Source organism: Butyrivibrio sp. XB500-5 (assembly GCF_003625505.1).
Taxonomy (GTDB): Bacteria; Bacillota; Clostridia; order Lachnospirales; family Lachnospiraceae; genus Butyrivibrio.
The window spans coordinates 634387-865072 of sequence record NZ_RAIS01000001.1 but is presented as its reverse complement, the minus strand read 5'-3'; the positions used below and the strand labels follow the sequence as shown (position 1 = coordinate 865072).

The window sequence follows — 230686 nt, the reverse complement described above, 5'->3', positions numbered from 1 at the left end:
CGCTTTGCACAGCCGATGAGCTTGGAATGAGAGATCATCCCACACTCAAAGGCCATATTAAAGCAGCAAAGGCTCTTTCAACAGAGCTAAAAAGACTGATCTAAGTAATCACATGAAATCTATCTTCATCCAAATACCGCAAATGACTGAGGAGCAATGGTAAGCTTGCCGCTATCGCAGCTTGCCGTTCCTATCGTATAGACAGGATTGCCCGCTACATTTGCTTTTGCGGATATATTAGCGCTGCATTCCTTGCCTGAAGGATTGATAGCAATTACAAGATTTCCCCTTCTGTAGACGAAGGGGAATTTTTCTTTTTCTGCATAGATGACTTCAAAAGAAGCATCTGCCTGCAGGTCTTTTTGCTCATGCTTAAGAGCGGTAAGTCTTCTCACTTCGTTTAGTAATGAAGAAGGATCTTTTTCCTGAGCTTCTACTGTGGGCGCGTCGGACGAGCTGTCAACGGGGAGATAGAACTTGTCCTTGGAAGCGGAAGAGAAGCCGCGGCTTTCGGAGTTATCCCACTGCATGGGAGTTCTTGAGCCTGTTCTGTGATAGCCGCCTTCCTTAGTTCTGACGTCAAGATAACGCATTCCGATCTCGTCGCCGTAGTAGATAAAAGGCACTCCGGGGAGTGTAAGGATCATTGCATATGCAAGCTTAAGCTCTTCATTTGAAAGAGTTCTTGCAGGACGGGGAGTGTCGTGATTGCAGGTGATAAAGCTTATGAAGCCCTTATCTTTTGTCCTTTCATATCTTGGAAGATAGTCATTTAAAAAGCGCATTATATCGCCGCCACTGTCCTTTTTGATAAAGCTGTGGTCACCGCCCTCTGTCTCGTAATCGCGGATAAGGGTGTTGTAGCCGTTGCCCCAGTGATCAAGATAAAAGTCTGCGTGGAAGCCGTGCAAAAGAGCCTGTCCGGGATCGCACCACTCGGCTACGATAGCAGCTTCGGGATAGTCCTTATCAAGCATTTCCCTAACGTTCTTCCAGATCTTTCCCGTTGCGGATTTATTTTCATCATCCTCTTTTACAAGCGAATCTGCCATGTCGACTCTGAAGCCGTCGCATCCTTTATCAAGCCAAAAGCGCATGATGTCCTTCATTGCTTCTCTTGTCTCGATACAAGCGGGATCGTCGGGGGCCTTCTGCCAGTCCTCCGTGCGGTTTAAGAAGCCGTAGTTAAGCGCGGGCTGTGACTTGAAGAAGTTTAGCATGTAGCAGCCGTCTCTGTCGGCTTCACCGCCGATATAAGGGTGTCCGCCGATACCGCAGAAAGCGCCGTTAGTCCAAACATATCTGTCTGAGTATTCGTTTCTTTCGATCTCACAGCTCTTTTTGAACCATTCATGCTCCTCTGAGGTGTGACCGGGAATGAGGTCCAAAAGGATCTTCATACCGCGCTTGTGTGCCTCGTCAAAGAGCTTTACAAGATCATCGTTCGTTCCGTATCTGGGAGCGACCTTTTTGTAATCTCTGACGTCGTAGCCTGCGTCCTTGAAAGGAGAATCAAAGCAGGGATTGAGCCAGATTGCGTTGCATCCGAGGCTCTTTACATAATCGAGCTTATCGATGATACCCTGAAGATCTCCGATACCATCTGAGTTTGTGTCATTAAAGGATTGTGGATATATTTCGTAAAAAACAGCGTCTTTTAACCAGTTTGGCATTGTAACCTCCTAAGATGAAAACCGGCCCTTTGAAAAAAGAGCCGGAATATCATTACATTATTTTGGTTATTTCTCCGATAACGCCCTTCATGCGCTCGTCGGAAAGACCGAAGTCCATTTCCTTGTAGCTCCATGCTGCTCGGCCGATACCGTACTTATCGAATGTCTTGCAGATGACTTTGTACCACTTGAGAGCATCTTCGGGAGTCGCTCTGTCGATAACTCCGTACTCGCCGCAGTAGAGCATTACATTTCGCTCTTCGGCAACCTTAACCGCTTCTGCGAGATATCTGTCAAAGAACTCCGGACCGAACATCGCATCTCTGTCAAAGGCTGACATATCGCCGGTTATATGGTCGAGATGCTTGTTGTTAAATTCGATGTACTGACCGTAGGTTGAGTCAAAAGGCATTCTGAACTCGGTGTCCATCTCCTTTATCCACGGCGCTCCCTGATGCGTAAAGATGAGGGGCTCATAGCAGTGGAAGTTATATACGATGTTATCATCGTAAGGCTCTGCAAGGTCCTTAAGCGCCTCGATACTGTTGTTGTAGTAACCGCCAACGAGGATCTTGATATTAGGAGAGATCTTTCTGATCCTTGTGATGCATTCTCTCGAAACATCGTTCCAGATCTCACAATATTCTTTTTTGGTAACTTCGTTGAGAAGCTCGAATGCGAGCATGTTATCGTTCTTTCCGAATCTTATCGCAAACTGCTCCCACAATTTATAAAAGCGATCCTGATACTCTTTTTTCTCAAAGAATCCGAGCTCGCCTTCGCCGCTGTCAAAGCTGTAACCGAAGGTCTTATGGAGATCGAGTACCATATTGAGCTTATTCTTTTTACACCACTCGATCGCTTTCTGAATATATGCAAAACCGTCCTCTTTGTAGTTGCCCTGAGCATCTTCAACAAGGTCGTAGTCAACGGGAACTCTGATGTGATCCATTCCCCAGCTCTTTATAACTTCTATATCGCTTTCTGTGATAAAGAAGTCATACCTTTCCTTGGTGTGGTCGCACTGTGAAAGCCATCCGCCAAGGTTAACTCCGTGCATATACCCCTTTAGTTTTTTCATATTTGCTCCGTTCCGCCGCAGGATAAAAATGCGGCAAAATGATTATTCTTTTTTCCCCACAAATAAGTTTAAAACATTTCATAGGTCGACTTCAAGTGGAACATCAACATTGAAGAAATGCGCTAAACACGGTATATTTGTTTAGGAGCATTAGAATATTTACATTATAAAAGGAGTAAAATTATGAAAAAGAAAATATTGGCTGTTGTTATGACTGCAGCTATGGCTATGTCTGTGCTTACAGGTTGTGCGAGCAAATATACGATCGCACCTAAGCAGCCTGAGCCAGAGCGTCAAGTCATTGAGGTTGAACCCGGAAGCGGCGAGAGTGCAGATGAAGCGAATGCTTCAGGAAAGCCTGCTACCGACAGAAGCGGCAATGAGGTTTCTATCCCGGATGAGATCGACGCTATAGTTTCAATGGCGCCGTCAACAACACAGATCCTTATAGATCTCGGACTTGCAGATAAGATAATCGCTTGCGATACATATTCCGCAGCAAGCTACGGCGATGTTCTTGCAAAAGATATCCCCCAGTTTGATATGATGACACCCGACCAGGAGCAGATAATCGCGCTCGGAGCTGACGTTGTTTTCACAACAGGCATGAGTGCAAGCCACGGCGAGGATGTTTTTGCTTCGGTAAAAGAAGCCGGTGTCTGCGTGTGCGATACTCCAAGCAGCGCAAGCCTTGAGGATATCCAAAAGGACATCGAGTTCTTCGGCGCAGCTGTCGGAAAGAGCGATGAGGCAGCTAAGATCAACAAGGAAATGAGTGATTCTATCGAAGAGATAAAAGAGATCGCTTCCAAGATCCCCGAAGAAGAGAAAAAGACAGTTCTTTTCGAGCTCTTCACTCCTTCAGGTGACACACCTACTATCTACACAGCAGGTTCAAATACTTATATCAATGAGATGATCGATATCGTAGGCGCTGAAAATGTTGCCGGAAAGGAAGCAGAGCAGTGGCCCGCACTTACTGAGGAAGCTGCAGTCGGAATGGACCCTCAGGTCATCCTCACAGCGGACATGTACACAGATGATGTCATCAATGTCCTTCTTTCAATGAAGGGCTGGGAAAACGTAACAGCTATCAAGGACAAGGCTGTTTATCAGATCGACAATGATACTGTTAACCGTCCCAATCAGCATGTTATAAGCGCTATGATCGAGATGGGAAAAGATATTTATCCCGATTACTATAAAGATGTTGTAGATCCTTTTGCAGATGAAGAAGCTGAGGAAAAAGCTGCGGCATAAGGTGGTTTTATGAGAAAAAAGATCACTGCGGTAGTCCTTCTTTCGATATTGATACTCTTTCTTTGCATAGGCATAGGAAGTGTGTTTGTATCTCCGTTGGAAGGACTGCAGATAATACTGAACAAAATATTTTCCGCTGCGCTTCCCGATAGTGTAACGCCGACAAATATCTCTATTTTCTGGGATATCCGTATGCCCAGAGTACTTACGGCATTTCTTGTCGGTGCGGCTCTTTCAGTGAGCGGAGCGATCATGCAGGCTCTTTTGCAGAACCCTTTAGCATCTTCTTATACGATGGGTGTTTCTGCCGGAGCCTCGCTTGGCGCGGCTTTTGTTATCATAACGGGAATAACGGGGACGATATTCGGAATGTTCCTGCTTCCCGTGTGCGGCTTTGCGTCAGGTCTTTTGACTGTTCTTCTTGTGCTTGCTTTCTCGCTAAAGATAGACAAGAACATGCACAATCATACGATAATCTTGTTCGGTATGGTCTTTTCACTTTTTGTAAATGCGATCCTTACGCTTGTGAGTACGCTTAACGGCGAGCATATGCAGAGACTTGTCCTGTGGCAGCTCGGAACCTTCTCGGGAAGAAGGTGGATCCATGTGCTGATCCTGTTTATCTGCCTTATGCTTGGAACGATCGGTACGATCTTGTATCACAGAGAGCTGGACATCATGAGCTTTGGACAGGAACAGGCGATGAGTATGGGCGTTGATGTCGGAAAGTCCAAGATCGCGCTGCTTTTATTGTCATCGTTTTTGACGGGCGCGGCTGTGTGCTTTTCGGGTATCATCGGCTTTGTTGACCTCACGGTACCGCACATCGCAAGAAGGATATTCGGAGCTAAGCACTCACTGGTGATCCCGATGTCGTTGTTTATGGGCGGCGCATTTATGGCGCTTTCCGATATGGTCTCGAGAACTCTTTTGGCACCCAGGGAAATCCCTGTAGGCGCGGTGACAGCACTTGTCGGAGCACCTTTCTTTGTTTGGGTTTATTTTCACGATAGGAAGCAGTAATTTATGGAGCAGAAGCTACTTAAGTGCAGGGACCTTGTCTGCGGCTACGGCAGGAGGCCCTCGGACAATTCCATAATCAAAAAGATCGGTTTTGATATAGGCGAGGGCGAGAGCATTGCGATCCTCGGTCCCAACGGATGCGGCAAGACCACGCTCCTTAGAGCGCTCGGCGGTATCATTCCTTACGACGGAAGTGTGTGCGTAGACGGGCGTGAGATCCGGGATATGAAGAGAAAAGAGCTGGCTTCTTACGTTTCATCGATGACGCAGCTTTCGGGCGTGTATTTTTCTTATACCGTAAAAGAGACTGTTATGCAGGGCAGGTACCTGTATTGCAAGAATCTTTTCGGGACTTATGACAAAAGAGATATCGAGGTCGTCGATGAATGTATCAGAAATACGGGGCTTGAGAAGATCAAGGATAAGCAGATAGGTCAGCTTTCGGGAGGTCAGCTTCAGAGAGTTTTCCTTGCAAGAACACTTGCGCAGGAAACGCCGATACTTCTTCTCGATGAGCCCACCAATCACCTTGATCTTAAATATCAGGCGGAGCTACTCGATTTTCTAAACGTTTGGAAAGAAAAAGAGACCATGATGTCTGACGGAAGACGCGTTCGCAACACCTTGATCGGTGTCTATCATGATATCAATATGGCACTTATGGTTGCGGAGAAATTTCTTTTGATCAAAGACGGGGAAATACTGTGCTTTGGAAACAAAGAAGAAGCAGTTACAGGGGAAAACCTAAAGGCTCTGTACGAAATTGATGTTGAAGCTTATATGAGTGAAAGAGCAAAACTATGGAGGAAAGAGGAATAGAATATGAAAAAACGAAATATTTTTGGCCTTTTATTTGGGCTTATATTTATGCTTACGGCGTGTAACGAAGCCACTGAGATAAACAATACTGCTGCGGGTGACAATTCTGTAGCAGAGACGGAAGAATTGACGGAAGGTACCGACGAAGATGTAGAAGAGGGTACTGAAAATGATGCATCCGGCGCAGCAAGTAGTGTTTATGTTGAAGACAGTGCTTCCAATGCGTCGACTGAAGAAAAAGCGGAAGCTAAAGATATTCAATACGATCGTACATATCTGGAAAACGTGGACGGAGAATATGTTTATAGGCTTACGGATAAGAGCATTATTGAAAAGTATGATGAACTTTACGCGGATGCTTTTGCGGATGTTGTAAAAACTCAAGAGGAAGAAGCTGCTTGGCTTGATCAGAGTGTTTATTCGGATCAAACTGTGGTTACAAGCAATCTTTTATATCAGGATACTAATGAGAGTCGGATGATAGAAACCGGATCAACCTTTGAAATGGACTATGGTTTTGATCTTCTAAACGTGGGATATACATATGTGGACCTGAACAGTGACGGTGATTATGAGCTGATATTCGGTGTGCTTCATGATAAATATCAGGATAATGAACCGCAGCTAGTCTTTGAACGTGCCTACGCTTTGGTAGACGGTAAGCCGAAAAATATCTGTGAGGGCGGAAGCAGGAGTAATTACTGGCTTGGAAATGATGGATACATTTATCATTATGGTAGCAGCGGAGCTGCCTTTAGCGGAGTTTGGAGAATACATATAGATAATGTTTCTGCACCGAGCACATATGATGGTGAGTTGGGAGCTGATCAAAGCATATTTGTAGAAGATGAGTTTTTGGGTTGCTGGGGTAATGTGGTACATATAACCGAACCAATCACAGATATAGGTGAATTGGCTTATTTACCTGAATATCAGATATCCGAAGATGAGTTCAATGCATTATCTCAAGAATGGGAAAGCAGACAAGTTAAGATAGAATGGCTTCCTTTTGGTGAATATCTAAAAAAGCAATAATTTAGCGTAAAAGCCCGAGCACTTTTTATAAGTGCCCGGGCTTTTATTGTGATTATGGTAGTTTAAATAGTCTTTATAAACTGTGAGATAAAGTACAGTGCAGCGCCTGCTGCGATGTTCTCGCGTTTGTAGGAACAGAGCTTTATGAAATCCGCATTTGTGTCAAAGGTGCTGATCTTGAGAGCTCTTTTCTTTATCTCGTCTAAATAAGGTTCCAGATATGCTCCGACGTATCCTCCAAGGATGATATCACAGTCGAGGATAGCACGGACGTTGACAACGGTCTGTGCGGTATAATCCAGGTATTGCTGCCATTCATCCAATATCTTCTCATCCTTGGTAGTCTCAAGCTCTTTGAAGTATCCTTCAAGATCGTCCTGAGAAAGATTGGTTGCCGCAAGATAGGGATCTACACATCCGTACTGTCCGCAGTAACACTTTCTTCCGTGCGGTACGAGAGTGATGTGTCCGACCTCTGCGGATCTGAAGTTATCTCCGGAATAGACCTGACCGTTTATCATCATGGCACCGCCGACGTTGTTACTGAGCATTATGTAAAAGGCGTTCACCAGATCTTTGTTGATCCATTTCTCCGCAAAGCAAGAAGCTTTTGCATCGTTAAACATAACGATGTCCATGTCTATATACTTGCGGAACATGTCATAGGTGTCTTCCCTGATGTCCATGATACCGCTGTAGAACACGGTCTTGTTATCGGATTGAACAAGAGCGGGGATACCGATACCGACTCCCAGGATCTTCTTATCGTCGATATTACTTTCCTTGATGAATTTCTTGAGCAGATTTGCTACTTCTTTGAAGTAGGAATCCTTAAATTCAAATATAAGATAGTTACGGCTAAAAGAGATGATATTGCCGTTAAGATCGACTACAACGCATGAGACGTGATGCTTGGTTATATCAAGTCCAAGTGACACTTTAGCGTCTGCACAAAGTGAGTAAGTTGTGGCTCTTCGGCCACCGGTCTGCCCTCTTGAACCGCTTACGGCGATCAGCCCAAGCTCCGACAGATAATCAATGTTCTTGTTTACTGTGGGAAGTGTGAGGTTAAGCGCCGAAGCAAGATCCTGCTTGGTTGCGTCCGGGTGCTCCAAAAAATAGGAGTAGATGTTAGATGTGTTAAATTTTCTTAAGTTGAAATCAAAACTTTCCATTTTTCGCGTCATCCATTCTGGTTGCATGTGAAGCCCTCTCCGAGCATTACATTTATATGATACCTTATTTATTTACTTTTTGCATCTTGTTTTATAAAGTGGTTTGCATAAAATAAAACGTTATCCCCCGATTATCTCCTGCATGTCGCTCCAGGTGCTGTCCAGGGCTTCAATGACTTTTTTGTAGAGGAGATATTTCTTTTCATAATCATCATGTGCCCAAGCTCTCGGAAGGACTGCCTTGTTCATACGGCACATATGATCAGCCGCATCGGTTACATCCTTGTAGTCGCCGACTGCTGTTGCTACGGCGATAGCGCATCCAAGAGCGCCTGTCTCATCAACATCGACTGTCTCTACGGGAAGATTCATTACGTCTGCAAACATCTGTGTCCAAGCCTCAGACTTGGCAACGCCGCCTGCGAGACGGATAACAGCTTCCTTGGAATCTCTTGTGTTCATGAGTCTGTCGAGGTGCCATCTATGAGAGTAAACAATGCCTTCATAAACGGCGCGCAGCATGTGATGTCTTGTGTGAGATGCGTCGAGTCCGACAAATGCCGCGCGCGCAAGAGGGTTAACATTGCTTGCGGTAAGGAAGGGAAGGAACACGGGAACAAAGTCCTTTGGCTCGAATTCTTCGCACCATTCATTCATGATGTCATAGATGCTTCCGCCGTTTTTCTTGGCTTCTTCTTTTAACTCGGGAAGAAGCTGACGGATGAACCACTCGTTGTTTCCTGCGGAAGTGGGGCTTGATTCCTCGATAAGATAATATCCGGGAAGACAGAAGATTGAATTCATCTGTACGCTTCCGTCGAGAACCGCTGTTTTGCGAGGATATTCATTTATGCTCCATGTGCCTGCGATCATGCAGATGTTCTTGTCATCTGTTACGTTGACTGCGAGTGCACAGGCGTTAATATCGAACATTCCTCCGATGACGGGTGTGTCTTCTTTTAATCCTGTCGCTTCAGCGGCTTCTTTGGTGATGTGTCCCGCGATATCTGTTGAGAGGCAGATGGGAGGAAGTGCGTCCCAGAGCTTTTCTATGCCGAATAATTTCAATAACTCCTTGTCAAAAGAAGCGGTGTGAAGATTCATAAGTCCTGTGCCTGAGTAATCCGTGATCTCGGCTCTTGCTTCACCTGTTAATCTGAAACGAACGTAGTCCTTACATTCAAATATCCACTCGATGTTATCCATGTTTTCAGGCTCGTTGTCGCGGATCCATGCAAGAAGACATACCGGCTGACATGCCATTATGTGCTGGCAGGAGAGCTCAAAAGCTTTTTCTTCCGTTCCGTCTTTTTTCCAATCGGAATAGTATTTCCATGCGCGGTTATCGGATGAGATGATGCCTCTTCTTACGGGATGTCCGTCTTTTCCCCAGAGATAAAGACCTTTTCCGTGACCGCAAAGTCCGATTCCTGCAATGTCTGCGGGATCTATATTGTTCTTTTTTATAAGCTCGCGGATAACGGTACAGTTATCGTCCCACATCTGATCCATGTCGCGCTCTACAAAATCGGGAGCGGGCGTTATTGCTGCGGTTGCGATTGATTCTACCGCAACCTGTTTTCCCTCTTTTGTAAAAAGAGCTGCCTTTGTATTTGTTCCTCCGTTATCTAACCCCAGATAATATCTCATTGTTTTCGGTTACTCCTTTCCGGTATTGTTCTTCTATATATTTCTTGGCGTTTGTGATGTATTCTTTATAATCCATGCCTTCCCGGTACCACATTTCCATCATGTACGGTCCGGAATAGCCCAAGTTTTCCAAGATATTAAGTTCTTTTGCAAAATCAACGCAGCCTTCTCCGAAGGTCACGCACTTAAACTTTCCTTCAAAGGTCGGAGTCACCGCCAAAGTATCTTTTAAATGAACTCCGACTATTTCATGGATTCCGAGCTCAAGTTCATGCTTTACATCGTTTCCCCAAGCTGTGAGATTTCCAAGGTCCGGATATACCGTGAACCAGGGGGATGGGATCTCATCTTTATATCTTTTGTAACGTGTGATGCTGCTCATAAGCTCCGTGTCCATGATCTCCATCGCAAGCATTACCTGATATTTCTCAGCAGTCCTTGCTGCGGATTGCAAGCCTTCCAAAAAGAGCTGTAAGCTTTCGGGAGTCGATTGTTCATAGTAAACATCGTAGCCCGCTAGCTGGATCACACGGATTCCGAATTCTCTGCAAAAGAGAATTGCTTTATCCATAAGTTCATGTGCTTTTTCTCTTATAATGGGATCGGCGCTTCCGTACGGGAAACGGCGATGACAGCTAAGACACATGGAAGGTATGGGAACGCCGGTCTTTTGGATCGCGGCGTGAAGCTTTTCTTTTTCTTTTTCGGTCCAATCCAGTCTGTTTATTCTTTCATCTTTTTCGTCAATGGATATTTCAACATAGTCATATCCGAGGTCCTTTGCGGTCTGCAGGCGCTCTTCCCAATCCATTTCGGGCGGGAGAGCCTTTTCATACAAACCGAGTAAGTGATTGCCCAACATGGTAGTTTTCCTCCTTACCTGATTAGCATAAATATGTTGATATTTAATTCGTTATATAAAACGCATTTATATAACGACTTTAATTTAACATAAGTTTATTTCAAAATGCAATCCCGGATCAAAGGCAAATGATATGAAAAGAAATCTCGAAAATTGTGTATTTTTGACAAAAACACAAAATACAAAAACTTTTTTGATGTTAGAAGTTGACAAACGAAAAACCGAGTTGTATATTCGGTTTAGAAATTCGTTATAGAAAACGGTTTTACAAAACTGGAAAATGTGCACACGTTCCATAACTGCGATTTCTACATAAGACAACAGAATAGGAGGAATTTTTAAAATGGCAGTTAGAGGAAGTATTCCAAAGACTATGAAAGCTTTGGTTGCTTACAGCAAGGATGATTACAGATTAGAGCTTGCCTATCCTACTCCTGAATGCGGACCCGACGATATAATTATTAAAACTGAGGCGTGCGGTATCTGCGCAGGTGATTTAAAATGTAAGCATGGGGCAGCGATGTTCTGGGGAGATGATATTCAACCTTCATGGGTTAAGCCCCCTTTCATTCCCGGACACGAATTCTACGGAACCATTGTTCAGATGGGTGAGAATGTTGAAGGATATGAACTTGGTGAAAAGATCACAGCGGATCAGATCGTTCCTTGCGGAAAATGTAAGTTCTGCAAAGACGGACATTATTGGATGTGTCAGCCACATGACATGTACGGTTTCATGTCATATACCAACGGCGGTATGGCAGAGTATGTAAGATATGGAAAGACATCTGTTATTTCCAAGCTTCCAAAGGATATGCCTTTGGAGCAGGCAGCACTTGTTGAACCTTATGGTTGCTCCAAGCATGCGGTAGACAGAGCAGAGATTACCAATGAAGACGTTGTTGTTATTTCAGGCGCAGGTACACTCGGACTTGGAATGATCACATACGCAAGAATGAAGAATCCCAAGAAGCTTATCGTTCTCGACATGCAGGAGAACCGCTTGGAGATGGCAAAGAAATTCGGCGCTGACCTGGTATTCAATCCCGGTAAGTGTGATATAGATAAAGAGATCAAGGCTATTACAGACGGCTACGGATGTGACATCTATATAGAGGCAACAGGAAATCCGGCCAGCGTAATCCAGGGTCTTACTATAATAAGAAAACTCGGAACATTTGTTGAGTTCTCCGTATTTGGCAAAGAGACCACAGTTGACTGGTCTATCATCGGAGACAGAAAAGAGCTTGATATCAGAGGAGCACACCTTAGCCCTTACGCATATCCTTTTGTAATTGAAAACATGATGAACGGCAACTTAAAGACAGAAGGAGTAATCACGACAATCCTTCCCATTGACGAATGGGAGAAGGGATTCGATCTTGCTTCGGGACGCGAAGGGGATCTCAAGGTTGTACTTACCTTTGATTAAAATAAGCATGCGACAATGAAATAAAGAACAAACGACAAAATGCTAAAAGAAAAAAGATAAGGAGAGACAGTATGAGAAAGTTAATGTCACTTGTATTGGCAGCTACTATGGTAGCAGCAACGCTCACTGGCTGTGGGGTAGACTCACCTCAGACAGCTCCAACACCCGAATCTGACGGACAGCAAGCGGCACCTGCAACGGATTCCGCTACCCCCGAAGCAGCAGCGGAAGAGTTCGACTGGAAGAAGTTTGACGGAGAAGAGATCACCGTTCTTTTCAGTGAACATACTTATGCAGATGCTGTTGAAGAAAAACTGGATGAGTTTACAGAGAAAACAGGTATCAAGGTTAATTATTCTTCAATGCCCGAAGGAAACTACTTTGAGAAACTTAATGTTGAACTTAGCAGCCATTCAGGATCTATCGACGTTTTCATGACAGGTGCTTACCAGTCATGGGAATATGCTACAGCCGGAAATCTTGAACCTCTTGAGAAATACATTGGCACTACACTTACCAGCCCTGACTGGGATTACGATGATTTCATTCCTGCGGTTATCGATGCTCTTAAGTGGGATCTCGTTCCCGGACATGCTGTAGGCTCCGGCTTCCAGTGGGCTCTTCCTATGGGATGGGAAGTAAATATCCTTACATATAATAAGAGAATTCTTAATGAGAAGGGTATTGAGCCTCCCAAGACAGCCGAGCAGCTTCTTGATGCCGCTAAGGCTCTTAAAGAGTTCGACGGCAGCGGTTCTTACGGACTTGCAGTTCGTGGTCTTCCCGACTGGGGAACAATCCATCCCGCATACATGTCAATGTATTCAACATGGGGTGCTAAGGACTTTGAAATTGAGAACGGCAAGCTTGTAAGTAAAGTAAATTCTCCTGAAGCAGTTGCAATGACTGAGTACTGGGTTGACCTTGTAAAGAACGGTAGTGCACCTCAGTGGGCAACATACGGATGGGAAATGTGCGGAGCTGACCTTGGAGCAGGAAAAGCTGCTATGATGTGGGATGCAGACAGAGGTGGTTACACTCAGAATACACCCGGATCATCTAACGAGGCCGGAAACATGGCATTTGGTATGGTTCCTTATCCCGAATCTGCAGGCAAGACAGAGGCAGATATGAAGTCTAACCTTTGGGTATGGTCAATGGCTATGAACGCTGATTCAACCAAGAAGGAAGCTGCATGGTACTTCATGCAGTACTTCACAAGTCCTGAGTTTATGCTTTGGTCAGGCGTTGAGAAGGCTTGCACAGATACCCCTCGTACTTCTGTACTTAACAGCGATGCTTACAAGCAGTCTGTTGCAGGTGCTGAAGGATACTACGAGGCCTTCTCCACAATATCTAAGAATGCAAGTATCTTCTTCACAGCTCAGCCATACTTCACAGAGACAACAACTGAGTGGGCTAAGACCCTCCAGGATCTTGTAACGACAGATAAGTATTCTTCCGTTCAGGAAGCTATGGATCAGCTAAAGGTTACGATGGATGAACTTGTTTCCGATCTTGAAGTAGAGTAATCTAAAAAAGAAGTAAAAAACTAACACAAAACGCACGGGGGAGGCAATTTTCCCCCGTGATGTTTTGAATAATGTATGAGGTGTAGACATGACCGCAAAGAACAAGAGCAACGGTAAATCCGAACTGAACAAAGTGCCGTTTTCGACACGTGTCAGACCCTATTTGATCGTTGCACCTTCACTCATCATTACAATCGGAATCATGGTTCCCTTTGCAATGGCAATTTGGTATTCACTTACTAATTATTCTTTTAAACTTCCCAATCACAAATTCATAGGTATAAGCAACTGGGTAAGCATGTTGGGAGACCCTGCGTTCTGGGGAGCAGTAAAAATTTCATTAATGTACGGTGTCATTTCCACGGTATTGGAAATGCTTATAGGTCTTGGAGTCGCTATTTTACTTAATAATTTGAATAATGGGCTTTCAAAAGTACTTCGAGTTCTGCTTGTTTTTCCGCTTATGATCGCACCCGTTACGGCGACGATCGTATGGCAGCTTATGCTGAACAGTTCGGTAGGTATTGTTGAAAAGCTTTTGAATATATTCGGCGTATACAACTTCCCTTGGGCTGCAGCACCGGGAACGGCTATGCTGACGGTAATTATTATAGACGTATGGATCAATACCGCATTTATTATCTTGCTGGTTCTGGCAGGACTTCAGTCACTTCCGAAGTCACCTTTCGAATCGGCGCTTATAGACGGAGGAAGCGCATGGTTTAACTTTACAAACCTCACACTTCCGATGCTTAAGCCAAGTCTTTACATTGCACTTTTGTTCCGCTTCATGGCGGCACTTCAGGAATATGCGATAATCTTTGCACTTACAAAGGGAGGCCCGGGAAATGCGCTGATGTCTCTTTCGCTTACCGCATATCAGAAAGGCTTCAAATTCCAGAAGTTTGGTGCGGCAATACCGTTTATTCTGGTTCTTTGGCTTATTATCAACATTGCCGCAAAACGTATCGTAAACTTACAGCGTACTGCACAGAAGCAGGCCGCAGGTCTGGAAGAGTAAAGGAGGAGCAAGATGAAGACAGGAAAACAGAGAGCACTATATGTGCTTCAAAACTTCTTACTTATCGTATATGCGATATTTGCGCTCTTCCCTCTTATTTGGATGGTGCTTATAACTTTTAAGTCAGATACGGAAGTATTTACAACAACATTTTTGTTTCACCCCACACTTGCAAACTATCAGGAAGTACTTCTTCGTTCCAACTACGCAAGATACATCCTTGACAGCGTTATAGTATCGGGCGGTGCGGTTTTGGTATCGGTGCTCGTAGGTGTCCCTGCGGCATATGCGCTTGCAAGATACAATTTCCCGAGAAAAGAAGAATTGGCATTCCAGATTCTTTCTTATAAATTTGCACCCGAAATATTGGTTGTTCTGCCACTTTTCATGATCTACCAAAAAATCGGTCTTTATGACAGCTATGTGGGCCTTATATGGGTTTACCAGCTAATATCACTTCCTCTTTTGATATGGGTTGTCCGCGGATATTTCGAGGACATCTCGGTAGAGATTGAATATGCGGCTCAGGTCGACGGTTACAGCTGGTATCAGATCTTTTTCAAGATGCTGGTTCCTCTGATCAAGCCCGGTTTGGTTTCGTCAGCGCTCCTCGCCTTTATATTTGCTTGGAATTCCTTCACTTTCCCGCTCATTCTTTCAAGCAACAAGGTGTACCCTGTAACCGTTGCGATCATGAAATACTTAGGTACCGACAGTGCTCACTATGGACAGCTTGCGGTTGCTTCAACAGTATCGGCTCTGCCTGCTGTGATCTTTGCACTTTGCATTCAGAAGCATCTCGTTCGTGGACTCAGCTTTGGTGCCGTTAAAGGTTAAGGAGGACTTATGGCAAGAATACAACTTGAGAATGTCAAGAAGGCCTTCGGCAAAGTTCAGGCACTTGATGGAATCACAATTGACGTTAAAGATAAAGAGTTTTTTGTATTGTTCGGACCTGCCGGCGCAGGAAAGACTACTATATTAAATTGTATCGCAGGAATAGCGATGCCCGAAGAAGGCGTTGTAAAATTCGGCGATGAAGTAATGAACCTTACAGATCCCGCACACCGCAACGTTGCGATGGTTTTCGAAAACTATGCTCTGTATCCTCAGATGACTGTTTACGACAACATGGCATCAGCCCTTAGAAGTAAGCTTTACAAGGCTAGCGAGGAAGAGATCGCTGAGAGGATCCAGTGGGCAGCTAAGACAATGAAGATGGAAAATCTTCTTGAGAGACTTCCCAGCCAGCTTTCAAACGGACAGAAGCAGAGAGTTGCGATGGGACGAGCACTGGTTCGTACTCCCAACGTATTCCTTATGGATGAGCCTTTGGCACATCTTGATGCGAAGCTTCGTAACTCGATGCGTACAGAGCTCAAAGAAATGCAGGCCAATCTCGGATCTACTTGTATCTATGTAACACATGACTTTATGGAAGCAATGGCGCTTGGCGACCGTATCGCCATTATCAATAAAGGTAAGATCGTGCAGATAGGTACAGGCGACGAGATATACTATATGCCTTGCAATGAGTTTACGGCTCAGCTTATGGGTGAACCTCAGATCAATATTTTTGAGGCAACAGTAGCAGCTACAAATGACGGATTTGATGCAAAGATCAATGTATGCGGAGAAGAGATCACTCTCGCTCTTCCTAAGGATGACAATGTTTATTCCAAGATCAAGGAGCAGGGAATGGTACGCTGCGACATCGGTATCCGTCCTCAGAATGTTAAGTACTCTTTTGAACCCAAGGAAGGTTATTTCAAGAGCACGGTCTACAGCTATGAGAGTATCGGAAATAAATCTGTTATCGTTGCAGAGTGCGGAGATTATCAGCTTCGTATGATCGCCCCCAACGGTCTGAATGTTGAGATCGACAGCGATGTTTACATTAAGCTCGAAATGGATCATATAATCCTCTTTGACTTTGAGAGCAAAGAATATATAGTTCGTTACGATGAGGCAAGCTTTATTGCACTCGCTGCATCAAAGGAGGAAGAATAATGGCCGGATTGACACTTAATCATCTTTATAAAAGATATGATAATTCAGGTAAAAAGAAAAAGATCAAGAATGATTTTGCTGTAAAGGATCTTAACCTTGTCTGTGAGCAGGGAGAATTCGTCGCATTACTTGGTCCTTCCGGATGCGGAAAAACAACTACACTGCGTATGATCGCAGGACTTGAGGAGATAACTGACGGAGAGATCTTTATCGGAGACAGACTTGTAAACAAGCTTCATCCCAAGGACAGAAATATCGGACTTGCATTCGAAGATTACGCGATGTATCCGCCTTTAAACGTATACGGAAACGTTGCGTTCAACATGAGAGCAAAGGGCGTGCCCAAGGAAGAGATCGACAGGAAAGTTCGCGAGATCGCTCCTCTCATGCAGATAGACGACCTTCTTGATAAGATGCCCGTTAAGCTTTCGGGCGGACAGAAGCAGCGTGTTAATATTGCAAGAGCTATCATAAGAGAGCCCGAGCTCCTTCTTATGGACGAGCCTTTGTCACACCTTGACGGTAAGGCACGTCAGGCAATGCGTACCGAGATCAAACGTCTTATCAATAAGATCAAATGTACAACGGTTTACGTTACACACGATCAGCTCGAGGCTATGTCACTTGCTGATAAGATCGCTATCATCAACTTCGGTGTACTTCAGCAGTTCGGAACACCTACGGAAGTTTACGACGATCCCGCCAATGAGTTCGTTGCATCATTTATCGGTGAGCCTCCTATGAACATTTTGGAGACTACCATTATAAATAAGGACGGAACCTTCTTCTTTACCTTTAAGGATTCCAATCTTCAGATCGCGGTTCCCGAGAGATACTACAGTGTAGTAAGTGACGGATTCCGCTGCAAGATGGGCGTTCGTCCCATGGACGTGCTTGTCGGAGGAGAGGATTCCCAGGGTACTTCCGAAGAGATCGCAACATTCGAGAATCTCGGCGACGAGAGAAGGATCGGTATCCGCGTAGGTGACGTTCTCATGATGCTCATCACCGAGGATGAGAAGCGCTATAAGAGAGGCGATGTCATCAAGCTCGAAGTTCGCGGAGAAAAGACGCATCTTTTCGATATTGAGACCGGCGACCGTATTAGAGAGAAGAACTGATAAGGAGAAAATGTGATGAATATAATCTTAAGCGTAGCTTCTATAGTATTACTTTTGCTCCTTGCATGGCAGATATGGGGCTCTGTATGGAATATCATCGCCATCGTCCTCAGCTTGTTCAAAGACTGATCAAGGAGTAGTTATGTTAGAAGAATTAAAAGAGAAGGTGTATGAGGCAAACATGCTTTTGCCGAAATACGGTCTTATAACTTTTACGTGGGGAAACGCCAGTGAGATCGACAGAGAGAAAGGTCTTTTTGTCATCAAGCCAAGTGGCGTTGAATACGATAAATTAAGTCCCGATGATATGGTTGTGGTCGACCTTGATGGAAACAAGGTTGAAGGTCGCTACAATCCGTCATCAGACACAGCAACGCATGCAGTGCTTTACAATGCGTTCGAGAAGGTAAACGGTATAGTTCATACTCATTCGACATGGGCGACAAGCTGGGCACAGGCAGGAAGGGGTATTCCCTGCTACGGCACCACACATGCGGATTATCTCTACGGAGAAGTACCGTGCGTAAGAAATCTCAGCAAAGAAGAGATCGATGAAGGCTACGAGCATAACACCGGAGTCCTTATCGCGGACTACTTCAAGGAGAACAATATAGATTCCGTTGCCATGCCCGCTGTCCTTTGCAAGAACCATGGACCTTTTACATGGGGAAAAGATGCTTTGGATGCTGTTCACAATGCAGTGGTACTTGACGAATGTGCCAAGATGGCTGCATTATGTGAGATGATAAATCCAAATGTTATGCCGGCTCCCAAGGAGCTTCAGGATAAGCATTATCTTAGAAAGCACGGTCCCGGCGCATATTACGGACAAGCGGAGAAATAAGATGTTGATTGAGAATATAATTGAAGCTGCAAAAGATGCGGGAGAGATAATGGTAAACGCCAAGCGTCCCAAGATCATGGAAAAGGAAGGGCACGCAAACTTCTGCACCGAAACCGACGAAAAGATACAGGCTTTTTTGATCGAAAGACTTGAGAAGATCCTTCCCGAGGCGTCATTCCTCGGCGAAGAGGACGGGCAGGATGTCTTTTCGGAAAAGATGAGCAGTGGATATTGTTTTGTTCTTGACCCGATAGACGGGACGAGTAATTTTATTTTTGAGTACAGACCATCAGTGGTTTCGATAGCTCTTTTGAAGGACGGAAAACCATATATGGCTGTAATCTATAACCCTTATGATGAGATGCTTTTTTCCTCTGTTATAGGGCAGGGGGCTTACATGAATGGTGAAAAGATCATGTCCTCCAATAGTCCCCTGTCCGACTCCCTTGCAGTGTTCGGAACCGCTCCGTACTACACCGAGCTTAGGGACAAGACATTTGAGATGGTAAAAGAGCTTATGCCTAAATGCGTAGATATCAGAAGATCCGGTACGGCTGCATGGGATATGTGCTGTACGGCGCTCGGAAGGACAAGTCTTTATTTTGAGCTTAAGATCCAGCTCTGGGACTACGCCGCAGCTGCGCTGATCGCATCGGAGGCGGGCTGCAAGGTTACGGATGTTGACGGTAATCCTTTATCATATACAGGACCGACATCGTGCCTTTGTTTGGCAAGAGGAGTCACTGAAAATCCGTTTAAGTGATATGAAAAAATCTTTGGTTATTTTTTACCTTGATTTTTTTTAAGCAAAAGTGTATGTTATATGTGTCCATACAACTGGCGGATAAGTGGGTAACCACGAGGGAGTATGGAGAATAATAATGTATGTCGACCGCCTGGGCAACCGCTTTTAGCAGTGGTTACTCAGGCGGTTTTTTTGTGCAGAGCACTTAGCGTGGTATTGTCGAGCTTAGTGCGAGCCACACATGTTCACTTAACAAGGTTTTTTCGAGTTTAGTGAAGCATGTGATTCATTTAAATGGAGGACAGATATGGTTAATTTACAGGAAGAAATCTCACGCACCACTTACCCCGGAAGAGGCATCGTTATCGGTCTTACCAAAGACGGTAAGAAGGCAGCTTGTGCTTACTTCATCATGGGAAGAAGTGAAAACTCAAGAAACAGAGTATTTGTAGAGGACGGCGAGGGCATCCGCACTCAGGCTTTCGATCCTTCCAAGATGGAAGATCCCAGCCTTATCATCTACGCTCCCGTAAGAGTTTTGGGAAACTCAACTATCGTTACAAACGGTGACCAGACAGATACTGTTTACGATCTTATGAAAGAGGGCAAGACATTTGAGCAGGCTCTTCGCACAAGAGAGTTCGAGCCCGACGCTCCCAACTACACACCTCGTATTTCAGGTATCATGAACGTTGAGAACGGCAAGTACGATTTTGCAATGTCAATCCTTAAGAGCAACAACGGAGATCCTTCTTCTTGTCATAGATTTACATTTGCTTACGAAAATCCCAAGGCAGGTGAAGGCTATTTTATCCATACATATATGAAGGACGGCAACCCGCTTCCCAGCTATGAGGGTGAGCCTACACTCGTTGATATCGACGGAGACATCGATACATTCACAAACAATGTTTGGAATGCACTCAATGAGGACAACAAGGTTTCATTGTTCACAAGATTCATTGACATCGAGACAGGTAAGTACGAGTCAAGGATCATCAACAAGAATAAGTAATATCAAGTAGGATAATAGGAGAAAACGGTATGAACGAAATAGAACTTAAATACGGCTGTAACCCCAACCAGAAGCCTTCCAGAGTATACATGGAGGACGGAAGCGATCTTCCCATCAAGGTACTTAACGGAAGACCCGGATACATCAACCTTCTCGATGCCCTCAACGGATGGCAGCTTGTTTCAGAGCTTAAGAAAGCTACAGGACTTCCCGCAGCTACATCTTTCAAGCACGTATCACCTGCAGGTGCTGCTGTAGGAACACCTCTTTCCGATATTGAGAAAAAGATCTATTGGGTAGAGGATCTCGGAGAGCTCTCACCTCTTGCCAATGCTTACGCAAGAGCGCGTGGTGCTGACAGAATGTCTTCATTCGGAGATTTCATTTCTCTTTCTGATGTCTGCGACCTTGATACAGCTAACCTTGTAAAGAGAGAGGTTTCAGACGGAATCATCGCTCCCGGCTACACAGATGAGGCCCTTGCTGTTCTTAAGGCTAAGAAGGGCGGTAACTACGCTGTTATCGAGATCGATGAGAACTACGTTCCCGCTGCTATCGAGAAGAAGCAGGTATTTGGCGTAACTTTCGAGCAGGGACACAACTTCATCGAGATCGGTGAGGACATGCTCACAAACATCGTTACAGACAACAAGGAACTTCCTGAGTCAGCTAAGATCGACCTTATCATTGCACTTATCACACTTAAATATACACAGTCCAATTCTGTTTGCTACGTTAAGGGCGGACAGGCTATCGGTATCGGAGCAGGACAGCAGTCAAGAATCCACTGCACAAGACTTGCTGGTTCTAAGGCTGATAACTGGTTCCTTCGTCAGGCACCTCAGGTTCTCAACCTTCCTTTCCTTGATACCATCAAGAGACCCGACAGAGACAATGCTATCGATCTCTACATCGGCGCTGATTACATGGATGTTCTTGCTGACGGCAAGTGGCAGAATATCTTCAAGGAGAAGCCCGAAGTATTTACAGAAGAGGAAAAGAGAGCTTGGCTTGATAAGAACACTGATGTTGCTCTTGGTTCAGACGCATTCTTCCCCTTCGGAGACAATGTTGAGAGAGCATTTAAGAGCGGCGTAAAGTACATCGCTCAGCCCGGCGGATCTGTTCGTGATGACAACGTTATCGAGGCAGCAAACAGCCACGATATGGTAATGGCATTCACAGGACTTCGTTTGTTCCATCATTAATTCAAAAACCCTGAAATGCTTTCTTTCGCATTTCAGGGTTTTCTTTTGTTTACATGAGCTTTTCGTCGTAGATTGCCCTCTGTCCGCCGACGTATTTCGGGCGGTGGCGTGCACATATTATTGGAGCGGCTCCGATCTTACGAAGGGAGATACGCATGGGAACCACAACGTGGTGCATGTGCATTCCTATCATCGTTCCGCCGATATCTATTCCGGCATCGGCTTTTTGATTTATTGATTCTACAAGTACGGGATCTTCAAATCTCTGATAGCATACGGTTGCAAAGGCTCCGCCTGCGTGATTGGGCTGAGGGATTGCATTGACCTGCTCAAATCCGAACTTTTCCATAACTTCTCTCTCTACAACAAGAGCTCTGTTAAGGTGTTCGCAGCACTGAGCTGCCATATATATGCCGTTTTCTTTAAGGACAGGCACGATTCCGTCAAATACGGCATTGGCACTGTCGAGGTTTGTTGCCGTGCCTATCTGGTCGCCAAGGATCTCACTTGATGAGCAGCCTACAACAAAGAGGCTTCCTTTGATAAGTCTTGCTCCTTCCAGAATTTCACATACAGCTTGTCTGCTTTGTGATGTTATTTCCTTAAAATCCATTTCTTAATCCTCTCATTGTATCTTTTCAAGTGAAGCCTGCTGCGTGCGCGCCGGTGCTTCACTTATCGCTGAAATCAAATCTTTTAAATATCTTTAATAGTCCCGCCTTATAGCAAAGAAGGAGAGAACCGATTACTCCGAGGAGTGCCTGTGCGATCTCATAAGGAAGCTTAATCATTGCATATTCAAAAGTGCTGTACACATAGGTTTTTCCGAGTGTATAACCAACTACCATTATAACCGCGCCGATGAGAGTTGCAACTACGGATGCCGCAAAATGCTCTTTTTCCCCCTTAATAATCTTGTTGTGAACGATAAGAGAGATCACGAGTGCCTGAAGACCGTGTGTTACTAGCGATACAAACATGGGAGCCGGATAAAAGAGAAGGTCTCCTAGGAAAGATCCGACGCCGCCAACAATAAATGCTGCGAGAGGATCGAGTAGTATCGCCGCCGTGCATATGATAAGGTCGCAGAGGTAAAGGTGTCCTCCGGGAACCGGTATTCCAAAGCTGGACATAATGATGTTGAGCGCCATAAAAAGGGCTGTTATGCAGATCCACTTTACGTGGTCCGAAGTTTTTTTGTTATTTTCCGAAGCTGAATTCTGTGTCATCGGTATTCTCCCAAATGTTGATATTGTGTAGGGTGTTGCCGTTTGATGAAATATGCATTCTTCCCACACTTCATAGAATATACTACATAGCTGGTATCAATATAATACCCAATTTTGATTATTTTTTTAATACCAGATAACACGAGCAGGCAGCACATTCTTTTTTGTTTACTATTTGATAAATACGATTGCAAGATATGAGAAGTGAAAGGAAGTTGATGATATTAAAATAATAAAAGTGCGATTGCACAAATGCTATACATCCCGAAGAAAGGAACATCTTATGAAAAACTGTAAAGTCGGAATTTTGGGAACAGGTGTTATCAGCAGAACTTATGCAGGCGATATCAAGCAGTTCTATAAGAAACTCGAAATTGATGCGTGCGCGGACATAAATAAGGATGCTGCCAGTAAACTCTCCTCCGAGTATGGTATCCCACGCGTACTTAGTGTCGATGAAATACTTAATGACCCGTCTATCGACATAATAATCAACCTCACCCCTCCTCAATTTCATGTAGAGCTGTCCAAGAAGATATTAAATGCGGGCAAACATCTTTTTTCCGAAAAACCCTTTGCGGCGAATCTTGAAGATGCAAGGAGCATCCTCGAGCTGGCAAAAGAGAAAAATCTCTTTGTCGGATGTGCTCCCGATACCTTTCTTTCCTCGGGACTGCAGAGCGTAAGGCATTATCTTGATGACAATCTTATAGGTAAGCCCTTTTTTGTCACAGCCAATATGACTACTTTCGGCGTTGAGACATGGCACCGCAATCCGAGAGCTTTTTATATGAAGACCGCAGGCCCTATCTACGATATGGCGCCGTACTACATTTCGGCGATCGTTTCGCTGCTTGGACCGATCGACAGCATAACGGCACTTAGCTGCAAGGGGCAGGAAGTTCGCCACATTTATGTTGGTCCCGATGAGGGAAAAGAGCTGGTGCCAGAGACCGATACGCATTATTCGGCGGTCATGAGACTTAAGAGCGGAGCGGTAGTAAATCTTAACGTAAGTTTTGATATATACAGATCGAACCTCCCGATGTTTGAGATATACGGAAGCGACGGCACTTTGACTTATCCCGATCCGAACTTCGGCGGTGGAAGTCCCAAAATATACAGAAAAGAGCAGTTCACCGATACCGTTTATAATAAGAGCGAGGACGCCGTTAAAAGAAGTGAAAGCTTTGTGACACTTCCCGAGCTCTTCCCCAGGGTAAAAGATTATTCGAGAGGCATAGGTGTTTTGGATCTCGCCGATGCCATAGAAAAGGGAAGAACACCAAGAACAAGCGGAGACTTTATTTTGCATGTGACCGAAGCGCTTGAAGGCATAATAAAGTCGGCAGATAACAATGAAACCTACAAAATGACTACTACATGCGAAAGACCCGAGCCGATAAAGCCCGGAACAGACTTAGGAGAGATATAGATCAAGCCAAAAAGGAGAAAAGTATGAAACTTGGAACGTCATCACCTCTTAAACATGACAGCCCCGCACAGTGGGCAAAAAGACACAGAGAACTCGGACTTGAAGCCATCAATTTTTCGCCTACATGCAAGGATGACGAGCAGCTTGTCGACGAATATGTAAAAGAAGCTGCCGCGAACGGCCTAACGATCGCAGAAGTCGGAATCTGGCGAAACACACTGGATCTTGATGAAGATAAAAGAAAAGAAGCAATTAAGTACAGTATCGGTCAGCTCGAGCTTGCTGACAGGATAGGTGCGCGCTGCTGCGTAAATATCCTGGGTTCCAGAGGTGAGCGCTGGGACGGAGCATACAAGGACAATTTTTCCAAAGAGACTTGGGAGCTTGGAGTAAAGACAATAAGAGAGATAATAGACGCCGTTAATCCCAAGAATACATATTTTACGATAGAGCCCATGCCTTGGATGGTTCCGACGGGCCCGGATGAGTATTTGCAACTTATGGAAGATGTAGACAGGGACAGATTCGCGGTACATCTTGATCTTTTTAACTGGATGACAACTCCTAAGAGATATTTTTTCAACGAAGAATTCATAGATGAATGCTTTGAAAAGCTCGGTAAATATATAAGGAGCTGCCATATCAAGGACGTTAAGATGCAGGATGATTACACGATCTTTTTCAAAGAGACCTATCCCGGAAACGGAGAGATCAATATAAAGCACGTCATAGAAAAAGGCCTTGAATACGATAAGGACATGACCTATATCATTGAACACCTGGTCACCGATGAAGAATATCTAAGAAGTGTTGAATATGTAAAAGGATTTTTTTACGAAAACTTTTCGTAAAGTATGATATAATATTCATGCATGCACGTTATTTTGTTTCCAAATAACTAATGTTACGGGGGATTTTATTTCATTGGTTATGGAGGCAGGGATTATGAGGAAAAAACGTGATTCATTGATGGCTGAAGAAAGATATCATATCGATGAACTTACGGGGCTGCACAGTCTGACCGGTATCCTTGAGCATCTTCAGGGACACGGGGAGTTTGCGGCTTGTCTTAATACGGTCATAATCTATATTAACGTCATGAATTTCAAGTCTTTTAACCAAAGATATGGTTTCTCCGGAGGCAATGACTTCATAAAAGGCATTGCTATGGAGATTCTTGGAGTTTTTCCAAATGAGCTGGTTGCAAGGGCAAGCGGCGATCATTTTATAATTCTTTCCAATTCACTTATGCAAAATGAAATATCCGAAAGACTGGATAAGCTGCGTGAGATCGCTCACAAGTATGAGAAAGGCCTTGTTATGCGTATTAAGGCCGGAGTCTACCTTGCAAGAGGCGATGAGGAAGATCCTGTTGTCATGATAGACAGGGCGAAGGCGGCCTGTGACGACATTATCAGAGTTTATGACCGCGATACCAATTTTTATTCGGATGAGCTTGAAAACAGAAACAGGCTTAGACAATATGTACTTGATAACTTCGAGACTGCTTTTAACAACAGATATTTCAAGGTTTATTATCAGAAGGAAGTTAGGACGCTGACCCGCAATGTGTGCGGCTATGAGGCGCTTGCCAGGTGGATGGATCCGGAATTTGGGATTATCTCGCCGGGTCTTTTTATCGAGGTTTTGGAGGATGTAAGGCTTGTTCATAAGCTGGATACCTATATTATTGAGCAGGTATGCGCGGATCTTCGAAAAGATATCGAGCTCGGACATAATGTGGAACCTGTGTCCGTTAACCTTTCAAGGCTTGATTTTGAACTTTGCGATATTCTCGGAGAAGTTGATAAGTGCAGGGAAAAGTATGACATTCCAAAATATCTTTTGAATATAGAGATAACGGAGAGTGCGGTCGCATCCGGCGCGGACTTTCTGGGTGATCAGATAAAAAGCTTCAGAAATGCGGGATATGAAGTTTGGATGGACGACTTCGGCGCAGGCTATAGCTCTTTTAATAACCTTAAATCCTATGATTTTGATGTCGTAAAGATCGATATGAACTTCCTTAGGGAGTTTCAGACCAACAAGAAATCAAGGGTAATCCTTGCAAATATCGTGGATATGGCAAAAGAGCTCGGGATCCATACGATCGCAGAGGGTGTGGAGACTGAGGAGCAGTACGAGTTTCTTAAAAGAATCGGCTGTGAGAAGCTGCAGGGCTTCTTGTTCGGAAAGCCGGAGCCTCTTAACGACAGCGGTGAAAAGGCTACAAATGTAGGCGAACACTGTGAATCTATGGAGATAAGGAACTACTACGACAAGATCGGAGAGATCAATCTTCTTGGAAATACACCGTTACGACCCAAGACCATGGAGGTTTTCAACAACCTTCCGATAGCGATACTTGAGGTCGATGAGAATGAAATGAACATGCTCTACATGAATAATGCCTATGTTACCTTCCTTAATACGATTGGAATCGCGAACATGGAAGAAGTAAACAAGAGGCTTAAGAATGTTGAGCTTCCCGATGTTAAGGGGTTAAAAGAGATAACACAGAAGGCGGAGAGCTCTCTCACAAGTAGGGCGGAAGCCGATTATATAGCAGGCGGAAGCGTCGTCAATTCCAAGGTGCGTTTCATATCGAGGCAGGGAAACAAAGCGTCTTTTGCCCTTGTATCAAGGAATGTGACGCTGTATAGTGACGGCCATCTTGCCGACAGCGTTCAGGCTGCGATGGCGCATATTTTTAATCAGTATTTCAGGGTGGATATTTTTGACGATGAGGGAACCGTGGAAAATATCTTCCTTAAGGGCGAGCAGATAGCAATCTCCGATCGTGTTAAGAGCGCAGATAAGGCGGTAAAAACTTACGCGGAGCTATATATCAAAAAGTCGGAGATCGAGCGGTTTATAAGCTTTTATGATATGTCGACCGTTAGGGACAGGATAAAAAAGGCCGGAACGGATTATCTTGTGGATCATTTCCATTCATCGTCGCTTGAAAATGCAGGCAGAATGCAGATGTACATGATTATGCCTTTCTATTATAATAATAAATGGAAGTATATCTCATGTAGCAGATATGCCGACGAGATGGTGGGAACCAATTAGGATCCCGCGTAAGGATGGCTTTTTTAGATGCTTAGGTTTTGTTTTGGAGCTTCGGGATCCGGCAAGAGTACCGGACTTATAAAAGAGATCATAGACAAAAGTTTGACTGATGTCGGGACTGATTTTTTGCTCATAGTTCCCGATCAGTTTACGATGCAAACTCAGAAGGATGTTGTTAGAATGCATCCTTCACATGCGATAATGAACATTGATGTATTGAGCTTTGGGCGCCTTTCACACAGAGTGTTTGAAGAGACGTCAAAAAGCTCTTTTTCTGTGCTCGACGATGTCGGAAAGAGCCTTGTTCTTAGGCGTGTTGCGGATATTCTCGGCGACAGACTGAAAGTTATAGGTAAAAACATGCATAAACCGGGCTATATCGATGAGGTTAAGTCAACAATCTCTGAGTTTATGCAGTACGGAATAAGTGATGATGCGCTTGCGACTCTGGAAAACGAGAGTGGCAAGAAGGCTGCGCTCAATTCAAAGATCAAAGATCTCAGACTTCTTTACAGCGAATTTCTACGCTACATCCAAGGAAAATTCATAACTACAGAAGAAACACTTGATATTTTATGTAAGGCAATACCAAATTCATCCTTGCTAAAAGATTCGGTGATAGTATTCGACGGCTTTACAGGCTTTACGCCCATTCAGTACAGGGTAATAAAAGAGCTTATGAGAGTATCTAAGGAAGTCTGTGTTTCTCTGACAATAGGGCCCGAAGAAGATCCGTATGCCCCTTCTTTTGAGGAGCAGGAGCTCTTTATGCTGACCAAGAAGACGGTACTTGACCTTGAAAAAGCCGAGTATTTGCTTTTAAAAGAGACTTCCGTGATAGCTGCCGGGGGACCTGATTTCGAGGCGTGGAGAAATATAAGAAACGCCGAGATGAGCGGCAAGGCAGGCGGAGACATATTTATAAAAGACAAAGAAGTAAAAAGACTTGAGGGTAATCCGCCGCTTGCATTTCTTGAGCAGAATTTATTTAGATTCAACTCGAGAAAATATACGGACAAACAGGATTCCATACAACTTTTCGAGGCGCAGACGCTCGAAGAGGAAGTTCGCCAGACTATGATCAAGATACGCTCTCTTGTGACAGGCAAGGGCTATGCGTACAGGGATATAGCTGTGGTATGCGGTAATCTCGGAAGCTATGCAAATCTTATAAAAAGAGCTGCGGCCAAATTTGATATTCCGGTTTATATTGACCAGAATACGGGGCTTATGCTTAATCCCTTTATAGAATACATAACGAGTGCTATCAATATAGTTATTTCAGGATACAGATATGAAGACGTATTTCACTATATGCGAAGCGGCATGACGGATTTCTCCAAAGAGGATACGGATCTTTTGGAGAATTATGTTAGAGCGCTCGGAATCAAGGGTAGGAGTGCATGGGAAGACAGATTCATGCGCAGAATGCCTGCGAGATTCAGTCAAAGAAGCCAAAGTGAAGATACCGAGACTAAGGAACTTGAGCTTGTGGAAAAGCTTGAAGGTATGAGAGCTTCAATAAGTGCTCAGTTAAAGCCTTTGTTTGATGCCAAAGAAGGAACGGCTGTAGAAATAACAGACGCTCTTTTAAAAATGATAGAAGAAAACGCCTGCAGCGAGAAGCTTCTTCGATATAAAGAGAAATTTGAAAAGCTCGGAGATATCGCCAAGGCAAAAGAATACGATCAGGTTTACGGGAAGGTTATCGATATACTGATGCAGATTTCCGCGCTGATAGGCGAAGATAAGCTTGATATTAAGGAATACAAAGATATTCTGAGTGTCGGCTTCGGGGATATAGAAGTCGGAACCATTCCTCAGGATGTGGACAGAGTAATAGTCGGAGATATCGAAAGAACAAGACTTAGAGAGATCAAAGCGCTGCTTTTTATGGGAGTTAATGACGGCTCAATTCCATCAAGTACAGGTGGCGGCGGTATTCTCTCTGATATGGATAGGCAATTCCTTCTTGAGCTTGATACGGGCGTTGAACTTGCGCCTACGCCCAGACAGCAGATGTATATCCAGAGATTATACCTTTACATGAATCTCACCAAACCGACAGACAAGCTATATCTGTCTTTTTCGGAGCTTGATAATGATGGAAAGAGCGTGAGACCGGCATATCTTATTTCAAAGATCATGTCTCTATACGAAGGAATGGAAATAGACAGGCCCGAGGATGCACCTTTTGAGGAACAGACATCCTGTATAGGTGACAGTTTGGGGAATCTTGCCGAGCTTATGAGAGAGTTTTCACTCGGTATTCTTGACGATAGGAAAAAGACAGAGCTTTCTACGTTATATGAAGTCGTGAAGAACAAAAATGTCGAGAGTGAAAGCAATAAAGATTCCGGTATGGAGAAGATGAGCGGAGGCTTTGTTCAAAAGCTTACGGAAGCGGCCTTCAAACATTACGAGGACAGACCTCTTGCCAAGAATATCGCACTTGCTTTGTACGGGGCAAATCTTGAGAACAGCGTAAGCCGTCTTGAGAAATTTGCTTCCTGTTGCTATGCACATTTTCTTCGATATGGTCTCGGGCTTTCGGAGAGAGAAGAATTTGATTTTGATTCATCGGATCTAGGTAAAGTATTCCATGAAGTTCTTGAGAAGTATACAGGCGAGATAATAAGGCAGAATATATCATGGAAAGACCTTTCCAAAGAGGAATCAGACAAGATATTAAATCAAGCTTTAACAGAATGCATAGATGCATACGGAGAAACGATCCTTTTAAGTAACGCCCGTAATGAATATATGGCGGAACGTATAAAAAGGATACTCACAAGAACCGTAGATACCCTCAAATACCAGATTTCAAAAGGAAATTTTGAACCCGCACATGTTGAAATGGATTTTAGGGAAGCGGGTAAGATCGAAGAGATAAATATTGCACTCACCGAAGATGAGAAACATAACATAATAGAGAGCATGAATCTTCACGGAAGGATTGACCGAATTGATCTATGCGAAGATTCGGATCATGTTTATGTAAAGGTCATTGATTTTAAATCCGGTGGAAAGAAACTGAGCCTAGCCTCGTTATATTACGGTCTTCAGCTTCAGCTTGTTTTGTATATGAATGTTGCCAAGGCTGTAGCCTCGAAAAAAAGCGGAGGAAAGGAAGTTGTTCCTGCGGCAATATTGTATTACCACGTGGAAGATCCCATGGTTAAGGGCTCCGCTGATTTGCAACCTGATGTTATCAATCAAGAGATAATAAAAGAGCTCAAGACGACCGGCCTGGTCAACGAAAACAGGGAAATTATAAACATGCTCGATAGCAGCATAAACGGGGCATCTGACGTTATCCCGGTCGGATTTACCAAGAGCGGAGATATAACTGCGGCTTCGAGCACCGTTACAAACGAGGATTATTCAGCTATTTCAGGATTTGTGGATAAGAAAATACGCGAGTTTGGCAAGAATATCTTAAACGGAGATATCAAGGTCAATCCGTATGAGATGAATAACCGCGATGCTTGTAAGTATTGCAGCTATAAGGGAATATGCGGTTTTGATGACAAGATACCCGGATATTCCAAGAGAGAGCTTGATCTTGACGATAAAGACGCAATGGAGCGTATCAGAAATGAAAGTTGAGTTTACCAAAGAACAGCAGGCGGTAATAGACGCCAGAAAATGTAATGTTCTCGTATCGGCAGCCGCCGGATCAGGGAAGACGGCTGTTCTTGTCGAGCGCATTATTCAAATGATAAACGAAGGCGTTGATATAGATCATCTTCTCGTTGTTACCTTTACAAAGGCCGCAGCATCACAGATGAAGGAGAAGATCACGCTTGCGATTCAGGAAAAGCTGGTATCGGAACCTGACAATAAGCATCTTCAGAAACAGGAGACGCTTATTCATAATGCGCAGATAACTACCATAGATTCTTTTTGCCAATATGTAATTAAGAATAACTTTAACTTCATAGGCCTTGACCCGTCATTTCGCGTAGGCGACGAAGGAGAGTTCAAGCTTTTAAGAGATGACGTGATGTCAGCAATGCTTGAAAATGAATATGTCAAAGCAAAGGAAGGAGGTAACGATGATTTCCTTTTTTGCATGGACTATTTCGGTACCGGAAGCGATGACAAGAACGTTGAGGAGTATATAGAAAAGCTATATCGCTTTTCCATGAGTATGCCCTGGCCTGAGGATTATCTGAATGAAAGGGCGCACGACTATGATATCGAGGGCATGGATTTCGAAGAGATTCCCTGGGTAAAAGAATGTGTTGCAATAGTTAAGAGAATGATTGCCGAAGCAGCAGATAAGCTTGGTACGGCGCATGATCTTACTTTGCTGCCGGACGGTCCCTATATGTACGGAGAACTCCTTGAAAAAGAGGCGGAAGCGGTATCCAAGCTGACTTCATGTGATTCTTATGATGGTCTGTTTGACGCTGTAAGAGGAATATCTTTTGACAGGCTTCCTTCCAAGAAGGACGACAGCGTATCTACGGATAAGAGAGAGGCAGCTAAGGAGCTTAGAGACAGCGCCAAGAAGGATATCAAGAAGATAGCTGAAGAATACTTGATGCTTCCTTCGGATATGGTCTGCGAGCAGATGAAGCTGTGTGACAGAGCGGTTAAAGAGCTCTGCAGATTGACGCTTTTGTATAAGCAGATGTTTGATGAGAGGAAAAGAGATGAGCTTTTGATAGACTTTTCCGATATGGAACACTTTGCGCTTAATATACTTGTCGATCATGAAACGGGGGATCCGACTCCTGTAGCTCTTGAATACAGGGATTTCTTTAAAGAAGTTTTAATTGATGAGTATCAGGACAGTAATAACGTACAGGAGCTTATTCTTAAGGCGATTTCCGGTGAAGAGGCGGGCGTTTCCGAGAGGTTCATGGTAGGTGACGTCAAGCAGAGTATTTATAAGTTCAGACTTGCACGGCCCGAGATCTTTATGGACAAACTTGCCACTTACAGTAAAGATGAGTCTGCGAGCGACAGAAGGATAGACCTTCACAAGAACTTCAGAAGCAGAAAGGAAGTTCTTGAAGGTACTAATTATATCTTCAGAAAGATCATGGGAAGTGACCTTGGAAGTGTAGAGTACGACAAGGATGCGGAGCTTGTCACGGGAGCGGATTACCCCGATCCCTCTTTTGACATGACCCCTGAGCTTATATTGATAGACGATCCGAGCGGGGAAAAAGAAAATGAGGCTTATGCGATAGGAAACAGGATCCATGAGCTTATGCGCGAAGATAAGACGCTTTGTTTTAAAGATATTGTTATTCTTTTAAGGTCTCCGTCGGGATGGGATGATGTGTTTAAAAAAGCTCTTGAAGAGCAGGGAATCCCGTCGTATATAGAGTCAAAGAGCGGATACTTTGATGCGTGGGAAGTGTCGGTACTTCTGGATATCCTTTCCGTGATCGACAACCCGACATTGGATATTCCGCTTGTTTCCGTGATGCATTCGCCAATCGGAGATTTTTCCGATGAAGAGCTTGCGCTTATTAAGATTGCAATAAATGACGTTGTCGAGGACTCTTTTGACGAGCCTTTATATATTGGAATCAGGAAACTTATTGATAATAGTAAGCGGCTTGAAGAAGGTCTGGAAAGTAAGTTATCGGCGTTTGTTGACTTTATCGAAAAGCTTAGAGACATGTCCGCATATACACCCGTACATGAGCTTTTACAGTACATCATAGATGTGACGGGCTTTGAGCTGACGGTCAGTGCCATGCCTGCGGGTAATCAGCGAAGGGCAAATATTGAGCAGCTTCTTTCGCGCGCCGAGAACTTTGAAAAGACGAGCTTTAAAGGACTTTTTCATTTTGTCAGATATATTGAGCATATCAAGGTCGTACAGGTTGATTACGGCGAAGCCGGAATAATAGATGAAAACGCTGACGTTGTGCGTATTATGAGTATTCATAAGAGTAAGGGTCTGGAGTTCCCTGTTGTGTTCGTTTCGGGGCTTTCCAAGCAGTTTAACAGAATGGATACAAGAGGAGACCTTATTGCGGATATGGACCTCGGAATCGGCGTAAAATGCATCGATTCCAAGCTGCGCGTCAAGTCAGAGACTCTTAAGAGAATGATAGTTGCGGATAAGATGAACACGGACAGCCTGGGAGAAGAGCTGCGTGTTCTCTATGTTGCGCTTACAAGAGCCAAGGAAAAGCTTATAATGACGGCTTCAATGAAGAAGCTCTCCGATACTTTGTCAAAAGAGATTAAGAAGCAGGCAGAGCTTTCGCACGGAGCATCAAACGGCATAGAGCTTATACCTTATTCCATGAGACTTGGAGCTTCCGGATATATCGATCTTATCTTGCCTTCGCTTATAAGACATCCCGCGATAAAAGATATTGCGGAGAAATATGGGCTTTCCGAGCTTATCTCAGACAGATACATGGACAATAATCCTGATATTCCTGAGTTTAGCATAAATTCCGTAACTGTGGACGAGATTCTGGCCAAGATGGAGGCTGAGAGCATAAAGGCACTGATTCGCCGCGATGATATTTCGGCTTATTACGATAAAGACCTTGCGAGCAGGCTTGAAGCTAAATTAATTGCCAAATACGGGCATGAATACCTGAAAGGGCTATTTACCAAGACTACCGTTACCGAGCTTAAAAAGCATATCCTTGAGGAGATGGGCGAGCATTTCACCAAGGAAGAGGAATATGGTGCGGACTACGAGGCACAGGATGACTTAATTGCGACAGCTGCGGGAGCATCGAAGGATACCGGTGAAGCTGCAAAGCGAGAGGGCTTGATCGGCCTTACAGGCGCAGAGCGCGGAACGGCGTACCATAGAATAATGGAGCTTCTGGATTACAATGTTGAAAATGACGAGAAAGCCTTGAATATCTGGCTTGAAGACCTTTTGACCAAAGATAGGATAACAAGAAGCTATATCGATAGCCTTGAAATAAAGGATATTCTCACATTCCGCAGCACCGACCTCGGAAAGAGGATGGGAGAGGCATTTAAAGCAGGTAAGCTGATGCGTGAGAAGCCGTTTATGATGGGAGTTCCCGCAAACGAGCTTGATAATAAATTCCCGGATGACGAGATGGTGCTTATTCAGGGAATTATCGACGCCTGGTTCTTTGAAGGCGATGACATAGTTCTTATGGATTATAAGACGGACCACGTGCGCGATGGGCAGGAGCTCATAAAGCGCTACAAGATACAGCTTGACCTGTATAAAAGAGCGTTGGAAGCCTCAACCGGTAAGAGTGTGAAAGAAATATATATCTATTCGTTTGCTCTGGGAAAAGAAATTAAATTATAAAACCAAGCAGGCAGCTGCTGTTTCGGCTGCCTGCTTTAGTTTTATATTCAAATCATTATTTCCATTTGCTTATATCTTTTTTATCGATTATTACCATGAGAAGGTTCTTTTCCGTAAGCTTTTTGGTAGGACTTACATAGCCCCAGTTTTCGCCCTTTTCTTTAATTGCGGCAACGTTCATGTTGTATTTTTGTCTGACGTTAAGCTCCATAAGACTCTTGCCGATCCATGATGGCCTGGGCTGTAATTCAACCATACAGAGATCCTCGTCAAGCTCATAGTAATCGTGTATTGATTGTGAAGCAAGAATTCTTGCGGATCGAATACCGCCTTCTTGCTCGGGATTGATAATCTTATCGGCGCCTACTCTTTCAAGAATCTTGGCCATACGCGGCGAAGAGGCTTTGGCGATAACGGTGCGGACGCCTTTCTCTTTGGAGATTGACACAACCATTATGCTTGCCGCAATGTTTCCACCCATTCCGGTAATTACTATATCCATGTTCTGAAGACCGAGCGACATAACCTCGTCTTCGTTCTCTAGATTACAGCATATCGCGGAGGTGACTTTTGAGGACATGTCTCTTATAATCTGCTCGTTTTTATCGGCGACAAGAACATCCTCACCTATGTTATACAGACTTTCCGCGACGCTGCATCCGTATTTTCCAAGCCCTAAAACAGCTATTGATTTCTTCATTTAGTCATTTCTCCTTCTCTTTTATCCTACGTAAAATACGCCATCAGAGTATTTGATATTGTTCTTGCTTGATCCTGCTCTTGAGAAAAAAGCAACCATTGATATTGGTCCGGTTCTTCCAAGGAACATAGCGATAATGATTATTATGCGTCCGGCGACGTTAAGCGAGGATGTGAGTCCTCTTGATAGTCCGACCGTTCCGCATGCACTTACAACTTCGAAGAGCGCGTCCTCCATAGGTACCGGATTGACCATGGAAAGGAGGATGGTAAGAAACAGCGTGGCAAAAAGGCTCACGAATACAACCGCAGCCGCTTTTCTCATTGAATCGACGGATACGCGGCGATTGAATATCACGTTCTCATTTTCTTTCCTTACGTATGATCTGACATTCATAAAGAGAAGAAATACTGTGACAGTCTTTACACCGCCTGCTGTTCCGACGGGTGAGCCGCCGATGAACATAAAGATATAAGAGACAAGACAGGAGGCTACAGAGAGACCTTCCTGCGGAACTGTGGTAAATCCGGCTGTTCTTAACGTTATCGATTCAAAGAGGCTGTTAACGAGCTTTCCTCCAAGGCTTAAACTTCCAATGGTTTCACTGTTGTTCCATTCAGTTAAAAGAAATATGATCATGCCTCCGAAGATGAGAGTAAGCGTAAAGCAAAGAACGAGCTTACTGTGTTCGGAGAGTCTTTTTATTGCGGTTATAGGTGAAAAACGCTTAAGAAAAGCTTCTTTTATCACGTGCAGGATATCAAACCATACGACGAAACCAAGACCTCCCAGAACAATGAGAAGCATGGTCACAATCATTACGGTCGGATTGCTTCGATAGTTCATAAGGCTGTTGGGACCGATGACATCCATACCTGCGTTGCAGAAGGCGGATACGGCGTTAAATATTGATATCCATAGGCCTTTAAGGAAGCCAAATTGCGGGATGAATACGGTCGAATATAGGACTGCGCCGATTCCTTCCGTGATGAAAGTTCCTTTTATGACTCTTGTCAGGAACTTAAGAAGCTTGGTTCCCGAGCTTAGGTTAAAAGAGTCTTGAAGGAGAAGCCTGTCTCCCAGAGAAAACTTTTTGTGAGTTATGAGCATCAGCATCGAAGCCATTGCTATCATTCCCAGACCGCCCATCTGTACTAAGATAAGGATAATAAGCTGACCGAAAAAACTCCAATGCGCAAATGTATCCACAACTACGAGTCCCGTAACACATACGGAGGTTGTTGCGGTAAAGAGCGCTGTCAGAAAATCCGTAAACGTTCCGTCGGCGGAAGAAAAGGGGAGAGTCAAAAGAACTGCTCCTATAATTATTGTTAGTAAGAAGCTGGCCGGTATTATGTGCGTCGGCGACAGCTTTTTTGATGTTAATGATGAAAAATCTATCATGTGAATCCCCAAGATAATATATTATCACGACGTTTGAATAGATAAGCGTCATGATAAAGGTAAGACTTTTTTTGGTAAATGTCAATAAATATGCCAGTTTTGAGCGTTGGTTGTTATTTTTTGTTGAAGATACTATAATAAATCTGGTTATATAAAAAATGAAAGTGTGGCAAAATTCCGTATTACCAGTTTTGGAGAGTAAATATGATAACTTACAATTTTGATAACGTAAAAGGCCCGTTATATCTGTATGTTTATAAGAGTATAAAAAACGAAATCGTGTCGGGTAAATTAAAACCAATGGAGAAGCTTCCTTCCAAGCGCTCTTTTGCCCAGAATAACGGGATCAGCATTATTACCATACAGAATGCGTATGATCAGCTTATCAGCGAAGGATATGTTTATACGCAGCCCAAGAAAGGCTATTATGTTGCAAACCTTGAGAAGATGCCGAATGTAGCGACGGATTCTAAAGTAAATTACGATATCAAGGTTCCTTCAAAGGATGCATATGAGTGTGACCTTTCAAGCAACAGGGTCAATCCGGATAATTTCCCTTTTTCCATATGGACGAGGATTTCAAGAGATGTCATGTCCAACATGAAAGAGGAACTGATGCAGATCTCACCCACTGCAGGAGTTATGGAACTGAGGGAGGCAATTGCAGAGCATCTTAAATCTTTCCGCGGTATGCTGGTGGATCCCAATCAGATAATCGTAGGTTCCGGAACGGAGTATCTTTACGGCCTTATCATGCAGCTTCTTGGCAGGGACAAGAAATATGTGATCGAGAATCCGGGATATAAGAAGCTTGCGGATATCTACAAGCAGAATAAAATAGACTTTTCTTATGCGTCACTTGATGACAACGGTATTACCGTAAAAGAGCTTGAAAAGAGCAAAGCGGAGATTGCCCATATCTGTCCCAATCACCATTTTCCGACAGGTATAACGATGCCTGCAAGTAGGCGCTATGAGATTCTTGCCTGGGCAAATGGTGGGGACGGAAGATATATCATTGAGGATGATTACGACAGTGAATTCAGAGTGACGGGAAAGCCGATTCCGCCGATGTTTTCGATAGATGCAAATGAGAAGGTTATTTACATGAATACCTTTTCAAAGTCTTTGTCACCTACTATTCGTATCAGCTACATGATCCTTCCGGTGCACCTTGCCAACAGATTTTATGAGACCATGTCTTTTTATTCATGTACGGTATCAAACTTCGAGCAGTACACCCTGGCAAAGTTCATTTCCCAAGGCTATCTTGAAAAGCACATAAACCGCATGAGGCTATATTATACTAAGCAGAGAAGAAGACTAATGGAGATTATTGAAAGAAGTGCATTAAGAGATAGGTGCCGCATTCTTGAGAATGATTCAGGACTTCATTTCCTGATCATGTTGGATACCGACAAGGAAGATGCTGAGATAGAAAATAGTCTTAAGAATAAGGGAATCAAGATAAAAGCTCTTTCGGATTATTATTTTGTAGATGCTGCAAAGAACCAACACTGCTTTATCATCAATTACTCGAATCAGGATGTCGGTAGTATCAGGGATACACTTAAAGAGATAGCAAAAGAGCTTTGAGTTCATGCCGAAGGAGCAGTTTGATTTAAAGAATATAAAAAGGTTGCGATGTTTATTCGCAACCTTTTGTTGTATCGTATTGAAAAATAAATTACAGAAGCTGAATTCCGTTCTTCTTAGCTTCTTCAGCCATCTCATCGGGCCAGATAGAGCACTGAACCTCACCGATGTGAGCTTTTCTGAGGAAGAACATGCAGATTCTTGACTGACCGATTCCTCCGCCGATCGTGTAAGGAAGCTCCTTGTTAAGGATTGCCTTCTGGAAAGGAAGCTCGGCTCTCTCTGTGCAGCCTGCCTTTTCAAGCTGGCTCTTGAGTGATTCCTCATCAACACGGATACCCATGCTGGAAAGCTCAAGTGCGATGTCAAGAACAGGGAAGTATACGATGATGTCGGCGTTGAGCGCCCAATCGTCGTAGTCGGGAGCACGTCCGTCGTGCTTCTCGCCTGATGCAAGGAGGTCACCGATCTGCATGATGCAAACAGCGCCCTTAGCCTTGGCAATGTAGTACTCACGCTCCTTGGGAGAGTACTCGGGGAACATGTCCTCAAGCTCCTGAGTTGTTATAAAGAAAATATCCTCGGGAAGGATCTCCTCTATGTAATCGTACTGGATAGACATGAATTTCTCAGTCTTTCTGAGTACCTTGTATACGTCCTTTACCGTCTCCTTAAGGAAATCGATATTGCGGTCTTCTTTATTTATAACCTTTTCCCAGTCCCACTGGTCTACGAAGATTGAGTGAATATTGTCAGTAACTTCGTCGCGTCTTACGGCGTTCATATCTGTATAAAGACCTTCACCTACGTTGAAGCCGTACTTCTTGAGTGCGTATCTCTTCCACTTTGCAAGAGAATGCACGATCTCAGCGGGACGTCCGTTGTCATTGAGAATATCAAATGAAACGGGCCTCTCTACACCGTTCAAGTTATCGTTAAGTCCCGATTCGGGTGTTACAAACAGGGGTGCTGTTACTCTCTGAAGGTTGAGCTTGTTGGAGAGCATGCCCTGAAAGAAATCTTTGACAGTCTTGATGCCCACCTGTGTGTCGTGAAGATCAAGAGCCGATTTGTAGTTCTTGGGAATTTTAAGGTTTTCCATAATCTCTTTTGCCACTTTCTTATATAGTTTCCTTACCATAAGAATATATATATCCTATGATAAATGTTCCACAGTTTATTAAATCGCTTTTTCCTTCATATTGCAAGAAAAAAATTGAGATTTACAACTCATGGTTGACAGACTTGGGACTTAGTGATAATACTATTATCGATAATTGAATTATCAGTGATAAAAAGAGGGGAAAATATGTCAGTCAGAGATACCAGTATAGATCCGAGGCTCATTGACAGTGCCCGCAAGGAATTCATGGAAAGAGGATTTCTTAAGGCTGAGCTAAAGAGAATATGCGACAACGCCGGAGTTACAACCGGTGCAGTCTACAAAAGATATAAGGGCAAGGAAGAGCTCTTTTGCGCGGTGGTACAAGACGCGGTTGATGTTATAGAAGAGCATATCTTTACACGTATGGATCTTGATCTTGCACCGCTATCAGATGATGAGATGCATGATATGTGGGATATGACGCCGAAGAAGACCATGGAGATGTTTGATATTCTCTGGGATGTCAGGGAGGATCTGATCCTTCTTCTTGATAAGGCATCGGGAACTGTCTATGAGAATTATATAAATGAATTTTCAAGACGTATGACCGATTCCTATTACAGATATTATGAGGAGACCAAAAAGAGAGGGCGTGCAACGGCCAAGATAACTAAGCCTGAGATGCACGTTCTGTGTACGGCATTTTGGAATGCCATATATGAGCCCTTTGTTCACGGTATGTCCCGTAAGGAGATAGAAGAGCATTGCAAGATCATGTGCACTTTCTTTGACTGGCCGGGAGTTGTAGGTCTTAAGTGATTTCTTTTGTATAAATATAATGTTGATTTTGAGCCGTCTTAAATGGCGGCTTAAAAATAGATCAAGAGTTAGCAAATGCTAACCAAGGAGGAGGCTAAGATGTTTAAAAAGGTGGCTCCGTACATCGGAGAGTACAAGAAGTACACGGTTTGGGCCGCTATTATGATGACTTTTGGAATTTTGGCAAATGTTGTGCCTTATTTTTTCCTGTATCAGATAATAGCGCCGCTTACAAGAGGAGAGAGTGTAAGCTTATCATTTGTGATGATGAGAGTTTTGGGTGTTCTTATCTGCGAGATACTATATTCTTACAGTTATGTTCAGGGACTTGAGTTTTCTCATATGAGTGCCTACAACACTCTCAAGAATATCCGAATTTCTTTGCAGGGTAAGCTTGAGAAGCAGTCTCTTGGAAATATTGCGGATCTCGGAACCGGTCGTATCAAGAAGATTTTTACCGATGATATCGATCAGATCGAGCTTCTTTTGGCGCATGCTGTTCCTGAGGGAATAGCCAATATCGTCATTCCGGTTCTGATCCTTGTAATTATGTTTGTTCTGGATTTCAGGCTCGGACTTCTTTCACTTGTTCCGCTTATTGTGGGAGCAATTGCCATGTGCATTATGATGAAGGCCGGATTTACCATGATGAATGACTATTATGAATCCGCTGCCCACATGAACAATACCATCGTTGAATATGTCAACGGTATGGAGGTTGTTAAGGTATTTAATAAGGACGGCGATTCATACAAGAAGTTCGGTGATGTTGTAAGAAACTATCGCGATTTTACCATCAAGTGGTACAAGGTATGCTGGCCCTGGATGGCTACATATTCAAGTGTAATGCCTTGTGTTGTTTTGCTCATGCTTCCTGTGGGTTCTCTTTGGATCCTTTCCGGAGCACTTACTCTTGATAAGCTTGTGCTTGTTATGTGCATGTCTTTCTCAGTAGGACCTTCTTTCTTAAAGGCTCTTAACTTTGCGGGTAAGTTCCCCCAGCTTGAGTACAAGATTGATGAGCTTGAAAAACTCATGGATCGTCCGCCTCTCAAGGAAGGCAAGAACGGCTTTGCGGGAACAAATATGGATATCTCTTTTGAAAATGTAAGATTTGCATATGAGAATGATGAGGTTCTCCATGGCGTAAACCTTGAACTTAAGCAGGGAACAACTACGGCTCTTGTAGGTGAGTCGGGAAGCGGTAAGTCTACGCTTGCAAAGCTTCTTGTTCACTATTACGATCTTGACGGCGGTTCAATCAAGATCGGTGGTCAGGATATCACAGATATGACCATTGAAGCCCTGAATGATCAGGTGTCATACGTTTCGCAGGAGCAATTTCTTTTTAATACATCTCTTTATGAGAACATTCTTATCGGAAATCCCAAGGCTACAAAAGAGCAGGTGCTTGAAGCGGCAAGCAGAGCGCAGTGCGATGAGTTCCTTGAAAGGCTTCCCGATGGAATCAATACTATGGCCGGTGACGGTGGTAAGCAGCTTTCCGGTGGTGAAAGACAGAGAATCTCTCTTGCAAGAGCAATTCTTAAGGATGCGCCCATCATCGTTCTTGACGAAGCAACTGCTTTTATGGATCCCGAGAACGAGGACAAGCTTAACGCAGCCATAGACGAGATAGTTAAGGACAAGACAGTTCTTGTAATAGCTCACAGATTGTCCACAGTAAAGAATGCGGACAAGATCTGTGTTATGAAGGAGGGAGAGTGCATCGCGGCGGATACCCACGACAATCTCCTTACAACCTGTCCCGAGTACAAGAAGTTCTGGGATGCGTCTGTCAGCGCCAGCTTATGGAAGATAAAGGAGGCATGATCTCATGTTTAAGATACTTCAAAGGATTATAGGTATTACCGGTAGATTTAAAGCAAGAATTCGAGCTTCATATATAACATCCTTTTTTAAGGGAGTTATGATGAAAGCTCCTTTGGTACTTTGTTTTATGGCCATAAGTTCTTTTATGCAAAATACAATGACCAAAGAAAAGTGCCTGTACTACGGCCTTGCTCTTGTGGTGTGCGTGGCGCTTCAGGCAGTGTTTGAGCACATTACCAATGTGCTGATGTCCGCAGCGGGATACATGGTTTTCGCGGATATGCGTTTGAATTTGGGAGATCATCTTCGTAAGCTCCCTATGGGTTATTTTACTGAGGGTAACATCGGAAAGATCAGCTCTGTTCTCTCAACGGATATGGTCTTTATCGAGGAAAACTGTATGGGTGTTCTTTCCGAGCTTGTGGCATTCATGATCTCTCAGGGACTTATGGTGGTCATGATGTTTGTCATGGATTATCGCATGGGACTCATGTCACTTGCTATCGTGGGCGCTTTTCTTATTGTTGGTAACTATATGCTCAGAACCTCAATGAAGCACTCCGTTGTCAAGCAGGAGGTCGCTGAGGATCTTACAAATGAAGTTATTGATTTTGCTGAGGGAATGGGAATTATCAAGACATACAACTTGCTTGGCGAGAAGTCAAAAAAACTTACGGAAGAATTCAAAACAAGCTGCGACAAGGCTATCGGCTTTGAGAAGGCCTACAGCCCTTGTGCGAGAACTCTTTACCTTACTTTTGGAATCGGAAGTTCAATAATGCTTGCTCTTTCTGGATATCTGTACAGCAAGGGAATCTTTACACCTGAATATATGGTTGGAATGGCATTTTTCCTCTTTGATCTCTTTGCTGCCATCAAGGCTTACTACGGTCACATGCCAAGACTCACTGTTACAGCTGCCAGCCTTGACAGGATCGATGAGGTGTTTGCTGCCGAGGAACTTAAGGATCTTGGGAAAAAAGAGCTTCCGGCAACCGGAGATGTTGAGATTGAGTATGATAATGTAAGCTTTGGCTATACACAAAAAGATGTCCTTAAGGATGTTTCCTTCAAGATAAAGGCGGGCGAAATGACTGCGCTTGTAGGTCCTTCCGGTGGCGGTAAGTCAACGATAGCATCCCTTCTTGCTAGATTTTGGGACATCAAAGACGGCCATATTCGCGTTAGGGGAGAGGATATAAGAGATGTATCTCTCGGAAGCCTTATGGACAGCATCAGTATGGTATTCCAGAGAGTGTATCTGTTCCAGGATACCGTTTACAACAATATTGCCATTGCAAGACCCGACGCTACCAGAGAGGAAGTTGAGGAAGCAGCCAAGAAAGCAAGATGTTATGACTTTATAATGCAGCTTCCCGAAGGCTTTGACACTGTGATCGGTGAGGGCGGAGCTTCCCTTTCAGGCGGTGAGAAGCAGAGAATATCAATTGCGAGATGTATCCTTAAGGATACGCCTATCGTAATCCTTGACGAGGCTACAGCCAGTGTAGACGCGGACAACGAGCGTGCCATCCAGGAGGCAATCTCCGAGCTGTGCAAGAACAAGACTCTTCTTGTAATTGCTCACAGACTCAAGACTATCGCCGACGCGGACCAGATCCTTGTTGTTTCCGACGGTAAGATCGTAGAGCGCGGCACTCACGCCGAACTCATGGATAAGAATGGCACCTATGCCCACATGGTTTCACTGCAGGCTTCTTGATATTTATATGAATTAGCTTTAAGAGCATCGAAAACGGGATATTTTCCCGCTTCCGGTGCTTTTTTACTTGTATGCGCAGGCTTCGGTGCTTATAATGTTAAATTACAACAATAGTCCGCGAGAAAGAGGATAACTATGGAAATAAGATACTGCGAAGAGAAACCTGATCTGGAAACATATTACGATCTCAGAGCTTCTGTGGATTTTAAAAACTTCTGTCCCGAGCAGTCTCAGAAAGCTTTGGATAAAAGAGATTACTTTATAATAGCAAAAGACGGCGAAAAGGCCGTAGGCATGGGAAGCGTTGTCGGAGACGGCATGTACTGCACGATTGTTGATGTCACGGTTAGGCCCGAATATCAGGGAAATCACATAGGCGCAAGCATAGTTAATAAGCTTGTTGAGCTGATACAGAACAATGCTCCTGAGGGCGCGAGACTCAGCATTCAGCTCATCGCTGCAAAGGGAAAAGACGGCTTTTATAAAAAGCTTGGTTTTGAAGCGCTTCCCGATGAAAATGCGGGCCCGGCGCTTAGGAAGTTGATCTATACATAATAATCAATTAGGACAGCTATGAAGGAGAGAGAAAATGAAGGTTGTAATTATCAGACACGGAGTGGTTGATTATAAAATGAACCTGCGGTGCAACTCCGAGGAATTTGATCAAGATGTAAAAAAGTATGATGAAGCGCCGATTTTGACGATGGAATATAATGTTCCCGCCGGAGATTATAAGTCTTATTATGTAAGCTCTTTATCCAGAACTCTTGCAACTGCCAGGGATATTTTCGGAGATAAAGAATACATTTCAACTGAGCTCCTTGATGAAGTTCCGCTATCTTCAAGTATAAAAACAAACAAGAGACTGCCTTTGGCATTTTGGAAAATTTCATCCAGACTTCAATGGCTTTTTAACAGCAAAAGGCCGAAAGAAGGCAAGAAAGATACTGTAATAAGAGCAAACAAGTTTATAGATGATATCATTGTGAAAAACGAAGACTGCGCAGTAGTTTCTCATGGTTTTTTTATGATCACTCTTTTTTCTGAAATGAAAAAGAGAGGCTTCATGATCCAAGGAAAGGCGGCAGGCTATGAAAACGGTGAATATGTTATATGTGAAAAGTAAAAGAGATTCATATTGATTAATCTGTGATCGTAATATTACTATAACCTAAGAAAATATATGAAAAACGAACTATACGAAAACATACAAAAAATTGATACGGTAAGAGCCATTCTCGTCGGCCTTAATACAGACAAGAGCGATGACGAGTTTGAGCGCTCGATGGATGAGTTAAAAGAGCTGACTAAGGCGATAGATATCGAGGTTGCGTCAGTTGTGACACAGTCCCTGAATTCGCCCGACAACAGCACGTACATCGGAAGCGGAAAGGTGCAGGAGATAGCGGCCGCGCTGGACATACTTGATGTAAGCATCATCATCTTCAACGATTCACTCTCGCCCATGCAGGTGAGAAACTTAGAGAAGATACTGGACACCGAGGTTATAGACAGAACGGGCCTTATCTTGCAGATTTTTGCCAAAAGAGCAAAAACAAGAGAGGCAAGGCTTCAGGTTGAATCCGCTCAGCTTCAGTATATGCTGCCGAGACTTATCGGAATGGGCAAGACTCTTTCAAGACAGGGCGGCGGAAGCGGAAGACTTTCCAACAAGGGTTCCGGTGAGAAGCAGCTTGAGCTCGACAGAAGACGCATCGAGCATAGAATGAGCGAGCTTAGAAGAGAGCTTGAGAATGTCGAAAGAGAGCGCAATACGCAGAGAAACAGAAGGCTTAATTCTCCTATAGGAAGAGTTTCGCTTGTAGGATATACCAACGCGGGCAAATCTACGATCATGAACAATCTCTTAAGGCTCTACGGAGGCGAAAGCGATACCGACAAAACTGTGCTTGAGAAAGATATGCTCTTTGCGACCCTCGATACTTCTGTAAGAAAGATAGAAGCTCCCGGGCACAGACCTTTTCTTTTGACCGATACCGTAGGATTTATAAGCGAGCTTCCTCATGCGCTCGTAAAAGCCTTTAAATCAACACTTGAAGAGGCTAAATACGCAGATATACTGTTGCAGGTCATCGACTTTTCGGATCCCGAGTACAGATACCATATGGAGATAACAGGTAAAACTCTCTCCGAGATAGGCGCAGGCGACATTCCGGTTATATATGTGTTTAATAAGTCGGATATCGTAAGGCAGCAGCAAGAGGAAGAGAACATGCTCGTTATGGATATTCCAAGAGCGAAGGATGACAGAATATACATCTGTGCCAAGGACGATGACAGCCTTGAAGAGCTTGTCAGCCTTATAGAAAAGAAGCTTGGGGAAAAAGAGACTGAGTGTGAGCTTCTTTTTCCTTATTCAGAAGGCGGAACGATCAGTATGCTCACCGAAAGAGGAGTTGTAAAAAGCACGGAGTACCTTCCGGAGGGAATCAAAGTTGTTGCAACTCTTTCACAGGGAGATATGAGCAAATATGGTGAATATTTGGCATAATGATGATAAATGTGTGCAATTCCGCCATGCAAGCGGCCCCGGATGGCTCAACGGTACGGATTAACGATATTGAACACATAATTTTCACAATTTTTTCAATATATAGTCACTTTTTTCCATTTACAAATCGGCTGCCACAAGGTATAGTCTTATAAGTTTTATATGTAGTTTTTCTTTTGCAAATAAGAAAGGAAGTGACGATTGTGTTGAAACAGCTGATAAAGAAGAATATCATGCTAAGACCCGGTCAGGTCAAGGAATTTGTCAACGCAGCAACAAAATGTGACTTCGACGTAGATATATACTATAACAGATATGTTGTTGATGCTAAATCGATCCTTGGTGTTTTCGGATTGGATCTTACAAAGACTTTAACTGTTGAATACAGCGGCTATGATCAGGAGTTTGAGAACTATCTTAATACTCTTTCAATTGCCAGCTGATTCATATAAGCAGTACAAAGGTAACCGTTCGCGTGCCGGACAGTACCAAGAAGTAAAGAAATAATTGTTCATTGTGGTAGAAAAGCTCTCCATGGTATAAAATATGCCATGGAGAGCTTTTCGTTTATGGTGATACAGATTTCGGTCCGCAGACTTGTGGAATTTATCTTAAGAAGCGGAAATATAGACAATAGAATACATCAGGTCTCCGCAGATGCTATGCAGGAGGGCGGAAGGATCCACCGCATGATCCAAAAGAGCATGGGCGCGGATTATCACGCCGAGGTTCCTCTCAAATATACCCACAATACAGGCAGATACGAGCTTGTTATCGAGGGAAGAGCGGACGGCATACTGGATAAATATTTTGATGATGAGAATGCTTTTGATCCCCAGCAGTCCATGTTTGAGGGGAAAAAGAAGCAGATGCCCCTTATCGACGAGATAAAGGGTACATACAGAGACCTGGCTAAAATGAAAGAGCCTGTGCCGGTACATCTGTCACAGGCTAAATGTTATGCCGCGATATATCTCATTCAAAGGGGCTGCCCGTCCATAGATGTCAGAATGACTTATTGCAATATGGACACCGAAGAGATCAAGTATTTTGATCAGACATATACGGCGGATGAGATCATAAAGTGGTTCAACGAGCTTATAGAGAAGTACCTTAAGTGGTCTGATTTTGAATATGAATGGGAGCTTACAAGAACAGCCTCCATCAAGGAAGTACAATTTCCTTTCCCTTACAGGGATGGGCAAAAAGAGCTTGCTGCGGGCGTTTACAGAACGATCGTGCATGGCAAAAAGCTATTTTTGGAAGCGCCGACAGGCACAGGAAAGACGATAACGACGGTATTTCCCAGCGTAAAAGCGATGGGTGAGCAGAAGGTAAGCAAGATCTTTTACCTGACGGCAAAGACGATAACAAGGACAGTGGCGGAAGATGCTTTCAATACGCTAAGAGACCTTCAGAAGCTTAAGTTTAAGACGGTCACGATAACGGCAAGGGATAAGATATGCTTCCTTGATGAGGGAGAGAGAAACTGTAATCCCGAGGCTTGTCCGTATGCAAACGGCCACTACGACAGGATAAATGACGCGATATATGACCTTCTTACCAATGAAGACAGCTTTGACAGGGAGAAGATAGTAGAGTACGCGTACAAGCATGAAGTATGTCCATTTGAGATGTCGCTCGATATGAGCCTTTGGGCAGACGGAGTCATATGTGATTACAACTATGTATTTGACCCGTTTGTGTACCTTAGGAGATTCTTTGCTGACGGACTTAAATCAGATTATGTATTCCTTGTCGATGAGACTCATAACCTGCTAGACAGAGGAAGGGAGATGTACAGTGCTGCCCTTAGAAAAGAGAGCTTCTTGGAGCTTTCCCGCACCATAAAAGAGTTTCATCCTAGGATAGCGGGACATCTCGATAAGTGCAACAAGGCTCTTTTGGAGCTGAAAAGAGAATGTGACGGCTGCAAGGTCCTAACCGGGATTGACGGCTTTATAAACCCTTTAAACAGGCTTTCCGGCATCATGTCGGAATATCTTGAGGATCATGCGGAAGGCCCCTGCAGAGAGGACATTCTGCTGTTTTATTTTGATATATCAAGATTTCTTACCATATATGACAAAGTGGATGAGAACTACGTTATCTACAGTGAGTTTAACGAAATGGGAGACTTTATCGTGCGTCTTTCGTGTATAGATCCTTCCACAAACCTTTCGGAGTGCATGGCAAGAGGTCGCTCATCGATCCTCTTTTCCGCAACACTTCTTCCGATACGCTATTACAAAAAGCTACTCGGAGGAACGGATGAAGACTTTGAGATGTACGCTAAGTCTGTGTTTGATCCGGGACGGCTGGGACTATTTATCGGAAAAGACGTAACGAGCAGATATTCCATGAGAAGCTACGAACAATATCGCAGGATAGCATCGTACATAGACAATATAGTCAGCGCAAGGGGCGGTAATTATCTCATTTTCTTCCCCTCACATCAGTTCCTAGATGAGGTCCTCGATATTTATGAGAGCGAATACTATAACCCGGATAATTCCGAACTTGTAGTGCAAAAGAGCTATATGAGCGAGGATGCACGTGAGTCATTCCTTGACAGGTTCTCCGAGGGTAACAACCTTGATCTGACAAAAGTGATAAATATGGACATAGAGGTTGAAGAAGATAAGAATATACTCGGCTTTTGCGTCATGGGTGGAATATTCAGCGAAGGAATAGATCTTAAGTACGACAGCCTTATCGGAGTTATTGTTGTCGGAACCGGAATACCTCTTGTATGTAATGAGCGAGAGATAATAAGGGAATTCTTTGAACAAAGAGGCGTAGACGGATTTGACTATGCCTACAGATTCCCCGGAATGAACAAGGTACTTCAGGCAGCGGGAAGAGTTATCAGAACGGAAGAGGACAAGGGAATAGTTGCTCTTCTTGATGACAGATTCATGCAAGGCAGTTACAGAGCTCTTTTCCCCAGAGAATGGTACGGATGCAAACCGGTTTCGACCGATGAAGTCAAAAACGCTGTATCCCACTTCTGGAGCAGCTTTCCGGAATAAAAACATATCAAAAAACTGCTCTGATGCGAAAAAATACAGATAAAAGTTTACATAAATCAGATTTTTGATAAATTATGTAAACCGAACAGTAGTTCAAATTGTATGATAATAGACAACAATTATATAAAATGTCAGATAAATGATAAAAAAGTCTTAATTAAACGACAGCGATGTCATGTGGATAACTCTGTGGAAATTGGGGATTAGTTGAAAAATATACTTCATAACACCCCATGAATTGGGCGTTTAAAAACCATGACGAAATTAAACGATAACCGGTAAAAAAATAATCATCTGACCAATAAGGTCAATAAAAATATGTAAACCTAAAATATGACCGTCACGCGTGTCAGTTAACGCTTTTGCGCTTGCGGTTGGGATAAGTATTGCGGTATCATTTTAAGTATCACTTAGTTGGTGTTTTCAAGCCAGGGAAAGTTGGAGTTGGGGTATGAACATACTGGATTACGACTTGGAAGTTCAGGCACTGAACAGAGAACTTTTAACTGCCAGGGCCAATATGTCCGGCAGCTACATAGCCATATGCAACAGACTTATCAGGAAAGCTAAAGAGGTTGATGACATTCCTCTTTTAGGTTATTCCTATTATTTTCTTGCAGATGCGTACTATATGGTCAGCACAGAATACCGCAAATTCAATTCCAGTCTTCTCAAGGCGATGGAGTATCTTCAGACATGTGGGGAGAACATGTATCTTGCAAGATGCTACAATCTTCTGGGCATTGATGCCTTAAGTCACGGTAATTTCGAATTATCTCTTGATTTCTTTATGAGTGGGATCAAACTCTGTAATGATGAAGAGGATGAGCTCAGTGCCGTTTACGGACTCCTTGAGTACAATATCGGTCAGATATACTACGAGATAGGAGATTTCAAGAAGGCACTTCCTTATATCCGATCCGCATACAAACATATAAGACGTGATAAGAAGGACAGTCTCTATTACAGAAACCTTCTTTTCTGCTATTGTTTCCAGGCTGACTGCTACATGCAGCTAAATAAGCCTACATCCGTTAAGAACTGTCTTTTGGGCCTTAAGAGACTTGAGGACGATCCCAAGGTAAACAGAGAGTATTTTCAAGATATTCCCGTTCTTGACATCAGGATGAGAGGAAATTATCTTCTTGGTAATACGGAAGAGTTTGAGAAGTATTCCGATATTTTATCCAGACTTATACAGACCAACAAGTTTCCGCTTGATTGTGTAGAGGATATTTTCGGAATATGTCGATTCTTTATGAGGATCGGAAGAGTTGATGAGGTGGTTTATATTGTCAAAAATATAGAGAGATCCATCAACGATATGAATATTTCATATCTGAAGAAAAAGCATGCCAGACTAAAGTGCGAGCTGTACAGCCTTATCAAGGATGAGAAGAACAAGGTCAAAGCACTTGAAGAGTATTATCTTTATTCGGTTGCTCAGGAAAAAGACAGCCTGGTAAATTATAAGTTCTTTACCGACATCAGGACCAAGCTCTCGGCAATCGAGCAGGAGAACTACAGGCTGCTTAAAAGAGCTGAGACGGATTCACTCACCGGACTCGGCAACAGATACGGACTTAACAAGTATGCGGATGAAGCATTTGAGAAAGCGTATTGCGAGCAGAAATCTCTCGCGGTTGAGATCCTTGATGTTGACAATTTCAAGAAATACAATGATACATACGGACATCAGGCAGGTGACGTATGTCTTAAGAGGATTGCTGAGGCAATCGCACATAAATGTGCATCAAATAAAAACATTCATGCGTTCAGGTACGGCGGGGATGAATTTGTTCTCATATATGAGAACATGACGGATGAAGAGGTTATGAGTCATGCCATGGAGCTTAGGGACGACGTTCATGACATGAAGATAGAGAGTAAGGCACAGAAAGAGGGAAATATAGTGACTATATCTCAGGGAATACGCAATTCTGTTCCGAGAGAGTCTACTAAATTATGGGATTACATGTATGCGGCGGACAATGCTCTTTATGAGGTAAAAGAGCATAAGAAGGGCGAGATCGTTATGCTTCACAAGGCGGTCATCTCTCAGGAGTCGCTTGAAGAAGCCCAGTACAGCTGATCGCTGACTGTGAATCTATATAAGTATTAGGTTTTGAAGGGATTTCTTTGTAAGTAAAAGGGTTATGAAAAATATCAAGTGGACAATGCGTCAGGCTATTCTGAGTCTGGTCATCGGCTGCACTTTATTTGCGATCGTTGCACAAACGGTTGCTTTTGAGGTTACATCAAGGCAGCAGATAAGAAGAGAAAGTCTTCTTAACAACGACGAGACTCTTCAAAGAATAGAATCTGAGCTTAATTCTTATATTCACGGACTCATCGTCAAGATGCAGACCATCTATACCGAAACGGAAATGATATACGACATGAGGAGATATCATGCCGGTCGAAACAATCTTCTGAACTATTACTGGGAAGCTTGGCATTTTGCGGAAAAGAAATTTGATTCTTCCGATCAGCTGCTTGCCCTGTATATCTATGGCAATGAAGATAATCTGATCAGTTCCTGGAGAAAACAGCCAAACAAGTATCCGCATGATCTTTACGGTAAGGATATGTATGTTAATGTTGCTCATTTAAAGAGTTATCTCAATTCCGATGACTATGCGGTTATGCTTTCGGGTTATCACAATGATGAAGCAAATCAGGATGTTCTTAGATTTTGTTTAAAACTCCACACTTATGACGACAAAAGATCTCAGTACGGATATCTTATCTGTGATTTCAATGCCCAGAATTTTGCGGATATCATGAGTAAATATATTTCATCAAGGGATGTTTATGTATGGCTGCAGCCTAAAGGTGATGCGCCTATCGCGCAGGTTGGAAATACGACTAAAGAAGAGAGCAAGATCTTTTCCGAGCTTACCAAGGTTATTGCGACAGCTTCGGATGAATTCCCTGAGTTTGAAGATGAATACGGCTCTTTTTACCTTAACAGCAGGGCTTCCGAAAAATATAATCTGCATATCGTGATGCTGACGCCGCAGTCGCTTATGCTTCGGACACAGAGCGCCCTTGCGCGTATGCTCATTATTATTGCTTTGTTTATTCTTTTGGTAACGATACTGTTCGGAACCAAAATCTCGGGATATATATATAAACCGGTAGAGGAACTCAGTAACACCATTATCCAGATCAAGGAAGGCGATACCGACCTAAGAGTCGGAAGGACGACCGGATGGAGTGAAGAGCTTAAGGTAATGGGCGAAGAGTTCAACGAGATGCTTGATCGGATACAGAAGATGGTAGAGGAAGAGTACGAGGCCAAGGTACTGATGGAACGAACTCAGTACAAGGTTTTGCAGGCTCAGATTAATCCGCATTTCCTCTATAATACGCTTGATACAATGAGTGGCATTGCGGCTTCTCAGGACTGCACGCTGGTAAGCGGACTTTGCCAGTCGCTTTCCGCTATTTTCAGATACAGCCTTGATATTTCAGATACGCAGTCGACGCTTCAGCAGGAAATGGCACATGTTCGTAACTATCTGTATGTTATGGACGTACGAAACGGAAGCAGCGTGAAGTATACATATCATATCGACTCTGATACACTAAGAGACAATATTCCCAGGATCACGCTTCAGCCGATCGTTGAGAATGCGCTTCAGCACGGCCTTAGAAAGACCAGGAGAAAAGACAAGGAGCTTATCATTTCAGCTAAGCATAAAGACGGAAGGCTCATTATCACGATAGAAGACAACGGCGCGGGAATGGATGCCGATGCTATGAACAAACAGCTTGAAGAAGCCAATATCGGAAGAATTGAGATGGGAAAATCCATCGGTATCATGAATGTAAACGCCAGAGTTAAGAGCGTGTACGGAAGAAATTACGGAATCCGCTATGAAAGTGATTCCGAGACGGGAACCAAGGCGGTTATTTCGCTGCCTATAGTAAAAGCTATCGAGGATCCCGAAGAGAATGAAGGTATAATCCAATAAAAGGAGTAGCAACATGGGGTTAAAGTACAGAGTACTTGCGGCGGACGATGAACTTTGGAGCCGTGAAAATATAAAGAGAATGCTGCCTTGGGAAGATTATTCCATAGAATTTCTTGAACCTGCCTGCGACGGGGAGGAAGTTCTTGAAAGGATTCCCAAAGAAAAGCCCGACATAGTGATAACAGACATTAATATGCCGTTTCTTAGCGGGCTTGAACTATTGAATCAGATCAGCAGTAAGTATCCCGATATCATAACACTTGCAGTAAGTGGCTATGATGATTTTAAAAAAGTAAAAGGAGTTTTCATGTCGGGGGGCATCGACTATCTCCTTAAGCCCGTAAGTAGGGAACAGCTCGTTGATTCACTTAGTAAAGCACTCAAGACTTTGGAGGAGAGGGAAAAAGAAAAGGCGGACAAAGAGGACAGCATTTTAAGAGAAAACTATGTTTCGTCTTTCCTTGAAGATGATGAGTTCTCATCTCTTTTGAACGGAAAATTATTCAGACCGGGGAATGAATTTCATGTTCCCAGCACCAAGGTCTTTTCGGAAATATCTACAATACTTGTTAAGTTCCATAATGTTGAGATCCTTAAGCAGAGCTATGATAAGGATGTTCTTAGGATGTCCTACGCTCTAAAGGAAAAACTCCGAGAGATCATAGACAACGAAAGGACGATTATCTTTAACTACACCGACAAGGTTAACGAATTCATTATTGAGCTCAACGCAACACCGGCGAGACTTCACTTTATCGCAGACCGCATTCTTGAGGCGTTCCCTATTGAGAAACAGGGACCTATAACCGTGGTTATCCATGATAAGGCAACCTCACTCGATGATATTGCCGCTGTTTATCGCGAAATGATCGCTGATCTTGTGACCAGACCCTTCGGTAACAAGCACAGCATAGTCGTTTGCAAGGGCTCCAAAAAGATCTCGGATTTCCAGGACAGATACAACAGCCGCGTGGAATCGATCGTTTCGGATTGTCTAAGTAAAAAAGATATTGCTCAGGCCAAGACTGTTTTGATGGAAACGGCCGGGCTTAATAAGTGTGACAGCCAGAAGTGGACTCTTTTTGAGGTGACGCAGTTTACGACCAGAGTGCTCAATACGATTGCAGATTCTGCCCACGGCGAAGATTCAAGACTTTATGAAGAGGTTCAGGATGCGATAAACTACGGCCTTAGATCACTCAATAAAAATATAATCACAGAAAACATAGAACTTGCGCTTCAGATCGTATCAGGCTCCGAGGGTAACGAGAGCAGCTCGATCAGTGAACAGGTCGAAAGTATTCACGATTACATAGAAAAGCATTATATGGAGCGCATTTCACTGGCAGATCTTGCGGAACAGTTCTTCGTCGAACCGAGCTATCTTTCGCGTAAGTTCTCTCAGAAATACAACGAGACCATCACCGCATTTATCACAGGATGTCGTATGGATAGGGCAAAAGAGCTGATGAAGGATGATAACAATAAGCTTGAAGCCATATCTTTTGAAGTCGGATATGATGACTATAATTATTTCAGCAGAGTGTTCAGAAGATCGGAAGGCGTAAGCCCCAGTGAATATAGGAAAAATCTGAGCAAGTGAAGAAATTTATAAATTAAAAATAAAGCCGCTTTATCGATATTTCATAATTGAAGCTAACACAATTTGCTATAATTTTATTTGAATCGTCGTACATATTATGGCAGATATGTGGAGGTTTTCTTATGGCAAATTCTTATGATTCTCTTGTGTTCACAAACGATAATTGTATTGGATGTAATAAGTGCATTCACGAATGCAGCTGCATGGGAGCATGTGTTTCTTCGGACCCTGACGAATACGGGAATTCCAGAATTGAAGTAGACGGTACCAAGTGTGTGGCGTGCGGAGCTTGTTTTGACGCATGCGAACACGGCGCCAGAGAATATCATGACGATACGGAGCAGTTCTTTGAAGACCTTAAAAAGGGTGAGAAGATATCTCTTTTGCTTGCACCTGCCTTTATGGCGGATTACTATGACGAATACGAGAAGGTCCTTGGCGGCCTTAAAGCCCTCGGTGTTAACAGGATCATCAGCGTATCCTTCGGAGCCGACATAACAACCTGGGGGTATATTAAATACATTCAGGAACACAATTATCTTGGAGGCATTTCACAGCCTTGTCCCGCGGTGGTTGGGTATATCGAGCGCTATCTTCCCGAGCTCCTTCCCAAGCTGTTCCCCGTGCAAAGCCCTATGATGTGTGCTGCGATCTATTGCAGAAAAGAAATGGGTATTACCGATAAGCTGGCGTTTATCAGCCCTTGTATAGCCAAAAAGAATGAGATAGACGATCCCAATAACCACGGATACGTCAATTATAACGTTACTTTCGAGCACCTTATGAAATATGTGAGAGAGAACAATGTATACGGAACGCCCATAAAAGATGAGATCGAGTATGGACTCGGATCGATATATCCTATGCCGGGCGGACTTAAGGAAAACGTATATTGGCTTCTTGGCGAGAATGTTTTCATAAGACAGATGGAAGGCGAAAAGCGCATGTATCATTTCCTCCACAAAAATGAGGATGTGATAAAGAACGGCAAGACACCTTTCCTGTTCATTGACGCGCTTAACTGCGAGAACGGCTGTATATGCGGAACGGGAACCGATTCGGAGCTTACGGACGGCGACGGACCTCTTTATAATATTTACAAGATCAGAGAGGGCGTCAAAAACTTTGAAAAGAAGAACGCTTGGTCTAAGAAGATATCGCCCGAAAAGCGTATGGCTGCATTAAACAAGCAGTTTGAAAAGCTTAATCTGAATGACTATCTAAGGAAATATACCGACAGATCGGCAAGCTGCAAGCATAAGATCCCGACCGAGTCGGAGCTTAACGCCGTATTTAACGATATGAACAAGAAAGATGAAAAGGCAAGAAGCATCAACTGCTCGTGCTGTGGTTATGATACCTGTAAGGATATGGCGACGGCCATCTTTAACGGTTTCAACCATAAGGAAAACTGCGTTCATTATTTGAAAGACCTTGTTGAGTATGAGAAGATAGAAGCTCAGGATATGGTTAATCAGGAAAAAGAGATATTGGGAAAGCAAAAGGACGATATCTTATCTACTGTTAATACCATTAATAGGAGATTTAATGACCTCAACGATTATATAGGAGACATGGTCAAGGGCAATGACAACAACGCAAAAGAGAGCTCGGCTATCTCTTCGGATATCGGAAGAGTATCGGATTTCTGCAATACTCTTAATGATTCCATCAAGCGTATTGTTGAGCACTTGGAAGAGCTTGTTCAGAATAACGACAAGGTTGTTGATATTGCAAACCAGACCAATCTTCTTGCTCTTAATGCAAGTATTGAGGCTGCAAGAGCGGGAGATGCCGGCAAGGGCTTTGCCGTAGTTGCAAGCTCCATAACCAACCTTGCGGCTGACAGTAAAGGAACCGCAGAGGGAAGTAGCGAAGCCAACAACAATATCAGAGAAGCGGTTGACGTGATCGCAAACGAAACAACCCAGCTTCTTGAGATTGTTGAAAAGGTAACGTCAAGAGCACAGAATCTTGCCGATTCAACAGGCGAGATTTCCAGGTCTACAGAGAATGTCTCAAGTGTAATGGAAGAGGTAAAAGAACAGCTTGGCGCCTTGGCGCATAATAATGAATAAAGAGGAGCAAAAAAATGGAGAATGAAAGAAAGTTTGGAACCGGGCAGATCGCTATAACGGCAGTTCTTTTGGCAATCTGTATCATAAGTCAGGTATTCAAGAACTTAAGCGTATTCATTACGGGACCCATAATCAATGCCTGCATTGCACTTGCGGTGCTGATGGTCAATCTCCCGTGCGGGATCGTGCTAAGCATCATAACACCTATAACTGCGTACTTTATCGCGGCGAGCCCTGTCATGGCAGCGGTTCCCGCCATGATAGTTTTCATCATGCTTGGAAATATCGTGCTGGCTGTGCTTACGGAAGTTTTGCTCAAAAAGCCTTTTAAACACGGGGGTAATGTTTTTAAGATTCCCAACATGGTAAAAGCTGTGCTAATTTCTTTTGCAAAGGGAGTATTCATGGGACTTACAATTTCGCTGTGGCTTCTTCCGACGTTTATTCCCGCCGACAGCCCGATGCGCGGAAAGCTTCCGGTATTCCAGAGAACTTTCTCACTCTACCAGTTCCTTACCGCATGTATCGGATTTGTTTATGTATTCATTATTTATACCGCTTTGAGAAAGTCGGAAACAAATTTTCAAAAAAGTGATAGTTAGTTTTTCTAAATTGTGCTAATTGAAAAAAATCTCAGTTGATACAATGGCTTCGTAAACAGGAATAAAATTTCACTCCTGCTTACGAAGCTTATTTTATTTATCGGAGGGGATATAAGTGTTAAAGAGAAAGAGAACTGCAGCTTTTATCGCAGCGGCGATGATGGGATTTTTAATAGTATTGTCGGGCTGCGGAGCTGATAAAAAAGCGCAGATAGACACAACTGACGGGGTTACAAACATACTTGATTATGTGACTGTAGAATTCAGCGGAAAGAACGGTGAGGGAACCGCTTTTGTAAAGGTTGATTATGACGGTATCGAGACCGAGATGGTCGGAGGCGAAGAGAAGATCAAGGAATTTGAAGATGTGGGAGATCTTGCCGAGCTTACCAAATACATCAACGCGGTATCTTCAATCTCACTTAACATCGATAAGAACACCGGACTTTCAAACGGGGATCAAGTAGTTGTATCGGTTTCATACGACGAAACGGCGGCAACATCAGCCGGGGTTACATTCGGAGAAGAGACCAGCAGAGCTTATGAGGTTAAGGGATTAAAAAAATAATATAGAAATAGCATTGGTTCCAAATCAGGTTCGCGGATGGCACGAACCGATTTATATATTCATTTTTCTAATTTCCAAAGGAGGGTTATAGATCTATGAAAAAGAAATTCAAAAAGTTGGGAGCACTGCTCTTGGCAGGAACAATGGCTGCATCATTGATGGTAGGTTGCGGACCCGCAGCCGGCGGAGCAGCACCTACAACATCTGATGGCGCTGCATCAGGCGACGCAGCACCCGCAGCTTCAGGCGACAACATCACGATCGGTGTATCAATCTGGAGTTCAACCGACGTTCTCGGAAGCCAGTGTAAAAAGATCGTTGATAAGGCAGCCAAGGCAAACGGAGTTGAGGTTCAGTATGTTGACCAGGGACACGTTTCAGAGCAGGTTACAGCATCTGTTGAGCAGCTTTGCGCAGCAGGATGTAAGGGAATTATCATTTGTAACTCAGCTGATTCAGAGATGACATCCGCTATCAATACATGTACAGAGAACGGCGTATATATCGCACAGTTCTTCCGTATCATTTCAGAGGAAAACAGCCCTGAAGTATATAAGACAGCTTGCAACTCAAAGTATTATGTTGGTGCTGTTCATGAGGATGAGGTAACAAACGGATATACACTTGTAAATCTCCTTCTTGAGAACGGCGACAGAACAATCGGACTTGAGGCTTGGACAGTTGGTGATGCTACATTCCAGCTTAGATGGAAGGGCTATCAGCAGGCTATCGATGAGTGGAACAAGGCTCATCCCGATGATCAGGCTACAATGACTGAGCCTGTATATGCTAACACATCTTCAGAAGAAGGTGCTGCAGCAGCTATGTCACTTTACAACTCAAATCCCGGTATGGACGCTCTTATCGTAGCCGGCGGCGGTGGAGATCCTCTTGTAGGTTCTATCGGTGCATTCGCTAACGAAGGTCTCACAGGTAAGATCGACGTTGTATCAACTGACTTCCTTGATGATCTTGCAGATCAGCTTAAGTCAGGCGGCATGTTCGCAGAGTCAGGCGGACACTTCTGCGATCCTCTGTTCGCATTCTTCCTTGTTCTTAACGCAGTTAAGGGCAATTACGTAAAGGAAGAGGGAACATTCGGTTACGAGATTCTCTTCCCTTACCTCTATGTATCATCACCTGATGATTATGCAAACTATGAGAAGTATTTCGTAAATGACGATCCTTACACAGATGAGGAGTTGGCAGAGATGTCAAGCTACAGCTTTGATGACCTCAGCAAGGCAGCTTCAAGCCTTTCAATCGACGACGTTATTTCTCGTCACAGCAACTAAGAAGCTTATACATTTTTAGAGAAGGGTATACAGCTTAAAGCAAAAAACTAAAAAATGCCGTATTTTCCGCCATCCGGGGAATACGGCATATATTTAAAGAAACAGCAGTAACAAACCAAAGTACTACCAAACAACACATCTATAATCTATAACAAAACTCTTGCGGGAGGATTTTATGAGTAAGTTTCAAAAATTCAAACAGAGCCAAATCTTCGGGCTTCTGCTTTTGATCTTGATCGCTTTTGTCTTTTGGGCAATATTCAAGACACTTGCACCACAGACATTCGGTGATTTTAACAGATTAAAAACCTATTTAAAAACAGCACTGATCTATGCGGTCGGAGGCTGTGGTCTCTATTTTATATGCGTAATGGGACCTTTTGATATGAGTGTGGGCGCAAACATCGTGCTTTCATCGGTGCTTGCGGTAAATATGAGTAATCGTTTCGGTTATGCGGGACTTCTTATTGCTCCTATGATAAGCGGAGTGCTTGTAGGTCTCCTCAACGGACTTGTATATATTAAGCTTAGAATTTCATCACTTATCGTAACAGCGGGATTGTCTCTTGTATATGAGGCGCTTTCCATTTATGCGACCAATGAGAAAAACGTCATACTGGGATCTGCTTACAGAGCCTTTGGTGATTATCCATGGAATCTTATATTGGCGCTCTTCGCATTTTTCCTTTGCGGATTTATTCTTAAGTACACCAAGATTGGAACTTACACCTATGCCATCGGCTCAAACGAAGTCGTTGCCAAGAACATGGGTGTTAATGTTGATAAATACAAGGTTGTTGCATTTGTACTCTGCGGACTTTTCGTTGGTATCGAATCAATCCTTACAATTTCATACGGAACTTCAATGACAAGTGAATCCAACCTTGCATCTATGGCACGTAACTTCCCGCCTCTTATGGGAACGTTCTTCGGACTCGCATTTAAGAAGTACGGACATCCGGTAGTTGCTATCGTGATCGGTGAGTTTATCATCCAGCTCCTTTTCCAGGGCTTCGTTGCTCTCGGAGCTCCTACGACAGTTCAGAACATCGTAACCGGTGTGGTTCTTCTTGCAATCGTAACTATGACCATCAAGCCTATCAAGGGTGAAGTTGTTAAATAAGGAGGAGAGACATGAGCGAAGTATTACTTCATGCCGAAAAAATCGATAAGAATTTTGGCGTAACGCATGCCATTGATCATGTCACTCTCGACTTTTACAAGGGAGAGATCCATGCACTGATCGGCGAGAATGGCTCCGGTAAATCCACATTTACTTCCTGCCTTACGGGAATATATCACAAGGATACCGGTACATTTACACTAAACGGAAGAGAAGTTAACGCAAAGAATCAGGTAGACGGAAATTACCAGGGCGTTGCGATCATCGTTCAGGAGATCGGAACACTTTCAGGACTTTCCGTAGCCGAGAATATCTTCTTGGGAAAAGAAGATGAGTTTACCAAGTGCGGCGTTAAGAACACCAACGCAATGAACAAAAAAGCACAGGAGCTTCTTGATTCCTACGGTTTTGGCTATATCAAAGCGGCTAATCTTATAGATAAGTACAATTTTGAGGACAGAAAACTTATTGAGATCGTAAAGGCGACTCACTTTAAACCCCAGATCCTTGTTGTCGATGAGACCACAACGGCTCTTGGAGAAAAAGGAAGAAAAGAACTTTTCAAGGTTATGAAGGATACCAAGGATGACGGAAGATGCGTTATCTTTATCTCGCACGACCTTGATGAAGTAATAGAGCAGTCCGATAGCATCAGCGTTCTCAGAGACGGTGTTTATATCGATACCGTAAAGAGCAGCGATGTTACTACGGATGATCTAAAAAAACTCATGGTAGGACGTGAGATGAGTAATAACTACTATCGTACGGACTACGGTGAGAAGGTATCGGATGAAGTGGTCTTAAAGGGTGAGCACCTTACGGTACCGGGAGAAATCGAGGATTTCAATATAGAACTTCATAAGGGAGAGATCATTGGTATAGGTGGTCTTTCCGAGTGTGGTATGCATGAAGTGGGGAAAGCTCTTTTCGGAGCATCTTATTACAGAGAGGGAAGTGTTACCCTTTCGGATGGAACCAAGATCAATGACATCAAGACTGCGATCGACCACAGTATAGCATATGCATCAAAGGACAGAGACAACGAGTCGCTCGTAATAAATGACACGATCCAGGATAACATCTGCCTTCCTTCTATTGAAGATCTTAAGAGAAATCATATTCTTTTTGGAAAAGATCAGAAGGCTTTTGCCGAGAAGTTTGCTAAGCAGATGAGTACCAAGATGGAGGGAGTACACCAGTTTATGTCAGCTCTTTCCGGCGGTAACAAACAGAAAGTCGTGCTTGCAAGATGGATCGGAAAAGATTCCGATATCGTCATTCTGGATTCACCTACAAGAGGTATCGACGTCAAGGTTAAGGCCGATATCTACCAGATGATGGATACAATGAGAAAGAACGGTAAGTCAATAATCATGATCTCAGAGGAAATCTCAGAGCTTCTTGGTATGGCAGATCGAATAATAATAATGAAGAACGGCCGTCAAAGCGGCGAATTCAAACGTTCGGAAGATCTGAAAGATACAGATCTTATCGCGAACATGGTATAAGGGAGGCCGATTATGGAAAATGAGAAAAAAATAAGTGTTCCTTTCATGGAGCGGCCGATCGTCAGGAATGTAATGCCTTTTGCCGGTTTTATATTTATCGTCGTTCTATTTGCAATACTGACAGGAGGACGGCTTTATACAGTAGGAAATCTTAAACTTTTACTGTCGCAGTCCTATGTACTTCTTATAGCGTGTGTGGGCGTATTTATGGTTATGACCATGGGTGGCCTTGACTTCTCCCAAGGTTCCATGCTTGGTGTATGTTCCGTAGTGGTATGCTTTTTATCTAATTACAACATAATACTTGCCATCATATGTGGTGTTATCACAGGTGGCATGATCGGACTGATCAATGGATTCTTTAATGTAAAGAGGAAGATTACATCCTTCATTGTTACAATATGCAACATGTACCTCTTCCGTGGTGTTGTAGCCTACGCCACGACAAAGACTCCCGTATACGGAGTTTCCAATATCACCTCATATAATACACTTGGATTTAATCTGACCTTTACAATCCTGATCTTGATCGCGGCATTTTTCGCATTCCAATACACAGGACTCGGAAACAGACTCAAGGCGATCGGTGCCGGCGAGACGGCTGCAAGATTTGCAGGCGTAAGAGTTGAGAGAACCAAGATTCTCGTATACATGGCAGCCGGAATGATCACAGGCCTTGCGGCATTTATCAACAGTATCAAAGTTGGTTCCGTAACCTCCACCGCAGGAAACCAGCTTGAGACTCAGATAATGATAGCTCTGGTTCTGGGCGGAATGCCCGTTAACGGTGGTGCTAAGGTTAAGTTCTATAACATTATCCTCGGCGCCCTCACATACAAGATCCTTACCGCAGGACTTGTAATGATGAAGATTGAGCCTAAGACTCAACAGCTTATAATGGGTATCGTATTCCTTGTAATGGTTGCTGTATTCGCAGACAGAAAGACAGGAATGATAGTTAAGTAACTGATATAACCAACCAATTAACCAAAAATATTAATAACCATAGCCTATACAATATAGTTTCATATTAACTACGAACATCACACGACGGTCGGGACCTTCATAGGGTTCCGGCCGTTTTTAAGTAATCACCGGGCTCGGTTTTTTCGAGTCGTGGTGTACTACTTAGTTCTGGCGAGCGAATGCGAGAGCAGAACTTCTTTTCAAAAAGTTTTGAAAATTTTGTTAAAAGCGTTGCAATAATTCAAGACTTGGTATAAAATACAATTATTAAGAAAGGCTTCACAAAGGAGAGAGTATCTTTATAGGCGAATAGATGGGGATAAATTATGATATGGCTCAGATTCTTTGGTAAAAGGACCTGAGCCATATCATACGAATGGTAACATTAGTCAGGGGAATTGTGAAGAGCAACTAGTGTTACACATCAAAAACGCTTATAACAGGATTTTTTATTGCATTATAAAAGGAAACTATAAAAGGAAAGAGAAGGGGAAGTCATGAATAACAAAGAGATATTAAGGAAGAAAATGGACCGATTGGTTGCCGAAGTAGGCGCTGCCAAGGGGCTCGTTGATACGGCCGAAGCCGATTACCTTGAGAAGTACAAAAACGGTATGGAGACGGTAATCAGACTTATTGACAGCGATTCGATACCTGCCTCTGAAGGAGGAGTTATCGGAGCTACAAGCGGATTGTCAGAAAGTAGTAAATTGGCATCACTTATAAACCTATATGATGCAGCTGCCGACGTGGATCTATACTACAGTCAGAACTGCAAGACATGGGCAGTATAACATCCGGGGAAAACTACTTACCAAATCTGTAGGGCGACACTTAATATCCTTAACATCATGTGAGGAGAGAGGTAAGATAAATGAAATGTAAGTATTTCGCTATGATCACGGGGATGGTGGTCCTGTGCGGAGTTTTTGCAACAGGCTGCGGTGACAGGAAAGAACCGGACATCACCCAAGAAAATGAAGAAGTATATATTGTAAGTGAAGAGGACAAGATAGCGGAAACTGATGAAATTGACACATACGATGAAAGTGACACTACAGATTCATCAGACGTTAAGGTAGGAAGCGGCGAAGAAACCACAGGAATCTTTGCCAAGGCTTTTGAGACGGGCGAAGTTGAGAACAACGGAAGCTTTTTTGTAAGGATCGGAGATAAAGTTTATTACCGTGTATTTAATGAAGCCGGTATAGAAAGCCCTACTCTTGGCGGCAATATAAACGAGAAAACAGAGGCTGTTCAGGCCAAGATCATGAGCTATAACCTTAAGACCGGCGAGAGCGAATGCGTGGGAACAACATACGGAAACGGAAAGATGTATGCTGTGACGGACGGATTCGTGTTTGCTGAGCCCGGTAAATCAGAATCGGTACTCTGTACTATCGGAGGCCCCGATAAAAGGCCTTATCTCGTAGGTTCTCCCGAGGCGGTTTCGGAGGACGGACGAGGCCTTGTCACAAGAGAGTATGTTGAAGAAGACGACGGATATCAATCAAGCATCATTCATATATATTATGATGATGAAGAGATTGCGACTATAGAAGACGGAGAAGGATACTTTACAACCGTTTTCGGATACGCCGGAAACAATCTTTTTGTTATGAAGAGCGGATACGAAGACAAGAAGTATTATGTATCTTCTTATGATGAAACGGGAAGCTGTACGGATTACGGCAAGCTTCAGATAGCTGCAAGCGACTTTTTGTATGAGCCCGTTCCCGAATTTGAGCATCTTATCTACAGTAATGACGAAGCGTATTTCCTTCTTGCTTACTATGAAGGAAGCGGACATTACTACGCAGGCTATGAGATTTATAAGGTAAACATGAAAGAAAAGGACAGTGTTTCTTTTGTTAAGACCGGAAGATCGACTGAGTCCGCAAGCTATGATGCTCCCAAGATTTATTTTGACGGAAAAGACAGACTGGCTATGGCCAATCATCTTAGCGGAGAGATCTCATTATCCGACAACGATAACGGCGATCTTGTGTATTACACCAAACCCGATCATCCAAGCGTACTCATGAAATCATTTGCTTCGGAGTCTGCGCAGAGCGCACAGGCGCATTTCCTTGATGAGGCGGTAGCTTTTGGCGATGACGCATTTTTGATCACGAATCAGATAGAAAGAAATTCGGAAGGCGATATCGGTTGGCGCGAGGCATACGATATCACTGAGATAGATTATCTTCACATTCCTTTTGAACAGAATAATAAGGAAGGAAAAGAGCTTGCTACCGATAAAGACAAATTGGAGACACTTGATTTTGAAAAATAAGCGTCAAATTTGACAACCTCACACATGATTTGATAAGCTATGTAAGATTATAGTTATAAAGGTTGTGAGAAAGAGGAGTACATATTTTTCACGGTCTAAAGAGAATGCATCTGCGGCTTGCCGCGCTGAGAGGATGCAGGCCTGTGAGGTATGGAAGGTAGCTTTTGAACCGGACACCCAGAAAGGAATGAGATAGATTCCATTAAGTGTCCCCGCGTTGTCTGCGTTATCGGACCGGGCATTGAATGATGCTTATTGAGGCAGAGCTTATGCTCTGTGAATTAAGGTGGTACCACGTTATTAACGTCCTTAACAGCCGATATGGTTGCTAAGGGCGTTTATTATTGTATAAGGAGAACATTATGAAGAAAGAACTCGCCAAGACCTATGATCCCAAGGGCATCGAGGGTCGTCTTTATTCCAAGTGGGAGGAAAAGAAATATTTCCATGCTGAGGTGGATAAGAGCAAAACACCTTTTACTATTGTGATCCCGCCCCCGAACATCACAGGTAAGCTCCACATGGGACATGCTCTTGATAACACAATGCAGGATATCCTCATTCGTTACAAGAGAATGCAGGGCTACAATGCGCTTTGGCAGCCGGGAACAGACCATGCCAGCATTGCTACCGAGGTTAAGATCATTGACACTCTCAAGGCTGAGGGAATCGACAAAAGAGATCTTGGCAGAGAGAAGTTCCTTGAGAGAGCATGGCAGTGGAAAAAAGAATACGGCGGAACCATCATTTCCCAGCTCAAGAAGCTCGGTTCTTCATGTGACTGGGACAGAGAGCGTTTCACAATGGATGAAGGCTGTAATGAGGCCGTTACAGACGTTTTCGTTAAGATGTACGAGAAAGGCTACATATATAAAGGAAGCCGTATCGTAAACTGGTGTCCTATCTGTAAGACTTCCATCTCCGACGCTGAGGTTGAGTACGAGGAGCAGGCAGGTCATCTTTGGCATATCAAATATCCCGTTATCGACGTAGACGGAACAGTTTCAAAGACTGAGTTCATCGAGTTTGCTACAACACGTCCCGAGACTATGCTCGGTGATACAGCTGTTGCCGTTAACCCCGATGATGACAGATATAAGAGCTTCAAGGGCAAGAAGGTACTTCTTCCTATAGTAAACAGAGAGCTTCCTATCGTAGAAGACTCTTATGTTGATATGGAATTCGGTACCGGTGTAGTTAAGATCACACCTGCTCATGACCCTAACGACTTTGAGGTAGGAAGACGTCACAATCTTGAGATCATCAATATCTTAAACGACGATGCTACCATCAACGCCAACGGCGGTAAGTTCGAGGGCATGGACAGATATGCCGCAAGAGAAGCTATTGTAAAAGAGCTCGATGAGATGGGACTTCTTGTAAAGATAGAAGACTACTCACACAACGTAGGAACACACGATCGTTGCCACACAACCGTAGAGCCTATGGTTAAGGCGCAGTGGTTCGTTAAGATGGACGAGCTCATCAAGCCTGCTGTTAAGGCAGTAAAAGAGGGCGAGATCAAGCTTATCCCTCCGAGAATGGAGAAGACATATTTCAACTGGACAGACAATATCCGCGACTGGTGTATTTCAAGACAGCTCTGGTGGGGCCACAGAATCCCCGCTTACTACTGTGACGACTGCGGAGAAGTTGTTGTATCAAAAGAGGCTCCTACTGTTTGTCCTAAGTGCGGTAAAAACCACTTTACACAGGATCCCGACACACTTGATACATGGTTCTCATCAGCTCTTTGGCCTTTTGAGACTCTCGGATGGCCCAAACAGACTGAGGATCTTAAGTACTTCTTCCCTACAGACGTGCTTGTAACCGGTTATGACATTATCTTTTTCTGGGTTATCAGAATGATATTCTCAAGCTACGAGCAGATGGGTACTTACCCCTTCAAGACAGTTCTTTTCCACGGTCTTGTAAGAGACTCTCAAGGTAGAAAGATGAGTAAGTCTCTGGGTAACGGTATCGATCCTCTCGATATCATTGAGAACTACGGAGCTGATGCTCTGAGACTTACACTTATTACAGGTAACGCACCCGGTAACGACATGCGTTTCTATAATGAAAGAGTTGAGAACAGCCGTAACTTTGCAAACAAGGTATGGAACGCTTCAAGATTCATTATGATGAACATGGAGGATGGCGAGAAGAGCGCTATTCACCAGCCTGCTCCCGCAGGTCTTGAGCCTGTTGATAAATGGATCCTTTCCAAACTCAACAATACCATCAAAGAGGTTACAGACAATATGGACCACTTTGAGCTTGGTATCGCTGTTCAGAAGGTTTACGATTTCATCTGGGATGAGTTCTGCGACTGGTACATTGAGATGGTTAAGCCTCGTCTCTACAATTCAGATGACGCTGAGTCACACAAGGCAGCACTCTGGACACTCCAGACAGTACTTATCAACGCACTTAAGCTCCTTCACCCTTACATGCCTTTCATCACTGAGGAGATCTTCTGCACACTTCAGGATGAAGAGGATTCCATCATGGTTTCCGATTGGCCTGTTTACAAGGATGAGTGGAATTTTGCAGCCGATGAGAAGGCTATAGAGACTATCAAGGAGGCCGTAAGAGGAATCCGTAACGTTCGTACACAGATGAACGTTGCTCCTTCAAGAAAGGCCAAAGTATTTGTTGTAAGCGACAACGACGAAGTACTTGATATCTTCTCAACAGGTAAGCTGTTCTTCGAGTCACTTGCTTATGCATCAGAGTCCGTTTGTCAGAAGAACAAGGACGGCATCGCAGACGACGCTGTTTCCGTAGTTCTTGCAGAGGCAACCGTTTACATTCCTTTCTCTGATCTTGTTGATATCTCTGCGGAGATTGAAAGACTTACCAAGGAGCAGAAGAAGCTTGAGGGTGAGCTTAAGAGATCGCAGAACATGCTCAGCAACGAGAAATTCCTTTCCAAGGCTCCCGCTGAGAAGATCGCTGAGGAAAAAGAGAAGCAGCAGAAATACCAGCAGACTTACGACCAGATAACAGAGAGACTTAAACAGCTTCAGAAGTAAAGATTTAGAATTAATAATTATGAACAAAGAACTAATGAAAGGAGCGGCAAGCTTTATCAGCCGCTCCGATAAAGGTGAAAAGATTTCCGTGGCCGAGTGCGAGACATATCTTAACTCGATACCTAGCTTTACGGATAAACATACAATGAAGGATACTGTTGATTTCCTTGAATTTCTGGGAAATCCCGATCAAAACATGAAGATAATTCATGTTGCGGGAACCAACGGCAAGGGCTCGGTCTGCAGCTATCTTTCGTCTATACTTATGAAGGCCGGATATTCTGTCGGCATGTTTACATCGCCGCACCTTGTAAAGGTCAACGAGAGATTTTGCATTGACGGCAAGATGATATCCGACGGAGTGTTTACCGAGGTTTTTGTCGAGACCTTGAAGCGCGTGGTTGAGTATGATCATAAGGATTACTTTCCCACATATTTTGAATTCTTATTCTTTGTATCGATGATACTTTACGATGTGTATCCGGTTGATTACCTTATTCTTGAGACGGGACTCGGAGGAAGGCTCGATGCGACCAATTCGGTGTCGAACCCTCTTTTGACCGTGATAACTGAGATCGGATACGATCACATGCAGTATCTCGGAGAATCGATCGCGGAAATTGCAGGAGAAAAGGCAGGTATAATAAAGCCTTGGGTTCCCGTAGTATTTTTTGACAAGCAAAAAGAGAGTACCGAAGTTATTAAACAAAAGGCTTTGGAACTTGATTCGAGAGCTATCGTCGTTGAAAGAAAAAATATTCAGAATGTATCCACTGTTCAAGAGGATGAAGGGAACAAATACATTGCTTTTTCGTATATTTCCTTATATGATAAATATGTTGATTTAAAGCTTAACACCGAAGCGAGATATCAAGCCGAGAACGCAGCTCTTGCTGTTACTGCCGCAGAGATCCTTAAAAACGAAGGAGCGGATATTTCTGAACTTGATATCAGAGAGGGACTTATCAGTGCCAAGTGGGAAGCCCGCATGGAGGAAATTCGTCCCGGAATATATGTCGACGGTGCCCACAATGTGGACGGAATAGAAGCTTTTATCGACAGCGCTGCGAATATTCCTTCGTCTGGGCGCAAACTCCTTATGTTCGGCATAGTCGGAGATAAGCAGTATAAGGAAATCATAGACAAACTGCTTGTATGCGGTGAATTTGATTCGATCTTTGTAGCTGTTCTTGAGACGAACAGGTCGGTATCCGTATCGGACCTTAAGAGCGCTTTTGAGGAATGTAAGGAAGAACACGGAATAATAGGTCTTCCCATAAAGTATTACAGCAATGTCAGGGACGCGATCACGGACATCATCACGGTAAGAAAGTCCGGAGACACTGTATTTGCTGCGGGATCGCTTTATCTTGCGGGACAGATCAAATCAATGTTGTAACTTTAGTTTTCTACAAGGGGATGTTAGAATGCTTAATTTTGAAGAGGAACTTAAAAAGTTTAAACCAAGTCTCGAGATTGAAGATGCGGAAGATATCATCTACAACAGAGACCTTGATGATATGTCGGATGTTATTGTAGGGCTTCTTAAGGATGCTAAATCTGAAGCAGACAACAGTAAGAGGAGCAGATAATGGCTACCAGCATATATAAGAAGCTTGTAAGCTTATCCAATGTCTTTTATAATGAGGGACTCGAAAAGGCCACAGTCAGAGATCTGACGGGAGCTATGGAGTCACTTCATCAGAGCCTTAAGCTTGATAAAAACAATATAAACGCACGTAATCTTTTGGGACTCATTTACTATGAGACCGGAGAGGTTGTTGCGGCACTCTCGGAATGGGTTATCAGTAAGAACCTTAAGCCTGATGACAACATCGCCGATGAGTACATGGACATGGTCAGAAACAGTCCGTCCAAGCTTGAGGATATTAATCAGACGATCAAGAAATTTAATATAGCACTTAACTACTGCCATCAGGATAGTCTTGATTTGGCCGTTATTCAGCTTAAGAAGGTTCTTTCGCTTAATTCCGGCTTTATTAAGGCACATCTTCTTTTGGCGCTTTTGTATTTACAGGCCGGAAACTGGGACAGAGCCAAGGTTGAGGCCAAGAAGGTCCTTAAGCTTGATACCGGCAATACTCTTGCAAGACGTTATCTCAAGGAAGCGGACAGCATGCTTCTTCCCGGAGAGAGCGGCAAGCTTGTTTCGGATATCGCGGCAACGGGAAATGACGATATTATCAGATATAACAGCGGAAATGAGATGATCATTCAGCCGCTTAAGAAGTCTGCTCTCACAAGAACAGGTTCCATCTGGGGAATAGTACTTGGAATAGTACTTGGAATCGCGGCATCATGCTTCCTTATCCTGCCTCAGAGAATAGAGAGCATTACTGCAGGTAACAAGGAGAAAATCGCGAAGATCAGCGAGGAATCGGATTCCAAATCAGCTCGTATAGTTGAGCTTGAGCAGAAGATAGCTTCCATGGACAAGAAGATGAATGAGCTCCAGAGCCAGGTAGACAGCTATGAAGGTGTTGATTCAACTTCAGCTTCCATGAATTCACTTATGAAGGCTGTCGATTGCTATGAAAAGGATTCATCTGATATTGAAGGTATAGCGGAAGCGCTCGGGAACGTTGACCTTGAAGTTATCGGGGACAGCACTTCTCCTGAGTTTATGGCGCTTTACGATACACTTATGTCAAAGGTTGGACCACAGCTTGCGACATCTTATTACAACACAGGATATGACGCTTATAAAGCAAAAAAATATGATGAGGCCATTGCCAATCTTTCCAAGGCATATCAGTATGACAATACCAATGTCAATACGCTTTATTATCTGGCCAATTCGTACTACGAAAACAAGGAATATGATAAAGCTAAGGAGAAATACGACGCAGTTATAACGGAGTTTCCTAACACAAAGACTGCATCTGCGGCTGAGACGAAATTGGCTGAGATCAATAATTCCGGCAACTAATAATAGGAAAAAATGGGGAAATGATAAACTTTTCGGATTTAACTTTTATTTTCAGGTTTTTACCTGTATTTGTTATTGCATATTATCTTACTCCCATTACATACAGAACATGGACATTGCTCTTGGGCAGTTTGGTTTTTTATGGAGTGGGAGACATAAGGATGCTTCCGGTGCTTCTGGGAGCTGTTGTTGTCAACTATCTCTTTTCACGTGCTATACGCGGAGGAAATAAAAAGAAGCTTCTTCTTGTATTTATAGTGTGCATCGATGCACTTATGCTCGTGGAATTCAAGATACTCGGACAGGTAATTGACAACAGTCTGATGCCGCTCGGAGTCAGCTTTTTTGTATTCAAGATGATCTCCTTCCAGGCAGATACCTATATGGACAAGATAACAGAAGAGCCGCCGTTTGCGGACGTTGCAGCGTATTTTTGCATGTTCCCGCAGATTGTTTCCGGCCCCATAATGCGCTTTTCCGATTATGTCGAAAACGATCACATCGGTAAAGATGCGTACAAGGCAGAACTTAAGACGATCCTTGGTAATATAGAGGACGGTCTTAGGTTTTTTGTGCTTGGTCTTTTTATGAAGGTTATGATCGCGGATCACCTTTCAATGCTCTGGAACGATATCGGAACGATCGGATATGAGAGTTTATCAACTCCTTTGGCATGGATCGGCGCCGCAACTTATTCGATGCAGCTCTACTATGATTTCTGGGGATATTCCCTTATGGCTGCAGGTGTAGGCGTGATGCTGGGATTTCCGTTTGTTGTTAACTTCGATCAGCCATACAGCGCTAAGGGCGTGTCGGATTTTTACAGAAGATGGCATGCGACTTTGGGTTCTTGGTTTAGAGATTATATCTATATTCCGCTCGGAGGCAGCAGGGTTAAGGCTCCGAGGATCATATTAAATCTTTTGATCGTTTGGCTTATCACAGGATTCTGGCATGGAATAACTTTAAATTATATTCTCTGGGGACTCATTCTTTTTGTTATTATAGTAAGTGAGAGATTTATTGTGTTTAAGCTTTTACCCAAATGGCTTGGAGTAATTGTCGGAAGACTTCACGTGTTCGTGCTTATTCCGCTCACCTGGGTGGTGTTTGCAATTCCCGGCTTGAACATGCTCAGAGAGTATTTTTGCAGATTGTTCCCGTTCTTCGGAGAGGGAATTGCCGTCAACGCCGGCGATTATATCAAAAAACTCGGAACGTACGGAGTATTCCTTGGTCTTGGACTTATTCTTTTGATTCCGGGTATTTACGGATTGTTTGAGAAATATAGGAAAAAACCTGTGATCATGGCTATATTGTTCGTGATCTTCTGGATATGCGTATTCAGCTTGTCCAATTCGGCAGGTAATCCTTTTATGTATTTTAAGTTTTGAGGAAAGAGTAAAAAATGAAACTGCTTAAGAATTGCCCGCTGCTCTTTGCAACAGCGGTGGTTTCAGTAATTTTATCGTGTTTGACGTTCGCTCTAAAGGACGAACTGTACGGGGATTACGCGGAAGGCTATGATTCCGCGAAGATGCCTCTTTTTTCCGTTATGATGAAAGGCATGGCGGACGGAGTGTTTCCGTGGGACGGTATTGCCGATATAAGGGCAATCGATGAGAAGTTCCTTGCGGGAAGACAGACGGCGGATGGCACAGAGAAGCCTGTTGATGAGACAATAACCGCCAAAGAACAAGAAACTGAGATAAAACCTGAACCTGAAGTTACAAAAGAACCTGAAAATACGGATGTGTCCGGAAATGATGTCTCGGATAATTCCGATATTTCAGGTAATGATATATCGGGAAATTCGGAAGAAGAAACCTACGAATTTTGTGAGGTCACGGACGATTACTTTGATGATGCGCTTTTTATCGGAGATTCCAGGACAGTCGGTCTTTCCGAGTATGTAGATGCTCTTGATACCAGAGCCACATTTTATTCCAAGGTATCGCTGACTATCTATACCGTGCTTGAAAAGCCTTTCTTAAAGATGGAAGGAAGAAAGGGTAAGCTTACCGTTGATGAAGCGCTCTCCGAAAATCAATTCGGAAAGATTTATATTATGCTCGGACTTAATGAGATGGGCACGGGTGACCTTGAGAGATTTGTAAATAAATACGCCGAAGTTATCGCCAGGATAAGAGAGCTTCAGCCCGATGCCATCATATACATCCAGGGAATCATGCATGTTACGGGCGACAAGAGTGATAATGATAAGATATTCAACAACCCCAACATCAACGCGAGAAACGAAGCGCTTTCTCAGCTTGCGAACAACCAAGATATCTTTTACATTGATATGAACGAGTCGGTTGATGACGAGGACGGAAATCTTATAAAAGAACTTTCTTTTGACGATGTGCATCTTAAGGCTTCGGCATATGAGAGATGGCATCAATATCTTTTGCAACATGCGATTGTAAAAGACTGAGCGGGAGTGATAAAATGGCTAGAGAGATGAGTTTTAAGATGGAGCGCCCGGGACTGCTTAAAGAGGGCGATCATGTAACGGTTACGGAGGGTGTGCTTCCAAGTAACTATTACTATACGATAGATCCGTCACTTGCAATGTCCGGTAATTTCCCTTTTCGTGAGCGTATGCTTGAGAGGGAGGGCGTTGTGACCAAGGTCGAAGAGAATGCCAGAGGCTTCTATGTGACTGCGGTTTTCGGTCAGGATAATTAAAGGCTACCCGGCGGGAGCTTTCCCGTATCCATAGGGAGTCGTTTTAAGGAGGATATATATTATGCAGTACGTAAGTACAGACAAGGCACCGGCAGCGATCGGACCTTATTCACAGGCTATCAAGGCGGGAGATTTTCTATATGCTTCGGGACAGATTCCGATCAATCCCGCTACAGGAGAGATAGATACAACAACGATCGAGGATCAGACAAACAGAGTATGCCAAAATATCGGTGAGATATTAAAGGCTGCGGGAACAGACTTTGAGCATGTTGTAAAGACTACATGTTTCCTTGCCGAGATGGGCGATTTTGCTGCTTTCAACGGCGTTTATGAGAAGTATTTCACAAGTAAGCCCGCAAGAAGCTGCGTAGCTGTTAAGAAGCTTCCCAAGGACGTTCTTTGTGAAGTTGAGATCATTGCATATCTTGGTAATTAAGTAGAGGCTTAGATGAAGTATAGATTTGTTGCGGGAGCTTTGGCTCTTTCCGTCTTGTTCACAGGCTGCGGCTCTATCACGAACGGACGCAACGTAAACTCAGGTTTTACTCATATCGAGAACTGTGAGTATGCGGATGCGATCGAGAGCTTTCAGGCTGCACTTGAGGGCGGAGAAGACGAATGCCTGGCGAGAAGAGGCCTGGGCATAGCTTATCTTCATAGTTATGAATACGAGCAGGCGGCTGAACAGCTGCTTGCTTCTCTTGCTGCGGATGAAGGAATAGTTGATGACATGGATTTTGACACCAACTATTACCTTGCGGAAGCATATATGAAGCTTGGTGAGTACAACAAATCCAAGGAAATCTATGATGCCATTTTGGCTCTGCGTGAAAAAGATAAAGATGCCCATTTCTTAAGGGGCGTTTGTGAACTTGCTGCCGGCGATCATGACAGCGCATCCGTTGATTTTACAAAAGCTATCAAAATAGACCCCAAGGATTATTCCCTGACAATAAGGATATATAAAGCTCTCGCCGAGTACGGCTATGAGGACGAGGGTAAGTCTATTTTGCAGAAGGCATTTGATGGCGGAAGCAATTACATGAGTAACTACGAGAAGGGACAGGTGTCCTTTTATCTCGGCAACAATGCGGAAGCACAGAGCTTTTTGGAAGCGGCAAGAAGTGAGAGGGATCAGGAAAAAGAGCCTGTGGTACTCCTTCTTGGTGCAACAGGGGAAAAACAGGGTGATTACAATTACGCCGTGAGCGTATATAAGACATATCTGAGCGAGAATCCGTCCAGTGCCAAAGTTTATAATCAGCTTGGTATGTGTCAGATAAGACAGGGTGATTACGAAGGTGCGATCTCATCTTTCAAAGAAGGTCTTGATATAGGTGATAAGCCTATGAATCAGGCGCTTATGCTTAATGAGATCACAGCCTATGAGTATATGGGTGAATTTCAGGTTGCGTCGTCGATGATGGCCGAGTATCTCAAGACTTATCCCGAGGACAGCGACGCGGTCAGAGAGAATGTCTTTCTTTCTACGAGGTAAAAAAGAATATGAAGGTATCTGTTTATAATGATTGGGATCATGTTCCAAAAGCAGAGGCAGAAGGGGAAAAAGCTGTCGTTCTTGCTTGGGACGGGGAGTACAGAAAGGGCGATATTATTGAATTTTCAGGTATCGAGCCCGGTAGTTTTTATGTTGTTAAAGTAGATGCCGCAGTCGATGAGGCATTTTGTTTGATTGAGCAGGACACAGTTTTGTTTCCTGTTCCTTTTTATGAGAAAAAAACCAGCTATAATCCGCTTGCTTTTTGCGGTAACAGACATATTGTGACCATCAGAAAAGCAAGGGACTATGAGATCGCAAGCTATAAAAATCTTGCACTTAATCCGTTTGATCAGCATGAATTTGCAGGTGTATATCCGCACGCAAGTGCCAATGTCGAGACAAGAGGAGAGGCTGTTTTCGCGGCAAGAAATGCGATAGACGGTTGTATCGCAACTCTTTCACACGGCGAGTGGCCTTATGAATCCTGGGGTATCAACAGACAGGACGATGCGGAATTTAAGTTGGATTTCGGAAGAGAAGTTTCTTTTGACAAGATAGTTCTTTACACAAGAGCCGATTTCCCGCATGACAACTGGTGGACCAAGGCGACCTTTGAATTTTCGGACGGAAGCAGTGAGACGGTCACGATGGGAAAGAAGGTTCAAGAGCCGCACGAATTTGATATAGCTAGGAAGAATATCAGATGGATAAAGCTTGGAAAACTTGTTAAAGCGGACGATCCGAGTCCTTTTCCCGCACTTGTTCAGATAGAGGTGTACGGAAACGAAGCTTGAGGTGTGTTATGGCTAGGAGTATAGTCAGAGATTATTTGTCTAAAACATCCGGCTGTAAGGTGTTTGCCGGATATCCCGATATTTCTAAGAGAGATGAGTGGAATGCTCTTCCGCTTGAACTGAAAAGAGAGATCGTAAGAAGAGGCGAAGAGGCTCTTTTAGAGCCTTGGAGCGAACTTTTGGTATCTGATTTTTCGGAGTTTTCAAGATCAGGCAATCGCGTGAGATTTGAAGACAAGTATTTCCCCAGAAGAAGAAAACTAAATAGCCTTGTTATGGCGGAGTGCGTAGAGAATGAAGGACGTTTTGTAGGAGCTGTCCTTGACGGATTGTATCTTATTCTTGAAGAAAGTTCATGGTGTCTTCCTCCGCACAACAGTCATGTCAGAGACGGGCGTAATGACGTTATGCCGAATGTGGCCAGACCCGTTATTGATCTGTTTGACGCTGAGTCGGGGGCAGAGGTTGCATTTTGCGAATATCTTCTCAGACCTGTTTTCGAAAAGATAAGTCCGAATATATCCGAATACGTTAATTACAGGCTTGAAGAGAGGATATTTAAGCCTTATCTTAATGAGCATTTCTGGTGGATGGGAAACGGAAAAGAGCCTATGTGTAACTGGACACCGTGGTGTACCCAGAATGTTCTTATCTGCGCTCTTACAAGAGATGCCGGATATTTTGATGAGGATACGAAAAGAGAATTTATAGAAAAAGCAGCCGCCTCATGCGATTATTTCCTTGATGAATACGGAGATGACGGATGCTGCAGTGAGGGCGCTCAGTATTATTCACATGCTGCGCTTACTCTTTTTGGTTGTCTTGAACTTATCTTGGGTGCTACGGATGAGTCTTTTTCGGAAGTTTATAAAGAAAAACTTATAAAAAACATGGCAAACTATATCATGAAGATGCATGTTGCCGGGGATACTTACATTAACTTTGCCGATTGCAGCGCCCATCCGGGAAGGCGGGGAGCTAGAGAATTCCTTTTTGGTAAAAGAGTTTTCGATGAGGCGATGACAAGTTTTGCGGCGGAGGATTTTAAAGCTGAGAGCATGTATGCGAGGATGATCCCGGATGAGATAAATCTCTTTTATCATGTTATGCAGGCTTTTGCTTATAAAGAAATGATGGATTATCCGAGTATTGATGTGCGCTGCGAGGATTCTTGGTTTGAGAGTACGGGTCTGATAGTCACAAGAGACGATGTATATACGCTTGCCGCCAAAGCGGGAAACAACGCAGATAGCCACAATCACAACGATGTCGGATCGTTTACGATATACAAAAACGGAAAGCCTTTTGTAATTGATCTCGGAGTCGGAACTTATACAGAGAAGACTTTTTCTGACAGGCGCTATGAGATATGGACAATGCAGTCCGCGTATCACAATCTTCCTACATTTATTGAAGACGGCGGCGCCGAGATATCGAAAAATGTTGAAGCGGGAATAATGCAAAAGCCGGGAGCTGAATTCGCAGCGAGTGATGTAGTGTGCAACCTAGGCGGGGGCGAGAGCTCTTCCGTGGATATTGCAGGTGCAAGCAATGAGACATGCAGCCTTTCCATGGATATCGCAGGAGCATATGGGGATGAGAGGATAAGAAGATATCACAGGACTGTGACGCTTAATAAGGGTGAAGGTATCACTGTTACCGACAAGTACGACGGGGACTGCAAGGCGGTGATAGGCATAATGACTTATGAGATGCCTGTTTCGCATGACGGAGACAAGATCTCGGTGGGCGATGGCTTGGGAGTTATAGAGATCACAGGCGGCAAAGTTAAAACAATAGAGGAATGTCCTATTGACGATGAGCGCCTTTCAATCTCATGGAAGCACAGCGTATACAGGATTTTGATAGAGATGGACGATGCGCATGAGCTGAGTCTTTTATTCAAATAAAGAGAAGGGAATGGCATGAGAAAACTTACAGAAAACGAGAAAAAGTGGATAGATACTACGCTTAAAAAAATATCAGGCAAGATGGAAGAAGTCACCAAAAGAAATCTTGATAAGATCCCGTATACAACAGATAAATACGGGCGATTTGACGACAAATCGGGTAAGGACATATGCTGGTGGACCAACGGTTTCTGGGGCGGAGAGATGTGGCAGCTTTATAAGCTCACAGGAAATGAGATGTACAAGAAAGAGGCAATAAAAGTCGAGGATAAGCTTGATGAGAATCTCATGAATATTGATGGGCTCGATCATGACAACGGTTTTAAGTGGCTTCCTACGTCCGTTTGCAGATATAAGCTTTTTAACAACAAGGAATCCTACAACAGAGCAATGCTTGCCGCTACCAACATGGCGGGAAGATTTAATATTGTCGGCAGATTTATCAGGGCGTGGAATAACTGGGACGATGTTGACAGGAGAGGCTTTGCGATAATCGACTGTATGATGAATCTGCCTCTTTTGTACTGGGCGAGCGAAGAGACGACCGATCCCAGATTTGAAATGATCGCAAGAGCGCACGCAGACACTGCAATGAAAGCGTTTGTAAGAGAAGACGGCTCGGTAAATCATATAATCATATTTGATCCGGAAACGGGTGAGATCGTCGGAAAGCCGGGCGGACAGGGATACGGCGAAGGTTCTTCATGGACAAGAGGTCAGAGCTGGGGAATCTACGGCTTTACCTTGAGCTTTAAATATACCGGAGATCAGAAATACCTTGATACGGCAAAAGAGATCGCGGATTACGTTATCTCAGAGATACCGGATTCACATCTTATCCCTATAGATTACAGACAGCCAAAGGATGTGGAGCTTGAGGACTCAACGGCAGCAGCTATAACTGCTTCAGGCCTTATCGAGCTCTCTATGGCGATCGGGGACGAGGCTCTTTCAGATAAGTATCTGGATACTGCGATAAGCCTCCTTAAGACTCTTGATGAAAAGAGGATAAGCTGGGGCGATGATGCCGATAACCTTTTAAATAACTGCGCAGTCGACTACCACGGTGACGGACATAATATGTCTATCATATACGGCGATTATTATTTCATTGAGGCAATGATGAAGCTTGCCGGGATCGCGCTTGAGATCTTTTGACCCGGAAAAGACATTGCTATATAAGCTTAAAATAGGCGGAGGTTATTTATGGTATTTGAACCTAAATATACGGACTATGAGCTGAGCCCCTACACGGGACTTACGAGAAAGAGCTGGATAGAGGCTGCGAAATATCTCCTCGGAGGGATATTTGATAATATAGCGAGCGCGGATAAACCTGTAGTGATGCCGCGCTATGAGACAAAAGTAACTTACCCCGGGAAGGATGCGCCTACGTGGAGATTTAAGGCGGAGATCTTTGAGGGTCTCACCAGATCTTTTTTCATTGCTGCGCCTTTAATCTGCGAGGAGCCTGCGCTTTCTCTCAACGGGATAAATATAAGAGATTATTACAAGGATCAGGTCCTTCGCGCGGTCACGCCGGGCAATGATAATTATGTCTACAACTATTCGGACATGAAAAAAGAAAACGGCGATGAGTATGCCATCTACCAACAGACGGTTGAAACCGCGGCGCTCGTGATCTGTCTTTTTATCTGCAAAAAAGAGATCTGGGATACCTATACACAGGAAGAAAAAGACAGGATCGCGGCATTTCTTTCTGACTATGCGCACAGCTATACGGTTCCGCAGAACTGGCGCCTTTTCAATATGCTCGATCTTGCGTTTTTGTACATGAACGGTTATGAGATCGACGAAGATATCATGCGCGATCATGCACAGAATATCTTGAATTATTATGTCGGAGACGGCTGGTATCGGGACGGGCAGTCTTTTGACTACTATTCGTGCTGGGCGTTCAACATGTATACGGCTTTTTGGAACAATTGGTACGGTTATGAAAAAGAGCCTTATATTGCAGGAAAGTTTGAGGAAAACTCCAATAAACTGATGGAGACCTATCCCGACTTTTTTGACAGGGACGGCTTTACAAATATGTGGGGCAGGAGCGGTATTTACAGAAATGCCGCAACGAGTGCTTTTGACGGCAATCTCATGATGAGAGATTCAAAGGCTGATCCGGGACTTGCTAGGAGGATCTGTTCGGGATCGCTTTTGCAATTTCTTAAAAGAGACGACTTTCTTATAAACGGCGTTCCGACGCTTGGCTTCTACGGCCCGTTTACGCCTCTTGTGCAGAGCTATTCATGCGCAGAGTCACCGTTGTGGCTTGGAAAAGCATTTCTGTGCCTGCATCTTCCAAAGGATCATCCTTTTTGGACGGCAAAAGAAAATAACGGTACTTGGGACAAGCTTAAAAAGAATGAGACCAAGGTGACTACACTTAACGGTCCCGCTCTTTCTTTTGCAAACCATGAAGCAAGCGGCATAACGGAGCTGCGTACAGGTAAGGTCGTAAAAGAAAGATCGGATGAGCACGGTATGTGGAACTATTCCAAACTCGTCTATAATTCCAAGTTCCCGTGGGAAAGCGCTGTGAGAAAAGACGTCGAATCCGAACAGTATGTTATCGGATATACCGATAAAAAAACAGGTGAGATTCAGAACAAAGACGACAAGATACTAAAGGCGAACGTGACCTTCTGGCACGGCGAAAAAGACGGTGTTTTGTACAGGAGACAGTTCTTTGATTATGAGCTTAATACCGAGACTCACTGGAATACAGCAATGAATCTTGCTGACTTTGCTGTTCCTTACGGAATAATGCGTGCCGACAAGATACGAATGTACAGAAATCCTATAACGATAACGCTTGGTGCCTTTGGTTTCCCTGACAACGGGACAATCGTTGAATGCAAGGAAGAAGGCGGATTTAAGGCAGTTATATTAAAAGGCTATGATCACACCGGAAAAGAGAAGCAGCTTTGCTACACGATCTTTGACGGATGGGACGAGATAGAGGTGATAAGGAGTGTGGGTACAAACCCTGACAGCGAGAGGTCGGTCGTTCTTTGCGCCAATACAAAGAGAGAAAAACAGTACGGCTATGAGAAGTATTTTTTGATTTCTCAGGTGATAACCAAGGAAAGTCACGAGGACTTCAGCCTCGATGACATATTCCCTGTTAAGGACATCATATACACCGACGAGCAAAAATGCGGCGGCTACGGCCCCGTTACAATAGTGCTCAAAAGCGGAGAAAAACGGGTTGTTGATTTCTATGGAATCGAAGGAGATATCGAGCTTTGATAGGTCTCTTTGTGCATGAAAATCCGTTGACAGTGTACATTTGATTTTGTAAAATAATAACGCATGCTTTTATAAAAAAAGCTATTACCTTTGGCGCTCATCCGCCGGGGTAAGAATTATTGTTGGGAGGGTATATATGTCCAGAAAAGCTACGATTACGCAGAAAGAAATCGTGAATGCGGCATTTAAGATCACAAGAAAGGAAGGCTTTGAGCAGATCACGTCGAGAAAGCTCGCGGCAGCAGCCGGATGTTCGACACAGCCTATTTTCCGTATTTACGAGAATATGGATGCGCTTAAAAAGGACGTTTATGATAAGGCAGCAGCTTACTACGAGGATTACTACAATGAGTGCGACAAGAGCCACGAGGTACCATTCGTGGACCTCGGTCTTGCATACATTGGTTTTGCACAGAAGTATCCTCATCTTTTCAGACTTCTTTTCATTTCCGAGCAGGGAAACGATGGCAAGACAATGTACGATCTTGTAAACGGTTCTTCGGAAAATGTCGTTAAAGAGATCAATAAGGCTACAGCCAAGGGCGTTGCCAATGCGCAGCAGCTCTTCATGCAGATGTGGATCTTCATTCACGGTGCAGGTTGTATGGCCGTTACCGGTGATTATGATCTTGATACTGAGGCTTCAATTTCCATGCTTGAATCAGCATATAAGGCGTTTAGTCTATGAAATTCGAGAGCGATGTTGATGTAATAACCAGAATAAATGAATGTTATTCAAGGATGAGTAAGGGCAAGAAGAACATTGCCACATATATCTGCGATCACTATGAGCAGGCTGTATTCATGACGGCTGCGGAGCTCGGTAAGATAGTAGGTATGAGTGAATCTACTGTTGTTAGATTTGCAATGAGCCTTGGATACGACGGATATCCCGCTTTTCAGAAGGCACTTTCTGTATGGGTTACGGACAAATTCGGCTCCGTTGAGAAGGTGGGCCGCAAGTTCGGAAAGAGCAATGAAGGAGAGATTCTCTCTACTATTCTGCGCTCTGATATAAGCAATCTTGAAGATACGATAAACAACATAGATGTAGCGGCATTTAAGACAGCGGTTGATATTATTTTAAAGGCAAAGACCTTGTATATCGTCGGTATCAGAAGCTGTGAGCCGCTTGCTGATTTCCTTCATTTTTATCTCAACATGATAAGAGGTAACAACGTTCTCATTAAGACAACGTCCGTTACCGAGATGTTTGAGCAGATGATAAGGATAAGCGACAGGGATGCGATAATAGGAATAAGCTTCCCCAGATATTCCATGAGGACGCTTAAGTGTATGGAGTTTGCCAATGACAGGAATGCCAAGGTGATAACCATAACCGATTCCGTGCATTCACCGATGAACCTGTATTCATCCTGTAATCTCCTTGCTAAGAGTGAGATGGCTTCCATAGTGGATTCGCTTGTTGCGCCGCTTAGCGTTATCAATGCGCTTGTTGTCGCACTTTGCATGAGAAAGCCCAATGAAGTAAAGGCTGATCTTAAGATGCTCGAGGAGACTTGGAACAACTATCAGGTTTATCTCAATGACGAGATTGATTTTGCATCAGATGATCCGATGATGCTTGAACCGCTCAGAAAGAAGAACAATTGATGAAGAGAATTGCAATTATCGGCTGCGGTGCAGCCGGGATGATGGCGGCGCTTGCTGCTGCGAATAGCAGCGTGAGCGTCACTATTTTTGAGAAAAACGAAAAGCCGGGAAAGAAGATCTATATCACGGGAAAGGGACGCTGCAATGTGACCAATGCCTGTGATCAGACGGATTTTTTTGACCATGTAAAAAGAAATCCGAGATTCCTTTACAGCGCTTTTTATGACTATGACAATACCGCCGTTATGGACTTTTTTGAAAGCAACGGCTGCAGATTAAAGATTGAAAGAGGAGACAGGGTATTCCCGGTTTCCGACCATTCGTCCGATATCATCAGAACTCTTTTTAACGCCGTAAAAAAGGCGGGAGTCAAGGTCTTATTTGATACAGAGGTCCTTTCCGTTGAGACAAGCGGACAAAGCGTAAGTGCCATAACTTATGCTGATAAGGCCGGTTCTTCCAAGAAAGGCGGCGACGCGCCGATAATGAGAGAGGAGTTCGACAGCGTTATCGTCTGCACCGGCGGTGTTTCTTATCCTTCGACGGGATCGACGGGAGACGGATATGAGTTTGCAAAGGCAGCAGGGCACTCGGTAAAAGAGCCAAGACCTTCGCTTGTTCCTTTTGAGACCAAGGAAGATTGGTGCAGGGAGCTTCAGGGACTGTCACTTAAGAACGTCGGACTAAAGCTCTTTTTATCAAATAAAGACGGAGCTGAAGATAATAGCAAGAGTGCCAAAAAGAAAAAGCCGGTGTACGAAGGCTTCGGAGAGATGCTGTTTACACACTTCGGAGTGAGCGGGCCGCTTGTCTTAACAGCGAGCTGCCACTACGAAAAAGATAAAAAGGCTGAGCTTTTACTGGATCTTAAGCCGGCGCTTTCCGAGAAGCAGCTTGATACAAGGGTGCTCAGGGACTTTGATGAGGGACTCAATAAACAGTTTAAAAATGTTATCGGAGGGCTTTTCCCTTCAAAACTTGTTCCTGTTATGATACGCTTATCCGGGATAGATCCGGAGAGACCTGTTCACGATATCACCAAAGAGGAAAGGCTCTCGTTCGTAAGGCTCATTAAGAATCTTCCGATAACGGTCAACGGAACGAGAAGCTTTAACGAAGCCATAATAACCAGAGGCGGCGTGGACGTAAAAGAGATCAATCCTTCAACGATGGAGTCCAAGCTTATAAAGGGACTTTACTTTGCGGGAGAAGTGATAGACGTTGATACTGAGACCGGCGGCTTTAACTTACAGGTTGCATGGTCAACGGGACATCTTGCCGGAACTTCTGCCGGAGAAATATGATTTTAGGAGTTAAAAGAAATGAGTAAACAGATTGCGATCGACGGACCTGCGGGAGCGGGAAAAAGTACAATAGCAAGGCGCGTGGCAAAGAATCTTGGATTTATATATGTGGACACGGGAGCAATGTACCGTGCGATGGCTCTTTTTATGAAAAAAGAGGGAATCGGAGCGGACGAGACTGAAAAAATCGTTGAGAAATGTAAGGCTGCAGACATCACCATTAAGCATGAGAACGGCGAGCAGATGGTATTTCTTAACGGTGAAAACGTAAACGGGCTTATAAGAACTCAGGAAGTAGGAAACATGGCTTCGGCGATCAGTGTCATCGGATACGTCAGGGAAAAGCTTGTTGAGCTTCAGCAGAAGCTTGCGGAGACAACAGATGTTGTCATGGACGGAAGAGATATCGGAACCGTAGTTCTACCGAATGCCGAGTGCAAGGTTTACCTTACCGCAAGCTCTAAGGTGAGGGCGGACAGAAGATTTAAAGAACTTACAGAAAAGGGAATGGAGTGTGATATCGATGTGATCGAAAAAGAGATCATCGAGAGAGATTACAGAGATATGCACAGAGACATATCACCTCTTAAACAGGCTGACGACGCGGTCTTGGTAGATTCATCCGATATGACGATCGATGAGGTGGTAGATAAGATCATTACTCTGTACAAGGGATGATAAATTGCCGCTATATGAGCGGTAGGAGATGATTATGGAAGTTATAGTTGCCGAGCATGCGGGTTTTTGCTTTGGAGTTACCAAGGCAGTTGAGACCGTATACGACCAGATAAATAATAAATCAGGAAAAAATATTTTTACCTACGGTCCCATTATTCACAACGAGACTGTTGTTTCCGACCTTGAAAAAAAGGGGGTTAAGGTCATAGAGTCTGTCGATGAGCTTAAGGGTGTGACGGAAGGAACGATCATTATCCGTTCCCACGGCGTGACTAAGGAGACCTATGAAAAGCTTGCGGAAACCGGGCTTGAGATAATGGATGCCACCTGTCCTTTTGTTAAGCGTATTCACAAGATCGTGGAAGAGGAGAGCGAGAAGGGAAAGAGCATAATTGTAATTGGCTCTGCCAATCATCCGGAGGTCGAGGGAATAGTAAGCTATTCAAAAGGCGAAGTTTACGTGGTCGACTCCCCTGAAAGTGCCGTAAACTTTGAAGGAGACAAGACCAAAGATTACACAATAGTGTCCCAGACTACATTTAACAAGAATAAATTTCAAGAAACCGTTGAAATCTTTAGGAATAACGGTTACAATATTAATATTGTGAATACTATATGCAACGCTACTGAGGTACGCCAGACAGAGGCCGAAGAAATTGCTTCCAGAGCCGATGTAATGATAGTTATTGGTGGCGCGCACAGTTCTAACTCCAGGAAACTGTACGAAATATGCAGCAAGAAGTGTTCCGATACATATTTTATTCAGACACTGGATGACTTGCATTTAGATATAACTAAAGCGGTTAAGCTAGTGGGGATTACCGCCGGGGCATCAACCCCAAAGAACATTATTGAGGAGGTTCAGAATTATGTCAGAAGAAACTTTTGAACAGTTGCTTAACGCATCTTTCAAAACAATTCATACAGGGGAGGTTGTTGAGGGAACTGTTATTGACGTTAAGCCTGACGAGATAATCCTTAACATTGGTTATAAGTCCGATGGTATCTTGACCAAGAACGAATATAGCAACGATAACAGCATTGACCTTACAACTGCAGTAAAGGTTGGCGACACAATGGACGTTAAGGTCCTTAAGACCAACGATGCAGACGGACAGGTTATTCTTTCATACAAGAGACTCGCAATCGATAGAGGCAACAAGAGAATCGAAGAAGCATTCAACAACAAGGAAGTTCTTACAGCCAAGGTTGTTCAGGTTCTCGAAGGTGGTCTTACAGTAGTGGTTGATGAAGTCAGAATCTTCATCCCCGCAAGTCTTGTTTCAGACAGCTATGAGAAAGATCTTTCCAAGTATCAGGATCAGGAGATTCAGTTCGTTGTAACTGAGTACAATCCTAAGAGACGCAGATATATCGGTAACAGAAGAATGCTTGTTACAGCTGAGAAGGCAGAGCAGGCTAAGAAGTTGTTCGATACTATCAAGGTTGGCGATGTCGTTGACGGCGTAGTTAAGAACGTTACTGATTTCGGTGCATTCATCGATCTCGGTGGAGCAGACGGTCTCCTTCATATCTCAGAGATGAGCTGGGGACGCGTTGAGAGCCCTAAGAAAGTATTTAAGATCGGCGATACAGTCAAGGTTCTTGTTAAGAGCATTGACGGAAGCAAGATCGCTCTTTCAAGAAAGTTTGACGACGAGAACCCTTGGAAGGATGCTACTGAGAAATACGCAGTAGGCAACGTAGTTAAGGGTAAAGTTGCAAGAATGACTGACTTCGGTGCTTTCATCGAGCTTGAGGCAGGAATCGATGCACTTCTTCATGTTTCTCAGATCGCTAAGGAGCATGTTGAGAAGCCTTCAGACGTACTTAAGGTAGGTCAGGAAGTAGAAGCTAAGATCGTTGATTTCAACGAGGATGAGAAGAAGATCAGCCTTTCAATCAAGGCTATGTTCGCTCCCGAGAAGGAAGACGAAGCAGCTGAGGAAGAGGGCGACGTTGTATCAGTTGATATCGACAAGGTTATCGCTGAGCAGAACGAAGAGAACTAATTTAGAACAGTAGAATTTTTGCACCGGCAGCAATTATTTGCTGCCGGTTTTTTTTGCAGAGCACTTGCCGAGGTTCTTTCGAGGCTAGTGCGAGCCATGGGTGAACACTTAACGAGGTTTTATCGAGGTTAGTGAGAATCCCAGAGGATATTGATATGAATGCTAGATTTCGTAGTGAATATATAGATATTGCCAGGGGCATCGTGATCATCCTTATGTTGATAGGTCATTCAGGCGCCCCTGATATCATTACAACCCTGATATACGGTTTCCATATGCCGTTTTTCTTTATCCTTTCCGGATTTCTTTATAACAGAGAAAAGTGGGAAGAGAAGGGATTAAAGAACCTTGTTGTAAGTAAGTTCAAGGCATATATCATTCCCTATTTTGTACTCTGTGGGATAAATATCGGTCTTGAGCTTATCTATGATCTGATGTCCGGCTACAGCTTTGAGGAATTTTCTCAGGAAGGCGTAAGAAGTATATTATGGGCACTGTATTCCTATAGCACCAAAGCAAGAATGGGAACCAGTGTGCCGTTATGGTTCTTACCATGTATCTTCTTAAGTACGATAGTTGTATGGGCAGTTTTCAAGTTAAGGAGCAGAGCGGCGAAATGCCTTATGTTCATGGCGTTCTGGGGTGTCAATCTCATCCTCGGAGCACTTAAGAGCCCTATACTTCCATGGCATATCGGAATAGCTCTTATAGGCGCAGGCTTTATGATGGCGGGATATTATATCAGGAAAGTCCTTGATAATAAGGACGTATCCAAGGTGATGTCAGGGAATCCGCATTTTTATGTGGGCTTTATGTGCTTTCTTTTTTCAGTATTCTTCCTATGTACCGTGGCAACGGGCAAGGTTGATATAAATCTAAGAAAGTTCGGCACTTATCCGGGCCTTTTTATCATAGGAAGTACCTGCATGTCAGTCTTTGTGCTGCTACTTAGCCGCGATGTGATCGGCTCTAACAGAGTTCTTAAGTTCTTTGGGCGCAACACAATAGTGCTCATGGGCTTTAACTACACAATAAATTATTACAGTAAGATCTTTTGGCAAAAGAGTATTCTAAGGGGAATTGTTTCATATAACTGGATCGTGGTATGCATACTTGATATTGTTTGCTGCGCAGTCCTTATAAAGATCAAGAAGCGGATCGATATGCATAAGGCATTGAGCACCGCATCTTAAGTGATCTGTTAACGCTTATATAAAAGAAGGAGAATTGAATAATGAAAAGAGTGAGATTATTACTTGTACTCGGACTATGCCTATGCCTTGCGGGCTGCGGAAGTAAAGCGGCCGTGCCTACGGAGCAAGCCTCGGAAGCGGATTCAGAAGACACCGAAGCGGCAGGATCGGGAAATGCGGCTTCCACTGAAAAACCCCGTTCGAAGTTTGCTATATGGAGGGATTATATCGACGGCAGAGATAGATCGGAGATCACACTTGATGAAGAGTCTGAAAAGCTGTATTTGGGATTTATCAGTGGGGAAATAGAGGCAGAATGTTCAGAGGACTGCAGTGAATACTGCGAACAGTTTGGTTTATCCTCCGGGCAAAAAAGCTACAAATTGCCTGAAATTGAAAGAATGATAGACATTGATCGTACCAAAATACCGGACGATGCGGAGTACTTAAGTGAGAGATATATTGATCTTGGGCTGGATGGAAGCTATGAACTATTGGTGGATTTTTATGATGAAGAAGATCCACATGGATATGGCTTAAGTCTGATAGTAAAGAATTTTGGCGGAAAGCTGAAGATATGCTATATTCAGGACTGTTGGGCCAGACAATCCGCAGTCATAACGTATTCCGGAATGATATATGTATCAGGCTCGGGCGGGGCTATGACTCACGGAGGATTTAACGGATATCTTGATGCTGAAGGAAAGTATCATTTGTGGTATGAGTGGGATGAATCAATATATGAGACAGAATATGATCCTCCCGAAGAGGATGTGACCATTAACGGTATCCGGATCGGCGGAGATGACATAAGGGTGGATGTAGACCGGTATACCTTTTATGACAATAAAAAGTATATAACAGTAGACGTGGAATACCGTTATCCTGAAGATGAACACGGCGAGGATGCCACAGATCTTGAAGATGCGTATAAGAAAGCCTGTGAAGCTTTTGTTGACCCGGATGAGACGCTTTGCACCATAGAAGAAATAGAGGATATCTTAAAGGATTATCGCAAGAAGCTCGGAATCTCCGATGAAGTATATACGTATGGGGATGAACTGAAGCCGGAAGACGACTAAGCATGTTTTCTGCAATAACGGTTATTGTATTTTGATAATTATATATGTGATGTCGTTTATAATTATTTAATTTTACATACATTTCGGTATATTATAAAATGGTATTAGATTCTAAAAAGTACAGACCGATCAGGAGGGGTGGCATCTATGGTATACGATTATGAGTGGTTTAAGAAAGCGGTTTATGATCTGACAAAGATTGATCTTAATGCTTACAAAGAAAAGCAGATGAAAAGAAGGATCGATACCCTGATCGGTAAGTATGACGTCAAGGGATATGACGGATTTGCAGAGCTTATCAAAAAAGACAGAGAAGCCCTCGATGCTTTTGTATCATACCTTACCATCAATGTTTCCGAATTTTTCAGAAATGTGGATCAGTGGAACCTTATGGATAAAGAGATGGTTCCGGAGCTCATGGGTAAATTCGGAAAGAACCTTAAGATATGGAGCGCTGCATGTTCAACGGGTGATGAGCCGTACACGATAGTTATGTTGCTTTCAAAGCATATGCCGCTTAATCAGGTGAGCATCCTTGCTACGGATCTTGACGCCGTTGTTCTTGCGAAAGCAAAAGCTGCTATATATGACAAAAAAGAAGTTGCCGGCGTTCCGGCGGATTTTAAGACTAAGTATTTTACGGAGACTGAAGACGGCAAAATGAAGGTGTCGGATGAGATCAAGTCGAGGGTTACTTTTAAACAGGCAGATCTCCTTCGCGATCCTTATCCGAAGGATCTGCACCTTATAGTCTGCAGAAACGTGCTTATATATTTTACAGAGGAGGCCAAGGACGAAGTATTCAGAAAGTACTATGATTCACTTGCTCCCGGCGGAATCCTCTTTATCGGAAGCACAGAGCAGATAATAAATTATAAAGAAATAGGCTTCGTTCGTAAAAACTCCTTCTATTACGAGAAGCCTAAAGCCTAATAGTTTTCTCCTAACTCTACATCTAAACAGAGCAGCGGCTCGGGTGGTATATTCCCCCGGGCCGCTGTTCTGCGTGAAATCGAGTGACACCCGGTCCGCTCGATATTTTTTTATAATCATATTTCCAATATCTTAGCCATCACATGAGAAGCATATAAGCTCATCGCAAAACGGCTCTTTTTCATGTTTTCACTGAGGTCAAAATAGAAGTTTTTATCCTCATAATCTTTTTTGAAGAAAGGTGAAAAAACAAGATCCCATTCCTTAAGGAATTGACCTTCTTTCTTGGTGTAGCAGGTCTCGGGTTTTGCCTTCTCACGGTATGCCTTGTCTACAAATGAAGCGATGGATTTATGGATTGCCATATCCTCTTTTGGAAGATAGAAGTAATCCTTGTAATTGGAATAAAAGTACTTAAGCTCTGTCTCATATAAAGGAAGACGAAGCGTGGCTTCATTTCCGTTTGTCTTTAAATAAAAACCTTCATAATTGCCTGTCAGCGAGCAAGGCAGAGCCATTGCCATGTGGAGCTTCATGAAGATTTCTTTTCTTGAATGACCGTCCATGTCATCGTATTGATTGGCCTGTACTTTGACAGCTTTGACGGGGAGCTTGTTGCTCCAGTCCGAGCAATATTTTTCATCATCGATATCTTCATCGCATTTAACGGATACCTTGGGAAGATTTCTGAACATGGCGAAATACGTGCTGTACTGCAGCATCGGAAGTATGCCGAACATGCCCTTTACGTCTTCGAAGTTATGCAAAAGAAGCAGCTTAAGCGCTTCCTTATTTTTGCTTTGTTCATAGTTCTTGTAAATCGGTATGAGTTTACCGCCGTCGTATTTATCTTCTCTGTTGATACCTAGATAGAGTTCGACTGTTTTTTGCTTACAATCCATGAGCCCAAGCTGTCTTTTGTATGGACCTATTTTTTTGTAGATATCGATCGAGTCCATGTCTTCGAAAATATTGGGCAAGCCGTGTTTTTCAAGCTTGCTTTTTATATAGGGGATATCGAATCTGTCTCCGTTGTAGTGGAGCACTTTTGAAAAGCCTTTTGAAAACTCCGAAAAAGCTTCCAGGATCTCTTTTTCCTGATTGATGTCTTCTGCGAAAAATTGGCAGATCTGCCAGCTTCCGTCCTTATAATATGAAGCACCTATAAGATAAAGGTCTGAACTTCGAAGTGACAGCCCCGTAGTCTCTATATCAATGAAAAGAATATCCTTATTTGAACATCCCAGAATCTTGGGCAGTGAATGAATTATATGGTCTTCACTAAAGGTCAAAGCTTCGTTTGTCTTGATCATGATAAAAAATCTCACTTTCCGAAATCGCCTACTACCATATTGTATCACATTTTCTCTTAAACTTTTTTTCGATTTCTCAGCATTTTCCCGTGAAAATATAGTATAATTAAATTGTTAAATTTTTCACCCGATTATTCTTATCGGGTACACATCTAAAATATGAAAGAAGGGTAGGAAATGGCAAGAGGTACTTTTAAGGGCGGCATCCATCCTTATGAAGGCAAGGAACTTACTAAGGACAAGCCCATTAAATCAGTGCTACCAAAAGGTGACTTGGTTTATCCGTTGTCTCAGCACATCGGTGCACCGGCCAAGGCAATTGTCGCTGTTGGGGATCACGTTCTTACAGGACAAAAGATTGCAGAAGCCGGAGGTTTTGTTTCGGCACCGATTTACTCAACCGTATCAGGTACGGTTAAGGCTATTGAGAAGCGCAGGCTGGCTACCGGCGCTATGTGCGAGAGTATCATCGTAGAGAATGATGAGAAGTATGAAGAGGTGGAGTTTAAACCACTCAAACCATACGAGGAGATGACAGCGGAGGACAAGATTGCAGCGGTCAGAGAGGCCGGCGTAGTAGGAATGGGAGGAGCAGGATTCCCTACTGCGGTTAAGTTTTCTCCGAAGGAACCGGACAAGATTGACTATGTTATAGCCAATTGCTCGGAGTGCGAGCCTTATCTTACATCTGACTACAGACGTATGATTGAGGAGCCGGAGCTTCTTTTGGAAGGTCTTAAGATTGCTGTCAGTATTTTCCCCAAAGCCAGAGGTATTCTTGCTATAGAGGACAATAAACCCGACGCGATCGCGAAATTCCAGGAATTAACTAAAGATGAAGAGAAGATAAGCGTTAAGCCCGTCAAGACTAAATATCCTGAGGGCGCTGAGCGTATGCTTATTTATGCGGTTACGGGAAGAGAGATCAACTCTTCGATGCTCCCTGCCGATGCGGGATGTATCGTTGATAACGTTGATACTCTTTGTGCTGTCTGCAGAGCGGTAAAAGAGGGAAGACCTCTCATGGAGAGGATCGTTACCATTACCGGTGATGCGGTTGCCGATCCCAGAAACTATAAAGTAAGAATAGGAACAAATTACAAGGAGCTTCTTGAGGACGCAGGCGGCTTCAAGACTGAGCCTGCCAAGATCATATCAGGCGGTCCCATGATGGGATTTGCACTCTTTGACCTTGATGTTCCCACAACCAAGACGGCTTCAGCTCTTACATGCCTTACCAAGGACGAGGTTTCAGCCCTTGAACCGAGCGCATGTATCAACTGTGCAAGATGTGTGGAGGTATGTCCCGAGAGACTTATCCCCAAGAACCTTGCCGATGCCGTTGAACACAACAACGAAAAGGCATTCCTTGATATGTACGGAATGGAATGCTGTGAATGCGGATGCTGCAGTTATATCTGCCCTGCAAGACGTCAGCTCACTCAGCTGATCAAGGGTATGAGAAAGATTCAGCTGGCTAACAGGAAAAAGTAAGGGAGGGACATTTTTAATGAGTGATATGAAAAGAGTGTCATCCAACCCGCATGTAAGAGCAAACACTACCACGTCCAACATCATGATGTGGGTTGTAATTGCGCTTTTACCGGCAGCAGGCTTTGGTATATACAATTTCGGGCCGGATGCTCTGATTATTCTTTTGCTGTCCGTGGCTTCTTGTGTTTTATCTGAGTTTATCTATGAGAAAGCCATGCACAAGCGTGTAACTATAGGCGACCTTTCGGCGGTTGTAACAGGACTTCTTCTGGGAATGAACCTGCCTTCAACCGTACCGTTCTGGGTACCGGTACTTGGCGGTGTTTTTGCGATAATTTTGGTTAAGCAGCTCTTTGGCGGACTTGGCCAGAACTTCATGAATCCCGCACTCGGCGGAAGATTATTCCTCGTGATATCTTTTCCCGCCCTTATGACCAACTTCGTTACCGATACATACACGGGAGCAACACCGCTTGCTAACCTTAAAGCAGGCGCTGATGTCAATATAATGGATATGCTCATCGGTAGAACGGGCGGAACGATCGGTGAGACCTCAATGCTTTGCATTGCGATCGGTGCGATGATCCTGTTTGCGCTCGGAATTATCGACTATGTTATTCCGTTTACCTACATCATCACATTTGCGATATTTGTAGGGCTCTTCGGAGGATACGGATTTAACTGGGCTTATATCTCAGCACACCTTGCAGGTGGCGGACTTATGCTCGGTGCCTTCTTTATGGCAACAGACTATGTGACATGTCCGATAACACCCAAGGGAAGATATATTTACGGATTTATCCTTGGAATACTCACAGGCGTGTTCCGTATTTTCGGTTCCAACGCAGAGGGTGTTTCCTATGCGATCGTAATAGGAAACCTTTTGGTTCCTCTTATTGAGAAATTCACTATTCCGAGAGCTTTCGGAATCAAGAAAATTGCAAAGAAGGAGGCGAAGAAAGCATGAATGATGCAAAGAGCATGATCAAAAACGCCTTGGTTCTTTTTGCTATAACTCTTGTTGCGGGAGTGTTGCTTGGACTTGTTTATCAGGTTACCAAGGATCCTATCGCACTTCAGGCTAAGCTTGCGCAGGACAAGGCCAATATGTCGGTATTCGCCGATGCAAAAACTTTTGACGACGTAGAGCTTAATGCTGACGGAGCAGCTTCAGCGGTTTCCGGACTTACGGGTGTTACCATCGAGGATGTAAAAGCAGCTAAGGATGCATCCGGAGCAACACTTGGATATGTTATAAGAGTTTCATCCAAGGGTTACGGTGATTTCATCACATACACAGTCGGAATCAAAAACGATGGAAACGTAAACGGAATCTCCATTATATCTATTGCTGAGACTCCCGGACTTGGAATGAATGCCGAGAAGGTGATCGTTCCTCAGTTTGAGAACAAGCAGGCACAGCAGTTTAGCGTAGTTAAGAACGGACAGCTTACAAGTCCTTCTTCTCAGATTGAAGCGATCTCAGGCGCTACGATCACATCAAAGGCCATCACCAATGGTGTAAACGCTTCGATCACATATTTTGAGAATGTTTTGAAAGGAGGACAGTGATGAGTGACAATGTAAAAAAAGGAGCTTTGGGCTTCAAGCAGGATACTCCGGCCGAGAGATTTTTTAACGGCCTCATTGCTGAAAATCCTACTTTAGTACTTATGATCGGTATGTGTCCCACTCTTGCGGTTACTTCATCCGCGATCAACGGACTTGGAATGGGACTTGCGACAACATTTGTTTTGGCATTAAGTAACGCGGTTATTGCAGCACTTCGTAAGACAATTCCTGCTACAGTCAGGATTCCGTCTTTCATAGTTGTTATTGCTTCCTTCGTTACTTTGGTTCAGCTTCTTATGCAGGCTTATGTTCCGGCACTTAACAGTGCGCTCGGAGTGTATATCCCTCTTATCGTTGTTAACTGTATCATCTTCGGAAGAGCGGAAGCATATGCAAGTAAGCACGGAATCGTACCTTCTTTCTTTGACGGAATAGGAATGGGAATCGGCTTTACCTGCGCGATCACGACAATCGGTCTTGTAAGAGAGTTTATCGGTGCGGGCACAGCGTTTGATGTACAGATACTCGGCGAGGGAACAGTTATTCCCGGAGCTGTAGGAGCTTTCCTTTCGGGATATAAGCCCATCAGCATCTTCATACAGCAGGCCGGTGCATTTATCGTTCTTGCATTCCTTATTGCAACGATGAACAAGATCAAAGCAAACGCAGCAAAGAGAAAGGAGGCTGAATAATTATGGCACAACAGATTATGAGCCTTGTGGGACTTATGATATCAGCCTCACTGGTTAATAACGTAGTACTCAGCCAGTTCCTCGGACTGTGTCCTTTCCTTGGAGTTTCCAAGAAGACCGATACCGCTCTGGGAATGGGAGGAGCGTGTGTATTCGTTATCACGCTTGCTTCTTTGGTTTGTAGCATTATTTATAAGTTTATCCTGAATCCTTTGGATCTTTCTTATCTGCAGACAATAGTATTCATCCTTGTTATTGCCATGCTGGTACAGTTTGTTGAGATGGTACTTAAAAAGTACGTTGTTTCACTTTACAGAGCACTTGGTGTGTATCTTCCTCTTATTACCACCAACTGTGCGGTTCTCGGTGTTGCTCTCAACAACGTAACAGACGGCTATTCAATCTTACAGAGTACAGTTTGCGGATTCGCAACAGCTGTAGGTTTCACAATTGCGATAGTTATTTTGGCAGGACTTCGTGAAAAGATGGAGTACAACGACATCCCCGAGTCATTTAAGGGAATGCCCATGGTACTTCTTACTTCCGGACTCATGGCTATTGCATTTACCGGATTCTCGGCTTTGAAGTGAAGGAGATGAACTTATGATTATTGGAATAATCATTGCAACGGCGGTTGTAGCAGGCGTTGGAATTGCCATCGGTATTATCCTCGGTCTTGCAGACATGAAGTTGCATGTTGATGTAGATGAAAAAGAGGCAGCTATTCTGGAAGTTCTTCCGGGAAATAACTGCGGCGGATGCGGATATCCGGGATGTTCGGGATGTGCTTCGGCTATCGCAAAAGGTGAGGCGGCCGTATCACAGTGTCCCGTCGGAGGTGCTCCCGTAGCAGCTGCCATTTCGGCTATTATGGGCGTTGAAGCAGGTGATATGGCTCGTAAGGTTGCTTTTGTACACTGTAACGGTAACTGCGATAACGCTGAGAAGAAATATGATTATGTCGGAGTAAGCGATTGCAGACTTATGTCACAGGCACCCGGAGGCGGAGCAAAGACCTGCTCATACGGATGTCTCGGCGGCGGCTCATGCGTATCCGTATGTCAGTTTGATGCGATCCACATCGTAAACGGTGTTGCCGTAGTGGATAAAGAGAAATGTAAGGCCTGCGGTAAGTGCGCTGATATCTGTCCTAACCACCTTATAGATTTCATACCTTATGAGGCACAGGAAGCAGTTGCATGCAAATCACAAGATATGGGAAAAATCGTTAACTCTTATTGCAAAGCGGGATGTATCGCATGCCATATCTGCGAAAAAAATTGTCCTGCCGGAGCAATAACAGTTGATAACAATGTGGCCTCGATAGACCAGGAAAAATGCGCACATTGCGGCGTTTGCGTGGCAAAGTGTCCAAAGAAGGCAATAGCTGCACTGTAATTTTTGGTAAATATACACTTGCATTAATGAGTATTTGACGATATGATTGTACCCGTTACTGTTGTTGTTTAACAGACGGAGGTACGATAATATGGGCGAATGGAAAATTGCCTTTGATAGGATAATGGATCAATTATATAATCATCCCGAAGAAATGAGGGAGAGACTTCTCAAGAAGTACAACGACCCCGCTTACGAGATGATAGGCAGACCCAAGACCGGAATTGAAAAGCTCAAAAGCATGCATGCATGATTTAAAAGACTTCCACTTGATCGTGGAAGTCTTTTTTTGTTGCAAAGAACTGGTATGTGAAAAACATGTGTAAATAATATTAAAGACTATTGACATAAAAAGTCACCGAATGTTAATATTAATTATCAAATAGGGGAGACACAATATGTGTCTTATATAAAACAGAAAGGGAAAGGAAAAAACTATGAAAAAAGGTGGAATGAAATTATTTACAGGTCTAATGATGGCAGGAATGCTTATGGTTACAGGAGCTATAGGAGTACAGTCAATCGGGGGAGTAACAGCTGCAGAGACCGTAGAGACAGTTGAATACAAAATGGAGAGAAATGATAACGCTAATATTTCATCTTTGATAGTACGTAACGAAATTACAAAATATCAATATTTTAGTGGCTTGGAAAGTTCATTATCTAAAGGGTATGCATATACTCGTGTAAATCTTAATGGTAGAACTGTTTTGTTGGTAGCACCTCCTGACGGAGTTGATAAAAACGATGGAAGAACTTGGCACGTAAAGGTTTACACAGAAAAATCCGGAAGAAATGTTAAATGTGTAGCGGAATTATATTTTGATAATAAAATTAAAATAAATAATGGTCTTTTATATTGTTGGAATGATAGTGGTTATATAAATGATGAATTTGCAACATTCATTATTTCAAAAGATGGTGAAAAAATAGTGGAAAAGGATTATATAAATGCACCTCTTACTAAAATCAAAGGAAATGCATATGGTTTTACTAATTGTGATGAGCGCGGTAACTGTCATACATTATCAAGTGATGCAGAAGCGGAAAAAGCGCGTGACACGTTCCTTCGCAACTGGAATTCTGGTCAATGGGTAAAACTTAAAATCAAAAAATGATGAATATGGTAACTATCATGAATTAGGAAGTTTTGAAGAAGCTGAAAATGTGGGTAGAAAGTTGCTCAAAGAATGGAATAGCGGTACGCTTATAGAGTTTAAAGAAAAATAATTCATAGTATAAATTTTAAAAGGTTGAATCGTACAGATCCAACCTTTTTATAATTACCTATTCATAAACGTCCGTACATTTATTCCGTTAACTTCGATATGATCGTCAACTGCGATGACAAGGCACTGCCTGCCATCCACGATGCGGGATTCAACAAGATCCGTTCTGTCGGGCTTAACCTTGATCACAACGTTAGGAGTCTCGATATCGAACTTCCTTGTGTGAGCAATATTGCTTGCAAGAAGAGGATAATCCTCATCACCGGCGCACTTGATATAGGTTTCGTCAAAATATCCAAGCCTCTCATCGGATACACCGCTGTCGTGAAGGAGCTGCTTCACATCACTCTTTTTAAGCTCCAAAGGTTCCGGATCGTCAACGTGATCGTCTATCATCTCATTTAAGTTATCATGAATATTTTTCATGATATCGTAGTCGGCATCTTCTCCTATAGTATTCTGCACAACCGCATCAAAGATGTCTTTTTGCTCGGGAGCGGAGATGGGAGCTCGTCCGCCAAACATCGCTTCGACAAATTCGGGCTGAAGATCCTCCGGCTTCTTGGTGAAGTAGAGCATATTGTGGATGTCGGTATCTCTTTCTATAAATGCGGGGAAAAGAAATCCCTTCACGGGACCGTCCACTATCCAGTCACGGAATCTTTCCTCAATGACATTTTTTGACTCATTATAACCAAGACCGGCCTTGGAAAGTTTGACGGGGCAGATACTGCAGAGAATGTAGTCATATACCTTCTCGGAAGCATCCTCCATCTCGATACCGTCCGATGTTACGCCGGGAATGTCATAGACAGCGTGAACGAGAATGATATAGTAATTTTCTCCGTTGATATAATTGGCAATGATCTTGTCGTAGCACTCATCCACAAGCTCGTCGTCCTTGAGCTGTGAGTTACGAAGAGTCAAAAGAAAGTCCTGAGTACCTCCGGGCTGTTCTTGGTCAAGAGGGAACTCAAGACTGATAAGATTTTTACCAAATGTACCTGATAAAGTGTGTTGGAAGATGTCCAGATATTTGAACATTTCCTCTTCGGGAATCTGGCCAAAAGCCTTTCTGAAAGTAAATAATTTGTTCTTGTCATGATCAACATAGCAGCCGCAAATGCTGTCGATTGTGCATCTGTCGGGCGTGAACTGCTTCTTGATCTCAAGTGTCTCCTGTTTGTTCATTTGTAACCGTTATTTTCCTTTATTCATGAATTTTTCGCACATATCCAGCGCAAACTGCACGGGATACAGCTGGACCATAACCGAATCGATCAGATCGCCGATTGTCATCCTAAATGCTATTTTAACAAATTTATCGTAAGTAGTATCAAACATTTTTTCAAAAACTTTTATACTGTCCACATCAATCTGATTAACGACGGGAGTACTGATGTCTGTGGGAACTCCGAGCATGGAAGATAAAGATGTGGCGCTGGTGCCCATCATCTGGTTCATGGCTTCAGACGCGGCCGAAAGATGCAGGTCTGTGATATCACCCGCAGTATTGGTGCCGTCTCCGCCCATCATAAGGTCGCACATAACCTTCACATCATGCTCTTTTAGGATAAAGACATTGTTGCCTTCAAGTCCCTTTACATAATGGATCTGGACAAAAATGCACGTATTTTCATAGTCATCAAGTGCTTCGCTTCTTTTGATGACTCTAACGTTAGGAGTAGTTATATCAACCTTCTTGTTTACCATGAGACTTAACGTTGTGGCGGAATTACCCATGCTGATATTGGCTATTTCGCCTATGGTATCGATATGATCACTGCTAAGTAAATTATCTTCCACAGTACACGCCTCCTTAGTCATTGTATGATATATGAATTGCTCAATGGCATAAGTCATTTTCACACCTATATCATTAATATTTTAGTTTATATTCTGCTTCCTTGTAAAGGCATCTGCACGATATATCCTTAAAGCTTTATTCTTTTTTTAGATAAAAATAATTTGACGTATTGCGCACAATTTTTGGACCTATAACCCTGTCCCCCGAGAGAATACTTTACCTTTGCGGATTAACACCTTATTATAGAGTTATGGCTTTTGAAATTTGGAGAACATCATGATATACACAGTTACATTTAACCCCGCGATAGACTACGTGGTCCGCATGGGAAGCGAGCTTTTGCCGGGGATGACCAATCGTACGGACAGCGAAGAGTGCTATTTTGGAGGAAAAGGCATCAATGTATCCTCAGTTCTTAAGAATCTGGGACATGAGAGCTGCGCACTTGGCTTTGTTGCAGGATTTACAGGCGATGCGATAGTAAGGAGCGTTGAAGAAAAAGGCATAAAGGCCGATTTCATCAAGCTTCCGGAAGGTATGTCCAGGATCAACGTCAAGATCAAGGGGACAAAAGAAACTGAGATTAATTCTCAGGGACCGAGTATACCGCCGCAGTCGCTTGAAAAGCTTTATAATAAGATAAAAGAGCTTTCGGACGGCGACATACTGATACTTGCAGGCAGCATACCGTCTTCACTTCCGGATAACGTATATGAAAATATAATGAGCCTTGTGGACGATAAGGGCGTTGAGGTTGTTGTCGATGCGACAAAGGATCTCCTCATCAAAGCTCTTAAACACAAGCCCTTTCTTATAAAACCCAATATCGACGAACTGGGTGAGATCTTCGGGGAAGCGCCGAAGAACGATGAAGAGATAGAAAAAAGAGCCAAAGAGCTTAAGGACATGGGCGCAAGAAATGTTCTGGTATCCATGGGAGGAGACGGAGCGCTTCTTGTTACGGAAAAGGGCGATACGCTCAAAAGAACATGTCCCGAGGGCACGGTGAAAAATTCTGTCGGAGCAGGGGACTCCATGGTGGCAGGCTTTATTGCGGGCTTTTTGAATGACGGATACTTTGAAGAAGCTCTTAAAATGGGAATTGCAGCCGGATCGGCCACAGCTTTTTCGGATGACCTGGCAAGCAGAGATATGATAGAGAAAGTATATGGGGAACTGTAACTAAAGACTATATCAAGCACAAGCGGGCTGACCAACCTGGAGCAGAACCCGCATATACGATCGGGGTAACAAAATGTACAACGGAATTGCCGCATCCGGCGGCATCGGAATAGGAAACGTCTGTGTCATCAAAGAGAGCGAGCTTAAGTACGACGCAGTTATAGTTAATGATCCCGCAGCCGAGAAAAAGAGGCTTGAGGGAGCTCTTTCAACTCTTAAAAAACTCACAAAAGAAACGGCAGAGTCTGTGAGAAGCCGCATAGGTTCAAGTGAAGCGGATATTCTTGACGGACATGTTCTTATGATGTCCGATCCCGAACTTATAAAACCCGTGACCAAGAAAATAAAGGAAGGCTTTAGCGCTGAGGCCGCAACAGAGGCTGTCCTTGACGGCTTTATCAAGATGTTCCGCGATATGGACGATGAGCTTATGAGCCAGCGCGCCGCAGATATCAAGGATATCAAGACAGGCCTTTTGAAGACTCTCATAGGAGTTAAGGAAGTTGACGTTGAGAATGTTCCGCAGGGCACAGTTCTTGTGGTAAAAGAGCTGACGCTTTCCGTGACAAGTCGCATAAACAGAGAGAATGTGGTCGGTATAATCACGGAAGAAGGCGGAATCACCTCGCATTCGCTTATTCTTGCAAGGGCGCTTGAAATTCCTGCGGTTCTGTCGGTAAAAGATATTACGTCTATTGCGACGGACAAGGACACCGTGATAGTTGACGGAAATCACGGAAATGTGATCCTCAATCCCGACGATGCGACCTATTATGATTATATTGCCAAGAGAGAAGACTATCTTAAGCGTGAAGAGCTTCTTTCGACTTACAAGGATAAAAAGACAGTTACCGCGGATGGCATTAAGTGTAAGGTTTTCAGCAATATAGGAACTCCCGACGAAGCTGCGAGAGCCTTTGAACACGGCTCTGAAGGAATCGGGCTGTTTAGGTCGGAATTTCTTTTTATGGAAAACAATCACCTTCCTTCCGAAGAGGAGCAGTATAACGCATATAAGGAAGCTGTCACCGCGATGAAGGGAAAACCGGTAGTTATCAGAACGATGGATATCGGCGGCGACAAAGAGATTCCTTATCTTAATCTGAAAAAAGAGAGCAATCCTTTTCTCGGATTCAGAGGCGTGCGCTACAGCCTGGGTAATAAAGAAAGCTTTAAGATGCAGCTTCGCGCGATCATGAGAGCGGGAGCGCATGGCAAGGTCAAGATAATGGTGCCTTTAGTGACCTGTCTTGATGAGCTTAGGGAAGTTAGGGCGCTGGTAAAAGAGACCTCGAAGGAGCTTGATAAAGAGAAAATAGCCCACGATAAAGATGTTGAGGTGGGCTGTATGATAGAGACGCCCTCCGCTGCGCTTATAGCGGATATACTTGCGAAAGAAGCAGACTTTTTTTCCATAGGGACCAATGATCTGATACAATACACGATGAGCGTGGACAGAGGAAACGGCGATGTTTCGTATCTGTATTCCGCGCTGCAGCCGTCGGTGCTCAGAAGTATAAGGAATATCATAGAAAGTGGTAAGAAAGCGGGGATACCCGTCGCTATGTGCGGAGAAGCCGCTTCAGACAGCCTTATTCTGCCGCTTCTTATATCTTTCGGGCTTGAGGAGTTCAGCGTTAATCCTGCGGATGTGCTTAGGACAAGAGCAGCTATCGCCGGATGGAGCAAAAAAGAGGCCGATGAGCTGGCGGAGAAAATACTTAAATTAGATACGGAGAAAGAAGTACATGACGCACTTTTACTTTATAAGACACGGGCAGACGGTATGGAACGTTGAGAATAAGATCTGCGGAGCAACGGATATAGCGCTCACGGAGCTTGGACACGAGCAGGCAATCGAGACAGGAAAGAAAATACTTGAACAAGGGATCCATGCAGATGAGATCCTTACTTCACCTCTTGTAAGGGCCAAGGACACTGCGGCTCATATATCTGAGGTTACGGGAATCCCGTACAGGATAGAGCAAAGGCTGATCGAGCAGAATTTCGGAAGATATGAGTCGACTCCCAGAGACGGCCTTGAATTTCATGAAGCCAAGAAGCACATGGCAAGCAGATTCGGTACAGGCGAATCAATGATGCAGCTTGCGCAGAGAATCTATAATCTCCTTGATGATATCAAGAAGGATGAAAAAACTTATATTCTTGTGGCACACAACGGAATCGCAAGGATAGTTGAGTCATATTTCCGTGAGATGGACAATGAAGAATTTTCATTGTTTGGTATAAAAAACTGCGAGATCCGCAGATATGATTTTTGAGAAAAAATATACATTTGTGGCGCTTGAAACCTGAGAATGTGTTCACCGTTTGGACACATTCTCTTTTAATTGTTACGAAAAACCGTCGTTCACAACAAAAACAACGTCGTTCATAACATCGGTATTGAAATAGCTTTTTCATATGGGTTATCATTCGGTTAACACGAAGATCGCGGCTTCGTGCAAACGCTTATAAAAGGAAAGTCTTAAAAGGAAAGAAGGAATTGTAAAAAGGGACAGTATATTGGTAAGTGTAAAGGGGTAAGGATATGAAAGACCTTAAGAATATCATGATCCTGACAGCGGCGGCGCTCAGTGTGATTGCGATGGGGATCGCAACTTATGTTTTTATGAGTAATACGGGGAAAAAATACACTGAGAGCGTTGTATCTTATCCAAAGAACGGAACCGAGAAATCGATTTTTGCTTCAAACGGAAGAGATTCATATCTATGCTGCACCGAAGGAGATAACTATTCGGTCTATTTCACTGACAAAGATAGCTTTGACAAACTTCCTTACGATTGTCCCCCAAATAAAAGAATTATCCGCATGGCTGTTGATGATGACGGTAATTGCAGTATGCTGATCTACAGTGCTTCCACGGAGATAGTTGACGGGGCGCCTCTCAGTATGCTGACAGGTGAAACTACTGAGATTGACGTTATAGATAAGACCGGAAAGATGCTCAGTAGAACCGATGTGAGTGCTTTTTTGACCAGTGAAAATGTACCGAGCAGCTTTGCAACGCATGATTCGATCTACTACGCGATGGATTGCGCTGGAAATGCGATAGTCGGCTCTGTTCTTGACGGAATGGGGAACGTAATGTCTTTTGACGTGGACGGAACGGTCACAGCGGTAGATGATGCCAAAGATGAGATAGTTACGGTTGTTTTGGAAGATGAGACCAGTTACCTTAAGAGTATCAGCGATTCAGGCGAGGAACTGTGGAAAGTTGAGCTTCCAAAGAGCGCATGTAAGTACGGAATATGCGATCGGACTGATGGTAAGATTTATCTCTATAACAAAGAACTTGGCATATATGTCTATGATATAAAGAAGAAAAAGATAATTCGTTTATATGAGAATCCTGAAGTTGCTCTCGGAGCCGGAATAAATGATGATCATATCTGCATTTTATACGACGGTGACGAAGATTACGAGCTTCACTTTATCGAGCCCGATAAGCTATAATAATAGCATAGGAGGGTTACGGTATGAAGAAAAAATTACCACTGGCAATTCAGATCTTTATCGCACTTGTTCTCGGTATCATTGCGGGTCTGCTTTTACAGGGGCACGCTGATTTTGCGGAGAACTATATCAAGCCGTTCGGCACGATATTCCTTAATCTTGTTAAATTTATAGTTGTTCCGATAGTTCTTTTCTCTATCATGTCGGGAGTTATTTCCATGCAGGATATCAGAAAAGTCGGATCTATCGGAATAAAGACGATCATCTACTACTTATGTACGACGGCGGTTGCCATAGTAATAGGATTGGTCGGAGGAAATGTATTCAAGGGATTTTTCCCGGTGCTTCAGACCTCGGAGCTTACTTACGAGGCATCGAGCAGTGCACCGATCATGGATACTATCATCAATATTTTTCCTTCTAACTTTATTATGCCGCTTTCCGAGGCGACCATGCTTCAGGTTATTGTAATGGCAATACTTATCGGCTTTGCCATTATTCTGGTTGGTGACGAGGCTGCGCCTGCGGTGAAAGGAATCAATTCATTCAATGCGGTATTCATGAAATGCATGGAAATGATACTTAAGCTTTCGCCTATCGGTGTGTTCTGCCTTATCTGCCCGGTTGTGGCAACAAACGGAAGCGCGGTACTCGGATCGCTTGCAATGGTGCTCCTTGCAGCGTATATCTGCTATATACTCCACATGGTCATTGTATATTCAATCGCAGTTAGAACTATGGGCGGAATGAGCCCCGTTAAGTTCTTCAAGGGCCAGCTCCCTGCGATGATCTTTGCATTCTCCAGCGCATCAAGTGTCGGAACACTTCCTATCAACATGAAAGGCTGCGAGAAGATGGGCGCGGACAAAGAGATCACATCATTCGTATTGCCCCTCGGTGCAACGATAAACATGGACGGAACAGCAATCTATCAGGGCGTATGTGCTATCTTCATCGCATCCTGCTACGGAGTTCAGCTCACATTCCCGCAGATGCTCACGATAGTTCTTACAGCAACGCTTGCATCTATCGGTACAGCCGGCGTTCCCGGTGCGGGCATGGTCATGCTTGCGATGGTACTTACATCTGTAGGACTTCCCGTTGACGGTATCGCGCTCGTTGCAGGTATCGACAGGATTTTCGATATGGGTAGAACCGTAGTAAATATCACAGGTGACGCTTCATGCTCACTCGTTGTAAGTAATTTGGAAAAGAAAAAGGGTTGACATGAAATTGTCTGCCAATTATACTTGGATTTAATATTTTTCAGAAAGAAGATTCGAAATGGCAAAATTCCTCATCAAACTTTACCGGTTTGATGAGGCATTTTTTTAAGGAGGAGCTATTATGAAGTATGAAGCGGAAGAAATAACACTTAGGGACGGGCGCAAGCTTACGATCAGAAGCGCCGAGGAAAAAGATGCCGAGACGATGCTTGAGTATATCTACAAGATAGCGGAAGAGACGCATTATATGATCAGATATCCCGAAGAGGTTGATGACGATCTTGAAGATGAGAAGAGGATCATAAACGAAAATCTCAATGATGACGGTTCGGTGTTCCTTACTGTTTTTGACAAAGACAGAGCTGTAGGCAACGTTTGTGTTTATCGAAATAGGAACAATTATAAGCTTAAACACCGTTGCAATTTCGCGATAGCTCTTTTTCAGGAGTTTTGCGGTGCCGGCCTTGGCGGAATTCTTATAGACAGAGCAGTTAAGCAGGCAAAAGAAATGGGCTTTGAGCAGATGGAGCTTGGGGCATTTGCGGACAATGAAAGAGCGCTTGCCCTTTATAAAAAGATGGGCTTTAAAGAATACGGAAGGCTTCACAAAGCTTTTAAGTTAAAGGACGGGAGATATATCGATGAAGTTTGCATGGTAAAGGAGCTTAATTAATGGTCAAAACAGTAGGAATTGTGAGCCTCTCACGGGGAACTATAGGAGAAGATTTTGTAAAGCATGAGGTAGAGCTTGGGACAAAGCGCCTTGAAGAAATGGGACTTAAAGTGAAGTTCATGCCAAATGCCCTCAAAGGAATAGAATATTTGGAAGTTCATCCCGAAAAGCGCGCGGAGGATCTCATTGCAGCTTACAAAGATCCTGAGATAGACATGATTCTTTGCGCTATAGGCGGTGATGATACATATCGCCTGTTACCGTATCTTTTTAAGAACGATGAGCTTAAGAATGCAGTAAATGACAAGATATTCCTTGGCTTTTCCGATACGACGATCAATCATTTTATGCTGCACAAAGTCGGCGTAAAGAGCTTTTACGGACAGTCATTCCTTGCAGATATATGCGAGATGGACAAAGATATTTTGCCCTATACCAAGAAGTATTTCACAGAGCTGATAACAACAGGTAAGATAAAAGAGATCACGCCAAGCGATGTCTGGTATGAGAGCAGAACAAATTTTGACCTTGATCAGATGGGAACGGCGCTTCCAAAGCATGAAGATAACGGCTTTGAACTATTGCAGGGAGAAAGCTCTTTTGCCGGGGAGATATTAGGCGGATGCATCGATTCCATATATGATATCTTTAACGGTGAACGCTACGCGGATATGCCTGTTCTTTGCAGCAAATATGAGCTTTTTCCTTCAAAAGAGGATTGGAAGGGAAAGATTCTTTTGCTTGAATCAAGTGAGGAGCAGCCTGCGCCGGAGAAATATCGCGCCGCTTTGCAGTATCTAAAGGACTATGGAGTCTTCGATGTAATAAGCGGAGTTCTTGTGGGAAAGCCGATGGACAGGAAATATGAGGTTGAATACAAGCAGGTGCTTAAGGAAGTGATAGCAAACGAGAGTCTTCCGATTGTTTGCAACATCAATATCGGACACGCGCTTCCACGCTGTATAATTCCTTTTGGGGTGGAAGCTGTAGTTGATACATCCGATCGGAAAATGGTAAAATTCACTTGGCAGTGATAACTAAATAAGCAATAGTAACACGTGTTATCAAATGAAAAGAAAACCTGCAAAGCCTGTAACCACGCGGATGCAACTGCCGGTTGACAAACTTCAAAGCACAGTTTGTAGTGTGCAACCGATCATTTTTGTAAGCTAAGATCATCCAAAAACAAAAAACACATCGAGCTCGAAAACAAAAATCAGATTCGAGGTCGAAAATCAAAAAACAAAATCGGAGGAAAAGAAAATGATACTTGCGGACAAGATTATCAATGAAAGAAAGAAACTTGGATGGTCACAGGAGGAACTTGCAGATAAGCTTGATGTTTCAAGACAGTCTGTATCAAAATGGGAAAGCATGCAGGCAACACCCGATCTTAACAGAGTACTTAAGATGGCTGAGATCTTCGGTGTAACCACAGATTACTTATTAAAGGATGAGATCGAAGAGATTCCTACCAATGTAATAGTACAGGATACTGTTTCTACCAAAGAGGAACTCAGAAGCGTTAGCATGGAAGAAGCAAATACATACCTTAATCTGGTTGAGGATACTGCACCTAAGACAGCACTCGGTGTTTCATTATGTATAGCATCACCGGTATTTCTTATGTTCCGTTCGGCTTTTGAATCTATTGGAATTATGAATGATGCAGCTTCAACGGTTTTCTCACTGTCGGCACTTCTTATAATGGTAGCGATTGCTGTTTTTATTTTCATTATGACCGGCAAGAAGCTTGATGTTTACAAATATCTTGAAGAGACCAATATTGAAACTGCTTACGGCGTTGACGGAATGGTAAGAGAGAAAAAGAGCAGATTTGAAGGCAAACACTCTATGTTTGTAGCAATCGGCGTTATCTTATGCATCGTTGCTGTTATTCCCGTATTTGCAACCGCGCTCTTTACAGATGCACAGAACGAGCACGCTACAACATATGCGGTTGGAGTTCTTTTGTTAATAATCGCAGCCGGCGTTAACATGATAGTAAGAGCAGGAAGCATCATGGATTCTTATAAGAAGCTTCTTCAGGAGGGTGATTACACTCCCGAAGGCAAGAAGGTTTCCAAGACTGTAGGCAAGATCGCAGCAATCTACTGGCCTTTAGTTGTAGCTGGTTACCTTGCATGGAGCTTCATCACAATGAGATGGGATACAACATGGATCGTATGGCCTGTTGCAGGTGTTCTTTTCGGCGCAGTAGCAGGTATCGTAAGAACATTTAATAAAGACTGATAGTAATTAAATAAGAATTTGAAAGATCACGAAAAAGAGGCTTTTTTCGTGATCTTTTTTGTTGATTTAAAATGTTAAGAAGTGTAATATATATTTGTAACGCTTGGCGTAAAAAAGAAAAAGAGTAAACGGGAGATAAGTGAAAAAATGGGGATAAATAGTGGTAAATTCTTTGATGCAGAACTTTCGCGTGAATATTATGAGACTTTAAAGAGTGAAAAAAGTTTATATGATGGCAAGGCAGCTGTGACTAGGTCATCTCAAAATGAATTTAACGCTAATGAGCTTTTTCTTGGTAACACAGCACGTGCCATGAAAATGTTTATCAAAAACGGAACCGGAAAAATGCTTAATGATGTTACCGATATGTATTCTCAGATGTTAGCAAATCAAGAATACATAATGGGGACGTTTGAGTGCATTGTTGATAATAGTCCTAACGCAAGAATAGAATATGATACTCTTGAGACGATAAATAAGGATTTCAAGGGATTTTACAGAAGATTCGATACGCTTGCAACTCAGGCACACGAGACAATAAAAAATCTGAATAAAGATTTTGGAGAAGAGGTGCCGGGTGGATTTCCACAGCCTAACAGAAAAAAACCGCTTGATTCATTTATAGATATATGCGGTGGTGATGATCCGTCTAAAGGATATTTCAAAGAGTGCCAGAACAAGCTGACCTCGTTTGATGATACAATAAAATTTTATCTAAAAGGGAGAGAGACCCCTTTTAACAGTGCTGATCTCAATAAGAGAATAAAAGCATCTTCGGGTATTTTACGAAGCTACAGTCACGAAAATCCGAATTTAGACCCTACAAAGGTAGATGAAATAGGCGAGCCTATTATAAAAACGGCTAAAGTAATAAATAATAAGTTCTCCAAGCTCTGCACAGGAATAGAGAAGTATTTTGATAAAAACGGTGACTTCAATTATGCTCATGGCAAAAACGCAAAAGGTTCTTTGCCGTGTTCTTTTGCTGCGATAGAAGCTTCTGAAAGTCCGATTGCAAGGGCAATCCTTTCTTCAGCAATGTATGGAGCTGTCAAAAAATATGTGAGGGACACTTCTTTACCATATTCTATTAATCAAAGTGCATACAGAATAAGCCCTATAACAACGGCTTTATCATTAAAGCTTGGTGGTGCAGTTCAAAGCTACTTGGAAAAGGGAAATCTTTCGGATATGAAAAAGAACACTCTTGCCAACTTTGAAGCGTTTCAGAGGGGCGGTGTAAGCTATGTGCTTGATTCTGCGGTCGGAACCTGTTCAATCAAGAATCTTCTTAATACAGACGATATCAAAGGGTTTAATGCAAAAGACTCATTGAGAAAATTCTTTGAGTCCGCCGGTTATATTACATTATATGGTTCCTCATTCTTTAATGTGCAGAACATAGTAGCTAAAGGTGTAAGAAATGAGAATACTTATACCTATTCGGATCTGTTGGGCGAATTGTCAGAAGTTACAGATGAGGATCTGTCGTTTTTACAGGAAACTAAGGACTGTTTCTACTCAAACGAGGAAGCGTTAGAGAAAGTTACAGCTTTGAACGATGATATTGAAGCGGCTGCAAAAAAATATGGTATTGATAAAGCCATGCTTCAGGCAATTCTTTTTAGAGAAATCAGATGCTACGGCGTAGATGATCCTGTGGCTGACAGTCTTGTGGTCCAAAGTTATTCATATGAACAGCAGATGGAATCTTATATGGAGTGGTCTTCAAATATAAACTTCAGTAATTGGTGGCAGATATTTTTCAGACAGCCGCCGCAGATTCCTATCGGCTACAGAACGGATTCTTCAACCGGTGTAGGACAGATTTTTGCTGCAACAGCGATAGATGCATATAACTCATACTATGGTACCGACTATGATAGTTCAGATTGGCATGTAAAAGAGGAATTTTGGAATAATCTGCAGGATGACAGCTATAGCGTAGATATGGTTGCGCTGGTACTTATAAATAATGCAAAAGAGCTGGGATATGATGTAAATAATCTTACCGATGAACAGCTTCAGGATGTATTTAGAAGATATAACGGTTTTGGCGATAACGCTGAAGCTTATGGTGAAGTCGTAAAACAGTATTATGATTCTTTTTCAGAGTATAACGGTAATTAAAAGCTTTTGTGAGGATCAATTTATATGAGTAAAAAACTGGCAAAAATAATACTGATAGTATTTCTGGTTATCATTATTGGCTTGATCGCAATGCCTTTTGTTATTTCCGGTCAAAACGATAAAGCTGCTCAAAACATAGTCAAGGAAATAAAGAGTATCCCTGTGCCTGATAATACAAGTATAGTAGACGAGATATCCGCTGCAGGTAAGTTGTCCGGTAATGGTGAGGGAATGCAGTATTTTGGAGCGGTTTTGCTAGAAAGTGAATTATCGCTCGAAGATTTACAGGCTTATTATGGAAAGTATGCTGAGTCAAAATACAGTAATATTGTAGCTTGTCAGGAAAATAAACGTATCAAAGTAGTAGAACACAAGGAACTGAATTTTAAAGCTGAGATAGACAAAGATAATAATTATTACATCGTTTATACCTGGGGGGATCGTGACGGTATAGCATCTGAACTTGATCCACGAGGAATTGGGTAATCTCTGGATATAGCTAAAAAAGGAAAAGAGGCACGAAGAATGGCAAAAGATAATACAACAATCGGTGGTTTTGATACAAGCGGTGATGACACACTTCTACTGGACAATGCTACATATAATCAGATACAAAATAAGCTGCTTCAAAGCGCTAGTGAGCTGATCTTTAATAAATCGGCTTTTGACATGGAAGACGCTGTATGCGGAACTGAAGGAATGGTTTTACTTGCTGATTATTGGCATAGGGTTGTTGATAGCAGTGACTGTTTGAGGGATTTTCTGTGTGAAGACGTTGATATGATATGTACAAAAGTTCAGGATTCTATAAACGAAACGGATCAGAGTCTTGCCGCATCTCTTTCATGTAATGCCATGGGCGCCGGAAAAAGCATGCTGGGAGCTTTTATGGGACGAAGATCAACGAAACAAAAGGAAGAACCCGACGATGCTAAAGGAACCAAAGACACCACTGTGGAGAAAATAGATGATGAGTTTGGCGATATTCAGATTTTATATAAATTTTCATATGAAGATATACAATTTTTAAAAGAAAATTATTTAACTGAGCTTAAGATGCTGCAGAATGTGCAAAAATATAGTACGTCTGATGCGTCTAAGATATACCAACAACTTAGAGTAAAAGTGGATGAAATAGGCCGGCTTTTATTTGGAATAGGTTGGAATGAAAAAGATTTAACGCCAGAAACTTTGGATGAAATTAAGGAAGTATTAAAAAAGTATAATATAACGACCAAAGAAGAAATCTGTGCTTTTTTAGCTGAGTGTTCATATGAAACAGGTATGGGAAAATGGTACATAGAAAAAGGTGATGAGGCTTATTTTACAAATAACGGTTATGGAATTGAATATAGAGGTGGAGGAGCTATACAAATTACTCATGATTATGGATATAAGGCATTTGCTACTTACGTATTATTAAAAGATCATCCTGAGTTAAATGAATATGGTCATTATGTTAATCCTGCACATTTAGGTGAAGAATATGTAGATGAACAGTACAACAACCTGATAAATGCTGCTAAAGAATTGGGAATAGAAGTTTCAAATTATCAAAATATTGTTTCAGAAGGTGCGGTTTATGTTGCTGAAAATTATGCATGGGAAACTGCAGGCTATTATTGGGAAATAAACAATCTGAATGATGTTATTGATTCTGGGACGATAAATGATGTAAGTGATATAGTTAATAGTGGCGATACAGAAACATTTCCTAAACGAGAAGAGTATTATAATACACTTTGTGAGAATTATGATGATATTTTTTGATAAACAATTGAGAGGAATAGATGATGAAGATAGATATTAAAAAAGTATTAATTTTAGCATGCATATGCATAAACTTAATTGGATGTGCTATTGATAAAAAGATTACAGATAATCGTAATACGGAAGTAGAAGAATATAATAATGAAACATTAAGTGTAGAATATGAAGAACAATCTGAAATATCGACTGATGAAGAGGAAAAAGTTGAAATAGAATGTGAAGATGCCGATGTAAATGCAGAAATATCAAATACAGTACTTCTTGATGAAGGGAAAAAAATAGAACACGCTGAATGGGTTGACGAAGAACAAAGTTTATACCATGTATCTGTTGGTCGTACAAAAGAGGAACCTGACGAATACATGCATTTGGAGGACTATTTTTTTGCCAAAGAGAACGGAAAGGTAATTTCATTAAAAGTAGATTATCCTTCAAAAAAAGCTTCTAGGGACAGTGATAGATATGTGTTTGAAGCGTGCGATTTTGATGTCGAATATGTAGATGTAAGTTTTGACGGACATAAAGACATCGTTATCTCACTTGGCAGTCAGAGCTCAAGCGGAATGAGCGTGTATTGTGCATACGTTTATGAAGACGGTGAGTATGTATATAAGAAAACATTCGAGGAAATCTCGAATTACAGAATAGATGAAAATAAGAAGGTAATTACCGGAACTTACAGACATAGTTATATTGAACATGTCGTGGTAACGTACGAATATAAAGATAATGAATACGTTTTGATATCAAAAGAGATTGTTTCGAATTATACGGAGGAATAGTGTTATTAAACGGATGTATGTAAAAATCAAATATCGAAAATGTAGATTATTCTAATGCGCATATATCTTCAGACGCGGCATGGTCGGGAGATACAACCATATTCGGCTCATACGACAAATAAGCTACTAAAACGGACGGTATAAAAATTGATGAATCGGCGTTTCCCGATAAAATTTTTCGAGGATATATAAGAGAATTTGTTGACACGGATAAGGATGGCTTTTTATCGAAAGAAGAGATAGATTCGGTTAAACAGATATTTGTTCGTGCAAGCGTAGATGAAAGGTATCATGATATAACATCTATTAAAGGTATTGAGCTTTTTACTGAGATTGAAGAATTATCAATCACGCGTACCAGCGTAACTGAGTTTGATCTTTCCAATAATAAACTGACTTATTTGCAATGCATAGATACTGATATTTCGAGCATTGATACCGGTTTATTCCCGAAACTTCGCGACCTTCAGATAGGTGGGACTAAGATAGATTCAATAGATTTATCTAATAACCCGGAATTGGAGGCACTGGATGTTTCTGATACAGTGATAGGAAACCTGGATCTATCAAATAATCCAAAATTAATGGCAGTACACTGTAGTAACTGCGATAATTTGTGCAGCCTGGATTTGAAAAATAATCCTCATATTCAGGAAATAAGTATTGATTATAGCGGGATTAGTAAGCTTGATGTTTCCGGTTTTTCAGAAATAAACACCGTAGTATGTGACATGGATGATGAAATATTAGGTTGTGACGAGAGGCTTATTTTAAGAAGGGATAAATGATGCATTGTGAATAATAACCGGATAAATAGATGCGTGGCGAGGGAATGATAAATAGTTCCTAAAGTTTATATGATGAGTATGGAAAAAAGACTAAAACAAAAAACTAGAATAATTACATTTGCAATAGTTCTGGGCGCTTTATTTATAAGTGGTTGTAATAATACTAATGATAGTAAAAATGAACCATTTGATTATAAAAAATTAGGAGTATCAGAGTATACGTATGAAAATGGATTTGAATTAAAGCCCGACTTAAGAGCGGCCATTCAAGTTATGGCATCACATTCGGATTATGATAATTCGATAGTTTCGGATGAAAAATGGCAGGATTTTTTCTTGAGAAACTATATCCAAAGTATGTTTGATGGATATGACTATAAAAAGAAGATCCTAAAAGAACAAGATGGTTTAATGACCAAGACTCAAATTGAGTATATTAATTATTCTTTGACAGGGGAATATGCGATTTTTGATTCATTGGAAAATGATGAGATAAATTGTTTGGAATCACAGAACAGTCCACTGGTTGCTTATACCATTACCGACTATGAATATGAAGAGCAAGGCGAAAATATTGTTCTGAAAGCTGATGCTGATTTCTTTAAAAAAGGGAGCACCGAGAAAAGGAAATATATTATTACAGCTGTGCTGGAAAGAAATCCCTATAGCTGTTTTGACGGATATAGTATTGTGTCAATCAAAACAGAGGATGTTACCGAATACGAACATGGAGACGAGGCAACTATTACAGCGACTTCGGTTGATTTGTCAGATACTTTGGATATAAAAGAGTATCAATATCCCGAAGAGTTTGCTATAGGTGATAATCTTAGAGCTATGCTTGAAAACTGCGCAATTTATTACACGGACTATAATAACAGCAATGAAATCGATGCAGAGTGGGAACAGGGCTTCATACATAATTTTTGTCAAAATTCATGGTTTGGATATGATTATCTAAATAGTATTGGTGATAATGGCGGATTAACGATCAGCAAAGAACAGGTTGAGTATATTTATAATTCGTTTTCGGGTAATTCAGCTGAGTTTATGTCTTTAACTGAGGGAGAGGATATTAAAATAGATGAAGCTTCGAGTGGCTTCTCTTATGCGGAATTATTGGATTACAAAACTGAAGATAATGGAGATGAGATCAATCTGAGCGTTACGTTCAAGATTTCCAATGCTGTAGATGGCGACATAGAAAAAGAGGGAAAGGTGACGCTGATAAAAAATCCCTATAGCTGTTTTGATGGTTATAGCGTAAAAAGTTTTCATATAAGCAAAATACATACAGACGCTGAAACTATCAGTAGCAAAAATGTGTTTTTTGACGGAACCAAGACTGATGAAACATATAAAGTGACGGAGTTACTTGATGAAGCAGTATCCGAAGTTGAAGTTAAGACCGAGAAAATCGCAGAGTATGATTCGGGAGAAGTATATTCGATCTCAATTGGTTATGAGAGTCCTGAAATAAGCGGGACTGACAAAGAAGAAAGATTAAATATAGGACGTTTTCTTGTATCGAAAGATAATATATATTTGTTGCTGGAAGAAAATGGAATACCTTCTGAGGAAGAGTTTGTGAATAACGGAATCGTGGTAGCTTCTGATGATGATTATTCAAAGATAATCGGAGAAGTTTATCAAGTTGAGATTACTCATGAAGGTGATAAGTGTATCTTTGCAATGTGGAACACGGCAATCGAAAGCGGTTGGTATTGTCATTATGAATGGATAAAGGGCTGTGGATTGGTCTACTACAGATCTGGATACGGCGCAGCTAGGGATGCAATTGAAATAACAAACTCATTATTTATAAAGTAGTATATGAATGTCCGATAAATTAAAGCAGCCTTTTGGAGATGACGAAAGTGTACCGTAAACCTAAGAGCAGAGTCATAAGGTACATTTACATACCCAAATTATTATCTTTTTTTGAAAGGAAGCAGCAGATGATAATCGCGGTAAAAGGCATATCGAAAGCATTTAACGGACAGAAAAATCTTGATGATTTCAATATAAATATTGAGGATGAACACAGCTATATTTTAACGGGAGAGAGTGGATGTTCTGGCAAAAGAACTGACTCATGGCCTGAATGTGGTGATTCTGCAGTTACGATATATCAAGCAATGATAGAAGGATGGTAGGTTTATATTGAAAAAAGCCATTTTTTTAATATGCATTATTACGATGATATCTATAACTATTTTTGGGTGCGGTGATAGCAGTGTTATGTCAGGTGATGCAGCTACCTATGAGGTTAGTAATACTGATAGGAATAATGAAGATAGCGCTTATCAAGGTGATAGTGAAAATGAAAACGCCATTAATAGCTCGTCTCGTATAGATGAGCCAATATCGATCAGCAGTGTTAACTCAAAAACTTCTTTTTTTGATTTTGATACAATCTTTAATTCAGAGTCAAAATATTCAGTTGAAGTATTGGCTCAAAAAATAAAAGAACAATTTGATTCGAATAATGAGAATTCTTTGATTGATATTTCATACGATAACATTGATTGTGGTAATGATAACAAAGAGGAAGTTCTTGTAACGATTTCTTATGACTTTCCGACTGGGTATTATGAGGTGTACCTTGTAGTTTCAGGAAATGAAGATAATCATGAATTGGATTTTATCATTGATGCAGGGCAAACAGATGAAGTTTCAATAGATAAAAGTGGAAGGGTTGAAAAAAGTAGAAATGTTGAAGCAAATGTGCGTAATTATGAATATGGGCATATAGATTCAGAAGGCGTCTATTGCTTTGACTATGGTAAAAACTATTATTTAACGTCCTTGAATTTTGAAAAGTTAAAAGAAACTGATGAATCCTGGGGTGATATACAAATAGAAGAGTATTATTTTACTGAGGATGTCAGCTTGCAAGAGTATAAGTATTGCATTTTTAAATTAGATGAAAATTTCGAGAAAAACTATGATGAATCATTATATGATCAAAATGGGAAGTACTATAAGGCTTTTAGTGATGCAGGACTATGTTTGGTTTCATCAAATGAAATAGAAGAATGTATAAATGATGCAGTTTGATAAGATGGTTCCTAAAGTTTCATATGATGTATCTATTACCTAATTAGGAAGATTCCCCTGAGGACCGCGAGGCTATTGCTTTAGGAATAGAATGGAACAGAGAGGGATTTAGTGATGAATAAAAAAGGAATAGTAGTATCGGTATTATTTGTAATTCTAATCGTTGGCGTGAACTTGGTGAACGGTTTGATGAAAAAAGATTATAAAGAGTACGTGGTCAATAATCATGCAGAACTCTCGCAGATAATGGAGCAGTTACTCGATGAAAATAAAGATAAAATCGATATTTATGAAAGAAAAAGTGAATATCCTAAACATATTGATATAGATGATATCTATTTACGACTTAGGATTAATTATGTGGCTGTAGAACGATATAAAATCAAGGATGATAGCTATGAAAATAGAGTAAAAATATATTTAAAAGATAAACCTCAAGATAATGAATATGATCAATGTGGGGTTTATTATTCTCCTGAGGATTGTTCTATAGATTATTATGGGAAATCTGTTGAGGAGAGTAATGGGGTGTTTATATACGATGGACGTCCTGAAAAAGTGAAAATCATATATAAATCCGAGAAAATATGTGACAATTGGTTTTATTTTGAAGAAAGACTATGGTGATTTATATATATTTCTAAAAAGGAAAAGAGGAATGCAAAATGGCAAAAGATAATGCAACTATCGGTGGTTTTGATACAAGCGGTGATGACACACTTCTATTGGACAATGCTACATATAATCAGATACAAAATAAGCTGATTCAAAGCGCAAGTGAGCTGATCTTTAATAAATCGGCTTTTGACATGGAAGACGCCGTATGCGGAACTGAAGGAATGGTTTTACTTGCGGATTATTGGCATAGGGTTGTTGATAGCAGTGACCGTTTGAGGGATTTTCTGTGTGAAGACGTTGATATGATGTGTACCAAGGTTCAGGATTCTATAAATGAAACGGATCATAGCATTGCAGCTTCATTTTCATGTAGTGCTATCGGAGCCGGAAAAAGCATGCTTGGTGCCTTTTTGCTTGGTGGTGGAGTACCGGAACAAGAGGAAGAACCTGAAGATACAAAAGGAGCCGAAGATACTAATACCGTGGAGAAGATAGATGATGAGTTTGGTGATATTCAAATTGCTTATCATTTTGATAATAATCAGATTCAGTATCTCAAAGTTCATGCCAGATATCAGCTTGAGATGTTGCGAGTGGTACAAAAATACAGTTCTGCGGATGCGGAGAGGATAGTTGCGATATTAAATGAAAAATTGGCTGAAATGAATACGGTGACAGGAATCAGCGACGAAGGCTTTTTATTGTTGTGTGATTATGAGGTTGGAAAGGCTGGTGTTTATGACAAAGATGGCAATCTTACCGCTCTGAAGATTATGGATGTGGGTGATGGAAAATACACACTGGGTTTTGGAATAACAGTGGATAAGGATGATGAGGATGCTATAAATTATTATATGGAAACATATGGTATAGATGTTACAAATGTTGGTGGCGAGATAGATATTGATACTAGCTACAAAATATATCATGAAAAAGAATCATATTATACCGGACTTGTAAATAGTCTTTGCAAAAGAAATAATTTTTCACCTACACAACAACAATATGATGCATTGTTTATAGCTGTATATAATCGTCCGTTGTTGGCTAAAGAGGGACAAGCTCTTGATGTATTTTTAAAACAAGAAGGCGGAAGTAAGGAAGATTTTGAGCAAATAGTATTGAGTGAGTATCAAGGACTTGGTAGTTGGGACAAATACGGAGACGGATGGACCAATCGTACTTACGATGAGTCTGAGTTGTATTTTGATGGAGACTATGAGAGAACACATTAATTATAAAGGTGGAGATTTTATGAAAAAAAAATGTTTAATAATAGGATTTTTATTGGTAACTATATCTCTTTTTGGATGCAATAATGTAGAAAATGAAGATATATCATCTGAAGCATCTTTAGAGATTTCTTTTGAAAATAATAGTAACGTTGAGTTGACAACAGACAATAGTAATGAAACCAATAACAATCTTAGCTTGATATATGCAAACAGATACAGCAAGGATAATGGCCTGTTTATTTCTCAGGAAGACGGTTTGTATAAAAATATGGCGTTGGCAACAGTTGATGCTGAGATTGCGGTTGCTAACGAAGGAGAAATGCCGGAGACTGTAAGTAAAATATGGAATGAAAGAATAACTACTGCTTCTGATAATATCAATGGTAATAAATTGGTTGAAGATAATCAGGAAAAACTCGACAAGGTTCTAACGGATTTTGAAAAGTATGATAAAGAAATTATACTTATGAATAATGAACTCTACGGAATAAACGGTATTGTGCCTGGAAGTATGTATAAAGACATGCTTACTGATTATATAATGACAGACTATGAATTGATTGGTGGAGCGTTCTTATCGTGGGAGTATGAGTTAATTGGATCGAATTCCATGAATATAAATGCATTGTCTGAAGAAACTGATCTTTCAGCTGTGAATTGGAGAGATTTTGGTGATGAAAGTGTAGTCATGGAATATGATTCTGATTTCGAGGGTATGATAGGAGAATATGATCTTGTAAGCGCGGATGACAAAACATATTATTCTTTATCAAAAGAACTATGTTCACAGCTTGCTGAGATTGCTAACACAAAGATTAAGATTGAGTCGTACGTAGATGATTATTATACATTGATAGGTTCTATGGCGGATTTTGAAAGAAGCATTTCAGGCGATGAAATGGCTGATCGTATTAAAACTGTCAGGATGAAGAATATGTTTCTTAAGCTTTTAAATGCAAAATATTTAATGAGTATATAAAGGAGATTATAAATGTCCGTTAAATTAAAGCAGCTTTTGGAGATGGCGAAAGTGTACCGTATACCTAAGAGCAGAGTCATAAGGTACATATACTTACCGGAATTATTATCTTTTTTGAAAGGAAGCAGCAGATGATAATCGAGGTAAAAGATATATCCAAAGCATTTAACGGACAGAAGATCCTTGATGATTTCAATATAAATATTGAGGATGAGCACAGCTATATATTAACCGGAGAGAGCGGCTGCGGAAAGACCACTCTGCTTAGGATCATCCTGGGGCTTGAGACTCCCGATGCAGGAAAAGTGACACTCCTTGGGGATTACAAATACCCGTATATAAATGCAGGAGTGGTATTTCAGGAAGACAGGCTCTGCGACAGCTTCTCGGCTGTGACCAATTGTGCACTCGTTAGTAAAAAAGTGTTCAAGCAGACGGTCAGAGAAGAGCTGTGCAAGCTCCTTCCTGAGGACAAAGTAGATATCCCGGTAAAAGAGCTGACTCCTTCGGAGAGACGTCTTGTATGTATAGTAAGGGCGTGCTGTATTCCGAGCGACGTACTTATAATGGATGAGCCGTTTGAAGGTCTATCAGGTGATGTGCGATCTAAAGCAATCTCTTTTGTCAGGGATAAAATGGGATCGGGCTCGCTTGTCATAGCGGCGCGAGATACGACAGGACTTGAATTTGGCAGGATAGTTACACTTTTGGGTTGACACATCAAAACATAGAGTATAGAATTCTTTTTAAGTAAATAATTATAAACCGTTGAAGCGGAGATAACGGCAATGATGCCAACACAGAGAGCCCGTGATGGTGAGAAGCGAGCATGAAACAAGTTGTCAAATGGACCGCTGAGGGTGTGGATCAACTGCATTATTATTCAAACATATAGATGCATAGTATTCCACAACGTGAAGGCATACGTCAGTTGCCGGAGATATGTTGGTATCTCGCTAAGCGCATGGTAACCCATGAAATCAAGGTGGCACCGCGGATTAAGTATATTCGTCCTTGATAGAACTATAGTAGTTCTATCAGGGGCTTTTATTTTGCACAAATATAAACGAAAGGAACCAAACCCATGAACATCACACCGTCACTTGAAGAAGTAAAGAAAATCGCAGCAACGCAGAAATATGATGTGATCCCTGTCAGCATGGAAATCTTATCGGACTTCATAACACCGATAGAGACCATGAGGAAGCTTAGGAACGTATCTGAGCACTGCTACATGCTTGAATCTGCACAGGCGGATGAGACTTGGGGACGCTATACATTTCTTGGTTACGATCCCAAGCTTGAGATCACCTGCAAGGACGGCGAGATGCAGATTGGAGGCAAGACTGTAAAGACAGATAAGCCCGCTCAGTACCTTCGCGAGATCATGGCTGAGCACAGGAGCCCAAGATTTGAGAATCTTCCATCCTTCACAGGCGGACTTGTTGGATATTTCGCATTTGATTACTTTGGATATTGCGAGCCTACAGCCAAGAGCCCCGTTGAGGACTCGGATGCCTTCAAGGACATAGATCTGATGCTCTTCGATAAGGTTATCGCCTTCGACAACGTAAGACAGAAAATAGTTCTTATAGTCAACATGAAGGCTACAGACGGAGAGAGCGGCTACAACAGAGCGGTCACAGAGCTCAGACAGATGAAGCTGCTCATAGAGAAGGGCGAGAAGAAAAAGGACGACCACGGAAGACTTACAGGCGAGGTCACAGCTCTTTTTTCTGAGGAAGAGTACTGCGAGATGGTCGAAAAGGGTAAGGATCACATCAAGGAAGGCGATATCTTCCAGATAGTCCTTTCAAACAGATTATCAGCTCCTTACGAAGGAAGCTTATTAAACGCATACCGCATGTTCAGAACGATAAATCCTTCACCTTATATGTTCTACTTTGCAGGAACCGATGTTGAGGTTGCGGGAGCATCACCTGAGACGCTCGTTAAGCTTGAGGACGGCATTCTTCATACCTTCCCTCTTGCAGGCACAAGGCCAAGGGGCAAGACCGAGGAAGAAGACAAGGCCCTGGAAAAAGAGCTCCTTGTTGACGAAAAAGAGCTCGCCGAGCACAACATGCTCGTGGACCTTGGAAGAAACGACATCGGTAAGATAAGCGAGTTTGGCTCAGTAGAAGTTGAGAGCCTTCACGATATCCTCAGATTCTCACATGTAATGCACATCGGATCCACAGTGCGAGGCAAGATCAAGGAGGGAAAAGATGCATTTGATGCGATAGATGCGATCCTTCCTGCGGGAACTCTTTCGGGAGCACCCAAGATCAAGGCCTGCAAGCTCATAGGAGAGCTTGAAAACAACAAGCGAGGAATTTACGGCGGAGCGATCGGATACATTGATTTTGCGGGAAATATGGACACTTGCATCGCAATAAGACTTGCCTACAAGAAGAACGGCACGGTATTTGTAAGAAGTGGCGCCGGAATCGTTGCAGACTCCGATCCCCACAAGGAATATACGGAGTGTCTTAATAAAGCAAGGGCTTCACTCAAGGCACTTGAGATGGCACAGGAGGTGGAAGAATGATATTACTTATAGACAATTACGACAGCTTTTCTTATAACCTCTTTCAGTACGTCGGAGAGATAGATCCCGACATAAAAGTCATCCGTAACGATGAGATGACGATCGATGAGATCAGAGCACTTAAGCCCGACAGGATCATCCTTTCACCGGGACCCGGAAGGCCGGAGGATGCAGGGATCATAGTGGAGGTTGCCAAGACTTTGGGAAAAGAGATCCCGACACTTGGTGTGTGCCTCGGCCATCAGGCGATCTGCATGGCATATGGTGCGGTAATTACTTATGCAAAAGAGCTGATGCACGGCAAACAGTCAACGGTCACATTCGACAATTCATGCGAGCTCTTTAAGAATTGTCCCAAGGAAGCCAAGGTTGCAAGATATCATTCACTTGCGGCGGATGCGAGCACAATGCCCGATTGTCTTAAGATCACGGCAGTAACGGACGACGGCGAGATAATGGCAGTGCAGCACAAGGAATATCCTATTTACGGTGTACAGTTTCATCCCGAATCTATCATGACTTTGGATGGTAAAAATATGCTAAGAAGTTTTATTAAAGGAGAATAAGACCATGATCAAAGAAGCAATCGTAAAAATCGTAAACAAAGAAGACCTCACATATGATGAAGCATATGCAGTTATGAATGAGATCATGGGAGGAGAGACAACTCCCACACAGAATGCGGCTTTCCTTGCAGCTCTTTCAACAAAGAGTGCAAAGGCAGAGACCACAGATGAGATCGCAGGCTGTGCAACAGCTATGAGAGAGCATGCAACCAAAGTCGAGACAGATATGGACGTGTTCGAGATCGTAGGAACAGGCGGAGACAACGCACACAGCTTCAATATCTCAACAACATCAGCTATCGTCGCTGCAGCAGGTGGAATGAAGGTTGCCAAGCACGGAAACAGAGCAGCTTCTTCAAAGTGCGGAACAGCTGATTGCCTCGAAGCTCTCGGAGTAAACATCCAGCAGGAGCCCGAGAAATGCATAGAGCTTCTTAAGGAAGCAGGAATGTGCTTCTTCTTTGCTCAGAAGTATCACACATCAATGAAGTATGTAGGACCTATCAGAAAAGAGCTCGGCTTCAGAACAGTGTTCAACATCCTTGGACCTCTTACAAATCCTTGTTCTCCCAAGCTTTTCCTTCTCGGCGTGTATGATGAGTACCTCGTTGAGCCCCTTGCAAGAGTTCTTGTAAGCCTCGGCGTTAAGAGAGGAATGGTCGTTTACGGACAGGACAAGCTCGATGAGATCTCAATGAGCTCACCCACAACAGTTTGCGAGATCAACGACGGATGGTACAAATCATATACTATCAAGCCTTCTGATTTCGGACTTCAGATGTGCAAAAAAGAGGATCTCGTAGGCGGAACTCCTGAAGAAAACGCAGAGATCACTAAGGATATCTTAAAGGGTGTTAAGGGACCTAAGCGCGACGCGGTTCTTATGAACGCAGGTGCAGCTCTCTACATCGGTGGAAAGGCTGATTCTATCAAAGCAGGTGTGGACCTTGCTGCAGAGCTTATTGATTCAGGCAAGGCACTTGAGACACTCGGTAAGATCATAGAGGTAAGTAACAGATGACAATTCTTGATGAAATTGCCGCATACGCCAAGGAGCGTGTAAAAGAAGCAGAGAAAAAGGTATCTTTGGAAGAAGTAAAGAAAATGGCTTACGACCTTCCGAAGGGAGATTTTTCTTTTGAAAAGAGCCTTAAAAAGCCCGGGATATCTTTTATCTGCGAGTGCAAGAAGGCATCACCTTCAAAGGGCGTTATTGCGGAAGAATTCGATTATCTTAATATAGCAAAAGAGTATGATAAGGCGGGAGCCGATTGCATATCGGTATTGACTGAGCCCAAGTGGTTCCTCGGAAAGGATGGTTACCTTAAGGAAATAGCGGCAAATGTGTCAATCCCCTGCCTTAGAAAAGACTTTACCGTTAGCGAGTACATGATATACGAGGCCAAGATCCTCGGCGCTTCGGCAGTTCTTTTGATCTGTTCCATATTAAGTCCCGAGCAGATAAAAGAGTACCTTGGTATCTGCGATGAGCTTGGCTTATCGGCTCTTGTCGAAGCTCATGACGAGGAAGAAGTTAAGGTTGCTGTCGCAGCAGGTGCAAGGATCATCGGTGTAAACAACAGAAATCTCAAGGACTTTACCGTTGATACGGGTAACAGCGCAAAGCTCAGAAGCATTATCCCCGATGATGTGATCTTTGTTTCTGAGAGCGGTGTAAAGTCTGCGGAAGATGTACAGAAGCTTTCCGAGATCGGTGCGGATGCGGTGCTTGTCGGCGAGACGCTTATGAGGGCGGATGATAAGAAGGAAAAGTTAAAAGAGCTTAAATCGAAGCTGGTTTGACTTTGAGGATTATATATGAAGAAAGATGATCGAATCCCTAAGATAAAGCTGTGCGGGCTTTCACGCCCCGCAGATATCGAGGCTGCCAATAAGTGTAAGCCCGATTATATAGGCTTTGTCTTTTGGGAAAAGAGTAAGAGAAAAGTTGATAAGGAAAAGGCTAAAGAGCTCAAGGCTTTGCTCGACTGTTCGATAAAAGCGGTCGGAGTTTTCGTTGATGAGAGCATCGATATCATCAAGGATCTTTTGGATGAAGGGATAATCGATATCGCGCAGCTTCACGGAAGCGAGGATGAGAGCTATATAAAAGAGCTTAAGGCTGTCACGGACAAACCCGTGATACAGGCTTTTCAGATAAAGGATAAAAGTGATATCATAGCTGCTATGGGCAGCAGTGCAGATATGCTTTTGCTCGATTCCGGACAGGGTACCGGAAGCTCTTTTGACTGGGAGTTGTTAAAAGAGGCGGACAGGGAGTTCTTCCTTGCGGGAGGCCTTAACCTTTCCAATATAGAAGGTGCGCTTGATGCGATAACACCTTTTGCGGTTGACGTAAGCTCCGGTATTGAGACGGACGGCGTCAAGGATCATCAGAAGATGCAGGAATTTGTAAATATAGTCAGAAACAGGAAATAAGGAAGGAAAAGTCATGACAAATATGAACGGTCGTTTCGGAATACATGGCGGACAGTATATTCCCGAAACACTTATGAATGCGGTTATCGAGCTTGAGAAGGCTTATAACCACTACAAAAACGATGAGCAGTTTAACAAGGAGCTTCAGACTCTTTTCAATGAATATGCGGGAAGACCTTCCAATCTCTACTATGCCGAGAAGATGACCAAGGACCTTGGAGGAGCCAAGATCTATCTTAAGAGAGAGGATCTTAATCACACAGGTTCTCACAAGATCAACAACGTTCTCGGACAGGCGCTTCTTGCCAAGAAAATGGGTAAGACAAGACTCATCGCTGAGACGGGAGCAGGTCAGCACGGCGTTGCAACCGCTACTGCAGCAGCACTTATGGGAATGGAATGTGTTGTTTTCATGGGAAAAGAGGATACGGAGAGACAGGCACTCAACGTATACAGAATGAGACTTCTGGGCGCTGAAGTAATCCCCGTAACAAGCGGAACCGCTACACTTAAGGATGCGGTATCTGAGGCGATGAGAGAGTGGACATCAAGGATCGATGATACACATTACTGCCTTGGATCAGTTATGGGACCTCATCCGTTCCCTACAATTGTTCGTGACTTCCAGTCCGTTATCTCCAAAGAGATCAAAGAGCAGATGCTTGAAAAAGAGGGTAGACTTCCCGATGTTGTCATGGCCTGCGTAGGCGGCGGATCCAATGCCATCGGAACCTTCTACAATTTTATTGAAGACAAAGAGGTAAGACTTATCGGCTGCGAGGCAGCAGGACGCGGAATAGATACATTTGAGACAGCAGCTACGATCAACACAGGTAAGCTTGGAGTGTTCCACGGTATGAAGTCATATTTCTGCCAGGATGAATACGGACAGATCGCACCTGTTTATTCAATATCTGCGGGACTTGATTATCCCGGGATCGGACCTGAGCATGCCAATCTTCACGACACCGGAAGAGCGGAGTACGTCGCTGTTACCGATGATGAAGCGGTCAATGCTTTTGAATATCTTTCAAGAACAGAGGGAATCATCCCTGCTATAGAGTCGGCCCATGCCGTTGCTCATGCGATGAAGATCGCAGGACAGATGGATAAGGACAAGATCATGGTCATCACCATCTCGGGCAGAGGCGACAAGGACTGCGCAGCCATCGCGCGCTACAGAGGGGAGGATATCCATGAGTAATATTAAGAAAGCATTTGAAAACGGAAAGGCATTTATCGCATTCATAACCTGCGGAGATCCCGATCTTGAGACAACAAAGAAGGCAGTTATCGAGGCTTGCAACAACGGAGCTGATCTTATAGAACTTGGAATCCCTTTTTCAGATCCCACAGCTGAGGGACCTGTTATCCAGGGCGCTAACGTAAGAGCTCTTGCGGGCGGAGTTACAACAGATAAGATCTTTGACCTTGTAATTGAGCTTAGAAAAGAAGTTTCTACACCTATGGTATTTATGACATACGTTAACGTTGTCTTTTCATACGGCGCAGAGCGCTTCATAAGTAAGTGCAAAGAGATAGGCATAGACGGACTTATCCTTCCGGATCTTCCGTTTGAGGAAAAGGATGAGTTTGAGCCTGTTTGCAATAAGTATGATGTTGACCTCATCTCACTTATCGCACCTACTTCAGAGAACAGGATCGCTATGATCGCAAAAGAAGCCAAGGGCTTTATCTACATCGTTTCAAGCCTTGGCGTTACGGGAACAAGATCCGAGATCAAGACAGATCTTGAGTCCATTGTTAAGGTTGTAAGAGAGAACACTGATGTTCCTTGCGCTATCGGCTTTGGAATCTCGACTCCCGAGCAGGCAGCCAAGATGTCGGCTGTTTCGGACGGGGCCATCGTAGGTTCTGCGATAGTAAAGCTTCTTGAAAAGTACGGAAAAGACGCTCCCAAGTATGTGGGCGAGTACGTTCATTCCATGAAAGCAGCCATGTAAGGCAAAATTTGTTTTTATTTTATAAATATGAGACAGACTCCGCGAAAATGCGGAGTCTTTTATCATGGTCTAAAATTATTATAAAGTGAACCGGGGGGTATTACCTGTGCGGTTGGGGTGTGCTATCATTAAAAATGTAGGTTATATGGATGGGAGATGAAAAGTATATGGTTAAAACTTTGCTTAAAGAACTTAAAGAATACAAGCTGGTATCTGTTTTGACACCGCTTTGCATGATCGGAGAAGTCGCGGCGGAGATGATCATTCCCAAACTCATGGGCAAGATTGTTGATAACGGAATATACGGTCAGAATATGATTTATATATTCCGCGTGGGAATGATGATGCTTTTGATCGCACTTTTTGGTCTTGCGGCAGGAATCGGCGGAGCATATTACGGTTCGAAGGCATCTACGGGATTGGCCAAGAATCTCAGAAAGGCCATGTTTGATAACATTCAGACCTTTTCTTTTTCCAATATAGACAAGTTTTCTACATCGGGACTGGTAACAAGACTTACGACCGATGTCACCAATATTCAGAACGCATATATGATGCTGCTCAGAATGGCGATGAGAGCGCCTGCAACCGTTATCGGCGCGATGATCATGTCATTTATCATAAGTCCCAAGCTTGCATCGATATATCTTGTTGCGATCATTATTCTTGCATTTTTCATGGTGATCATTATGAGCAAGGCCACCGTTTATTTCAAAGAGGTCTTTGAAAAGTACGACGGGCTTAACGAGAGCGTTCAGGAGAACGTATCAGCGATAAGAGTTGTTAAAGCGTATGTTCGTGAGGACTATGAAAACGATAAGTTCAAAAAGGCAGCAGGCAATATCTACAACATGTTTGTAAGAGCCGAGATGAACATTATCAAGATGGGTCCTATGATGACTGGAACGGTATATGCATGTATCCTTCTTATCAGCTGGGTGGGCGCACATATGATCACGGGAGGAACTCTTTCAACAGGTGATCTTATGGGCCTTTTGACCTATTGTATGAATATCCTTATGAGCATGATGTTCCTTGCCATCATTTTTGTAATGCTCACAATGGCACAGGCAAGCGGAAATCGTATCGCTGAAGTTATTGAGGAAAAAACCGATATTACAAGCAAAGAGAATGCGGTAAAAGAGGTTGTGGACGGAAGTATCGTCTTTGATCACGTTAATTTTGCTTATACCAAGGATTCCGAAGAACCTGTTTTAAAGGATATCAATCTTGAGATTCATTCGGGTGAAACAATCGGAATCATCGGAGGAACAGGTTCTGCGAAATCTTCGCTTGTTAATCTTATCAGCCGTCTCTATGATGTCACAGAAGGTGCGGTTACAGTCGGCGGAGTTGATGTAAGAGACTACGATCTTGAGACGCTGAGGGACCAGGTATCCGTGGTACTTCAAAAGAACGTTCTTTTCTCCGGAACAATCCTTGAGAACCTCAGATGGGGCGATAAGAACGCGACAAAAGAGGAATGTATAAGAGTCTGCAAGATGGCATGTGCAGATGAGTTTATCGAAAAGATGGAAGATGGCTATGACACCATGATAGAGCAGGGTGGAACCAATGTTTCGGGCGGTCAGAGACAGAGACTTTGTATCGCAAGAGCGCTTCTTAAAAAGCCCAAGATCCTTATTCTCGATGATTCTACGAGCGCCGTTGATACGGCGACCGATGCCAAGATAAGAAAGGCTTTCGCTGAAGAGATTCCGGGAACGACCAAGCTTATCATTGCTCAGAGAATTGCATCTGTTCAGGACTGTGACAGGATAATCGTTATGGATGACGGACAGGTCAGCGGATTCGGAACGCATAAAGAGCTCCTTGAGAGCAATACCATATACAGAGAAGTCTACGAGTCACAGACGGGCGCAAGCGCCGACGCGGACTTCGATAAGCAGGCTTAAGGAGGGTTTTGTTATGGCAGAAAAGGTTAAAGAGATAAAAGTAGGACCGGGCGGCGGTAACAAGCGCGGAATGCCTGCACCTAAGATAGAAAATCCGGGAGCATTATTGAGCAGGATAATGGGATATGTTTTTAAGTATTATCCCATTCATATGATAACTGTCCTGGTGTGTATTCTCGTGACGGTTTTTTCGAGCATTCAGGGAACCTTTTTTACAAAGAGTCTCATAGATTCATATATTCAGCCTATGCTGGACAGCGGAAGCAATGATTTTACACCGCTTCTTTTGGCTATAGCAAGAGTGGCTGTATTCTATGCTCTTGGCGCTTTGGCGTCATATGTTCAGGCTAGAGTGATGGTATACATCAATCAGGGTACTCTTAAGAGACTTCGTGAGGAGCTTTTTGTTCACATGGAGAGCCTTCCTATAAAGTACTTTGATACACATGCTCACGGCGATATCATGTCAGTCTATACCAACGATATTGATACTCTTCGTCAGATGATAAGCCAGAGTGTTCCTCAGCTTATAAACAGTACCATCACGATAGTAAGCGTTTTGGTATCTATGTTTATTTTGAGTGTACCGCTTACATTTGTGACACTTTTTATGGTGGCTGTTATGCTGTTTTGCTCAGCTATGGCTACCAAGGCTTCGGGAAAAAACTTTGTGGATCAGCAGAAGAATCTCGGTGCGCTTAACGGCTATATAGAAGAAATGATGACAGGTCAGAAAGTGGTCAAGGTATTTAACCACGAAGCTGAAAATATAGCTAAATTTGATGAACTTAACGAGGCGCTCTGTAACAGCGCATTTAAGGCTAACGCTTATTCCGGATCGCTCGGACCTATCAATGCGCAGCTTGGTAATACCAGCTATGTTATCTGTGCCATGGTCGGCGGTGCGATAGCTCTTTCAAACAATATAGCGGTTGGTTTTACGGTCGGAGCGCTTGCGTCCTTCCTTACGTTTAACAGAAATTTCAGTATGCCGATCAACCAGGTCAGCATGCAGTTTAACTCGATCATCATGGCTCTTGCCGGAGCAGATCGTATATTTAAGCTTCTTGATGCGGAGCCTGAGACAGATGACGGATATGTGCTTCTTGTTGACTGTGAGGAGAAGAACGGTGAGATTGTTGAAGCCGATCATCACACGGGACACTGGGCTTGGAAGCACTATCATAAGGCTACGGATACGACAACTTATCAGAAGATGGAAGGCGATGTTACCTTTAACGGCGTAGACTTTGGATATACGGATGATAAGATGGTTCTTCATGATATCGTACTTCATGCGACACCGGGACAGAAGATCGCATTTGTCGGATCTACGGGTGCGGGAAAGACTACGATAACCAATCTTATCAACAGATTCTATGATATCCAGGACGGTAAGATCAGATACGATAATATCAATATCAACAAGATCAAAAAAGCGGATCTGAGACGTTCTCTCGGAATTGTTTTACAGGATACACATCTGTTCACGGGAACGGTTGCGGATAATATCAGATTCGGTAAGTTAAATGCGACAGACGAGGAAGTAATCGCAGCAGCCAAGCTTGCCAATGCTCACAGCTTTATTAAAAGACTTCCCGAAGGCTATGATACTATGCTTACGGGAGACGGAGCCAATCTTTCTCAAGGTCAGCGCCAGCTCCTTGCGATCGCAAGAGCTGCTATCGCAGATCCTCCGGTTCTTATTCTTGATGAAGCTACATCATCGATTGATACAAGAACAGAGAAGATTGTTCAGGACGGTATGGACAAGCTTATGAAGGGCAGAACAACGTTCGTGATTGCTCACAGACTTTCAACCGTAAGGAACAGTGATTGTATCATAGTTCTAGAGCAGGGCAGAATAGTAGAGCAAGGAACTCACGATGAGCTCATTGCAAAGAAACAAAGGTATTATCAGTTGTATACAGGAATGAAGCCGGAAACGGCGTGATAATGAAAATGAAAAAAGGGAATGCAGGTGCATTCCCTTTTGAATGTCATTAAAAGGAAGTTCGACTCTCGTAGCGGAACATAGAACAAGGAACTTCCGCTCTCGGGATAAACCCTCGACGGAAGACGTTCAAACTAGCTTCGAAAAGACCTCAGCAAGTTCTCTCAGCCGCTAAGTGATTACTTTAGCCGATAGCCTTCTTAACAGCCTCAAGTACACGGTCTGCCTGGAAAGGCTTAACTATAAAGTCTTTAGCTCCGGCCTGAATGGACTCGATAACCATAGCCTGCTGACCCATAGCAGAGCACATAATGCAAACAGCGTTGGGGTCTGCAGCCTTAATTCCCTTAAGGGCACCGATACCATCAAGCTCAGGCATTGTGATATCAAGAGTTACAAGGTCGGGCTTCAACTCATTATACTTTTCGATAGCGACCTTACCGTTCTCAGCTTCTCCTGCAATCTCATATCCGTTCTTAGAAAGGATGTCTTTGAGCATCATGCGCATGAAAGCGGCGTCATCAGTAATGAGTATTCTTTTTCCCATATTGAACCTCCAATAAGTATTTTTAGTTGCCACAAAAATATAAGCAATTTTATTTTTGAAAAAAAGTAGTTCAGTACATAATCTATTGTACCACATGATTTCGATTATGAGCGTTAAAACGTTATTATAAAAAATTAAAATTTGATAAATTTCACTTTTTATCGCTTTATGAACTAAATTATTCCGCAACCGGAAGAGTGTAGTCATACTCGGAATCATCGTGGTTTACTATCTGCCATTGAATTATACTACAACTATTGTTTGAATTGAATGTTTTTTTTGAACTATTTGACATTATCGTAATATCGAGTGATTGACTATCGTTTATCGGTATACTTTCTTGGTGTATTTCTTTATCGCCTTCACTATCATAACCTGAACTTACGGCTGCGACGAAAGCATTTCCTTTGTGACAGGCCTCATAGTAGGAAAGCTGCCTCTTTGCAAGGTCATTACTTAAGTTGTAGTCGGCTCTTGAGTTTACAATAGTTAGTGTGGCAAAAGAAATAAGGCAAAGAACCGTAAATATTAGCAGTATAGAAGCGCTTCCCACGCTGGAAGCACTGCGGCTTTTGCTTTTCATTCCGCCTCCTTTCCCGCGCCGTAATAATCAACAGAGCACGAAAAGATGATGTCTTTTGAATCCTTGGGCATGGAAGAAATAACATCCGAAGTGTTTCTGATATCGATGATCGCTATATCACCTACCATGGCGTCGCCTTTAAGATTGGTGTTATAATCCGTGACATCGCTGTACACGTCAGAAGCTTTTCTTTTACTTGCGGTTAAGATGGCTTCATATGAAGCATCTGTAGTTGACTCTCCGTAGAGATTCCAGTTCTTGTCAAAAAACAAAATGACGGTATCGGGTGTTGAATATGCGGTCGTGTAGATCTGAGATATCCCGCTGATATCTCCTTTTCCCGCGTAAAAAGCCTCAGCGAGGTTTTGACTCCAAACAGTCGCATGGCTAAGATTCGTTGTCTTTTCCGCAGTTAGATGTGCGGAGGCAAACAGCCTGATGCATACTGCCGCAGCCAGGGAAAAGAAAAACACCGCTATTATAAGTTCCATCAGGAACAAACTTGATCTGGCATTATTTTTCTCGTTCATCGCTCAGGTGTCTGTACTCCTTCTTGTTATCAGAAAATCTTCAACTGTGCCGTCATCCAGCGTTACAAGTACTCTGAAAAAGGCGTCATCAATTTCTTTTATGTCAAAAGAGCTGATCTTAAGGATTTTCTGACCTGCCTGCGGATAGATCTCTGACAGATCGCTTCTTGCATAAAGCTCCATAAGATAGCCGTCGTGATTATAGATGTAAGTATTATACAGAACACCGTCTGTTTCATCCTGCATTACAAGTGTATTCTGACCGAATATGTTATCGACGAATACACGTCCTTTTTCATCGGACTGTCTTATCTTTTCGGAAATATAGGCGCAGGATATTCTGTGCGAATAGTTTCCGGACATTGCTTCCACGTTCTTTTTGTACACGCCCGCACCGATGATGATCACCGTAACGGCGCAGATGATAAAAAGAAAAAGAAGGCAGATTACAAACAGTGTATCTATTACGTGAGATCTTTTTCCTTCAAGTTCCATCAGATAAAATACCTCTTATTTGTTAACCTTGATAACTGTGACATCGGGATACAGATTGGCTGCGACCGGTCTGTAATCCACAAAAAAAGTAGCGTCGTCATACACAAGGCCGTAGTGCTCTTCGATATATGAAAGACTGGGTGGATAGCGACCTTCGATCGCATAGCACTGAACTATATCTCTGGCAATGGCGTTTTCAAGCGATTCCTGCTGCTTCTCGATCGTACTTTTGCCGGATGCATCAATAGCAAGGAATACAAAAACCGCAACGAGAATAAAGATGATAACGGAAAACCATCTGTAGAAATCACCTGTAATGCCGTATATTAAGCTTTCTTTGAATCTGAATCTATGTGCCATATTTTTAACCTATTGTGGACATGATTCCCATAAGAGGGAGGATGACCGACATGAGGATCATTCCGACGATTATAGAAAGAACGATGACAAGAGTGGGCTCAAGTACAGAGATAAGAGAGTAGATGCGCCTTTGCGTGTCTTTTTCGAATCTCTCCGCGATCTGGGCCATTGCTTTATCAAGCGAGCCGGATTTAAATCCGACTGCAACCATCTGCGAGTAAAAAGAGGTAAATATACCTGTCTTTTCAACGGCTTCAGGGAAGCTGTCACCGTCAAGAAGAAGTGTTCTGCACTTGTCTATTTTTTCTTTCATGTCAGAACTTTCAACCAGTTTTTTAACAAGGTTAAGACCTTCATAAGTATCTATGCCGCTTGAAAGAGTAAGTACCATACCGCTTGCAAAACGCTCACTTTCAAGCTCCTGTGCAAGACGCTTGGTGGGACCGAATGAAGCGATGATCTTTTTGAAATTTCTTTTTCCGTGCTCTGTAAATGAGAAGTATATAAATCCCACTGCGAGCAGCACCAGGATTGCTATAAGGATAAAAGAGTATCTGTTGAGTGCAAGTCCCATATTGAGAAGCGACTGTGAAAAGCCGCTCATGCCTGTTCCGAGCTGAGCAAAAACCTGTTCAAAGATGGGAAGCACTTTGACTATAAGGACTGTTATAACGATCATCATCATGAACACCATGATAAGTGGATAGCTTACGGCGTTTTTGATGTTCTCACGGATCGACTCTTCGCGTTCATAGTAGTCGGAGAGTGATTCCATTACAACGTCCATATTTCCCGATTCTTCACCGATCGTGACCATGTGAATCACGTAGTCGGGAAAGACTTCGCTCATCCTAAGGGCAACGTGGAATTTCTCGCCGCTCTTTAATATCTGGCTGATCTTACCGAGTATGGCTTTGGAAGCCTTGTCTTTGGAATCTTCCATTAGGATCTCGATTCCGTCGACAGGAGCAATGCCGGCTTTTATGAGCAGAGCCATTTGTCTGCAAAAACCGGATATTTCATAGCTGTTTAGTTTCTTTTGTTTTGAGGTAGCTTTCATAGCCTGTTCCCTTTTCCGTAAGAAAATTAGTAGATGTATTTTACAGAGTAGTTATCACCCTCGTCCAAGAAGGAGCGGAGTTTACTCTTTTTGGTTGTTGAAGCCAAGGTGGGATCCATGAGTGACCAGTCGACGCCGTCAAATTCGATCATTCCGTTGATCCATCCGATATCCGTCACGTATGCGCTGAGCCATGCGTGATAGGTGGTTCCGGCGTAACCGATCTCCATCTTGGTGGGGATGTTCTGGCTTCTGAGCATGGCGGTCATTAGTGCCGCGTAATCCAGGCAGATGCCTTTTTTGTCTGTATAAACCTGATCTATATCGGGTAAATAGCTGCTTTCGACTGATTTTGCTTTATCGTGATCGTAGCTTATGTTTTCTATCACATAGTTGTAGACCTGAGAGATTACCTCAAGGTCGTTGTCACAAGGGTATGCAAGCTGCTCGGCTTCTTTTACCCCAAGAGAATCTTCTGTGAAGGTCACAAACTGATTGGGATAAAGAAACGGCATAAACTCGCTGTTTAGTTTAACTTCGATCTGTGTGGAAAAGACAATGGAATATCTTTTTCCTTCTATATTTTCAAATACATTTATCATGTAGCTTCCGTCTCCTGATTGGAGTGGGAAGATCTCATCCGTCGGCTCTTTTGAATTGAGGTTGTATGTGTAGACGACCTCATCCGGTCCCGTGATCTGAAGCTTGACCTTGGGTGAAGTTCCAAGATAGCGCACAGATACATAGCCTTCGGAAGAGTTGGAATAATCAACGCTTGCAAATTCATTATCTTTCGTGGCCGTTCCCGGATGCGACGGAACCAGGCATACGGGAGTGTTGTCGCGAGTGCCCTTTTCCGTTCCGAGATTACCGTAGCCTTCGGGAACTGTCGATTTATGGAAAAAACCGCAGGCCGAGGTGCTTAATATCAAAGCAACGGTAACTGACAACGGCAATATTTTATTTTTGGTAAAGCTCTTTAGTTTGTGCTTCATGAAAGTACCTGAGGAGCGTCCTTTAATTTCTTGTATGCTTTTGAAATAAGCTCGGATATTCTTGTTACCTTTTCGTCTGAGTTAAGAACTCTTGCATATGCGATCTCGATCGGAGAGCCGACGCCGAGCTCGTTGTAGCCGTGGAGTCTCTTGGTCAGATCCATGAGGAACATATCGGCGTTGTTGGAGTCGCAATCTTCCATAAGGAGTATGAATTCGTTTCCGCCGTTTCTTCCGATGTAGCCGTAGCTTTCGCCGACATCTTCAAGAATGTAGCAAAATTCTGCAATGAGATCGTTACCCTGAGCGTGACCTTTTTTGGAATTAACATTATACAGATCGTTTATCTTCATCAGGATAAAGCCGGCGTTTTCGAGCTTGTCCGAATCATTGAAGGTTTCGAATAAAAGGTCGCAGCTATACCTGTTCGGAAGGCCTGTTAGTCTGTCGAGATATGCCATCTTATTGAGCCTTTCGCCTATGGAAGCAGTCCTTTTCAGAATATAGAAATCAATGATAAAAGAGATCGCGAATAGAATAATGGATACCGTAACAAGACCGATAAGCCAGCCGGTCTTTGAAAGAAATTCCTTGTTCTTGTTGACGATATATGCCAGCATCACGGTTATAAGAAGTAATACAAAAAGAGAAACCACTTTATATATAAAGATGGAATTATATATGTTGGTACGTTTACTCTTGGTGTAAAAATCAGCTTTCATGCCAACCTCCCGCTCATAAGAATAAAAGAATATGGTAATGCTGCTTTACTTAAGATTTTACACTATTTTACGTTTATTAGTAACTGCTTTCCGCGCGCGTTAGAGCTTGTGGAATATCGGAGCTCTTTTTTCAAAGGTGCAATATTCGTCGAACCCGCAAGATAGAGCAATTTCTTTTAACACGTCAAAAGAACCTGCGACTCCTTCCGGTTTGTGGGCGTCTGAGCCAAGGGTGATGATCTTTCCACCCAGCTCTTTATACCTTTTCAGCACGTCGCGGTGCGGATTGGGATCAGTTGCTCCTTTGAATATCGGCTTTGAATTAAGGTCAAGGCCCTTGTTGTTCTTGATAATATGAAGGAGAATCGCGTCAATCTCCTTATTGTAGCTTTGATAGGAATAATAGGAATTATCACCATCCGGAACATATCGGGTAAGATAATCGAGGTGCCCGAGTACGTCATAGTCGTTGAAAACTTTGAGGTTTTCCAGAGTGAGCTCGAAGTAGTCTTTAAGCATCTTTGCAGGTTCGACGCCATCCCAGAAATCGGGATAATAAGGGTCTTTTCTATTAATAAGATGGATCGATGCGATGACAAAATCGAAGGGCTCTGCCTTAACGAAATCGGAGTTTTCCTTGGCGATGTGAGTCTGCATGCCGACCTCGACACCGTATCCTATGTGGATCCTGTCTTTATATTTTTCCCGGTAAAAAGAGATTTCTTTATGATATGCCTTGGTATCAAGCAAAAAGGCGTCCTTTGGAAGATCGTCGTAGTGAGGATAATCAAGATCAAGGTGATCCGTAAAACATATATCCGTAAGTCCCTTTGACAGAGCGCTCTCTATCATAGATTCCATTGAAGCCGTGCTGTCAGAGGAGTTATGTGTGTGTAGATGGTAATCTGATGTGGGGATCATTGTATCACTCCGTTCTTTATAAAAATGAGATAGGGAAATCATATTTTTTTCTGTGGAATTTCCTCAGGATTATTTTAATATTCTTACTTGATTTATGCTACATTTTTTATTAGAATTAGAGTTGCTGATAAAAAATTATCAATTCTTATGATATTTAATGTAACAGCAATTATATTAATTAAATTCATTTTAGGAGGAACTTAAAATGGCAGTTAAAGTAGCAATCAATGGTTTTGGTCGTATCGGACGTCTTGCTTTCAGACAGATGTTTGAGCATGAGGGAACAGAGATCGTAGCAATCAACGATCTTACAGATCCTAAGATGCTTGCTCATCTTCTTAAGTATGATTCATCACAGGGCAAGTACAAGTACGCTGACAAGGTATCTTTCAGCGAGAACTCAATCACAGTTAACGGCAAAGAGATCACAATTTACAAAGAGGCAGACGCTAAGAACCTTCCTTGGGGACAGATCGGTGTAGACGTAGTTCTTGAGTGCACAGGTTTCTATACATCCAAGGCTAAGGCACAGGCTCATATCGATGCCGGTGCTAAGAAGGTTGTTATTTCTGCTCCTGCAGGAAATGATCTTCCTACAATCGTATATAACGTTAACCACAACACACTTACAGCAGATGACAACATCATCTCAGCTGCATCTTGCACAACAAACTGCCTTGCACCTATGGCTAAGGCTCTTAACGATTATGCACCTATCCAGTCTGGTATCATGGCAACAATCCATGCTTACACAGGTGATCAGATGATCCTTGACGGACCTCAGAGAAAGGGTGACCTTAGAAGAGCACGTGCAGGCGCTGTTAACATCGTTCCTAACTCAACAGGTGCTGCTAAGGCTATCGGCCTTGTTATCCCTGAACTTAACGGCAAGCTCATCGGAGCTGCTCAGAGAGTTCCTGTTCCTACAGGTTCAACAACACTTCTCTTCGCAGTTGTTAAGTCAAGCACAGAGGTAACTAAGGAGTCTATCAACGAGGCTATGAAGAAGGCTTCTGATCCTGAGACATTCGGATACAACGAGGATGAGATCGTTTCATCTGATATCGTTGGAATGACATATGGTTCACTCTTCGATGCTACACAGACAATGGTTAACAAGATCGGTGATGACCTCTATGAAGTTCAGGTTGTTTCATGGTATGACAACGAGAACTCATACACATCACAGATGGTTCGTACAATCAAGTATTTCGAGAAGTTCGTTAAGTAAGAACCCCGGGAGGTATTCCCGAGCGGTTGGTTCGCACTTAGTTCGGGCGGCTGTGAGAACCTGATGAAGTTTTTTTGAGTCTGGTTCGAACGTGTTACGGCGAGCATTGCGAGGCGTAACCTCCTTATTAGTAAGGCGCGAGAGCAGAACTTCCTTATTAGGAAAGGCGCGAGAGTCGAATTTCCTTGTGAAGTGAGGAAGCGCGAGAGCAGAACTTCCTTATGAATTAGGATTACTAAAAAGGGTCCGGTCCGTTTGGACCAGGACCCTTCATTTTTTATAAAGGAGAACAAATATGGGATTAAATAAGAAATCCGTAGATGACATCAACGTAAAGGGCAGACGCGTACTTGTTCGTTGCGATTTCAACGTACCTCTTAAGAACGGTGAGATCACTGACGAGACAAGAATCGTTGCAGCTCTTCCTACAATCAAGAAGCTTATCGCTGACGGAGGAAAGGTTATCCTTTGCTCACACCTTGGAAAGGTTAAGAACGGCCCCAACGAGGGCGAGTCACTTGCAGCCGTTGCAAAGAGACTTTCAGAGAAGCTTGGCAAGGACGTTAAGTTCATTGCCGATTACAACGTAACAGGCGCTGATGCTACAGCAGCTGTTGAAGCTATGAACGAGGGAGATGTAGTTCTTCTTCAGAATACTCGTTTCAGAGGCAAAGAAGAGACTAAGCCCGAAGAGGCCGGAGATGCTTTTGCAAAAGAGCTTGCCGATCTTGCAGACGATTATGTATGCGATGCTTTCGGTTCAGCTCACAGAGCACACGCTTCAGTTGCAGGCGTAACAAAGTTCATCACAGAGAAGGGTGGCAGCAACGTTGTTGGATACCTTATGCAGAAAGAGATCGATTTCCTCGGAAATGCGGTTGAGAATCCTGTAAGACCTTTCGTAGCTATCCTCGGTGGTGCTAAGGTTGCTGACAAGCTTAACGTTATCAACACACTTCTTGAGAAGTGCGATACACTTATCATCGGTGGTGGTATGGCTTACACATTCCTTAAGGCTAAGGGATATGAGATCGGTAAGTCACTCCTTGATGAGACTAAGATCGACTATTGTAAGGAAATGATGGAGAAGGCTGAGAAGTCAGGCAAGAAGCTTCTTCTTCCTATCGATACAGTATGCATCGATGATTTCCCGAATCCTATCGACGATCCTTCAATTGCTACAACGATCGTTGATGCTGATAAGATCCCTGCTGACAAAGAGGGTGCAGATATCGGACCTAAGACAATCGCTCTTTACGCTGATGCAGTTAAGTCTGCTAAGACAGTAGTATGGAACGGACCTATGGGTGTATTCGAGAACCCTGTTCTTGCTACAGGTACTAAGGAAGTTGCTAAGGCACTTTCAGAGACATCTGCTACAACAATCATCGGTGGTGGTGATAGTGCAGCAGCTGTTAACCAGCTTGGATATGCTGATAAGATGAGCCACATTTCAACAGGTGGCGGAGCTTCACTTGAGTTCCTTGAAGGTAAGAAGCTTCCCGGCGTATATGCTGCAGACAATAGATGAGAATGAGGTGAACATAATGGCACGTAGAAGAATTATTGCAGGAAACTGGAAGATGAACAAGACTCCCAGTGAGGCTGTTGCTCTTTGTAATGAGCTTAAAGATCTTGTTAAGAATGACGCTGTAGATGTTGTATATTGCGTACCCGCTATAGACATCGTTCCTGTTGTAGAGGCAGTTAAGGGCACAAACGTACACGTTGGTGCTGAGAACTTCTACATCGTAGACAGCGGTGCATACACAGGAGAGATTTCAGCTCCTATGCTCAAGGATGCAGGTGTTGAGTACATCATCATCGGACATTCAGAGAGAAGAGATATCTTCGGAGAGAACGATATCCTTATCAACCAGAAGGTTAAGAAGGCATTTGCTTCAGGCCTTACACCTATCCTTTGTTGTGGTGAGTCTCTTGCTCTTCGTAAGGCTGATACTTACAAAGAGTGGATCGAGAGACAGATCACTTGGGATCTTGACGGTGTAACAGCTGATCAGGTTAAGAAGCTTGTTATCGCATACGAGCCTATCTGGGCTATCGGAACAGGCGAGACAGCTACAGCAGATCAGGCTGAAGAGGTTTGTGCACTTATCCGTGCTCTTATCGCTAAGCTTTATGATCAGGCTACAGCTGATGAAGTTCGTATCCAGTACGGTGGATCAATGAATGCCGGCAACGCTGCTGAGCTTCTTTCAAAGCCCAACATCGACGGCGGACTTATCGGTGGCGCAAGCCTTAAGCCCGACTTCGGCAAGATCGTTAACGCGTAATTCCATATGTATGATAGTCCCCATGTGGTATCTGCCACATGGGGATTTTTTTTTCTAATACTTTTATAAGTGCATCGTTTAGGTTATTTACTCCCACATTTTAATTTGATAAACTAATAAAGTATTGGGTTATAGAAAGGGGTAAATAAAATGACACTATCACAGATTGGCATTATTATTTCCATTTTTGTCTACCTTGCCGGAATGCTTCTTGTAGGCTTTGTCAGCTCTAGAGAGACCAATGACGTCAAGGACTTCTATTTGGGGGGAAGAAAGCTTGGACCGTTCGTAACCGCGATGAGCGCGGAAGCATCGGACATGAGCGCATATCTATTGATGGGTGTACCCGGACTTGCATATCTTTCGGGAATTGCAGATGCAGGTTGGACGTGCCTCGGACTTATCGCCGGAACTTATCTTAACTGGCTTTTCACGGCAAGACGTCTTCGTAACTATACGGAGAAGCTCGATGCCATCACTATTCCTGATTATTTCAAAAAGAGATTTAAAGATAACAGCAATATTATTTTGTGCATAGGCGCATTCTTCATTTTGGTGTTCTTTGTGCCGTACACGGCATCAGGATTTGCGGCTTGCGGAAAGCTCTTTTCATCATTCTTCGGAGTTAATTATCAGCTTGCCATGATGGCATCGGCTGTTATCATCGTCGGATATACAACAACAGGTGGATTCCTTGCGGCATCCAAGACTGACTTCATTCAGTCCATTGTTATGACAGTGGCTCTTTTCTTCATTCTTGGATACGGCGTTGTAACCGCAGGAGGATTTGGCGCAGTAAAAGAAAATGCTGCTACGCTTGCTGGTTACCTCAGTATGAACGCTACACATTTAAACGCTGACGGATCAGCGGCTCCTTACGGAATATTCAACAAGATAACAATGTTCTGCTGGGGACTTGGATATTTTGGAATGCCGCATATCTTGCTTAGATTTATGGCTATCAGAAAGTCCTCAGAGCTTAAGGTTTCAAGAAGAATTGCTTCCGTTTGGGTAGTGTTCTCTCTTGCAATTGCTATAATTATCGGTGTTGTCGGAAGAGCACTCACAGTCGGAGGAGAACTTTCAAGCCTCATTATGGCAGATGATCCTTCAAACTCATCGGAAGCGGAGAGGCTTATTATTGTACTTGCGCAAAAGATAAGTGAAAACGGATTTATATTTGCACTTCTTGCGGGGCTTGTTCTTGCAGGTATCCTTGCATCAACAATGTCGACAGCGGATTCGCAGCTTATAGCGGCTTCGTCATCCGTTTCTGAAAACATTATTCAGGAGACCTTCGGAATCAATCTTTCCGAGACGGCAGCCATGATCACTGCAAGGGCAACGCTTATTACAGTTGCCGTACTTGGTGTTATCATAGCCTGGGATCCCAAGAGTTCGGTATTCGGAATAGTATCATTTGCATGGGCGGGATTCGGAGCTGTGTTCGGACCTATAATGCTTCTTTCACTGTACTGGAAGAGAACCAATCGTTACGGAGCGATTGCAGGTATGGTGGCAGGCGGACTCATGGTATTTATCTGGAAATACGTTGTAAGGCCCATGGGCGGCGTATGGGATCTGTATGAGCTTGCTCCTGCGTTCCTCGTAGCGATCATTGTTATTGTAGCAGTCAGTCTTATCACAAAAGCTCCTGAGCAGGAGATTACGGATGAGTTTGATCACGTTGCAAAAATGTCCTAAAAATTTTTATTCAAGAGATGATTTATGAAAAAAGTTTCTAAATGTTGCAACACAAAACTTTGAACCATGCGGGTTTATTCAAGTAAAAAAATAAATTGTAAATAAACTTGACATAATTTGTAAAAAGTAGTATAACAAAATACATGAGTGTTATAAAACATAACACTCATGTATTTTTTATTTGCTTAATTGAAAAAGCAAAAGTATCGCTTATAAACGAAAGGATTGATTATTATGAAAAAAATGGGAGTAAAGTTAATTGCAGGTATTGCTGCGGGTATTCTTACAACAGCAGGAGTTTTCGGTGTTGCTACAGCATCACAGATAAAGGTAATTGAGACTGTAGATTGCAAGATCGAGAGCAATTATTCAAGCTTGACAAGTTGTGAAGAAAAGGCAGGTACAACTCGTGGTGAGACAGATTTTTCTGAAATTTGGGAAGTGACTGAGTGGGCTCCACATGCTAATAATTCAGACGGATTTGCTTTGATTTATGTAAAGGGCTTTGACGGAGCGGTCCTTGTTTCCAAGCAGCATGATGACGATGCTGACAAGAAGGACGGTGGTCAGTATTGGTTCTTTACAAGAAAGAACGGAGAAAAAAAGGTAAGATGTGCAGGATGTCTTTATACAAATCAAGATCTTAGATATAAGGACGGCGTTATCTATGCATGCAATATAGAGGCACCGAGTGTAGAAGAAGCTTTTGAAACATATCTTATCGCTCCCGATGGAAAGAGAATTGTACATAAGGACTATGTTGATTCCGATCTTTGGGGATATACCAATGATTCAAACATCGAAAGTAACAAGGTAGCTTTCGATGGTGACATGGATGATTATCTTGCGCTTTGGGATATCTATTTCAACAAGGCTAAGGATGTTGAGATCGGATCTTATACAGGAAGATAAATTAAACAGAGCATGGAAATTAGTTTTCCATGCTCTGTTTTTATTTAGATCTTTGCAAGTATGTCCGCGATAACTTCTTCCATCGAATGGTCTTTTTCATCAATGGTGATATCGGCGTATTTTTCGTACAGAGGGCTTCTCTCGTTGTAGAGAGAGATAAGTGACTGATCCTTGCGCATTACGACGCCGCGCTGCTTGGCGTTTCTAAGGCGCTTGGAAAGAATATCCATATCTACCTTAAGGTAGATTACCCGGCCGATGTTCTTGTAGTGCTCCATCGCCTCTTTTCCGTAGACAACGCTTCCGCCTGTTGCGATGACGGTCTTCTCTGTTTCAATCTCAGAATTTACTTTGTTTTCAATCTCAATAAAGCCTTCGATTCCTTCGGCTTCAATTATCTCGGACAGCTTACGTCCGTCTTTTTTCTGGATGACAATATCCGCATCAACGAAATTATAACCCAGGATTTTGGCAAGTATGACACCGACGGTGCTTTTACCCGATGCGGGCATACCGACCAAGATTAAATTGTTCTTTTTCATTTTTACCTATTATTCTCCAATATATTTTTCAAGTATCTCTACGGCATTACGTACGCAGTCGTCGCATTCGCACAGCACTTTGCCGGTTTCGATCCCTTTGAGGATCTTGCATGTGCCTGCGCCGCATTTTGCTTCAAACTCTTTATATAATTCGCCTGCCTCACGGATAACGGGTTTTCCGTCGAATTTAATAAGTCCAAGGAGGATCTGAGCACCGATAAGTGCACCGCATGTGGCCTCCATGCATCCCATACCTATGCCAAAGGAAGCGCCCATTTTACGAAGCTCATCCTCGGAATAATCAACCTTATCCGCAAAAGCAACGAGCACTGCCTGACAGCAGTTGTGACCGTTGTGCTTAAGTTCTACCGCAAGTTCTTTTCTATCAGCCATAATCATTTCTCCCACTCAAAATAATAATCTAATTTTGCAGCACATATCTTTATACAACTTAATTGTGATAATTGCAAGTTTGATTAGAAGATGGCTTTAAATGAGTGGTTGAGTGTACGACTGTAAGGTATAATTAATATCAATAATACGTATGGGGTGAAGGTATGAGAGAAAAAGTTTTGGGGCTTAAAAGATGCATGGAAGAGAGAATTGTGGGAAAGGGCGACGTGATCGACAAAGTCATAGCGACGCTCATCGCAGGCGGGCATGTTCTGCTTGAAGATGTTCCCGGTGTAGGAAAAACGACGCTTGCCAAGGCGCTTTCCGATGCGCTCTCTATTTCTTTTGCAAGAATTCAATGTACACCGGATACGACACCGTCAGATATCACGGGATTTTCAATGTACGATTCCAACAAAAACGAATTTAAAGTCATGGAAGGACCTATAGTAAACAGCATTGTGCTTGCCGATGAGCTCAACAGGACATCGCCCAAGACACAGGCGGCTCTTTTGGAGGTCATGGAAGAGCACAAGGTTACTATAGACGGAAAAGATATTCCGGTTCCGCAGCCGTTTATGGTTATCGGAACGCAGAATCCTTCAGAGCAGGCGGGCACATATCCGCTTCCCGAGTCGCAGCTTGACAGATTTATGATCAAGATCTCCGTAGGATACCCTAAGACGAGCGCTTCCGTAAACATGGCTAAGAGCTTCCTTGAGGGAACGCTCCATGCCAAGACAGAGCCTGTTCTTTCGGGAAAAGATATTTTGGATATGCGCGCAGAGGCTGAGAAGATCGGCATTCATGACGACCTTCTGTCATATGCGGTAAAAATAGTTGAGGCTACCAGAAGCAATCCCGAAGTCGCTGTCGGAGCTTCTTCGAGAGCTCTTTTGTCCATGCTTAGATACGCGCAGGCTCTTGCCTACGTAGATGAAAGAGATTACTGCATTCCCGAAGACATTGCAAACGCCGCAGCCATGACACTTCCGCACAGGATCATCCTGACGACTCAGGCCAAGATGGGAAGAGTTGAAAAAGAGTTCCTGGTAAAACAGATCTTAGAGAAAGTAAGTGTATCATGAGGATCACTTTTCATAAAAAAGGCGTATGCCTATATCTTGTTTTTCTTATTGCGAGTCTGGTCTTTTCAAGCTTTTTCGGAGGAGCGGTCTCTTTTGTGTGGCTCTATGCCATGCTCCTTCTGATTCCCGTTTCGTTTGCATACATCTTTGTAAATTACAAGTTCCTTTCAATTTATCAGACTATGGATGTGCATAAGGTACTAAAAGGCGACGAGCATGAGTTTACGCTTGCGCTTGAAAACGACGGCGTTCTTCCCATCTACAGAATGAAGCTTGCAACGTACGTGGACAGGTGCGTACTCAAAGATATCGAGGACGGAACTGAGGTTAGTCTCGATTCTTTTAAGAGAAAAGAACTTAAGTCGGGGCTTAGCTGCAGATACGCGGGGGCCTACGATGTCGGCGCGGGAAATGTTTCTTTTACGGATCCTTTTGGAATCTTTACGGTGAGATTTAAGGTGCCGTATAACTTCAGGGCTATAGTAAGTCCGCGGATCACGGACGTCGGCGATGGCATTGTAGATATCGAGAACATAGTTAACAGCACCGGCCTTAAGAGCACCGTTCAGAATGAAGATATTCCGGGCAGCGATATGAGAGCGTATGAAAAAGGCGATTCGATTTCGTCGATCAACTGGAAGATTTCGGCAAAGCTGGGAGAACTCGTTGTAAGACTTCCCGATAAAAAAGAAAAACGAACGCTCACCATGATCCTCGAAGCGGCGGACGTTCCCGAGATCAAGTGGGATACGCAGTTTCTGAAGGATAGAGACCGCTTCCTTGAACTCATCGTATCGTGTGCATTTAACTTTGCGGGGCAGGGCGTTCCCGTTAAGCTCATCTATCCGTCGGGTACGATCAGGGAAAAAACAGTTAATTCCTACGAGAGTTTTCTTGAGTTTTACAACACCGTCGCGGACGGGATTTTCTATAGTTCGGATGCGGAAGTTACCAAGCTAAAAGAGATGATTACGGACAGGAGCAGCTATGGCGATGAAACGATCATCCTCATCAGAGAAAGACCAAAGAGCGGAGAAGAATACTGTGCTGTTATCTGATGAATTTCAGCTTCATATTTTTGTCTTTTCACTTCTTGTTATATGCCTTGAGAGCCTTACCTTTCTTGGCAGTTCTTTTGATGCGTACTACAGCCAAAGCTTTATATTTGCGACGATTGCCTTTTTTGCATTCTATGCATGTATAGGCCATGTTTTTGAGATGTTCGTGGGCAAAAGAGTTTCCGCGGTATTCTCGGTTCTTCCGAGTGTTCTCATATTCTTTTTATTAAATAAATCGGCATTTCAGGGTATCGCAGCCTCGGCACTTCTTGCCGCGGTTTTAAGGATTGTCTTCGTTTTACTTCCAAAGAAAAAAACGGTGATCACTATCGGAAGCTTTGTGCTTGGCGCTTTGTCTTTATATCTTTATTTTGAAAAAGACGCTGAATTTGCGGGCAAGATCACGGCGACGGTTTTATTCGTGTCAATTCTGATACTGATCTTATCCTCGGTTCAAAAGATCTTTTGCGAGAAAAAACTTTTTCAGACAAGAGAAGCTTTTCCGTTTTATTTCTTCATGATACTGGGGCTGCTTGTCTTGGTTATTCCTAAGCCCGAAAAGCCAATAGACTGGACTAAAGCTCTTGAATTTGGTGACAGATTCATAAGCTCTTTTAACTACTACATGCCCGATATCTTTAGCGGCGAAACGTATAAGTCGGGCTACAGTAACCTGGGCGTTACAGGCGGAAAGGTGTCGCTTTCCGATACTACGCAGCTTAAGCTTAAGACCTATGAAAGACCGTATTTTGTTTTAGAGGACGAGAGCGGGGCCAAGATAAAAAGGCGTAGGACGATGTATCTTTCCGGAGGAAAGGGAAGCGATAAGACTCAGATAGTAACGTTTGTCAATTTCCTTCATAACAACAACATTGATAAAGAGACGGCGAAGCTCTTTTCCGAGATTGGTTCGATTCAGCTTGAATATGCTTATCTTAAGACTAACGATGAGATTGCGCCTCTTAATGCTCTTTATCTTGAATCCGCGGGCAAGGCGGTCGAAGGCGGAAGAGCTAGCTCCGTTCATAAAAAGGGATATGCGCTTAACGTGACATATTTAAATATTGATTACGGAAGTCCGTACCTTTCGGAGCTTTTAAGAGACAATGGAAAAAACATGGAGGCGATGTCTTTTGACGAAGCGTGCGATTATTTCAGGAAGACATATGGCCCAAATCTTGATAAGTATGTAAGCCGCGAAGAATACGACGCGGTGTGTGCAAAGGGCTTTTCGGTAAATTCCGTTTTCGAGTATCTTGATACAAACGGAGCAGGCGCTGAGCTTTCCATGCTGGCAAAAGAGCTGACGGAGGGCGTTTCTTCCGACTATGACAAGTGCCGCACTATAGAGAAATACTTAAGACAGTACAAGTATTCAACGGATGTTGAGAGCACCGGAAATACGACTTATGATATCAATACATCGAAGGGCGCAAGTGCGCTTGCAGAGCGGTTTTTGTTTGAGACAGGCGAAGGATATTGCATACACTATACTTCTTCGATGGTGATGCTTCTTAGGCTTTCCGGAATCCCGGCAAGAGCCTGCGTTGGCTACCACTATGTTTTTCCGTTTGAGAAAGCTGATTCATATGATGTGAGCGGAAGATGCGCTCACGCTTGGCCCGAGGCATATATAGAAAACGTAGGATGGGTGCCTTTTGAGCCCACAAGCGCCTACAGATCTCAGGAAGATAATACCTGGAACAGAGTACGCGTAGAAGAAACCGAGCAGGTACAATACGGATATGAACCAAGTCATGCTCCCGTGATCACGCCGGATAAAGCGGATGATGACGATGATAATAAAGAAAAGAGTCTTGCGTATGAGCTTATACGCGTGGTTCTTCCTGTTATTGCAAGCGTGGTAATACTTCTTCTTGTTTTGGTGTTTGGAATAAAAGCGATTCAAAACATTAGATACAGACTGGCTTCGCTTGATAAAAAGCTTGAGATGGATGTTGCCGGCATAAAGAAATCGGTGCGCAAGAAATCCGCCGATAACTTTACGGACAGAGGTCTTCTTTCCGATTATGTTAAGCGAATTCCTTCGGAATTTCAGACGCAGGCAAAGGAAGTTTTTGGCGCATATTACAGGATGGTATACGGCGGAGACGGTGCTTTGCCTATAACTGGGGGAGATGTTATGAAAGCTAGGGAACTTTATGGGGAACTAAGCAGAAAAATAAAAAAGTAAAATACATAGGAGCAATAAGTTCAAAAATAAATTTGCGTGCTGTTTGACGATGTAACATGAATAATGTTATAAATAAGCTTGTCAGAACTTAACACTTATGAGCGGAAGGAGAGAAAAATGAATAAGCAAAAATTAATGGTACCGCTATGCCTTGCATCAGCAGGAATGCTTGCGGTTACCGGTCTTTTAGGCGTGCAGATGACAGGCAGACAGAAGATTACAGAGACAGTTGAGTATGTGATGGAGGAGAATAACGATTCAGGCTTGGCCTTCAGTAGTGAGAATGATTATTACTTCCTTACAGAATATACAAATATATATGATGTCTTGGAATCTCGTTTTGGTGATGAAAGTTCGGCTTTCGTGGTAGATAGTAATTTTGGAAGGTTGCATTACGACGGTGCTATTTATGGGATTGCAAAACATACCAATGGTTTTTATTCAGTATTTGTTTTTACCAGAAATGAAAACGGTTATTTACAATGTATAGGGCTGCTTAGATCAGATTCTCCCATACGTTGTGATGTAAACCGTTTATGGTTATTTAACACTGAGGGTGCTGTCAATCGTGCTGTGGAAACATATGCGGTATCAGATGACGGTAAAAGACTTTTACACGTGGAATATATAAGGCAAACATTTAAAGATAATGTATTTTACGCATACTACAATCCATCCACGCATGATAATAATCAAAGAACAAAGTTTAGCGCCGACATATGGACTTTAATGGATTACATGGATCGATATGCTAATGCAAATGCTATTTTTTAATAATACAACTTATAAAAATTATGCGTCTAAATAATTACAAATTTGACAACAAAATATGAAGCATGGTATAACAATTGCGTGGGGTTTTAGAAGACTCCGCGCATTTGTTTTATTAACAGACCGACTAACAAATATCAGGTATTGGTCGGGGCACTTGTCTAAAAGGAAAGGGGACAGAAATGAATAAAAAAGTAGTACACTTAGTAACAGGACTTGCGACCGCAGGAATGCTTGCGGCTACGGGATGTGTAGGAGCGCAGGCAATCAGGGGAATGATGTCTGTTGAAACCACGGAAACAGTTGAGTTTGCGATGGCGGAGAATGAGTCTGCTTTATCAGGAAGTCATAATCCCGGAACTACATCATACAATGAATTTTGGGAGATTTTTCATGAATTTGATAATTGTAAAGATGGCAGTTATGCATATGCTGAAGGGAAACATTCAGTAGGTTATGACGGAGAGATTTTAATAGTTACCAGTTCCGGTAATAGTAATAGCTATACATTTTATACTAAGAGAAAAAATGAACCGGTTAGATATGCAGGTACCCTTGAAACAAAAGATTCTATAAAATATAAAGATGGGGTATTCTATGTTCGTCATATCGAAGGATCTACATATTCATATGAGACGTATATAGTATCTTCTGACGGAAGAAGATTGATACACAGGGAATATGCTCAGTTAAATGGTTCATATTATGCATATTATAACTCTTCGAATAAATCGAACGATAGTGCTTACAAAAAAGAGCAAAGAGATGCAAAAAGCGTGTATCAAAATCTCGAAAAAGAATATAAGAGATTAAAAGGCATTGATTTTAAAATTTATTATATTTGATGATCATGATCAAGTGTACAAAAGAAACAGAATGGAAGCCCCAAGCCTCCATTCTGTTTCTCTTTTCTTATGAACAAAAATAAGCATTAATGCTATCATATAATCATATGTCAAACAATTCGCGCGACAACTTCACAAACGGCTATATTTCCGGCTCGGGGAGGCGGTTTGTTTCCGATGCTCCCGGGCAGTTTCACTATACCTCTTTTGAGACCAAGAGATTACTTCGCGAATATGAACCAAAGAGTGACGTTCCTATGCTCTATAGGAAAGAATCTCTTGTGGAACTTGAGCCGCACGCTTCTCTAAGTAGGGACAGGCTCACTATATCTTTTAACATCCGCTCGGGCAGCACGGGGCATAGCTATGTCCTAAAGGATATCATCGAGCTTCTTCATGCGATTTCCGATAAAAGCTTTGTTAGCTATGGTAAGCATCTTCAGTTTACACACGATATTTCAGCATTTTCGGAAGATTCCGCAAGGATCATCAGATTTCTTTATGCATATTTCAGAGAAAAACAGCTCGCCGACCCGTACACTTCATATTCGGGAAGCGGTGAGATCTCGTATTCGTACGCCAAGGGGCATGCCAAGCAGATAGAACTTACGGGGCATGAGATTGATGAGTTCTTCAAGGCTGCGGGAAGTGTGTACTTTATCAACACGGATTTCAGGGCGCGATATACGACTGAAAGACCGCTTGATGTCGTTAAGGTCTTTCCGCCGATCGATCTTCGAATTCGTAAGACTGATACCGGAATAACCTTTGAATCAGACGCCTTCACTATGTTTGAGGGCTATTCATACATCTTTTTTGAGAGAAAAAAGATGCTTCATATGATCGAAAGAAGTGACTGCGAAGCGATCATTCCTTTCATGCGCTTTCTTCTTGCAAGAAGGACGGAGAACGAGCTTTTTATTTCAGACAAGGATCTGCCGCTGTTTTCGACAGGTCTTTTTCCCATACTCAGCGAGTATTTCAATGTCAGCTGCAGCGGCTATGAGCCTGAGAAGTATTCTCCCGATGTTCCGGAGTTTGGGATTTATATCGACATGCCGGATCCGGACAAGATAACCTGCGATGTAAAGGCGACTTACAGGACTATCACGGGAAGTGCATTGGGTACGGCGGAGAGCAAGAGAAGCGAAAGTCTGAGCACAGGCTACATTTCTTTTAGCATCTTATCAGGAAGCGCGCGCCGCGACCGCGATGACGAAGACAGCGATATCAGGCGTAATTACTATCTGGAGAACAACACGGCGAAGCTTATAAGTCCTTATTTTGACAAAAAAGATGAAGAGAAGGGGCTTTTTGTTCTTGAGGGCGGGCTGTACGGTGATGACAGGCTGTATCGATTCCTTTCGGAGGATGTGCCGAGGTTATGCACATTCGGGGAAGTTTATTTATCCGATAATGTGAAGAAAGTCAGGATCACGGCGGCGCCGAAGGTTAAGCTTGGAGTGTCCGTAGTATCGGATCTTCTTGAGCTTTCCATGGTATCAGATGAGATCTCAAGCGAAGAGCTTGCGCAGATCCTTACTAAATACGATAGGAAAAAGAGATATTACAAGCTTAAAAGCGGCGAGATAATCGACCTTAAGAGCGGCAATTTCGATACTCTTTTTACATTAAAAGACGGACTTGGTCTTTCTGAAAAAGATATCGCGAAAGGCTACGCCAAGGTTCCTACGTACAGGGCGCTGTTCATAGATTCTCTGACAAGGACTGGCACAGAAAGCGCAGGCTTTGACGGCGCAGACGAAGCTTACGATAGCGACGATGCGGAATGCTACATCGGAATCGGCAAGAGCAGAGATTTCAAGAAGCTCATCGAATCTCTTTCCGGAATCGGGGAAAAGACCTATGAGGTTCCGGATAGCCTTAAAGACGTTCTCAGAGACTACCAAAAGACAGGTTATCTCTGGCTTCAGGCGCTTAAACATAACGGCTTTGGCGGAATACTTGCAGATGATATGGGACTTGGAAAGACGCTGCAGGTGCTGGCTCTTTTGCTAAGTCTTAAAGAAGAGGCGGCAGCAGAAGCCGGTACGGGTAAAAACAGCGATCGTAAGGCAGGTGCTAAGCACAGGTGCTCACTCATAGTTTGTCCTGCATCTCTTGTTTATAACTGGAAGCATGAGATCGAGAGGTTTACGGGCGAGCTTAACTGCGAGCTTGCGGTCGGAATAAAGCCCGACAGAGTAAGGATCTTGGATGAGCTTGAAGAAGAGAAGACTGACGTTGTCATCACATCCTATGATCTTCTGAGGAGAGACATTGACCTATACAGATACAAGAGTTTTGAGTGCATTATCATAGATGAGGCGCAGTTTATCAAGAACCCGGGAACGCTCGGTGCCAAGGCGGTCAAATCCATAAGTGCTTCCTTCAAGGTTGCGCTTACGGGTACGCCCATTGAGAACAGGCTCAGCGAGCTTTGGAGCATCTTTGATTTTTGCATGCCGGGATATCTTTTTACTTATAAGCATTTCCATGACAATATTGAGCTTCCGCTCGTTTCGGAAAAAGACGAAGCGGCAAGAGACAGGCTTAAGAAGATGATCGCGCCATTTGTGCTCAGAAGGCTTAAGAAGGATGTGTTAAAAGATCTGCCGGATAAGCTTGAGGAGAACATTTACGCGTCCATGACCGATGAGCAGGAAAAGCTCTACAAAGCACACCTTCAGCGGGTTAAGCTTATGGTTGATGATAGGAGCGAAGAGGATATTAAGAAGGACAGGATCGTTATCTTGTCGGAGCTCACAAGACTTCGCCAGATCTGCTGCGATCCGGGGCTTATTTATGATAATTACAAGGGCGGAAGCGCCAAAGCGGATCTCCTTATAGAGATGATAAAGAGCGCAGCCGAGGGCGGTCACAAGGTGCTTCTTTTCTCGCAGTTTACGACAATGCTTGAGCGGATAACGGAGCTTTTAAAGAAAGAGGGCATTGCGCATTATCTTTTGACCGGTGCAACTAAGAAAGAGGACAGAATAAGGCTTGTCGATGCGTTCCAGGAGGACGACACGCCGGTGTTCTGCATCTCGCTTCGTGCGGGCGGAACGGGACTTAATCTGACCGCGGCGGACATCGTCATTCACTTCGATCACTGGTGGAATATCGCGGTCGAGAACCAGGCAACCGACAGAGCGCACCGCATCGGACAGAAGAACGTCGTCACGGTTTACAGGCTCATAATGCAGGATACGATTGAGGAGAGGATCATACATCTTCAGAACAAGAAGAAAGAGCTTGCGGATGAGCTGCTTGACGAAGGAACGCTCGGAACGACGGCACTTACAAAAGAACAGCTACGCGAACTTCTTGGATAAAATATCAGGGCGAAAGATACGGTGAATTATCAGTACTTTCGCTCTGTTTTTATGCTTTTTTAAGAAAAGAACTAACGTTATATAGGGTATAATTATACTAACAACTGATAATTACAGACATAAAAAAGGGGGACTTGACGACAGGGGTTATTATTATATTGCGCACAATTTTTAGCACGCCATATTATTATTAACGAGAAACGGAGTACGGGTTCATGATCCAGCTTGCAATAGTTGAAGATGAAGATGCATATGCTAAGCAGCTTACCGAGTATACCGACAAGTATCAAAAAGAGAGCGGACAGTATTTTAAGATCACGAGATTCCGCGACGGAGACGAGATAACTAACGGTTACAGGGGGCAGTTTGACATAATCCTGATGGATATCGAGATGAAGCTTATGGACGGAATGACGGCGGCGGAAGAGATACGTAAGCTCGATCAGGATGTTGTTATCATGTTCATAACCAATATGACGAACTATGCGATCAGGGGCTATCAGGTCGATGCGCTCGACTATGTATTAAAGCCCGTGAGCTACTTTGCGTTTTCTCAAAAGCTCGGAAGAGCGATAGGAAGGCTTAATAAAAAGAGCAATAACATTATTTCCATAGACATGCCTTCAGGCGTAAAAAAGCTTGATATAGACAATATCTTTTACATCGAGAGCGAGGGTCATAACCTTAATTTCTACACAAGCGGAGGCGAATTTACTATAAGAGCCAAGCTCAAAGACTTTGATGAGCAGCTTTCAAAGCACGGATTCTTTAGGAGCAACAAGGGCTATCTTGTTAATCTTAAATACGTTGACGGAGTTGAGAACGGCAGCTGCATAATCGCAGGAAAGCAGCTCCTTATCAGCAGGGCAAGAAAGAGTGATTTCATGAGTGCTCTTACGGATTATATGGCTTCATTATCTTGATCATAAATACCGGATTATTTGGAGGCGAATACGTGGACGCTATTTATCAGGATATTCCCAGAATATATACGGCAATAGCGGAATGGCTTGCATGCGTAAGCTATTGCTTTGTTCTGAAAAGAAAAGTTAATAACAAGAGATTTACTTTGTATTCTATATTGGCGCTGGTGATTCAGAGCGCTTTTCTTGTGCTCACCAAGAACCTTCCGGTTGTTTTCTGGCTTCCGTGCATGCTTATCGCGGTTGTTCTTATGTATGTCTACATGTACATTATCTGCGATGTCACGGTGAACGTTATCGGATATTATTGCGCAAGAGCGTTCCTTTTGGCGGAGTTTGCGGCTTCGCTCGAGTGGCAGCTTGCATGCTATTTCCTTGCAAAGACTCCTTCCAAGATCGTGCAGGTCATTATTTTTATCACTGTATATGGGCTTGTTTTTGTCTGGGCTCATTATATGGAAGTCAGCATCACAAGGGGCGTCAACCAGCTTGAGATCAACACGCATGAGCTGTGGGCCGCGATAATAATAGCCGCAGCGATATTTGCTTTCAGTAATCTTAGTTTCATCTTGCAGAACACACCGTTTTCATCAGAGGTTGCCGCAGATATCTTTTACATCAGAACTCTTGTCGATATCGCGGGCATAATGATCCTATATGTATATCAGAGCAGGATCTGTGAGCTTCTTGCGGAAAAAGAGCTTAGAAATATCCACGCGATGCTTAAGGCCCAATACGATAAGTACAGGAACTATCAGAACTCTTTTGACCTGATAAATATGAAATACCATGATCTTAAGCACCAGATAGCGGGGCTTCGAGCAGAGATGAGTGAAGAGGAGAGAAAAGAGTGGATAGATACACTTGAGCAGGAACTTGAGGCGTACAGTCCCGAGCTGCAAACGGGTAACAGCGTGCTTGATACGCTTATTGCTGGTAAGATGCTTAACTGCCGCGCCAATAATATCAAGATAACCTGCGTTGCTGACGGAAATATCCTTGATTTTATGCATGTCGCGGATATATGTACTATATTCGGAAACGCCCTGGATAACGCAATCGAGAATGTATCCTTGATCGACGATCCGGAAAAGAGACTGATCCACATCGCGATATCACCGAAAAAGAACTTTATCCTGATACAGATAAACAATTACTGCGAGAGCAGGCTGACGATAAAGAACGGATATCCCGTGACGACCAAGTCCGATAAAGGAAATCACGGATTCGGACTTAAGAGTATAAGATATACGGTTGAAAAATACCACGGAACACTGAATTTTGACATAAATGACAAGTGGTTTGAGCTGAAAATTTTGATACCGCAATAATCCGTTCACGACAAAAATCGTACCGTTTATGACAAAAACGGCACGATTTTTTTATTGTGTTAACCTCGAATTATAGTAAATATATCCTGCACTTTTGTAAAAGTGCGAATAAAAAGGGAGGTTATATCATGTTATCTATCAATATGGACGACGTGTTAAACGTCATTTCTTCTATCAGACCCTATTTGATAGCTATCGGAATCATAGTTGCACTTGCCGTTGCATGCATGGTTGCAGTTATGAAAATGAAAAAGCCGGTTAAGAGGCTTGTTAGAGGTACAGCGCTCGTAGCCATGATCGTTGGTATCTGCGTGAGCGTAAATATGATCTGCACAGGACCTATGCGTACAATGCTTGATCTTGTGAGCGGAAGCGGAACAATCACAAAAGAAACATCTGACGAGGCTACTGTTCTTGCTAAGCAGATCGCGGAAGAAGGAATTGTTCTTCTCGAGAACAAGGACAACACTCTTCCCGTAGCGTCAGGATCTAAGCTCAACGTATTCGGATGGGCTTCAACAGATGCGATCCTTGGTGGAGCAGGATCGGGATCACTTAATGATGCTTATGCCAAGATCTCACTTCTTGATTCTTTAAAGGATGCAGGAATTGAGACTAACACAGAACTTACAAAGTTCTACACAGATTATAAGACAGGAAGACCTGAGGTTGGAATGTGGGCACAGGATTGGACACTTCCCGAACCCAATATTTCTCTTTACACTCAGGATCTTATAGACAATGCAAAGAATTTCTCTGATACGGCAATGATCGTTATCAGCCGTTCAGGTGGTGAGGGTGCGGACCTTCCCGCTGATATGGTTGCAGTTGTAGACGGATCGTTCCAGGACGGAACAACTTATACAGCAGGTGTGTATGACGACACACTCAACGAAGGAAACGACTGGGATGCAGGTGATCACTATCTTCAGCTTACAAACAGAGAAGAAGAGATGATCGACCTTGTATGCGATAACTTTGATAAGGTTATCCTTGTTTACAACGGAGCAAATTCTTTTGAACTCGGATTTATAAATGATCACCCTCAGATCAAGAGTGCTCTCTGGGCAGCAGGAATGGGCCACGTAGGAATGGCAGCTCTTGGTGAGATCGTAACGGGTGAGGTTAATCCTTCGGGAAAAACTATCGACACTTATGTTTATGATTATGAGAAGACTCCTTGGTGGAATAACTTCGGTGACTTCAACTACACAAATATGGATGACTTTGCTTATACTTCCGTAGGATTTACAGGCACAGAGTCAACATCTATTGTTTCATTTATCAACTATGTAGAGGGTATCTATGTAGGTTATAAGTTCTATGAGACAGCAGCTCTTGAGGGACTTATCGATTATGATCAGACAGTTCAGTATCCTTTCGGCTACGGACTTTCATACACAAGCTTCAAGCAGGAGATGGGTGAGATCACAGAAGCTGACGGAAACATCTCTTTTGACGTAACTGTAACCAATACAGGTGACAAAGCAGGTAAGGATGTTGTAGAAGTTTATTACAATCCTCCTTACACAAACGGAGGTATCGAGAAGGCAAGCGCTAACCTTGTTCAGTTTGAAAAAACAGGAATGCTTGAGCCCGGTGCTTCCGAGACAGTTAACATCACATTCGCAGTAGAGGATATGGCTTCTTACGATTATCAGGATGCTAAGGGCTATGTTCTTGAGGCAGGCGAGTATGTGATCTCGATCAACTCAGATTCACACAATGTAATTGATTCAAAGACATACAATGTCGGAACTACTGTTACATATAACGGAGATAACAAGAGAGATAGCGATCTTGTTACAGCAACAAATACTTTTGACTATGCTAACGGCGGACTTACATATCTTTCAAGAGCTGACGGATTTGCCAACTATGAAGAAGCTACAAAGGCTCCCGCAAGCTACGAGATGAGCGCCGATGCAAAGAGCACTTTCTATAACATCAGTAACTACCTTACACCCGAAGCTACAGCACAGGATGAAGATCCTGCTGCACAGGCAATTAAGACAGGAGCATCAACAACTCTTAAGCTTGCCGACCTTCGCGGTGCAGACAGAAACGATGCTAAGTGGGATGAGCTTCTTGATTCAATGTCGCTTGATGATATGAACGCACTTATTTCACTCGGCGGATATCAGACCAACTCAGTTGAGTCAATCGGCAAGGTTCGTACAAACGACTGTGACGGCCCTGCTTCAATCAATAACAACTTCACACAGGTCGGATCACTCGGATTCCCTGTAGGAGTTACAATTGCTGCTACATTTAACAAAGACCTTGCTCACAGCTTTGGTGATTACATCGGAAAGATGGCTAATGAGATGGATGTATCAGGTTGGTATGCACCTGCCATGAACATTCACAGAACAGCATTTGCAGGACGTAACTTTGAGTACTATTCAGAGGATGGAGTTCTTTCAGGATACATCGCATCAGAAGCTTGTAAGGGTTCATGGGAGAATGGTGTATATGCTTACATCAAGCACTTTGCCATGAACGATCAGGAGCAGAACAGACTTGATATGCTCTGCACATGGTCCAATGAGCAGGCTATCCGTGAGATCTACCTTAAGCCTTTCGAGAGATGCGTAAAGAACGTTGATCTCTGTGCGGTAATGTCTTCCTTCAACTATATCGGTAACCGTTGGGCAGGCGGCAGCAGCACACTTATGAAGACTGTACTCAGAGATGAGTGGGGCTTCAAGGGCTTTGCACTTACAGATTACTTCGGTGTATACGGATACATGAGCTCAGATCAGGCTATCAGAAACGGTACAGACTGCATGCTCGTTAACTATCCTACAGCAACAAACAACGTACAGTTCAGAGAAACACCCGGTGCTCAGACAGCAATGCGTGATGCTACCAAGAACATTCTCTACACTGTAGTTAACTCAAGAGCTTATGCTCCCGAGAACCTTAAGATGGGCATGGCTAAGTGGCAGGTTATCATGATCGTTGTTGATGTGATCCTTGCAGCACTTATGGCATTCCTTATGTTCAAGTTCATTAAGAGATATCTTAAGGAAAAAAATACTGAGCAGGTTACTGCTGAATAAATAATTTCACGGTGGGGGGCTTCTGCCCCCTACCCTTTAAATATAGAGAGGGGAAACCCATGAAACATCAGGATATCATTGAGAAGATGACAATAGAAGAAAAAGCAGCGTTCCTTAGCGGGAAGGGAGAATGGCAGTCAAGAGATTTTGAAAGACTCGGCATTCCTTCAATCTTTTGCTCCGACGGCCCTCACGGCGTAAGAAAGCAGGCAGGAGCAGGAGACCACCTCGGACTTAACGCTTCATTGCCCGCTACTTGTTTTCCGACTGCTGCAACTATCGCAGGAAGCTGGGACGAGGAGCTTGGTGAGGAAATAGGAAGTACGCTTGGTGAAGAGGCAATGGCTGAAGGCGTTAACGTGCTTTTGGGACCCGGTCTTAACATCAAGAGAAGTCCTCTTTGCGGAAGAAACTTTGAGTATTTTTCCGAGGATCCTTATCTTGCGGGTAAAATGGCGGCTTCATACGTTAAGGGCATTCAGTCAAAAGGCGTTTATGCATGCCCTAAGCACTTTGCGGTCAATTCTCAAGAGCTTAGACGTATGGCGATGAACTCTGTTATCGACGAGAGAACCCTTAGAGAGATTTATCTCACCGGATTTGAGATCGCGGTAAAAGAGGGTAAGGCCAAGACCATCATGTCAGCATACAATGAGATCAACGGAACTTACGCCAATGAGAATAAGCATCTTTTGAATGATATATTGAGAAAAGAATGGGGCTTTGACGGAATCGTTATCACCGACTGGGGCGCATCAAACGATCATGCTCTCGGTGTTGCCGCAGGCTCCAACCTTGAGATGCCTAATCCCGGACTTGACTCGGCCAGAGAGCTTATCGAGGCAGTTAAGTGTGGCAAGATCAAGATGAACGACATCGATGAAAGAGTTGATGAACTCCTTGATGTTGTTCTTGCTCTTAATGAAAATGCCAAGGGAAAGAGCGATGATTTTGACAAGAATGCTCATCACAACATTGCAAGAAGAGCGGCGGCAGAGAGTGCCATTCTTCTTAAGAATGAGAGCTCTATCCTTCCTCTTAAGCAAGGAACTAGTGTTGCGGTTATCGGTGATTTTGCTTTTGTTCCGAGATATCAGGGAGCAGGCTCATCACTTGTTAATCCTACAAAGATTGAGACAGTTGTCGGAATGATAGATAACTATAACCTTAAGGTTGTAGGAAAGAGCAGAGGTTATTCAAGAAACGGAGAAGAGGATGCTGCAACCAAGAAAGAAGCTCTTGATCTTGCAGCAAAAGCTGATGTGGTTCTTTTCTTCTTTGGACTTAATGAAGACAGCGAATCTGAGGGAATGGACAGAAATCACATGAGAATTCCTCAGAACCAGATCAATCTTCTTCAGGAGCTCGGTCAGGTTAATCCGAATCTTATCGGTGTGATAAGCGCTGGCTCTGCGATCGAGATGCCTTGGCACCATTATTTCAAAGCTCTTCTCCACTGCTACCTTAACGGTCAGGCCGGAGCAGGTGCGGTACTTGATATACTTACGGGAGATGTTAATCCTTCAGGTAAGCTTTCTGAGACTATTCCCAGAAGACTGGAGGATACAGCATGTTATCGTTATTATCCGAGCCGCGAAAGAACTTCCGAGTATAAGGAAAGCCTCTATGTGGGCTACAGATATTATGACACGGCAAACATACCTGTTCTTTATCCTTTCGGTTTCGGACTTTCATACACAAGCTTTGAGTACAGCAATATGAAAGTTGATAAAGAAGGAGCTTCTTTTACCCTTAAAAATATCGGAAGCAGAGACGGAGCAGAAGTATGCCAGCTCTATGTTTCTCTTAAGGGAGCCAAGGTATTCAGACCTAAAAAAGAGCTAAAGGGCTTTACAAAAGTCTTTTTAAAGGCAGGAGAGAGTAAGGAAGTCAGGATCTCTTTTGACGATAAGACATTCCGTTACTTTAACGTTAAGACTGATAAGTGGGAAATAGAAGAAGGCAACTACACTGTAATGGTCGGCGCAAGCAGCCTTGATATCAAGCTTTCGACGGGACTTTACGTGGATGGAACGACAACGGATTATCCTTACGAGCCGCTTAGTCTTCCTTCTTATTATTCCGGAAATGTGCAGCTTGTTGACAATTCCGAGTATGAAAAGCTCCTTGGAACGAAAGTTCCCGACGGAAAGTGGAGCGGGCTTCTCGGTGAGAATGACGCCATTTGCCAGATGTACTACGCAAAGAGCGGACTTGCAAGATTTGCATACAGACGCCTTACGGCCATGAAGAAAAAAGCCGACGAGAGCGGAAAGCCCGATCTCAATATCATGTTTATCTATAACATGCCTTTCAGAGCAATGGCGAAGATGACTCAGGGCGCTGTCAGCATGGAGATGGTAGACGGAATAGTTAAGCTTGTAAACGGTCACTTCTTTAAGGGCCTTGGAAAGATAATCGGCGGATATTTCAGAAACAGCAGAAAGAACCGTGCTTATGAGAGCATGCTTAAAAGAGCTGAATAAACCGGTATATAAGTATAGTGATTTGGAGGAAATATTATGAACTTTTGGAATGAATATGCTACTAAGCACCCAAAAGCAGCAAAGTGGATAAGAGAGGGCGGACTGTTTGTTATTGTCTCTAACGTTATCACAGTCTTTAAGTATCTGATACTTCAGTTCCTTCCCTATGCATTCAAGGGACTCGGAGACAGAGCTTTCGGCTGGCCCGGTATTCCCGTTAATCTCTTCGGAGTTGATTTTAAGTGGAACATCATCGGTTATGACACAGCGCAAGGCGGACTTGCATACTTCGCAGCATACATGGTCGCTATGGTAATAGGAGAGTGTGTAAACTTCCCCATCCAGCGCAGCTTCGTATTCAGAAGCAAAGGAAACATCTGGTATCAGGCGATGTGGTACTTCATCGCATTCTGCGTGATCACTTGCATAGTTAATTCCATCAACTGTGCCTGGGTCGCAGTAGCCGGTCAGTTTGTTCCCGACTTCGTCTACAACATCGGAACAACAGTGCTTAACGGCGGTGTCAGCATGGTAATATTCTTCTTTGTTAATAAAATTATCTTCCCTGAGGGAGAAGCGAAGGCTTGAGCATTAGCCGGAAAGCGCATAGATACTTGATTTGACGAGAATAAATGAGAAAATGACAGAAACCATCATAGATTTTTTTATCTATGATGGTTTTTTCTTTTTAGGATGCCACATTCCAGACGCAACCTTTCATTCGGTAACATTTTATTGTTAAATAAATGTGAAAAATAAATAAAATAAACTGACAGCTTATTGAATAGTTTCCAAATTGCAGGTATAATCCTTAACATTAGTTGTTATTTCTGTTCTTTTTATGAAATAATTGACAAAAAAACGCTTATAAAATTCTAAACGCTTATAAAAAACTAAATAAAGGAAGGAGAATACAATCGATGGGAGATATTAAGGGGAGCGCCGGAGATGGTATCGAATGGCATCAGAAAAAAACAAGGGATTACTTTACAAGTTGCTTTGAAACTTATAATCATTTCCTTGAAATGTCGGATGATCTGATCTTTGCATTGCTTAAATATGTCAATGACGAGACACATGTAGGTCCGGAAGCTGATGCTTCTAAGGCGTTTGTAAATGAAAGACAGATCCCGATAATTGAAAGTTCTATTTACTGTATCCAAAAATTGCAGAGTATGATGATGGGAAGCGGCTTTGAAAGCAATGTGCCTCTTCTCGAGGATTTTATTGCCGATATGGCCGAAAATGAGGAGGCTGTAATAAAGTCTGATCACATAGAAAAAGTTATTGAAGACTTTGCCGGATACAATACAAAATTTAAAGCAGTGCATCCTAAAGTGAAGGAGATTCATGATCTTGTTGAAGAGGCAGTAAGAGACTGCAAAGAGGTCACAAGAAAAAGTTTCACTAACCCCAATCCTGCCGCTACAAATACTTCATTAGATGCATTTGTTAAAGAAGACAGAACAGCCGGATTCGTTCCGGAGTTTAAAAATAAATTCTTAGCTTTCCATGAAGAGCATAGTAATGATATAGAGGGAAGTGCGTTTAAAGAGCTTCTTGATACGATAGTCACCAATACGCAGACTATACTTGAAGGACTTCAGAAAGGTACTTTTGATATAACAAAATACTCCGGAACCAACGGATCACTTAAGTGGGTAGATCCCGTTAATTTAAATGCCGAACAGCTGGATGAGTTTATAAAGTACCTTCAGAGCTATAGATTATACCTTCAAGGATTCATTGATAGATGCCAGGTTTACAGATATGATCCCGTCAATCTTAGTAACGGAAATTATATAAATGACAGGGTTGATATTGAAATCGGTGAGCTCGGTTTCAGAAGGTTCTACAACGCCACAAGTGACTTTAGCGGTTCCTTGGGACGCGGTTGGAGCTGTAAGGCAGATATCAGACTTCGTGAAGAAGAGGATGGAATAAAGGTCACCTATCTGGACGGAAGAGAAGGCCTTTATAAAAAGCTTGATCAAACCGAGAATTCTTATTATGAAATTCATGGTGAAATAGGAATTCTCAAAAAAGAAAACGGTTATTACAAGATAGAAAAAGAATACGGAGAATACGAGGAGTATGATTCTGAAGGCTATCTTGTGGCAGAAGGTAATCACACAGGTGAGAAGATCCGTATAAATTACGCTGATTCACGTCCTGTGAAGATTGAATCCAATAACGGTTTATTTTTAGCTCTTTTATACAATAAGGACGGAGTAATTGTCGGAGTAACCGACAGTGAAGGAAGAAAGGTAAGCTACGGATACGAGACAAGAGGAGAGGGAGATCTGAAGGAATACTTCCTTACTGATGTAACGTATCCAAACGGCAGTACAAGAAAATATATTTATGACGAAGCGGGCCGTATACAAAGCGTAATAACTCCCGACGGTATTGTTTCGCTCCAAAATGAATATGATGAAAACGGACGAGTGATTCATCAGATTTATCCTGATGGCGGTGAGATGTCATATAGCTATGACGATGAGAAGCATGTGACGACAGCAACAGAGCAAAACGGGCTTAATGTAGAGTATCTTTCCGATGAACTCGGAAGACATATAGGTACAAGATATGTAGGACTTACAAAGGATCATACCGGACAGGATCTGTCGGATGATAAGAACATCATAGAAGAGAAGTTTACATACAATAAACGAAACCAGAAGACGTCCGTAACCGATAAGAACGGCCATACAACAAGATATAGCTATGACAATAAAGGACATCTGACAAGAATAATCGGTCCCGAGGGGCTTAATGAAAGCTATACGTATGACTCGGAAGGAAGACTTATTTCCAAGAAAGACTCTGAAGGAAACAGATACAAATACACTTACGACTTTGAAGGCAATCTTTATAGCGTTACCGATCCTGAGGGAAACAGGACAAAGTATGACTATGAGAACGGAAAGATTGTAAGAATTAAAGACGCTGAGAGTAACGAGATCAGCATAGCATACGATGAAAACGGAAATATAAGTGCCATTACCGATGCAGCGGGTGTGACGGTTAAGTACATTTGCGACAAGCTCGGAAGAGTAAGTAAGACGATAGACGCCGAGGGCAATGAGACCGGATATAGCTTTGATGAGACCGGAAACATTACAGAGGTTATCGACCCGATCGGTAATACGACTTCATACAAATACACTAAGAGTAATCTTCTTTCACAAGTTATAAATCCTGACGGTACATCCAAGGTATGGGGGTATAACGAGATAGGAGAGGTTGCCTATTTTAAGGATGAAGAAGATAGAGTCACAGGATTCTCCTACAACAATTTGTGGAAAAAAGAGAAGATGACTCTTCCTAACGGTGGAGAGATACTTTACTCTTATGACCTTTTGGGAAATCTTATAAAGACAACGGATCCCGAGGGAAGAAAGACAGTATACAGCCACGATAACGAAGGTAATGTTCTTAGCGTAGGAATAGAATCAGGTGAAAATAAGACACTTGTAAAAACAGCATATACTTACGATAAGCGTGGAAGAGTTCTTTCAGAAACGGATGCTGAAGGTAATAAAACAATTTATTCATATGACAAGAACGGAAATCTTATCTGCAAGACGGATGCGCTTGGAGGAAAGACTTCATACGAATATGACAGCCTACAGAGAGTAATAAAGATAACAGATGCCATAGGTAGAGATACTATCTACACCTATGATAAGAACGGTAACGTAGAAACAGTAACAGATCCTGCAGGAGTAGTGACAAGAAATCACTACAGTAATGACAGGCTTATTAAGGTCACCCAAAAAGAGAGTGAAGGAGAGGCTAAAGAGCACACCATCAGATCTCTTGAGTATGATGCCTGCGGCCGTATAAAGACAGAGAGACTTTGCGGCGGCTATGCCGTTACCTATGATTACGACAAGGCCGGAAGACCAAGTGTCATAACAGCTCCAAACGGAAGGGTCATTAAGAATGTCTATGACTCCATGGGAAGAATCAGAGAGCAGGATGATTGCGGAACAAAAATTTATTACACGCATACGGGAACAGGCAAGCTAAAGAGCATAACAGACGCCTGCGGAAATGAGATCATTTATTCATACAATGAGCTCGACCTTCTGTGCAAGGTAGAGAGAAAGGGTGCGGACAGTGAGGCTCTTGAGGCACACGTGACAACATTTGAACATGATCTTTCAGGTAAGCTCATCAGTGAGACAGATGCCCTTTCGCAGAAGACTCTCTATAGCTATGATGACGTGGGAGAGCTTGGCTCAACGATAGACAGAGACGGAAATGAGACGGTTTATACAAGGGATGGAAACGGAAATATAACAGGAATACGTTATATGGACGGTAATGAAATTCTTTATAAATATAATGCCCTTAACGTGCTTCATGAAGTAAAGGATAAGATTGGTCTTACAAAGATTGATACCGATATTCTCGGAAGGATTGTTAAAGTGACCAATCCAAGAGGAGAGGCAGTCGGATACGAATACGGAGCAAGGGATGAAAAGACAGCTATGATCTATCCTGACGGAAAGAGAGTAGAGTATTCATACGATGTCTTTGGAAATCTTACTGAGCTTAGAGAAAAAGGAAAAGATGATAAGGAACAGAGTATAAAGTACATATACGATGAGGAAGGAAATCTCAGAGAGAAACTGTTCCCTAACAACACAAGTACAAAGTACGAGTATTATCAGGGAGGCTTCATAAAGTCACTTGTAAGTACTGATAGGGATGGTGTTCTGGATAAGTACGAATATACTTACAACAAAAAGGGAAATGCTACTCAGGTAAAGAGAGACAGAAGAGGCCTCGAAGGCGTGAGCGGCACCTATATGTACAGCTATGACGAGCTTGGAAGACTTACAGAGAGTAAGAAGGATGGCGTGCTTGTGGATAGCTATTCTTATGATGCCTTCGGAAACAGGGTTTGGAAGGAAAGTAACGGTATAAAGACTACCTATTCTTATGATGTACTTGATAGGCTCGTAAAAAAGGTCGAGACCGCAAAGGATGAGACTAATACAACAAGTTACTCATACGATAGGAGAGGAAATCTTATAGAGGAGTATGAAAATGAAGTACTTTCAAGATCATACGGCTTCAACATGCAAGGATTACTCGAGAGCAGTGTAATAGATCCCGAGAGCGAACTGCAAAGAAAGATCAGCTATGAGTATAATTTTGCCGGCATGAGAGTTTCCAAGGAATCTGACAGTGAAAAAGTTCATTACGTTACAGATGTCACCATGGATCACAATAACCTCATCATGGAGATAAAGGATGATGAAGTAATAACATACACCTACGATGAAGATGTGGTAAGTGCTGATAACGGAAAGAACAGGAGTTTTTATCAGACGGATGAGCTTGGAAGTACCATGTATCTTACAGGTACGGATGGAGCTGCATACTGTTCTTATGCATATGATGTTTTCGGCAACAGGATGGATCCTAAGACAGGAGAATCCTATAGAAAGACTGTGGATGGACATAAGTACAGAAAGCGTGGAAACATCATCCAGCCATTTGCTTTTACGGGATATAGAGAAGAGGAAGATGGTAAGTACTATGCCCAGGCAAGAGAATATGATCCTATATCCGGAAGATTTACAGGTGAGGACAGAGTAAGGGGTATAATGACAATCCCGGATTCTGTCAACCATTATCTGTATTGTATCAATGACCCTATCATATATGTCGATAACAACGGACTGGCTTGGAAAATATTCGAGAAAATAGGAAGTGGGCTAAAGACAATAGGAAATGGGATAAAAGATTTTGCATGTAATACATGGAATTCGATAAAGGAAGATCCATGCAAGTTTTTAGCGTCCACAGCTACCGGCATTCTTGTCGGAGCTGCCACATTTTTTGGGGCAACAGCTCTTTCTACGATGTGCCCTCCGTTAGCGCCTGTTTTTTTCGCCGGTGCAGCAGCGTTAACGGCTGGAGCAGCTAATGCGGCAGGACAGCTTGCAAGTACAAAAGATGAGGAGCATAAATCTTTTAATTTCAAGGAATTGTTTGTTTCAATGGGTGCAGGAGCTATAGGAGGCGGCTTATTTGGAGGTGCAGGCCTTCTTGCTGGACAGTCTTTTGCTCGACCAATAGTGCAAGGCTTAGCCGGCGCTGTGTCAGGAGGCGCGACCGGCGCTGCACAAGATATTGGCATGAAGGTAGCTGATGGAAAGCCTATGAATATCTTCGAGACTATTGGTAACACAATATTTGGGTCTCTTTTGGGCGGCCTAGGGGGTTGGGGATTTAGCAAAGCAGGACAGTCAGCTACAAATAATCCTATAAATCGTATCTGTACCACTGAGAATGGAGCTCCTGCGAATCCTGCTGCAGGTGCCAATGGGGCTGCAGGAAATACAAGACCGGCCGCAGGCGCAGCAAATGGACCTGCCGGAAATCAAAGACCGGCCGCAGGCGCAGCAAATGGACCTGCCGGAAATACAAGACCTGGTGCAGGCGCCAATAAACCTGCAGGAAAGGATATACCATACACTCAAACATTACAAAAGGTAGGAGAACCAAAACCGGCTACAGGTGCAAATGAACCTGCCGCAAATGTGAGACCGGCTGCAGGCGCAGCCAATGAACCGGTCGAAAATGTAAGACCGGTGAATAACGCCGATGCAGCAGAGAATGTGCAACGCGAACCGAGTGTAGTACCATCTGAGAGAGGCGATACGGATGTATATTACTATGAATGGCATCCTGATGAAATATCTGAAATTGAAATGCCGGATCATCTGGATGTGCCGCCGACTATGGAGTTTAATAATAGCGTTAATAGAACGCCAACCGTACCGGAATTGCAAGCAGAGATAGCAGCATGGCAAGCAGAGCAAGCAGCGAGGCGAGCAGCAGAAATAGCAGCGAGGGAAGCAGCAGCGAGGCGAGCGGCAGGGCAAGCAGCGAGGGAAGCAGCAGAGAGACAAGCAGCAGAGATAGCAGCAAGGCAAGCAGCAGAGAGACAAGCAGCAGAGCAAGCAGCAGCATTAGAGGCAAGGGAAAGGGATGGAATACCTTTAGATGCTTGGGATTCAGCTAATTACAATGCGCCACCAAATGATGTGCGATCATCATATGATTTTTCTGATCTGAATGTGGATGAGTTCGATGGTGGAATAACTTTCGGAAGATCTCATACACCCGAAACTGTAGGACGTGAAATAAATCCAAACTCTGTAGATGCACGTCCAACGGGAGAAAACAATTTTATTGAGGATAATAGTTATGAGATTCTTTCTGATTCAAGCGGTGAATTTGGACAGAGAACACCTGAGCCAATTAATGCTCATGATTTAAATGAAGACACAATCAATATTAACGATTTTTTCGAGGTTGATGAAGCAGGTATGCCGATACGGAATAATGGCACGCCTAATAATAATGGTGTGATTAGAGATGATGTGATACAAGCAAACTTCTTTAGAGTGTTTTATAATAATCATCCGGCAGGTGGTGCAGGTGGTGGAATCTCAAGGAATAATGCGAGAATAGGTCACCCGAATGATAATGGTGGTGTAACAACGCCGGTACATAACAATGCTCCTGAAAGCGTTGTAAATAACGATGTGCATGAAAATGTATCAGTACATAGCAACACTACGGGTGAATATGGAAATACCGAAGCTATGAATACTGCACCGAATCCTGCTCCACAACAAGTACCGGGAACAATTACTAGAAGTAATGCGGTACATAGAAGGCCGGTACAAAGCAATGTAGCTGAAAATGGATTTGATAATCGTGCTCCACAACAAGTACCGGGAAGAATTGAACATGAATCAATATTCCCTGATCAGGAATCGAATACTAGCAATCTTTCAGCTGAATATCGGGAAAATGCAAGTGAATATGGATTTTCTGAAGAGTCGTATGCGGATAGTTCGATATTAGAGGATGATTACGGAAATCCGATTAGTCCAATATTAAGCGAAGATGCTGTTTCAGAAGTAGGAAGCATAGCAAGTGGACACAGTGTTGAATTGGGAACAAATGAACATAGACCGATATTCCCTGATAGTGAATCGGATTTTAGCGGTTCTTCATTTGAGATAAATTTGGATGAAAGCATTCCTCCATATTTGCAAGATTCGGAGTTAATGAATGTAGCAGAAATCGCAGATCATGGATCGAATCATGCGCAGCAAGTACCGGGGAAATATGAACATGAATCGATATTCCCTGATAATAAATCGGATATTAGCGGCCCTTCGTTTGAGCAAGATTCGGCAGCGAATTCGAATGGATCATATGATTCGAGCGAAATATCATTAACGTCATTCGAAGGTTTCAGCTCTGATGAAGTATCAACTAGTTTATCGGTGGAAGAAGCGGTAGATGAAAATGGTTATGTGAATAATGGACGGATATTGCCTGACAACCTATAAGAGATTTTTTTTGAAATAACGGTTAAACCCGTCGTATAGGAATGAGAAAAATGAATAAAATAATGAAATATCTTTTGACTATGCTAATCGTATTGGGATTATGCAGTCAATTAGATGTACATGCAAAAGCAAATGTAGCTTCGAGTGAAGCTTCCACTGATGAAGCCTCGATGGAATCGTCGGTGGAGACATCGGCAGAGGCGTCGACGGAGGTTTCGCTTGAAGAGAATAGCATTTTTGAAAAAACTGATATAAATCCGGAAGACGAAGAGAATGATAAGGAAAGCCATGAACTCTCTTCTATAGAAGATGCCAGAAAAGGTGTTGTACAGGTTAATTGTGTTTATAAAGATGACCTTGGAAAAACATATATCATACAGGGCGGTACCGGATTTCTGATCGGTTCTTCTGAGGATACTGAATATGTGATCACAAACAATCACATAATAAATCCTGAGAAAAAAGTCAGAGACACTGCTTTCAAAGCGATAGGTGTAGATAATAACAAAGAATGGGATAAGATCAATCTTGCTGCACAGGTCGTTGTGGAGGGAGATGTCGTTCTTGATGCTGCCGTTGTAAAGGCAAGCCCCAAAAGAGATTTTGTTGTGCTTAAGCTTGAACAGCCAATGTATACAAGGTCTCCTTTGACACTCTTGCTGGCGGAATCCAAAACCGGAGGACGCCCCTACAACGTTGCGGATAAAGTATTTACTCTGGGATATCCGACAGGAATAACCTATGAGAATCCCGAATATTATTCCAACGATAAAGTTTCTATGACATCCGGAACAATAGCCAATATTACTTCGGTCGATGACACCATGGTCATTCAACATGATGCCGGGATTGATGAAAGTAATTGCGGAGGCCCGCTTATAAATGAAGACGGTCTGGTGATCGGATTAAACGAATTGGGAGATGAAGGAAGTGCGAACTATTCTCTTGAATCGGTAGAAATTGCGGCTATATTGGATGGCTTGGGAATTAAATACAGCAAGATGTCAGCAGAAGAGTATATTGATCTCAAAACACCCAAGGAACCGGAGATTGACTATAGAGCAAATGTTTCTGATATCACACCTTTGGAACACAGATCGGGTGTAAATATCAAGAGGGTGATCATTATAGTTTTGATCTGCATTGCGGCAGCTCTGCTTATAGCGATCATAGTTTTAGTTGTTATACGTTTGGTTAAAAAGATAAAAGAGAAAAAGCTAAAAGACCAAAAAATAGAAGAGGAAAACAACAGAAACAGATTTGAAGGAGCGGACATAAAACGTTCTGCAAAACAAAATACGGCAGCTTTGGATGATGTCGAAAATGAAAGTTCTTTTTCAAAGGGAACTGAGACCACACTTTTATATTCGGCTACGGGTGATAAAGAAACAACGCTGCTGTCAGATTCCTACAATGTTTATCTCGGTACTTTAATAAGAAGGAAAAACGGAGAAAACATAATAATCAATAAAGATTGCTTTTCTATTGGAAAAGACAGCTTAAACATTGATTTTAGGATAGCGGATAACAGTGCTGTTAGCAGACGTCATGCAACTATCAGGAAATCCGGAAAACAAGTTGTTATTGAGGATAATAACTCAACAAACGGAACATTTGTAAGAGGCGAAAGGCTTATAAAAGGTCAGACCAAAACACTGATTAACGGTGATGTTATTAAGATTGCCGACGAGGAGTTTGATTACAGGAAATAAATGGAAACACTTAATTCTCAAACACATATTTCATTCAAACCGGATGACGGAGAAAAGATATCCGGTTTTGGAATGAAGATGCTAAAACAAATGAATAATGAAAATATTCTTGATATAGCACAGGTTGATCTTGATGGGAGAGAAACTATCGTTTGCAGAACAGAAGGTCTTGACCTCGTTGAGACCGTAAAGGAGCACTTGACTGTCAGTGAGAAGATAAATCTTTTAGTCGGGCTTTCGGAACTGATAAACGCTTTTGACGAGAATCCTTTTTTAAACAAGGAGTTCATTGTACTGGATGCGGATAAGATTTATCTGAGCCCTGAAGACGGACACCCCAAGTTTGTTATTCTTCCCATGGTACTTAACAGTACAGGTTCTCTTGGAAGAGAATGGCTTGAGAAGCTTTATAAGCTTCTTAAAGATATTGTGCTGATAGGTGATATTGGCGCAGACAGAGATTTGGCTGAGCTTAAGAAAAAAGTTGAAGCAATATCCGGGAATAAGGAGTTTTCGACAAATGAGTTATTTGACCTTAGTCGTTTTATTTCCTCAACCTTTAAAGCTTTCCGATATGATCAATCGGAAAACACAAATAAAAGAAGCGGAAATATAGAGGTCAAACTTACTTATGACGGAGAATATGGCAAATTCGCACTTTTCATTGTGAAGAATGGATTTGTTATAGGAAATGCAGATTCCTGCGACGGGAAGATACTGTGTAATAAAGCCATAAGCAGGCAGCATGGAGAGATATATCTTGAAGGCGGAGAATGCTTTTATGAAGACTTGGGAAGCAGTAATCATTCCGGATTAAACGGACATATATTACAGGCAGGAGAAAAGGTCAAGATCCAAAACGGTGATGTATTAAGACTTGCCGATATGGATTTAATGGTAGAGATAGAAGAAAGAGTCGGTTAAAAACTCATGAAGGAAAAAAAGATTCTTTTAATAAGTTTTGACAAAGAGTATATAGATAGAATCCTTTCGAAATTGCCATTCATGCTTAATGATAATTCCAAGCTGAGCATAATATCGACAGCAGATTCATTGGTGGATTTTTTGAAGAACGATCATCTCAAGGTTGACGTTCTTATTAAGGATGAAGCGATCAGCGATGAGATCCTGAAAGTTCAGCCGACAGAAAAGCTTTATTACCTTGTGGAAAGCACCGATAGCAAGAATTCAATAAGTAAGTATGACGCGGTGGACGGAATAGTTAATAAGCTTGGAAAAGCATATCTCAAAGATACAGAAAAACCTGTCGGTAAGACAAAGGTTATAGATATCTGTTCCGTAAGCGGAGGCTGCGGAAAAACCAAAGCAGCAATAGGAATTTCCGCAAAGCTTTCAAAGATGGGATATTCGGTCTTATATATAGATGCGGAAGAAATGCAAAATTTCTATGAATACCTTCCTAAAAAATGGAAAGCTACGTGGGCCGACGGTTCAACTGCCATTGCATTTATGAATGGAGTTGAAGCAGGGACAATGGGAGAAGTAATTCACAAAAACATATTTGATTATGTGCCTGCATTCAGAGATCCAATATACGCATACAATGTTTTCCTAAAATCATATTACGATATGGTGCGAAATGTAGCGGATAAAGAAATCTATGATTATATAGTTGTTGAACATGAAAACGGTTTAACTAAGGAGCTTGCGCAATATCTTTCTGACAGTAAGGCGATGGCTGTATGTGTACGAGACGGAAGCGGAGAAGCGGACAGACTTGAAAGATATATGAATAATCTTATGGACTTTGACGGACAATGCTTTGTGATATGTGATTCCGTAAACGCAGCTGACACAGATATAGAAAAGAAGATGGATGAGTACAATTATCCGGTATGCGAAATAGTTGCCGGAGACATAAACGGTAACACAGATGTCGAGAAGCTACTGGAAGGAAACGAGTACATCGCAACAGTAACGGCAGTGAAGTAGCGGGTGGATATTATGAACGATAACATAATCGTACTTTTTAAAAACTGCAAAAATGAAAAAGAAGTAGATTTGGAGATTCCAAGGAATCTGACTGCCAATGAACTTATTTACGGATTGAATGACAGTTTTAATCTTGGAATAAACATGGATAAGCCGCTTCAGTGTTACCTTAGGGCTGATTATCCCAAAGCACTGATACGCGGAGAAAAGACACTTGAAGAACTTGGGATAAGAGACGGAACGACAATCTTTTTTGATGAGCGATAGGACATGAATTATAAACTGACTATATACAACAACAAAGTTTATAAAGAGCTAATTCTTACTGAAGATACTAAGAATATTACCATAGGAACAGGTAAGAAAAACGGCGTTTGTTTCTTTGGCGACAGCTTTGAAAGAGACTTCCTTATTGAGATCATTAGGCAGCAGAATGACTATATTGTCTCTTCTTCTCAGAACATTTTTTTCAACACTGATTCTGTAAAAGAGAAGGTGCATGTTCTCAAAAACGGAGAAAGCGTTGAGGTATGTGACGGAGAGACGGACAGAGCTTTCATATACTTGGACTTCAGCGAGGATTTTGGTGATAAGCAGGATAATTACAATCTCCAAATAAGTATTGACGGAAGAAAAGAATTATCAATCGGAGGCACTAAGGATTGCGATATTGAGGTTTTAGGCGATTCTTTTGCAAATGATAAGGTTGTTCTAAAGAGGAACGAATCCGCATTTGATATAGATATTTCCCATAGTCGCTATGGCGTTAAAGTCAATGGAGTTAATGTAAAAAACAAAAAGAAGATTATCCTTAAGGATAAGCAATTTTTGGAATATTGCGGTAATTTCTTTTATCTGGAAGGTGATCATATTTACACTTCGGACGAGGGAAACATTATAACGACACTTAGTAAAGTGGACAATATCCCTCAGACCAATCATTTCAAATACCCGCAGTTCTTTAGAAGTGCAAGACAGCAATATGCGCTGCTTGAAGATAAGCCTGAGATTCTTTCTCCCAAGACGGCACCGACGAAGCCGAGAAGGAATCTTATCAGAATATTGCTTCCGGTAATCCTAATGTTGTTCCTTATGGTTTTTGTAAGAGGAATGCTCATGCCTGGAAACAATATGTTTGTTATTTATTTTGCGGCGTCAATGAGCATAAGCGGATGTATGTCTGTATGGAACTATTTTGATGCGGGAAAAGAATATCGTGAAAAGAAAACAAACAGAGTAAAAGTTTATAACGAGTATCTTGATAAAAAAGAAAAAGAGCTTGTTGAACTAAGACATGATGAAATAACTATTTTTTCTGAAAGAAACAGGTCTGTTGAAGAGACTGTCAGAAACATAAATGATTTCAGTTCCAGATTGTTTGAAAAAGAAAAAGATCATGAGGATTTTCTTGAAATAAGGATCGGAACGGGAAGAGTAAAATCCGGTTGTCAGGTTAAATTCAGAAAGCAGGAATATCTTGAAACTGAAGATATGCTTATGGAGTACCCGGAGAAAATTCACGATAAATACGAGTATATAGATGATATGCCGGTAGTTCTCGAACTGGCCAAGGTCAATGCGGTAGGTGTTATCGGTGTCAGAAATAAGCTGTACCAGATGCTTAAGAACATGATATTGACTGTTTCGGGTCAACATTTCTATGAAGAAGTAAAAGAGTATCTGATACTCGGAAGAGAAGACGTTCCTTATTTTGAGTGGACCAGATGGATTCGGAATTTCAGCGATGAAGATTTGGGGATGCGCTTTATAATTCATGACGATGAAAGCATCAAAGCAGGTCTTGAATTCTTGTACGGAGAGCTTTCTATAAGAGAAAGCTTGAAGGAAAGTCAAATAAAGCAGCTGGCGCACTTTGTTGTCTATGTATATCGCTCCGAAAAATTCATGGAACATCCGGTAAAAGAGTTTGTGAAGTATGCCAAGAGACTTGGTTTTACTTTTATATTTTTCGAAGATTACGAAGAGATGCTTCACAAGGCCTGTGACAAGAGGATATTCCTTGAGCCGAGTAAGAATCACGGCTTTATTCAGGATACGGAAGACGGAAATGAGATTCAGTATTTTGATTATGGACATATCTCATTGGAGGCTGCAAAGAAATGTGCGCGTAAACTTGCGCCTATCTATATAAAGGAACTTAGCCTTGAGAGTACACTTACCAAGAATATTTCTTTTTACAAGCTTCTTGGAATAATGAATGCTCATGATCTCAATCTTGAGGAGAGATGGGGCAGATCCAAGGTATATGAATCCATGGCCGCTCCGCTTGGAGTAAGGAGTGGTAACGAGATAGTGAAGCTTGATCTTCACGAAAAGTATCATGGCCCTCACGGACTTGTTGCCGGTACAACCGGTTCCGGTAAATCGGAGATAATGCAATCATACATTTTATCGGTGGCAACACTTTTCCACCCGTATGATGTCAGCTTTATCATCATTGACTTTAAGGGCGGTGGTATGGCGAATCAGTTCAAGAACCTGCCACACCTTAACGGCACAATAACCAACATAGACGGTAAGCAGATCAACAGATCGCTCAAGTCTATTAAAGCAGAGCTGATAAAGAGACAGGAACTGTTTGCCAAATACGAAGTAAACCAGATAGACAATTATATTCGATTATACAAAGAGGGAAAGGCAGATATTCCGCTGCCGCATCTCATCTTACTTGTAGACGAGTTTGCCGAACTTAAGGCGGAACAGCCTGAGTTTATGAAAGAGCTTATCAGTACGGCCAGAATAGGACGAAGCTTGGGAGTTCATTTGATCCTGGCGACACAGAAACCTTCAGGTGTCGTTAACGATCAGATCTGGAGTAATTCCAAGTTTAAGCTTTGTCTTAAGGTTCAGGAAAGAAGCGACAGTAATGAAGTGCTTCATTCACCTCTGGCGGCTGAGATCAGAGAACCGGGAAGAGCGTATCTGCAGGTCGGAAACAATGAGATATTTGAGCTTTTCCAGTCTGCATACAGTGGAGCACCTGCGTTTGTACAAAGTACAAATGCCAAGAGAGAATTCCGCATAAAAAGCGTAAGTCTTTCCGGAAAAAGACAGGTTGTATATGAGCAGAAACCTGAAAAAAAAGAAGCTTCAATGACACAGCTTGAGGCGGTTGTTGAATATGTTAATGAGTATTGTAAGGAAGCCGATATAGCTAAATTACCGGATATATGTCTTCCTCCGCTTGAGGAAGTAATACCTTATCCGGAAGAACTTGAAAGCAACTCTACGGATGTAACTGTTCCTATTGGAATATATGATGATCCCGACAGACAGGCACAGAAAGAATTTGAGATTAATCTCACCAAGAACCATACTTATATACTCGGATCATCCTTAAGCGGAAAGACGACCATGCTACAAGGCATGATCATGGGAATAACAAAGAAGTATTCTCCCAAGGATGTAAACATCTATATCATCGATTTCGCTTCTATGATGCTGAGGATATTTGAAGGACTTAAGCATGTCGGAAGTGTGGTAACCATCACGGATGAAGATAAGCTTAAGAATCTGATCATGATGCTCATAAAGAAGATTGAGATTAGAAGACGACTTCTTGCAAATAAGGGACTCAGTTCTTTCAGCTCATATCGAGAGGCGGGATATAAGGATGAGCCGCAGATAATATTGTTTATAGAAAACTATACGGTATTTAAAGCAACTTTTCCCGAATACGAAGAAGATATTCTCGCCATATGCAGAGATGGTGTGGCAAATGGAATATCTGTAGTCTTCACCAATCAGCAGATGTCGGGAATCGGATACAAACTTATGTCAAATATCTCACTTAAGATTGCTCTCAACTGTAATGATAAGAGCCAATTTGTTTCACTCTTTGACAGATGCAAGTTGTTTCCCGATGAAATTCCCGGAAGAGGAATCACACTCTTTGGAACCGAAATTCGTGAGTTTCAAGCTTATATGGCATTTTCTTCGGATAAAGAGATCGAGCGTATAGGAAAGATAAAAGAATATATTTCTAAATGTAATGAAAAGTATGGCGATGAATGTGCCGAAAAGATCAGGTATGTTCCCGCAGAGCTTACAGAGAAGTATCTTTCTGATGAGTACGGCAATACAAGCTTATGTAATGACAAGCTTATGATCGGTCTTAACTACGCAAAGATCATTCCCGAATATTTGGAAATGTCTTCCGGTAAGATAATCGGATTCTCCGGAAGAGAAGATCTGGGAAGAAGAAAATTTGCCGAGTATGTTTTAAGGAAACTGATAAATAGCGAAGCTGTTAATCTCTGGCTTATAGATTCAGAGAGAGGTGAATTTGAAAGTATATCCAAAGAAAAAGAGATCGCCTATTATTCGGCAAACGCTATGGATTCCATAGAAATGATAGAAAGAGCCCATGCCGGGATCGGTAAAAAGCAATCCGAGGGTAGTGATGCAGACAACAATAAACTTAACGTATTGTATTTTGCAAACAGAAAGGTCATGGACGTAATACAAAAGGAGGAAGGAATATATGAGAAGTACTTAGAGATTTTTGAAAAAGCAAAGGAAAATAAGGTATGCATTATGCACGCTGATGTGGAAAATACCGCGGTCACTTCATTAAGTAATCCAATACTTAAGCATGTAAGGGACAATGGGGATATGGTATTTTTTGAAAGTATCAGAGATATCTTGTTGGTAAGAGTACCCCAACAGGTATTAAGTTCCGTGAAAGTTCCAACAAACGTCGGCGATGCATTTTACATAAATAACGCAAAGCTCAAGCGCATAAAAGTGACGTTTGAGTAATAAAAGAAAAGGAGAAAAAGATATGGCACAAAAAGGAGTAAACGTTGAATTATTGGCTACAAAGAGCCAATTAATCGAAAAAGCAGCCGGTGAGCTCGATACACTTACATCGAGTGTACAGGGCTTGCAGGGACCTCTTGTAGAATGCTGGTATGGTGTTGATAGTGATGCATGTGTTAATTTCATCAATCAGCTTTCAAGCAAGATGACTCAGATGTCCGGACAGGTCCGTCAGGTTAACAAATGGATCAACAGCGTTTCACAGAGTTATCAGAGTGAAGCAGCCAGCGGAAGCAGAGCATATCAGTTTTAATTAAAGGAAGGAGAGAATAACATGGGAGCAAGTGGAATGATTGGAGCAGATACCGAGGAGCTTAATGCGAACGCGGATAAGCTCACGAGTTTTGCAGAAGAATTAACTACAACTTTAGACAGCCTTAAGGCTGATATTGATGAGGTTGGTGCGGAAGGCATTTTTGGTGATTCAGCACAGAAGCTTATCGATGTATATCTGGAGCTTAATGAGGATCTTCATAAATTTTCAAAGACATTGGAGACACTCGGTATGAATGTAAAAACATCTTCAAATAATAAGATAGAAATTGATACACAGGGAGCTTCAAATCTTTCATACGAAGGATAAGTGACTGTCGGCATGTGGCAGTGTCAAAGCTGCCACATGTATTTAGCTTTTAATAACGATATATGGAGGGAAGAGAATGGCAACAAAGGAGAAAACTAAGCAAGACTTCGATAAAGAGATCGATGCTTGCAAAGCAAAAAAGGATGCTCTTGAGGGTCTTTTAAGTAAGCTTGAGGAACTATTACAGGAGCTTGAATCCAAAGACGGAGAATTGAGGGAAGGAGCACTTGATCCGATCTCACGTTATAAGCTCGGAGGAGAATCAGGGGAAGATTGGCTCGGGCTTAACTTTACCAAAGCCGGGGAGAACAAAACAACAATAAATACAAACATGTCAAACTATGGATCACAAATAAGTACTCTTGAAAGCGAGATTCAGGAAGCGATCAATGAGCTTGAGGAAGCAATAAAAGAGCTTGAGAAAGAACTAAAGAGCCTAAATCATAAGAAAGAATCTGCTCCTGATGAAAACGATATAAGCGAATCCGATAGTTCGGATTCGGAAGAAAAAGAATAAATTAAGGGGGAAAGAGATATGAATATGATAAAGTTAGATGTTCAAGTATTTACCTCGATAGTAGCGGGAATAAAAACGCAGAGCGACAATATCATTGCGACTGAGACGGGATATGTTAACCCTGATCCGGAAATTCTTAGAAATTCAATTATTCCCGATTACCAGCAGGCCGATCATGGGGTTAATGATATGCTCAGACTCATGAAACAGGAACTGACGCATGTCACACAGGTAATGGATGCGATCAGGGTAGATTATGAAACCGTGGATAGAGAAAAAACAGCCGATTGTGAACAGGTATATAATTCAAACGCAAGCTGATGAGTTACTGCTTTTTTGCATTCTTGCAGATATCATTAAGACAGCACCTGTCACATTCAGGTCTTCTTGCTATGCATACTTCTCTACCGTGAGTAACGAATCTGTGGCATAGTGCGTTTCCTTCTTCGGGAGGGATGATCTTCCACAGTTCTTTTTCAACCTTAGTAGGATCTTTTATATTATCAACAAGACCTATAAGGTTACAAAGTCTAATACAATGAGTGTCCGTAACAATTGCGGGATTTCCGAATACGTCTCCGAGGACAAGATTGGCGCTTTTTCTTCCTACTCCGGGAAGTGCGAGCAGCTCTTTCATGTTATCGGGGACGTTGTCGTTATATTTTTCGTGAATGACCTTCATACAGGCGGAGATGTCCCTTGCTTTGGAATTACCAAGGCCGCAGGGACGAACTATTTTCTCTATTTCTTCGACGGGAGCTTTGGCCAGAGCCTCCACGGTCGGGAATTTCTCATACAATAAAGGCGTTATCATATCGACTCTTTTGTCCGTGCACTGGGCCGCTAGGCGCACGCTCACAAGAAGTTGCCAGGCTTTATCGTAGGCAAGAGTGCATACGGCGTCGGGATATTCCTTTTTTAATCTATTTATTACTTCAAGTGCTAATTTTTTCTTGGTCATATCGAGCCTTTCTTGTATAATAATCATTGTAAAATATTTAAATTTATTTAACAAAAAAGTTGGAGTTGGGGAAAATGAGTTTACACTATAATGCATTTATTTCTTACAAACACGCTGAGCTCGATAATAAGATCGCAGCAATGGTTGAGCGTGGTCTTGAACACTATCACATTCCGCACAAAATCAGAAAAAAGACCGGCATGAAAAAGATCGAGAGGATCTTTAGAGATACCGACGAGCTTCCGATCACTAGTGACCTTAGCGGAACAATCGCAGAGGCACTTGAGAATGCTGACTATCTTATAGTAATATGCTCGACAAATACTTGCAAATCCATGTGGGTTGAAAGAGAGATAAAGCTCTTTTTAAAGAACCACACTCAGGATCAGATCCTTACGGTATTGGCAGACGGTGAGCCGGTTGATGTGGTACCCGAGATACTTAAGAATAAAGAGGTTACCAGGGTTAATGAGCTGGGAATCGAAGAAACGGTAACAATACCTGTTGAGCCGCTTTCATGTGATTTCAGACTTCCTGCGAGAGAAGCCAAGAACACTGAACTTCCTCGCCTTGCGGCATCTCTTATAGGCTGTTCGTACAACGAACTGATGGATAGACAGCGTCAGTACAAGATGAAAAGACTGACCGCTATTTTTGCTGTGATAATGGCTGTAACGCTTACTTTTGTCGGTAATCTGATATACAGCAACAAAAAGGTTAATGACAGCTATCGTGCTTCTCTTATCAGTCAGTCTAAGTATCTTGCGAATGAATCGGAGAAACTTCTTGATAATCAGAACAGAATTGATGCGCTACATTTGGCTCTTGCGGCTCTTCCCGGTGAGGAGATGCCGGACAGACCTGTCACGACGGAAGCTCTTCGTGCGATCACGCAGGCAACAATGGCTTATGTATCAAATGACGTAGCCGATATCACATCAATATGGAATTATGAGATGCCCGGAACCGTAAGAGAATTGAATGCAGATTCCGATAATAAATATCTGGAAGCAATGGACCAATTCGGAAACATAAAAATATGGGATACGGAAAGTCATAAAGAACTCTATAGTTACAATCCCAAGCATGATAGAGCTCTTGTTCCAACATGTTTTAAGTTTCTTTCCGATGGAAGAGCTATTATGGCAGGAGGTCATTTTATTACATGTGTCAATGTGAAAAACGGAAAGGCGGATTGGGAACAGAAACTTGATGACTATTTTACCGATGAAGCTATTAATATAACTAGTGACGGAAATATAATGCTTCCGATGGATGATGGATCATTTCGCATTTTTTCAAAGGAAGACGGAAAGGTAATTGAGGAATATAAACTTCCGGAAGAGTTTACTTCTTCTTTTTATATTGAAGGATATGTTCATCATACTTGTTTATCTCCGGACAATACAAAGATTGCCTTTACTTTTTCGGATAAAGATCAAAAAACCGGAATCGGAGTATATGATATAACTTCCGATAAAGTAATATCCAAAGTGACGGATGGGAAATTCTCGGGTGATATTCTTTTTCCTACAAATGACGAGCTGTTTTTGGCATTTCCTGAAGATCCCATGAACAGTAACACCAGATTCCTTACCATGAATATATGTAAGACAGATCGAGATACGATTGAGTGTCTTGATCCTGATGATCTTTCTGTGAAATGGACCAATGAGTTTTTATCCAATGATGTTTCTTATGGATCGGAATTTATTTATATAGAAGACAATAATTCTATAGCTTACTATTCCGGTGATACTTCAGATATTTGGGATGTGGCGACCGGTGAGAGACTTCATCATTTCACTGTGAATTCAGCTATTGTTTATGCTTTTATGAGTAAAGATAGAGTTGTCCCAAGTTATATAACTCTTAACGGCGGTCTTGCAAGCTTTACTTCTTCAGATCCTGAGGATAAAGATACTATCAATTGTATGGAATATTTTACTGATAATCTTGATATCGGTGCGGTTGGTAGTGGATGCTTATATTTATCTCGAAAAAACGGAAAAAGTATAACTCAGTATTCCGGAAATACATATGACAAAGAATGGAAAGCTTATGATGCTTCTCCCGAGACAAAAAGTCTCTATAATTCATATATGGATGATAATGTCGCCGCTGTTCTTTTTGATGAAGAAGAGAGCGTGATATTGGACCTTTTTGATCCAAATGATATGAAGTATACCAAAAGAGTTGTTTTGGCCGAGGACGGAAGTGAGGCGAAATCGCATCAATTCCTTTGTCTTGGCACTTATAATGGCAAACTGCTTTTGAACTATAAAAATAATGTGTCCGGTGATGAATTGAGGGTCTATTTCGTCGACTATAAGACAGGAGAATACACATCGGAGAAGATAAATAAGTATTCTTATTCATCAACCAATATTCCGACATACGAAAACGGTAAGATTGTTTATACAGAAATGAATGGATTTGATAACACATTTATATCTGTATATGATATTGCATCGAAAAAAACAGATAAGTATCGTCTTCCTGTAGAAGAATATATCGGTATCAAGAATCTATATTATTTTGAAAAACAAGGCTTTATCTATGTTGCAGTAACACAGCCCTTTGATGGCTCTACAGTGAAACCGGACTATATTATAGATATAAATGAAAACGAGATATATCCCGTTGATCATGACGATGATTGGAATGATACTGTATGTGTATCGATGAATGATGACGGAAACTTGATTGCTGCAACAGATGAGAAGAATATAGTTATAAAAGATATAAAGGGAAATAATATATCTGTAATTCCTATTTTCGATGTTAAAATGCGGAGACCTGTTTTTGTGAAAGAAAAGGTTAGTCAAAAGGATCTGCTTATTGTTCCGTTTACTGACGGCAATTTGTGCAGATATGATGCAATGACGGGAAATCTTGTCGGAATGACGGAATATACGACAAATTCTACGATGGACTATGAAAGTACCTTTACCGTTGATGCCGAACATTCATGTATATACTTTCATTATTCATCAATTACCAATATTTTTGATCTGGACAGCTATATGGAACTGGGATATGTTACAGGAAACATGGGATACCACAAACCTACGGATACATTCCCGTGCTTGGCAAAGGATGAGAACGGTGTGGAATGCCTCGGCTATTTCCGCCGCTATAACTTAGACGATCTGATTAAAAAGGCAAAAGATATTTTGCAGGACCACGAGATGCCCAAGGAGCAGAAGGACGCTTACGGAATTAATTAAAAGAAAAAGAGATTGGGGAAAGATTTAATGGGAACACATTACAACGCATTTATTTCATACAAGCACGCAGAGCTGGATAATAAGATTGCAGCTATGGTTGAGCACGGTCTTGAGCATTATCATATTCCGCGCAAGATACAAAAGAAGACCGGCATTAAAAGGATAGAGAGAATCTTTAGGGATACCGATGAACTCCCGATAACAAGTGACCTTAGCGGAACTATCGCCGAGGCTCTTGAAAACGCCGATTATCTAATAGTTATATGTTCGACCAATACCTGCAAATCAATGTGGGTTGAAAGAGAGATTAAGCTCTTTTTACAGAATCATACTCAGGATAAGATTCTTACTGTGCTTGCAGACGGTGAACCTGTTGATGTTGTGCCTGAAATTCTGAAAAATAAAGAAGTTATCAGTGTTAATGATCAGGGAATTGAAGAGACGGTAAGTGTTCCCGTTGAACCACTTTCATGCGACTTCAGATTACCTGCAAGAGAAGCTAAGAGTACAGAACTTCCTCGTCTTGCCGCATCCCTTATCGGATGTGAATATAACGAGCTTATGGACAGACAGCGTCAGTACAAGATGAAAAGGCTGACCGCGGTTTTTGCAGGTGTAATGGCAATTGCTCTCGGATTTGCCGGATACATGTTCTACAGCAGAAATCAGATAAATGAAAGTTACCGTGCTTCGCTCATAAGCCAGTCTAAGTATCTAGCCAATGAATCCGGTAAGCTTCTTGATAATGAGCAGCGCATGGACGCTCTTCATCTAGCTCTTGCCGCTCTTCCCGATGAAGAAATGCCGGACAGACCTGTGACCGTAGAAGCTGTAAGAGCTATTACAAAGGCTACAGGTGCTTACATGCCGCTGTATTCCTCAAACCTCTTATCCAAGTGGACATATGAGCTTCCGAACGCAGTAATGGACATGCGTGTAAATAGCAATAACAACTATGTTGCTGCAATTGACATTTCCGGAAACATCAAGGTATGGGATACGCAATCTCATGAAGAATTGTATTCTTACTCGGGAAAAGGAATAGACAACAGTGCTAATTATATAGGAACTCTCGATGATGGAAGTATGCTTGTTAAGGGAAACCACTTCTTTACTTCTATCAATCCAAGAACCGGCGAGGAAAACTGGAAAGTCTCCTCTCCCGATTATAATTTTGGTTACAAGGGACCTGTCTTATTGACTAAGGAAGGCGATCTTATTACCAACATAAGATCCGCAGGACGTGTCTCATTTAAAGTATTTTCACCCGAAGACGGTTCTGTTCTTGCAACATACGGCGTGTCACAAGAAATTGATGACCTGATACCGGTGGACATAGATGATTTCATAATATCATCGGATAAAACAAAGATTGCATTTACTTATACCAAAGATAATATGAAAAAAAGTCTGGTAATACATGACATTTCTTCAGAAAAAGATTTGGCTTGGTCCGAAGAATATGCAGTCATACCGGCATTTACTTTTTCAAACGACAACAATCTGTATGTATCATGTTCTTTAAACGACTATTCTAATGAAAGTATTAAATATATGAACATGAAGGTCCTTTCTCCTGTACATCACATTATTAAGTGTATGTCTTCTGAGGATTTTTCGGAGAAATGGGCTTATGAATTTGACTATAATAATATAAATGTAGAGTCCATGATTAGTTACATAAAGGACAATAATACCCTTTTGGCTTATGCCGGAGAAGTAGCTGTTCTTTTGGATGCTTCAAGTGGAGAAGCGCTTAATAATTACAAACTTAACACACCGATAGTGGCGGGATTTTTAAATTCCAAAACCTGGAGCCCCTTCTTTTTGACGAACGATGGCTATATAGCACGTCCCACCAATGAACCAAGCCGCGATCCCGATTCTATTACTGCTTTAAAATATTTTATCGATAATATCAGCATGGCAAAAAACGGAAAAAACGGATACTACATTTGTGAAAACGGAAGTGATCGGATAATCTTTTACGGGATTGGGACTTATGATGAAGACTGGCAAGCTTTCAAAGAAGCTCCTGAAATGGATTTGGTAAAAAAATGCTATATTGATGACAACGCTCTTGCACAAATAATCAGAAAAGATGATGGCGTTTATATAAATATTTATGATCCCAATGAGAAATCCCGGGTAGCAAGCACAAAGCTTGGAGGTCCGGATTATAGGGAGAACACTTTTACAATTAACGGAACCCATGACGGTAATCTTATACTTACTTATAAAGATAGCGATACTAATGATTTTCTGCTGTGCATGGTAGATTACAAAACAGGAGAACAAAGTTCCAGGGTATTAAATAAAGGATCCTATGTAAACGAAGATGCTGTGGATTATCAAAACGGAAAACTTATCTATACGAGAAAGGAATCCAAAAATACCTTTGTTATAATATATGACATTGCCAAAGACAAAGAGCAGAGATATCTGGTTGATTCGGATAGTTCCTTAGCAAATGTCAATGATATCTATTACTTTGAAAAACAGGGATATATCTATTATTCCGGAAAGGCTACTTATTCTTTTGACCACACTTCTGAAGATGACGCGGAATTTGTCATCAATCTGAAAGAAAATGAGGTATATAGGATAGAACACAACAGCACGTGGTATTACACCAAACACGCAGCGATCAATGATGCAGGTACCATGATTGCCACTGCCGATGATTCATATATCGCCATAAAGGATCCAAAGGGAAAAGACATAGCAAATATCCCTCTAAACAGCGCGAGTATAGCCGGTTTTATATTTTATAAAGATTCCGGCACAGGTAAGGACATCCTTATCGTTCCGTACGATGACGGAAACCTTTGCAGATATGATGCAGAAACGGGAGAATTATTGTATAGTACAACCTATGAACCATTGGGCTATTCGACTCTTGATAAATACGATACACCATTTATTATTGATACCAAGCACTCATGTATCTATATGCAGCAAAGTGTTGCAACAACCATATTTGACTTGGATACTTTCACTGAGCTTGGCTTTGTATACGAATCAATTGGTTACCACGCTCCTACAGATACATTTATCGCTGTATCCCAAGATGAGGAAAAAGTCAGCCGCCTCGGCTACTTCCGTCACTACACTTTAGACGATCTTATCAAAAAAGCTAAAGACATTTTGCAGGACCACGAGATGCCCAAGGAGCAGAAGGACGCTTACGGAATAGGATAAAATAAGTATTATGAGATTAAATGAGCTGCTGAAATTTAATAACATAACCATTCAGTGTCACGACAATCCGGATGCCGATGCGCTCGCGTCGGGATACGCTCTTTTGTGGTACTTTGAAAAGATGGGCAAGAAGGCAAAGCTCATCTACAAAGGCAAGAACAAGATCCAAAAGAGTAATCTCAAGATCATGCTCGAGAAGCTTGAAATTCCGGTTTCGTACGAGCCCGAGCTTGATAAAGTGAAGGGGCTTCTTGTCACCGTTGACTGTCAGTACGGGCAAAAGAATGTATCCAAACTAAAGGCTGATCACATTGCGGTCATAGATCATCATCAGAAATCGGCTGACCTTCCGAAGCTTTCCGATGTAAGGAATAACCTTGGAAGTGCCTCGACGCTTGTCTGGGATCTTATCAAAAAAGAAGGTCTTGATGTCAACGACAATCCGCTTTTAGCAACAGCTCTTTACTATGGACTCTACACAGACACCAACAAGTTTTCCGAGGTTTCGCACCCGCTTGACCGCGATATGCAGGACGAGCTTATCGTAAACAAGAGCATTATCGTGGAGATGAGTAATTCAAACATTTCGCTGAACGAGCTCAAGATCACGGGCAACGCGATCCTTAACTATAAGTACTTCAAAAAAGAAAAGTATCTCATCATACATGCGGAAGCATGCGACCCCAACATTCTCGGCGTTATGAGCGACTTTTCGCTTGAGACGGCGGGCGTTAACGTTTGCCTTGCCTATTTTGTAAGTCCTATTGAAGTGAAATTTTCCGTTCGCAGCTGCGTAAAAGAGGTCCACGCCAACGAACTTGCTGCATTTCTTGCAGGCGACCTCGGCGGCGGAGGAGGCCATATATTCAAGGCCGGGGGCTCTCTTAGACCTGAGAAGCTTAAACAAAAATATAAAGAGAGCAAGGATAAAAAAGATAAAGGCTCGGGAAAACTCGAAGCGCTTGCCACAAATTACCTTCATATGCGTATGAAAGAGTACTTTGACATGTACGAAGTCATCTATGCAAAAGAAACTACGCTTGGCATGGACGGCATGAAGAAATACGTGAAGATCCCGCAGGAATTCGGATATGTGAAGCTTACCGACGTATTCCCGAAAGGAACTTTGATCACGGTCAGAACCTTGGAGGGCGATATCGACATAACCATAGATAAATCGCATTACCTCATGGTCGGAATCACAGGTGAGATCTATCCTATAGCAAAAGAAAAATTCAAAAAGAGCTACAAGACCCTTGATGACAGCTTCGATAAGAAGTTTGAATACGATCCCAGCATAAAAAACAGCGTCACAGGCGAAAAGAAATCCGTCATGGCTTATGTTAAACATGCTGTGAGCAAGGGAAATGTCAGCATCTATGCCCGTCCTCTCGATAAGTGCGTAAAGCTCTTTACCGCTTGGGATGACGAAAAATATTATTCGGGCGGTATCGGCGATTACATCGCTTTCAGAGAAGACGACCCGCATGATATCTACATCATAAAGAAAGATCTTTTTGATCAGTTGTATAAAGAGGTAAAAATGTAAAGAACACCCACGAAGAACAATATCGTCGTTGTGACATTTGTGGCAAGTCTTTTGGGAGCATTCCTTGCAAAAGCTGTATTAAAGAAGCATTTTGAAAAAGCAGGTATCATAACCGGTAAGGAAAACAGAAACGTTGCCTGAATAAAAAAAGAAACGTTAGAACGGTGCCACTTTACTGAACCCCGGTCATAATTTGTTTATATTAGTTTATAAACTATTTATTTGACGTATTTTTTTTACTAAAATACAATATACATATATTCAGAACTATGTGCGTAAGTATGATAGTCAAAAAAGTAACAATCTATGAATGAGGGGTATCCGTATGGATTCTAACGGACTTAGTGCAGAACAGCAGGCTTTGCTTGCAAGTATAATGGGTAAATCACCTCAGCAAGGCGGCGGGGGAATGGCCGCAAATCCTGCAGCAGCTGCAGCTTCTGCGACACCGGCGGCAGCATCTCCGGCAGACTCGGGAAAAATGTTGTCCCAGGCAGAGATAGATGCTCTTATCGCATCTATGGGTAAGTAAGTGCATGATGCACCGATTTAATAAGGTGAATTGGTAAAAGATCAACCCGGCAGGAATACTGCCGGGATTTTTTTGACTTAAAAAGCGCTCAAAAAGCTTGTTTTGTGTGAAAATGTAGCATATTTTATTAAAATGTATTATCATTAAATTGTATAAATGTTTATTGTTTTTCACTAGTCTGTTTAGTTGGAGGGTGACATCATGTATATAGCGATGCAATGTAGTGACAGTAACGGAACTCTCAACACGGAAGTGTGTACTTTCTACGGAATCAGGTATGATACGAGATACAGATCGGCGGTAATATCAACCGAGCATCTCAATCACGACTATGTTGTTCCCATGGATCCGAAGGACTATGAGAACGCCGTAAAGCAGATAATGGAAGCCATGAAGGAGCGTGTCGAGCTCATAAATATCGAGCAGGGCATTGTCTGCCGCGGAAGAAAAGGCGAGTCAAGGCACGTAGAGCCGCAGAGACTTGTTATCAAACCTGTTTAACCAATAAAAACACGAGGGGGTTCAGATGAGCAAAAAAATATTGGTTGCGTACTTTTCAGCAAGCGGAGTAACTGCCAGCATCGCCAATCAGTTGGCGGCGGAGATCGGTGCGGATATCTATGAGATAGCGCCCAAGAACAGATATACTTCTGAGGATCTTAACTGGCAGAATGAGTTTTCAAGAAGCAGCATTGAGATGAAAGATATAACATCGCGCCCGGAACTTGCAGACGGCAATGCCAGCGTTGAAGGCGCGGATGTCGTTTTTATCGGCTTTCCGATCTGGTGGTACACGGCACCTCATATCATCAACTCATTCCTTGAGGAATACGAGTTTTCCGGTAAGCATGTAGTTCTTTTTGCTACTTCCGGAGGAACCGATATCGATAAGAGCGTAAAAGACCTCCAGAATACCTACACGCGCATTCATTTCGACGGAGGAAGGAAGTTCAATGTGGGAATTTCCCGCGATGAGCTTAAAAACTGGGCTAATAAATATATACAGTAAGTTTTATGATGAGCGTTAGGGCTGCCGAAAAAAACGGCAGCTCTTATTATTTGACAACAGTCCCGCGTGTGGTAAAATTTTGAGGTAATAATAATTGGAGGAGAAAAAGTATCTCATGTCAGAAGTATACAATCATCACGCAATAGAAAGTAAATGGCAGAAATATTGGGAAGAGAACCAGACATTTAAGACAGACGTTTGGGATTTTTCCAAGCCCAAATATTATGCCCTTGATATGTTCCCTTATCCGTCAGGTGTAGGTCTTCACGCAGGACATCCCGAAGGATATACGGCTACAGATATCATGTCACGTATGAAGAGAATGCAGGGATATAACGTATTGCATCCCATGGGATACGATTCATTCGGTCTTCCTGCTGAGCAGTATGCGGTTACAACAGGTAACCATCCTGCCGGATTCACAGAGAAGAATATAGAGACTTTTTCCAAGCAGCTCAAGGAGCTTGGATTTGACTATGACTGGTCCAAGATGGTAGCAACAAGCGATCCCAAGTTCTACAAGTGGACACAGTGGATCTTTAAGAAATTGTATGAAGACGGTTATGCCAAGCATATCGATATGCCTGTTAACTGGTGCGAGGAGCTGGGAACGGTTCTTTCCAACGATGAGGTAATCGACGGTAAATCAGAGCGTGGCGGTTATCCCGTTGTTAAAAAGATGATGAAGCAGTGGGTTATCGATCAGCAGGCTTTCGCTGAGGAGCTTCTTGACGGACTTAATGAGATTGACTGGCCCGAGTCAACCAAGGAGATCCAGCGTAACTGGATCGGTAAGTCAACCGGTGTTGAGGTTGATTTCAAGATCGTAGGCGGCGGAGAGTTCTCAATCTTCACAACATGTATTGAGACCATCTACGGTATTACCTTTATGGTACTTGCTCCCGACGGAGAGATCGTTAAGGGACTTTTGGACCGCGTTGAGAATCTAGACGAGGTTCAGGCATATATAAATGAGACACTTAAAAAGAACGATCTTGATCGTACAGATCTTAACAAGACCAAGTCAGGATGCCCTCTTAAGGGAATCTATGCGATCAACCCCGTAAACGGCAAGGAAGTGCCTTTGTTTATCGGTGACTTCGTTCTTGCAAGCTACGGTACAGGTGCTGTTATGGCCGTACCCACACATGATCAGAGAGACTTTGAGTATGCTGAGGTTCACGGACTTCCGCTTATCCAGGTTATAAACAATGCCGAAGGAACAGTTGATGTTTCCGGACATGCATTTGAGAAGCAGGATTATCTCGGCAAGGGCTGCATCCTTATGAATTCCGAAGAGTTCGACGGAATGACTGTAGAAGATGCCAAGAAAGCCATCACCAAGAAGCTCGTAGATATGGGCGTTGCAAGAGAGAAGGTTAACTATCACTTCCGTGAGTGGATCTTCGCAAGACAGCGTTATTGGGGCGAGCCCGTTCCCTGCGTATACAAAGAAGACGGAAGCATTGTTTTCCTTGATGACAGCGAGCTTCCCGTTGTTCTTCCCGAGCTTGAGGATTACAAGGGACGCGGAGGCAAGGCGCCTTTAGAGAACGCTACAGAGTGGAAGGCATATGACAAGAACGGACTTAAGGGAACAAGAGAGACATCAACCATGCCCGGTTCCGCAGGTTCTTCTTGGTACTATTTCAGATATATCGATCCCGATAACGATAAAGAGTTCGCCAATCAGGAACTCCTTAAGCACTGGATGCCGGTTGACCTTTACATCGGCGGTCCCGAGCACGCTGTAGGACACCTGATGTACTCACGTATCTGGAACCGTTTCCTTTATAACAAAGGTCTTTCACCTGTAAAAGAGCCTTTCAAAAAGCTCGTACATCAGGGAATGATCCTTGGTGAGAACGGTATCAAGATGGGTAAGAGATTCCCTGAGTTTGTTGTTAACCCCAGCGATATTGTAAACGAGTATGGAGCTGATACGCTTCGCCTGTATGAGATGTTCATGGGACCTTTGGAAGTATCTAAGCCTTGGAACTCCGCAGCCGTTACAGGCGCAAGAAAGTTTATCAACCGCGTATTTACTTTCTTTACAGAGCCTGCAAACATCACTGATGACAACAACGGCAATCTTGAGAAAGTTTATCATCAGACAGTTAAGAAGGTCACAGGTGATTTCGAGGCACTTGGCTTTAATACAGCCATAGCTCAGATGATGATCTTTGTTAATGCGGTATACAAGGAAGGAAAGTGCCCAAGAGAGTATGCCGAGAACTTTATTAAGATGTTGTCATGCATCTGCCCTCACGTTGGTGAAGAGATCTGGCAGAAGCTTGGACACGACAATACTATTGCCTTCGAGCCTTGGCCCACATTTGATGAGTCTAAGTGCGTAGAAGACACAGTAGAGATCGCAGTTCAGATCAACGGTAAGGTTAAGGCCACACTTGCTATCGGCAAGGAAGATCCCAAAGACGAAGTTATCGCCAAGGGTAAAGAGCTCATCGCAGATAAGCTTGAAGGTAAGACTATCGTAAAAGAGATCTATGTTCCCGGCAGGATCGTGAATATAGTAATTAAGTGATCGAGCGAAGCGAGAGTCGAACTTCCATATAAGAATTTAGAAGGATATTACGAGGTAATCACACCCCGTAATATCCTTTTTCATATTATGATATAATTAATCTAAGTATTGCCAATTTTAAATACCTGAGGATGAATATGGGAAAAAGAAAGATTAAAACGGTAGGCACGATCATCTTTATTGTGACGCTTATCATTACAACCTTCATATCATTCTTTTATCTGACAAGAGTAGCCGCGAATAGAAAAGAAAAGGCTCAGTTCCTTGCTGATTCTATCAGTGAGAGGATAGAAGCCGAAATAGAATCAAGAGATTATATAACCAGGATATTGGAGATCGAGATAGCCAATGAGGACGGGGACCTCAAGCAGCAAGAGTTTCAGACGATGGGAGAAGCTCTTTTTAACGATTATCTCGATGTAATAAGCGTTTCGCTTGCTCCGAACGGAGTGGTTAGTTACATATATCCCTTGGATAACGGTATCGCTGAGAGGAAAAATCTTTTTGAGGATTCAGTTGAAAGCGTTTATGCGGAAAACAGCATGAATACAGGCCTTTCAGTGATACTTGCGCCCGTTACGCTACCGGATGGAAGCTACGGCGTGATAATAAGGCGCCCTGTGTATATCGGAGAGAAGAATGCAGACAATTTCTGGGGATTTGCTTCGATAACATTGGGATTGTCCGACTTTTTATCAGAAGTTAATATCAAGGCGCTCGCGGATGAAGGCTATGAATATAAGCTTGTCGGCAACAATATTCTTACCGGCGATGAGCGCATTATCATGGAATATTCGGAAAAAGAGCTTGCGGCACCGATCTCTTCAATGATCAGCACCGTTGGCGGCGGTTTCTGGACACTTATGATAGCACCAATCGGAAACTGGATGGATCTTAAGGAGATAGTTACTGCATTTCTGATCGGTATTATCTTTAGTATCCTTATGTCGATCGCGGTTTCATCATACATGTCCGTCAAGGAAAATGCGGGAGAACTCGCGGTGTTGTCGTACACAGACGCGCTTACCAACCTGCACAATCCAAGAAGCTACAAGGAACATACCGATGATCTCATAAAGAAAAAGAGCCCGTTCGGAATCATATATATTGATCTCAATGATTTTAAAATGGTCAACGACACATACGGTCATGAGGTTGGAGATGAGCTCCTCAACGTTGTGGCCAAGAGACTTCTTAACAGCATCAGGGAAAAAGACATTGCGTTTAGAATAGGCGGAGATGAATTTGTCGTAGTAATTCACGGCAAGCACGACAGATTTTTCTATGAAGATGTCATAGCAAGAATAAGGACCAACGTCGCACGAGACGTAACAGTCGGGGATATAACGCTTAAAGTGATGATAAGTGCGGGATTTGCAAGATTCCCGGACGACGGCGTTAATATAGAGGACATTGTAAAAAAAGCCGACGATGCAATGTATTCAAACAAGCGACTTATTAAGGCAAGGCGCTTTGTAAGGGGCGATAAGTCGGTTAAATTCGACAGATAATAAAACACGCAGAATAAGAGGAATTATAAAAGATGGCGGGAGGAACTTACGATTTAATCAATAGGATTTTCGATACCTTTGCGGTAACATCGAGAAGCCGTTATGTCTATGTACACGACATGGAAAAAAATATTTCGAGATGGTCGCTCAATGCAGTGGACTATTTCGGACTATCAGGGGAATATATTTTTAATGCGGCATCGGTCTGGGAGATGAGGATTCATCCCGATGACAGGGATAAGTATGCCGAATATATTCAGCGCGTATATGCAGGAGATAAGCTGGATCCCAACTTCGAATACAGAGCAAGGAATAAAAACGGGGAATTTGTCGTTTGCTCATGTAGAGGAGTCGTGATAAAAGACTATTCGGACAAGCCGGTTTTTTACGCATGCTCGATTATCAATAAGGGTATCGTGGACAACAACGATCCGATAACTCTTTTGCCCAACCAGTTTGAGATGCTCAACTATATGAGAAGTCTTAAGACTGAGGGAAAAGAGTATTCGATACTCATGGTCAACGTTATAGATTTCGGTGAGATCAACAGACGCTACGGATATATGACGGGAAACAGCTTACTAAAGGCTGTCGCCGAGAAACTGCAAAGCGAGGGCGGGCCCGACGGAAAGGCCTACAGAGGCGAGGGTACTATAATCGCTCTTATAACTCCGAGCATGAAACTCGATGATATCAAAAAGCTATACGGTCGTATGAGGGCATTTACCAGAGAAGGGCTTTCGATCGACGGTAAGACAGTTAAAGCTGAAATGGGTGGCGGACTAGTCGTTGCGACAGATCTTGATGTCGATGAGCATTCGATATACACAAGCGCCAAGTACGCGCTTGATTATTCCAAGACGCAGAAGCACGGCAACCTTATTATTTTTCACAACGATCATGCAGAGAACAACAACAGTAGCATAGAGCTCGTTAATGAAGTCAGAAACTGTGTGATCAACGGGTTTGAAGGTTTCCATCTTGAGTATCAGCCTATTTTTTCAGCGGCAAACGGCAATCTTGTCGGAATGGAAGTTTTTGTCAGATGGGAAAAAGAGCCTTACGGAGATGTATCGCCATCAGAGTTTGTTCCATGGCTTGAACAGGATCCGGTATTCTATTCGCTCGGCAACTGGATACTTGAAACGGCGCTGGTCGATGCGATGCCGATAAGGCAGGACCGCAGAGACTTTTATCTGAGCGTGAACCTTGCTTTCATGCAGCTTGAGAAATCTGAGTTTAGAACGACTCTTTTGGAGATAATGAGAAAGACGGGTTATCCTGCAACGGCTCTTTGCTTGCAGCTTACACAGAGCTGCAGACAGCTTTCTATCGAGCATTTAAAGAGCCAGGTGGAATTCCTTAAATCATGCGGACTCAAGATAGGTCTCGATGTTTCGGACTTTGCTTCACTTGATCTTGTAAGCCATATGCCGATCGATTTCATAAGCCTTGTGCCTTCGCTTACAGGCGGAATGGAAGATAATCTTACGAATAAATACATGGTGGAAGCCGTTACTTCTTTTGCGCACAGGCTCGGTATAAGAACGTGCTTTACAGGTGTTGAGGATGCCGGAACGGCGGAACTTGCAAGGCAATATCCGATTTCCGATCTTATGGGATTCTTTTACGGACATCCCTGCAGGATTGAGGACTTTAAGAAAAAATACCTCTAAGGAGGCAATATGAGCAGAACCTTTCGTTACATTCAAAATGACGATGTTCTGAGGTCTTTTATGGAGTTTAGAGATGTTATCCGCAAAAGACCTGTTGTTATTGCGCGCCACGGAGACTATGTTCTGTATCTTAGCAGCCTGTCGGGAGATATTATGGGACTTTCCATAGAAAATCTTGAGAAAAAGAAGATTGTCTTCAGCAGGACATACGATATAAACAAAACTACGGATGCACTTGTTGCCCGCGGCACAAGGCATGCGGTTCAGAAAATGTCTGAGCTTAGCGATGAGGACGTCAACAGGAAGCGCCTCCAGATCTGGAAGTGGTACATCATGGAGTGGCAAAAGAATAACGCCGAGAGCGAGGAAGAACTCGTAAACCGTGAGCTTACCTGGGATGATAGTAATGAAACGCAAAAAGAGGATATCCTCGATATGGAATCCTTCCTTCACGGCGCGTATCTTAATCTCGGTGACACACTTCATCTTATTAACACATATCTTCAGAACGAAAAACACAAAGATATGTTCAGGCGCTTTGCAATCAACGATATCATGGAGCTTACCGGTGAAGACACCAAAGACAAGTCCATCATTGAAGCGGAAAAGAATCGCAAATCCGAAGACGAAGAAAACCACACCTATCGCTTCACGGTCAGCGTCGAAGCTACCGACAAAGAACATGCCCGCCAGGCACTTTTAAACTATCTTGCCGGCGATGAGCGCATCAAAGTGCAGAAGTAATAAATTTTGATTTGAATATTAAATGACATATTAAGAGGACTATATGACTCAGAAGATTTATAAGACCCGAAGGAAAAAAACACTTGTATCTGAAAACACGAACTTATTTTGTGCGCTGTTCACTTTTATCATGATTGGCTTGATGTTTTTGGTAATGTTTACAACAGGAATGAATCCTGTTATTGCGGTTTTTCTGTTTATAATTCTCATTGCTTGGATAATGCTTATCGTAGCTAAAAAGTTTAATTGGTCTGCGTCGACATGTTTGATCGGACGGGATAATAAGCTGTATGTAATAAGACTGTTTGGAACCGGGAAAATGGTGGATAAAAAAGGCGATATACCACCGATATATGCCCCAGCAGGTTCAGCTGAGCAAGCACTTACACTGGGACATAATATAAACGTTGCTATGAGAGAGAACAGTTATCGCAAGCAATTGAACGCTATGCGACGTGATGACAAAAATTATATTGATGGATTGGATAGTGTGCTTGAATATTTGGAAACGCATTCAAGAGCATATAAGGTAAAACCAAATAATAAAAGGACATTATCGGAAAGAATCCTTTTTTATGAAAGTGAGAATGAAGGATTTGAGAGAATCAGAACAGAGCTGGGAGAATATGGATTTTTAAAGCTTAACAATCCGGAGATAGCAGAAATCAAATTCGGAGCACTAAAGATCAAGTTTTATAACGAACAGAAGAAAGAATGCACAGTTAAAATATCAGACTGCTATGACGGCTTAAAAGAAGATATCAGAGCCGGATTATATTCATAAAGCCGCCGGTATCGGTGGTTGTGGAGACAAAAAAATCCCCGGAGATGTACTCCGAGGATTTTTTTCCCTATTTAGTTTTTATATATAAACCTTCTCTTTATATATCTTTATCTGATCTTAACGAATGCAACGGCTTTCTTTTCAGAAGTGTGCTCCGTTCTGCGCACGAGGTCCTGAGTGTGAACCGAATACTCGGAACTGTACTCTTCCTCTTGAAGTGCTACATTTCCCATCATCTCAAGCGCTTTAAGCTTACCGTACGATAGGTTCTGTTCCTTAGCCTTAATAGCATCAGCCATAATTTCAATGCACCCATGGCTCATGCCTGTCTTGATCTTTGTAGATCTTCTCATTATGCAATTCCTCCATCTCATAAGAAATTATTAAACGAAGTGGCTTGTAAAACTCAAGGCCCCTCAACCTATTGTGGTTTCACAACAAAATTTCATTTAATGAATACATTATATACTAATAATCGATAAAAGCATAGTAGTTTTGTAATACTTTGCATCGCTAAATTATTAAATTTTCATAAAGTGGACACAAATTTCTTTTCTGCAAAATTCCTTAAATTTATGTAAATTGACGTACAATGGTACAAAATTGTTGTAATATAAAATTGAGTTATTTTCTATACCAAAAATTGACAATTGTTTCTTCGTTCAAAGTGAGCGTAAGGAGAAACTATTATGTGGAATTATAGTTTTGCAGTCCCAAGTCTTTTGGTAGTCTTATTATATGCGGTCTATTATTTCTTTCTTCCGCGCATACCGATCAAGATGAATCGCACCTTCCTGCGTCTTCTTGTGTTGCAGTGCGCAGTTACTGTGATCGACATAGTTGCCAGTTGGGCAGATACCAATTATACGCATTTCCACATAGCGATCCTGTATATTCTTAACATCACTTATTTTGTGGTGTTCGTCTTAAGGTCTCTCCATTTTTACTTCTTTACGCTCAATGTCTTTAAGATTGACTATACCGAATTCAGGAAAAAATCTCTTATCGTCAGGATACCGATCTTTTTAACGTTCGCTATCATACTGACCACCCCTTTTACTCATGCGCTTTTTTACATTGATGAGAGCGGCTATCACAACGGATATTTTTATAATTTTATCTATCTTATAATGTGGTTCCTGATCCTGGGTTCTTATGTTGTTCTCTTTGTATTTAAAGATGTTCCGAAGCGCAGGAGAGATATAAGAGGCGTGTTCTTTTATAACACGGTCCTCCTTGCGGGTTCGTTAGTAAGACTGATGTATCCGAATTATCTTTTGATGGATACCTTCTGTCTGATAGCTATCACCACAATTTATCTCACCTATGAGAATCCGGACTTTTATCTTGAATCGAGAAGCTATGCGTTTAACAGCAGAGCGCTCAGAGAGTACCTTGATGAGATAAACGGAAAGAAGAAATATAAGATCATGGCTTTCATAATCCACAACTATGGTGAGGTGCGCGAGATATACGGCGGAAGGCAGATGGATAGCGGTATTTCACTTATAGGAACTTATCTCTACCGCACATTCAGAAGATACAAGGTCTTTTATTTCAGAAGCGGACGATTTGTTATCGTCGGCGACGACAAGATGGACGTTGAGAAGATCCATAAGATCCTCGTAAAGAGATTCATGAGCCCTTGGAAGTCGAGTGATACAGAGCTATATCTTGAGGCGGGTTATGCTGTTATATCGTCCGACAATATGAAAAGCTCTGATACCATACTGAATATGCTTATCACGACGCTTGAAGTTGTCGAGAAGAACGAAGACGGCTCGATCAACTATATCGATACCAAGATTGTAGAAGCGGCAACTAAGGGAACAGAGGTGAAAAAATCTCTCGAATATGCGGTTGATAACAATAAAGTCGAAGTGTTCCTTCAGCCCGTTATGGACGCGCTTACAGGTAAGCTTGTCGGTGCGGAGGCGCTTGCAAGGATACGAGACAACGACGGAAAGCTTGTTCCGCCCGGTCTTTTTATCCCGATCGCCGAAAAGAACGGAAAGATCAATCAGCTTGGCGAGCAGGTATTTGCCAAGACATGCCGCTTCGTAAAAGAGAATGATATAAAAAAGATGGGAATGAAGTGGATAAACGTTAACCTTTCACCGGTCCAGTTTATGAGGACCGACCTGGATCAGAGACTTCTTACCATACTGGAAAAATATGATATCCCGCCGGAGGTCATCCACCTTGAGGTCACAGAGGATGCGATGGGTGAAGAGGGAATAATGGAAAAGCAGATCGGAAACATAAAAGATAAAGGCTTTTCATTTGTCCTTGATGACTTCGGAAAAGGATATTCCAATATCTCAAGACTTAAGAAGTATCCGTTCATCAACATAAAGCTTGACCTCAGCATAGTATGGGATTATTGCAAGGAACCCGATGTTATACTCCCGAATCTCGTCGATACCTTCGAGAGAATGGGCTTTAGTGTAACGGCGGAAGGCATAGAGGATGAGAAGATGGCGGAAGCCATGACGGATATAGGATGCGATTATCTTCAGGGATATTACTATTCGATGCCCTTGCCTATGGATGAGTTTGTTGCCAAGTACGGAGATGGGGCTTCGGCAGTATAAAAGATATGAATTGGCAGATGCACCGCCGCTAAAGGAGATTTTTCTTTATAGGCGGTGCATTTTTTATTATTCAAAAAAGATTTTGCACAATTTATTCATAGTGGTATAATGTTCTGGATTTAGTATATGAGGTAATCTGTTATGAAGAATTTAGTTGAAAACAAACAGCTTGATGAGGAAAGAGCATTATATAATCTAACGGACGCTGAGGTTAAAGGCTGCGTATTCGACGGGCCGGCCGACGGTGAGTCCGCACTTAAGGAAGCAAGAGATATAAAGGTGAGCGATTGTAAGTTTTCACTTCGCTATCCGCTCTGGCATGTGACAGATTTCGAGATCGAGAACTCAAGCATGAACGAGCTTACAAGAGCTGCGCTCTGGTATGACAAAAACGGCTATATCCATGACAGCAAGCTTGGCGGAATAAAGGCGCTCAGAGAATGCATAGACATAAAGCTCCAAAAGTGTGATATAGTATCAGAGGAGTTTGGCTGGAAGTGCGACAATATTTCTCTTCTTGATTCGAGCATAGAGTCGATGTATCTTTTCCTCGACAGCAAGAATATAAAGCTTGATAACGTCAACATGAAGGGCAAATACTCCTTCCAATATGTTGAGAACATGGAGATCACAAACAGTAACCTCGATACCAAGGATGCTTTCTGGCATACCAAGAACGTTACTGTCAGAGACAGCATTGTTAAAGGCGAGTATCTCGCGTGGTATTCCGAGAATCTCACACTTATCAACTGCAAGATAATAGGAACACAGCCTCTTTGCTACTGCAAGGGACTTAAGCTCATTAATTGCACGATGGAAGGCTGCGATCTTTCTTTTGAATATTCAGAGGTGGAAGCCGATGTCAAAGGACACATCGATTCCGTCAAGAATCCTAAGTCAGGTAAGATCGTCGCAGACAGCATAGGAGAGATAATACAAGAAGCTGCAGTCATGGACTGCACAGGGGAGATCATAACAAGATGAAAACGGGACTTGTAATGGAAGGCGGCGCAATGCGCGGTATGTTTACCTGCGGCATTTTGGACGTGTTTATGGAAAGAGGCATCACCTTTGACGGCGCGGTTGGCGTGTCTGCGGGTGCAACTTTCGGATGCAATATTAAGTCCAAACAACACGGAAGAGCACTTCGTTATAACAAGAAATACTGCACGGACAAAAGATATCACAGCTTGTCTTCACTTCTTTTTACGGGAGATATTTATAACGCTAAATTCTGCTACGATGAGCTCCCTTACAAGCTTGACGTGTGGGATATAGAGACTTTTCAGAATAATCCGATGGAATTCTACTGCGTTGCGACAGATCTTTTGACAGGAAAACCTGTGTATCATAAGCTCACAACCGGCGGAAAAGAGGATATCGAGTGGATCAGGGCGTCAGCCTCAATGCCGCTTGTATCAAAGCCTGTGCATATTGACGGCGGCGTGTATCTCGACGGAGGAATATCCGATTCTATCCCGCTGAAATTCATGGAAGAGCAGGGCTATGACAAGATACTGGTTATCGAGACACAGCCCAAAGACTACGTTAAGGGCGAGCAGAAGCTCATGCCCCTTGCTAAGCTCATGCTTAGGAAGTATCCTAACATGATAAAGTGTATGGCGGATCGCCATCTCATGTACAATGAGGAAAAGAGATATATAAGAGAAAAAGAAGGCAGGGGCGAGATTATGGTAATAAGGCCCGATGCGCCTTTAAATGTAAGTCCCATTGAGAAGGACGAAAAAGAGCTCGAGAGAGTTTATCAGCACGGAAGAGCTAAAGCGGTCGAATTCTTAAGTATGGGACAATGGTGAGGTTTTATGAGTATTTTAAATGTTGAACACCTGACACATGGCTTTGGAGACAGAGCCATTTTTGATGATGTGTCATTCAGACTTCTTAATGGAGAACACATTGGACTTGTGGGAGCCAACGGCGAAGGCAAGTCCACTTTTATGAACATAATTATCGGAAAGCTCATGCCCGATGCGGGTAACATTGAGTGGGCCAAGAACGTTAATGTAGGCTATCTTGATCAGCACGCGGTCCTTAAGAGTGGCATGACTATAAGAGACGTTCTTGCTTCAGCATACGAGCCTTTGTATGCGATGGAGCAGAGAATGAACGAGATCTGCGACGCAATGGGTGAAGCGGGCGAAGAAGAGCTTGAAAAGCTGATGGAAGAGCTCGGCACGATTCAGGATCTTTTGACCAACAGAGATTTCTATTTGATCGACTCCAAGATAGAAGAGGTTTCGAGAGCGCTGGGATTTCTTGAGCTTGGCCTCGACAGAGACGTTACGGAGCTTTCGGGAGGACAGAGAACCAAGATTCTTCTCGCTAAGCTATTATTGGAGAAGCCGGACATTCTTTTGCTTGACGAGCCGACTAACTATCTTGACGCTGAGCACATCGTCTGGCTTACTAGATATCTGCAGGAATATGATAACGCTTTTATCCTGATATCTCACGACATTCCGTTCCTTAACAGCGTCGTGAACATCATCTATCACATGGACGGACAGACGCATTCGCTCGACAGATACGTCGGAGACTACGACAAGTTCATGGAAGTTTACGAGATGAAAAAAGCTCAGAGAGAGGCGGCATACAACAGACAGCAGCAGGAGATCGCCGATCTCAAGGACTTCGTTGCAAGGAACAAAGCTAGAGTTGCGACAAGAAACATGGCGATGGCACGTCAAAAGAAGCTTGATAACATGGACCTTATCGAGAAGGTTCAGGAAAAGCCTAAGCCTGAGTTTAACTTTAAGACGGCAAGAACTCCGGGCAAGATCGTATTTGAGACAAAAGACCTTGTGATAGGCTATGACGAACCTCTTTCATCTCCGCTTAATATCACGATGGAGAGAAATACCAAGATTGTACTTACTGGAGCAAACGGAATCGGTAAGACGACTCTTTTAAAGAGTATCCTCGGACTTATCCCTGCGATAAGCGGATCCGCGGAGCTTGGAGAGAACGTTGAGGTCGGCTATTTTGAACAGGAAATGTCGCCCGATATTGAGACAACCTGCATGGAAGAAATCTGGAAGGAATTTCCCGGATTTTCTCAGTATGAGGTCAGATCTGCTCTTGCAAAGTGCGGACTTACGACCAAGCACATCGAGAGTAAGTGCAAAGTTTTATCAGGTGGTGAGCAGGCCAAGGTAAGACTTTGTAAGCTCATCAACCGCGAATCCAATCTGCTTGTACTCGACGAGCCTACCAATCACCTGGATGTCGATGCTAAGGACGAACTCAAGAGAGCGCTCAAGGAATATAAGGGAAGCATCATCATGGTATGCCATGAGCCTGATTTTTATGAGGACATGGGAGCGCAGGTGATCGACTGTACAAAGTGGACAACAAGACTTTGATATAAAGAAAACATTAACCAAGCGGAACGCAAACATTGTTTTGCATTCGCTTGGTTTTCGTTTATAATATTAAACAATATAAGTCAGTACATTAGCGTAGTAAAGGAGAATGGGAATGAAAAAAAAGGTTTTGGCATTATTCATGACTGCGGCTATGGCAGTACTTGCTGTGGCTTGCGGAAATACACAGAGCGCATCTACCGGTGATAATGCGGGGGCAGCAGACGGTAAGGTGTGGGTTATCGCAACAGATACAGTATTTAAGCCTTTTGAATACACAGATGACAAGGGCAACTTCGTAGGAATCGACGTAGATATTCTTGCAGCAGTTGCTGAGGATCAGGGCTTTAAATATGAGCTTAAGTCACTTGGATGGGATGCTTCGATCGCAGCATGCCAGGCAGGACAGGCAGACGGAATGATCGCAGGCGCTTCAATCACTGATGAGCGTAAGGCTTCAGGCTGGATCTTCTCAAACGGATACTATGATGCAAACCAGAGCATGGCTGTGGCAGCAGATTCGGATATCAAGGGCTTTGAGGATCTTTCAGGTGCATCAGTAGCCGTTAAGACAGGTTCAATGTCAGCTACATATGCAGAGGAGCTTGCTAAGCAGTATAACTTTACAGTTACATACTTTGAGGATTCACCGACAGTTTACCAGGCAGTTACAGGCGGACAGGTTGCGGCTTGCTTCGACGATACACCGATCATGGCAGCTACGATCAAGGATTCAGGCATTGCCATGAAGCTTGTTGACGGAACAGGTAACGAGCCTGCAGAGTATGGTTTTGCCGTATTTACCAAGGACAGCCAGGAACTTATCGATAAGTTCAACGCAGGACTTGCAAACATCAAAGCTAACGGCAAGTACGATGAGATTCTTGCCAAATATCTCGGAGACTGATCTATGTTTAGAATTATTACTGTTTATGGCGGTATGTTATCGGCAGCGCTCGGAAGAACGCTGCTGCTGGCATTATTAGGCCTGTTTTTTGCATGTATCATCGGACTTATCTTCGGAATCATGGGCGTTATCAAGAACAGAGTGTGCAATGTCATCGCTCAGATCTTTGTTGACGTCATAAGAGGTGTTCCGATGATCGTATTGGCGTTCTTTGTTTACTTTGGAATGCCTTACTTTTTCAATACGATAATAGGTGGTTTTAATGTTTCGCTTCCGGCGCTCCATGCAGGAACCATTTGTCTTGCGCTTAACTGCGGAGCATATATGGCTGAGATCATAAGAGCGGGTATTCTATCCGTTGATCCCGGTCAGATGGAGGCTGCAAGATCACTTGGTCTTTCTTATTCTCAGGCAATGAGAAAGGTTGTGCTTCCTCAGGCGATCAAGACCATGATCCCAACCTTTATCAACCAGTTCATAATCACTTTGAAAGATACATCGATCCTTTCTGTTATCGGATTCCCGGAGCTTGTTAATACAGCCAAGAACGTGCAGGCCAATACCTTCATGTCTTTCCAGACATGGGCAATCGTCGGCATTATGTATCTTATTGTGATCACTATCCTTTCAAGAAGTGCGAAGGTTGTGGAAAGGAGATTGAACGTTGGCCGCGAATAAAGATATTACTATGATAAATGTGGAGCACTTAAAGAAGTGCTTCGGAAGTCTTGAAGTGTTAAAAGACATTTCTACAGAAGTTTACAAGGGTGAAGTTGTTGTGGTTATAGGCCCTTCGGGCTCGGGTAAATCTACTTTCCTAAGATGCCTTAATAAGCTCGAGACCGTAACTGACGGTAAGATCGTTATCGATGAAAAAGAGATCACATCTAAGAAGGTTGATATCAACAAGGTTAGAGAGAATATCGGAATGGTATTCCAGCACTTCAATCTTTTTAACAACATGAACATCATCGATAATCTCATGCTCGCACCCGTGATGCTCGGAAAATGCAGTAAGGAAGAAGCTCTAAAGAGAGCAAAGGATATGCTTAAGAAGGTCGGCCTTGCCGATAAGGAAAAGAGCTATCCCAGCCAGCTTTCCGGCGGACAGAAGCAGAGAGTTGCTATCGCAAGAGCTCTTTGCATGAATCCCGATATCATGCTTTTTGACGAGCCCACATCAGCTCTCGATCCCGAGATGGTCGGTGAAGTTCTTGCGGTTATGAAAGAACTTGCGGCCGAGGGTATGACAATGGTCATTGTTACCCACGAGATGGGATTTGCAAGAGAAGTCGCCGACAGAGTTATTTTTATGGACGGTGGGTATATAATAGAAGAGGGAACACCACAGGAAGTACTTCTTAATCCAAAAGAAGCACGTACAATTGATTTCCTTAATAAGGTTTTATAAGGAGCAGGATCTATCCGGATATAAACATGAGTTTATAGAGGAGGTAATGCCATGAAAAACATTATTACTATCAGCAGAGAGTTCGGTTCATGCGGCGGAACCATCGGAAGAGCGGTAGCCGACAGACTTGGATTTTATTATTTTGATAAAGACCTTATCCTTAGCGCAGCCAGGGAATCGGGTTCTCTTTCACCTGAAGAGATCAGGAAGTTTGATGAAAAGGTTCCGAGGGAATTCGGTTTCGGGCAGAGTCTTTTTGATTTCTACAACAAGCCTCTTAATGAGAAGCTTTTTGCGGCTCAGAGAGAAGCTATCAGGAAGGTCGCCGAGAAAGGTAACTGTGTCATAGTTGGTCGTAACGCCAACATGATTTTGCAAGAGTACGACAAGACTCTTCACGTATTCATCTCCGCGACGGAGTATTTCAGACTTCAACACATGAAGGAGAAGATGCCTGATTACACAGACGAGCAGATCCTTGAGAAGATGAAAGAGGTCGACAGAACGAGGCGCAAGTACTGCACGTACTACACCAACACTGAGTTCGGCCACGCCGACTACTACGATCTGTGCCTCAAGAGCTCGACGCTCGGCGTAGAGAAGTGTATCGACATCATCTGCGAAGCAGCTAAATGATAGAACCTGCAGATTGCTTAAATGCAGCAATCTGCAGGTTTTTTTATGATTGACTTGATATTTATGAGAAAATATCAAATGAAACAACAACGCCGTTTTCAATCTTAATTCCAAGTCCCAATCCGGAACCGATAATTTGTGGGAATTTGCTTGCGAAGTCTTCCTTGCTCATATGCTTGGCAGCTTCCTCACCACCACTTGAAAGGTACTGTGTGTTTGCATCGATCGGAAGTGTGTATGTATTGGTTCCCAAATCTATCGTATTCCAATTATCGTCGTACTGGTACACATCACCTTCAATTATGACCGCATTATCGGTAACTGAGACACTTTTTACATAACCCGGGGAATATGGGAATGGCTCGGAAACAAGATTTGTTGTATAGGTTCCGTCTTTTAGATTTGCAGTTGCTTGTTTAGATTCTTCTTTTGCATTATCCTGAGCGTGATGCTCTGCAGCAGCCTCTTTTGACGCTTGCTCTGTAGCGGCAGTTTCTTTCGATGCCTGTTCTGTGGCAGAAGCTACTTCAGATGTCTGAGCAGTGGCAGCTGCGTCCTCCGATGTCTGCTCTGTAGCAGAAGCATCTTCTGAAGTCTGTTCAATGGCGGCAGCATCCTCCGATGTCTGTTCAGCAGCGGCAGCCTCTACCGATGACTGTTCTGCAGCGGATGCTTGCTCGTTTACATTGTCAGTATTTGCGTTTTCACCACATCCTGTTACCATAATGGCTACTATAGCCATTGCCAATAATCTTTTTTTCATTTTATTATGTCCTCCCTTAGATGTTTTGTCGGCGCAGTATCCTGCGACAACAACTACCAATTATAAGCCTTTCGAGGACAATGTCAAAAGAAACTCATATATTCCCATTTATCCGTAAGATTACTAACGTACTTTTTTCTGCATTTCACCCACCTTTTTTCGCCACTTACCGCAAATCCAAAGACAGGAATCATATGCTGTTGTATGATGGAATCATGAAAGGGGTAGCGTATGAAAGTAAACGTAATAATATCACCTGAAGTACATGAAGCATATGCGGAAATACACACAGATAAGATGACGGAGGAGATCGGAAGGATAGTTGATATGCTCAGCACAGAGGCAGCTCCCGTTACGGCGCGCGCAGGGGAAGAGCTTGTTGTGCTTAAACCTGAAGATATCTACATGGTCCGCGTCGAGAACGGCGATACCGTCATTTACGGTGAAAAGAGATCATTCCGTTCAGCAAAAAGATTGTATGAACTAGCAAGCCAGCTGGGAAATAAGTTCATGCAGATCTCGAAGTCCACGCTTATAAACCTTTCATACATGGACAGCATTGAACCGGGCTTTAGCGGAACTTTACTTCTTAAGCTTAAAAACGGATCAAAGGATTATGTTTCCAGAAAATATTTACCTGAGTTCAAGAAGTATCTGGGACTGTAAGAAGATGTTATAGACCGGAATCTGCCGGATATTAGTAAGGAGGAATCGTCATGAAAGAAACAATTAAAGTCATGATCAAAAATACACTTATTGCAATAGGAATTTCATATACAATGTTCTGTTTAACCGCAGCCGCGTTTGATATCGGTTACGGCGGAGATTTCGTGCTTCGTGGTTACACATTTACCAAGATGGTTATCGGAGCACTTATCATCGGAATCGGCTTTGGAGCACCAACCGTAGTCTATTCATCTGATAAGCTTCCGATGCCGATGAAAGTTATTATCCACATGGGAATCGGACTCATCATATACTTTATCGTTGCAGCAAACGAAGGCTGGATGGGCGATGGCAGCTCACCCGTAATGACAATCTGCATTGTACTTGGGCAGATATTCGTAACGTTTTTTATCTGGTTTATATTTATGATCCACTACCGCCAAGAAGCCAAAAGAATGAATGAGAGAATACAGGAATTAAAATAAATATTTATTTCATCTGTCCGATTATCAAGCTTTGAATCGTATTATAGATAGAAGGGCCTTCTGAGGAAATACCGGCCGGTTCGGTATTTCCTCATTATATGAAAAGGGGAGCGTTTTACATGGAAGAAAGGGAGATAAAGCGGGTTGTTGAGATGTATTCGGATATGATACTCAGAATAAGCTACAGCTACCTGCAACATACATACGATTCGGAAGATATCTGCCAGACGGTGCTTCTAAAGTATATATCCTGCGGAAAGTCTTTTGACACTAAGGAACATGAAAAAGCATGGATCATAAGAACTACGATCAATGCGTGCCACGACCTTAGAAAGAGCGCTTTTTTCAAGAAGACGGTCGCGCTTGATACCATCGCTGAAAAAGAAGCTCCGGCAGCGCCATCTTCCGAAATAATAGATGAGATAAAGAAACTCCCTGTCAATTATCGAATAAGTATTTACCTTCACTACTACGAGGGATATTCGGTAAAAGAGATCGCGGGAATCATGGGAAAATCAGCTCTTGCCGTATCTAAATATTTATCGAGAGGACGGGCAGAGCTAAAAAGAAATCTCACCGCGGATGCTGCATATGGTGAAAAGGCAGGTGAAATATATGAATGAATATATCTTTGATTCTTATAAAAACTCCATGAAAGACCTTCGCTTTTCGGAAAATCAGAAAGAGATTTTGATTCAAAAGCTTGGGGAAGCTGTGAATGAAAAGAACGGAGGCCGAATGAGAGCAAAACTTAATATCAAAAAGATAGTTGCATTGACTGCAGCATGTATCTGTGTTCTTGGAGGGACAGCATTTGCTGCGGGGAAAGCGGTGATGGTTGTCAGCGGTAACGACTATTTTTCAAGGACATCCGATTTTGGAAAACTAATTGAACTTGAAGAAAAAGTCGGGATAAATGCGCCTGCAGTTGAAACTTTTAGTAACGGTTATTCTTTTGACATTATGGAGATAGAAAATTGTCAGACCCAGGATGAAGAGGGAAATGCAATTGATAAATACAAAGAATTGTTTATAAATTATACGCGTGAAGGTGACCCGCATATCTATGTGGGGATGAACCCGGTTATAAATAACGGTCATCTGACGGAAGATTCTCCGGATGCTACAAGGGCAAACGAGACGCGCAAGGTTGATGGCGTAAATATTTACTACAGCTATGATGAATATCTGTTTTTGCCGGTTTCAAAAGATTCGAATCCCACCGAAGAGGAAATGAAAAGAGAAGAAGAGGACGATCATTTCTTTATAAGCTATGGTTCCGATGAACGAGAGACCAGTTTTTCTTCGAATATCGTTTTTGAAATGGACAATGTGATCTATGTTATGGGAACATTCGATAATGCCATCACTTCGGACGAGTTGATGGATATGGCGGAGGAAATAATAAAGTCTCGCTAAGCCACAAAAAATGAAATAGCCAAAACAAAAAATGAAATGAAAAAGATATGTTTCCTGCCTTATACTATAAAAAAGAAATAATTACAAAGGGGTACAATTATGGCAGAAAACGCAGGAAATTCAAACATAATAACCAGGAAATATCTGGATTCGCTTCTCATACAGACAAGGTACATGAACGCGGATTATCCCGATCCGTCTTTTGAATTATATGGAAAAGAGTTTCCGTCTCCGATCATGATGGCGGCACTTTCTCATCTTGATCATTTCATGTTTGAGGGTGCGGCAAAAGAGTTTGCGCAAGGTGCGGCGGATTCGGGTCTTCTTACATGGTACGGGATGGCGGACGAAGAAGAGATAGAGATGATCCTTTCATGCGGAGGAACACTTATTGAAGTGATAAAACCCTACGCAGACAGGGATATCATTTATAGAAAGATCGAGCATGCAAAAGAAAACGGTGTGCTCGCTGTAGGCATTGATATCGATCACGCTTTTTCTCCCGACGGAGGTCCCGATGAAGTAAGCGGATATACAATGGCGCCTCTTACAACAGGAGAACTTACGGATATCTGCAACAGCACAGATCTTCCCGTTATCGTAAAAGGAGTCCTAAGTCTCTATGATACCGAGGAAGTCCTTAAAGCGGGTGCGAGAGGCATCGTGCTTTCTCATCACAACAACAGGATAGAGTATGCGGTTCCTCCGCTTAAGATCCTTCCGGAGATTGCAAAAGAGATTGATAATACGATCCCTATTTTCGTAGACTGCGAGATCAAAACAGGAATGGATGCATTTAAAGCGATCGCTCTCGGAGCAGACGCTGTCTGCATAGGAAGACCTCTTATGACAGCGATAAAAGATAACGGTGCACAGGGCGTATGTGATTATCTTAAAAAAGCTGAAGCAGAGCTTAAAAAGACAATGGCTTTCACAGGGTGTAAGTCCATTGCGGATATCAAGAACTACAAGCTGATCACAACAATCTGATCAGTTGTTTCCAAAAACAAAAATACCTCAACCATATGCATGGCTGAGGTATTATTTTATTCTTTATTTTAATCTTCATTTTCTCCTTCCGGATCGTATTTTAGTATGTCCCCCGGTTCGCATTCGAGCGCTTCGCAGATTCCTGCAAGAGTTCCGAAGCGGATCGCATTAACTTTATTGTTTTTTATCTTGGACAGATTAACGTTTGCAATTCCGACTTTGTCCGCAAGGTCATTGAGAGATACGTGGCGTCTAGCCATCATTACATCAAGTTCAAGCATGATTCTACCCATAATTTTCCCTCCTTAAAGTAATCCGTCTACATCTTTCTCAAGCTCTGCACCGTATGCAAAGTACTGAGAAAGGCTGAGAGCAACAAGAGCAAAGAGGAATTCATATGCACTGACCCCCATGAGTGCGTTGGCACCAAAGATCAATCCCAATAAAGGGAGTACAATCTTTACAATTGGAAGAGCAAGTGCAAAGATACCGATGTTCCTGATTCTTTTAACATTCTCTGCTGAGAAAGGTGATCCCGCATCAAGCGCGAAAATCTTTCCTATGTTATGGAAAATCAATCCGGCGAAAAATGCCTGTATAGCTATTATTCCAAAGTAAAGAAAGAATCCAGGGAAGTAGAATTGTCCGTCTTTTATAAATGCCTGAGAACCTGCGGTGTTAATCTGAGCGTTGGTAAATACATCATTAAACATCTGCTGATTAAGGTGTCCGGTAGCAAGCAAAATGGCAAGAGAGATAAGTGCAGAGACCGTAATACCTACGCCGGCAAATGAGATTACCTCTATGATCTTTGCGAGTACTGTAGTTACTTTGCTTAATGTTGTTTTTTTCATGTCGATATCCTCCGTTGTGTGTTAATGTAATGTTGTTTAGTAATTTGTTTTTTTCATCTTTTTGGGATGAAGTTTTTGCATAAATGTTTTTCGTTGTTTTTTAATTTGTTTTCATTAAATATTTAATGTTTGTCGTTAAATATTTTATATCACACGTTCTAAATGTGTGTCAACACTTTTTTTCAAAAAAATTTTTTTATATAAATAAGCGCACATTTTACGGGCCTTAAACGTCTATCATTACGAAGGGAGAAAAAGGGGTTATCCATGGATATAGAAAAGTACTATGACAAGATTTACCGCTACTGCTACTACAAAGTAAACAGCAAAACCCTGGCGGAAGACCTCACCCAGGAAACTTTCCTTCGTTATATTGGCAGTTTACAGGAGGCAAAAGAGCCGGAGAGATATCTTTATACCATTGCAAGGAATCTCTGTATTGATGAGTATAAGAAGAGAAAAGAGACAGAGCTTCCGGATGAAGATATGGACGACGGTTCGGACTTCGAGAACAAGGCAGTTGAGAGGCTAAGACTTGAAGAGGCGATGAAAAGACTAAGCGATGACGAGAGTGAGATAGTGCAGCTACGTCTTTTGAATGAGGAGCCTTATTCCGAGATCTGCAAGATCATGGGGATATCGAGGTTTGCAGCACACAGGAAACTTGAAACCGCCAAGAAGAAACTAAAAAGTTATCTAGAGAAAGGGGAAATTGTATGAGAGATAAAGAACTTAAAAAGCTGCTCCAAGACAATGTTACGCCCCCGGACTATCTAAAGAAGGATGCTTTTATCAGAAAGTACAGATCAAAAGAAATACTGCATGTGAGTGCACCAAGGCTATTATTGCAGCAGGCAGGATTCATCAGGAAAAGAGTGTGGATCGCGTCGCTCATTTTGATAGCATTTGTAGCTTTAGATATCATGCTGAAGATGAGAGATATGTTAAATGTGGGATACACTGCAGATGAACGAGCTTTAAGCGTACTTACTACTGTTTCTTTTTTCATGCCGTTTATCTCTGCTCTTGGAATGATCGAAGCCTTTAAGGCACAGTTTCACGGAGTCTATGAGCTTGAGCTGGTCACGGTCATTTCCGGTAAAAGAGCCCTTTTTGCAAGATTGGCAGCTGTGGGAATAATTAATTTCCCACCCATGATGTTTATAGCAGTGCTTATGAAAGTGACTGTAGGTGTTGAAATTGTTAGAGGAGCGCTGGTGATTCTTATACCTTATCTTTTGACCATGATCCTTTGCATAGAGATTGAGAGATTTGAATGGGCCAGAAGAAGTGCTTTTTCATTTTTGATACCGGTCTTGCTTGTCACAATACTGGTGAACTTTGAAGTTGGCGATGTGAGCTTTTTGACGCTGAGTGTGAGAGCTCTTTTGATCATATTTGTAGCACTTGTTGCGGTACAGGCTTTTGAATTAAAGAAATTTAGCAATATGGAGGATTTTGCATGGAACTAAAAGTTGATAGGCTGACCAAACAGTTCAAGAACAAGATCGCTGTGGACAGACTTGATTTTAAATTGGAAAAAGGCGTAACGGGGCTTCTTGGAGAGAACGGCGCAGGAAAGACCACGCTAATGAGAATGATATGCGGTATCTTAACTCCCACAAGCGGAGAGGTGAGCTACGACAACGCTTCCGTTAACACCGAAGAATACAGAAATATTCTTGGATATCTTCCCCAGGAATTCGGCTATTATCCCGAGTTCACAGGAAGAGAATTCCTCATGTATTTCTGCGCCCTTAAGGGCCTTGATAAGAAGGCTGCCAAGGCAAGGACCGAGGAGCTTCTTGATATCGTGGGACTTAAAGAAGATGCGAATAAAAAGATAGGAAAGTACTCCGGCGGTATGAAGAGGCGTATTGGTATTGCCCAGGCTCTTATCAACAGGCCTGAGCTACTTGTGTTGGACGAGCCCACAGTGGGCCTTGATCCAAAAGAGAGAGTGCGCTTTAGAAAACTTATTGAGGAATTAGGAAAGACAGCAGTGGTCCTGCTTTCCACCCACATCGTTTCCGATGTGGAGGATATCGCCGACAGGATACTCATTATGAAGTCGGGACAGATCATCTGGCAGGGAGACGGCAAAGGAATGGATGGCAAACTAGAGGATTTTTATCTTGAGAAGATAGAGGAGTAGGAGAAGGGTATGAAAAATAACTGTTTTGGGACATTGTTTCTTTTTGAATTAAAGAAAATACTAAAATCCAAAGTTGCAGTGATCACGTTTTTTATCCTGCTCATAGTGGGCTTTATTAATGTCGAAAGTGCGATGGGAGATAATGCGGATATATATGCTCAGAATGAACTGGGTAAGATAGAAGGCAGAACAATAGATGATACTCTTATAAAGGAAATGGTGGATAATTCGGAAGATGGAAGTGAATCGCCGCATACATACAGAAATCTGAACCTGTGGGTTGCTAGGATCTGGGGAACTGTTATTCCCGAAGATCTGACCGTTTACAAACTTTCACAGGCCAGAGATTCAATGATAGAGCAATATATGTATGATGAAAAGCTTTCTGAAGGAGAGCTTCAATACTGGAAAGAAAAAAACGACGTTGATTTTCCCGGGGTATGGCATGATGACATGGATGCCAAAGGATATATTAATGCAACAAGCAATTTGTATTTATTCGCCATTCTTTTTCTGCTCCCAATGGGCGTTGCGGTTGTATTTGCCATGGAGTATCAGCATAAAACCGATCCCTTGATAAGGGCAAGTAAGTTTGGTGATAAGAGAACTTATTATGCCAAGATGCTCGCAGGAATAACATACGCAGTAGTAAGCATGTTATTTGTGATCGGTATCGCGTTGGCTTATATGGCTATCAGATACGGAACAGATTGTCTTGGTATATCGACACTATTGGTGGATCCCTTTTTACTTATCGATATGACAGCAAAAGAACTGCTTATAAGGATGGTTGTGATCATGATCGCATCCTGCGTTATGTTATCGACAATGACTATGTTTTTATCTCAGACATTTAAAAATGCATTTGCTGTACTGGGCGCGATGTTTGGTTTTTGGTTTTTGTGTGCTCTTCTTAATGTAGTAGTTAAGTTCCGTCCCTTATCGCAGTTTATAAGCTCGTTGCCCTACATGGTAGTCGCTACCGATATTGGAAAAGAATACCGTTTGGTCAATATCTTTGGAAGATATTTTACAATATTTGATTATGCACCTGTCATGTACATTTTACTGGGGATATTGTTTTTAACGCTTGGAAGAATTGTTTATGGAAGGCAAGAGAGATAAATTATGAGAAACAACTATCTTGGAACGTTGTATCTTTTTGAGTTAAAAAAGATACTTAAGAATAAAGTCGCCATGATCACCTTTTTGATAATGGTGATAGCAGCTATTATTGTTGGCGAGGGCGAAATCTCAGGAAATGCTAATGCCAAGGAAATAGAGCAGTTCAAGAAGATTGAAGGAAGAACGATCGATGACAACCTCCTTGAAGAGGTAAAAGAAAATATAAACGAATACGGAGAGTGGGATAAGGTCGATCCAACCTATGAGAACATTGTTTCCTGGGCTCGAAGTAAAGGGGATATTCATAATCTTACTGTGGATGCTCTGGAAAAAGACAGAAATGACAGTATTCAGGAAGCAAAAGAAATGAGTCTTTTATCTCCCGGGGAATATGAATACTGGGAGAAAAGGCAGGATAATATAGACTATCCGGGAACATGGTACGACCCGCTCTATTCATTCGGAATAACTTTGGGACTTTGCGATTTAAGGATCGTTATACTTCTTTTCCTGATCCCCATGGGACTTGCGGCTGTATTTGCTGCCGAGCATCAAAACAAAACCGATTCTATTATAAGAGCTAGTAAGAACGGCGATAAGAGGACGTATTACGCCAAAGTACTTGCGGGTATGAGCTTTGCGATCGTTGGAACGGCGGTGATAGTAGCTTCATTTTTGGGCTATTTCTTTATCAGATGGGGCACATACTATCTTGATCTTCCCGTAAATTATAATTACGCATATACATCTGTCAGTCTTACGTTAAAAGAGCATTTGTGGATGCTGACCAAACTTATTATGACGGGAAGTGTTCTGATAGCTGCATTTACACTCTTTTTGTCACAGACATTAAAAAATGCATTGGCGGTAATGGGAGTATCCCTTGGAGTGTGGTTTGTTAATGTGATCCTTGCATCAACGCTTCCGCTTAGAATGAGAGTATTATCACAATTTATTCAATGGCTCCCACATACGCTGATTGATGATAGAATAGTATACGAATACAGATTGGTGAAGCTGTTTGGAAGATATTTTACAGCTTGGGATTTTGCACCGTTTATGTATATCCTATTTGCCATCATCTTTATAGCGGCGGGAAGATTCATTTATGACAGACAAGAGAGATAGATCAGGGTCACTTAAATATAATCAGATAGAAGAAGAGCTTAAGGCACTTATCCTTGAGGAGAAGATAAAACCCGGGGAAAAGATGCCTTCCGAGAATGTACTTTCCAAGCAGTATGGCGTAAGTCGTCAGACTGTCAGGAAGGCTATTTCGGATCTTGTAAATGAGGGCTTTGTCTATGCGGTTCAGGGCAGCGGAACGTACTGCTCAGACGCATCGAGGTTTAAGAAGGATTCCAAGGACATCGCGGTTGTGATGACCTATCTTTCGGATTATATTTTTCCAAAGGTAATAAGCGGGATCGACTCGGTACTTTCGGAGAACGGCTACAGCATTGTGCTTAAGAATACCAATAATTCAAGAACGAGAGAGATTAAGTGTCTCGAGGAGCTTATTGAGAAAAACATAGACGGGATCATAGTTGAGCCAAGTAAGAGCAATGTCTTTTGCAAGCACAAATATCTCTATGACAAGCTTGATAAATACGGCATTCCTTATATCTTTATCCAGGGCGCGTATTCGGTGATGGAGGATAAGCCTCACGTTATCATGGATGACGAAAAGGGTGCATATCTTTTGACGGGATATCTTATAAGCCAAGGGCACAAGAATATAATCGGCGTTTTTAAGAGCGATGATACGCAGGGGCAGAACAGGCACAAGGGCTACGCCAAGGCGCTTGCCAAGGCCGGACTTACCTACGACCCCGAGAATGTTATCTGGTTCTATACCGAGGACCGCGCGGTTCATCCGTACACAAATCTTCAGAAGATGATAAAGAGCGGAAAAAAGGTTGATGCGATCGTCGCGTACAACGACCAGATAGCGTTTCATCTGATAAAGGCGATCCGCGAACTGGGTCTAAAGGTCCCGCAGGATATTTCCATAACGGGCTACGATAATTCACAGCCCGCCGCCAACACAGACATAACGCTAACTACGATCGTTCATCCCCAGCAGGAGCTTGGTAAGATTGCCGCGCAGATGCTGCTTAAGATGATCCGCGGAGAAGAAGTGGAAAAAAGAATTGTCGTTGAGCCCGAGCTTGTGATCGGCAATTCATGTATAAAAAGAAAGTGACTTTCGGGTCACTTCTTTTTTTTGCCCGAATAACATTTGAGCGTGGGATTTTAAGTTTATTACCTACAACTTGACCACTCGTACGTACAAGTTTGAAAATGAAAGCATGTAAATGTATCGGCTTTTTTAGAGAAGGGAAAAATAGCGATACATGGGGTATTAATGTTTTAAGGAGGGTTATAGAATGATTCAGACAAAAGCGTACAAGTTTTGGTTTTGTACAGGCTCTCAGGACCTGTATGGGGATGAGGTTTTAAAGCACGTTGCAGAGCACTCTAAAGAGATTGTGGACGAGCTCAACAAATCGGGAATTCTCCCTTACGAAGTTGTATGGAAACCTGTACTTATCACCAATCAGCTGATAAGACAGACCTTTAACGAGGCCAATGCAGATGAGGCCTGCGCGGGTGTCATCACATGGATGCACACATTTTCACCTGCTAAGTCCTGGATACTCGGACTTCAGGAGTTCAGAAAACCTCTTTTGCACCTGCACACGCAGTACAATGAGGAAATTCCTTACGATACGATCGACATGGATTTCATGAACGAGAACCAGGCTGCTCACGGCGACAGAGAGTACGGACACATCGTAAGCCGCATGAGAATTGAGCGCAAAGTCATCGCAGGCTATTGGAAAGATAACGAAGTACGAGAGAGAATCGCTTCCTGGATGAGAACAGCCGTAGGTATCATGGAGTCAAGCCACATCAGAGTTATGAGAGTTGCCGACAACATGAGAAACGTTGCGGTTACAGAGGGAGATAAGGTTGAGGCTCAGATCAAGTTCGGTTGGGAAGTTGATACTTATCCCGTTAATGAGATCGCAGACAGCGTAGCAGCAGTAAGCGCTTCAGACGTAAACGCGCTTCTCGACGAGTACTATGACAAATATCAGATCGTTCTCGACGGAAGAGATCCCGAAGAGTTCAAGAAACATGTAGCGGTTCAGGCTCAGATCGAGCTTGGCTTTGAGAGATTTCTTGAGAAAAAGAACTATCAGGCGATCGTTACTCACTTTGGAGACCTCGGCGCACTCGGCCAGCTTCCCGGTCTTGCAATTCAGAGACTTATGGAGAAGGGCTACGGCTTCGGTGCAGAGGGCGACTGGAAGGTTGCTGCCATGGTTCGCCTTATGAAGATCATGACTGTAGGCATGAAGAACGCCAAGGGTACTTCAATGCTTGAGGATTATACATACAACCTTGTAAGAGGAAAAGAGGGTATTCTCGAAGCACACATGCTTGAGATCTGCCCGACTATCGCAGAAGGACCTATCAGCATCAGGGTTAAGCCTCTTTCAATGGGCGACAGAGAAGATCCCGCAAGACTTGTATTCACATCCAAGGAAGGAAAGGGTGTTGCCACATCACTTATCGATCTTGGCAACAGATTCCGTCTCATAATCAACGAGGTTGAGTGTAAAAAGACAGAGAAGGCTATGCCTAATCTTCCCGTAGCAACCAACTTCTGGACACCTTATCCGGATCTTTATACCGGTGCTGAGGCTTGGATCCTTGCAGGCGGAGCTCATCACACTGCTTTCTCATATGACCTTACGGTTGAGCAGATGGCAGATTGGGCTGAGATGATGGACATCGAAGCAGTTATCATCGACAAGAATACTACTATCCCCGCATTCAAGAAAGACCTTAAGCTCGGAGAAGTATTCTACAGATAAAAAATACAGCTAATGACATTCTCTTTTATATCCACATAAAAGCATTTTTTCCTAGGGGGCCGCTGAGTAATATCAGCGGTCTTTTATGGTGGATCCCAATAGAAGAAAGAGGATGTTCTAATTTTGACAGTATCCGGTGCGAAATATAATAAGTGCCGACAGTTTTTAGATGGTAAAATATAATTGATTTTTGCGAACGAATCTCATTTTGATCAGGAGGTAAAAATATGAAGAACCAAAATGATGTATATAAGCTTTCAAACGGTGTCGGCGTTCCCTGCATTGGCTTCGGAACATGGCAGACTCCCGAAGGAGATGTTGCGGTAAGCAGCGTAGAGCATGCCATAAAAGCCGGCTATCGTCACATTGATACGGCACAGGTTTACGGAAACGAAGAGGGTGTCGGAAAAGGCATCAGAATAGGTATTATAGATGAGGGACTTACAAGAGAAGATATCTTTGTGACAACCAAGATCTGGAATGACAAGCACAGCTATGATCTTTGTAAGAGCTCTTTTGACGAATCACTCAGAAAACTCGGCCTTGATTATGTTGACATGCTTCTTATTCACTGGCCCAATCCCGCAGCGTTCAGAGACCGCTGGGAAGAGGCTAACGCTGAGACTTGGAGAGCAATGGAAGAGCTGTACGAGTCAGGAAAGGTCCGTTCCATCGGTATTTCCAACTTCAGACAGCACCATATAGAGGCACTTCTTAAGACTGCCAAGATCAAACCCATGGTCAATCAGATAAGACTTTGCCCCGGCGCAACGCAGGATGAGCTTGTGGCATATTGCAAAGAGCAGGGAATGATCCTTGAAGCTTACAGCCCTCTCGGAACAGGTCAGATCTTTGATGTTCCCGAGATGAAAAAGCTCGCTGAAAAGTACGGAAAGAGCATCGCTCAGATATGCGTTCGTTTCAGTCTTCAGATGGGATTCCTTCCCTTACCTAAGTCAGTTCATGCCGACAGGATCAAAGAGAATCTCGATGTATTTGATTTTGAGCTTGAGGCCGGCGATGTTAAGCTTATCGCAGATCTCAAGGGCTGCGTAGGATACGAGAGCGACCCCGATACAAGACCGTTCTGATCATAGCGCGTTTTTTACCAAAATTTATCCCCCGATGGGGTAACGAAAGGATCATAAATGAAATATATCGACATCGTAACCGGACCGCAGAAGGCGTCCGCTATTATACAGGGCTGCATGAGAATGCCTTCTCTTTCAAAAGAGGAAGCGGCAAAGGTTATAAAAACTGCATATGAGTGCGGCATCAATTTTTTTGACCATGCAACCTGCTACGGGGCGGGAGATGCGGAAGTGCGTTTTGCGCAGGCTTTTCCTTTGACGGGACTTAAGAGAGAAGACATCTACATTCAGAGTAAGACCGGAATCTATCCCGACAGACAGGAATTTGACTGGACAAAAGAGGCTATTCTTTCAGCTGTTGACGGTATTTTATCCAGACTAAAGGTGGAATATCTCGACACACTTCTTTTGCACAGACCGGATCTTTTGTTTGATCCCGAAGAAGTCGCAGAGGCTTTTGACAAGCTTGAAAGTGAAGGCAAGGTGCGTCACTTCGGTGTAAGTAATCTCATGCCGATGCAGATCGAGCTGTTAAAAAAATGTGTGAAGCAGCCGCTAGTTATCAATCAGGTGCAGCTTTCACTTGAGCAGTCGCAGCTCATAGATCAAGAGCTTTACATGAACAACAAGACAACCGATATGTCTTTTATGCGAGACGGAAGTGCGCTTGATTACTGCAGATTAAAAGATATCACGATCCAGGCGTGGTCACCTCTTCAGGTCGGAATGTTTAAGGGAACTTTTATCGACAATCCTGAATTCCCTGCGCTCAACAAGGCGCTTGAAGAGCTCGCACAGCGCGAAGGCGTATCCAAAACAGCGATCGCAATCGCTTGGATCCTTCGTCATCCCGCCAAGATGCAGGCAATCATCGGCACTATGAATCCCGATCATATCAAGGATGTATGTGATGCAACCAAGGTAAATCTTTCTCATCACGACTGGTATGAACTGTATCTCGCATCAGGAAAATTCTTGCCATAAATACATAATAAAGGATAAAATATATGAGGCGTTCCCATGAAATTTCTATTTATGGGAGCCTCATTTTTTGGATAATATGAGAGGTTACGATTATGAGAGTTACTCTAAATTACAAGACACTGAGTAAAGGAATAAGAAATGCTCTTTCAGAAGGTGCGATGGATCTTCAAGATGTCAAAGCGCTTCGTAAGAATGTTGAAGAATACATAATTCCCAAAAAGAAATGGGCACGCATGGTAATTATAATGAGTGCTGCCATGATTTTATTTATGCTCGGATTATCGGTAATGAATATGAGAAAGGCCAATTTCGTTAATCTTGAAATGACGCTGATCTTTTATGCGGTTGTAATAGTTGTCCTTGCTGTGGTAATTGGATTTACCGCATGGCTTAACTTCGGTAAGATAATAACACAATACAACTCTTCACTTAAAAAGGGTTATCCGCAGATGTATGAGGAGCTTAAACTATGAGTGAGATCGACAGACTCAAAAAAATAGTACAAACGCTACGAAGCGAGAATGGCTGTCCGTGGGATAAGGCGCAGACGCATATGAGCTTAAAACCGGGATGTATAGAAGAGGCAGCAGAGGTTATCGGAGGCATCAATATCCTTAATGAGACGGGTGATGCCGACAATCTCAAGGAAGAACTCGGAGATCTTTTGCTTCAGGTCATGTTCCATTCCGTGATGGCAGAGGAAGAGGGATACTTTACATTCGACGATGTCGTAAAGACAATCTCCGACAAGATGGAAAGAAGACATCCTCATGTTTTTACGGATGTGAAATTCAACTCCGAAGAGGAGCTTCACGCCGCATGGGCTGAGATAAAGAAAAAGGAAAAAGAGGGCAAGGAGTGGTATGCAGACTATCTGCCCGGAGCCTTTAACGAGGCACACAAATTCATTGATAAAGCGCAGGAAAGAAAAGGCTTTAAATAAAACTTGCAGAAGGGAAAGAGAAATGGGAAAGAATAACAATGGTAACAACGATTATAATGGCTTTTCTGGAATGACAACAGGCATGTGCCTAGGACTGTGCTTTGGAGTAGCAATCGGAGCGGCACTCGGTGATATAGTTTTATGGCTTTGCATAGGAATTGCACTTGGTCCCGCAATCGGATCGCTTCTTGATAAACAGAAGAAAAATGATGATACATCCGAAGGCAACATTTTAGAAGACAGCACTTCCGATGATAATACTTCCGAAGATAACACTTCCGAAAATATCACCGATAATTCAGAGAAGTAAACAAGTAGATATTTATACGGGGGCTGACATGAATTACAGAATAGTTGAAGACATAAAAGAAATGAAGCTTGATGATATCGTAAGACTTCTCAGGATGACTTACTGGGCAGACAAACGTCCCGTTGAAAGAATCGAGAAGTCGATAAATAATTCGAAGTGCTACGGACTCTATGTTGATGAGGCCGAGAGTTTGGTGGGATTTGCAAGGATCATAACAGATTATGCAACGAATTATTATCTTTGCGATGTCATAATTGATGAAGATTACAGACATCAAGGTCTGGGTAAAGCGCTTGTGTCGCACATTGTTTCGGCGCCTGAGCTTGAAGGTCTTCGAGGCATTCTTGTAACCAAAGATGCACAGCCTCTTTATTCGCAGTACGGCTTTGAAGTTGTAAATGACAGAGCAATGTTCAAGGCTGCCAATTGATCCACTGGGGTGGATCGTTTTTCTATTTTTATCTTTAAGGAGTACTTTTTAAAATGATTCTTTTACAGCAGATGATTGTTCTTTTTATTCTTATGATCGCGGGAGCAATCTGCAGAATGACAAGACTTATGGATGACAAGATCTCGAAAGGAATGTCGGGACTCGTTATCAATCTTGCAAGTCCGTGCTTTATCATCACCGCGGGAATGAACAAAGGAGAGATCATTTCCAATAAGCAGCTCATAACCTGCGTCATCTCTGTAATAATCGTATATGCGGCGATGATCCTTATCGCCATGGTGCTTCCTTACATACTCAGACTTGAAAAAAGACAGTTCGGAACATACCGTGTGATGACTCTTTTTTCAAATATCGGATTCATGGGCTTCCCCATTATATCAGCAACCTACGGAAGTGTCGGACTTTTGTACGCGGCATTTTTTAATTTCGGATTCAATATTTTGTTCTATACATACGGAATTCAGATTGCGCGAAGCGGCTCGGAAACAGAGGGAGAGACATATAAGTTTTCTTTTAAGAGTCTTATAAATCCCGGAATCGTGGCCGTTATCGTAGCACTTACTCTTTATCTTACGCATGTCTTAGTTCCGGAGCCCATAGCCAACGCGGTTACATATCTAGGAAACCTCACAGTGCCGCTTAGCATGATGGTTATCGGTTATTCACTTGGAGGAACTAAGTGGAAGACTCTTTTAAAAGATTATAAGCTTCTTATCTTCACGATAATCAAGCTTATCGTTATTCCTTTGATCGGAATTCCCGTTGCCAAACTGTTTATCAGTGACAGCATACTGATAGGCGTTATCCAGATCATGATAGCAACTCCCGTAGCCAGCATGTGTGCTATGCTTGCGCAGTATTACGGCGGCGATGAAGAGACGGCTACTCGCACGATCGCGCTTACAACACTTCTTTCCGTCGTAACGATCCCGCTTGTGGGATGGATTGTTCTTTGATTAGATAGGTTGTCAAAAAAGATAATTGAAAAAGAATATCAAAAAAGTTTCCCTGCTTCAACTTTTCGTTTATGGAGGCAGGGATTTTTGTGCTTTAAAATAATAATTAACTAAGACTATAGAAGGTATGGAGGTTAATTATGAAGTACAAGGCACTTTTCGAGCCCGTCAAGATCGGCAAGCTCGAGATCAAGAACCGCTACGCAATGGCACCCATGGGACCTTTGGGCCTTGGAGACTGCGAAGGCGGATGGAATGACAGAGGTATCGACTACTACACCAGAAGAGCAAAAGGTGGTATCGGCCTCATTATCACGGGTGTAACCTTTTCAGATACAGAGGTTGAGAAGCCCTCTTTTCCCAACACACCCAACTCTACTTACAATCCGGTTCAGTTCGTAAGAACAAGCCGCGAGATGACAGAGCGTGTTCACGCTTACGGTTCCAAGATTTTTCTGCAGATGAGCGGTGGCTTCGGACGTGTTACCATTCCCACCAACTTGGGAGAATTCCCTCCTGTTTCCGCATCTGCAATTCCACACAGATGGCTTGATAAGACATGCAGACCTCTTACTGTTGAAGAGATTCATGGTTTGGTAGAAAGCTTTGGAAAGGGCGCTTACAACGCTAAGCGTGCCGGCTTTGACGGTGTTGAGATCCATGCCGTTCACGAGGGCTATCTGATAGATCAGTTTGCAATATCTTTCTTCAATCACAGAACAGATGAATACGGCGGATCACTTGAGAACAGACTCAGATTTGCCAAAGAGATCCGTGAGGAGATCGCCAAGACTTGCGGCTGGGATTTCCCCATTGCACTCAGATTCTCTCTTAAGAGCATGGTAAAAGATTTCCGTGAGGGCGCGCTTCCCGGAGAAGAATTCGAAGAAAAGGGTCGTGACATCGAAGAAGGTATCGAGGCAGCCAAGCTCCTTGAAAAATACGGTTACGATGCGCTTGACGTAGATGCCGGAACCTACGATGCATGGTGGTGGAATCATCCCCCGATGTACATGGAGAAGGCTCCCTACAAGGAGTTTGCAAGAATTACCAAAGAGAACGTAAACATTCCTGTTATCATGGCAGGCCGTGTTGATAATCCCGATACAGCGCTTGAATGTCTGGACAGCGGAATCTGCGATATGATCTCACTTGGTCGTCCCACTCTTGCAGATCCCGACATCGTAAACAAGATAAGAAGAGAAGAACTTAAGCAGATTCGTCCTTGTATCAGCTGCCAGGAAGGCTGTATGGGACGTATCCAGTCTTACTCACTTATCAACTGCGCGGTCAATGCTCAGGCAGGAAAAGAGAGGCTTAATAAATACAATCCTATCGTTAAAAAGAAAAAGATCCTCATTGTCGGCGGTGGTGTAGCAGGCTGCGAAGCGGCAAGAGTACTTGCGGAGCGTGGTCACGAGCCCGTGCTTTACGAAGCGGGATCACGTCTCGGCGGAAATCTTATCCCCGGCGGAGCACCTTCTTTCAAGGAAGATGACATTGCACTTGCAAAGTGGTTTGAGGATGAGCTTAAGAGACTTAACGTTGAAGTACATCTTAATACCAAAGCTTCGGAAAAAGAGATCCTGGATTCACAGTTTGATGCTGTTATCCTTGCAACAGGCTCTCGTCCCAAGATGTTCTCACTCGGCGATGACGACAAGGTTTACTCTGCAGAGCAGGTACTCCTCGGACAGAAAGATCCCGGAAAAGAAGTTGTCGTTGTCGGTGGCGGTCTTGTAGGCTGTGAGCTTGCACTCGACCTTGCAATGAAGGGTAAGAAAGTAACCATCGTAGAAGCACTTGATAAGCTTATGGCTGTTAACGGACCTCTCTGCTCAGCCAATAAAGAGATGCTTGAAAAGCTCATTCCTTATAACGGAATCGATGTCGTTACAAGTGCCAAGGTTACCGAGTACAAGAACGGAGTTCTCAAAGCAAACGTCGGAGATGAGACCAAAGAGATCTCTGCAGACAGCGTAGTTCTCTGCGTTGGATATTCAAGCGAGAATACTCTTTATAACGCTCACAAGAACGATGTTGACGAGATCTATCTTCTCGGCGATGCAAGACAGGTTTCAAATATCATGTACGCAATTTGGGATGCATTTGAAGTTGCAAATCATATAGATTAAAATGTTTCTTATGAACACCAGAAACTTTAAATGCTTTCAAACCGTATACGAAGAAAGAAATCTGCAGGTGGCCGCAAGCAAGCTCTTTTTATCTCCGCAGGGTCTTAGTAAGATCATAAAGAGTATAGAAGAAGAGTGCGGAACGCCTCTGTTTGTGCGTGCCAAGGAAGGCTTTATCCCTACGGAAAGCGGCAAGCTCTTTTACGAAAAATCCAAGGTTATAACTCGTGATCTGAAAGATATGTTTGCCTCCATAGAAGCCATCAGCGATAAAGAGATGAGATTTAAAGTAGGCTTTGCCGCGGGAACGATCAGAGCGATCGATATTCCCAAGGTTGGCAGGTTCATGGATAACAATCCCGAGGTCCTTGCAAGCTGGTACGAGCAGGAGAATAAGGCAGTTCTAAAACAGCTCTTAAATGACGAGATTAGCTTTGCCTTTCTTGTGGGAATGCCTAATGCGGGCAACGTATATGCGGAAGTGGTAAGATCAGTCGACATGGTCATCTATGTCCACAAGGATCACAGATTCTGGAACAAAAAAGAAGTAGATATACGCGACATAAAAGAAGAGCCTATTATATCAATGAATGAGAAGCATCACATTTATCATGATGTAATAAACGCTTGTCGCATGAACGGCTTTATGCCGAATATAATTGCCAAAGTCGGAGAGGGCGAATCCATCTATCAGCTTGTAAAGAATAAGATCGGAATCGGTATATCTCCCAGATTCTTTGAGGACACCAAAGAGGTTAAGGCAGTCGCCATCAAAGACGCCTATACCTGGGACGTATATGCCGCATATCGCACGGATTCCGCTGACGCTGATCTGGCAAAAAGATTTTTAGAGTATGTAAAAGAATAATACAAAAAACAGGACCCATCTTCTCAAAACAAGGAGGTGGGTCCTTTTCGTGCAATGCGGGGACATCACACGAGGTGGGGGTATAAGGAAATAACATGTTGCCATGTTATTTTTCAAAATAAGTGTAATTCTGTCTGATGTGTTCGTGCATAAGCTGCTCGGCAAGATCGGCGTCTTTTGCCTTCATAGCACTTATTATTTTCTTATGGAAAGTAAGTGCGGGCTTATACTTCATCTTCTCAATTACAGAATTCATGGACTCCGTAAGAACATTAAGGAGTATCTCATAAGCCTTGATGATCATAGGATTCCCGGTCAGATTAACAATCTTCATATGGAACTTAAGATCATAATTGGAAAAGGCTTTCTTGTTATCTTCATCAGCTGCCTTTTTCATCTTGGCTAAAATATCTTCAAGCTGTTCAATGCTTCTGTCATCAGCCGCGAGAGTGGCCAGTCGTACGCTCTCCGAATCGATCATCTCACGAAACTGGAATACATGGTTGTAAGAAGGACTTCCGAGGTACATAAGAGGAATAAGCTCATTGAGCGAATCCTCGGGGCTGACCTCTCTTACGTAAGAACCGGATCCCGTACGTGTCTCTATAAGTCCGAGAGCCTTGAGCTTCTGCATTGACTGGCGAATTGTCATGCGGCTTACACCGAAGGCTGTCGAAAGCTCGTTCTCTGAAGGGAGCTTATCGCCCGGACGCCAGGTTCCCTCAATAAGCATGTTCTGCATCTGCTCAAAAACCTGTTCGACTGCATTTATCTTCTGAATAGGATTGATATTCATAGGCACCTTTCCTCTTTATGGAAAATAAGCGATTTGTAAATCAGATAGTTGTATAACAACTATATTGCTTTTTATTATAGTCATCTCTTTTTATTCTGTCAAAAGAAATCTCAATTTTGTTGATAATGCACAAAACTTCTGAAAAAAGCAGTGTATTTTGATCACTTGACTTTTGAATATCCGGATAGTTATAATGCAGTTAACCTGTTATACAGCTTACAGATTTATTTGGAGGACAAATGATATGGCTTATAGTGAAGAACTAATTCAATCACTTAAAGAAAAAGGGCAACTGCTCAGACGTGACTGTATCAAATGTATCGGCGTTGGAGTTGCCGGACATGTTGGGGGCAGCTGTTCAAGTGCAGATCTTGTGGCGGCACTTTATTTTCACAAGATGAAAGTGGATCCCAAGAACCCCGATTGGGAAGAAAGAGATTATTTCCTTCTTTCAAAAGGACACGTAGCGATCTTGCAGTACGCAGCGCTTGCAGAGAAAGGTTTTTTCCCTCTTGAAGATTTACCTCGTTGCAAGGAAATCGGATTTTATCTTCAGGGACATCCGCACCTTGGAATTCCCGGTATAGAAGCAGGAACAGGCTCTCTCGGACAGGGACTTTCACTTGGTTCCGGAATCGCACTCGGGCTTAAGCTTGATAAGAAGCCTAACAGAGTATACGTACTTGTCGGAGACGGTGAGACCGATGAGGGTCAGATCTGGGAAGCGGCAATGTCATCAAGTGCCAAGAAGCTGGGTAACCTTTGTGCGATCATCGATAACAACGGACTTCAGGCAACGGGAGCCATCAAGGACAGACTTCCCAATGAACCCATTGCCGATAAGTGGAGAGCTTTTGGCTGGAACGTAATTGAAGTTGACGGACACAATATGGAAGAGATACTTACAGCGCTCGATGACGCGGAGCTGTATACAGACAGGCCTACAGCTATCGTTGCACACACTGTAAAAGGTAAGGGTATAAGCTTTGCTGAGAATCAGGCAGGTTATCACAACAGAGCGCTTACTCAGGAAGAATATGATATAGCAATGGAAGAGCTTGCTTAAGATAAAAAAGGAGAAAAGTATCATGGCTGAAACAAATCAAAGAACAGTATATGGTCAGACACTTGTTGAGCTCTGCCATAAGAATAAAGACATAGTAGTACTTGATGCGGATCTTGGAGCATCTACAATGGGTAAGATGGTTGAGTCGGACCCTGAGATCTCTGAGCAGCACATCGAGATGGGAATCGCAGAAGCAAATATGATCTCAACCGCAGGCGGACTTGCAAGGGCAGGTAAGATTCCTTTCTGTAGCTCTTTTGCGGTATTTGCAGGAGGAAGAGCTTTCGATCAGATAAGACAGTCGATCGCTATAGGAAAGCTCAACGTTAAGATCTGCGGATCGAGCGCAGGATGCTCGGATTTCGGTGACGGAGCTACTCACCAGTCTGTTGATGACATCGCATATATGCGTGTTATTCCCAACATGAACGTGTTCGTTCCCGCCGATGCCAACGAGACGGAAGCGGTGGTAAGATACATGGCTGAGAATGAAGGCCCCATGTACATCCGCGTTAATCGTAATCCTTATGACAATGTAACGCCCGAGGGAGCTAAGTTTGTACCGGGCGAGCCCGTTGTGTTAAAAGAGGGTACGGACGTAGCGGTATTTGCTTGCGGCGTTATGGTTACCAAGGCGCTTGAGGCAGCAAAAGCTCTTGAGGGTAAGATTTCCGTTAAGGTTGTAAATGTACCTTCGATAAAGCCTCTTAACAGAGAAAGCGTTGTAAAGATCGCAAATAGCGTAAAAGGCGTTGTTACAGCCGAGGAACACAGTGTTATCGGAGGACTTGGCGGAGCCATCGCTGAGGCACTTCGACTTGAAAAGAAGCCTATCGAGTTTGTCGGAGTTCAGGACAGATTCGGAGCTTCGGCGCACAACTACAATGATATCTTAGAGTATCTCGGACTTACGACTGACAGCATCATAAAAGCTGTAGAAGAGATCAGTTCTAAGGCATAATGGAAGTATAGGATTTACGAACAAAAAACATAGATCAACCAATATATGAACAAGAAAGGAAGTTATAATATGAAAGTAGGATTTGTCGGACTTGGTATTATGGGACGCCCCATGTGTAAGAACCTTCTTAAGGCAGGATATGAAGTAACAGCATACGATCCTTTTGCAAAGGAAGCGCTTGATGATGTTGTATCATGCGGAGCGGCAAGAGGAGAGAGCAATGCAGACGTAGCTTCCAAGAGCGATGTTGTTATCACAATGGTTCCCAATTCACCTCATGTCAGAGAAGCCATTTTCGGAGATAAAGGTATCGCAGAGGGTGCCAAGGCAGGACTTGATATAATCGATATGAGTTCAATAGCTCCGCTTCAGTCAAAAGATATTGCGGCTAAATGTGCGGAGAAAGGCATAAATATGATGGATGCTCCTGTTTCCGGAGGAGAGCCCAAGGCTATAGACGGAACTCTTTCCATCATGTGCGGTGGTCCGAAGGCTATGTTTGATAAGTACTCAGAGCTCCTTGGAGTAATGGGCGGCTCGGTTGTTCACTGCGGAGATATCAACGGCGCGGGAAATACAACAAAGCTTGCAAACCAGGTCATAGTTGCCGTAAATATCGCTGCCTGCGCTGAGGCTTTCGAGCTTGCGACAATGGCAGGTGTAGATCCCGAGAAGGTATTTGCTGCAATAAGAGGCGGTCTTGCAGGCTCTACGGTTATGGATGCCAAGGTTCCCATGATGCTTGACGGGAATTTCAAGCCCGGCTTTAGGATCGATCTTCATATCAAGGATCTCAACAACGCACTTGATACAGGTCACGGCGTTGGAACACCCATGATCCTTACTAGCGCGGTTCAGGAGATGCTTCAGTGGCTCCACAACAATGATTGCGGAAGTGACGATCACAGTGCTATCCTTAAGTATTATGAGAAGATTTCAGGAACGGAAATGAGAAAAATAAAATAAATTTATTTGGAGAGTGTTCTTATGAAAATGTTATTTGCTTCGGACTCTTTTAAAGGAAGCTTGTCCAGTGAGCAGACGATCGGTCTTCTTACAAAGGCTGCAAAAGAAGTATTCATAGATTGTGAGACGGTAGGAGTGCCGGTCGCCGACGGCGGAGAAGGAACCGTAGATGCGGTTGTCCAAGCTGAAAACGGTGAGCTTATAAGCTGCATGGTTCAAGGCCCTTTAATGAATGAGGTTGAAGCAAGGTACGGAATATTCGGAGGGGATGAGGCTATCATTGAGATGTCGGCCGCATCGGGACTTACGCTTGTTCCCGAGAGGAGAAGAAACCCGATGAATACCACAACATTTGGAACGGGACAACTGATCCTAGACGCACTTAACCGCGGATATAGAAAGCTTACGATTGCTATCGGAGGCTCCGCAACAAATGACGGCGGAA

General features: G+C 42.7%; 201 protein-coding genes, 1 riboswitch and 1 other annotated feature (2 of these 203 running past the window's edge). Of the genes, 171 read left to right on the top strand and 30 right to left on the bottom strand.

Translation table 11 applies throughout. The features are described from left to right. Positions 1–104, top strand: partial view of an SGNH/GDSL hydrolase family protein gene (locus D6856_RS03995; RefSeq protein ID WP_120685819.1) — the final stretch only. It extends 970 nt beyond the left edge of the window; only the last 104 of its 1074 coding nucleotides appear in the window; its start codon lies beyond the left edge, outside the window; its stop codon occupies positions 102–104. Positions 105–125: 21 nt separating this feature from the next. On the opposite strand, the gene D6856_RS03990 is transcribed toward D6856_RS03995, so the two are convergent. Both D6856_RS03990 and D6856_RS03985 read right to left on the bottom strand, forming a co-directional pair. Continuing rightward, positions 126–1673, bottom strand: coding sequence for an alpha-amylase family glycosyl hydrolase (locus tag D6856_RS03990; RefSeq protein WP_120685818.1), 1548 nt, complete (start codon positions 1671–1673; stop codon positions 126–128). Positions 1674–1725: 52 nt separating this feature from the next. Beyond that, positions 1726–2754 (bottom strand): glycoside hydrolase family 5 protein, encoded by a 1029-nt coding sequence (locus D6856_RS03985; protein ID WP_120685817.1) that lies wholly within the window; start codon positions 2752–2754, stop codon positions 1726–1728. A gap of 183 nt (positions 2755–2937) precedes the next feature. Between D6856_RS03985 and D6856_RS03980 the strand changes: the two genes are divergently transcribed. Genes D6856_RS03980 through D6856_RS03965 form a run of 4 tightly spaced genes read left to right on the top strand, consistent with a single transcriptional unit; the run spans position 2938 to position 6891 of the window. Beyond that, on the top strand, positions 2938–4014 hold the full coding sequence (locus D6856_RS03980; RefSeq protein WP_120685816.1) for an ABC transporter substrate-binding protein: 1077 nt from the start codon (positions 2938–2940) through the stop codon (positions 4012–4014). A 9-nt stretch (positions 4015–4023) separates the two neighbouring features. Then, positions 4024–5037 carry a FecCD family ABC transporter permease gene (locus D6856_RS03975; protein WP_120685815.1) on the top strand — a complete coding sequence of 338 codons (1014 nt, stop codon included), beginning with the start codon at positions 4024–4026 and terminating at the stop codon, positions 5035–5037. A gap of 3 nt (positions 5038–5040) precedes the next feature. Then, positions 5041–5856, top strand: coding sequence for an ABC transporter ATP-binding protein (locus D6856_RS03970; protein WP_120685814.1), 816 nt, complete (start codon positions 5041–5043; stop codon positions 5854–5856). Positions 5857–5859: 3 nt separating this feature from the next. Beyond that, positions 5860–6891, top strand: a complete 1032-nt coding sequence (locus tag D6856_RS03965; protein ID WP_120685813.1) for a hypothetical protein — start codon at positions 5860–5862, stop codon at positions 6889–6891. A 62-nt stretch (positions 6892–6953) separates the two neighbouring features. On the opposite strand, the gene D6856_RS03960 is transcribed toward D6856_RS03965, so the two are convergent. The 3 genes from D6856_RS03960 to D6856_RS03950 form a co-directional block, all read right to left on the bottom strand. Beyond that, positions 6954–8066: an ROK family transcriptional regulator gene (locus D6856_RS03960; protein WP_158588816.1), complete on the bottom strand. Its 1113-nt coding sequence runs from the start codon at positions 8064–8066 to the stop codon at positions 6954–6956. A 120-nt stretch (positions 8067–8186) separates the two neighbouring features. Further along, positions 8187–9716, bottom strand: coding sequence for an FGGY-family carbohydrate kinase (locus D6856_RS03955; protein ID WP_120685811.1), 1530 nt, complete (start codon positions 9714–9716; stop codon positions 8187–8189). Further along, positions 9691–10578 carry an L-ribulose-5-phosphate 3-epimerase gene (locus D6856_RS03950; protein WP_199704107.1) on the bottom strand — a complete coding sequence of 296 codons (888 nt, stop codon included), beginning with the start codon at positions 10576–10578 and terminating at the stop codon, positions 9691–9693. Before D6856_RS03950 ends, D6856_RS03955 begins: the two co-directional genes overlap by 26 nt. Before the next feature lie 343 nt (positions 10579–10921). Here D6856_RS03950 and D6856_RS03945 point away from each other — a divergent pair, with 343 nt between their 5' ends. The 10 genes from D6856_RS03945 to D6856_RS03900 all read left to right on the top strand — a co-directional run bounded on the left by D6856_RS03945 (position 10922) and on the right by D6856_RS03900 (position 21506). Then, the gene (locus tag D6856_RS03945) at positions 10922–12010 is read left to right on the top strand and encodes an alcohol dehydrogenase catalytic domain-containing protein (RefSeq protein ID WP_120655857.1); all 1089 of its coding nucleotides are present in this window, start codon (positions 10922–10924) and stop codon (positions 12008–12010) included. A 71-nt stretch (positions 12011–12081) separates the two neighbouring features. After that, the gene (locus D6856_RS03940; RefSeq protein ID WP_092246659.1) at positions 12082–13542 is read left to right on the top strand and encodes an ABC transporter substrate-binding protein; all 1461 of its coding nucleotides are present in this window, start codon (positions 12082–12084) and stop codon (positions 13540–13542) included. 88 nt (positions 13543–13630) lie between these two features. Next, complete coding sequence (locus D6856_RS03935; protein WP_120685810.1) at positions 13631–14563, top strand: carbohydrate ABC transporter permease; 933 nt, start codon at positions 13631–13633, stop codon at positions 14561–14563. Positions 14564–14575: 12 nt separating this feature from the next. Further along, the gene (locus tag D6856_RS03930; RefSeq protein WP_120685809.1) at positions 14576–15400 is read left to right on the top strand and encodes a carbohydrate ABC transporter permease; all 825 of its coding nucleotides are present in this window, start codon (positions 14576–14578) and stop codon (positions 15398–15400) included. 9 nt (positions 15401–15409) lie between these two features. Beyond that, positions 15410–16573: an ABC transporter ATP-binding protein gene (locus D6856_RS03925; RefSeq protein ID WP_120685808.1), complete on the top strand. Its 1164-nt coding sequence runs from the start codon at positions 15410–15412 to the stop codon at positions 16571–16573. Beyond that, complete coding sequence (locus D6856_RS03920) at positions 16573–17694, top strand: ABC transporter ATP-binding protein (RefSeq protein WP_120685807.1); 1122 nt, start codon at positions 16573–16575, stop codon at positions 17692–17694. Before D6856_RS03925 ends, D6856_RS03920 begins: the two co-directional genes overlap by 1 nt. 142 nt (positions 17695–17836) lie before the next feature. Then, positions 17837–18538: an L-ribulose-5-phosphate 4-epimerase gene (locus D6856_RS03915; protein ID WP_120685806.1), complete on the top strand. Its 702-nt coding sequence runs from the start codon at positions 17837–17839 to the stop codon at positions 18536–18538. Between the two features lies 1 nt (position 18539). Next, entirely contained in the window at positions 18540–19301 is a 762-nt protein-coding gene (locus D6856_RS03910; protein ID WP_120685805.1) for an inositol monophosphatase family protein, read from the top strand. Positions 19302–19361: 60 nt separating this feature from the next. After that, a riboswitch (ZMP/ZTP riboswitch) is annotated at positions 19362–19447 on the top strand. Positions 19448–19590: 143 nt separating this feature from the next. Next, positions 19591–20298 carry an IMP cyclohydrolase gene (locus D6856_RS03905; protein WP_120685804.1) on the top strand — a complete coding sequence of 236 codons (708 nt, stop codon included), beginning with the start codon at positions 19591–19593 and terminating at the stop codon, positions 20296–20298. 29 nt (positions 20299–20327) lie between these two features. Further along, on the top strand, positions 20328–21506 hold the full coding sequence (locus D6856_RS03900; RefSeq protein WP_092246642.1) for a phosphoribosylaminoimidazolecarboxamide formyltransferase: 1179 nt from the start codon (positions 20328–20330) through the stop codon (positions 21504–21506). A gap of 49 nt (positions 21507–21555) precedes the next feature. Here the strand turns inward: D6856_RS03900 and D6856_RS03895 are convergent, their stop codons facing one another. Together D6856_RS03895 and D6856_RS03890 are read right to left on the bottom strand one after the other, a co-directional pair. Then, positions 21556–22119, bottom strand: a complete 564-nt coding sequence (locus D6856_RS03895) for a TIGR01440 family protein (RefSeq protein ID WP_120685803.1) — start codon at positions 22117–22119, stop codon at positions 21556–21558. A gap of 58 nt (positions 22120–22177) precedes the next feature. Beyond that, complete coding sequence (locus D6856_RS03890; protein WP_092250099.1) at positions 22178–22735, bottom strand: ECF transporter S component; 558 nt, start codon at positions 22733–22735, stop codon at positions 22178–22180. 283 nt (positions 22736–23018) lie between these two features. On the opposite strand from D6856_RS03890, the gene D6856_RS03885 reads away from it, so the two are divergent. From D6856_RS03885 to addA, 5 genes are all read left to right on the top strand, one after another. Beyond that, positions 23019–24170, top strand: a complete 1152-nt coding sequence (locus D6856_RS03885; RefSeq protein ID WP_120685802.1) for a Gfo/Idh/MocA family protein — start codon at positions 23019–23021, stop codon at positions 24168–24170. Positions 24171–24193: 23 nt separating this feature from the next. Then, the gene (locus D6856_RS03880; RefSeq protein ID WP_120685801.1) at positions 24194–25021 is read left to right on the top strand and encodes a sugar phosphate isomerase/epimerase family protein; all 828 of its coding nucleotides are present in this window, start codon (positions 24194–24196) and stop codon (positions 25019–25021) included. Positions 25022–25115: 94 nt separating this feature from the next. After that, complete coding sequence (locus D6856_RS03875; protein WP_158588815.1) at positions 25116–27245, top strand: EAL domain-containing protein; 2130 nt, start codon at positions 25116–25118, stop codon at positions 27243–27245. Between the two features lie 27 nt (positions 27246–27272). Beyond that, positions 27273–30854, top strand: a complete 3582-nt coding sequence (locus D6856_RS03870) for a PD-(D/E)XK nuclease family protein (RefSeq protein ID WP_120685799.1) — start codon at positions 27273–27275, stop codon at positions 30852–30854. After that, the gene (gene addA, locus D6856_RS15305; RefSeq protein WP_330543994.1) at positions 30772–34530 is read left to right on the top strand and encodes a helicase-exonuclease AddAB subunit AddA; all 3759 of its coding nucleotides are present in this window, start codon (positions 30772–30774) and stop codon (positions 34528–34530) included. The genes D6856_RS03870 and addA overlap by 83 nt, the downstream gene beginning before the upstream one ends. 55 nt (positions 34531–34585) lie before the next feature. Here the strand turns inward: addA and D6856_RS03860 are convergent, their stop codons facing one another. After that, positions 34586–35230 (bottom strand): potassium channel family protein, encoded by a 645-nt coding sequence (locus D6856_RS03860; protein WP_120685797.1) that lies wholly within the window; start codon positions 35228–35230, stop codon positions 34586–34588. 21 nt (positions 35231–35251) lie between these two features. Then, entirely contained in the window at positions 35252–36634 is a 1383-nt protein-coding gene (locus D6856_RS03855; RefSeq protein ID WP_120685796.1) for a TrkH family potassium uptake protein, read from the bottom strand. A gap of 204 nt (positions 36635–36838) precedes the next feature. Here D6856_RS03855 and pdxR point away from each other — a divergent pair, with 204 nt between their 5' ends. Then, complete coding sequence (gene pdxR / locus D6856_RS03850; protein ID WP_120685795.1) at positions 36839–38230, top strand: MocR-like pyridoxine biosynthesis transcription factor PdxR; 1392 nt, start codon at positions 36839–36841, stop codon at positions 38228–38230. A gap of 91 nt (positions 38231–38321) precedes the next feature. On the opposite strand, the gene asnA is transcribed toward pdxR, so the two are convergent. Beyond that, positions 38322–39332: an aspartate--ammonia ligase gene (gene asnA / locus D6856_RS03845; protein WP_120685974.1), complete on the bottom strand. Its 1011-nt coding sequence runs from the start codon at positions 39330–39332 to the stop codon at positions 38322–38324. 207 nt (positions 39333–39539) lie between these two features. Between asnA and D6856_RS03840 the strand changes: the two genes are divergently transcribed. From D6856_RS03840 to D6856_RS03640, 42 genes are all read left to right on the top strand, one after another. Further along, positions 39540–40154, top strand: a complete 615-nt coding sequence (locus D6856_RS03840) for a TetR/AcrR family transcriptional regulator (RefSeq protein ID WP_120685794.1) — start codon at positions 39540–39542, stop codon at positions 40152–40154. Between the two features lie 99 nt (positions 40155–40253). Next, on the top strand, positions 40254–41987 hold the full coding sequence (locus tag D6856_RS03835) for an ABC transporter ATP-binding protein (RefSeq protein WP_120685793.1): 1734 nt from the start codon (positions 40254–40256) through the stop codon (positions 41985–41987). 4 nt (positions 41988–41991) lie between these two features. Further along, positions 41992–43710, top strand: coding sequence for an ABC transporter ATP-binding protein (locus tag D6856_RS03830; RefSeq protein WP_120685792.1), 1719 nt, complete (start codon positions 41992–41994; stop codon positions 43708–43710). A 135-nt stretch (positions 43711–43845) separates the two neighbouring features. Continuing rightward, positions 43846–44265 (top strand): GNAT family N-acetyltransferase, encoded by a 420-nt coding sequence (locus tag D6856_RS03825; protein WP_120655838.1) that lies wholly within the window; start codon positions 43846–43848, stop codon positions 44263–44265. Positions 44266–44299: 34 nt separating this feature from the next. Continuing rightward, entirely contained in the window at positions 44300–44836 is a 537-nt protein-coding gene (locus D6856_RS03820) for a histidine phosphatase family protein (RefSeq protein ID WP_120685791.1), read from the top strand. Between the two features lie 57 nt (positions 44837–44893). Next, positions 44894–46222 carry a GTPase HflX gene (gene hflX, locus D6856_RS03815; protein WP_120685790.1) on the top strand — a complete coding sequence of 443 codons (1329 nt, stop codon included), beginning with the start codon at positions 44894–44896 and terminating at the stop codon, positions 46220–46222. A gap of 233 nt (positions 46223–46455) precedes the next feature. Next, positions 46456–46665, top strand: coding sequence for an HPr family phosphocarrier protein (locus D6856_RS03810; RefSeq protein ID WP_199704115.1), 210 nt, complete (start codon positions 46456–46458; stop codon positions 46663–46665). A gap of 126 nt (positions 46666–46791) precedes the next feature. Next, positions 46792–49254, top strand: a complete 2463-nt coding sequence (locus D6856_RS03805; RefSeq protein ID WP_120685789.1) for an ATP-dependent DNA helicase — start codon at positions 46792–46794, stop codon at positions 49252–49254. 451 nt (positions 49255–49705) lie between these two features. After that, positions 49706–51346: a GGDEF domain-containing protein gene (locus D6856_RS03800; RefSeq protein ID WP_120685788.1), complete on the top strand. Its 1641-nt coding sequence runs from the start codon at positions 49706–49708 to the stop codon at positions 51344–51346. Between the two features lie 64 nt (positions 51347–51410). Further along, the gene (locus D6856_RS03795; RefSeq protein ID WP_092245991.1) at positions 51411–53234 is read left to right on the top strand and encodes a cache domain-containing sensor histidine kinase; all 1824 of its coding nucleotides are present in this window, start codon (positions 51411–51413) and stop codon (positions 53232–53234) included. Positions 53235–53247: 13 nt separating this feature from the next. Further along, positions 53248–54837 carry a response regulator transcription factor gene (locus tag D6856_RS03790; protein ID WP_120685787.1) on the top strand — a complete coding sequence of 530 codons (1590 nt, stop codon included), beginning with the start codon at positions 53248–53250 and terminating at the stop codon, positions 54835–54837. Between the two features lie 122 nt (positions 54838–54959). Further along, entirely contained in the window at positions 54960–56915 is a 1956-nt protein-coding gene (locus tag D6856_RS03785; protein WP_158588814.1) for a [Fe-Fe] hydrogenase large subunit C-terminal domain-containing protein, read from the top strand. A gap of 14 nt (positions 56916–56929) precedes the next feature. Continuing rightward, on the top strand, positions 56930–57517 hold the full coding sequence (locus D6856_RS03780; protein WP_120685786.1) for an ECF transporter S component: 588 nt from the start codon (positions 56930–56932) through the stop codon (positions 57515–57517). Between the two features lie 115 nt (positions 57518–57632). Further along, entirely contained in the window at positions 57633–58085 is a 453-nt protein-coding gene (locus D6856_RS03775) for a hypothetical protein (RefSeq protein WP_120685785.1), read from the top strand. 95 nt (positions 58086–58180) lie between these two features. Continuing rightward, complete coding sequence (locus D6856_RS03770; protein WP_199704106.1) at positions 58181–59380, top strand: sugar ABC transporter substrate-binding protein; 1200 nt, start codon at positions 58181–58183, stop codon at positions 59378–59380. Positions 59381–59555: 175 nt separating this feature from the next. After that, the gene (locus tag D6856_RS03765) at positions 59556–60503 is read left to right on the top strand and encodes an ABC transporter permease (RefSeq protein ID WP_092245975.1); all 948 of its coding nucleotides are present in this window, start codon (positions 59556–59558) and stop codon (positions 60501–60503) included. 11 nt (positions 60504–60514) lie between these two features. Then, positions 60515–62011, top strand: coding sequence for a sugar ABC transporter ATP-binding protein (locus tag D6856_RS03760; protein WP_092245973.1), 1497 nt, complete (start codon positions 60515–60517; stop codon positions 62009–62011). A 12-nt stretch (positions 62012–62023) separates the two neighbouring features. Beyond that, positions 62024–62977 (top strand): ABC transporter permease, encoded by a 954-nt coding sequence (locus D6856_RS03755; RefSeq protein WP_092245970.1) that lies wholly within the window; start codon positions 62024–62026, stop codon positions 62975–62977. A gap of 497 nt (positions 62978–63474) precedes the next feature. After that, the gene (locus D6856_RS03750; protein ID WP_092245967.1) at positions 63475–63771 is read left to right on the top strand and encodes a hypothetical protein; all 297 of its coding nucleotides are present in this window, start codon (positions 63475–63477) and stop codon (positions 63769–63771) included. Positions 63772–63851: 80 nt separating this feature from the next. Continuing rightward, positions 63852–65273: a hypothetical protein gene (locus D6856_RS03745; protein ID WP_120685784.1), complete on the top strand. Its 1422-nt coding sequence runs from the start codon at positions 63852–63854 to the stop codon at positions 65271–65273. 55 nt (positions 65274–65328) lie between these two features. Continuing rightward, positions 65329–65587, top strand: a binding site (T-box leader). Between the two features lie 48 nt (positions 65588–65635). Then, complete coding sequence (locus tag D6856_RS03740) at positions 65636–68308, top strand: valine--tRNA ligase (protein ID WP_120685783.1); 2673 nt, start codon at positions 65636–65638, stop codon at positions 68306–68308. Positions 68309–68327: 19 nt separating this feature from the next. Continuing rightward, a complete protein-coding gene (locus tag D6856_RS03735; RefSeq protein WP_120685782.1) occupies positions 68328–69707 on the top strand; it encodes a bifunctional folylpolyglutamate synthase/dihydrofolate synthase in 1380 nt (459 codons plus the stop codon). 28 nt (positions 69708–69735) lie between these two features. Beyond that, positions 69736–69900: a hypothetical protein gene (locus D6856_RS15245; protein ID WP_177223826.1), complete on the top strand. Its 165-nt coding sequence runs from the start codon at positions 69736–69738 to the stop codon at positions 69898–69900. Further along, positions 69900–71258, top strand: a complete 1359-nt coding sequence (locus D6856_RS03730) for a tetratricopeptide repeat protein (RefSeq protein WP_120685781.1) — start codon at positions 69900–69902, stop codon at positions 71256–71258. The genes D6856_RS15245 and D6856_RS03730 overlap by 1 nt, the downstream gene beginning before the upstream one ends. Before the next feature lie 161 nt (positions 71259–71419). After that, a complete protein-coding gene (locus D6856_RS03725) occupies positions 71420–72652 on the top strand; it encodes an MBOAT family O-acyltransferase (RefSeq protein ID WP_243114026.1) in 1233 nt (410 codons plus the stop codon). A 14-nt stretch (positions 72653–72666) separates the two neighbouring features. After that, on the top strand, positions 72667–73695 hold the full coding sequence (locus D6856_RS03720) for a GDSL-type esterase/lipase family protein (RefSeq protein WP_120685779.1): 1029 nt from the start codon (positions 72667–72669) through the stop codon (positions 73693–73695). A gap of 14 nt (positions 73696–73709) precedes the next feature. Beyond that, positions 73710–73949, top strand: a complete 240-nt coding sequence (locus tag D6856_RS03715; RefSeq protein ID WP_177223825.1) for a hypothetical protein — start codon at positions 73710–73712, stop codon at positions 73947–73949. Positions 73950–74010: 61 nt separating this feature from the next. Continuing rightward, positions 74011–74388 (top strand): RidA family protein, encoded by a 378-nt coding sequence (locus D6856_RS03710; protein ID WP_092245946.1) that lies wholly within the window; start codon positions 74011–74013, stop codon positions 74386–74388. Positions 74389–74400: 12 nt separating this feature from the next. Then, positions 74401–75450, top strand: a complete 1050-nt coding sequence (locus D6856_RS03705; protein WP_092245943.1) for a tetratricopeptide repeat protein — start codon at positions 74401–74403, stop codon at positions 75448–75450. Positions 75451–75458: 8 nt separating this feature from the next. Continuing rightward, a complete protein-coding gene (locus D6856_RS03700; protein ID WP_092245940.1) occupies positions 75459–76247 on the top strand; it encodes a DUF7402 domain-containing protein in 789 nt (262 codons plus the stop codon). Between the two features lie 8 nt (positions 76248–76255). Continuing rightward, positions 76256–78157, top strand: coding sequence for a heparinase II/III domain-containing protein (locus tag D6856_RS03695; RefSeq protein WP_120685778.1), 1902 nt, complete (start codon positions 76256–76258; stop codon positions 78155–78157). Between the two features lie 15 nt (positions 78158–78172). After that, on the top strand, positions 78173–79315 hold the full coding sequence (locus D6856_RS03690) for a glycoside hydrolase family 88 protein (protein WP_120685777.1): 1143 nt from the start codon (positions 78173–78175) through the stop codon (positions 79313–79315). A 48-nt stretch (positions 79316–79363) separates the two neighbouring features. After that, positions 79364–81427, top strand: coding sequence for a DUF2264 domain-containing protein (locus D6856_RS03685; RefSeq protein WP_120685776.1), 2064 nt, complete (start codon positions 79364–79366; stop codon positions 81425–81427). A 136-nt stretch (positions 81428–81563) separates the two neighbouring features. After that, positions 81564–82115 carry a TetR/AcrR family transcriptional regulator gene (locus D6856_RS03680; protein WP_120685775.1) on the top strand — a complete coding sequence of 184 codons (552 nt, stop codon included), beginning with the start codon at positions 81564–81566 and terminating at the stop codon, positions 82113–82115. Further along, positions 82112–83041 (top strand): MurR/RpiR family transcriptional regulator, encoded by a 930-nt coding sequence (locus D6856_RS03675; RefSeq protein ID WP_120685774.1) that lies wholly within the window; start codon positions 82112–82114, stop codon positions 83039–83041. The genes D6856_RS03680 and D6856_RS03675 overlap by 4 nt, the downstream gene beginning before the upstream one ends. Then, complete coding sequence (locus tag D6856_RS03670) at positions 83041–84345, top strand: NAD(P)/FAD-dependent oxidoreductase (protein WP_120685773.1); 1305 nt, start codon at positions 83041–83043, stop codon at positions 84343–84345. Before D6856_RS03675 ends, D6856_RS03670 begins: the two co-directional genes overlap by 1 nt. Before the next feature lie 18 nt (positions 84346–84363). Next, entirely contained in the window at positions 84364–85023 is a 660-nt protein-coding gene (cmk, locus tag D6856_RS03665; RefSeq protein ID WP_120685772.1) for a (d)CMP kinase, read from the top strand. Between the two features lie 34 nt (positions 85024–85057). Then, positions 85058–85912, top strand: a complete 855-nt coding sequence (gene ispH / locus D6856_RS03660; RefSeq protein ID WP_092245913.1) for a 4-hydroxy-3-methylbut-2-enyl diphosphate reductase — start codon at positions 85058–85060, stop codon at positions 85910–85912. Beyond that, entirely contained in the window at positions 85893–87035 is a 1143-nt protein-coding gene (gene rpsA / locus D6856_RS03655) for a 30S ribosomal protein S1 (RefSeq protein ID WP_092245910.1), read from the top strand. The genes ispH and rpsA overlap by 20 nt, the downstream gene beginning before the upstream one ends. 155 nt (positions 87036–87190) lie before the next feature. Beyond that, positions 87191–88228 carry an acyltransferase family protein gene (locus D6856_RS03650; protein ID WP_120685771.1) on the top strand — a complete coding sequence of 346 codons (1038 nt, stop codon included), beginning with the start codon at positions 87191–87193 and terminating at the stop codon, positions 88226–88228. A 41-nt stretch (positions 88229–88269) separates the two neighbouring features. Continuing rightward, positions 88270–89310, top strand: coding sequence for a hypothetical protein (locus tag D6856_RS03645; RefSeq protein ID WP_120685770.1), 1041 nt, complete (start codon positions 88270–88272; stop codon positions 89308–89310). A gap of 147 nt (positions 89311–89457) precedes the next feature. Beyond that, positions 89458–90243, top strand: a complete 786-nt coding sequence (locus D6856_RS03640) for a CheR family methyltransferase (RefSeq protein WP_120685769.1) — start codon at positions 89458–89460, stop codon at positions 90241–90243. Positions 90244–90359: 116 nt separating this feature from the next. Here the strand turns inward: D6856_RS03640 and D6856_RS03635 are convergent, their stop codons facing one another. Continuing rightward, positions 90360–91556: a ribonuclease H-like domain-containing protein gene (locus D6856_RS03635; protein ID WP_120685768.1), complete on the bottom strand. Its 1197-nt coding sequence runs from the start codon at positions 91554–91556 to the stop codon at positions 90360–90362. Between the two features lie 177 nt (positions 91557–91733). On the opposite strand from D6856_RS03635, the gene rsxC reads away from it, so the two are divergent. From rsxC to D6856_RS03600, 8 genes are all read left to right on the top strand, one after another. After that, positions 91734–93050: an electron transport complex subunit RsxC gene (gene rsxC / locus D6856_RS03630; protein WP_092245895.1), complete on the top strand. Its 1317-nt coding sequence runs from the start codon at positions 91734–91736 to the stop codon at positions 93048–93050. Between the two features lie 16 nt (positions 93051–93066). Continuing rightward, complete coding sequence (locus D6856_RS03625) at positions 93067–94017, top strand: RnfABCDGE type electron transport complex subunit D (RefSeq protein WP_120685767.1); 951 nt, start codon at positions 93067–93069, stop codon at positions 94015–94017. Continuing rightward, on the top strand, positions 94014–94622 hold the full coding sequence (locus D6856_RS03620) for an FMN-binding protein (protein WP_120685766.1): 609 nt from the start codon (positions 94014–94016) through the stop codon (positions 94620–94622). The genes D6856_RS03625 and D6856_RS03620 overlap by 4 nt, the downstream gene beginning before the upstream one ends. After that, positions 94622–95314, top strand: a complete 693-nt coding sequence (gene rsxE / locus D6856_RS03615) for an electron transport complex subunit RsxE (protein WP_243114023.1) — start codon at positions 94622–94624, stop codon at positions 95312–95314. The genes D6856_RS03620 and rsxE overlap by 1 nt, the downstream gene beginning before the upstream one ends. Positions 95315–95316: 2 nt before the next feature. Beyond that, positions 95317–95904, top strand: coding sequence for an electron transport complex subunit RsxA (rsxA, locus tag D6856_RS03610; RefSeq protein ID WP_330392959.1), 588 nt, complete (start codon positions 95317–95319; stop codon positions 95902–95904). A 13-nt stretch (positions 95905–95917) separates the two neighbouring features. Continuing rightward, the gene (locus D6856_RS03605) at positions 95918–96712 is read left to right on the top strand and encodes an RnfABCDGE type electron transport complex subunit B (protein WP_120685765.1); all 795 of its coding nucleotides are present in this window, start codon (positions 95918–95920) and stop codon (positions 96710–96712) included. Positions 96713–96803: 91 nt separating this feature from the next. Next, positions 96804–96965 (top strand): hypothetical protein, encoded by a 162-nt coding sequence (locus D6856_RS15135; protein WP_158588619.1) that lies wholly within the window; start codon positions 96804–96806, stop codon positions 96963–96965. A gap of 184 nt (positions 96966–97149) precedes the next feature. Continuing rightward, positions 97150–97830 carry a hypothetical protein gene (locus tag D6856_RS03600; RefSeq protein WP_120685764.1) on the top strand — a complete coding sequence of 227 codons (681 nt, stop codon included), beginning with the start codon at positions 97150–97152 and terminating at the stop codon, positions 97828–97830. A gap of 165 nt (positions 97831–97995) precedes the next feature. On the opposite strand, the gene D6856_RS03595 is transcribed toward D6856_RS03600, so the two are convergent. Together D6856_RS03595 and fliY are read right to left on the bottom strand one after the other, a co-directional pair. Beyond that, entirely contained in the window at positions 97996–99132 is a 1137-nt protein-coding gene (locus tag D6856_RS03595) for a DUF4317 domain-containing protein (protein ID WP_120655795.1), read from the bottom strand. A gap of 9 nt (positions 99133–99141) precedes the next feature. Beyond that, a complete protein-coding gene (gene fliY / locus D6856_RS03590; protein WP_120685763.1) occupies positions 99142–99747 on the bottom strand; it encodes a flagellar motor switch phosphatase FliY in 606 nt (201 codons plus the stop codon). A gap of 277 nt (positions 99748–100024) precedes the next feature. Between fliY and pfkB the strand changes: the two genes are divergently transcribed. The 29 genes from pfkB (at position 100025) to D6856_RS03440 (ending at position 131312) form a co-directional block, all read left to right on the top strand. Continuing rightward, on the top strand, positions 100025–100930 hold the full coding sequence (gene pfkB, locus D6856_RS03585) for a 1-phosphofructokinase (protein WP_120685762.1): 906 nt from the start codon (positions 100025–100027) through the stop codon (positions 100928–100930). Positions 100931–101003: 73 nt separating this feature from the next. Continuing rightward, positions 101004–102728 (top strand): phosphoenolpyruvate--protein phosphotransferase, encoded by a 1725-nt coding sequence (gene ptsP, locus D6856_RS03580; protein WP_120685761.1) that lies wholly within the window; start codon positions 101004–101006, stop codon positions 102726–102728. Then, entirely contained in the window at positions 102679–103212 is a 534-nt protein-coding gene (locus D6856_RS03575) for a histidine phosphatase family protein (protein ID WP_120685760.1), read from the top strand. The genes ptsP and D6856_RS03575 overlap by 50 nt, the downstream gene beginning before the upstream one ends. Before the next feature lie 269 nt (positions 103213–103481). Further along, positions 103482–104408: a hypothetical protein gene (locus D6856_RS03570; RefSeq protein WP_120685759.1), complete on the top strand. Its 927-nt coding sequence runs from the start codon at positions 103482–103484 to the stop codon at positions 104406–104408. 23 nt (positions 104409–104431) lie between these two features. After that, a complete protein-coding gene (locus tag D6856_RS03565; protein WP_120655787.1) occupies positions 104432–105634 on the top strand; it encodes a dicarboxylate/amino acid:cation symporter in 1203 nt (400 codons plus the stop codon). 121 nt (positions 105635–105755) lie between these two features. Further along, positions 105756–106307 (top strand): GNAT family N-acetyltransferase, encoded by a 552-nt coding sequence (locus D6856_RS03560; RefSeq protein ID WP_120685758.1) that lies wholly within the window; start codon positions 105756–105758, stop codon positions 106305–106307. After that, positions 106307–107341 (top strand): S66 family peptidase, encoded by a 1035-nt coding sequence (locus D6856_RS03555; protein WP_120685757.1) that lies wholly within the window; start codon positions 106307–106309, stop codon positions 107339–107341. Before D6856_RS03560 ends, D6856_RS03555 begins: the two co-directional genes overlap by 1 nt. Before the next feature lie 229 nt (positions 107342–107570). Beyond that, the gene (locus D6856_RS03550) at positions 107571–108560 is read left to right on the top strand and encodes a helix-turn-helix domain-containing protein (RefSeq protein ID WP_120685756.1); all 990 of its coding nucleotides are present in this window, start codon (positions 107571–107573) and stop codon (positions 108558–108560) included. A gap of 147 nt (positions 108561–108707) precedes the next feature. After that, the gene (locus D6856_RS03545; RefSeq protein ID WP_120685755.1) at positions 108708–110690 is read left to right on the top strand and encodes a hypothetical protein; all 1983 of its coding nucleotides are present in this window, start codon (positions 108708–108710) and stop codon (positions 110688–110690) included. Between the two features lie 24 nt (positions 110691–110714). After that, positions 110715–111176 (top strand): hypothetical protein, encoded by a 462-nt coding sequence (locus D6856_RS03540; RefSeq protein ID WP_120685754.1) that lies wholly within the window; start codon positions 110715–110717, stop codon positions 111174–111176. Positions 111177–111215: 39 nt separating this feature from the next. Next, positions 111216–112460 carry a hypothetical protein gene (locus D6856_RS03535; RefSeq protein WP_120685753.1) on the top strand — a complete coding sequence of 415 codons (1245 nt, stop codon included), beginning with the start codon at positions 111216–111218 and terminating at the stop codon, positions 112458–112460. A 20-nt stretch (positions 112461–112480) separates the two neighbouring features. Continuing rightward, on the top strand, positions 112481–113242 hold the full coding sequence (locus tag D6856_RS03530) for an XAC2610-related protein (protein ID WP_147367799.1): 762 nt from the start codon (positions 112481–112483) through the stop codon (positions 113240–113242). A gap of 401 nt (positions 113243–113643) precedes the next feature. Then, positions 113644–114030, top strand: a complete 387-nt coding sequence (locus tag D6856_RS03525; RefSeq protein WP_120685752.1) for a hypothetical protein — start codon at positions 113644–113646, stop codon at positions 114028–114030. A gap of 78 nt (positions 114031–114108) precedes the next feature. Further along, the gene (locus D6856_RS03520; RefSeq protein ID WP_147367798.1) at positions 114109–115860 is read left to right on the top strand and encodes a hypothetical protein; all 1752 of its coding nucleotides are present in this window, start codon (positions 114109–114111) and stop codon (positions 115858–115860) included. Positions 115861–115988: 128 nt separating this feature from the next. Then, positions 115989–116186, top strand: coding sequence for a hypothetical protein (locus tag D6856_RS03515; protein ID WP_120685750.1), 198 nt, complete (start codon positions 115989–115991; stop codon positions 116184–116186). 85 nt (positions 116187–116271) lie between these two features. Further along, positions 116272–117090, top strand: coding sequence for a hypothetical protein (locus D6856_RS03510; protein WP_147367797.1), 819 nt, complete (start codon positions 116272–116274; stop codon positions 117088–117090). Positions 117091–117204: 114 nt separating this feature from the next. Continuing rightward, on the top strand, positions 117205–117717 hold the full coding sequence (locus D6856_RS03505) for a hypothetical protein (protein ID WP_120685748.1): 513 nt from the start codon (positions 117205–117207) through the stop codon (positions 117715–117717). Between the two features lie 38 nt (positions 117718–117755). Then, the gene (locus tag D6856_RS03500) at positions 117756–118943 is read left to right on the top strand and encodes a hypothetical protein (RefSeq protein WP_120685747.1); all 1188 of its coding nucleotides are present in this window, start codon (positions 117756–117758) and stop codon (positions 118941–118943) included. A gap of 19 nt (positions 118944–118962) precedes the next feature. Beyond that, the gene (locus D6856_RS03495; protein WP_147367796.1) at positions 118963–119922 is read left to right on the top strand and encodes a hypothetical protein; all 960 of its coding nucleotides are present in this window, start codon (positions 118963–118965) and stop codon (positions 119920–119922) included. Between the two features lie 131 nt (positions 119923–120053). After that, a complete protein-coding gene (locus D6856_RS03485) occupies positions 120054–120638 on the top strand; it encodes an ABC transporter ATP-binding protein (RefSeq protein ID WP_120685745.1) in 585 nt (194 codons plus the stop codon). Positions 120639–121006: 368 nt separating this feature from the next. After that, complete coding sequence (gene trpE, locus D6856_RS03480; protein ID WP_120685744.1) at positions 121007–122473, top strand: anthranilate synthase component I; 1467 nt, start codon at positions 121007–121009, stop codon at positions 122471–122473. Next, positions 122470–123039, top strand: a complete 570-nt coding sequence (locus D6856_RS03475) for an anthranilate synthase component II (protein WP_120685743.1) — start codon at positions 122470–122472, stop codon at positions 123037–123039. The genes trpE and D6856_RS03475 overlap by 4 nt, the downstream gene beginning before the upstream one ends. 4 nt (positions 123040–123043) lie before the next feature. Beyond that, the gene (gene trpD / locus D6856_RS03470) at positions 123044–124060 is read left to right on the top strand and encodes an anthranilate phosphoribosyltransferase (protein WP_120685742.1); all 1017 of its coding nucleotides are present in this window, start codon (positions 123044–123046) and stop codon (positions 124058–124060) included. Beyond that, positions 124057–124842 (top strand): indole-3-glycerol phosphate synthase TrpC, encoded by a 786-nt coding sequence (gene trpC / locus D6856_RS03465; protein WP_120685741.1) that lies wholly within the window; start codon positions 124057–124059, stop codon positions 124840–124842. Before trpD ends, trpC begins: the two co-directional genes overlap by 4 nt. A 15-nt stretch (positions 124843–124857) precedes the next feature. Then, on the top strand, positions 124858–125478 hold the full coding sequence (locus D6856_RS03460; RefSeq protein ID WP_330543934.1) for a phosphoribosylanthranilate isomerase: 621 nt from the start codon (positions 124858–124860) through the stop codon (positions 125476–125478). Positions 125479–125491: 13 nt separating this feature from the next. Then, a complete protein-coding gene (trpB, locus tag D6856_RS03455) occupies positions 125492–126682 on the top strand; it encodes a tryptophan synthase subunit beta (protein WP_120685740.1) in 1191 nt (396 codons plus the stop codon). Further along, a complete protein-coding gene (gene trpA, locus D6856_RS03450; RefSeq protein WP_120685739.1) occupies positions 126675–127442 on the top strand; it encodes a tryptophan synthase subunit alpha in 768 nt (255 codons plus the stop codon). The genes trpB and trpA overlap by 8 nt, the downstream gene beginning before the upstream one ends. 167 nt (positions 127443–127609) lie before the next feature. Continuing rightward, positions 127610–129358 (top strand): ABC transporter ATP-binding protein, encoded by a 1749-nt coding sequence (locus D6856_RS03445; RefSeq protein ID WP_120685969.1) that lies wholly within the window; start codon positions 127610–127612, stop codon positions 129356–129358. Between the two features lie 13 nt (positions 129359–129371). After that, positions 129372–131312: an ABC transporter ATP-binding protein gene (locus tag D6856_RS03440; RefSeq protein WP_120685738.1), complete on the top strand. Its 1941-nt coding sequence runs from the start codon at positions 129372–129374 to the stop codon at positions 131310–131312. A 184-nt stretch (positions 131313–131496) separates the two neighbouring features. Here D6856_RS03440 and D6856_RS03435 read toward each other — a convergent pair whose 3' ends face one another. The 9 genes from D6856_RS03435 to D6856_RS03395 all read right to left on the bottom strand — a co-directional run bounded on the left by D6856_RS03435 (position 131497) and on the right by D6856_RS03395 (position 137525). Further along, positions 131497–131859 (bottom strand): response regulator, encoded by a 363-nt coding sequence (locus tag D6856_RS03435; RefSeq protein ID WP_022764589.1) that lies wholly within the window; start codon positions 131857–131859, stop codon positions 131497–131499. Positions 131860–132037: 178 nt separating this feature from the next. Then, complete coding sequence (locus tag D6856_RS03430) at positions 132038–132442, bottom strand: hypothetical protein (protein ID WP_120685737.1); 405 nt, start codon at positions 132440–132442, stop codon at positions 132038–132040. Next, positions 132439–132972, bottom strand: a complete 534-nt coding sequence (locus D6856_RS03425) for a hypothetical protein (RefSeq protein WP_120685736.1) — start codon at positions 132970–132972, stop codon at positions 132439–132441. Before D6856_RS03425 ends, D6856_RS03430 begins: the two co-directional genes overlap by 4 nt. A 3-nt stretch (positions 132973–132975) precedes the next feature. Beyond that, complete coding sequence (locus tag D6856_RS03420; protein WP_092245821.1) at positions 132976–133467, bottom strand: DUF4860 domain-containing protein; 492 nt, start codon at positions 133465–133467, stop codon at positions 132976–132978. Between the two features lie 15 nt (positions 133468–133482). Further along, positions 133483–133827 (bottom strand): hypothetical protein, encoded by a 345-nt coding sequence (locus tag D6856_RS03415; protein WP_120685735.1) that lies wholly within the window; start codon positions 133825–133827, stop codon positions 133483–133485. Positions 133828–133831: 4 nt separating this feature from the next. Beyond that, entirely contained in the window at positions 133832–134887 is a 1056-nt protein-coding gene (locus D6856_RS03410; RefSeq protein WP_120685734.1) for a type II secretion system F family protein, read from the bottom strand. Between the two features lie 26 nt (positions 134888–134913). Continuing rightward, entirely contained in the window at positions 134914–135882 is a 969-nt protein-coding gene (locus D6856_RS03405) for a transglutaminase domain-containing protein (protein ID WP_092245812.1), read from the bottom strand. Beyond that, the gene (locus D6856_RS03400; protein WP_120685733.1) at positions 135879–136604 is read right to left on the bottom strand and encodes a GGDEF domain-containing protein; all 726 of its coding nucleotides are present in this window, start codon (positions 136602–136604) and stop codon (positions 135879–135881) included. The genes D6856_RS03405 and D6856_RS03400 overlap by 4 nt, the downstream gene beginning before the upstream one ends. A gap of 99 nt (positions 136605–136703) precedes the next feature. After that, on the bottom strand, positions 136704–137525 hold the full coding sequence (locus tag D6856_RS03395; RefSeq protein ID WP_158588812.1) for a histidinol-phosphatase HisJ family protein: 822 nt from the start codon (positions 137523–137525) through the stop codon (positions 136704–136706). Between the two features lie 205 nt (positions 137526–137730). Between D6856_RS03395 and gap the strand changes: the two genes are divergently transcribed. The 5 genes from gap to D6856_RS03370 all read left to right on the top strand — a co-directional run bounded on the left by gap (position 137731) and on the right by D6856_RS03370 (position 143666). Continuing rightward, a complete protein-coding gene (gene gap / locus D6856_RS03390; RefSeq protein ID WP_092245802.1) occupies positions 137731–138756 on the top strand; it encodes a type I glyceraldehyde-3-phosphate dehydrogenase in 1026 nt (341 codons plus the stop codon). Between the two features lie 295 nt (positions 138757–139051). Then, positions 139052–140287 (top strand): phosphoglycerate kinase, encoded by a 1236-nt coding sequence (locus D6856_RS03385; protein WP_120685731.1) that lies wholly within the window; start codon positions 139052–139054, stop codon positions 140285–140287. A gap of 16 nt (positions 140288–140303) precedes the next feature. Continuing rightward, entirely contained in the window at positions 140304–141050 is a 747-nt protein-coding gene (gene tpiA / locus D6856_RS03380; RefSeq protein ID WP_120685730.1) for a triose-phosphate isomerase, read from the top strand. A gap of 150 nt (positions 141051–141200) precedes the next feature. Next, a complete protein-coding gene (locus tag D6856_RS03375; protein WP_120685729.1) occupies positions 141201–142754 on the top strand; it encodes a sodium/proline symporter in 1554 nt (517 codons plus the stop codon). Between the two features lie 234 nt (positions 142755–142988). Further along, positions 142989–143666, top strand: coding sequence for a hypothetical protein (locus tag D6856_RS03370; protein ID WP_120685728.1), 678 nt, complete (start codon positions 142989–142991; stop codon positions 143664–143666). A gap of 44 nt (positions 143667–143710) precedes the next feature. Here D6856_RS03370 and D6856_RS03365 read toward each other — a convergent pair whose 3' ends face one another. Both D6856_RS03365 and D6856_RS03360 read right to left on the bottom strand, forming a co-directional pair. After that, positions 143711–144208 (bottom strand): shikimate kinase, encoded by a 498-nt coding sequence (locus D6856_RS03365; RefSeq protein WP_092245784.1) that lies wholly within the window; start codon positions 144206–144208, stop codon positions 143711–143713. Between the two features lie 9 nt (positions 144209–144217). Then, entirely contained in the window at positions 144218–144601 is a 384-nt protein-coding gene (locus D6856_RS03360) for a C-GCAxxG-C-C family protein (protein WP_243114021.1), read from the bottom strand. A 164-nt stretch (positions 144602–144765) separates the two neighbouring features. On the opposite strand from D6856_RS03360, the gene D6856_RS03355 reads away from it, so the two are divergent. The 21 genes from D6856_RS03355 (at position 144766) to D6856_RS03255 (ending at position 180018) form a co-directional block, all read left to right on the top strand. Further along, positions 144766–145689, top strand: a complete 924-nt coding sequence (locus D6856_RS03355) for an AAA family ATPase (RefSeq protein WP_120685726.1) — start codon at positions 144766–144768, stop codon at positions 145687–145689. Beyond that, the gene (locus D6856_RS03350) at positions 145686–146747 is read left to right on the top strand and encodes a DUF58 domain-containing protein (RefSeq protein WP_120685725.1); all 1062 of its coding nucleotides are present in this window, start codon (positions 145686–145688) and stop codon (positions 146745–146747) included. The genes D6856_RS03355 and D6856_RS03350 overlap by 4 nt, the downstream gene beginning before the upstream one ends. After that, positions 146683–148941: a transglutaminase-like domain-containing protein gene (locus D6856_RS03345; RefSeq protein ID WP_207667260.1), complete on the top strand. Its 2259-nt coding sequence runs from the start codon at positions 146683–146685 to the stop codon at positions 148939–148941. Before D6856_RS03350 ends, D6856_RS03345 begins: the two co-directional genes overlap by 65 nt. A 117-nt stretch (positions 148942–149058) precedes the next feature. Next, the gene (locus D6856_RS03340; RefSeq protein WP_120685723.1) at positions 149059–149715 is read left to right on the top strand and encodes a hypothetical protein; all 657 of its coding nucleotides are present in this window, start codon (positions 149059–149061) and stop codon (positions 149713–149715) included. Between the two features lie 179 nt (positions 149716–149894). Continuing rightward, positions 149895–150557, top strand: a complete 663-nt coding sequence (locus D6856_RS03335; protein WP_120685722.1) for a hypothetical protein — start codon at positions 149895–149897, stop codon at positions 150555–150557. Between the two features lie 107 nt (positions 150558–150664). Beyond that, positions 150665–153892, top strand: a complete 3228-nt coding sequence (locus D6856_RS03330) for a DEAD/DEAH box helicase (protein WP_158588811.1) — start codon at positions 150665–150667, stop codon at positions 153890–153892. Between the two features lie 215 nt (positions 153893–154107). Next, the gene (locus D6856_RS03325) at positions 154108–154815 is read left to right on the top strand and encodes a LytR/AlgR family response regulator transcription factor (protein ID WP_092245765.1); all 708 of its coding nucleotides are present in this window, start codon (positions 154108–154110) and stop codon (positions 154813–154815) included. Positions 154816–154847: 32 nt separating this feature from the next. Further along, positions 154848–156146 carry a GHKL domain-containing protein gene (locus tag D6856_RS03320; protein WP_120685720.1) on the top strand — a complete coding sequence of 433 codons (1299 nt, stop codon included), beginning with the start codon at positions 154848–154850 and terminating at the stop codon, positions 156144–156146. 128 nt (positions 156147–156274) lie between these two features. Beyond that, positions 156275–159211 carry a glycoside hydrolase family 3 N-terminal domain-containing protein gene (locus D6856_RS03315; protein ID WP_120685719.1) on the top strand — a complete coding sequence of 979 codons (2937 nt, stop codon included), beginning with the start codon at positions 156275–156277 and terminating at the stop codon, positions 159209–159211. A 59-nt stretch (positions 159212–159270) separates the two neighbouring features. After that, positions 159271–161697 carry a glycoside hydrolase family 3 C-terminal domain-containing protein gene (locus D6856_RS03310; protein ID WP_120685718.1) on the top strand — a complete coding sequence of 809 codons (2427 nt, stop codon included), beginning with the start codon at positions 159271–159273 and terminating at the stop codon, positions 161695–161697. Positions 161698–161733: 36 nt separating this feature from the next. Next, positions 161734–162285, top strand: coding sequence for a GtrA family protein (locus tag D6856_RS03305; protein WP_120685717.1), 552 nt, complete (start codon positions 161734–161736; stop codon positions 162283–162285). A gap of 332 nt (positions 162286–162617) precedes the next feature. Beyond that, positions 162618–170090 carry a DUF6531 domain-containing protein gene (locus tag D6856_RS03300; RefSeq protein WP_120685716.1) on the top strand — a complete coding sequence of 2491 codons (7473 nt, stop codon included), beginning with the start codon at positions 162618–162620 and terminating at the stop codon, positions 170088–170090. Positions 170091–170140: 50 nt separating this feature from the next. After that, positions 170141–171802: a trypsin-like peptidase domain-containing protein gene (locus D6856_RS03295; protein WP_158588810.1), complete on the top strand. Its 1662-nt coding sequence runs from the start codon at positions 170141–170143 to the stop codon at positions 171800–171802. Then, positions 171803–172726 (top strand): FHA domain-containing protein, encoded by a 924-nt coding sequence (locus tag D6856_RS03290; protein ID WP_120685714.1) that lies wholly within the window; start codon positions 171803–171805, stop codon positions 172724–172726. A 6-nt stretch (positions 172727–172732) separates the two neighbouring features. Further along, positions 172733–173755, top strand: a complete 1023-nt coding sequence (locus D6856_RS03285; RefSeq protein ID WP_120685713.1) for a nucleotide-binding protein — start codon at positions 172733–172735, stop codon at positions 173753–173755. Positions 173756–173767: 12 nt separating this feature from the next. Next, the gene (locus D6856_RS03280) at positions 173768–174022 is read left to right on the top strand and encodes an EsaB/YukD family protein (protein WP_120685712.1); all 255 of its coding nucleotides are present in this window, start codon (positions 173768–173770) and stop codon (positions 174020–174022) included. A 3-nt stretch (positions 174023–174025) separates the two neighbouring features. After that, positions 174026–178537 (top strand): type VII secretion protein EssC, encoded by a 4512-nt coding sequence (gene essC, locus D6856_RS03275; RefSeq protein ID WP_120685711.1) that lies wholly within the window; start codon positions 174026–174028, stop codon positions 178535–178537. 22 nt (positions 178538–178559) lie between these two features. Next, a complete protein-coding gene (locus D6856_RS03270; RefSeq protein ID WP_120685710.1) occupies positions 178560–178850 on the top strand; it encodes a WXG100 family type VII secretion target in 291 nt (96 codons plus the stop codon). 21 nt (positions 178851–178871) lie between these two features. Beyond that, entirely contained in the window at positions 178872–179180 is a 309-nt protein-coding gene (locus D6856_RS03265) for a WXG100 family type VII secretion target (RefSeq protein WP_120685709.1), read from the top strand. A 76-nt stretch (positions 179181–179256) separates the two neighbouring features. Beyond that, entirely contained in the window at positions 179257–179697 is a 441-nt protein-coding gene (locus D6856_RS03260; protein ID WP_120685708.1) for a hypothetical protein, read from the top strand. 18 nt (positions 179698–179715) lie between these two features. Then, on the top strand, positions 179716–180018 hold the full coding sequence (locus tag D6856_RS03255; RefSeq protein ID WP_120685707.1) for a hypothetical protein: 303 nt from the start codon (positions 179716–179718) through the stop codon (positions 180016–180018). Positions 180019–180022: 4 nt separating this feature from the next. Here the strand turns inward: D6856_RS03255 and D6856_RS03250 are convergent, their stop codons facing one another. Beyond that, the gene (locus D6856_RS03250) at positions 180023–180658 is read right to left on the bottom strand and encodes an endonuclease III domain-containing protein (protein ID WP_120685706.1); all 636 of its coding nucleotides are present in this window, start codon (positions 180656–180658) and stop codon (positions 180023–180025) included. 74 nt (positions 180659–180732) lie between these two features. On the opposite strand from D6856_RS03250, the gene D6856_RS03245 reads away from it, so the two are divergent. From D6856_RS03245 to D6856_RS15090, 12 genes are all read left to right on the top strand, one after another. Further along, entirely contained in the window at positions 180733–183888 is a 3156-nt protein-coding gene (locus tag D6856_RS03245) for a TIR domain-containing protein (protein ID WP_120685705.1), read from the top strand. 27 nt (positions 183889–183915) lie between these two features. Further along, positions 183916–187089 carry a toll/interleukin-1 receptor domain-containing protein gene (locus tag D6856_RS03240; RefSeq protein WP_120685704.1) on the top strand — a complete coding sequence of 1058 codons (3174 nt, stop codon included), beginning with the start codon at positions 183916–183918 and terminating at the stop codon, positions 187087–187089. Positions 187090–187099: 10 nt separating this feature from the next. Then, a complete protein-coding gene (locus tag D6856_RS03235; RefSeq protein ID WP_120685703.1) occupies positions 187100–188638 on the top strand; it encodes a DHH family phosphoesterase in 1539 nt (512 codons plus the stop codon). Between the two features lie 30 nt (positions 188639–188668). Continuing rightward, a complete protein-coding gene (locus D6856_RS03230; RefSeq protein ID WP_243114020.1) occupies positions 188669–188779 on the top strand; it encodes an MptD family putative ECF transporter S component in 111 nt (36 codons plus the stop codon). Between the two features lie 184 nt (positions 188780–188963). Then, a complete protein-coding gene (locus D6856_RS03225) occupies positions 188964–189170 on the top strand; it encodes a hypothetical protein (protein WP_120685701.1) in 207 nt (68 codons plus the stop codon). A 201-nt stretch (positions 189171–189371) separates the two neighbouring features. Next, positions 189372–189671: a hypothetical protein gene (locus tag D6856_RS03220; RefSeq protein WP_120657854.1), complete on the top strand. Its 300-nt coding sequence runs from the start codon at positions 189372–189374 to the stop codon at positions 189669–189671. Between the two features lie 25 nt (positions 189672–189696). Continuing rightward, positions 189697–190179, top strand: coding sequence for a flavodoxin (locus D6856_RS03215; protein WP_120657853.1), 483 nt, complete (start codon positions 189697–189699; stop codon positions 190177–190179). A 115-nt stretch (positions 190180–190294) separates the two neighbouring features. Next, complete coding sequence (leuS, locus tag D6856_RS03210; RefSeq protein ID WP_120685700.1) at positions 190295–192724, top strand: leucine--tRNA ligase; 2430 nt, start codon at positions 190295–190297, stop codon at positions 192722–192724. Positions 192725–192861: 137 nt separating this feature from the next. Further along, positions 192862–194235, top strand: a complete 1374-nt coding sequence (locus D6856_RS03205; protein ID WP_158588808.1) for a diguanylate cyclase domain-containing protein — start codon at positions 192862–192864, stop codon at positions 194233–194235. A 32-nt stretch (positions 194236–194267) separates the two neighbouring features. Next, positions 194268–195911 carry a sensor domain-containing phosphodiesterase gene (locus D6856_RS03200; RefSeq protein ID WP_120685698.1) on the top strand — a complete coding sequence of 548 codons (1644 nt, stop codon included), beginning with the start codon at positions 194268–194270 and terminating at the stop codon, positions 195909–195911. Between the two features lie 9 nt (positions 195912–195920). Continuing rightward, positions 195921–196655 carry a hypothetical protein gene (locus D6856_RS03195; RefSeq protein WP_120685697.1) on the top strand — a complete coding sequence of 245 codons (735 nt, stop codon included), beginning with the start codon at positions 195921–195923 and terminating at the stop codon, positions 196653–196655. Positions 196656–196974: 319 nt separating this feature from the next. Further along, positions 196975–197439, top strand: a complete 465-nt coding sequence (locus tag D6856_RS15090) for a hypothetical protein (RefSeq protein ID WP_147367795.1) — start codon at positions 196975–196977, stop codon at positions 197437–197439. A gap of 107 nt (positions 197440–197546) precedes the next feature. Here the strand turns inward: D6856_RS15090 and D6856_RS03185 are convergent, their stop codons facing one another. Beyond that, complete coding sequence (locus tag D6856_RS03185) at positions 197547–197792, bottom strand: hypothetical protein (protein WP_120685695.1); 246 nt, start codon at positions 197790–197792, stop codon at positions 197547–197549. 336 nt (positions 197793–198128) lie between these two features. On the opposite strand from D6856_RS03185, the gene D6856_RS03180 reads away from it, so the two are divergent. From D6856_RS03180 to D6856_RS03145, 8 genes are all read left to right on the top strand, one after another. Further along, a complete protein-coding gene (locus D6856_RS03180; RefSeq protein ID WP_120685694.1) occupies positions 198129–200033 on the top strand; it encodes an EAL domain-containing protein in 1905 nt (634 codons plus the stop codon). A 141-nt stretch (positions 200034–200174) separates the two neighbouring features. Next, the gene (locus tag D6856_RS03175) at positions 200175–201017 is read left to right on the top strand and encodes a DUF3737 family protein (RefSeq protein ID WP_120685693.1); all 843 of its coding nucleotides are present in this window, start codon (positions 200175–200177) and stop codon (positions 201015–201017) included. After that, positions 201014–201850: a patatin-like phospholipase family protein gene (locus tag D6856_RS15435; protein WP_092249323.1), complete on the top strand. Its 837-nt coding sequence runs from the start codon at positions 201014–201016 to the stop codon at positions 201848–201850. The genes D6856_RS03175 and D6856_RS15435 overlap by 4 nt, the downstream gene beginning before the upstream one ends. Positions 201851–201856: 6 nt before the next feature. Continuing rightward, a complete protein-coding gene (locus D6856_RS03165) occupies positions 201857–203416 on the top strand; it encodes an ABC-F family ATP-binding cassette domain-containing protein (protein ID WP_120685692.1) in 1560 nt (519 codons plus the stop codon). 115 nt (positions 203417–203531) lie between these two features. Then, positions 203532–204323 (top strand): transporter substrate-binding domain-containing protein, encoded by a 792-nt coding sequence (locus D6856_RS03160; protein WP_092249329.1) that lies wholly within the window; start codon positions 203532–203534, stop codon positions 204321–204323. Between the two features lie 3 nt (positions 204324–204326). Then, positions 204327–205001 carry an amino acid ABC transporter permease gene (locus D6856_RS03155; protein ID WP_120685691.1) on the top strand — a complete coding sequence of 225 codons (675 nt, stop codon included), beginning with the start codon at positions 204327–204329 and terminating at the stop codon, positions 204999–205001. A gap of 10 nt (positions 205002–205011) precedes the next feature. Next, positions 205012–205734, top strand: a complete 723-nt coding sequence (locus D6856_RS03150) for an amino acid ABC transporter ATP-binding protein (protein ID WP_120657916.1) — start codon at positions 205012–205014, stop codon at positions 205732–205734. Between the two features lie 51 nt (positions 205735–205785). After that, on the top strand, positions 205786–206370 hold the full coding sequence (locus D6856_RS03145; RefSeq protein WP_120685690.1) for a cytidylate kinase-like family protein: 585 nt from the start codon (positions 205786–205788) through the stop codon (positions 206368–206370). 61 nt (positions 206371–206431) lie between these two features. Here the strand turns inward: D6856_RS03145 and D6856_RS03140 are convergent, their stop codons facing one another. Continuing rightward, positions 206432–207133, bottom strand: coding sequence for a hypothetical protein (locus tag D6856_RS03140; RefSeq protein ID WP_120685689.1), 702 nt, complete (start codon positions 207131–207133; stop codon positions 206432–206434). Positions 207134–207364: 231 nt separating this feature from the next. On the opposite strand from D6856_RS03140, the gene D6856_RS03135 reads away from it, so the two are divergent. The 5 genes from D6856_RS03135 to D6856_RS03115 all read left to right on the top strand — a co-directional run bounded on the left by D6856_RS03135 (position 207365) and on the right by D6856_RS03115 (position 210693). Next, positions 207365–207799, top strand: coding sequence for a LytTR family DNA-binding domain-containing protein (locus tag D6856_RS03135; RefSeq protein WP_120685688.1), 435 nt, complete (start codon positions 207365–207367; stop codon positions 207797–207799). Positions 207800–207849: 50 nt separating this feature from the next. Next, positions 207850–208284, top strand: a complete 435-nt coding sequence (locus D6856_RS03130) for a DUF3021 domain-containing protein (protein ID WP_120657835.1) — start codon at positions 207850–207852, stop codon at positions 208282–208284. Between the two features lie 119 nt (positions 208285–208403). After that, positions 208404–208907, top strand: coding sequence for an RNA polymerase sigma factor (locus tag D6856_RS03125; RefSeq protein WP_120685687.1), 504 nt, complete (start codon positions 208404–208406; stop codon positions 208905–208907). After that, complete coding sequence (locus D6856_RS03120) at positions 208900–209703, top strand: hypothetical protein (RefSeq protein ID WP_120685686.1); 804 nt, start codon at positions 208900–208902, stop codon at positions 209701–209703. The genes D6856_RS03125 and D6856_RS03120 overlap by 8 nt, the downstream gene beginning before the upstream one ends. 99 nt (positions 209704–209802) lie before the next feature. Further along, entirely contained in the window at positions 209803–210693 is an 891-nt protein-coding gene (locus tag D6856_RS03115) for an alpha-hydroxy acid oxidase (protein ID WP_120685685.1), read from the top strand. A gap of 68 nt (positions 210694–210761) precedes the next feature. Here D6856_RS03115 and D6856_RS03110 read toward each other — a convergent pair whose 3' ends face one another. Both D6856_RS03110 and D6856_RS03105 read right to left on the bottom strand, forming a co-directional pair. Then, positions 210762–210986 (bottom strand): helix-turn-helix domain-containing protein, encoded by a 225-nt coding sequence (locus D6856_RS03110; RefSeq protein WP_120685684.1) that lies wholly within the window; start codon positions 210984–210986, stop codon positions 210762–210764. Between the two features lie 12 nt (positions 210987–210998). After that, a complete protein-coding gene (locus D6856_RS03105; protein ID WP_120685683.1) occupies positions 210999–211547 on the bottom strand; it encodes a hypothetical protein in 549 nt (182 codons plus the stop codon). A 267-nt stretch (positions 211548–211814) separates the two neighbouring features. Between D6856_RS03105 and D6856_RS03100 the strand changes: the two genes are divergently transcribed. From D6856_RS03100 to D6856_RS03025, 16 genes are all read left to right on the top strand, one after another. Beyond that, positions 211815–212267 (top strand): RNA polymerase sigma factor, encoded by a 453-nt coding sequence (locus D6856_RS03100; RefSeq protein WP_120685682.1) that lies wholly within the window; start codon positions 211815–211817, stop codon positions 212265–212267. Then, entirely contained in the window at positions 212264–213019 is a 756-nt protein-coding gene (locus tag D6856_RS03095) for a hypothetical protein (protein WP_120685681.1), read from the top strand. The genes D6856_RS03100 and D6856_RS03095 overlap by 4 nt, the downstream gene beginning before the upstream one ends. After that, complete coding sequence (locus tag D6856_RS03090) at positions 213010–213702, top strand: ABC transporter ATP-binding protein (protein WP_120685680.1); 693 nt, start codon at positions 213010–213012, stop codon at positions 213700–213702. Before D6856_RS03095 ends, D6856_RS03090 begins: the two co-directional genes overlap by 10 nt. Positions 213703–213711: 9 nt before the next feature. Beyond that, a complete protein-coding gene (locus D6856_RS03085) occupies positions 213712–214827 on the top strand; it encodes a hypothetical protein (RefSeq protein ID WP_120685679.1) in 1116 nt (371 codons plus the stop codon). Positions 214828–214830: 3 nt separating this feature from the next. Continuing rightward, the gene (locus tag D6856_RS03080; protein WP_120685678.1) at positions 214831–215955 is read left to right on the top strand and encodes a hypothetical protein; all 1125 of its coding nucleotides are present in this window, start codon (positions 214831–214833) and stop codon (positions 215953–215955) included. Beyond that, positions 215936–217033, top strand: coding sequence for a GntR family transcriptional regulator (locus D6856_RS03075; protein WP_120685677.1), 1098 nt, complete (start codon positions 215936–215938; stop codon positions 217031–217033). Before D6856_RS03080 ends, D6856_RS03075 begins: the two co-directional genes overlap by 20 nt. A 184-nt stretch (positions 217034–217217) precedes the next feature. After that, a complete protein-coding gene (gene araA / locus D6856_RS03070; protein ID WP_120685676.1) occupies positions 217218–218714 on the top strand; it encodes an L-arabinose isomerase in 1497 nt (498 codons plus the stop codon). A gap of 227 nt (positions 218715–218941) precedes the next feature. Then, entirely contained in the window at positions 218942–219805 is an 864-nt protein-coding gene (locus D6856_RS03065) for an aldo/keto reductase (RefSeq protein ID WP_120685675.1), read from the top strand. 57 nt (positions 219806–219862) lie between these two features. Further along, a complete protein-coding gene (locus D6856_RS03060; RefSeq protein ID WP_120685674.1) occupies positions 219863–220789 on the top strand; it encodes an aldo/keto reductase in 927 nt (308 codons plus the stop codon). A 92-nt stretch (positions 220790–220881) separates the two neighbouring features. After that, the gene (locus D6856_RS03055; protein WP_120685673.1) at positions 220882–221262 is read left to right on the top strand and encodes a hypothetical protein; all 381 of its coding nucleotides are present in this window, start codon (positions 220882–220884) and stop codon (positions 221260–221262) included. After that, on the top strand, positions 221259–221732 hold the full coding sequence (locus tag D6856_RS03050; protein ID WP_120685672.1) for a MazG family protein: 474 nt from the start codon (positions 221259–221261) through the stop codon (positions 221730–221732). The genes D6856_RS03055 and D6856_RS03050 overlap by 4 nt, the downstream gene beginning before the upstream one ends. Positions 221733–221754: 22 nt before the next feature. Next, positions 221755–222042, top strand: coding sequence for a hypothetical protein (locus D6856_RS03045; RefSeq protein WP_120685671.1), 288 nt, complete (start codon positions 221755–221757; stop codon positions 222040–222042). Positions 222043–222070: 28 nt separating this feature from the next. Continuing rightward, positions 222071–222472 (top strand): GNAT family N-acetyltransferase, encoded by a 402-nt coding sequence (locus tag D6856_RS03040; protein WP_120685670.1) that lies wholly within the window; start codon positions 222071–222073, stop codon positions 222470–222472. Positions 222473–222525: 53 nt separating this feature from the next. Beyond that, positions 222526–223449 carry an AEC family transporter gene (locus D6856_RS03035; protein WP_120685669.1) on the top strand — a complete coding sequence of 308 codons (924 nt, stop codon included), beginning with the start codon at positions 222526–222528 and terminating at the stop codon, positions 223447–223449. Positions 223450–223589: 140 nt separating this feature from the next. Continuing rightward, complete coding sequence (locus D6856_RS03030; RefSeq protein ID WP_120685668.1) at positions 223590–225584, top strand: oxidoreductase; 1995 nt, start codon at positions 223590–223592, stop codon at positions 225582–225584. A gap of 10 nt (positions 225585–225594) precedes the next feature. Then, a complete protein-coding gene (locus D6856_RS03025) occupies positions 225595–226452 on the top strand; it encodes a LysR family transcriptional regulator (protein WP_158588806.1) in 858 nt (285 codons plus the stop codon). Between the two features lie 106 nt (positions 226453–226558). On the opposite strand, the gene D6856_RS03020 is transcribed toward D6856_RS03025, so the two are convergent. Then, positions 226559–227248 carry a FadR/GntR family transcriptional regulator gene (locus D6856_RS03020; protein ID WP_092249412.1) on the bottom strand — a complete coding sequence of 230 codons (690 nt, stop codon included), beginning with the start codon at positions 227246–227248 and terminating at the stop codon, positions 226559–226561. 244 nt (positions 227249–227492) lie between these two features. On the opposite strand from D6856_RS03020, the gene D6856_RS03015 reads away from it, so the two are divergent. The 4 genes in view from D6856_RS03015 to D6856_RS03000 are tightly spaced (at most 45 nt apart) and all read left to right on the top strand, a layout consistent with a single transcriptional unit that may run on beyond the window. Further along, on the top strand, positions 227493–228314 hold the full coding sequence (locus tag D6856_RS03015; RefSeq protein WP_120685666.1) for a transketolase: 822 nt from the start codon (positions 227493–227495) through the stop codon (positions 228312–228314). Between the two features lie 22 nt (positions 228315–228336). Continuing rightward, positions 228337–229275: a transketolase family protein gene (locus D6856_RS03010; RefSeq protein WP_092249418.1), complete on the top strand. Its 939-nt coding sequence runs from the start codon at positions 228337–228339 to the stop codon at positions 229273–229275. 45 nt (positions 229276–229320) lie between these two features. After that, the gene (garR, locus tag D6856_RS03005; protein ID WP_092249421.1) at positions 229321–230241 is read left to right on the top strand and encodes a 2-hydroxy-3-oxopropionate reductase; all 921 of its coding nucleotides are present in this window, start codon (positions 229321–229323) and stop codon (positions 230239–230241) included. 21 nt (positions 230242–230262) lie between these two features. Further along, positions 230263–230686: the 5' portion of a glycerate kinase family protein gene (locus D6856_RS03000; protein ID WP_120685665.1), read on the top strand. The gene runs 725 nt beyond the window's last position; the window shows 424 of its 1149 coding nt (coding positions 1–424); its start codon is at positions 230263–230265; its stop codon lies beyond the right edge, outside the window.

What these genes read in the sequence shown, in the direction of transcription:
- D6856_RS03990 (WP_120685818.1), bottom strand. Translation starts at nt 1,673, where the DNA reads ATGCCAAACTGGTTAAAAGACGCTGTTTTTTACGAAATATATCCACAA.
- D6856_RS03985 (WP_120685817.1), bottom strand. Translation starts at nt 2,754, where the DNA reads ATGAAAAAACTAAAGGGGTATATGCACGGAGTTAACCTTGGCGGATGG.
- D6856_RS03980 (WP_120685816.1), top strand. Translation starts at nt 2,938, where the DNA reads ATGAAAAAGAAAATATTGGCTGTTGTTATGACTGCAGCTATGGCTATG.
- D6856_RS03975 (WP_120685815.1), top strand. Translation starts at nt 4,024, where the DNA reads ATGAGAAAAAAGATCACTGCGGTAGTCCTTCTTTCGATATTGATACTC.
- D6856_RS03970 (WP_120685814.1), top strand. Translation starts at nt 5,041, where the DNA reads ATGGAGCAGAAGCTACTTAAGTGCAGGGACCTTGTCTGCGGCTACGGC.
- D6856_RS03965 (WP_120685813.1), top strand. Translation starts at nt 5,860, where the DNA reads ATGAAAAAACGAAATATTTTTGGCCTTTTATTTGGGCTTATATTTATG.
- D6856_RS03960 (WP_158588816.1), bottom strand. Translation starts at nt 8,066, where the DNA reads ATGGAAAGTTTTGATTTCAACTTAAGAAAATTTAACACATCTAACATC.
- D6856_RS03955 (WP_120685811.1), bottom strand. Translation starts at nt 9,716, where the DNA reads ATGAGATATTATCTGGGGTTAGATAACGGAGGAACAAATACAAAGGCA.
- D6856_RS03950 (WP_199704107.1), bottom strand. Translation starts at nt 10,578, where the DNA reads ATGTTGGGCAATCACTTACTCGGTTTGTATGAAAAGGCTCTCCCGCCC.
- D6856_RS03945 (WP_120655857.1), top strand. Translation starts at nt 10,922, where the DNA reads ATGGCAGTTAGAGGAAGTATTCCAAAGACTATGAAAGCTTTGGTTGCT.
- D6856_RS03940 (WP_092246659.1), top strand. Translation starts at nt 12,082, where the DNA reads ATGAGAAAGTTAATGTCACTTGTATTGGCAGCTACTATGGTAGCAGCA.
- D6856_RS03935 (WP_120685810.1), top strand. Translation starts at nt 13,631, where the DNA reads ATGACCGCAAAGAACAAGAGCAACGGTAAATCCGAACTGAACAAAGTG.
- D6856_RS03930 (WP_120685809.1), top strand. Translation starts at nt 14,576, where the DNA reads ATGAAGACAGGAAAACAGAGAGCACTATATGTGCTTCAAAACTTCTTA.
- D6856_RS03925 (WP_120685808.1), top strand. Translation starts at nt 15,410, where the DNA reads ATGGCAAGAATACAACTTGAGAATGTCAAGAAGGCCTTCGGCAAAGTT.
- D6856_RS03920 (WP_120685807.1), top strand. Translation starts at nt 16,573, where the DNA reads ATGGCCGGATTGACACTTAATCATCTTTATAAAAGATATGATAATTCA.
- D6856_RS03915 (WP_120685806.1), top strand. Translation starts at nt 17,837, where the DNA reads ATGTTAGAAGAATTAAAAGAGAAGGTGTATGAGGCAAACATGCTTTTG.
- D6856_RS03910 (WP_120685805.1), top strand. Translation starts at nt 18,540, where the DNA reads ATGTTGATTGAGAATATAATTGAAGCTGCAAAAGATGCGGGAGAGATA.
- D6856_RS03905 (WP_120685804.1), top strand. Translation starts at nt 19,591, where the DNA reads ATGGTTAATTTACAGGAAGAAATCTCACGCACCACTTACCCCGGAAGA.
- D6856_RS03900 (WP_092246642.1), top strand. Translation starts at nt 20,328, where the DNA reads ATGAACGAAATAGAACTTAAATACGGCTGTAACCCCAACCAGAAGCCT.
- D6856_RS03895 (WP_120685803.1), bottom strand. Translation starts at nt 22,119, where the DNA reads ATGGATTTTAAGGAAATAACATCACAAAGCAGACAAGCTGTATGTGAA.
- D6856_RS03890 (WP_092250099.1), bottom strand. Translation starts at nt 22,735, where the DNA reads ATGACACAGAATTCAGCTTCGGAAAATAACAAAAAAACTTCGGACCAC.
- D6856_RS03885 (WP_120685802.1), top strand. Translation starts at nt 23,019, where the DNA reads ATGAAAAACTGTAAAGTCGGAATTTTGGGAACAGGTGTTATCAGCAGA.
- D6856_RS03880 (WP_120685801.1), top strand. Translation starts at nt 24,194, where the DNA reads ATGAAACTTGGAACGTCATCACCTCTTAAACATGACAGCCCCGCACAG.
- D6856_RS03875 (WP_158588815.1), top strand. Translation starts at nt 25,116, where the DNA reads ATGAGGAAAAAACGTGATTCATTGATGGCTGAAGAAAGATATCATATC.
- D6856_RS03870 (WP_120685799.1), top strand. Translation starts at nt 27,273, where the DNA reads ATGCTTAGGTTTTGTTTTGGAGCTTCGGGATCCGGCAAGAGTACCGGA.
- addA (WP_330543994.1), top strand. Translation starts at nt 30,772, where the DNA reads ATGACAAGATACCCGGATATTCCAAGAGAGAGCTTGATCTTGACGATA.
- D6856_RS03860 (WP_120685797.1), bottom strand. Translation starts at nt 35,230, where the DNA reads ATGAAGAAATCAATAGCTGTTTTAGGGCTTGGAAAATACGGATGCAGC.
- D6856_RS03855 (WP_120685796.1), bottom strand. Translation starts at nt 36,634, where the DNA reads ATGATAGATTTTTCATCATTAACATCAAAAAAGCTGTCGCCGACGCAC.
- pdxR (WP_120685795.1), top strand. Translation starts at nt 36,839, where the DNA reads ATGATAACTTACAATTTTGATAACGTAAAAGGCCCGTTATATCTGTAT.
- asnA (WP_120685974.1), bottom strand. Translation starts at nt 39,332, where the DNA reads ATGGAAAACCTTAAAATTCCCAAGAACTACAAATCGGCTCTTGATCTT.
- D6856_RS03840 (WP_120685794.1), top strand. Translation starts at nt 39,540, where the DNA reads ATGTCAGTCAGAGATACCAGTATAGATCCGAGGCTCATTGACAGTGCC.
- D6856_RS03835 (WP_120685793.1), top strand. Translation starts at nt 40,254, where the DNA reads ATGTTTAAAAAGGTGGCTCCGTACATCGGAGAGTACAAGAAGTACACG.
- D6856_RS03830 (WP_120685792.1), top strand. Translation starts at nt 41,992, where the DNA reads ATGTTTAAGATACTTCAAAGGATTATAGGTATTACCGGTAGATTTAAA.
- D6856_RS03825 (WP_120655838.1), top strand. Translation starts at nt 43,846, where the DNA reads ATGGAAATAAGATACTGCGAAGAGAAACCTGATCTGGAAACATATTAC.
- D6856_RS03820 (WP_120685791.1), top strand. Translation starts at nt 44,300, where the DNA reads ATGAAGGTTGTAATTATCAGACACGGAGTGGTTGATTATAAAATGAAC.
- hflX (WP_120685790.1), top strand. Translation starts at nt 44,894, where the DNA reads ATGAAAAACGAACTATACGAAAACATACAAAAAATTGATACGGTAAGA.
- D6856_RS03810 (WP_199704115.1), top strand. Translation starts at nt 46,456, where the DNA reads ATGCTAAGACCCGGTCAGGTCAAGGAATTTGTCAACGCAGCAACAAAA.
- D6856_RS03805 (WP_120685789.1), top strand. Translation starts at nt 46,792, where the DNA reads ATGGTGATACAGATTTCGGTCCGCAGACTTGTGGAATTTATCTTAAGA.
- D6856_RS03800 (WP_120685788.1), top strand. Translation starts at nt 49,706, where the DNA reads ATGAACATACTGGATTACGACTTGGAAGTTCAGGCACTGAACAGAGAA.
- D6856_RS03795 (WP_092245991.1), top strand. Translation starts at nt 51,411, where the DNA reads ATGAAAAATATCAAGTGGACAATGCGTCAGGCTATTCTGAGTCTGGTC.
- D6856_RS03790 (WP_120685787.1), top strand. Translation starts at nt 53,248, where the DNA reads ATGGGGTTAAAGTACAGAGTACTTGCGGCGGACGATGAACTTTGGAGC.
- D6856_RS03785 (WP_158588814.1), top strand. Translation starts at nt 54,960, where the DNA reads ATGGCAAATTCTTATGATTCTCTTGTGTTCACAAACGATAATTGTATT.
- D6856_RS03780 (WP_120685786.1), top strand. Translation starts at nt 56,930, where the DNA reads ATGGAGAATGAAAGAAAGTTTGGAACCGGGCAGATCGCTATAACGGCA.
- D6856_RS03770 (WP_199704106.1), top strand. Translation starts at nt 58,181, where the DNA reads ATGAAAAAGAAATTCAAAAAGTTGGGAGCACTGCTCTTGGCAGGAACA.
- D6856_RS03765 (WP_092245975.1), top strand. Translation starts at nt 59,556, where the DNA reads ATGAGTAAGTTTCAAAAATTCAAACAGAGCCAAATCTTCGGGCTTCTG.
- D6856_RS03760 (WP_092245973.1), top strand. Translation starts at nt 60,515, where the DNA reads ATGAGCGAAGTATTACTTCATGCCGAAAAAATCGATAAGAATTTTGGC.
- D6856_RS03755 (WP_092245970.1), top strand. Translation starts at nt 62,024, where the DNA reads ATGGAAAATGAGAAAAAAATAAGTGTTCCTTTCATGGAGCGGCCGATC.
- D6856_RS03750 (WP_092245967.1), top strand. Translation starts at nt 63,475, where the DNA reads ATGAATAACAAAGAGATATTAAGGAAGAAAATGGACCGATTGGTTGCC.
- D6856_RS03745 (WP_120685784.1), top strand. Translation starts at nt 63,852, where the DNA reads ATGAAATGTAAGTATTTCGCTATGATCACGGGGATGGTGGTCCTGTGC.
- D6856_RS03740 (WP_120685783.1), top strand. Translation starts at nt 65,636, where the DNA reads ATGAAGAAAGAACTCGCCAAGACCTATGATCCCAAGGGCATCGAGGGT.
- D6856_RS03735 (WP_120685782.1), top strand. Translation starts at nt 68,328, where the DNA reads ATGAACAAAGAACTAATGAAAGGAGCGGCAAGCTTTATCAGCCGCTCC.
- D6856_RS15245 (WP_177223826.1), top strand. Translation starts at nt 69,736, where the DNA reads ATGCTTAATTTTGAAGAGGAACTTAAAAAGTTTAAACCAAGTCTCGAG.
- D6856_RS03730 (WP_120685781.1), top strand. Translation starts at nt 69,900, where the DNA reads ATGGCTACCAGCATATATAAGAAGCTTGTAAGCTTATCCAATGTCTTT.
- D6856_RS03725 (WP_243114026.1), top strand. Translation starts at nt 71,420, where the DNA reads ATGCTTCCGGTGCTTCTGGGAGCTGTTGTTGTCAACTATCTCTTTTCA.
- D6856_RS03720 (WP_120685779.1), top strand. Translation starts at nt 72,667, where the DNA reads ATGAAACTGCTTAAGAATTGCCCGCTGCTCTTTGCAACAGCGGTGGTT.
- D6856_RS03715 (WP_177223825.1), top strand. Translation starts at nt 73,710, where the DNA reads ATGGCTAGAGAGATGAGTTTTAAGATGGAGCGCCCGGGACTGCTTAAA.
- D6856_RS03710 (WP_092245946.1), top strand. Translation starts at nt 74,011, where the DNA reads ATGCAGTACGTAAGTACAGACAAGGCACCGGCAGCGATCGGACCTTAT.
- D6856_RS03705 (WP_092245943.1), top strand. Translation starts at nt 74,401, where the DNA reads ATGAAGTATAGATTTGTTGCGGGAGCTTTGGCTCTTTCCGTCTTGTTC.
- D6856_RS03700 (WP_092245940.1), top strand. Translation starts at nt 75,459, where the DNA reads ATGAAGGTATCTGTTTATAATGATTGGGATCATGTTCCAAAAGCAGAG.
- D6856_RS03695 (WP_120685778.1), top strand. Translation starts at nt 76,256, where the DNA reads ATGGCTAGGAGTATAGTCAGAGATTATTTGTCTAAAACATCCGGCTGT.
- D6856_RS03690 (WP_120685777.1), top strand. Translation starts at nt 78,173, where the DNA reads ATGAGAAAACTTACAGAAAACGAGAAAAAGTGGATAGATACTACGCTT.
- D6856_RS03685 (WP_120685776.1), top strand. Translation starts at nt 79,364, where the DNA reads ATGGTATTTGAACCTAAATATACGGACTATGAGCTGAGCCCCTACACG.
- D6856_RS03680 (WP_120685775.1), top strand. Translation starts at nt 81,564, where the DNA reads ATGTCCAGAAAAGCTACGATTACGCAGAAAGAAATCGTGAATGCGGCA.
- D6856_RS03675 (WP_120685774.1), top strand. Translation starts at nt 82,112, where the DNA reads ATGAAATTCGAGAGCGATGTTGATGTAATAACCAGAATAAATGAATGT.
- D6856_RS03670 (WP_120685773.1), top strand. Translation starts at nt 83,041, where the DNA reads ATGAAGAGAATTGCAATTATCGGCTGCGGTGCAGCCGGGATGATGGCG.
- cmk (WP_120685772.1), top strand. Translation starts at nt 84,364, where the DNA reads ATGAGTAAACAGATTGCGATCGACGGACCTGCGGGAGCGGGAAAAAGT.
- ispH (WP_092245913.1), top strand. Translation starts at nt 85,058, where the DNA reads ATGGAAGTTATAGTTGCCGAGCATGCGGGTTTTTGCTTTGGAGTTACC.
- rpsA (WP_092245910.1), top strand. Translation starts at nt 85,893, where the DNA reads ATGTCAGAAGAAACTTTTGAACAGTTGCTTAACGCATCTTTCAAAACA.
- D6856_RS03650 (WP_120685771.1), top strand. Translation starts at nt 87,191, where the DNA reads ATGAATGCTAGATTTCGTAGTGAATATATAGATATTGCCAGGGGCATC.
- D6856_RS03645 (WP_120685770.1), top strand. Translation starts at nt 88,270, where the DNA reads ATGAAAAGAGTGAGATTATTACTTGTACTCGGACTATGCCTATGCCTT.
- D6856_RS03640 (WP_120685769.1), top strand. Translation starts at nt 89,458, where the DNA reads ATGGTATACGATTATGAGTGGTTTAAGAAAGCGGTTTATGATCTGACA.
- D6856_RS03635 (WP_120685768.1), bottom strand. Translation starts at nt 91,556, where the DNA reads ATGATCAAGACAAACGAAGCTTTGACCTTTAGTGAAGACCATATAATT.
- rsxC (WP_092245895.1), top strand. Translation starts at nt 91,734, where the DNA reads ATGGCAAGAGGTACTTTTAAGGGCGGCATCCATCCTTATGAAGGCAAG.
- D6856_RS03625 (WP_120685767.1), top strand. Translation starts at nt 93,067, where the DNA reads ATGAGTGATATGAAAAGAGTGTCATCCAACCCGCATGTAAGAGCAAAC.
- D6856_RS03620 (WP_120685766.1), top strand. Translation starts at nt 94,014, where the DNA reads ATGAATGATGCAAAGAGCATGATCAAAAACGCCTTGGTTCTTTTTGCT.
- rsxE (WP_243114023.1), top strand. Translation starts at nt 94,622, where the DNA reads ATGAGTGACAATGTAAAAAAAGGAGCTTTGGGCTTCAAGCAGGATACT.
- rsxA (WP_330392959.1), top strand. Translation starts at nt 95,317, where the DNA reads ATGGCACAACAGATTATGAGCCTTGTGGGACTTATGATATCAGCCTCA.
- D6856_RS03605 (WP_120685765.1), top strand. Translation starts at nt 95,918, where the DNA reads ATGATTATTGGAATAATCATTGCAACGGCGGTTGTAGCAGGCGTTGGA.
- D6856_RS15135 (WP_158588619.1), top strand. Translation starts at nt 96,804, where the DNA reads ATGGGCGAATGGAAAATTGCCTTTGATAGGATAATGGATCAATTATAT.
- D6856_RS03600 (WP_120685764.1), top strand. Translation starts at nt 97,150, where the DNA reads ATGAAAAAAGGTGGAATGAAATTATTTACAGGTCTAATGATGGCAGGA.
- D6856_RS03595 (WP_120655795.1), bottom strand. Translation starts at nt 99,132, where the DNA reads ATGAACAAACAGGAGACACTTGAGATCAAGAAGCAGTTCACGCCCGAC.
- pfkB (WP_120685762.1), top strand. Translation starts at nt 100,025, where the DNA reads ATGATATACACAGTTACATTTAACCCCGCGATAGACTACGTGGTCCGC.
- ptsP (WP_120685761.1), top strand. Translation starts at nt 101,004, where the DNA reads ATGTACAACGGAATTGCCGCATCCGGCGGCATCGGAATAGGAAACGTC.
- D6856_RS03575 (WP_120685760.1), top strand. Translation starts at nt 102,679, where the DNA reads ATGACGCACTTTTACTTTATAAGACACGGGCAGACGGTATGGAACGTT.
- D6856_RS03570 (WP_120685759.1), top strand. Translation starts at nt 103,482, where the DNA reads ATGAAAGACCTTAAGAATATCATGATCCTGACAGCGGCGGCGCTCAGT.
- D6856_RS03565 (WP_120655787.1), top strand. Translation starts at nt 104,432, where the DNA reads ATGAAGAAAAAATTACCACTGGCAATTCAGATCTTTATCGCACTTGTT.
- D6856_RS03560 (WP_120685758.1), top strand. Translation starts at nt 105,756, where the DNA reads ATGAAGTATGAAGCGGAAGAAATAACACTTAGGGACGGGCGCAAGCTT.
- D6856_RS03555 (WP_120685757.1), top strand. Translation starts at nt 106,307, where the DNA reads ATGGTCAAAACAGTAGGAATTGTGAGCCTCTCACGGGGAACTATAGGA.
- D6856_RS03550 (WP_120685756.1), top strand. Translation starts at nt 107,571, where the DNA reads ATGATACTTGCGGACAAGATTATCAATGAAAGAAAGAAACTTGGATGG.
- D6856_RS03545 (WP_120685755.1), top strand. Translation starts at nt 108,708, where the DNA reads ATGGGGATAAATAGTGGTAAATTCTTTGATGCAGAACTTTCGCGTGAA.
- D6856_RS03540 (WP_120685754.1), top strand. Translation starts at nt 110,715, where the DNA reads ATGAGTAAAAAACTGGCAAAAATAATACTGATAGTATTTCTGGTTATC.
- D6856_RS03535 (WP_120685753.1), top strand. Translation starts at nt 111,216, where the DNA reads ATGGCAAAAGATAATACAACAATCGGTGGTTTTGATACAAGCGGTGAT.
- D6856_RS03530 (WP_147367799.1), top strand. Translation starts at nt 112,481, where the DNA reads ATGATGAAGATAGATATTAAAAAAGTATTAATTTTAGCATGCATATGC.
- D6856_RS03520 (WP_147367798.1), top strand. Translation starts at nt 114,109, where the DNA reads ATGGAAAAAAGACTAAAACAAAAAACTAGAATAATTACATTTGCAATA.
- D6856_RS03515 (WP_120685750.1), top strand. Translation starts at nt 115,989, where the DNA reads ATGATAATCGCGGTAAAAGGCATATCGAAAGCATTTAACGGACAGAAA.
- D6856_RS03510 (WP_147367797.1), top strand. Translation starts at nt 116,272, where the DNA reads ATGTCAGGTGATGCAGCTACCTATGAGGTTAGTAATACTGATAGGAAT.
- D6856_RS03505 (WP_120685748.1), top strand. Translation starts at nt 117,205, where the DNA reads ATGAATAAAAAAGGAATAGTAGTATCGGTATTATTTGTAATTCTAATC.
- D6856_RS03500 (WP_120685747.1), top strand. Translation starts at nt 117,756, where the DNA reads ATGGCAAAAGATAATGCAACTATCGGTGGTTTTGATACAAGCGGTGAT.
- D6856_RS03495 (WP_147367796.1), top strand. Translation starts at nt 118,963, where the DNA reads ATGAAAAAAAAATGTTTAATAATAGGATTTTTATTGGTAACTATATCT.
- D6856_RS03485 (WP_120685745.1), top strand. Translation starts at nt 120,054, where the DNA reads ATGATAATCGAGGTAAAAGATATATCCAAAGCATTTAACGGACAGAAG.
- trpE (WP_120685744.1), top strand. Translation starts at nt 121,007, where the DNA reads ATGAACATCACACCGTCACTTGAAGAAGTAAAGAAAATCGCAGCAACG.
- D6856_RS03475 (WP_120685743.1), top strand. Translation starts at nt 122,470, where the DNA reads ATGATATTACTTATAGACAATTACGACAGCTTTTCTTATAACCTCTTT.
- trpD (WP_120685742.1), top strand. Translation starts at nt 123,044, where the DNA reads ATGATCAAAGAAGCAATCGTAAAAATCGTAAACAAAGAAGACCTCACA.
- trpC (WP_120685741.1), top strand. Translation starts at nt 124,057, where the DNA reads ATGACAATTCTTGATGAAATTGCCGCATACGCCAAGGAGCGTGTAAAA.
- D6856_RS03460 (WP_330543934.1), top strand. Translation starts at nt 124,858, where the DNA reads ATGAAGAAAGATGATCGAATCCCTAAGATAAAGCTGTGCGGGCTTTCA.
- trpB (WP_120685740.1), top strand. Translation starts at nt 125,492, where the DNA reads ATGACAAATATGAACGGTCGTTTCGGAATACATGGCGGACAGTATATT.
- trpA (WP_120685739.1), top strand. Translation starts at nt 126,675, where the DNA reads ATGAGTAATATTAAGAAAGCATTTGAAAACGGAAAGGCATTTATCGCA.
- D6856_RS03445 (WP_120685969.1), top strand. Translation starts at nt 127,610, where the DNA reads ATGGTTAAAACTTTGCTTAAAGAACTTAAAGAATACAAGCTGGTATCT.
- D6856_RS03440 (WP_120685738.1), top strand. Translation starts at nt 129,372, where the DNA reads ATGGCAGAAAAGGTTAAAGAGATAAAAGTAGGACCGGGCGGCGGTAAC.
- D6856_RS03435 (WP_022764589.1), bottom strand. Translation starts at nt 131,859, where the DNA reads ATGGGAAAAAGAATACTCATTACTGATGACGCCGCTTTCATGCGCATG.
- D6856_RS03430 (WP_120685737.1), bottom strand. Translation starts at nt 132,442, where the DNA reads ATGAAAAGCAAAAGCCGCAGTGCTTCCAGCGTGGGAAGCGCTTCTATA.
- D6856_RS03425 (WP_120685736.1), bottom strand. Translation starts at nt 132,972, where the DNA reads ATGAACGAGAAAAATAATGCCAGATCAAGTTTGTTCCTGATGGAACTT.
- D6856_RS03420 (WP_092245821.1), bottom strand. Translation starts at nt 133,467, where the DNA reads ATGGAACTTGAAGGAAAAAGATCTCACGTAATAGATACACTGTTTGTA.
- D6856_RS03415 (WP_120685735.1), bottom strand. Translation starts at nt 133,827, where the DNA reads ATGGCACATAGATTCAGATTCAAAGAAAGCTTAATATACGGCATTACA.
- D6856_RS03410 (WP_120685734.1), bottom strand. Translation starts at nt 134,887, where the DNA reads ATGAAAGCTACCTCAAAACAAAAGAAACTAAACAGCTATGAAATATCC.
- D6856_RS03405 (WP_092245812.1), bottom strand. Translation starts at nt 135,882, where the DNA reads ATGAAGCACAAACTAAAGAGCTTTACCAAAAATAAAATATTGCCGTTG.
- D6856_RS03400 (WP_120685733.1), bottom strand. Translation starts at nt 136,604, where the DNA reads ATGAAAGCTGATTTTTACACCAAGAGTAAACGTACCAACATATATAAT.
- D6856_RS03395 (WP_158588812.1), bottom strand. Translation starts at nt 137,525, where the DNA reads ATGATCCCCACATCAGATTACCATCTACACACACATAACTCCTCTGAC.
- gap (WP_092245802.1), top strand. Translation starts at nt 137,731, where the DNA reads ATGGCAGTTAAAGTAGCAATCAATGGTTTTGGTCGTATCGGACGTCTT.
- D6856_RS03385 (WP_120685731.1), top strand. Translation starts at nt 139,052, where the DNA reads ATGGGATTAAATAAGAAATCCGTAGATGACATCAACGTAAAGGGCAGA.
- tpiA (WP_120685730.1), top strand. Translation starts at nt 140,304, where the DNA reads ATGGCACGTAGAAGAATTATTGCAGGAAACTGGAAGATGAACAAGACT.
- D6856_RS03375 (WP_120685729.1), top strand. Translation starts at nt 141,201, where the DNA reads ATGACACTATCACAGATTGGCATTATTATTTCCATTTTTGTCTACCTT.
- D6856_RS03370 (WP_120685728.1), top strand. Translation starts at nt 142,989, where the DNA reads ATGAAAAAAATGGGAGTAAAGTTAATTGCAGGTATTGCTGCGGGTATT.
- D6856_RS03365 (WP_092245784.1), bottom strand. Translation starts at nt 144,208, where the DNA reads ATGAAAAAGAACAATTTAATCTTGGTCGGTATGCCCGCATCGGGTAAA.
- D6856_RS03360 (WP_243114021.1), bottom strand. Translation starts at nt 144,601, where the DNA reads ATGGCTGATAGAAAAGAACTTGCGGTAGAACTTAAGCACAACGGTCAC.
- D6856_RS03355 (WP_120685726.1), top strand. Translation starts at nt 144,766, where the DNA reads ATGAGAGAAAAAGTTTTGGGGCTTAAAAGATGCATGGAAGAGAGAATT.
- D6856_RS03350 (WP_120685725.1), top strand. Translation starts at nt 145,686, where the DNA reads ATGAGGATCACTTTTCATAAAAAAGGCGTATGCCTATATCTTGTTTTT.
- D6856_RS03345 (WP_207667260.1), top strand. Translation starts at nt 146,683, where the DNA reads ATGAAACGATCATCCTCATCAGAGAAAGACCAAAGAGCGGAGAAGAAT.
- D6856_RS03340 (WP_120685723.1), top strand. Translation starts at nt 149,059, where the DNA reads ATGAATAAGCAAAAATTAATGGTACCGCTATGCCTTGCATCAGCAGGA.
- D6856_RS03335 (WP_120685722.1), top strand. Translation starts at nt 149,895, where the DNA reads ATGAATAAAAAAGTAGTACACTTAGTAACAGGACTTGCGACCGCAGGA.
- D6856_RS03330 (WP_158588811.1), top strand. Translation starts at nt 150,665, where the DNA reads ATGTCAAACAATTCGCGCGACAACTTCACAAACGGCTATATTTCCGGC.
- D6856_RS03325 (WP_092245765.1), top strand. Translation starts at nt 154,108, where the DNA reads ATGATCCAGCTTGCAATAGTTGAAGATGAAGATGCATATGCTAAGCAG.
- D6856_RS03315 (WP_120685719.1), top strand. Translation starts at nt 156,275, where the DNA reads ATGTTATCTATCAATATGGACGACGTGTTAAACGTCATTTCTTCTATC.
- D6856_RS03310 (WP_120685718.1), top strand. Translation starts at nt 159,271, where the DNA reads ATGAAACATCAGGATATCATTGAGAAGATGACAATAGAAGAAAAAGCA.
- D6856_RS03305 (WP_120685717.1), top strand. Translation starts at nt 161,734, where the DNA reads ATGAACTTTTGGAATGAATATGCTACTAAGCACCCAAAAGCAGCAAAG.
- D6856_RS03300 (WP_120685716.1), top strand. Translation starts at nt 162,618, where the DNA reads ATGGGAGATATTAAGGGGAGCGCCGGAGATGGTATCGAATGGCATCAG.
- D6856_RS03295 (WP_158588810.1), top strand. Translation starts at nt 170,141, where the DNA reads ATGAATAAAATAATGAAATATCTTTTGACTATGCTAATCGTATTGGGA.
- D6856_RS03290 (WP_120685714.1), top strand. Translation starts at nt 171,803, where the DNA reads ATGGAAACACTTAATTCTCAAACACATATTTCATTCAAACCGGATGAC.
- D6856_RS03285 (WP_120685713.1), top strand. Translation starts at nt 172,733, where the DNA reads ATGAAGGAAAAAAAGATTCTTTTAATAAGTTTTGACAAAGAGTATATA.
- D6856_RS03280 (WP_120685712.1), top strand. Translation starts at nt 173,768, where the DNA reads ATGAACGATAACATAATCGTACTTTTTAAAAACTGCAAAAATGAAAAA.
- essC (WP_120685711.1), top strand. Translation starts at nt 174,026, where the DNA reads ATGAATTATAAACTGACTATATACAACAACAAAGTTTATAAAGAGCTA.
- D6856_RS03270 (WP_120685710.1), top strand. Translation starts at nt 178,560, where the DNA reads ATGGCACAAAAAGGAGTAAACGTTGAATTATTGGCTACAAAGAGCCAA.
- D6856_RS03265 (WP_120685709.1), top strand. Translation starts at nt 178,872, where the DNA reads ATGGGAGCAAGTGGAATGATTGGAGCAGATACCGAGGAGCTTAATGCG.
- D6856_RS03260 (WP_120685708.1), top strand. Translation starts at nt 179,257, where the DNA reads ATGGCAACAAAGGAGAAAACTAAGCAAGACTTCGATAAAGAGATCGAT.
- D6856_RS03255 (WP_120685707.1), top strand. Translation starts at nt 179,716, where the DNA reads ATGAATATGATAAAGTTAGATGTTCAAGTATTTACCTCGATAGTAGCG.
- D6856_RS03250 (WP_120685706.1), bottom strand. Translation starts at nt 180,658, where the DNA reads ATGACCAAGAAAAAATTAGCACTTGAAGTAATAAATAGATTAAAAAAG.
- D6856_RS03245 (WP_120685705.1), top strand. Translation starts at nt 180,733, where the DNA reads ATGAGTTTACACTATAATGCATTTATTTCTTACAAACACGCTGAGCTC.
- D6856_RS03240 (WP_120685704.1), top strand. Translation starts at nt 183,916, where the DNA reads ATGGGAACACATTACAACGCATTTATTTCATACAAGCACGCAGAGCTG.
- D6856_RS03235 (WP_120685703.1), top strand. Translation starts at nt 187,100, where the DNA reads ATGAGATTAAATGAGCTGCTGAAATTTAATAACATAACCATTCAGTGT.
- D6856_RS03225 (WP_120685701.1), top strand. Translation starts at nt 188,964, where the DNA reads ATGGATTCTAACGGACTTAGTGCAGAACAGCAGGCTTTGCTTGCAAGT.
- D6856_RS03220 (WP_120657854.1), top strand. Translation starts at nt 189,372, where the DNA reads ATGTATATAGCGATGCAATGTAGTGACAGTAACGGAACTCTCAACACG.
- D6856_RS03215 (WP_120657853.1), top strand. Translation starts at nt 189,697, where the DNA reads ATGAGCAAAAAAATATTGGTTGCGTACTTTTCAGCAAGCGGAGTAACT.
- leuS (WP_120685700.1), top strand. Translation starts at nt 190,295, where the DNA reads ATGTCAGAAGTATACAATCATCACGCAATAGAAAGTAAATGGCAGAAA.
- D6856_RS03205 (WP_158588808.1), top strand. Translation starts at nt 192,862, where the DNA reads ATGGGAAAAAGAAAGATTAAAACGGTAGGCACGATCATCTTTATTGTG.
- D6856_RS03200 (WP_120685698.1), top strand. Translation starts at nt 194,268, where the DNA reads ATGGCGGGAGGAACTTACGATTTAATCAATAGGATTTTCGATACCTTT.
- D6856_RS03195 (WP_120685697.1), top strand. Translation starts at nt 195,921, where the DNA reads ATGAGCAGAACCTTTCGTTACATTCAAAATGACGATGTTCTGAGGTCT.
- D6856_RS15090 (WP_147367795.1), top strand. Translation starts at nt 196,975, where the DNA reads ATGGTGGATAAAAAAGGCGATATACCACCGATATATGCCCCAGCAGGT.
- D6856_RS03185 (WP_120685695.1), bottom strand. Translation starts at nt 197,792, where the DNA reads ATGAGAAGATCTACAAAGATCAAGACAGGCATGAGCCATGGGTGCATT.
- D6856_RS03180 (WP_120685694.1), top strand. Translation starts at nt 198,129, where the DNA reads ATGTGGAATTATAGTTTTGCAGTCCCAAGTCTTTTGGTAGTCTTATTA.
- D6856_RS03175 (WP_120685693.1), top strand. Translation starts at nt 200,175, where the DNA reads ATGAAGAATTTAGTTGAAAACAAACAGCTTGATGAGGAAAGAGCATTA.
- D6856_RS15435 (WP_092249323.1), top strand. Translation starts at nt 201,014, where the DNA reads ATGAAAACGGGACTTGTAATGGAAGGCGGCGCAATGCGCGGTATGTTT.
- D6856_RS03165 (WP_120685692.1), top strand. Translation starts at nt 201,857, where the DNA reads ATGAGTATTTTAAATGTTGAACACCTGACACATGGCTTTGGAGACAGA.
- D6856_RS03160 (WP_092249329.1), top strand. Translation starts at nt 203,532, where the DNA reads ATGAAAAAAAAGGTTTTGGCATTATTCATGACTGCGGCTATGGCAGTA.
- D6856_RS03155 (WP_120685691.1), top strand. Translation starts at nt 204,327, where the DNA reads ATGTTTAGAATTATTACTGTTTATGGCGGTATGTTATCGGCAGCGCTC.
- D6856_RS03150 (WP_120657916.1), top strand. Translation starts at nt 205,012, where the DNA reads ATGATAAATGTGGAGCACTTAAAGAAGTGCTTCGGAAGTCTTGAAGTG.
- D6856_RS03145 (WP_120685690.1), top strand. Translation starts at nt 205,786, where the DNA reads ATGAAAAACATTATTACTATCAGCAGAGAGTTCGGTTCATGCGGCGGA.
- D6856_RS03140 (WP_120685689.1), bottom strand. Translation starts at nt 207,133, where the DNA reads ATGAAAAAAAGATTATTGGCAATGGCTATAGTAGCCATTATGGTAACA.
- D6856_RS03135 (WP_120685688.1), top strand. Translation starts at nt 207,365, where the DNA reads ATGAAAGTAAACGTAATAATATCACCTGAAGTACATGAAGCATATGCG.
- D6856_RS03130 (WP_120657835.1), top strand. Translation starts at nt 207,850, where the DNA reads ATGAAAGAAACAATTAAAGTCATGATCAAAAATACACTTATTGCAATA.
- D6856_RS03125 (WP_120685687.1), top strand. Translation starts at nt 208,404, where the DNA reads ATGGAAGAAAGGGAGATAAAGCGGGTTGTTGAGATGTATTCGGATATG.
- D6856_RS03120 (WP_120685686.1), top strand. Translation starts at nt 208,900, where the DNA reads ATGAATGAATATATCTTTGATTCTTATAAAAACTCCATGAAAGACCTT.
- D6856_RS03115 (WP_120685685.1), top strand. Translation starts at nt 209,803, where the DNA reads ATGGCAGAAAACGCAGGAAATTCAAACATAATAACCAGGAAATATCTG.
- D6856_RS03110 (WP_120685684.1), bottom strand. Translation starts at nt 210,986, where the DNA reads ATGGGTAGAATCATGCTTGAACTTGATGTAATGATGGCTAGACGCCAC.
- D6856_RS03105 (WP_120685683.1), bottom strand. Translation starts at nt 211,547, where the DNA reads ATGAAAAAAACAACATTAAGCAAAGTAACTACAGTACTCGCAAAGATC.
- D6856_RS03100 (WP_120685682.1), top strand. Translation starts at nt 211,815, where the DNA reads ATGGATATAGAAAAGTACTATGACAAGATTTACCGCTACTGCTACTAC.
- D6856_RS03095 (WP_120685681.1), top strand. Translation starts at nt 212,264, where the DNA reads ATGAGAGATAAAGAACTTAAAAAGCTGCTCCAAGACAATGTTACGCCC.
- D6856_RS03090 (WP_120685680.1), top strand. Translation starts at nt 213,010, where the DNA reads ATGGAACTAAAAGTTGATAGGCTGACCAAACAGTTCAAGAACAAGATC.
- D6856_RS03085 (WP_120685679.1), top strand. Translation starts at nt 213,712, where the DNA reads ATGAAAAATAACTGTTTTGGGACATTGTTTCTTTTTGAATTAAAGAAA.
- D6856_RS03080 (WP_120685678.1), top strand. Translation starts at nt 214,831, where the DNA reads ATGAGAAACAACTATCTTGGAACGTTGTATCTTTTTGAGTTAAAAAAG.
- D6856_RS03075 (WP_120685677.1), top strand. Translation starts at nt 215,936, where the DNA reads ATGACAGACAAGAGAGATAGATCAGGGTCACTTAAATATAATCAGATA.
- araA (WP_120685676.1), top strand. Translation starts at nt 217,218, where the DNA reads ATGATTCAGACAAAAGCGTACAAGTTTTGGTTTTGTACAGGCTCTCAG.
- D6856_RS03065 (WP_120685675.1), top strand. Translation starts at nt 218,942, where the DNA reads ATGAAGAACCAAAATGATGTATATAAGCTTTCAAACGGTGTCGGCGTT.
- D6856_RS03060 (WP_120685674.1), top strand. Translation starts at nt 219,863, where the DNA reads ATGAAATATATCGACATCGTAACCGGACCGCAGAAGGCGTCCGCTATT.
- D6856_RS03055 (WP_120685673.1), top strand. Translation starts at nt 220,882, where the DNA reads ATGAGAGTTACTCTAAATTACAAGACACTGAGTAAAGGAATAAGAAAT.
- D6856_RS03050 (WP_120685672.1), top strand. Translation starts at nt 221,259, where the DNA reads ATGAGTGAGATCGACAGACTCAAAAAAATAGTACAAACGCTACGAAGC.
- D6856_RS03045 (WP_120685671.1), top strand. Translation starts at nt 221,755, where the DNA reads ATGGGAAAGAATAACAATGGTAACAACGATTATAATGGCTTTTCTGGA.
- D6856_RS03040 (WP_120685670.1), top strand. Translation starts at nt 222,071, where the DNA reads ATGAATTACAGAATAGTTGAAGACATAAAAGAAATGAAGCTTGATGAT.
- D6856_RS03035 (WP_120685669.1), top strand. Translation starts at nt 222,526, where the DNA reads ATGATTCTTTTACAGCAGATGATTGTTCTTTTTATTCTTATGATCGCG.
- D6856_RS03030 (WP_120685668.1), top strand. Translation starts at nt 223,590, where the DNA reads ATGAAGTACAAGGCACTTTTCGAGCCCGTCAAGATCGGCAAGCTCGAG.
- D6856_RS03025 (WP_158588806.1), top strand. Translation starts at nt 225,595, where the DNA reads ATGAACACCAGAAACTTTAAATGCTTTCAAACCGTATACGAAGAAAGA.
- D6856_RS03020 (WP_092249412.1), bottom strand. Translation starts at nt 227,248, where the DNA reads ATGAATATCAATCCTATTCAGAAGATAAATGCAGTCGAACAGGTTTTT.
- D6856_RS03015 (WP_120685666.1), top strand. Translation starts at nt 227,493, where the DNA reads ATGGCTTATAGTGAAGAACTAATTCAATCACTTAAAGAAAAAGGGCAA.
- D6856_RS03010 (WP_092249418.1), top strand. Translation starts at nt 228,337, where the DNA reads ATGGCTGAAACAAATCAAAGAACAGTATATGGTCAGACACTTGTTGAG.
- garR (WP_092249421.1), top strand. Translation starts at nt 229,321, where the DNA reads ATGAACAAGAAAGGAAGTTATAATATGAAAGTAGGATTTGTCGGACTT.